Genomic DNA, 228,982 nt, shown 5'->3' with positions numbered 1-228,982 from the left:
CTTCGCCAGCAGCCTGACCTCGACCACGGCGAGGATCGCGTAGAGCGTGGTGAAGACGACCAGGGACGTGATCACTTCGCCCTGCGTGACACCGGGGGAAACCGCGTCGCGGGTGCGCAGCACGCCGTAGACGACCCAGGGCTGGCGGCCCATCTCGGTGAAGATCCAGCCCCAGGAGTTGGCGATCAGCGGGAAACCGAGGGTGACGAAGGCCAGTCGCCAGTACCACTTGGCCAGACGGTCGCCCAGCAACCTGTTCTTGGTGATCGCGAGGTGCGGCGCTTCGTCCTCACCGGTCCGTAGCGCGGGCGCGAGCCAGAACTTCTTGCGGGTGAGCCACAACCCGGCCAGACCGATGACGAAGGACGTCATCCCGAAGCCGATCATCCAGCGGAAGCCCCAGTAGGTGACCGGGATGTTGGGCCGGTAGTCGCCGGGCCCGAACTTCTGCTGCTCGGACTTGTTGACGTCGTTGATGCCCGGCACCGGCGAGGAGAAGTCGTTGTGCGCAAGGAAGGAGAGCAGACCCGGTATCTCGATGGCGACCTTGTTGTGGCCCTTGGCGACGTCGCCGTACGAGAAGACCGAGAACGGCGCGGGTGCGGCCTTGTCCCACAGTGCCTCGGCCGAGGCCATCTTCATCGGCTGCTGCTTGAACATGACCTTGCCGAGCGAGTCGCCGCTGATTGCGGTGAGCATCCCCGCGATGACCAGGGTTATCAGCCCGAGCCGCAGCGACGTCCGCATGACCTTGATGTGCTTCTTGCGCATCAGGTGGTACGCGGAGACGCCGACCATGAAGGCGGCACCGGTCAGGAAGGCCGCGGTCAGGGTGTGGAAGACGACGACGAGGGTGGTGTCCTGCGTCAGCACCTTCCAGAAGTCGGTCAGCTCGGCCCGCCCGGTGGCGTGGTTGTACTTGTAACCGACCGGGTGCTGCATCCAGGAGTTGGCGGCGAGGATGAAGTACGCCGAGAGGATGGTGCCGATCGACACCATCCACATGCAGAAGCAGTGGATCTTCTTCGGCAGCTTGTCCCAGCCGAAGATCCACAGGCCGATGAAGGTGGACTCGAAGAAGAACGCGATCAGGGCTTCGAAGGCGAGCGGCGCACCGAAGACGTCCCCGACGAACCGCGAGTAGTCCGACCAGTTCATGCCGAACTGGAATTCCTGGACGATGCCGGTGACGACACCCATCGCGATATTGATCAGGAACAGTTTGCCCCAGAACTTGGTGGCCTTGAGGTACTTCTGCTTACCGGTTCGCACCCATGCGGTCTCGAGTCCGGCCACCAAAGCGGCGAGGGAGATCGTCAGCGGGACGAACAGGAAGTGGTAGACGGTCGTGATGCCGAATTGCCATCGCGCCATAGTCTCTGGCGCCAACGCCAGTTCCACGTCGCGGCCTCCTTACATCCTTGCGTCGCCGTTTCACGACGGCTATGTCCCTTTTGTGCGACATAAAGCAGCACATACCAGGACGCGAGCTTGTGAACGCGTTCACATTCACAAGCATTATCTCCCATGGCGTTCACACCTTGAGGAAGGGGGGTACGTGACTGCGGTCACGCTCGATTCCATGGCCCGTGAACGCTTATGCCGAGGTTATGTGCGCACTCTTCCGTGCGACTTCAACATATTGTTGAATGCGTCGCCATGAAGATCCGCATCTCCTGGTCCGCCGGGCACGTGACCGCCACCCTCGACGACACCCCGACCGCCACCGCGCTCCTCGCCGCCCTGCCGCTCCAGGCCACCGCGCACACCTGGGGCGAGGAGGTCTACTTCGACACCGGGCTCGCCCCCGCCCTGGAGAGCGACGCCCGCCAGGTCGTCGAACCCGGCACGGTCGCCTTCTGGACCGAGGGCAACGCCCTCGCGCTCCCCTACGGCCCGACCCCGATATCCCGCGGCTGGGGGTCCCCCCGAACGGAGTTCGGGGGAGAGTCCCGGCTCGCCTCCCCCTGCAACGTCCTGGGCCGCATCGACGGCGACCCCCGCGCACTGGCCACCGTCCGCGGCGGCGACGCCGTCCACGTCCAGAAGGTCTGAGGCCGCAGACGCCTGAGGCCGCGGGCCCGACGGGACCCACGACCTCAGAGAACGCCGCCGCTCGAAGGCACACCGCCTTCGAGCGGGCCGGAAACCGGCTACAGCGCCTTGCGGAACTCCTCCGCAGCCTGCAGGAACAGGTCCATCGCCGGCTTCTCCCCGATCGTCACGCGCACGCCCTCACCGGCGAACGGCCGCACGACCACCCCGGCCCGCTCGCACGCCTCGGCGAACTCGGTGGTCCGGTCCCCCAGCCGCAGCCAGACGAAGTTCGCCTCCGACACCGGGACCGTCCAGCCCTGCGTCACCAGCGCGTCGTAGACCCGGGCCCGCTCGGCGACCAGCGCGTCGACCCGCTCCAGCAGCGCCGCCTCACTGCGCAGCGACGCCACTGCGGCCTCCTGCGCGAGCTGGCTGACGCCGAACGGCACCGCCGTCTTGCGCAGCGCGGCGGCCACCTCCGGGTGCGCCACCGCGAAGCCCAGCCGCAGCCCCGCCAGGCCGTACGCCTTGGAGAAGGTGCGCAGCACGCACACGTTGGGGCGGTCGCGGTAGAGCTCGATCCCGTCCGGCACCGCCGCGTCGCGGACGAACTCGCGGTACGCCTCGTCCAGCACCACCAGCACATCGGCCGGCACCCGGTCCAGGAAGGACTCCAGCTCCGCACGGCGCACGGCGGTGCCGGTGGGGTTGTTGGGGTTGCAGACGAAGATCAGCCGGGTCCGTTCGGTGATCGCCGCCAGCATCGCCTCCAGGTCGTGCACCTCACCGGAGGTGAGCGGCACCCGCACCGACGTCGCACCGGAGACCTGAGTGATGATCGGGTACGCCTCGAACGACCGCCAGGCGTAGATCACTTCGTCGCCGGGCCCGGCCGTCGACTGGATCAGCTGCTGGGCCACGCCGACCGACCCGGTACCGGTGGCCAGGTGCTCCACCGGCACCGAGAACCGGTCGGCAAGCTCCGCCATCAGGCCCGTGCACGCCATGTCGGGGTAGCGGTTGAACGATCCGGCAGCCGCCACCGCGCTCTCCAGGACGCCCGGCAGCGGCGGGTAGGGGTTCTCGTTGGAGGACAGCTTGTAGGTGACCGGACCGCCGGTCGCCGCCGGCCGCCCCGGCTTGTAGGTGGGGATGCCGTCCAGCGCCGCACGCAGCCTCGGGGTCTTCTCGCTCACCGCAGGTCCTCCTCAACCATCCCTCTCGACTCCAATACTGCACACCTTATGAGGATTGCCCCTTCCGGCGTCAGGCCCTAAAGCGACAGTCCTTCCGCGGGCTCCACCGTGGCGAGCGCCGGGCGCGCACCCCGGGGGGAGCGCTATGTGACACCTCGCGCGCCGGTGGCTCACTCCGTGGCGCGCATCCCTCGTCAAGGTGACTTGAGACCTCTTCGAGACCTGGCCGAATCGCCAGGCGGAGCACCCATCCCTCCCCTAAAATGATCACTGAAACGAGCAACCTCCTTTTAATGCAAGGTAATTGACGGTGCATCACCATGCAGAAACGTGCCTTCTAGCCGCCGTCTTCGGTCACCCGCGAATGGCCGTACCGAGCCCTACTATCGGCTCGCCATGACAGCAGCAGGGAAGCACCAGGTGGGCCGGTCGACCGGTCGCCGACTGGGACGCGCGGGCATCCGGGACGTGGCCGCCGCAGCCGGTGTATCGATCACGACTGTCTCCGACGCGCTCAACGGCAAGGGCCGGCTTCCGGATGCCACCCGTAGCCATGTCCGCGAGGTGGCCGATCGGCTGGGCTACCGCCCGTCCGCCGCCGCCCGCACCCTCCGTACCGGCAAGTCGGGCCTCATCGGCCTGACCGTGACCACCTACGGGGATGAACCTTTCACCTTCACCGAGTTCGCTTACTTCGCCGAGATGGCCAGAGCCGCCACCTCCGCCGCGCTGGCCCGCGGCTACGCCCTGGTCATCCTGCCCGCGACCTCCCGGCACGACGTCTGGTCCAACGTCGCCTTAGACGGCACCGTCGTCATCGATCCGGCCGACGGCGACCCCGTCGTCACCGAGCTCGTCCGGCACGGCGTCCCCGTGGTCTCCGACGGCCGCCCCGGCGGCTCCCTCCCGGTCACCGGCTGGGTGGACAACGACCACGAAGCGGCCGTCCTCGGTCTGCTCGACCACCTCGCCGAGGCCGGCGCCCGCCGCATCGGACTGCTCACGGGCACCACCACCGACACCTATACCCGGCTGTCGACCACCGCCTACCTGAGCTGGTGCGAGCGGGTCGGCCAGGACCCGGTCTACGAGTCCTATCCCGCATACGACCCGCGGGCGGGCGCCGTGGCCGCGGACCGACTGCTGGCCCGCCCGGACCGGCCGGACGCGGTCTACGGACTCTTCGACCCCAACGGCACCGACCTGCTCGCCGCGGCCCGGCGCTACGGCCTGCGGGTACCGGACGACCTGCTGCTGGTCTGCTGCAGCGAGTCCACCGTCTACGCCACCACCGAGCCGCCGATCACCACGCTCTCGCTCAAGCCGCGGCGCATCGGCACCGCCGTGGTCCAGATCCTGATCGACGCCATCGAGGGGCTCGACGACCGATGCCCGGTCGAACAGGTGATACCGACCGACCTGATCGTGCGGACCTCCTCCCAGCGCCGCTCCCCGCGGACGACGATCAGCCCGCCGCGGGGCCCGGCCGGCGACTGAGGGTGCCCCAGGCACGGCGGGATGGGCGTACCGGCGAGCTCCGGGCGCCCGCTCCGCCGAGGAAAAAACAGGGTGATCCCGGGAGAAATCCATTGCGAACGCCGGGCTTCGCAGGATTGATCACCCCCGGGTGCGTCACAACCCGCGAGCGGCGTTCCTATGATGGGCGCACGACACTGCGGACCGCCGTCGACCAGGCAAAGGTCCGAGAGGTGCACGGCGGCGCAACGGTGGAGGGGTCGATGACTCAGGGGGCCAGTCAGGGACCCATGGTGTGGACCATGGGGACACAACCTCCGGCATCCGTTCCGCCGCCCCCGGCGCCCCCCGGAGTGCCGGCCGGGCCGCCGCTCCAGGCACCCGCCGCGCCGCCCGCCGCGCCCCCGGTGCAGCTGCCCGAGGAGTACACCCCGACCGCCCGCGACCTGCCGGTCATCGGCCGAACGGACACCCTCATCGACCACCCGTCCGTGCTGCCGGCACAGGAACCTGCCCCCGCAGCCGACGGCCTGGGCCCGCTGTACGTCGTCGGCGACGTACACGGCTACTACGACGAGCTGCGCGCCGCGCTGGAGGCCGAAGGGCTGATCGACGCCGACGGCACCTGGGCGGCCGGCAACGCCCGGCTCTGGTTCCTCGGCGACTTCACCGACCGCGGCCCGGACGGCATCGGCGTGATCGACCTGGTCATGCAGCTCTCCGCCGAGGCCGCGGCGGCCGGCGGCTACTGCAAGGCCCTGATGGGCAACCACGAGCTGCTGCTGCTGGGCGCCAAGCGGTTCGGCGACACCCCCGTCCAGTCCGGCGCCGGCACCGCCTCCTTCCAGGCGGCCTGGCTCCTCAACGGCGGCCAGAAGACCGACATGGACCGGCTGGAGGACCACCACCTCCAGTGGATGGCCCGCCTGGACGCCGTGATGGAGGAGGACGGGCATCTGCTCGTGCACTCCGACACCACCGCCTACCTCGAATACGGCGACTCGATCGAGGCGGTCAACGACACCGTCCACGACGTGCTGACGCGCAGCGAAGCCGATGAAGTCTGGGACCTCTTCAGGAAGTTCACCAAGCGGTTCGCCTTCCGTGACGAGTCCGGCGCGCAGGCCGTCCGCGAACTCCTCGACGCCTACGGCGGCAACCGCGTCGTGCACGGCCACAGCCCGATCCCGTACCTGCTGGGCGAGGTCGGCGCGGAGGACGGCGAGGGCGAGGGCCCCGCGGTGGCCGGTCCGCACGTCTACGCGGACGGTCTGGCCATCGCCATGGACGGCGGTGTCACGATGGCCGGAAAGCTGCTGGTATGCCAACTCCCGTTGGCCGGCTGACCCTTCCTCCAACGGTCCGGCACCACTCCGGCGGGTGACCGGGCAGGACGGAATCCGGTCGCGGCAGTACGCAAATTCCGCAAACTCTCTGTCACCCCGCGCCGGAGGCGCTCTACCATCGGTCTATCCGTAGCAGGCTCTCCTCCGTTTCCGCCCGGCGCCCGGCCCAGGCCGGCCCGTACGGCCCTACGGAGCTTCGGGGGATCCACATGAACAGCGCTCCGCACCTGCTGAACGAGGACCGCGCGGAATTCGCGCGGATCCTTGATGAGGCGCTGCGTACCGCCGAAACCCGCCCGGACGAGCGCACCGCCGTCACCGGAAACCACCTCAGCACCGAGCAGTTGCGCATGATGGCGCTCAGCGCAACCAGCGCGATCGCCGCCTGTGCAACGGCCGAATACCAACGCTACATACAGCTGCGCACCGCGCAGCGCGCCCCGGCATCCGCCGTGCCCGGCGCCGGTGGGGGCGATCCGTCAGCGGACCAGACCTCTGACGAGCGCACCGGACCGGCCACCGAGGACGACGAGGTGGCCGCCGAAACGCCCGGCTTCGGGCTTGCCGCGATGGCCACCGTCCTCGTGCCGGTGCTCGCCGGGATCGCGGCCGTGCTCTTCCTCGTCATCGGCTATGTGCTGCGCGCCGTCGACCCGGACCCGGCCGTCTCCCGGCCGCTGGTCAGCGTCGGCTGGGTCTTCGCGGGGCTGGCCGCCGCCGGCGCGCTGGTCGCCATGGGCTGCGTGGTCGTCACCGCGCTGCGCAACGGCACGGCCCGGGACGCCGCGGCCGAGGAGCGGGCCGCGGCGCTGGACAGCGCCCACGACGCCTGGCAGCAGGCCCTCCTGGACCGTGGGCTGCTGCCCTTCCTCCGCGAGGCCCTGGCCGACCCCGCGGCCGACCCGGCGGACGATCCGGTCCGGTACGTCCCCCGCCCCGTGCCGGCGCCCGAGCGCCGTACCCCCACGCTCGGCTACACCCGCCCGCGGTTCACCAGTCCCGACGCCGGCACGTCCTGGTCCCGGCCCCACTACTCCAGCCCGGACTTCACCAGCCCGGACTACGGCGGCCCGGAGAACCGGCCGGAGTAGGCACCGGCACGGCACAGCACCGCGACGATGCGATGCGTCGCGGCGCCCGGCGACGGCAATGGACGGACGGACGACCCGAAGGCGCACGCGACGCGCGTCTCCGGGCCGGTCCCGGTCCGTACTGCTGAGCGCCCCACCCGGTCGGATCGGTCCGCTCAGCCCATCCACTTCGTTCGCTTCGTTCGCTTCGCTCGGTCCGCGTGGTCCGGTCGGCCTGGTCGGTCCGCTCAGTCCGCGATCGGCAGGTAGACGCGGTTGCCCGACGCCGCGAACTCCCGTGACTTCTCGGCCATTCCGGCCTCGGCGTCCTTCGTCAGGGCACTGCCGTGCTCGCGACGGATGTCTTGTGAGATCTTCATCGAGCAGAACTTCGGCCCGCACATCGAGCAGAAGTGGGCCGTCTTGGCCGGTTCCGCGGGCAGCGTCGCGTCGTGGAAGGCGCGGGCGGTGTCCGGGTCGAGGGCCAGGTTGAACTGGTCCTCCCAGCGGAACTCGAAGCGGGCGTCGGAGAGCGCGTCGTCCCATTCCTGGGCGCCCGGGTGGCCCTTGGCGAGGTCCGCCGCGTGGGCCGCGATCTTGTACGTGATGACGCCGGTCTTGACGTCGTCGCGGTCCGGGAGGCCCAGGTGCTCCTTGGGCGTGACGTAGCAGAGCATCGCGGTGCCCCACCAGGCGATCATCGCGGCGCCGATGCCCGAGGTGATGTGGTCGTAGGCGGGCGCGATGTCGGTGGTGAGCGGGCCCAGCGTGTAGAACGGGGCCTCCTCGCAGATCTCCTGCTGGAGGTCGATGTTCTCCTTGATCTTGTGCATCGGGACGTGGCCCGGGCCCTCGATCATGGCCTGTACGCCGTGCCGCTTGGCGATGGTGTTCAGCTCGCCGAGGGTCCGCAGCTCGGCGAACTGCGCCTCGTCGTTGGCGTCCGCGATGGAGCCGGGACGCAGGCCGTCGCCGAGGGAGAAGGTGACGTCGTAGGCGGCGAGGATGTCGCAGAGCTCCTCGAAGTTCGTGTAGAGGAACGACTCCTGATGGTGCGCCAGACACCAGGCCGCCATGATCGAGCCGCCGCGGGAGACGATGCCGGTCTTCCGGTTGGCGGTGAGCGGGACGTAGCGGAGCAGCACGCCGGCGTGCACCGTCATGTAGTCGACGCCCTGTTCGGCCTGCTCGATGACGGTGTCCTTGTAGATCTCCCAGGTCAGCTCCTCGGCCTTGCCGTCGACCTTCTCCAGCGCCTGGTAGAGGGGGACGGTGCCGATGGGCACGGGGGAGTTGCGGAGCACCCACTCGCGCGTGGTGTGGATGTTGCGGCCGGTGGAGAGGTCCATGACCGTGTCGGCGCCCCAGCGGGTTGCCCAGGTCATCTTCTCCACCTCCTCCTCGATCGAGGAAGTGACCGCGGAGTTGCCGATGTTGGCGTTCACCTTCACCAGGAAGTTCTTGCCGATGATCATCGGCTCGATCTCCGGGTGGTTGACGTTGGCCGGCAGCACCGCCCGGCCCGCGGCGATCTCGTCCCGCACGAACTCGGGGGAGACGTTCTCGCGGAGGGCGACGTACTCCATCTCCGCGGTGACCTCGCCACGCTGGGCGTACGCGAGCTGGGTGACCGGGGCGCCGTCCCGGCCGCGGCGCGGCTGACGCGGCCGGCCGGGGAAGACCGCATCGAGGTTCCGCAGGCCACCGCGCGGCGAGGTGTGCTTGATCCCGTCGTCCTCGGGACGGATCGGGCGGCCCGCGTACTCCTCGGTGTCGCCCCGCCCGATGATCCAGTTCTCCCGCAGCGGCGCCAGACCGCGGCGGACGTCGGTGTCGATATTCGGGTCGGTGTACGGCCCTGACGTGTCGTAGAGCGTCACGTCCTTGCCGTTGGTGAGGTGCACCCGCCGGACCGGGACCTGGAGGTCCGGACGCGATCCGGAGACATAGCCCTTGTGCCAGCCGATCTGCGGCCTTTCGCCGTCGTTCGAGGCGTTTTCAGGCGTGCGTGCATCCTGCAGAGTCATGTAGACCCAACTCCCTACGCCGGCATTACCCGGTAACAGGTTCGGCGGTCGACGCAGCGGCTTCCGTCATCCGGTGTTTCACGTGAAACACCGCTGGGACGGAGGTCAGCGCCCTCTCAGCCCGGTGCTCCGAGCTCCCGCGATTGCAAAGGTGCCACCACGGTAGCGGCCGATACGTCGGTGTGAACAGGGGGCCCACGGGTTCTTGCAATGATCGGGCGGTGAGCCCTCCCGAAGCCCAGCACCTCGCCGCCGGCCATGCGCACACGCACAGCCACGGGCCGGCCGCCCCCGTCTCCCGGCATCTGCGCAAGGTCATCGCCGCCGTCCTGATCCCGTTCGCGGCCGCGGTCGCGGTCGGCCTGATCGTCCTCTGGCCCGGTGGCGCACCGCCCCACAAGCCCTCGGGGGTGGGCTTCGACCAGCCCACCGAGAAGGCCCGGGTCACCAAGGTCGAAGAGGTGGACTGCGCGGCGGTGCACGCCGCGCAGCAGCCGCAGCCCACCGCGCCCGGCGGTGGGCCGCCGGCCGGGGGCGCACCCCCCGACAAGCCCTGCGAGCAGGCGACGGTCAAAGTCACCACGGGGGAGAACGCCGGCCGGACCTTCCAGACGGTGGTGACGCCGGACGCCCCGCGGCACTACACGACCGGACAGGACGTGGTCGTCTCCTACTCCCCCAAGGCGCCGAGGGAACTGCAGTATGCGGTGACCGACGTCGACCGCACCGTTCCGATGTGGGTGCTGGCCGCGATCTTTGCCGTTGCGGTGGTGATCGTCGGGCGGCTGCGCGGGGTGCTGGCGCTGGTGGCGCTGACCACCAGCTTCGGCCTGCTGACGCTGTTCATCCTCCCGGCGATCCTCCAGGGCTCCGATCCGCTGGTGGTGGCGATGGTCGGCGGCAGCGCGATCATGCTGATCGCGCTCTACATGTGCCACGGACTGACGGCCCGGACGTCCGTGGCGGTGCTCGGCACCCTCGCGTCCCTGCTGCTCATCGGGCTGCTGGGCTCGATCTTCACCCGCTGGGCGCTGCTGACCGGCAACACGGACGACACCACCGGCCTGGTGCACGGGCTGTACCCGAACATCGAGATCCGCGGCCTGCTGCTGGCGGGGATCATCATCGGTTCGCTGGGGGTGCTCGACGATGTGACGGTGACCCAGACCGCCGCGGTCTGGGAGCTGAAGGAGGCCGATCCGGCGGCGGGTTGGCGCAAGCTGTACGGCGCGGCGATGCGGATCGGGCGGGACCACATCGCATCCGTGGTGAACACCCTCGTCATGGCCTACGCGGGCGCCGCGCTGCCCTTGCTCCTGCTGTTCTCGATCGCACAGAGCAGCGTCGGTACGGTCGCCGGCAGCGAGGTGGTCGCGGAGGAGATCGTCCGCACCCTCGTGGGCAGCATCGGGCTGGTCGCCTCGGTGCCGGTGACCACGCTGCTGGCAGCCCTGGTGGTCTCGGCGGACCGTCCGGTGGCGGGCGGGACGGGGCGGGTACCGGCCGTCGGGGGCCGCGGTGGGCGGCGCGCGGCGCACGGGCGGCGCCGTAAGCGCTGAGCGCACGGCGCGGAAGCGGAACGGGCCGAGGCGGGGCAACGGCCGGGCGGGCGAGGGGCGTTGGGGCAACAGGGCAGGGACGACCGAGCGTCGGTCGGGCGGCGGTGACGAGGGGAGTGAACGGGCCGGTGGCCGGCGGGATCAGCCGGCCGGCGCCTCCGTCAGGATGCGGTCCAGCGCGGCCTCCAGCGTGTCGCAGACCTCCTCCTTGCCGAGCGGAACGATCCGGTCCGTGCGGTCCAGGAAGGCGATCAGCGGCGGTGCGCTGGCCCGGAACAGAGCCCGCTCGGCGCCGACCTGAAGGCTGATGTAGACATCGCTGAGGTGCTCGGGGGAGGACGGCTCGACCCGGACGTCCCCCTCGCCGGCCGGCCGGCTCAGCCCGTCCAACAGCAGCTCACGGCCGAACACCCAGGTCACGGGCACATCTCCGGGGAGATCGAAGGTGAGCCGGACGGCGTAGGGATCGGCGCTGTCGAATTCCAGCTCCACCGGGATCCGGAAGGCGAGCTCCTCCGAGACGAGGAAGCTCATGATCACTTCTGCCTGAACCGTGTCGTTCATCAACCACTGCCCCGCGCTTGATCGGAGATGGCCGGGAATCATCCCTGGAAGCCCTATTGACGCCATCGTCGGTCACATGCAGGCAGATCACAAGGAGTGAGTTTTCAGATACTGATAGAGAAGGCGAGTGTCGTTAGTACCGTCTCCGCCATTTTCCGTAGTCGTTCCGTAACTGTATGCAATCGGTGCACTTCCGTCGCAGGAAGAGAAACCGCCAGTGTCGCGGCGGCGGAGCCGACCCGGACGGGAATCGCGGAGCACACCGTGCCCAAGGCATATTCCTGGCGATCATACGCAACCTGGCCGCGACGCACCGTAGCCAGCCGATTCAGCAGATCACCCTCGGAACGCACCGAAAAGGGCGTCATCGACTGCACCGGATAGCGGGCCAGATGCTCTTTCCGGGTGGCCTCGTCGAGCTGCGCCAGAAGGCACTGCCCGATCGCATGGGTGTGAGCGGTGGAGCGGAAGTCGGCCCATTCCTCGACGGGCGGCCGCGCCGGATCGTCGGTTATCGCCACCACTTCCACCTCGCCCTCGCGGTAGACGGCGAAGTAGACGGCGGCGCCGAGTTCGCGGCCCGCCACGGCCAGCGCATCGGCCAGCCGCCGGCGCTGCCGCCGTCGGGCCCCCGCCCGACCGATGGACTCGGCGCCCTCGCCGATCACGAAGACGCCGTTCTCCCGGCGCAGATAGCCCTCGTGGGTCAGCGTCCGCAGCAGGTGATAGGTCGTGGGAAGCGGGAGTTGGGCCTCTCGGGCCAGTTGTTTGGCGGGCGCCCCGTCGGCGTGCGCGGCCACCGCTTCCAGGAGTCGCAGCGCCCGCTGCACCGACCCGATCAGGGTGGGGTGCGAGCCGGATTCGTCGTTGCCGATCGCCAACGCAACCCCCAGGTCCGAGTGCCATGGTCCCGCGGCCCCGGCCACGGGATCCGCCCCCGCGGCCGTGCGTCTCCCCTGACGTCCGACACGATGCCCGGCCCGATCGCCCGGTATTTTCCGGAACGTGGGCGTCCGGAAGACGCCTGCGTCCGCACTGTAACCCGGGCGGTCCGGCCCAGGAGCCGAAAGTCCGGGAGTTAACCCGGGCTGGGCACCTCCCCGACCCCGATGACGCTACGGAGCAAGGTACACACTCTTGGTGAGCAGGCGGAACGCTGTGGACGCCGCCCGTACGAGAACGACCGGCGGGCCGGATTCCGATGCCCGTTCGCCCTGGCCGCGGGAGTGTCGGGCACCGGCCGCGAACGCCGGACGCCCTGCTCCCGGGTGGGGGCAGGGCGTCTTCGGACGGTGCGGGTCGGAGTACCGGTCGGTCGGGGGCTCGGCCTACCAGTCGCTCTTCGACGAGGACGAGGACGAGGACCCGGTGAACCTGCGCACGAGGTAGATGACGCCGGCGATCAGGGCCGCCGCGATCAGCACCTTGAAGAGCAGGCCGATCAGGAAGCCGAGCGCAGCGGTGATCAGTCCGCCGAAGACGACGATCAGGATGACGGGCACCACGACCCAGGTGACCCACCACGGAAGCCCTGCGAGTATCCCCTTACCAGCCACTGCTCTGCCCTTCTTTCTGTCTGTTGCGCTGTTGTCGGCCTGTGCCGCTCCGGTGGCACCGTCCGCGTGCTGCGCGTCCGTCGCGCCGCGTCTCCGGTCCCCTGTACATCAACGATGCTAGGACGCCGGAGACCGCCGCGGGGGCCCGACAGCCCCGGCTCTCCCCTGAGCTGACCCCTACGGGTTCCGGGGTCCGACCCTCAGCTTTCGGGCGGAGAAAACACCACAACGACCCGTAGGTCCTCGCTGATGTGGTGGAACTTGTGGGGCACCCCGGCGGGCACGTAGACCACGCTGCCGCGGGCCACCGACTCGGTCTCCGCCCCCACCGTGATCGCCCCGCGGCCGCTCACCACCAGGTACACCTCGTCCTGGGTGTGCGGCTGCTGCGGGTCGACGGCACCGGCGTCCAGCGCGTACAGCCCCACCGACATGGTGCGTTCCCGGAGGAACTGCAGATACGCGCCGTCGTTCGCGACCCGTTCCGCTTCGAGTTCATCCAGTCGGAAAGCCTTCATCCCGTTCGCACCTCTCACCTGTCGGCAGTCGTCTGCGACGATCTCACCATGAAGCATTTTCTGGTCAAGACGCTCGCCAACGCCGCGGCCCTGGCCGTGGCCATCTGGCTCCTCAAAGGCATCACGCTCACCGGTGAGAACACGGGCCGCAAGGTGCTCACGCTGATCCTGGTGGCGCTGATCTTCGGGTTGGTCAACTTCCTGGTCAAGCCCGTGGTCAAGGTGCTCTCCTTCCCCCTGTTCATCCTCACGCTCGGCTTGATCACGCTGGTCGTGAACGCGCTGATGCTGCTGCTGACCTCCTGGGCCGCCGGCAAGGCCGATCTCGCCTTCCATGTGGACGGCTTCTGGACGGCGCTGCTCGGCGGCGTGATCGTCTCCATCGTCTCCTGGGCGATGCACGTGATCCTTCCCGACAAGGACTGACGCTTGACCTCCCGCTACCGCGTCTGCTTCGTCTGCACCGGCAACATATGCCGCTCGCCGATGGCCGAGTCCGTCTTCCGTGCCCGGATCACCGAGGACGGACTCGACGCGCTCGTCGAGGTCGACAGCGCCGGCACCGGCGGCTGGCACGAAGGCGACGGAGCCGACCCCCGCACCATCGCCGTCCTGCGCGCGGGCGACTATCCGACCACGCACACCGCCCGGCAGTTCCGCGCCTCCTGGTTCGCCCGCCGCGACCTGGTCATCGCGCTCGACTCGGGCCATCTGCGCGAGCTGCGCCGGCTGGCCCCGACCACCGAGGACGCCGCCAAGGTCCGGCTGCTGCGCGCGTACAGCTGCCGGAGCGACCCGGCCGCGGACCCCGCGGACCTCGACGTACCGGACCCCTATTACGGCGGCTTCGCCGGCTTCGAGGAGTGCCTGGAGATGGTCGAGGCGGCCTGCGACGGCCTCCTGGAGGCGGTTCGCGCGGAGGTCACCTCCGGCGCGCCGGGCCCCGCCGAGCCCCGGCCGGGCCTGCACCACCCCCACCACAAGGAGAGCGCATGACCGGCGACGGCACCCGTGCGGTGCGGGCCGGGCTCCCGGAGCCCGTCGCCCATGAACCGGCCCTTCCCGGCCCGGTGTTCGCCGCCCACTTCCACCTCCCGGGCGAGGCCACCGGCCCGTATACGTACGGCCGCGACACCAACCCCACCTGGACCCGGCTGGAAGCCGCCATCGGCGAGCTGGAGTCGCCGGACGAGCCCGCCCACACCGTCGCCTTCGCCTCCGGCATGGCGGCGATCACCGCCGTGCTCTTCTCCCAACTGCGCACCGGCGACGCGGTGGTGCTCCCCGGCGACGGCTACCAGCTCCTGCCCGCCGTCGGCGCCCGCCTGGAGAGCTACGGCATCGAGGTCCGCACCCCCCGCCCGTCTTCCGGCCACCGGCCCTCAACGGGTGCTTCGCACACCCCGCTCGATGCCGCCCTCGACAGCCAGCTCGGCATCCTCGACGGGGCCCGGCTGCTGTGGATCGAGACGCCCTCCAACCCCGGCCTGGACGTCTACGACATCCGGCGGCTGGCGGACGCGGCGCACGCCCGCGGTGCGCTGGTCGCCGTGGACAACACCCTCGCCACCCCGCTCGGCCAGCGCCCGTTGGACCTGGGCGCGGACTTCTCGGTCGCCAGCGGCACCAAGGCACTGACCGGCCACGGCGATGTCCTGCTGGGCTACGCCACCACCCGGGACGCGACGCTGGCCGACGACGTCCGGCTGTGGCGCAAGACGGTCGGCGCGATCCCCGGCCCCATGGAGAGCTGGCTCGCGCACCGCTCGCTGGCCACCCTGGCGCTGCGCGTCCGCCAGCAGGCGGAAGGGGCGATGGCACTGGCCACCGCGCTGGCCGGCCGCCCCGAGGTCACCGGACTGCGCCATCCCGGCCTGCCGTCGGACCCGTCGCACGCGCTCGCCGTCCGCCAGATGCGGCCCGGCCGCTTCGGCTGCGTGGTCTCCTTCGTCCTCCCGGACAAGGCGTACGCGGAACGGTTCCTGGCCGCGCTGACGCTGGTGGACGACGCGACCAGCTTCGGCGGCGTACGGTCCACCGCCGAGCGGCGCGGCCGCTGGGGCGGCGACGACGTGCCCGAGGGCTTCGTCCGCTTCTCGGTCGGCGTCGAGGAACCGGAGGATCTGGTCGCCGATGCCCTGCGGGCGCTGGACGCGGCGAAGGCGTAGCGCCGCGGTGCCGTCTCGCGGGACGGCCGACAGGCCCGTCGCGCACCCGCGGTCGCTCGCCGCGGGCGCCTCGGCACAGGAACGGCCGGCAGGGTATCCCCCCTCGTCACCCTGCCGGCCGGCGGTTCCCGTGAATCCGGTCCGGACGTTTCACAGACCGATGTTTCACGTGAAACGAACCGCTTCAACAAGGCTAGTTGACTGAGCGTCAGTGTCCAATCACGCTAGCGACACAGCCCTATCGACAAATTTATAGTTGGCCCGCGACCAGGCTTCCGAGGGGCGCAGGAGGTACGCGATGGATCTGGCGTTACTGCATACCTTCGTCACGGTCCACCGCGCCGGCTCGTTCACCCGGGCCGCCGCGCTGCTCGGGCTCTCCCAGCCCGCGGTGACCAGCCAAATCCGCTCGCTGGAGCGCCAATTGGGCCGCCCGCTCTTCGTCCGCTGCGCCCGCGGCGTCACCGCGACCACCTTCGGCGACGAACTCGCCCACAAGATCGCGCCCCATCTCGACGCCCTCACCGAGATCACCGAGGCCGGACTGGACCAGGACTCCGCCACCCGCACGCTGCACCTCGGCGGCCCACCGGAGTTCACCGCCGAGCGCGCGTTACCCGCCCTGAGCCCGCTCATCGCCCAGGGCCTGTCCATACGCACCGCCTTCGGCGCCGCCGACGAGCTCCTGAACGGCCTGGCCGCCGGGCACCACGACCTGACCGTCACCACCACCCGGCCGCGCGGCGGACTGCTCACCGCCACCCCGCTGTGCGACGAGGAACACGTGCTGGTCGCCGCGCCCCGCTGGGCGGCCCGGCTGGGCGGCCCCGGCGTCCTCCAGGCCCGCGGCGTCCGCGTACTGGACCCGGTCCCGTTCGTCGAGGTCCACGAGAGCCTGCCGTTGATCGCCCGCTACTGGGCAGCCGTCTTCGACGCCAGGCCCACCGCCGCCGCCACGGTCGTCGCCGGCGATCTGCGGGCGGTGCTGTCCTGCGTCGCGGCGGGCGCGGGGCTGGCCGTCCTGCCGCGCTACCTGTGCGCCGAAGCACTGAGCCGCGGCACGGTGGTCGCCCTCCTCGACCCCCCGGTGCCCCCGCTGCGCACCTACTTCCTGGCCGTACGGACCGGGACGCTGGGGCTGCCGCACATCGCGCGGGCGCACGAGTGGCTGCTGCGCACCGCGGCGGGCTGGTGACGTGGGCAGGGGGACGAAGGGGTTTCACCAGCCCGTGACTGCGGCATCTGTCCCCTATGACCGTACGGCCAGTCGTCAAACGCACCGCCCGCGCGATTCTGCTCGACGGAGCGGATCTCGTACTGATCAAGCGCACCAAACCGGGGCGGTCCCCGTACTGGATCACACCGGGCGGCGGCGTCGAGCCGGAGGACGCCACGGTCATCGAGGCGCTCCACCGCGAACTGGACGAGGAGCTGGGCGCCAAGGTCACCGACGTGGTGCCGGTCTTCGTCGACACCGTCGAGCACCTCACCGACGGCGGCGTGGACGGCGTCAAGGTGCAGCACTTCTTCGTCTGCCGGCTGGACTCGATGGATCCGTCCCGCCGGCACGGCCCCGAGGTCGAGGAACCGTGCGGCGAGTACGAGATCGTGCGGGTGCCCTTCACCCGGGTCGGCATCGCCTCGGTCGACGTCGTCCCGCTGTCCCTGCGGCACTACCTGGACGGCAACATCGAGGGCGTGCGCGCGATGCACGCCCCCGATCTGGGGTAGGACCGGTCCGGCCCTGCTCCAGGGGCGGACCCGGGGGCGGAGACGTCCCAGGGCCCCTGCGGCCCCGGGACGCCGCCCCGGTCAGCCGTCGCGCCGGTCGAACCAGCCGCGGAACTCCGGCGCGTCCTCGGCGGCAGGGCGCGGCTGGGCGCGGGCCAGCACCCTCTCGACCCGGTCGAGGAACTCCCCGTTCAGTTCCGCGGCCACGTCGTCCCGCGACGGAAGCGGCCCGCGCACGGGCGCCGGGCCGGCTCCGTACCCGGGCTCCGGGACGTCCTCGTGCAGCCCGCCGCGCAGATGCTCGTTGGCGTGCTGCGGCCGCTGGAAGAGCGGGCGCCGGTCCGCCTCGGCGGCGGCCCCGAAGAAGTCGCCGCCCTTGCGCTTGAAGTCGTCGGTGCCCCAGGCGCGGGCCCCGCGCTCCTTCGCCGGGACCTTCTGCAGGTGCGGGATGTGCTTGGCGCAGTGGATGTACGCCTCCTCGACCTCGGCCAGCACCCACAGCTGCGCCCGGCGGCCGGGGATCGGGTCCACCGGGAGGTCCGGGTAGTGGACCCGCATCTCCTCGTCCAGCACCACGCGTGCCCGGCCGTTGATGTGCAGACCGATCCGGGCACGGGTGAAGTCGATCATGAGGATGCCCAGTCGCGGGTTCTCGGAGAGATTGCCGATGGACGCCATGACGCCGTTGCCGCGGTACTCCGGGTACGCCAGCAGCCGGTCGTCCAGCACCTGCACGAATCCGGGCGGCCCGGCCCGGAAGGTGGAGTCGCATTCGCCGTGCCGGTCCGCCGTGGCCAGGAAGAACATCTCCTGGCGGGTGACGAACTCCCGCATCCGCGCGTTGAGATGGTCCAGGACCTGGTCCGCGTAGAAGCGGTCGGCGCGCTCGGACGTCCCGAGTCTCTGCTGCACCAGGTGCTCACCGTCGCTCCCGGGGCGCTCCGCCGGCAGGCGCAGCTCCCGTCCCTCCGTCGGCCGACCGTATTCACCCTCTGCTGCCAAGACTTCAGTCTCCCGTCGATACCAGCTCTTCGATGGAGTCGTGCCGTATCCGCTCGGCCGGAACACCCACCCCCACCAATGCCTCCACACCGCTGCGGATCAGTCCCGGCGGTCCGGAAAGATATGCGTCGTACTCGCGGTACGGGCCGTACTGCCTTACCGCGTCGGGGAGTTGGCCGGTGATGGTGCCGGGCCCACCCCGGCGGGTGCCCGGCCCGATGGCGACGACCGGGCGGACGGAGAGCCAGGGGTGGGTCTGCTCCAGGCGCAGCATGGTGTCGATGTCGTACAGGTCGTGTTCGCTGCGGGCGCCGTAGAAGACCTCCACCGGGCGCCGGGCGCCGTGGCCCGCGACGTCCTCGATCAGCGCCTTGATGGGCGCGATGCCGGTGCCGCCGCCGACGCACAGCAGGCCGTTGCCGGAGGAGTGGTCGACGGTCATCGAGCCGCCCGGCGCGCCGAGCCGCAGCACGTCACCGGGTCGGGCGCGGTGCACCAGCGCGTTGGAGACCCAGCCGGCCGGCACCGCCTTCACGTGGAACGAGAGCAGGCCGTCCGAACGCGGCGCCGAGGCGAAGGAGTAGTGCCGCCAGACCCGCGGCCACCACGGGGTCTCCAGGCTGGTGTACTGCCCGGCGCGGAACGGGTACGGCTGGTCCGGCCGGACCGTCACCACCGCGGTGTCGGGGGTGCGCAGCTCGTGTGCGACGACCTCGGCCTGCCACCAGGCGGGGGCGACCGCCTCGTTCTCGGCCGCCGCGTCGATCATGATCTGCGAGATCGCGGTGTACGCGCGCACCCACGCGTCCTCGGCTTCCTGGTTCCAACTGGACGTGGCATACCGGGAGAGCGCGCTCAGCAGGCACTCGCCGACCGCCGGGTAGTGGTCGGGCAGGGTGCCGTACTTGCGGTGCCCGCGGCCGAGCTGGGAGAGGTACTGGGTGAGCACCTCGGCGTTGTCCACGTGCTGGGCGGCGGTGAGCAGCGCCTTGAAGAGCCGGTCGCGCTGGGCGTCCATCGAGGCGGGGAACAGCGCACGCAGATCGGGGTGCTGGACGAACAGCAGCGCGTAGAAGTACGAGGTGACCTTGTCGGCCACGGGCTCGATCTCGGCCATGGTGCGACGGATGAGGACGGCGTCGGGGGAGGCCGCCGCGTCGGAGGTGCCGGTGGCTTCTAGTGTGGCGAGGCTGGGCTCCGGGGCGGTCGGCGCCGAGGACACCGGTGGTGCGGGGGAGGCGGAGGGAGCGGAGGTGCGGGCAGCGGCCGGGGGTGCCGCGGGGGCAGGGGGTGCCGAAGGGGCTGGCGGTGCCGCAGCAGCCGGGGGTGCCGCAGCAGCCGGCGGGGCCGTAGGAGCTGGCGGTGCCGCAGGAGCCGGGGGTGCCGTAGGAGCCGGCGGGGCGGGCGGGTCGGATATGCCGAACGTCTCGAACGGGTTCCGTGTGGCGGGCTCGTGGACCGGCTCCGGCTCGGCCTCGGGGCGCGGGGCGGCGGGCGCGGGCCGCGCGGCGTAGGCATGGGCGTCGGGCTGACGGGCCGTCTCCCACTGCGGCTGCGGGCTCTGCCGCGGCACCCGCTGCGGCTCCGGTTCGCGCTCCCGCTCGGCGGCGGTGCCCACCGGGCGTATCGGGTTCACGGGACGGCTGGGTATCCGTTCCGTTTCGACGTGTTCGCCCGGGTCGTTACGGCCATCCTGCGGCGATTGCTGCCCGTCCTGACTGTTTTGCCGGGGCTGTCGATCTCCGGAAGATTTTTTCGACGGCGGAGTGAACCAACCCCAATCGCCGCTGCTGCCGCCAGAAGAGCCGCTATCGGCCGACGTGGTGGTTGGAGCGTCCATGGTCTGCCTCGCCTCGAACGTCTTTCGGTTGTCTATGCCGTTCCGCTGACCGGAACCGCCCGGAATTCCCCCGCCCTGCCCGGAATTCTTAATCGACTCAAGCGATTCCGGCAACATCCCCTAAAGCGGACACATCTCACTTCCCTACGGCAAGCAGCACAGATGCCGTACCGTCAGCATGCCACTCCACCCCACCGCACCGGACAAATAGCCGGAAGTCCGGGTGACACGGGCCGCTTCCCCGCTAGGCTGACGAGCTTTGCCCTGCCGTCCACGCGCCCACGGAGACCCTCACCCCCGCCAAGCCGGACTCGACCATACCGGCAGTAGTTGAAACCACAAGCCCCGATCTGGGAACACTCAGCGCGCCCTCGCCAATATCAGTGATCCTCCCCACAGACGGCAATTTCCGTGTGCACACCGGACGAATCCACCGCGGAAAGCCCCCGGCCCGACGAATTACTCGCCGGTACGCACCAGTTCGTATGCCTCGCGCAGATCACGCCCGGTGTACGCATACGTGGCCAGGTCGCTGACATGGTGATCCGCATTCACCGCCACCGACTTCGGTACCACCGCGAAGAGTTCGACGTCCGACATCGAGTCGCCGTACGCCACGCAGTCCTCCCGGGTCAGCCCGTAGCGCGCGCAGAGGTCGTCCGTGATACGTACCTTCGCTGACGACGAGAGGATGCCGGCCGGTTCCAGCGGCTCCCGGATCGGCACCGCGGGCCACCGGGAGCCGTGCGCGGTGTCGACACCCCACGCCAGCAGGCGTTCGACGAAGAAGCCCGGCGAGAGAGAAATCACTGCGCACCGCTCGCCGCGGGCCCGGATGTCGGCCCAGACGTCCCGGATGCCGGCCAGCCACGGCGCGCCCTCGAAGGCCGCCGCCACCTGAGCTTCGGTCAGGTCCGCGGCCCACAGCGCACACGCCCGCTGCGCAAAGCCCGCCGGCGTCAGCTCACCGGCCGCGAACGCCCGCTCCAACGCGGCGATCTCCCCGTCCAGCCCCAGCTGCCGGGAGATCTCGACGGCGGCCGCGGACCCGTGGAGCAGGGTGCCGTCCATGTCGAACAGATGCAGCTTGCTCATGGGCGGAGCCTAGAACCTGCCCGAGGGGCCGGCGCGGGCGGGCCGGGCGGTACTCGCCGCCGCGTACGCGCGGATACTCCCGTCGTCAGATGTACCGTCGGGCGCCCCCCGCCACCGTGGAGCCATGCAGCTGCGCCGCCCCGCCCGCCGGGCCCTCCTCGTCGTCCATGTCGCCGTGTCCGTGAGCTGGCTGGGACTCACCGCCGGGCTCCTCGCCCTCGGCGCCACCGGTTTCACGGCCGGCGCCACGGAGGCCGCCGCGGCCGCCTACCGGGCGATGCAGGTCCTCACGGACGACCTGGTGCTCCCGGTCGCCGCGGCCTCACTGGCCAGCGGGGTGGTGCTGTCCCTCGGCACGCACTGGGGGCTGGCCCGGCACCGCTGGGTCCTCACCAAGTTCTGGCTGACCCTCCTGGCCGTCGGGCTGACGGTGCTCGCGCTGCGCCCCGGCATCGCCCGCCTCGCCGCGGCGGCCGCCGCCGGCCACCCGGCACTCGATCCCGGCCTCCTCGTCGCGCCGGCGGTCGCCTCCGCCCTGTACCTCTTCCTCACCGCGATCTCCGTGCTCAAGCCGTGGGGACGCACCACACGCGGCGGCCGACCGCGCGGGGCGCGGTCGGCCGGGGTCCGGGAGCGGGTGGGCATCCCGTCCTGACGGACCTGGTGGCAGGCCGTGTCCTGACGGCGGCCCGTGGCCCTGCGGCCCTTCGGGGCGGGCCGCCGGCCGTCAGGACGACCGGCCGGCCTTGGAGACGAGCGACCGGCCTTGGGGACGGGCAACCGGAACGCTCAGCTCCGCACCGCCGGGACCGCCTCGTCGGCGGCCACCGCCGGACCGCCCGCGGCCACCACCCGGCCGAGGCCCTGCTGCCGGCGCTCCAGGAAGGACGCCAGCACGGCCACGCCGAGCGCCGCCGCGGTCATCAGCGCACCCACCCAGTTGGGCGCGGTGAGGCCCAGCCCACCCGCGATCACCAGACCGCCGAGCCAGGCGGCCAGCGCGTTGCCGAAGTTGAAGGCCGCGATGTTGCCGGCCGAGGCCAGGGTGGGGGCGGCCGCCGCCTGGTCCAGCACCCGCTTCTGCAGCGGCGGAACGGTCGCGAAGCCGAAGAAGCCGATGAGCGCGACGGTGACGATCGCGGCGATCTTGTGGTGCGCGGTGAAGGTGAACGCGACCAGCACCAGCGCCAGCCCGGCCAGGGACACGTACAGCATCGGCATCATGGCGCGGTCGGTGAACCGGCCGGAGATCAGGTTCCCGCCGACCATGCCGAGGCCGAAGACCGCGGTCAACCAGACGACGGAGGACGGGGCGAAGCCGGCGACCTCGGTCATCATCGAGGCGAGGTAGGTGACGGCCGCGAAGACCCCGCCGAAGCCGAGGACGGTCATCAGCATCGCCAGCCCGACCTGCGGGTTGCGGAAGACCGCCAGCTCACGGCCGATCCGGGCGGCCGCCTTGGCCCGCTGCGCCGGGACCAGCCTGACGATGCCGAGCAGCCCCAGGACGCCGAGCGCGGCGATCGCGTAGAAAGTGGTGCGCCAGCCGAGCTGCTGGCTGAGCAGGGTGCCGGCCGGTACGCCCACGACGTTGGCCACGGTCAGTCCGCTGAACATCAGCGAGAGCGCGGCGGCCCGCTTCTCCGGGGCGACGAGGTCGGCGGCCACCAGCGAGCCGATGCCGAAGAACGCGCCGTGGGTGAACGACGAGACCACCCGTCCGGCGAGCATCAGCCCGAAGGTGGGCGCGACGGCGGTGAGCAGGTTGCCCACCACGAACAGGCCCATCAGCAGCATCAGCATCTGCTTCCGGGTGAAGCGGGTGCCGAGCACGGTCATCAGCGGCGCGCCGATCACCACCCCGAGGGCGTAGAGGGTGGTCGCGTAACCGGCGAGCGGAATGGAGACGCCGAAGTCGGCCGCCATGTCGGGCAGCAGGCCCATGACCGCGAACTCGGTCGTTCCGATCCCGAAGGCCCCGATGGCGAGTGCCAGGAGAGCGAGAGGCATGGCGTTCCTTCCATTGATTCATTGCATCCATCCCCAACCAGCGTCCACAATAATTGCAGACGCGCTTTATTTGCAAGCGCTGGATATTTCAGATGTGCCCTATCCTGGGCGTACGACGGATGAGGAGGTCTGCGATGACGCAGCGGACGCGGGACACGGCCACGGCGCAGGAAGCGGTCACCGGGGGCCTCGCCCAGGGATGGTGCGCGCTCTCCTCCCTGCACGGCCGCATCGAGTCGCACATCGAGCGCGCCCTCCAGGCCCGGCACGACCTCAGCGTCCGGGAGTTCTCGGTCCTCAACGTGCTCAGCCAGCAGCACGACGGGCCCGGCGGGCACCTCCGGATGCACCAGGTCGCCGACTCGGTCGTGCTCAGCCAGAGCGCCACCACCCGCCTGGTCACCCGGCTCGAGGAGCGCGGGCTGCTCTCGCGCTACCTGTGCCGCGACGACCGGCGCGGCATCTACACCAACGTCACGCCCGACGGGCTGCGCCTCCTCGAAGAGGCCCGGCCCGCCCATGACACCGCGCTGCGCGAGGCCCTCCAGGACGCCGCCAAGCGACCCGAGCTGGCGCCGCTGGTAACGGCCGTCGAGACGCTGGGCACCTCCGCCTAACGGGTCGGACCGGCGCATTCCACTCAGGGAGACCGGACGGACCGACCGGTCTCCCTGGGCCTCCCCGGGCCCGCGGCATAAAGTCGCGCCCATGAGCGACCTTGAGATACGCCGCGCCACCGAGGCCGACCTGCCCGCGATCGTCGCGATGCTCGCCGACGACCCCCTGGGCGCCACCCGCGAATCCCCCGACGACCTGACGCCCTACCGCGCCGCGTTCGCCATCCTGGACGCCGACCCGCACCAGCACCTGATCGTCGCCGACCGGGGCGGCAACGTCGTCGGCACGCTCCAGCTCACGGTGATCCCCGGCCTCTCCCGGCGCGGCGCCACCCGCACGATCGTCGAAGCCGTACGGATCCACGCCGACGAGCGCGGCGCCGGCCTGGGCACCGAGCTCATCGAATGGGCGATCGCGGAATCCCGGAAGCTCGGCTGCCAGCTCGTCCAGCTCACCTCCGACGCCACCCGCGTCGACGCGCACCGCTTCTACGAGCGCCTCGGCTTCGAGGCCTCCCACCTGGGCTTCAAGCGCCAGCTCTGACGGGGCGGGAGGCAGTCAGCGGCGGTCCGGGGGAGCGGTACGGCGCGCCCGGTGGGCCTTCTGCCGGCAGGCCCCGCCGCAGTACCGCGCGGGCCGCCCGGTGCGCGCCGCCGCGAGCGCCGCACCGCACACCGCACACCTGGTTTCGTCACGGATCGGCCCTGCGACCGGCAGTTCCGTTACGGTCCGGTCGGCACGGAGCCCATCGAGCATCAGCGCCGTCATCCGGCCCACCGGCGCCGCGCCGGGCTCCGCGCCCGCCCCCGCGTCCGCCCCCACCGGGCCCGGGACGACCGACCGCCGGCGCTCCATCGCCAGACATCCGATCAGCAGCGTGCGGACGTCCGCCAGATCGACGTCCACCCTTACCGCGCCTGCCTGTTGGGCCCTGGCCAGCAGGACGCCGAGCGCCGGCAGGAACTCCAGCTCCGGCCCCGCCGACCCCTCTGCCGACGGCACCGGACCGGGCTCACCGGCCGCCTCCAGCGCCTCGCACACCGCCCGATCGGGGACGGACAGCCGCACCACCGACGCCAGGAAGCGGAAGAACACCCCGCCCGGGTCGTCCGCCTCGGCCAAGTCCCCCGCGGTATCGGCGAACAGCCGCAACCGGTCCCTGACCGCCGCCCTGAACAGGACTTCCTTGGACGGGAAATGGCGGTACACAGTCCCCGCGCCGACCCCGGCACGCCGCGCGATCTCATCGAGCGGGACCTCCAACCCCCGTTCCGCAAAGGCGAATCGGGCCGCCTGGAGCACCAGCGCACGATTCCGCCGGGCATCCGCGCGAGTGGCCGCCGGCACGCCGTCCGCCCTCCGCACCCCTCCTGAGACCACCGAGCTCCTCCACGTTCCACACCCGGAGAACAACCGGGCCGACCGTTCCGATTCTACGAGGGCTTTGAAACATGCGTACGGGTCGCCACACGGGGCCGAGGGGAGGGGCCCGGAGCCGAGGGGGCGGGGTGGGAGCCGAGGGGACGGGGTGGGACAGGGAACGAGCCCGGGGATGGAGAGGGGGAGGCGAAGAAGCTGGGCGGAGAAGGTGGCACCGGGGGCGGGACGAGCCCCCCGGGACAACGGCACTTGGCACTTGGCACTTGGCGCGCCTGGCAGTCGGCACCGGGCAGCGGGCAGCGGGCACCGGGCACCGGGCACCGGGCAGCAAAAAAGGGTGTGGTCTGTTTCACGTGAAACAGACCACACCCCTGGCGCCTCTGTCGAGAGCACGTCCAACTGCTGAGGGCGCCTCCGACGGGTCAGCGCACCCGCACGGCTCAGACCGCGGCGACGACCTCGTCCCATGCCGCACCGGCCGCCGCGGCGGCGGCGTCCTCGTCGACCGGCACGCCCAGCGCCCGCAGGCCGGTGGCCAGCGCCGCCAGTGAGGCCAGCACCACCGCGCGGTCCGCGGCCCGCCCGTAGTGGTTCACCCTGATCATCTCCGCCGACAGGGCACCGGCGGCGGCCTGCACCGGAACCGCACCGTCGGCGGAGAGCGCGGCGGACACCACCTCACGGGCATCCACCCCCGCCGGCGCGCGGAGCGTGGTGGCGGCAGGCGCCGCGTGCTCGTCCCTGATCACATACGGCACCGGGCCGCCGAGCACCGCGACACCCGCCCGAACCGCCGCGGCGGCCGCCCGGTGGCGGGCGATGACCGCCTCCAGCCCCTCCACCTCGATCCGGTCCACGGCCTGCTCCAGCGCCAGCATCTCCAGCTGTGCCGGGGCGTGCGGAAGGGCGGTGCGCCCGGCGTCGATCCAGCGCTCCTTCCAGTCCAGCAGCGAGAGGTACGAACGACGCGGCGCCTGCTCATTGGCGGCGATGCGCTCCCAGGCGCGGGCGCTGACGGACACCGCGGAGACCCCGGCCGGGCCGGCCAGCGCCTTCTGGCCGCCGATGACGCACAGGTCCACTCCCCACTCGTCGGTGAGCAGCGGCTCGGCGCCCACCGAGGCGACCGCGTCGAGCATCAGCAGCGCCCCGTGCTCACGCACTACTGCGCCGATCTCGGCGACGGGGTTGGTGTTGCCGGTCGCCGCCTCGGCATGCACCAGGCTCACGAAGTCGATCTCGGGGTGCTCCCGCAGCGCGTCCGCCACCTGCTCGGGCGTGACCGCGCCGGTGAACGGCGCGCTGATGGTGACCACCTCGGCGCCGCAGGAACGCAGCCAGCCACCGAACGTCTCGCCGTAGGGGCCGGTGATGATGTTGAGGGCGGTACTGCCGGGCCGGACCGCCGAGCGGATGCACGCCTCCAGGGGCAGCAGCGCCTCGCCCTGCGTCGCGACGACATCGCAGCGGGTGCGCATCAGCGCCGCGACCTTGTCCTCGATCCGCGCGAAACGGGCGGCGTCGAGCGGAGGCAGGTCGAGCAGAACCGGGGTGTCGGCGTTCGCAGTCACGGCAGTCACAGTGGCCTTCCAGCGGTAGCGAGCCGCGCACAGCGGCGGCTCCTGACATCTCGCTCGACTGTACGTCCGCCCGCAACACCCCCGCCGGACGGGCCCGAGCACTCGCCCTGGCCTCGGCCCGCCCGCCGCGGGGGACCGGCCCACCCGGGCCCCCGCTTCCGTACGTCACACCCCGGTCAGACTCCCCGCCAGCCCTCGGGGTCCACTCCGCCGGGCACCGGCCCGGCGGGCTCGTAGGGCCCTCGGGTGAAGACGAAAGTCCCCAGGTCGAGGTGGGTGACCGTACCGTCCGGTGCCCGCCCCACCCGCAGCGTCTCGCCCGCGTAGTAGCCGTCCAGCCCGGTCCAGGTGCCATCGGCCTCGGTCTGGAAGCGCGAGGTGCGGCCGTTGCCGGACAGCGAGACCAGTTCCAGCCCCCGCGCGCACGTCAGCCGCAAGGCGAACGGGCTCGCGCCCCAGTACCAGGGCCCGGTCAGGGCCAGCAGATCCTCGTCCACCGCTCCCGGAAGCGGCCGCCACGGCTCCGGGATCCGCGGCTCGTGGTAGGCCAGGATCTCCAGGAAGTCGGCCGCCACCGCGCCGATCGGGACTCCGGAGGTGCAGTTCGCCAGCGCGAGCGCGGCCGTGTCCTCCGCCGGATCGACCCACAGCACGGCCAGGAACCCGGGCATCGACCCGGTGTGGCCGATCAGTCCGCGGCCGCCCCGCCAGACGAGCTGTGTCCCCAGGCCGTAGCCCGCGTCCCAGCCGTCGCCCTCCGGCGGCACCGCGGGGGTCTGCATCTCGGTCAGGCTCGCCCCGCTCAGCACCCGCTCGTCACCCCGCAGCAGGAACACCGCCCAGCGGCACAGGTCCTCCGTCGTGGACCACAGCTGCCCCGCCGGGCCCATCAGCCCGGTGTCGTGCGCGGGTTCCGGCAGCATCACATCGGCCCAGGGATGGACCGCCCAGCCGCCCGCATGCGGCATCTCCGGCTGCACCGTCGTCCGGGCCATGCCCAGCGGCTCCAGCACCTCGCGCCGCAGTACCTCGCCCCACGGCACCCCGTCCCGCAGCCGCTCGACCAGCGCCCCGAGCACCGCAAAGCCGGGGTTGGAGTAGTGGTGCCGCCGCCCCGCCGGGTGCAGCCGCGGCTGCTCGCCGAAGAGATCGGCCGGCTCGGGCCGCAGCTCGCCGGCGGTCCGCTCCCACCACGGCCCACGGGACTCGGCCGGCAACCCCGCACTGTGCGAAAGGAGTTGGGCGATGGTCACCTCGGGCACCGGGACGTCTTTCAGGTGGGCCCCGATGGGATCGTCCAGCTTCAGCAGCCCCTCGTCCCGGAGCCGAAGCACCAGCACGGCCACGAAGTTCTTGGTCAGCGAGCCGATCCGGTACTGCACATCACCGTGCGGCACCTCCCCGTCCACCGAACTCCGGGCCCCCGTCCAGACCACCTCGCCGCCGCGGACGACCGCGCCCATCATCGACGGTGCCCGCCCCTCGGCCTGCGCGATCGCCAGCCGCCGCAGCAACGCCCGACGCGTCTGCGGCATCAACTCCCCACGTTCCTCGCCGGAATCGACGGCGGCGCCACCGCGCGGGACCACCTCTCGCGCCCCGCCCTCGCTCGACTCGGGCTCTTGCGACTGCGCGGACTCCACGACCGTCATGACGCTCCTCAACGCGACTTCCCACCCGGCGGAACCAGCTCAGCCGGCCCATGGCAGCGGCGAGCGACCACCCACCGCGCCGCCATCCTGCCCCGGCCGCCGCCACCGGCGCCTCCGTGTTTCACGTGAAACGGCCACCGAGGCGCTTCGCCTGGCCCGCCAAGACTCGCCATCGCCGCCGGGCGCGGTTTCACGTGAAACAACGGGACCCGCCTCTGCGCGTCGTTTCACGTGAAACAACACCCTGTGCCAGCCCGTCGTTTCACGTGAAACATCGGCACACCCAAGCCCCGTCACGGCATGGCCATTACCCCCAGCGCCCGCTCCACCGCGGCCTGCTCGTCCTCAGGAAGCCAGCGCGCCGCATGCACCATGTGCAGCGCACTCCGCAGGCGCACCCGGTCCTCGTCCGTCCCGAGGTACCCCAGATACGCCGGAAGCGTCAGCGCCAGCGCCTTGAGGTCGCCCCGTTCGCACCACCCCGCGAACAGCTCCCGCACCGGCCCCTCGACGCTCTCACCGACACGCCCTCGCACCGCGGCTCCCTCATCCCCTTCGGCGGCCGCCGCGGCCGCGGTGTCCCGCAGCCCCTCCGCGATCGCGAACCGGTTCCAGTCGCCGTACTGCCCCTCGGGCGCCTCGGCCACCCGCTCCGCCGCCAGCACGAAGTACCGGTGGGCGGAAGCGGCTCGGCCGAGTTCCCGGTACGCGTTCCCCAGGTTCACGTACAGCGACGGATAGAAGCCCTGCACCCGTTCGTCCCCGACCAGGTCGGCCCGGTCCAGGCACTCCTGATTCCAGCGCAGCGTCTCCGCGGGCGAGCTCTGGTGCCGCGCGAGATAGTGCGCGGCGACGCACGCCTCGTAGTCGTCGCGGGCCCCGTCCCACGCCTGCTGGAAGAGTTCCCGCGCCTTCTCGGCACGTCCCTCCGCCTCGGCCTGCATACCGGCCACGCACAGCCGCACCACCGGCAGTTCCGGATCCATCCGCCCGCTTCCTCCCTCAGCCATCGATCGCGCCCGCCCTCCGGGCCTCCGTACCGCTTCCGCGCTGTGCCGCTCCGGCCACCGCTCTCGGCCGCCTCCGTCAGTGCCCCCGCACCGGCATCACCACCGTCGTGAAACTCCCCTGGTCCGCCGAGCGGACGACGACCGGCTGGTCCGCCCCCGCGATCTCCAGCAGCACATCGGGCCCCACCCCGGCCTCCAGCACCGGCACCAGGACCGCCGGGTCAAAGGCGATCCGCAGCCCGGGACCGGTACACACCGCCCCCAGCCGCACGGGTCCGGCCTCCCCGCCCGACACCTCCAGCACCCCTTCCGCGGTGCCGTCCGCCGCCGTCCCGACCGCCAGCGAAGCCACCACGCCGCCCCGGTCCGCCACCGCGTCCCGCAGCCCGACCCGATCCACGATCACCCGGTGCCGCACGACCGCCAGCCCCGCCAGCATCAGCCGGTAGTCCGGAAACTCCCCCGGCTCGCCCACTCCGGCAGTCCCGTCGCCCTGCGCGCCCGCGTCCCAGCACTCCTCCCCGCTCCGCAGCCGCACCCGCGCGACACCCGAGGCGTCCGCCCCGGCCGGGAACTCCACCGCGACCGCCGGCCGTCGCACCGCCCACTCCGCCATCCGGCGTGCGGTGTCCGCCGCGAGCAGCACCCGCCGCGGACCGCCCGCGCAGACCTCCGGCCGCAGCACCCGCACCGCAAGCCGGTAGCGGTCAGTGGCCGCCAACCGCACTTCCCCGTCGACGAGTTCGAGCAGTACGCACCCCAGCACCGGGTGCTCCCGGGCCGTCGCACCGACCGCCGCCGCGGGCGCCACCTGCCGTACCGCACTGGCGAGTTCCGGTCCGTCCACCCGCGCCCACGCGGTGCCGCCGCGGTACGCCGGTTCCCCGGATGCCTCCCGCAGAAAGCCCTCCACCGCGGCCCGTGCCTCGTCCGCCGCCCGCCGGGTCCGCTCCAAGTGGGCCCGCAGCACATTGCGGGCCACGTCCTCGGGGCCGTCGAGCACGGTCCCGACGTCCACCAACGGCAGCCCCGCGGCCCGCAGGTGGCGCAGCCGTACCGCCCGCGCCACCTGCCCGGTCCCATAGCGCCGGTACCCCGTGGCGGCGTCCACCCGGTCCGGCCGCAGCACCCCGCAGTCGTCGTAGAAGCGCAGCGCGCTCGGTGTCAGCCCCGCCCGCCGGGCGAACGCGCCGATGCTCAGGAGTTCCCCGTCGTCGTCCATGGCCGCGATTCTCGGACTTCGACCAGCTTGAAGGTCAAACCGTCCGCCGGGGCGGTCGGCCGCACCCGGCCCGCCCACCGGACCACCGGACCACCGGACCACCGCTTCAGAGCGTCTTGACCGTGCCGCCGTCGATCACGTAGTCCGCACCCGTGATGTTCCCGGCCACGTCGGAGAGGAGGAAGGCGATCAGGGACGCCACCTCCCGCGGTTCGGTGATCCGCCCGCTGGTGATGCCGAACGCCTGCGGGATCTGCTGGAGGAACGCCGCGTGCTCCGCCCCGGCGCTCGCCGCCACCTTGCCGCCGAAGCCCTCCGGGTCCTCCCAGAGGGCGGTCCGGACGATGCCGGGCGAGACGGTGTTGACGCGTACCCCCCGCGGCCCGAACTCCTCGGCCAGCGACTTCCCGAGGGCGGCCAGGGCCGCCTTGGCCGCGCTGTAGGCGACCGGGCCGGCGGCGGGCAGCCGGGAGTTGATGGACGACACGTTGACGATTGCGCCGCGGCGCTCGATCAGGCTGGGCAGCGCGGCCCGGCTGGCGCGGACCGCGCTCAGCAGGTTGAGGTCGAAGACGGCGCCCCACTGGGCATCGTCGGTGTCCAGGAACCCGGCGAGCTCCACGGCGTCCCCGCCGCCGACGTTGTTCACCAGCAGGTCGATACCGCCCAGCTCCGCGAAGGCGCTGTCCATCAGGGCGGCCACGCCGTCGGCGGTGCCCAGGTCGGCGGAGACCGCGAAGGCACCGGTCTCCTTGAGTTCCGGGGTGATGGTGCGGGCCGCCCCGACGACCCGTACGCCCTCGTCGATCAACGTGCGGACGGTGGCCAGACCGATCCCGCGGCTGGCGCCGGTGACCACGGCGGTCTTGTCGGTGAGGTTGAGCTGCATGGCACTCCGATCCCGAATCAAGTTCTTGAACTTTAGGTACAAAATTTGGGCAGCAGTGATCCACCGTCCAACCTGGGAGATCCCAGCAGGTCAGAGGCTGTCGATCGTCGCGTCGATCACCATGGAGAGCCGCTCCGGCCCCTCGGCAACCCGGGCCAACAGCCGGAGCCCGACGACCGTGGACAGCAACATGCTCCCCATCGCCCGCGCATCGCGGCCGGGCGCGATCTCCCCGGCCCGCTGCCCCTCCTCGATCAGTGCGCGGAACGCCTGCTCGGTCCGGTCGAACATCCGCCGCACCAGCTCGGTCGCGGTCTCATCCGCCCCCGCGAGCTCCGCCGCGGCATTGACGGCCAGGCAGCCACGGCGGTCCGGATCGGCGAGGTCCATCTCCACCAGGAGGCGCAACACATCGCGCAACCGGTCCTTCACCGGCCCGGTGCCCTCCACCATCTCGACCAGGGCCTGCGCCTGACTGTCCCGGTAGCGGACCAGTGCCCGCTCGAACAGCCCGTGCTTGCTGCCGAAGGTGTTGTAGAGACTGCCCTTGCCGATACCGAGCGCATCCACGAGGTCCTGCGGCGTCGTGGCGGCGTACCCCTTGCGCCAGAACACCTGCATGGCCTGCTCGACGGCGGCGTCCGGATCGAACTGCTTCGGCCTTCCCATGCGCAGCACTGTAACAGTTTTCTTGACCTACAGGTCCAGAAAGCCCCGACTCCACTGCCCGGCGGCAATGCTGCGACCTGCGGTTCCTCAGGTCGCCTCAGGTCGCGTCGCCGAGATGCTGCCTCAGGGACGTGTCATTTCCTCAGACTGCCCAGCAGCCCGCACCCCTGCCCGAGGGCGTCACGCACCTGCATCGGCAGCGGCGTCGACGGCCCGGACAGTGCGGGGAAGGGTCGGGGGCATGTCGCGATGATGCCAAGAAGCTTCCGTGGGGCCGAGAGGTCGGCCGGCGGCGATCTGCGAATCTCGACTCGGAGCCGGATCCGCCTTGGATCCGACACCGACCGGGAGATTCCGACCCGGAATTCGAGACCCGGCCGGCCACCGGCTCAGGTCTGCGCCATGTCCACGAAGCGTGAGTAGTGGCCCTGGAAGGCCACAGTGATCGTCGCGGTGGGGCCGTTACGGTGCTTCGCCACGATCAGGTCGGCCTCACCGGCCCGTGGCGATTCCTTCTCGTAGGCGTCCTCGCGGTGCAGCAGGATGACCATGTCGGCGTCCTGCTCGATGGAACCGGATTCACGCAGGTCCGAGACCATCGGCTTCTTGTCCGTACGCTGCTCGGGCCCACGGTTCAGCTGCGAGAGCGCGATGACCGGCAGCTCCAGCTCCTTGGCCAGCAGCTTGAGGTTTCGGGACATGTCCGAGACCTCCTGCTGACGGCTCTCGGCCCGCTTGGAACCGCCGGACTGCATCAGCTGGAGATAGTCGATGACCACCAGCTTCAGCTCGTTGCGCTGCTTCAGCCGCCGGCACTTGGCGCGGATCTCCATCATCGAGAGGTTCGGCGAATCGTCGATGTAGAGGGGCGCGGCCGAGACGTCCGGCATCCGGCGCGCCAGCCGCGTCCAGTCGTCGTCCGTCATGCTGCCCGAACGCATGTGGTGCAGCGCCACCCGGGCCTCGGCGGACAGCAGACGCATCGCGATCTCGTTGCGCCCCATTTCCAGCGAGAAGATCACGCTCGGCAGGTTGTTCTTGATCGAGCAGGCCCGCGCGAAGTCCAGCGCGAGCGTCGACTTACCCATGGCCGGACGGGCCGCGATGACGATCATCTGGCCCGGGTGCAGGCCGTTGGTCAGTGCGTCGAGGTCGGTGAAGCCCGTCGGCACACCGGTCATCTGGCCCTGCCGCGAGCCGATCGCCTCGATCTCGTCGAGCGCGCCCTCCATGATGTCGCCGAGCGGCAGATAGTCCTCGCTGGTCCGCTGCTCGGTGACGGCGTAGATCTCCGCCTGGGCCTTGTTGACGATCTCGTCGACGTCGCCGTCCGCCGCGTATCCCATCTGCGTGATCCGCGTGCCGGCCTCGACGAGGCGGCGCAGCACGGCCCGCTCATGGACGATCTCGGCGTAGTACTCGGCGTTGGCGGCGGTCGGTACCGACTGGACCAGGGTGTGCAGATACGAGGCGCCGCCGACCCGGCCGATCTCACCGCGCTTGGTGAGCTCCGCCGCGATGGTGATCGGGTCGGCCGGCTCGCCCTTGGCGTACAGGTCGAGGATCGCCTGGAAGATCAGCTCGTGGGCGGGACGGTAGAAGTCGTCGCCCTTGAGGACCTCGACGACGTCCGCGATGGCGTCCTTGGACAGCAGCATGCCGCCGAGCACGGACTGCTCGGCATCGAGGTCCTGCGGCGGGACCCGCTCGAAGCCGCCGGCCCAGGAGCCGCCGCCCTCGTCGTCGCGCTCCGTACGGTCGCCCCGGCCCCGGCCCTTGCCGTCGCTCCGGCGGGAGCGGGCGGCCGGCAGCAGGTCGCTGGGACCGGAGTCCGCCCAGGGGTCGTCCATGGGCTCGGGAATGCTCACCCCGGCACCTCCTCCCGTCCGCGAGGCGGACCTTGCTGTGCGGTTCTTTCTTACGGCACAGCGCTGACAATCGAGACGCCCGACTCCGGTTACGGCGCGTCGAGTTCGGACAGGTCTCATGGCCGGAACAGGCGGCGGGTGCCGGACCACGGTAGGCCCGCGAGCACCGTCCGCCAATCTGGTTATCCACAGGCCGTGTGGATGACCGCCCCATAGCTGTGGAGAACTCCCCGGATCCTGTGCACGGGCCGGGGGAAACTTCTGTGGACAAGCACACAATCACGCCATCCCCACCCCTCTGACCTGCGCTTTTCTCATCCATAGGCTGTGGGGGAGAAAAACTTCGGCAACCTGTTCATGATCGCCGCAAACCGCACACAGAAGCCACCTCCGCACAGCGGAAAGTAAGGAGTGCAGGGCAGTTGCATCTCTTACCTGTGGACGATTAGATTGCCCCTCATGACACAGGCCCCCGCGACACCACGGCGCGCCCTCCGCCACCATGACCGCGAGATCATCGCGCTGGCGCTGCCCGCCTTCGGCGCCCTGGTCGCGGAACCGCTGTTCGTCATGGTCGACAGCGCCGTCATCGGCCACCTCGGCACCCGCCAACTCGCCGGCCTCGGTGTCGCCGCCGCCCTCCTCACAACCGCCGTCTCCGTCTTCGTCTTCCTCGCCTACGCCACCACCGCCGCGGTCGCCCGCCGGGTCGGAGCCGGCGACCTCTCCTCCGCGATACGCCAGGGCATGGACGGCATCTGGCTCGCCCTGCTCCTCGGCGCGGCCGTCATCGTCGCCGTCCTGCCCACCGCACCCTGGCTCGTCGAGGCCTTCGGCGCCTCCCCGGCCGCCGCCCCGTACGCCACGACCTACCTCCGCATCAGCGCGCTCGGCATCCCCGCGATGCTGGTCGTCCTGGCCGCCACCGGAGTCCTCCGCGGCCTCCAGGACACCAGGACTCCGCTGTACGTCGCCATCGGCGGCTTCACCGCCAACGCCGCCCTCAACGTCGGACTGGTCTACCTCGCCGGGCTCGGCATCGCCGGTTCCGCCTGGGGCACCGTCATCGCCCAGTGCGGTATGGCCGCGGTCTACCTCACCACGGTGGTCCGCGGCGCCCGCCGCCATGGTGCCTCATTGCGCCCGGACGCCGCCGGGATCCGCGCCTGCGCCCAGGCCGGCGTCCCACTGCTGATCCGCACGCTCTCGCTGCGTGCGGTGCTGATGATCGCCACCGCGGTCGCCGCCCGGCTCGGCGACGCCGAGATCGCCGCCCACCAGATCGTCCTGTCCCTCTGGCAGCTCCTGGCCTTCGCGCTGGACGCGATCGCCATCGCCGGCCAGGCCATCATCGGACGGTACCTCGGCGCCGGAGACCGAGCCGGCGCCAGTGCCGCCTGCCGCCGGATGGTCCAGTGGGGCATCGCCTCCGGCATCGTCCTCGGCGTGCTGGTGGTGCTCGCCCGGCCGCTGTTCATCCCCCTCTTCACCACCGACCCCGCCGTCCGGACGCCCCTGCTCACCACTCTCCTGGTCGTCGCGGTCACCCAGCCGGTCGCCGGCATCGTCTTCATTCTCGACGGGGTCCTCATGGGGGCGGGCGACGGGCCCTATCTCGCCGGAGCGATGGTCGTGACGCTGGCGGTGTTCGCCCCGGCGGCCCTGGCCGTCCCCGCCCTGGGCGGCGGCCTGGTCGCCCTGTGGTGGGCGATGGCCCTGATGATGACCGTCCGGATGCTGACGCTGTGGCTGCGTGCCCGCTCCGGCCGGTGGATTGTGACCGGGGCCTCCCGGTGAAGAACCTCCCCGAATCCCGGACCCGTGCAGATAATGACCTTGTGCGCTCGCTTGCCAGGAAATCCGTCCTGCCCCTGACGCTAGTCATCGTGGGGGCAGCCGCAGTGGTGGGCTACGCGGCGGAGGAGACCCACCCGACCAGAGCCACCGGCGGCCACACCGGTTACGGCAAGTCCGGCGCGCCCGGCCAGGCGCCCCAGGACCAGGACCCCTCGGCCACCGCCCCGCCCAAGGACGGCAACGCCTACACCCCGCGCAGGACCGAGGAGAACGGCCGGATCGGCGCGGTCTTCGAGAAGGACGATCACGGCTCCCACTTCTGCACCGCCAGCGTGGTGCAGAGCCCGGGCCGGAACATGCTGATCACCGCGGCCCACTGCGCCTTCGACGTCGACACCGGGAAGCCGGTGGACGACCTGGTCTTCGCGCCCGACTACCGCAACGGCGACGAGCCCACCGGCCTGTGGAAGGTCAGCAAGGTCGTGGTCGACGACCGCTGGGCCAAGTCGCAGGACGAGGACCTCGACGTCGCCTTCCTCACCCTCGACACCAAGGACGGCAAGGAGATCCAGGACGTCCTCGGGGGCAACACCCTCGGCATCGACCGCGGCTTCGACAACGAAGTCAAGATCACCGGCTATCCGACCAGCCGGGACACCCCGATCTCCTGCCAGAACCGCACCACGAAGTTCAGCGACAACCAGATGCGCATCCAGTGCACCGACTTCGAGGGCGGCACCAGCGGCAGCCCGTGGCTGGCCGACTACGACCCCAAGAGCCACACGGGCACGGTCATCGGCGTCCTCGGCGGCCACGAGGGCGGCGGCGACCAGGACGACGTCTCCTACGCCGCGTACTTCGACGAGGACGTCGCCAATCTCTACGAGCATGCCCAGGACGAGGACTGACCCCCGCGCCGCACCTCCCGCTCAACGCAAAGGGCCGTACCCCGTGGCGGGGTACGGCCCTTCAGCGCTCTGCTGCGAACTGCGCTCAGGCGGCGATGACCTCGACGCCGAGCTTCGCGACGACCTCGGCGTGCAGACGCACCGAGACCTGGTGCGCGCCCAGGGTCTTGATCGGCGAACCGAGCTCCACGCGGCGCTTGTCGACGTCCGGACCACCGGCAGCCTTGATCGCCGAAGCGACGTCGGCCGGGGTGACGGAGCCGAACAGGCGGCCCGCGTCGCCGGCGCGAACGGCCAGCTTCACGTTGACGCCCTCAAGCTGAGCCTTGACCTCGTTGGCCTGCTCGATCGTGGCGATCTCGCGGATCTTGCGACCGCGACGGATCTGCGCGACGTCCTTCTCGCCACCCTTGGTCCAGCGGATCGCGAAACCACGCGGAACCAGGTAGTTACGGGCGTACCCGTCCTTGACGTCAACAACGTCACCGGCGGTGCCGAGGCCGGAGACCTCGTGGGTGAGGATGATCTTCATTTGTCGGTCACCCTTCCCTTATCGCGCGGTGGACGTGTAGGGCAGCAGCGCCATCTCACGGCTGTTCTTCACGGCCGTGGCGACGTCACGCTGGTGCTGAGTGCAGTTGCCGGTGACCCGGCGGGCACGGATCTTGCCGCGGTCGGAGATGAACTTCCGCAGCAGGTTCGTGTCCTTGTAGTCGACGTAGGAGATCTTCTCCTTGCAGAACACGCAAACCTTCTTCTTAGGCTTGCGAGCAGGCGGCTTCGCCATTGTCTCTCTCCAGTGAGTTCAAGAAGTGTGTGCTGACGCCCTCAGGCCCCAGGCCGTTCTCCGCCTCGTTTCACGTGAAACTGGCCGTTTCACGTGAAACACCGACGAATGAACGCGTCGCCCGGGCCTAGAAGGGCGGCTCGTCCGAGTAGCCGCCGCCGGAGCCGCCGCCCCAGCCACCGCCGCCACCGCCCTGCTGACCGCCGCCAGAAGGACCACCGGTCGCCCACGGGTCGTCGGCCGGAGCGCCGCCGCCCTGCTGACCGCCGCCGGGGCCACCGCCCCAGCCGCCGCCACCCTGGCCACCGCCCTGACCGCCGCCCTGGCCGCCGCCGAAGCCGCCGCCCTGGCCACCACGACCGCTGGTCTTGGTGACCTTCGCCGTGGCGTTGCGCAGGCTCGCGCCCACTTCCTCGACGTCGAGCTCGTAGACCGTGCGCTTCACGCCCTCGCGATCCTCGTACGACCGCTGCTTGAGACGGCCCTGGACGATCACGCGGGTACCCCGCGTAAGGGACTCGGCGACGTTCTCCGCCGCCTGACGCCACACCGAGCAGGTCAGGAACAGGCTCTCGCCGTCCTTCCACTCGTTGGTCTGGCGGTCGAAGGTGCGGGGAGTGGACGCGACGCGGAACTTCGCGACCGCCGCACCGGACGGGGTGAAGCGCAGCTCGGGGTCGTCGACAAGATTGCCGACGACCGTGATGACGGTCTCGCCTGCCATTAGGGGAACCTCTCGGCGGGTGTGCTGCTGGCTGCTGGTGTTGCTGCTACTCGAACCCGGTTACCGCTGAACGCGTACGCGCTCAGTGGGTCTCGGGACGGAGGACCTTGGTCCGAAGAACCGACTCGTTCAGGTTCATCTGACGGTCGAGCTCCTTGACGACCGCAGGCTCGGCCTGCAGGTCGATGACCGAGTAGATGCCCTCGGGCTTCTTGTTGATCTCGTACGAGAGACGACGACGGCCCCAGGTGTCGACCTTCTCGACCTTTCCGTTGCCCTCGCGGACGACGGAGAGGAAGTTCTCGATCAGGGGGGCGACAGCGCGCTCCTCCAGATCGGGGTCGAGGATGACCATCACCTCGTAGTGACGCATGGTGAACCCACCTCCTTTGGACTCAGCGGCCACGGTCGTTCCGTGGCAGGAGGGTCGTGATGCGTTCTGCGCCCGGCCCGCCGGAGGACCCGGGCAGACATGTGCGCAGACCGTACAGAGTACCTGCCTCCGCGCTTCCGGTTGAAATCCGCCCGGCGGACCCCTCAATCTGGAACACAACGGGTGTGAGCGGCGTTACAGTGCGCCGCCCTGTCAGTGGAGGTGCCGGATGGCACAGGCAGCACGGACCCAACGGAATCTGCTCGCCCTTCTCAACAGCGACGGCCAATCCCATCCCGTGGAGAACACTCTCGCGGTCGTGACCTTGGTACTCGGTGCGATTGCCGCCCTCAGTGCCTTCTCGCCCGGCCTGCACCTGGTCAGCTCCTGGGTGGGCCTGATCGGAATCGGAACGGGCCTGTGGGGCCAGTACATCTCCTCGACAACGGCTGAGCGCTTCCTGTTGATCATCGGGCTCGGTGCCTCCGCCGTCGGCTTCTACCTCGGCCTGGCGCACGGCGGTCTCTTCGGCGGCGTGATCGGCTAGCCCACCGCGCTGCGGCATACGGGGCCCGGTCCCGTACGGCCCAGACGGGGCGCTCCCCGGTCACAGTAGGCTTCGGCGCGAGAGCCGGAGCCCCGACCATGGGGACACACCAGCCGAGGAGCGCCCCGCATGAGCCTGACCCTGAGGACCATCAGCCGAGAGCAGCATCTGGCATACATCCAGAGCCTGCCCGCGGCGAGCCACATGCAGGTCCCGGCCTGGGCGGACGTGAAGGCCGAGTGGCGGTCCGAGAGCCTGGGCTGGTTCGACGCGTCCGGGACGCTGGTCGGCGCCGGGCTGGTCCTGTACCGCCAGCTGCCCAAGATCAAGCGGTATCTGGCCTACCTCCCCGAGGGCCCGGTCATCAACTGGTACGCGCCGAATCTTGAGGAGTGGCTGCGGCCGATGCTCAGCCACCTCAAGCAGCAGGGTGCGTTCTCCGTGAAGATGGGCCCGCCCGTCATCATCCGCCGCTGGGACTCCACCGCGATCAAGGCGGGCATCCAGAGCCCCGACGTCAAGCGGCTGCGGGACATCGAGGCCACCCACATCGAACCGCGCGCCTTCGAGGTCGCCGACCGGCTGCGCCGCATGGGCTGGCAGCAGGGCGAGGACGGCGGCGCCGGCTTCGGCGATGTGCAGCCCCGCTACGTCTTCCAGGTGCCGCTGGCCGACCGTGCGCTGGAGGACGTCCACAAGGGCTTCAACCAGCTGTGGCGCCGCAACATCAAGAAGGCCGAGAAGGCCGGCGTCGAGGTCGTCCAGGGCGGCTACGAGGACCTGGCCGAATGGCAGCGGCTCTACGAGATCACCGCGAAGCGCGACCAGTTCCGGCCGCGTCCGCTCGGCTACTTCCAGCGCATGTGGTCCGCCCTCAACTCCGAGGACCCCAACCGCATGCGGCTCTACTTCGCCCGCCACAACGGGGTGAACCTCTCCGCCGCGACCATGCTCGTCGTCGGCGGGCACGTCTGGTACTCGTACGGCGCCTCGGACAACATCGGCCGCGAGGTCCGGCCCTCCAACGCGATGCAGTGGCGGATGCTGCAGGACTCGTACGCGCTCGGTGCCTCCGTCTACGACCTCCGCGGCATCAGCGACTCGCTGGACGAGAACGACCACCTCTTCGGTCTGATCCAGTTCAAGGTCGGCACCGGCGGGCAGGCGGCGGAGTACCTCGGCGAGTGGGACTTCCCGCTCAACAAGCTCCTGCACAAGGCGCTCGACATCTACATGTCGCGCCGCTGACCGCTCCACCGCACCGTCCGTACTCCTGACACACCCCAGCCACGAGAAAGGTTCCGGGCCGGCCATGGCGCTCACCCTCTACGTCGACACCGCGCGCTGGCGGGCGCATCAACAGAGCGTTCTCCAGCAGTTCCCCGGGCTGGTCCCGGTCTGCAAAGGCAACGGCTACGGCTTCGGCCACGAGCGCCTTGCCGAGGAGGCCACCCGGCTCGGTTCCGACATCCTCGCGGTCGGCACGACCTACGAAGCGGCCCAGATCAAGGACTACTTCAGCGGCGATCTGCTGGTGCTGACCCCGTTCCGGCACGGCGAGGAGCCGGTGCCGCTGCCCGACCGGGCGATCCGCTCGGTCTCCTCGGTGGAGGGCGTGGGCGGGCTGGTCGGCGCCCGGGTCGTCATCGAGGTCATGAGCAGCATGAAGCGGCACGGCGTCAAGCCGGAGGACCTGCCGAAGCTGGCCGCGGCCATCGAGGACGTCCGGTTGGAGGGGTTCGCGATCCACCTGCCGCTGGACCGCGCCGACGGCTCCGACTCGATCGACGAGGTCATCCGGTGGATGGACCAGCTGCGCGCTGCCCGTCTCCCGCTGCACACCATGTTCGTCAGCCACCTCAAGCCCGCGGAATTCTCCCGCCTCCAGCAGCAGTTCCCGCAGACCCGCTTCCGCGCGAGGATCGGGACGCGGCTCTGGCTCGGCGACCACGACGCCACCGAGTACCGCGGCTCGGTGCTCGACGTCACCCGCGTCGCCAAGGGCGACCGGTTCGGCTACCGCCAGCAGAAGGCGGCCTCCGACGGCTACCTCGTCGTGGTGGCCGGCGGCACCTCGCACGGCGTCGGCCTGGAGTCCCCCAAGGCGCTGCACGGGGTGATGCCGCGCGCCAAGGGCGTGGCCCGCGCCGGTCTGGCGACCGTCAACCGCAATCTCGCGCCGTACGTCTGGTCCGGCAAGCAGCGCTGGTTCGCCGAGCCCCCGCACATGCAGGTGTCGATCCTGTTCGTCCCGGCGGACGCCCCCGAGCCCCAGGTGGGCGAGGAACTGGTGGCCCACCTGCGGCACACCACCACGCAGTACGACCGCATCGTGGACCGCTGAGCCGTCCGGCCCGGCGCTGACCAACGCCAGGGCCCGGTGCTGCGGAACTTCCCGCAGCACCGGGCCCTGGTGCGTTTCCGCCGCGTCGCTCAGTCCTGTACGACGCCCCAGCGCACCCGTGGCGCCCCCTCGAAGTGCACCGCGTGCCGCGGCTCGTGGTGCGTCCGCCCGAGCACGAACACATCGGGGCTCCGGTCCAGGACACCCCCCGAGGGATCGTCGTCGCCGTCCCTGCGGACCACGTCGCGCTCCGGCATCAGGATGTCCCGGACGACCACGGCGCACAGGTAGAGCGTGCCGAGGAGGTGCAGCGCGATGGCCAGTTGGTAGCCCTCGGGCGGCAGCCCCTGATGCTTGTCGCCGTTGCCGGTGTAGGCCAGGTACAGCCAGATCCCCAGGAAATACATCACCTCGCACGCCTGCCAGATCAGGAAGTCGCGCCAGCGCGGCCGGGCCAGCGCCGCCAGCGGGATCAGCCACAGGACGTACTGCGGCGAATAGACCTTGTTGGTGAGGATGAACAGCGCCACGACGAGGAAGGCGAGCTGTGCGAAGCGCGGCCGGCGCGGTGCGTAGAGGGTCAGCAGCGCGAGGGCGCCGCAGCCGAGGATCATCAGGAGCGACGCGTAGAGGTTGGCGTCCTCCAGGGGATTGCCGGTCCGCTGCGAGATCAGCAGCCAGACCGAACCGAAGTCGATGGGCCGCTCCTGGCTGAAGGTGTAGAACTTCGCCCAGCCCTCCCGGATGTGGAACCCGGACGCATCGTGGGCGATCATCACCGGCAGATTCACCACCAGCCAGGACACCACCGCACCGAGGACGGCCCGCCCGTACGCGCGCCAGGTCCCCGCCCGCCAGCACAGCACCAGCAGCGGCCCCAGCAGCAGCACCGGGTAGAGCTTCGCCGCGGTCGCCAGCCCGATCAGGACACCGGCCGCCAGCGGACGACTGCGTGACCACAGCAGCATCCCCGCGGCGGTCAGCGCGACCGCCAGCAGGTCCCAGTTGATGGTGGCGGTCAGCGCGAAGGCCGGCGCCAGGGCCACCAGCAGTCCGTCCCAGGGACGCCGCCGGTGGGTACGGGCCACGCACACCGCGATGACCGCCGCGCAGACCATCAGCATGCCGGCGTTGGCCAGCCAGTACATCTGCTCCCGGTCCTGGATCGGCCCGCCGTGCGGCGTCAGCCAGGAGGCGACCTCCATGAAGAGCCCGGTCAGCACCGGGTACTCCAGGTACTGCATATCGCCGGGAAGCTTGTCGAAGTACGGGATCAATCCGTCGGCGAATCCCCGGCCGGAGTAGAGGTGGGGGATGTCCGAGTAGCAGGCGTGCACGTACTGACTGGTGGCGCCGAAGAACCAACCGCCGTTGTAGCAGGGCAGCTTCTGCACCATGCCGAGCGCGAACATGCCGATGGCTACGAGCGCGATGACCCGCACCGGCGTCAGCCAGTGCGTCCCGAGCAGCGCGCGCCGGCCGATCGGGCCACCGATCAGCTCGCTGCCGGCCGCGGCCACCTCATCCCGTCGCGTCGGCCGTACGGGCTCGTCCTGTCGCAGGCTCGTCATGGCCCCATCCTGCCGTACGCACCGGGGACGAACGCGACGAAGCCCCCACCCGGTCGCTCCGGGTCGGGGGCTTCGTGGAGCCATGTTTCACGTGAAACAGGCCGACGTTTCACGTGAAACGTTCAGCGGTTCTCAGCCGCCGGTGGGGCCGCCGAAGATGCCTCCTCCGCCGTTGTTTCCGCCACTGGTCGGATCGGGCGTCGTCGGAGCCGTCCCGCCGGTGTTACCCCCCGGCCCGCCGGGGCCGCCGTTGCCCCCACCGTTGTTCCCGCCGTGGTTCTTGCAGCGCGGGTCCCAGGGGGAGCAGGTCTGCGTCGGGGTAGAGGTCGGGGTCTGCGTCGGGGTGGCCGAGTTGCTGGGCGTAGTAGACGGGCTCGGCGGCGCGGAGCTCTGCGTGGGAGTGGGCGTGGGGGACGGCATACCGGGCTCGTTGATGACCTGCCCGATCGGCTGGGCCGCCGGGAAGGGCTCCGAGGGGAGACCCTCCATCGCCTGCTGCATGTACTGCGTCCACACCTCGGTCGGCAGCGCACCACCGTGGATCGAGTCGAACCCGCCGACACCGTTCATGGACAGCTGGCGGGGGTTCTGCGCGTCCTCACGGAACATGGTGATGGCCGTCGACAGCTGCTTGGTGTAGCCGACGAACCAGGCCGACTTGTTCTCGTCCGTGGTACCCGTCTTGCCCGCGGCCGGCAGCCCCAGCTTCTTGGCCGCCTTGCCCGTGCCGTTCTGGACCACGTTCTCCAGCACGTCGGTGACGTTGTTGGCGATGTTCGGATCGATCACCGTCTGCGGCTTCGGCTTCTCGAAGCCCGGCAGCTCCTTGCCCTCGGAGACCACCTTGGTCACCGAGTACGGCTCCACCTGCGTACCGGAGGCGGCGAAGGTGCCGTAGGCATCGGCCATGCGGATCGCACTCGGCGTGGACGTGCCCAGCGCGAAGGACGGGTTGAGGTTCCTGTCGAAGCTGGCCGGCGAGATCCCGGCGGCCTGCGCCATCTCCTTCACCTTGTCCATCCCGACGTCCATGCCGAGCTGGACGAACGGGGTGTTGACCGACTGCTCCATCGCCTTCCGCAAGGAGATGTAGCCCCAGGGGTAGTCGCTCTCGTTCACCTGGTAGAAGGGCGTGTTGTCCTTCTTCAGGACGTATGTACCGTCCGAGTTCTTCACCTTGAGATGGTCGTCGCCGTTGTACTTGCTGTCCGGCGACAGCGGCTGGCCGCTGCCGGCCTTCCCGTACTTCATCGCCGCGGCGAGGACGAACGGCTTCCAGGTCGAGCCGACCGGCACACCGTAGGTGTCGGCGTTGTTGCTGAAGTGTCCCTTGTCGTAGCCCTCGCCGCCGTACAGGGCCACGATCTTGCCGTCGCCCGGCACGACCGAAGCGCCGCCGAACTGGACGTACTTGTCCTTTTCCGGCCGCCTCTTCGGGTCGATGTACCGGTCGTTGACCGACTTCACCGCGGCGGCGAGGGCCTTGGTCTTCTTCTCGTCGAAGGTCGTCTGGACCGTGTAGCCGCCCTTGTCGAAGCGGGCCTCACTGACGTCCGTGTGCTTGAGGACGTACTTCTTGGCGACGTCGATCAGGTAGCCGACCTGCCCGCCCTTGCTCGCCACCGGACGGGGCTTCTGCGGTGTGGGGAAGCCCTTCGCCTTGTACTTGGCCTCGTCCGCCGCCGTCATGTGGTGGTTCTCGACCATGCGGTCGAGGATCCACGCCCAGCGCTCCTTGGCGCGTGCGGTGTTCAGGGCCGGGGTGGCGTTCGCACCGATGCCGCCCGCCGGGTCGTACAGGTTGGCGCCCTTGAGCGTGGCGGCCAGGAAGGCGCTCTCACTCGGGTCCAGCTTGGAGGCGTCCTTGCCGTAATACGCCTGGGCCGCGGCCTGGATCCCGTAGGCACCACGACCGAAGTAGCTGGTGTTCAGGTAGCCCTGGAGGATCTGCTCCTTCGACTGCTTCCAGCCGACCTTGATCGAGATGAACAGTTCCTTGAACTTCCGGTCCACGGTCTGTTCCTGGCTCAGCATGGCGTTCTTGACGTACTGCTGAGTGATGGTCGAGCCACCCTGGGTGTCGCCGCCCCGGGCCATGTTGAGCAGGGCGCGGAGGATGCCCATGGGGTCGACGCCGTGGTCGCTCCGGAAGGAGGCGTTCTCGGCGGAAATCACCGCTTCCTGCATGGAAAGCGGGATTTCGCTGATACCGACCACCTGGCGGTTGGTCTCGCCGTCACGGGCCATGACCTTGCCATTGGCCCAGAGGTAGACGTTGTTCTGCGACCTGGACGCCTTGTTCACGTCGGGCACCTGCACCAGCGCGAGACCGACGCCGGCCACACCGACGACCAGGGCGGCGACCGCGACGCACATGCTGGCGACCTGTTTCCAGGACGGCATCCACCGCCGCCAGCCGGTGTGGTTGGCGCGCGGGTAGTCGATGAAACGCTTCTTGGGCGGCTTGCCGCCGCCCCGACCGCGTCCCCGGCCGCCTTCTCCGCCACCGCCTCCGCCACGGCGGCCACCGCCGTGCCCGGCGCCGCCGCCGGACGCCATGGCCGCGGAATCGGATCCCCGCCGGCGACCGGATCGTTGGGCGGCCCGACGGGCCTCGGCACGCCCACCCGGCCGCGACTGCGGCGGCGGGGGCGTGGCACCGGCACCCTGCACAGGGGCCGCACGATGCCCGGAGGGCGGCGCGGCGCGTCTGGCAGCGGCACGCCCGCCACCTTGCGGCTGGGGTGGTTTGCGACGGTGCTCGCTCATGGAACGAATACTCCTCGGGCAGGCGCGCTTTCTCGTCGCCTGAAGGCGGCAGTTGTCTTCAGATCCCCCCGAAGCACGGCCCGTTCCTGACGCGCGGGCCGCACTACGCCGAGGTCAGGGACGCCACGTATAGGCCCACGGTTCCCGGCATTCTGCATGCCGCACAGACTACGCACGGCCAAAACCTGCCCAGTGTTGAAATTCACTCCAAAACAGTCAGGTTGCCTCGCACGAATAAGTGATGTGACGCCGTTCACCGTCGGACCACTTGTTCCGCCCAGGGCGTCGTTCTATCGTCTGGATGTATCGAGTCGATACATCAGCACGAGATAAAGACCGCACAGGGCCTAGGAGGCGGAGGATGAGCAGGCGTTCGGGCATCCTCGAATTCGCCGTCCTCGGCCTGCTCAGGGAATCCCCGATGCACGGTTACGAGTTGCGGAAGCGGCTCAACACCTCGCTCGGGGTCTTCCGGGCATTCAGCTACGGCACCCTCTACCCCTGCCTCAAGGCGCTGGTCGCGAGCGGCTGGCTGGTGGAGGAAACGGGCGGTGCCCCGGACGGGGTTCCCGCCACGGCACTGACCGGACGCCGTGCCAAGATCGTCTACCGACTGACCCCGGCGGGCAAAGAGCACTTCGAAGAACTGCTCGGCCACTCCGGACCGGACGCCTGGGAAGACGAGCACTTCGGTGTCCGCTTCGCGTTCTTCGGTCAGACGTCGCGGGATGTGCGGGTGCGCGTGCTGGAAGGCCGCCGCAGCCGGCTGGAGGAGCGTCTGGAGAAGATGCGCACCTCTCTGGCCAGAACCCGCGAGCGGCTGGACGACTACACCCTCGAACTGCAACGGCACGGCATGGAGTCCGTGGAACGCGAAGTCCGGTGGTTGAACGAGCTCATCGAGAGTGAGCGCGCCGGGCGCGATCAGCGCACACCGGACTCCGCAGCGCAGGACGAGGACAACCAGTCAGGAGATACGGACGGCCTGCCCCGGCACCGGGGTGGTTCCCGGCCGGATCCGTCCGAATGACACCACCACATGAGGCCCTGCCGTGCAGGCCCTCATCGAGAACACAGGGAGCAACCGGAATGGGTTCGGTTCGCGTAGCCATTGTCGGCGTGGGTAACTGCGCCGCCTCGCTGGTACAGGGCGTCGAGTACTACAAGGACGCCGACCCGGACAGCCGCGTGCCCGGCCTCATGCACGTGCAGTTCGGCGACTACCACGTCCGTGACGTCGAGTTCGTGGCCGCCTTCGACGTCGACGCCAAGAAGGTCGGTCTGGACCTCTCGGACGCCATCGGCGCCAGCGAGAACAACACCGTCAAGATCTGCGACGTGCCGAACGCCGGCGTCCAGGTCCAGCGCGGCCACACCCTCGACGGGCTCGGCAAGTACTACCGCGAGACGATCGAGGAGTCCCCGGAGGCCCCGGTCGACGTCGTCCAGGTCCTCAAGGACAAGCAGGTCGACGTGCTGGTCTGCTACCTCCCCGTCGGCTCCGAGGACGCGGCGAAGTACTACGCGCAGTGCGCCATCGACGCCAAGGTCGCCTTCGTCAACGCCCTCCCGGTCTTCATCGCCGGCACCAAGGAGTGGGCGGACAAGTTCGCCGAGGCCGGTGTGCCGATCGTCGGTGACGACATCAAGTCGCAGGTCGGCGCCACCATCACGCACCGTGTGATGGCCAAGCTCTTCGAGGACCGGGGCGTCATCCTGGACCGCACGATGCAGCTGAACGTCGGCGGCAACATGGACTTCAAGAACATGCTCGAGCGCGAGCGCCTGGAGTCCAAGAAGATCTCCAAGACGCAGGCCGTCACCTCCCAGATCCCCGACCGGGATCTCGGCGAGAAGAACGTCCACATCGGCCCGTCCGACTACGTGGCCTGGCTGGACGACCGCAAGTGGGCCTACGTCCGCCTCGAAGGCCGTGCCTTCGGCGATGTCCCGCTGAACCTCGAGTACAAGCTCGAGGTCTGGGACTCCCCGAACTCCGCGGGCGTCATCATCGACGCGCTGCGCGCCGCCAAGATCGCCAAGGACCGGGGCATCGGCGGTCCGATCCTCTCCGCTTCCTCGTACTTCATGAAGTCGCCGCCGGCGCAGTACTTCGACGACGAGGCGCGGGAGAGCGTCGAGAAGTTCATCCGTGGCGAGGTCGAGCGCTGAGCGCTCCCCCGCACCCCCCTTCGCCGGCCTCCGGGTATTCCTCCCGGAGGCCGGCGGGCTGTGTGAGGCTGTGCCTCATGCATGCTGTGCGCGATCTCCGCGTATTACTCCGGCTACGCGACTTCCGTTCGCTCCTGGCCGCACGGCTCCTTTCCCAGGCCGCCGACGGGGTGTTCCAGGCGGCGCTGGCCACCTTCGTCATCTTCTCGCCCGAGAAGCAGGCCTCACCCGAGGCGATCGCCTCCGCCATGGCGATCCTGCTGCTGCCGTACTCCCTCCTCGGGCCGTTCACCGGTGTCCTGCTGGACCGTTGGCGCCGGCGGCAGGTCCTGCTGTACGGCAATCTGCTGCGCACCCTGCTCGCCATGCTCACCGCGGCCCTGATCGCGGTGCAGGTCCCGGACTGGCTCTTCTACGTCTCCGCGCTGTCCGTGACGGCCGTGAACCGCTTCGTCCTGGCGGGGCTCTCGGCAGCCCTGCCCCGTGTGGTCGACGGCGGACAACAGCTCGTGATGGCCAACTCCCTTGCCCCCACGGCCGGGACGCTCGCCATGACGGTCGGCGGCGGGCTCGCCTTCGCCATCCGGCTGGCCGGCGCGGACGTGGACGCGTTCGTGGTGCTGCTGGCCGCAGTGCTGTACCTCTGCTCCGCCCTCACCGCCCTGCGGATGACGCCACAACTGCTCGGACCCGACCCCTCGGTCCTCCAACCGCACCTGAAAGACGCCTTGTTGAGCACCGTACGGGGGCTTGTGGAGGGTCTGCGCCATCTCGCCGCACGCCCCACCCCGGCTGGTGCGCTCACCGCGATGACGCTGGTCCGCTTCTGCTACGGCGCGCTGACGGTGATGGTGCTGATGCTGTGCCGGTACGCCTGGTCCAGTAGTACGTCCGAGGGTCTGGCACTGCTCGGGGTGACCGTCGCCGTGTCCGGTGCCGGATTCTTCGCGGCCGCGGTGGTCACGCCATGGGCCGTCGGGCGGCTCTCGCCCTTCCGGTGGATGGCCTGCTGTGCCGCGGCGGGCGCGGTCCTGGCGCCCGCACTCGGGCTGTTCTTCCGCCCGGTACCGATGCTGGCGGCCGCGTTCGTCCTCGGCCTGGGCACCCAGGGAACCAAGATCACCACGGACACGGTGGTCCAGTCCTCGGTCGACGATGCCTTCCGCGGCCGCATCTTCGCCATCTACGACGTGCTGTTCAACGTCGCCTTCGTCGGCGCCGCCGCGGTCGCCGCCGTGATGCTGCCCCCCGACGGACGGTCCGCGGTACTGATCGTCGTGGTGGCCGCGCTCTACGCCGTGGTCGCCGCGGCCCTGGTCCGCTTCGGACGCCGCTGAGCGTCACGTCCCCGTAGCCGGCGCTCGCCTGTGCGGCGCCGCCTCCGGAGCGGATACCTTACGGGCGTTCATTCGCGCGTCCGGACACGTCACTTCCGGACACACCAAATATCGGGGGACTCCCATGACCACGCCGCCGCAGGGGCACAGCCCATACGGCCAGAACCCATACGGCCAGCAGCCGTACGGGCAGCAGCCATACGGCCAGGCTCCGTACCCGCAGGCACCCCAGCCGCCTCAGGCCCCGTACGGAGCGCCCCCGGTCGGCCAGCCGCAGGGCGGGCCGCCGCCCCAGGGCGGGTACGCCTACCCCCAGCAGCCGCAGCCCCCGTACGGGCAGCAACCGCAGCCGGGATTCCCGCAGGCACCGCAGCAGCCCTACATGCAGGGCGGGGCACCCACGCCTCCGCAGCCCACGCGGTCGTCCCGGTCGCCCAAGACGGTCCTGAAGGGGATCGTGGCGGTCGTCGCCCTGATCGTCATCGGCGTGGCCTGGGTGAGTTCCTGGAACGACGCCGACACCGCCGAGGTCGGCAACTGCATGAAGAACGAAGGCAACGAGATCAAGCCTGATCTCAAGGTGGTGGACTGCGGTACGGCGGAGGCCAAGTTCAAGGTCACCGCCGTCCATGCCAACACCACGGACATGGAGCTCTGCCCCAAGAACACCACGGCCTACGCGGAGAGCCAGCGCCACCGCCGCTCCACCACCCGGTTCGTGCTCTGCCTGGAGCCCCTGAAGTAGGACCGGCCCCGCGCAGGAACGCCGTGGGGCGGTGTTTCACGTGAAACGGCCGGTCGTATGCCGCCATGTTTCACGTGAAACACCGCCCCGTCGCACTCCGCCCGGTTTCACGTGAAACATCGTCGGTTTCACGGTCACGCAGGCCTCGGTGCCCTCAGCTCTGAGCGGCCCACCACTCCTTGAGCGCGGCCACCGCGGCCTCATGCTCCATCGGGCCGTGCTCCAGCCGCAGCTCCAGCATGTGCTTGTACGCCGTGCCGACCTGCGGACCGGGACCGATGCCCAGGATCCCCATGATCGCGTTGCCGTCCAGGTCCGGGCGGATCGCGTCCAGCTCCTCCTGCTCCTGAAGCAGCCCGATGCGGTCCTCCAGCCCGTCGTACGCCCGCGACAGGGCGGTCGCCTTGCGCTTGTTGCGGGTGGTGCAGTCCGAGCGGGTCAGCTTGTGCAGGCGCCCCAGCTGCGGACCGGCGTCCCGGACGTAGCGGCGGACCGCGGAGTCCGTCCACTCTCCGGTGCCGTATCCGTGGAAGCGCAGATGCAGCTCCACCAGCCGCGCAACGTCCTTGATCATGTCGTTGGAGTACTTCAAGGCGGTCATACGCTTCTTGGTCATCTTCGCGCCGACCACTTCGTGGTGGTGGAAGGAGACCCGGCCGTCCTGCTCGAAGCGCCGCGTCTTGGGCTTGCCGATGTCGTGCAGCAGCGCCGCCAGTCGCAGCACCAGGTCGGGCCCGTCGTCCTCAAGGTCGATGGCCTGTTCCAGCACGGTCAGCGTGTGCTCGTAGACGTCCTTGTGGCGGTGGTGCTCATCGCTCTCCAGCCGCAGCGCGGGCAGCTCCGGGAGCACCCGGTCGGCGAGCCCGGAATCGACCAGCAGCCGCAGCCCCTTGCGCGGGTTCGGGGCCAGGATGAGCTTGTTCAGCTCGTCACGGACCCGCTCCGCGGAGACGATCTCGATGCGCTCCGCCATCTCCGTCATCGCCGCGACGACCTCGGGCGCCACCTCGAAGTCCAGCTGGGCGGCGAAGCGGGCCGCCCGCATCATCCGCAGCGGATCGTCCGAGAACGACTCCTCCGGCGTCCCCGGCGTCCGCAGCACGCGGGCCGCCAGGTGCTCCAGACCGTTGTGCGGGTCGACGAACTCCTTCTCCGGGAGCAGAACCGCCATCGCGTTCACGGTGAAGTCCCGGCGGATCAGATCGTCCTCGATCGAGTCGCCGTACGACACCTCGGGCTTGCGCGAGGTGCGGTCGTACGCCTCGGAGCGGTAGGTGGTGACCTCGATGTCGAACGAGTTCTTCTTGCAGCCGACGGTGCCGAAGGCGATGCCGACCTCCCAGACCGCGTCCGCCCACGGCCGGACGATCTTCAGCACGTCCTCCGGGCGGGCGTCGGTGGTGAAGTCCAGATCGTTCCCGAGCCGGCCGAGCAGCGCGTCCCGGACCGACCCACCGACCAGGGCAAGCGTGAAACCGGCCTCCTGGAAGCGACGGGCCAGGTCGTCCGCGACGGGGGACACCCGCAGCAGTTCGCTCACGGCGCGGCGCTGCACGTGGTTCAGCGCGTCCGTCGACTGCGGCGTCCGCTCGGGCTGCGGGGTGGGGAAGTCATTGTTGGCGTTCGGCACAACAGAAAAGGGTACGTGGCCGCGCAGCACCCGGCGTCACGTTGATAAAGGGGACAAGCGCACACGGACCTCCGACCGTAGTGATCATGTGGAGCAGTCCGCGGCACTACGGCACGCCGGGCCTCGTTACCATTCGTGGACGCACATTCCGACGACCACTGATGACGACGAGGGACGGGCGAGCGCGTGGCCGATGCGGCAGGGTTCCAGGCGACTGAACGGCCGCGTGGCCGGTGGCTGCGAAGGACCGTGACGCTGCTCACCGGAGTACCCCTGCTCGTGGCAGCGTTGCAGGTCCCGCACGCAGCCACCGCCCAGGCGGACTCGGCGGGCACCCACCCGGTCAGCGTCACGATCAACGCGATGTCCCCGGCCGCACCCGGCAAGGACGACACCGTCACCGTCTCGGGCACGCTGACCAACGACAGCAAGAGCCCGATCACCGACGCCCACGTCGGACTGCACCGCGGCACCGCGCTGAACGACCGCAGCTCCATCGAGGCTGTGACCAAGCGCACCGGCTATCTGTCGAGCGCCGACGGCCCGGAGATCGGCAACCACACCGAGAAGGTCGACAAGCTGGACCCGGGCACCAGTCGGACCTTCACCGTCAGCGTCCCGGTCAAGGACCTCGGCCTCAGCACGGACGGCGTCTACCCGCTCGAGGTCACCCTGTCCGGCCACACCCCGAGCTCCTCGTACGACCAGGTCCTCGGCATCGACCGGACCTTCCTGCCCTGGCAGGACGCCGCCCCGGCGAAGAAGACCCAGCTCACCTACCTGTGGCCGCTGATCTCCACCACCCATCTGACGGCCGAGACCGGTGCCGACGCCCAGCAGACGCCGGTGTTCCGCAACGACGACCTCGCGGCGGAGATCGCCAACGGCGGCCGGCTCCAGAAGATGGTCGAGCTCGGCAAGAACCTCCCGGTGACCTTCGTCATCGATCCGGACCTGCTCGCGTCCGTCGAAGCGATGACCAAGACGTACCGCGTGCACGGCCCGGACGGCCCGTTGGGCAAGAACCAGGCCGTCGCCATGCAGTGGCTCAACGATCTCGGGAACGCCGTGAAGGGGCACGAGGTCGTCGCCCTGCCGTTCGGCGACCCGGACCTGGCCTCGCTGGCGCACCACGGCAAGAGCGTGCCGAGTTCCCTCAGCCACCTCGGCCCGGCCACCGAACTCGCCTCGAAGACGGTGGACACCATCCTCGGGGTGAAGCCGCGCACCGACTTCACCTGGCCGGTGAACGGCGCCATCGACTCCTCGATCGTCGACGTCGCCACCTCGGCCGGCGCCCACAACGTCATCACCCGCAGCGACAGCCTGCGGGACAACGGCCTCTCGTACACCCCGACCGCTGCCCGGCCCATCGGCGGCGGCAACACCGCCATCGTCACCGACACCCAGCTCTCCCGGGCCTTCGAAGGCGATATGTCGAAGTCCGGGAACGCCAGCCTCGCCATCCAGGAATTCCTCGCCGAGGCCCAGATGATCGGCCTGGAGAACCCGGAGCAGCAGCGCAGCGTCGTCGTCGCGCCGCAGCGCATGCCCACGGCGCCCCAGGCCCAGGCCATGGCCGGCGCGCTGCGGAACCTGGAGCAGGCCAACTGGACCCAGCAGACGAAGCTCGGTGACGCGGCCAAGGCCAAGCCCGATCCGAACGCCAACCGCCAGATCCCCAGCCGCTCCGCGTACCCGTCGTTCCTGCGCCGCCAGGAGCTCCCCGCCGAAGCCTTCCGGCAGATCGAGGAGACGCAGAGCTCGCTGGACGACTTCCAGGTGGTCCTGGCCCAGCCGGAACGCGTGGTCACCCCGTTCGGCAACGCGATAATGCGCGAGATGTCCACGTCGTGGCGGGGCGACGACAAGGGTGCCGCCGCGTTCCGTGCCTCGGTCCGGTCCTACCTCGACGGTCTGACCAAGAAGGTCCGCCTGATCCCCAAGTCGGAGGCGACGCTCTCCGGGCGCAGCGCCACGATCCCGGTGACGGTCCAGAACAACCTCCTGCAGGGCATCCAGGGCCTGACCCTGCGACTGGCCTCGTCGCAGCCCAACCGCCTGGACGTGGGGAAGTCCCAGCAGATCAAGGTGGACGGCGGGCACAGCCAGTCGTTCAAGTTCGAGACCACCGCGAACGCCAACGGCCTCGCCTGGGTGACCGCACAGCTCTACACCGCGGACGGCAAGCCCTACGGTGAGCCCATGACGTTCCGGGTGAACGTCACCGAGATCACCCTCACTGTGATGCTCGTCATCGCGGGCGGCGTGCTGCTGCTGGTGCTCGCCGGTCTCCGGATCTATCTCCAGCGCAAGCGGAGGGCGGCCGAGGACACCGAGGACGAGGAAAACGGCGAGGACAACGGCGGTTCCCCCGCCGAGGGCAAGGACGGCGACGACGGCGGCACGGGCAGTGATGGCCCCGAGCAGCCGAGTGAGCCCACGCCGGACACCGGTTCGGAAGAGTCCGGGCCGTCCGGCTCAGGTGAGAAAGTGGACCGTTGATAGGCGACGGGGCCGGATGGCCGGCGACAGATGAGGTGGGGCAGCGATGAATGCGCCGTACGACGGTGACCGCGGCCGGGGCGCCCATGGCGATCCCTCGGGGGCGGTCCCTCCGACGCCGCCGTTGCCCGCGGACCAGGACCAGCACGTCCAGGACGCCTACCGCAACGACCTGTACCCGTCACCGGCCCCGACCGGCCAGGCTCCGACCACCGAGCCTGTCTACGGCCACGCCGCGCCCCCGCCACCCCCGGGACAGCCCGCGCACCCCCTCTACCAGCAGCCGCCCGGGCCGCAGTACCCGCAGCAGACCCCCGCACCGCAGCAGTGGTCCGCGCCCGCACCGGCCGGTCCGGCCGGCCCCCAGGGCCCGACCCACGATCTTTCGTACGGCGAGCCCGACGCGACGGTGCAGTTCGCCGGCGGCGACGCGCTGATGGCCCAGGGCGCCGACGAGCGCCCCGAGCGGGATGCGTTCGCCCACCTCTTCCAGGACCAGCAGCAGCCTTACCAGCCGTCGCACCCCGCGCCGGGCCCCATGGCCCCGCAGGCCCCGATGGCGGCCCCCGGCCCGGAGCCGGTGGCACAGCAGCTCACCCAGGAGCCCGAGCCGGAGCCGGAGCCCGCCCCGGTGGCGGCGGCCGGCAAGCAGTCCGGAGGCCGCGCCTCAGGGCTGCTGAAGTCCAGCGCGGTGATGGCCGCCGGCACGATGGTGTCCCGGCTCACCGGCTTCATCCGCTCGGCGCTGATCGTCGCGGCGCTCGGCGGCGCGGTGCTCGGCGACTCCTGGCAGGTCGCCTACCAGCTGCCGACGATGATCTTCATCCTGACCATCGGCGGCGGCCTGAACTCCGTCTTCGTCCCGCAGCTCGTCCGCGCGATGAAGGAGGACGACGACGGCGGCGAGGCCTACGCCAACCGGCTGCTGACCCTGGTCGTCGTCGTCCTGGGCATCCTGACGGTACTGGCGGTGTTCGCCGCGCCCCTGCTGGTGAAACTGGTCTCGTTCGACATCTCCCGCGACCCAGCTGCCAACGAGGTCGCGGTCGCCTTCACCCGCTACTGCGTGCCCACGATCTTCTTCATGGGCCTGCACGTCGTCATGGGCCAGATCCTCAACGCCCGCGGCCGCTTCGGCGCGATGATGTGGACCCCGGTCCTCAACAACATCGTCATGATCGCCACCTTCGGCCTGTTCATCTGGGTCTACGGCACGGCGAAGACCTCCCACATCGGGGTCACCACGATCCCCGACCAGGGCATCCGGCTGCTGGGCATCGGCACCCTCCTGGGCCTGGTGGTCCAGGCGCTGGCGATGATCCCGTACCTGCGCGACGCCGACTTCAAGCTGCGGTTCCGGTTCGACTGGCGCGGCCACGGCCTGGGCAAGGCCGCCAAGCTCGCCAAGTGGACGGTGCTGTTCGTCCTCGCCAACCAGGCGGGTGTCCTGGTCGTCACCCAGCTCTCCACCTGGGCCGGGAACACCGCGGACCGACAGGGCCACCCCGGCACCGGCTTCATCTCCTACGCCAGCGCCCAGCTGATCTGGAACATGCCGCAGGCGATCATCACCGTCTCCGTCATGGCCGCACTGCTGCCCCGGCTCGCGCGCTCCGCCCACGACGGCGACACCGGAGCGGTCCGGGACGACATCTCCCAGGGCCTGCGCACCTCGGCCGTGGCCATCGTCCCGATCTCGTTCGGGTTCCTCTCCCTGGGCATTCCGCTGTGCACGCTCGTCTACGGCTCGTCCGGCGCCGGTATCCCGATGGGCTACATGCTGATGGCCTTCGGCGTGGGCCTGATCCCGTTCTCGGTGCAGTACGTCGTCCTGCGCGCCTTCTACGCGTACGAGGACACCCGGACCCCCTTCTACAACACGGTGATCGTCGCCGGCGTCAACGCCGCGGCCTCCGCCCTCTGCTTCCTGGTCCTGCCCGCCCGCTGGGCCGTGGTGGGCATGGCGGCGTCCTACGGCCTCGCCTACGTCATCGGCGTCGGCGTCGCCTGGCGCCGCCTCAGCAAGCGGATGGACGGCGACCTGGACACCTCGCACGTGGTGCGGACCTACGCCCGGCTCGCCGGCGCCAGCGTCCCCGCCACGATCATTTCCGGCGCCCTGGTGTACGTCCTGATGCAGGCGCTCGGCACCGGGCTCGTCGGATCGCTCGCCGCACTCGTCGGCGGCGCCGCCGCACTTCTGGCCGTCTTCTACCTCGCCGCCCGAAAAATGCGGATCGAGGAGCTGAACGCCCTGGTAGGCATGGTCAGATCCAAGCTGGGACGCTGACCGGGCACAACCATCGGCTGCCACCGTGTGTCGTGCATAGTGGCGGACTGTGGGCACAATTGTCTTGGCTCATTGAGCCTGCAACGGATGGGGAGGCAGGAACGACGGTGGCGGAACGGAGCACGGCTGCCGTCGACGTGGCCGACACGAGCGGCGAGGAGCCGCTGACCGCCAAGGCGGGTCGGGCCACGGACGACGGTGCGGAGGCCGAAAAGGTAGCGGGCAAGGAAAAGGACACCACGCGCACCGAAGACAAGGGTGCCGAGGCGACCGATTCCAAGCCCCCGGAACTCCACAGCGGCCACAAGCTCGCCAGACGTTATCGACTTGAGGAGTGCGTCACCCGTCTGGACGGATTCAGCAGCTGGCGTGCCGTCGACGAAAAGCTCCGCAGGGCCGTCGGCGTGCACATCCTCCCCGCGGACCACCCCAGAGCCCGTCCGGTGCTCTCGGCCGCCCGGGCCTCCGCCCTCCTCGGCGACCCCCGATTCGTCCAGGTCCTCGATGCCGTCGAGGACAACGACCTGGTCTACGTCGTCCACGAGTGGCTGCCGGACGCCACCGAGCTGGCCACAGTCCTGGCCAACGGTCCGCTCGAACCCCACGACGCCTACCAGCTCGTCAGCCAGGTCTCCCAGGCCATGGCCGCCGCGCACCGCGAGGGCTTGTCCCACCTACGGCTCACCCCCGGCTCGGTGCTGCGCACGGAATCCGGGCAGTACCGCATCCGCGGCCTCGCCGTCATGGCGGCGCTGCGCGGCATCACCTGCGAGCACCCGCAGCGCACGGACACCGAGGCGATCGGCGCACTGCTGTACGCCGGCCTCACCCAGCGCTGGCCGTACGAGAACGACGCCTACGGCCTCGCCGGCCTGCCCAAGGGCGTCGGCCTGATCGCACCGGACCAGGTGCGCGCGGGCGTGCACCGCGGGCTGTCCGAGCTCGCCATGCGGGCGCTGGTCAACGACGGGGCCACCGCGTCCCGCCAGGAGCCGCCGTGCACCACGCCGGAGGAACTGGCCAAGGCGGTCGCCGCGATGCCGCGCATCCGTCCTCCGGAGACCGCGTTCTCGACCCCGCCGCCGTACCAGCGCACGGGCTTCCAGCAGGGCTCCTACGGCCAGCCGCGGGGCCACAACGGCCAGTCGGTGCGGGCGACACAGCCCGTCGTCACGCCGCCGCCCCCGCTGCAGAGCCGCACCGGCAAGGCGCTGAAGTGGTCGGTTTCCGCACTGCTGATCGCGGCGCTGGGCCTGGGCAGCTGGCAGCTGGCGGACACCCTGCTCAAGCGGGAGGGCGACCCGGAAACCCAGGGGAACTCGCAGACCGCCGGCGGGGGCGCCAAGAAGCCCGACGGCAAGACGATCAAGATCGTGGACGGCGCGGAGTACTACCCGGACGGCCAACCGCAGCACCCCGACGAGGCACGGAACACCTACGACGGGGACCCTGCGACGTACTGGCGCAGCAAGAGCTACCGCGAGGGCCCCGATCTCAACCCGGCCTTCAAGAAGGGCGTCGGGCTGGTCTACGACCTCGGCTCGAAGCAGCAGATAAGCACCGCTTCCATCGGGCTGCACTACACCGGTGACCACACGACGGTGACGCTCTACGCCGCCGATTCCCTCTCGCCATCCGCGCCGCTGAGCTCCATGCAGGAGCTCGGTACGGCCAAGACCTCGGGAAGCACCGCCAAGGTCACGCTCAAGACACCGGCGAAGGCGCGCTATGTCGTCGTGTGGATCACCGCGATGCCGCAGTCGCCGCAGGACGCCTACAGCGGCCCCGGCTTCAAGCAGGGCGTAACCGAGGTTTCCTTCACCAGCTGAGGCTGAGCACGCGCGCCATCCGACAAGGGCGTGGGTACGGAGGTCGACCGGCCGAGAGGCCGGCGCCCCGTATCCACGCCCTTCGGTCCAAGAAGATCGTTTCCAGTCGGCGAGGTGCCCTTCCCAGCATTTACATTCGTCACCCGGCGGGCTTCAATGGGGACCGAGATCAGGCAGCTACGGCCGGGGGGCCCGTGTCCACCGACAGCGACAAGGCTTCGACACCAACCGACGCTGATCTCCTTGCGCTGCATGTGAAAGGCGACCCCGATGCGTTCGGGGAGATCGTCCGGCGCCACCGTGACCGGCTCTGGGCCGTGGCCTTACGCACCCTCGGCGATCGCGAAGAAGCCGCTGATGCCGTGCAGGACGCGCTGGTATCCGCCTATCGCGCCGCACACTCCTTCCGTGGACAGTCCGCCGTGACGACCTGGCTGCACCGGATCACGGTCAACGCCTGTCTGGACCGGGCCCGCAAGGCGGCCTCTCGACGCACCTCCCCGGTCGCCGAGACCGAGCGGCTGGAACAGCTCCTCGAACCCGAAGAATCCGCGGCGCTGCCGGCTGAACGCCAGGACCTGCACCGTGAACTCCTCATCGCGCTGCGCACCCTCCCCGAGGAGCAGCGTGCCGCTCTCGTGCTCGTCGACATGCAGGGATATTCCGTCGCGGAGGCCGCTGAGATTCTCGATGTACCGACCGGAACGGTGAAAAGCCGCTGCTCAAGAGGGCGAGCTCGGCTACTGCCCTTGGTCACCCATCTGCGCGGCGACGGCGGGGGTAGCAATCCCGCGAGCGGGGGAAGGAACCGGGCGCAGGGGACATCCGTCCCACCGACGGCAGGACCGAAGGGCACAGGTGCCGTGAAGGGCGGAGGTGGGCGAGCGTGACGTCGACGACCGGCGCGGGCGAGCACCCGGAGGTCTCCGAGATCTCCGATCTCACGGACGGGCTGCTCTCCCCCTCACGCACCGCGGATCTGCGGAATCATCTCGCCGGCTGCGCGCTGTGCGAAGACGTCTTTGCGTCTCTGGAGGAGATCCGAGGACTTCTCGGTACGCTCCCCGGCCCGACGCGGATGCCGGCCGACGTCGCCGAGCGCATCGACGCGGCCCTTGCCGCCGAGGCGCTGCTGGACTCCACCACCGCCGAGGGCAAGCCTCTCGTTTCACGTGAAACATCGCCTTCTCTCGGCTCGGTTTCACGTGAAACATCGACCGGCCCCGCGTCTGTTTCACGTGAAACAACGGCAGCCCCGGCTGTGGTTTCACGTGAAACATCGGTCACGCCTACCGCCGTTTCACGTGAAACCAACGTGCAGGCGCCTCTCCATGCAGCTACGGCAGCACCGCCGCTCGGGCGGGGCCGCGGCGCCTCGGGGCCGGGCCGACAGACGCCGGGGCGCCGTTCGTCTCGCTCCCGACGGTGGCCGCGGGTCCTGTTCGGCACGGCAGCCGCAGCGGCGGTACTCGGAGTGGGCGGGCTGCTCATCCAGAGCACCGGCACCAGCGGCGTCCAGGCCACCAAACAGGACAGCTCCTCCTCGGCGGGTGGGGGATCCTCAGCGAGCCTGACCACCGCTGCGCTCGGGGCGGACGTCCACAAGCTGCTCGCCACGAAGAAGGCGCAGCAGACGCCGGAGATGGGCACCCGCAGCTCCCCCGAGACTCCGCTGCGGGGCGAGGCGGACACCGTCCCCTCGTGTGTGCGCCAGGGCATCGGTCGCACCGAGAAGCCACTGGCCGCCACCCGCAGCGTCTACGAGGGCAAGGACGCATTCCTCGTCGTGCTGCCGCACCCGTCCGACCCGAAGAGCGTCTCCGCGTACGTCGTCACTGCCTCCTGCATCTCGACCAGCCCGCCAGCTCCTGGGAAGGTTCTGCTGACCCACTCGTATCGTCGAGACTGAGCGGCGGGATGTGCGCTGTGGCACTCCGGGAATGCTCGCCCCTTAGGATCCGTTGGGTGGGGTGAGAGTTCCGAGACCCCAGCAAGCCGTCGGCAGAGACAAGGAAGACACCCGTGAGCGACGTCCGCAACGTGATCATCATCGGCTCCGGGCCCGCGGGCTATACCGCAGCGCTCTATACCGCCCGCGCGTCCCTGAAGCCGCTCGTCTTCGAAGGCGCCGTCACCGCCGGCGGTGCGCTGATGAACACCACCGATGTGGAGAACTTCCCCGGTTTTCGCGACGGCATCATGGGTCCGGATCTGATGGACAACATGCGCGCCCAGGCGGAACGCTTCGGCGCCGAGCTGGTGCCGGACGACATCGTCTCGGTCGACCTCAGCGAGGAGATCAAGACCGTCACCGACACCGTGGGCACGGTGCACCGCGCCAAGGCGGTCATCGTCGCCACCGGCTCCCAGCACCGCAAGCTCGGTCTGCCGCGTGAGGACGAGCTGTCCGGCCGTGGCGTCTCCTGGTGCGCGACCTGCGACGGGTTCTTCTTCAAGGACCAGGACATCGCCGTTATCGGCGGCGGCGACACGGCGCTGGAAGAGGCCACCTTCCTCTCGCGCTTCGCCAAGTCCGTCACGGTCGTCCACCGCCGCGACACCCTGCGGGCGAGCAAGGCGATGCAGGAGCGCGCCTTCGCCGACCCGAAGATCAAGTTCGTGTGGGACAGCGAGGTCGCCGAGATTCACGGCGGAAACAAGCTCTCCGGTCTGACGCTGCGCAACGTCAAGACCGGCGAGAACTCGGAGCTTCCGGTCACCGGCCTCTTCATCGCGATCGGTCACGACCCGCGCACCGAGCTGTTCAAGGGCCAGCTGAACCTCGACGACGAGGGCTACCTCAAGGTCGATGCGCCCAGTACCCGGACGAACCTCGCGGGCGTCTTCGCGGCCGGCGATGTCGTCGACCACACCTACCGCCAGGCGATCACCGCTGCCGGCACGGGCTGCTCCTCCGCCCTCGACGCCGAGCGGTTCCTCGCGTCGCTCTCGGACGGCGAGGCCACGGCCGAGCCGGAGAAGACCGCGTCCGCCTGACCCGCGCACCCCAACTTTCCCACCACCCACCCAGTAAGGAGATTGCCATGGCCGGTGCCACGGTGACCGTCACGGACGACAACTTCGAAGAGGTCGTCCTCAAGAGCGACAAGCCCGTCCTCGTGGACTTCTGGGCCACCTGGTGCGGCCCGTGCCGTCAGATTGCCCCGTCCCTGGAGGCCATTGCTGCCGAGCACGACGAGATCGTCATCGCGAAGCTGAACACCGACGAGAACCCGGCGACCACCGCCAAGTACGGCGTCATGTCGATCCCGACCATGAACGTCTACAAGGACGGCGAGGTCGTCAAGACCATCGTCGGCGCCAAGCCGAAGGCCGCCATCGAGCGCGACCTCGCGGACTACCTCGCCTGAGGCACGCCGTCACGTTTCACGTGAAACAGGCCCGCTCCCTTCGTGGGGGCGGGCCTGTTTCACGTGAAACACATGGCGATGTTTCACGTGAAACATCGCGGCGGCCGTCTACAACGGTCGGAGCGCCGGCTCCTTCTGCACAGCTCCGAGCAGACGGTCCAGCGCAAGCTCCACGTCTTCCTTCCACGAGATGGTGGTCCGCAGTTCGAGCCGCAGCCGCGGAAAACGGGGATGCGGGCGGACCGTTTTGAAACCCACCGCCAGGAGATGGTCGGCAGGCAGCACACACGCCGGCTCAGTCCAGCGAGCATCGCCGAACGCCTCGATGGCTTTGAAGCCGCGCTGGATGAGATCTTTGGCCACCGTCTGAACCATCACCCGGCCCAACCCCTGTCCCTGGTATCCAGGAGCCAGCCACGCCGTCAGCAGCTGCACCGCATCCGGCGACACCGGGCTGGTGGGGAAGGCCGTGGAACGCGGGACGTAGGCCGGTGGGGCGTACATGACGAACCCCGCCGGCACATCGTCGACATAGACAACGCGCCCGCAGGATCCCCACTCCAGCAGCACCGCTGAGATCCAGGCTTCCTTCTCCAGCTCGGGACGCCCGGCCCTTACCGCGGCCTCGCCACTGACGGGGTCGAGCTCCCAGAAGACACAGGAGCGACAGCGCTTGGGGAGATCCGGAAGGTTGTCCAGCGTGAGCGGTACGAGCCGACGGCCCATGGAACCAGGTCCTCGCTTCCCTCGCCTGCCGCACCACGCAGCGCTGTCAGCGCCACCTGCTCCCTGAGCAGACCACCAACGAACCCTCCGAGGGCTGCGAGGCCGAACCCCGCCGCCAGCAGTCCGGTGCGGCTCACTGATCGCATGGCCCTCTCCTCGATATGAGGTGTCTCCATGTGGATGCGTGCCATACCCGATCGCATCGTATCCACCCTTTATGGGCGCGGGTACTGCCAGAAAGCAAAGGGCGAGCCGTGTTCCGGTATCGGTTCCGGAACACGGCTCGCCCACGAGCCTCACACGTCAGCTCACTGCTCTTCGCCACTCTCGTCGGCCGACCCGCTTCCCAGGACGGAACCCTCGCCCGGAGCAAGGGTGCCGAGGATGCGCTCCAGGTCGTCCATGGAGGCGAACTCGACGACGATCTTCCCCTTCTTCTGACCAAGATCGACCTTCACCCGGGTTTCAAAGCGGTCGGACAGCCGGGAGGCAAGACCGGTGAGCGCGGGGGACACCCGCGCCCCCGCCCGGGGCTTCTTCCCCTTGCCGGCACTCTTGGGGCCCGTCCCCATGAGCGTCACGATCTCCTCGACGGAACGGACTGACAGCCCCTCCGCCACGATCCGGCGCGCCAGGTTGTCCTGCTCCTCCGAATCCTCCACCGAGAGCAGAGCCCGAGCGTGTCCCGCCGAGAGCACACCTGCCGCAAGCCGCTTCTGCACCGACGGCGACAGCTTCAACAGCCGCAGCGTGTTGGTGACCTGCGGACGTGAACGCCCGATCCGGTCGGCCAGCTCGTCATGGGTGCACTTGAAGTCCTGCAGCAACTGGTCGTAGGCAGCGGCCTCTTCCAGCGGATTCAGCTGTGCCCGGTGCAGGTTCTCCAGCAGCGCGTCGAGCAGCAGCCGCTCGTCTTCCGTGGCCCGCACGATCGCGGGGATCTTCTCCAGACCGGCTTCCCGGCAGGCCCGCCAGCGCCGCTCGCCCATGATGAGCTCATAGCGCCCCGGCGCCGTCTGGCGGACCACCACCGGCTGAAGCAGGCCCACCTCCTTGATGGAGGTGACCAGTTCGGCGAGAGCGTCCTCGTCGAAAACTTCGCGCGGCTGCCGCGGGTTCGGTCGGATCGCGTCCAGCGGCACCTCGGCGAAGTGCGCGCCGGCCACCTCGACCGGGAGATCGCTCGTATGCTCCGCATGCGCCGGAGCCTGTGTTTCACGTGAAACACCGGGCGTGGGCAGCGAGGCCACCTTGGCGGCCGCCACTCCGCGGTCCGGAGCCAGAACCGGTACGGACGACGGTGACGTGGTTCCCCTTCCCCCCGCTGGTCCGGACTGGTCCGTGCTCTGCGGTGCGGCGGGGATCAGTGCACCGAGCCCGCGGCCCAGCCCCCTACGTCGTTCGCTCACTGAGTCCCCTCCGAGATGCTGTGCTGTGCTTGGTAGTTCACACTCAGGCCCTGCTCCCCGGGCTGTGAAGCCCCTCGCAGCGCAATCTCTCTGGCCGCTTCGAGATACGAGAGCGCGCCGCTGGAGCCGGGGTCGTAGGTGAGCACCGTCTGCCCGTAGCTGGGTGCCTCCGAGATGCGTACCGAGCGGGGGATGCTCGTGCGGAGCACCTCGTTGCCGAAGTGGGTGCGCACCTCGTCGGCGACCTGCGAGGCAAGACGGGTACGTCCGTCGTACATGGTGAGCAGGATCGTTGAGACATGGAGCTTGGGGTTGAGATGCCCCCGCACCAGTTCAACGTTCCGCAGCAGCTGCCCCAGACCTTCCAGCGCGTAGTACTCACACTGGATCGGGATCAGCACCTCGGCACCGGCGACCAATGCATTGACGGTCAGCAGGCCGAGCGAGGGCGGGCAGTCGATGAGGATGTAGTCCAGCGGTTGTTCATATGCCTTGATGGCGCGGTCCAGCCGGCTCTCGCGGGCCACCAGCGAGACCAGCTCGATCTCGGCACCGGCCAGATCGATGGTGGCGGGCGCGCAGAAGAGCCCCTCCACCTCGACCACCGGCTGCACCACGTCGGAGAGTGGCTTGCTCTCGACCAGCACGTCGTAGATGGACGGCACTTCGGCGCGATGGTCGATCCCCAGGGCCGTCGACGCATTGCCCTGCGGGTCGAGGTCGATCACCAGCACCCGGGCTCCGTGCAGCGCCAGCGACGCCGCAAGGTTCACGGTGGTGGTGGTCTTGCCGACCCCGCCCTTCTGATTGGCGACCACCATGACGCGGGTCGCTTCGGGGCGGGGCAGCCCCTCGCCTGCGCGGCCCATGGCCCCTACCGCCAGCTGCGCCGCGCGACCTACCGGTGTGTTGTCCATCAGGGGCGGCGTTTCACGTGAAACGTCGTCCCCGAACGACTCGTTGCGGGGACCGGGGACCGGATCGGTCATCGGTCCCGCGATGTTGGCGTCGGACCGCAAGGATTCACTCTCCTCGACATCAGGCTCACAATGGTGAGAGCCTGCCATGCTTTCGGTATCGCGAACCAGTGAGGTCCGTTCTCCTGTGGATGAACCCGCTTCTGTGGATACTTTCGTGACCCGTGTGGGTTTCCGGTCGTGCGGCTCGGCGGCCGCACGACCGCGGCCGATGATCCCTTGCAGCAGAGAACGACGTTTCACGTGAAACACGATGCCAGCGCCGCGTCTGATTAAGCCGCGACACTCCGTCTTGTGGCTTTATGTGGCACTTGCGGAATTCGCCCTATCCGCTATTCCGCGGACGGCTGCGCCCACCGCGGAGAAGCCGGCCAAGATTCCTCCCGCAGCACGCCCTCAGCGCCGGCGCCCCCGCGACACCCGGCTCGTACGAGCCGCCTTCGCCCGCTTCGCGGCGAAGCGCACCCCGCCGGGGCTCTCGCCCACCTCGACACGCACTACGGTCGACAGCGGATCCACCACGCCCTCACCGACATGCACGATCGACGTATCCACCACACCGAGCTTGCTCAGCGCGGCACGAGCCGCCTTGAGCTCCTCCTCGGCGGTGTCGCCCTTGAGCGCCAGCATCTCGCCGTAGGGACGCAGCAGCGGCACTCCCCACCCGGCCAGCCGGTCGAGCGGCGCGACGGCCCGTGCGGTCACCACGTGCACCTGCGGAAGCTTGCCCATGACCTCTTCCGCACGACCCCGCACGACCGTGACGTGGTCCAGCCCGAGCAGCTCGACGACCTCCTGAAGGAAGTTCGTCCGCCGCAGCAGCGGCTCCAGGAGCGTGATCTTGAGGTCCGGACGCACCAGTGCCAGCGGAATGCCGGGCAGCCCGGCCCCCGAGCCCACGTCACACACCGAGACGCCCTCGGGAACCACCTCGGAGAGCACGGCGCAGTTCAGCAGATGCCGCTCCCACAGCCGCGGCACCTCGCGCGGACCGATCAGTCCGCGCTTCACACCCGCATCGGCGAGCAGTTCGCCGTACCGCACGGCCTCCGGAAAGCGCTCGCCGAATACCTCCTGCGCCGTTTTCGGCGCGGGAGGGAGCTCCGCTGATGCCTCGGTCACGGGAACCGCCCTTCCTCTGGACTGCTTTTCCTGCCGGGAACCCGGCGCTACGACCGGGGATAACACAGAAGGCTGACAAGTTTTGGCCCCGCCTGCGAGCAGACGGGGCCAAAGAAAGACTGAGCGCGAGGCGTCAGGCCGGGAGCACAACCACGCGCCGCTGCGGCTCCTCGCCCTCGGACTCGCTCCGCAGACCGGCCGCGGCCACCGCGTCGTGCACGACCTTGCGCTCGAACGGCGTCATCGGGTCCAGCTTCACCGGCTGACCGGTGCTCTTGGCCTCCTCCGCCGCACTCGCGCCGACCTTGGCGAGCTCCTCGCGCTTCTGCGCCCGGAAGCCGGCGATGTCCAGCATCAGGCGGCTGCGGTCACCGGTCTCGCGGTGCACCGCGAGGCGCGTCAGCTCCTGCAGCGCCTCCAGCACCTCACCGTCCCGGCCCACCAGCTTCTGCAGGTCACGGCTGGTCGATTCGCCGACGATCGACACCGAGGCGCGATCCGCCTCGACATCCATGTCGATGTCACCGTCGAGGTCGGCGATGTCCAGCAGACCTTCGAGGTAGTCGGCCGCGATCTCGCCTTCCTGCTCCAGGCGGGTCAGGGTGTCGGCGCCCTTGGTGCCAGGGGTCGTGTCCGTCACGTAAGGACTCCTTCTTACTTCTTGGACGGGTGCTTGGGGCGCTGCTGGCCCTTGCGCTGCCCGGACTTGGTGTTACGGGATCCGGAGGCACCGCCCTTGCCGGGCGTACCGCCCTTCTCCTTGTCGTCCTGCGAAGCCTCGGTGTCGGACACCGACGAACTCGCCCGCGTGCGGTTCTGCGTGGAACCGCTGGGGGCGGCGGCAGTCGTGCCGGTCTGACGCTTGGCCTTCGTCTGCCGCTTGGGCTGCTGGCGGTTCTGGCGCGCCTCCTCGGCGGCCTGCTTCGCTGCGACCTCGGCGGGGCTCTCGACCAGCTTGCCCTGGGCGCGGAGCCGCTCCTGGCGCTCGGTGTACGCCTTGCTGCCCGGGGTGGGGTTGCGGCGGATGACGAACATCTGCTGGCCCATGGTCCAGACGTTGGTGGTCAGCCAGTAGACGAGAACACCGACGGGGAAGTTGATGCCGAAGACGGCGAACATGACCGGGAAGACGTACATCAGCATCTTCTGCTGCTGCATGAACGGCGTCTTCACCGTCAGGTCGACGTTCTTCGTCATCAGCTGGCGCTGGGTGTAGAACTGCGACGCCGACATCAGGACGATCATGATGATCGTGACCACGCGGACGTGGGTCATCGAAGCGCCGAGGCTCTGGATCTTCTCCGCGCTGTCCATGAACTTCGCCGCGAGCGGCGCACCGAAGATGTGCGCCTTCTGCGCGCTCGCCAGCAGCGTGGGGTCGATGAAGCCGACGGTCTTGTTCTGCGCGATGTGGCTGAGGACCTGGTACAGGGAGATGAAGAACGGAGACTGCGCCAGGATCGGAAGACAGCTCGAGAGCGGGTTGGTGCCCGACTCCTTGTAGAGCTTCATCATCTCTTCGGACTGGCGCTGCTTGTCGCTCTTGTAACGCTCCTGGATCGCCTTCATCTTCGGCTGGAGCGCCTGCATGTTCCGCGTCGACTTGATCTGCTTCACGAAGAGCGGGATCAGGCAGACACGGATCAGCACCACCAGCGAGACGATGGACAGACCCCACGCAGCTCCACTGTCCGCGTTGAAGATCAAACTGTAGAACGAGTGGAACTGGACGATGATCCAGGAAACTGCGTAATAAAGAGGACTGAGGATCGTGTCCACGAATCAGGCTCCTTGGGCGTTGGACTGAGTCTCGGGCTGGGCGACAGGCTCAGGGACGGTGGGCCCGCCCAGACGGCTCCTCAGCCGCTGATGCCAAACCGGACGCTTCCGGGGAGGGACGTGGTCGACGCCACCGAGCGACCACGGGTTGCACCGCAGAATGCGCCAGGCGGTCAGCGCAGTCCCCTTCACCGCGCCATGCCGGTCGATGGCCGTATAGCCATAGTGCGAACACGACGGGTAGTACTTGCAGACCGGGCCCAGCAGAGGGCTGATGGTCCACTGGTAGATCTTGATCAAAAGCAGCAGCGGGTACTTCACTGTGCGCTCCCTCCCGGGTCCCGTCCGGGTTTCCCGGGGCCGGCGGCGCAGCCACCGTCAGTCACCGCCCCGGTGGGATTGCGGCCTTTCGGCGCCCCTCCCAGCAGCCGCTCCAAGGCGGCGTCCAGGTCGCGGGCCAGCTGGTCGTACTCCGCCGCACCCGCACCGGGCAGGGCCCGTACGACAACCAGGCTACCGGCGGGCAGCCGGTCCAGCCGGTCGCGCACGAGATGGCGGAGCCTCCGCTTGACCTTGTTGCGGACGACCGCAACACCAACGGCCTTGCTCACGACGAAACCCGCACGCGTCGGGGGAACACGTTCCCCCGACGCGTGCGGGTCCGTTACACCGCTACGACAATGCACGACAAGGAGCGGGCGCCCGGCCCTGCGTCCCCGGCGTACCGCGGTCGCAAAGTCCTCGCGCCGCCTCAGCCGATTTTCGGTAGGCAGCACGTCATGGACCTAGGTCAGGCTGCTCAGGCGGAAAGGCGGGCGCGACCCTTGCTGCGGCGCGTCGCGAGGATCGCGCGGCCGGCACGGGTCCGCATGCGCAGACGGAAGCCGTGGGTCTTCGCGCGACGGCGGTTGTTCGGCTGGAAGGTGCGCTTGCTCACTCGGGGGCTCCAAGAAACTTGTTGTCTCTAGAGAGACAGATTTGTGGGCGTCAACTGGCTGTCACCGTGCGCCCACGAGTAGCTCGCCACGCCCGAGTGCACCGCTACACGACCACGAGAACGCGATCTTTGCCCATCGGAGGCAGGCGGCAGCAGCCATCGACAACTCGACCTGGTCACGGTACGCGGGGCCGCGCCATCCGGTCAAACCAGCTCCCGAAAGGTGCGGAGAGCCTCCGTCAGGACACACTATGCACAGCCTGTGGACAACAACTTGAATCCCCAGGCCCGCCCTGACTACCGTGGCTGAACTCCAATTCCTTCCCGCCCGTCCTGAGAATCACACATTCGTGGGACTGTGAGAGAGCGTGCCCTGTGGCTGATGTACCTGCCGATCTTGCCGCAGTGTGGCCACGTGTACTCGATCACCTCCTGCGGGCCGAGGCCGACGGCCTGAAGCCCAAGGACCAGGACTGGCTCAAGCGGACCCAGCCCCTGGCGCTGGTCGCGGACACCGCACTGCTCGCCGTACCCAACGAGTTCGCCAAGGGCGTGCTCGAAGGCCGGCTGGCGCCGCTGATCGGGGAGGCCCTCAGCCACGAGTGTGGCCGGCCGATCCGGATCGCGATCACCGTCGACGACTCCTCCGAGGAGCCCCCGGCCCAGCCGCCCGCGCCGCCGCAGCACCACGCCCAGCACCCGCCGGCCCAGCACCAGCCCGGGCAGCACGACGCGTACGACGGCTACGACGGGCGGCACGACTCCCGCCAGGGCTACGGGCACCAGGGCGACGACCTGCCCAGCGTCCGCCCCGCGTACCCCGACTACTCACAGCCCCGGCACGAGCCCGGGGCGTGGCCGCAGCACTCCCGCACCGACGCGGTCGGCCCGCGCGAGGAGTACGGCTGGCAGCAGCAGCACCTCAGCGGCTACCCCGACCGCGAGTCGTCCACGGAGCAGTGGCGCGAGCCGTACGGCGCCTCACCGCCTTCCCATCTCCAGCAGCACCAGAACGACTACCGCGCGCAGGGGCCCGACCGCGGCGGGCCACGGCCCTCGGACGGTCCGCGCTCCCCGTACGACCAGTCGCGCCGCGAGCTCCCCGAGCTTCCGCCCCTCGGTCCCGGTGGCCGGCCGGGCGGTCCCGGATCCCCGCTGCCGGCGCCCAGTGGCGCCCCCGGTCCGCTCGCCGCGCAGCCCGCACCGGCGACCGGCCCCGGCGAACCGACCGCGCGGCTGAACCCGAAGTACCTCTTCGACACCTTCGTCATCGGCGCCTCCAACCGCTTCGCGCACGCCGCGGCGGTCGCGGTCGCCGAGGCACCGGCCAAGGCGTACAACCCGCTCTTCATCTACGGGGAGTCGGGTCTGGGCAAGACCCACCTGCTGCACGCCATCGGGCACTACGCCCGCAGCCTCTATCCCGGCACCCGGGTGCGGTACGTGAGCTCCGAGGAGTTCACCAACGAGTTCATCAACTCCATCCGCGACGGCAAGGCGGACGCGTTCCGCAAGCGCTACCGGGACATGGACATCCTGCTCGTCGACGACATCCAGTTCCTGGCGAGCAAGGAGTCGACGCAGGAGGAGTTCTTCCACACCTTCAACACGCTGCACAACGCGAACAAGCAGATCGTGCTCTCCAGTGACCGGCCGCCGAAGCAGCTGGTCACCCTGGAGGACCGGCTGCGCAACCGCTTCGAGTGGGGGTTGATCACGGACGTCCAGCCGCCGGAGCTGGAGACCCGGATCGCGATCCTCCGCAAGAAGGCGGTGCAGGAGCAGCTGAACGCGCCGCCGGAGGTGCTGGAGTTCATCGCGTCCCGGATCTCGCGCAACATCCGCGAGTTGGAGGGCGCGCTGATCCGGGTCACCGCGTTCGCGTCGCTCAACCGGCAGCCGGTGGACCTGGGGCTCACCGAGATCGTGCTGAAGGACCTGATCCCCGGCGGCGAGGACTCCGCGCCGGAGATCACCGCGCCCGCGATCATGGCTTCGACCGCCGACTACTTCGGGCTGACGGTGGACGACCTGTGCGGCTCCTCGCGCAGCCGGGTGCTGGTGACGGCCCGCCAGATCGCGATGTACCTGTGCCGGGAGCTCACCGATCTCTCGCTGCCGAAGATCGGCGCGCAGTTCGGCGGCCGCGACCACACCACCGTCATGCACGCCGACCGCAAGATCCGCGCGCTGATGGCCGAGCGGCGCTCCATCTACAACCAGGTCACCGAGCTGACCAACCGCATCAAGAACGGCTGACGGGCGGCCTGCCGCCGGCCGCCACCGCCACCAGGGCGCCCCGGGATCCGCTCCCGGGGCGCCCTTCGGCGTAGGGGGCCGGCGAGGCGTCCGTGGAGGGCCTACGGCGCGTCCGCGGACCGCGCGGAGCCGTCGCGGAGCGGATTGCGGGGCGGTTCACAGGCCGGTGGTCGGGTCGTCCGCACTGTCCGCCGCCCTCCCAAACCTGTGGAGCGCGCCGGCTCTGTTCGATTCCTGGCGAGGTCACGGCCTCTCTCCACAGATTGGGCAAGAATCTTCCGTCCACAACCTGGGGAGAGGAAAGTTATCCCTGTGGGATCCACAGGCCGGTCTGCTGACGGACCATCGGACGAGGTCAACCGCGTGTGGAATTGTGGCCAACCACAATCCACAGGCTGTGGACAAAGGATTCATCCACAGGGCTGTCGAGAACTTGTCCACCGGCTGCCCACAGGTGAAGCGCCGTTGTCCCCAGTGATCCCCGGCTTCTCCACACCGCTGTCCACTGTTCGGCAACGCAACACCCGCCCTCACCGCGCCGAGTGAAAGCGGTCACACCAAGGTGGTGGGTTGGGCTGTGGGGAACGTGGGTAATCCTGGGGATGGCACTGGGGAGAAGTAGCCCAGCCCTGTGCATGGGGTGTGCAGAACTTCGCGCGGTCCACAGCCAGGCCCGCTTATCCACCGCTTCCACCCACAGGGGCAGTGGACAAAAAATCGACGCTGACCTGCGCAAAGGCAGTTGTCCACGGTTTCCACAGGGCCTACTACTACGACCACGGATATCTACCGGGGAATGCGCTTCGAATCGGGGCCTGTGCACAACTCGCCTCCGGAGCCCGCCGCCCCGGTCGAGTCGACTTGACCCCGAGCCGCACCGACTGTCGGCGGCGTGCGTCAGACTGGTCTCCGGCAACTCAGCCGACGACGAAGAGCCAGCAGGGCGAGAGCCAGCAACAGCAGGAGGCGGTTTCCGGTGAAGATCCGGGTGGAGCGCGATGTACTCGCGGAGGCAGTGGCCTGGGCGGCCAAGAGCCTCCCGGCCCGTCCGCCGGTGCCCGTCCTCGCGGGCCTGCTGCTGAAGGCGGACAACGGCACCCTGAGCCTCTCGGGCTTCGACTACGAGGTCTCGGCGCGGGTCTCGGTGGAAGCCGATGTGGAGGAAGAGGGCACCGTCCTCGTCTCCGGCCGGCTGCTCGCCGACATCTGCCGTGCGCTCCCCAACCGCCCGGTGGAGATTTCCACCGACGGTGTACGGGTGACCGTGGTCTGCGGCTCCTCCCGCTTCACCCTCCACACCCTGCCTGTGGAGGAGTACCCGTCCCTGCCGGCGATGCCCACCGCCACCGGCACCGTCTCCGCCGAGGTCTTCGCGGCCGCCGCCGCCCAGGTGGCCATCGCCGCCGGCCGCGACGACACGCTCCCGGTGCTCACCGGTGTGCGGATCGAGATCGAGGGCGACACCGTCACCCTGGCCTCCACCGACCGCTACCGCTTCGCGGTCCGCGAGTTCCTGTGGAAGCCGGAGAGCCCCGACACCTCCGCGGTCGCGCTGGTCCCGGCCAAGACGCTGCTGGACACCGCCAAGTCCCTGAGCAGCGGCGACACCGTCACTCTGGCGCTGTCCGGCTCCGGGCAGGGCGAGGGCCTGATCGGTTTCGAGGGCGCCGGCCGGCGGACCACGACCCGCCTGCTCGAGGGCGACCTGCCGAAGTACCGGACGCTCTTCCCGACCGAGTTCAACTCCGTCGCGGTGATCGAGACCGCCCCCTTCGTCGAGGCCGTCAAGCGTGTGGCGCTGGTCGCCGAGCGGAACACCCCGGTGCGGCTGAGCTTCGAGCAGGGCGTGCTGATCCTGGAGGCCGGCTCCAGCGACGATGCACAGGCTGTGGAAAGGGTCGACGCCGACCTGGACGGCGACGACATCTCGATCGCCTTCAACCCGGGCTTCCTGCTGGAGGGCCTGTCGGCCATCGACTCCCCGGTGGCGCAGCTGTCGTTCACCACGTCGACCAAGCCTGCGCTGCTCAGCGGCCGCGCGGCCAAGGACGCCGAGGCCGACGCCGCCTACAAGTACCTGATCATGCCGGTCCGCCTCTCGGGCTGACGCGACCGGACGGCTTTCGTACCGATCGGGCCCCGGCCGTGTGCCGGGGCCCTTGCGGTGACTGACTGACAGGCCCTGATGAGCGGCTGAGCCCACAGCTGTGCACGGGACCTCGGGCGTAGGCTCGGACTCGGGTACGAACAGCAACGACTATGTGCAAAGAGGGTCTGTGATGGAGCTCGGTCTCGTCGGTCTCGGCAAGATGGGCGGCAACATGCGCGAGCGCATTCGCCGCGCCGGCCACACCGTCATCGGATACGACCGCAACCCCGACCTGGCCGATGTGGACAGCCTCAAGGCGCTTGTGGACAGCCTCAAGGGTCCGCGGGTGGTCTGGGTCATGGTGCCCGCCGGCGCCGCCACCCAGTCGACGATCGACGAGCTGGCCGAGCTGCTCTCGCCCGGCGACCTCGTCGTCGACGGCGGCAACTCCCGCTGGACCGAGGACGAGAAGCACGCCGAGGAGCTGGCTGCCAAGGGCATCGGCTTCGTGGACTGCGGCGTCTCCGGCGGCGTCTGGGGCCTGGAGAACGGCTACGCGCTGATGTACGGCGGTGCCGCGGAGGACGTCGCCAAGGTGCAGCCGGTCTTCGATGCTCTCAAGCCGGAGGGCGAGTTCGGCTCCGTGCACGCCGGCAAGGTGGGCGCGGGCCACTTCGCGAAGATGGTCCACAACGGCATCGAGTACGCGATGATGCAGGCCTACGCCGAGGGCTGGGAGCTGCTGGAGAAGGTCGACTCGGTCACCGACGTGCGAGAGGTCTTCCGGTCCTGGCAGGAGGGCACGGTCATCCGTTCCTGGCTGCTGGACCTGGCGGTCAACGCCCTCGACGACGACGAGCACCTGGACAAGCTGCGGGGCTACGCCGAGGACTCCGGCGAGGGCCGCTGGACGGTCGAGGCCGCGATCGACAACGCCGTGCCGCTGCCGGCGATCACGGCGTCGCTCTTCGCGCGCTTCTCGTCCCGCCAGGACGACTCCCCGCAGATGAAGATGATCGCCGCGCTGCGCAACCAGTTCGGTGGCCACGCGGTCGAGAACAAGAAGTAAGCACAACCAGCTCAGCAGCCGGGGAGGTCGGCGCCCAGCCATGCACGTATCGCATCTGTCACTCGCCGACTTCCGCTCGTACGCCCGGGTCGAGGTCCCGCTCGACCCGGGCGTCACGGCGTTCGTGGGCCCCAACGGGCAGGGCAAGACGAATCTGGTCGAGGCGGTCGGCTACCTCGCCACGCTCGGCAGCCACCGGGTCTCCTCGGACGCGCCGCTGGTGCGGATGGGCGCGGACCGGGCGATCATCCGGGCCGCCGTCGTCCAGGGCGAACGGCAGCAGCTGGTGGAGCTGGAGCTCAATCCGGGCAAGGCCAACCGCGCCCGGATCAACAGATCGTCGCAGGTCAGACCGCGCGACGTACTGGGGATCGTCCGGACGGTGCTGTTCGCGCCCGAGGACCTGGCGCTGGTCAAGGGCGACCCTGGTGAGCGCCGGCGGTTCCTCGACGAACTGATCACTGCCCGCTCGCCGCGGATGGCGGGCGTGCGCGCGGACTACGACCGCGTCCTCAAGCAGCGCAACACCCTGCTGAAGACGGCGGCGCTGGCCCGCCGCCACGGCGGACGGCAGATGGACCTGTCGACGCTGGACGTCTGGGACCAGCATCTGGCCCGCGCCGGGGCCGAACTCCTGGCCCAGCGGCTCGACTTGATCTCCACGCTGCGGCCGCTGGCGGACAAGGCGTACGAGCAGCTGGCGCCGGGCGGTGGGCCGCTGGGTCTGGAGTACCGCGGTTCCGCGGGCGAGGCCATGGCGGCCGCCTCGAACCGCGAGGAGCTGTACGGCGTGCTGGTGGCGGCGCTGGGCGAGGCTCGCAAGAACGAGATCGAGCGCGGGGTGACCCTGGTCGGGCCGCACCGCGACGATCTGCTGCTGAAACTGGGGCAGTTGCCGGCGAAGGGCTATGCCAGCCACGGCGAGTCCTGGTCGTACGCGCTGGCGCTGCGGCTGGCGTCGTACGAGCTGCTGCGGGCCGAGGGCAACGAGCCGGTGCTCGTTCTCGACGATGTCTTCGCGGAGCTGGACGCGCGGCGCCGGGAGCGGCTGGCGGAGCTGGTGGCACCGGGTGAGCAGGTGCTGGTGACCGCGGCGGTGGACGACGATGTGCCGGGAGTGCTGGTCGGGGCGCGGTATGCGGTCTCCGGGGGCGTCGTGGAGAAGGTGGAACGGTGACCGAGCCCCAGCCGAAGCGTCCCAAGACGCCGGAGCTGTCCGGCGTGGACCTGGCCCGCCAGGCGCTGGTCGCCGCCAAGGAGCAGGCGCGCGCCCGGGGTGCGGCCGCGCAGCAGAAGAAGCAGGCCCGTCGCGGTGGGCTGCGCTCGGGCGCGCGGGCGGACGGCCGGGACCCGCTGCCGCTGGGGGCCGCGATCAACCGCCTCATCACGGAGCGCGGCTGGGAGGCCCCGGCGGCCGTCGGCGGGGTGATGGGCCGCTGGCCGCAGATGGTGGGGCCCGAGGTGGCGCAGCACTGCGAGCCGCAGCGGTACGACGAGGACGCCCGCGTCCTGACGGTGCAGTGCGACTCGACGGCCTGGGCGACGCAGCTGCGGCTGCTGGCGCCTCAGCTGGTGGCCCGCCTCAATGACGATCTGGGCCACGGCACGGTCAAGATGATCAAGGTGCTGGGGCCCGGCGGTCCCGCGCGCCGGTACGGGCAGCTGCGGGCACCGGGGAGCAAGGGCCCCGGCGACACCTACGGCTGACCGCGACCGCGCGACGGAGCATTCCGGAGAGGGGCGGTGTTTCACGTGAAACACCGCCCCTCTCGCGCTTTCTCGGCTGGTCGCAGGCTGTTTCACGTGAAACAGCGCACTCCCGTACGAACCTTGTAAACACGTGTGACGCATGAGACTCCGCTCACGGTAGCCGGCGGTTGACATGCCAAAGCGCTGAGTGCCCGCGTGGGCGTCCTGGGCCCCCTTCTCGTATATGGGGAGTCGGCGGACGTCAGTTCAGGGCGGCACATGGCGACTCAGGCGCCTGCAAACCCCCATGAGTGTCAGCGCTACCGGTAGACTGGTAGCAATCCCGCCCACTCGCGGAACAAGTCGAACGACGAGCCGCTCCCACCTGTCCTTCGCGGGGAGATCGCAACAGGTGCGGAAGGGCTCGTGCTGTGCCAGAAAGGGCGCTTCGTGGCCGACTCCGGCGACCTCAACGAGAACAACATGGCTTCTACCGAAGAGGGGGGTTCGGCCGGCGCCGTGGGCGACTCCTCGGCGGAGAAGTCGTACGACGCCAGCGCGATCACCGTCCTTGAGGGCCTGGACGCGGTTCGCAAGCGCCCCGGCATGTACATCGGCTCGACGGGCGAGCGCGGTCTGCACCACCTCGTGCAGGAGGTCGTCGACAACTCCGTCGACGAGGCGCTGGCCGGTCACGCCGACACCATCGAGGTGACGATCCTCGCCGACGGCGGTGTCCGGGTCGTCGACAACGGCCGCGGTATCCCCGTCGGCATCGTGCCGTCCGAGAACAAGCCGGCCGTCGAGGTCGTCCTGACCGTCCTGCACGCCGGCGGCAAGTTCGGCGGCGGCGGCTACGCGGTCTCCGGTGGTCTGCACGGCGTGGGCGTGTCCGTGGTGAACGCCCTGTCGACCCGGGTCGCGGTCGAGATCTGCACGGACGGCTACCGCTGGACCCAGGAGTACAAGCAGGGCGTGCCCACCGCCCCGCTGGCCAAGCACGAGGCCACCGACAAGCACGGCACCTCGGTCACGTTCTGGGCCGACGGCGAGATCTTCGAGACCACCACCTACAGCTTCGAGACGCTGTCCCGGCGCTTCCAGGAGATGGCGTTCCTCAACAAGGGGCTGACCATCTCGCTCAAGGACGAGCGCCCGGACCACGTGGACGAGGACGGCAAGCCGCTCTCGGTGCGGTACCACTACGAGGGCGGCATCGTCGACTTCGTGAAGTACCTCAACTCCCGCAAGGGCGAGCTGGTGCACCCGACGGTGGTCTCGGTGGAGGCCGAGGACAAGGAGCGGAACCTCTCCGTCGACCTCGCGATGCAGTGGAACACCCAGTACAGCGAGGGTGTCTACAGCTTCGCGAACATCATCCACACGCACGAGGGCGGTACCCACGAAGAGGGCTTCCGCGCCGCGCTGACCGGACTGATCAACCGCTACGCACGCGACAAGAAGCTGCTGCGCGAGAAGGACGACAACCTCACGGGCGAGGACATCCGCGAGGGTCTGACGGCGATCATCTCGGTCAAGCTCGCCGAGCCGCAGTTCGAGGGCCAGACCAAGACCAAGCTGGGCAACACCGAGGTGAAGACCTTCGTCCAGAAGGTCGTCCACGAGCACCTCAACGACTGGCTGGACCGCAACCCCAACGAGGCCGCGGACATCATCCGCAAGGGCATCCAGGCCGCCACCGCCCGGGTCGCGGCCCGCAAGGCGCGCGACCTGACCCGCCGCAAGGGGCTGCTGGAGACGGCGTCGCTGCCCGGCAAGCTGAGCGACTGCCAGTCCAACGACCCGACCAAGTGCGAGATCTTCATCGTCGAGGGTGACTCCGCCGGCGGCTCGGCCAAGTCCGGCCGCAACCCGGAGTACCAGGCGATCCTCCCGATCCGCGGCAAGATCCTGAACGTCGAGAAGGCCCGGGTCGACAAGATCCTGCAGAACAACGAGGTCCAGGCGCTGATCTCGGCCTTCGGCACCGGGGTCCACGAGGACTTCGACATCGAGAAGCTCCGGTACCACAAGATCATCTTGATGGCGGACGCCGACGTCGACGGTCAGCACATCAACACCCTGCTGCTGACCTTCCTGTTCCGCTTCATGCGGCCGCTGGTCGAGGCCGGGCACGTCTACCTCTCCCGCCCGCCGCTGTACAAGATCAAGTGGGGTCGGGACGACTTCGAGTACGCCTACTCCGACCCGGAGCGGGACGCGCTGATCGAGCGCGGCAAGCAGAACGGCAAGCGGACCCGCGAGGACTCCATCCAGCGGTTCAAGGGTCTCGGCGAGATGAACGCCGAGGAACTGCGCGTGACGACCATGGACGCCGACCACCGGGTGCTCGGCCAGGTCTCGCTGGACGACGCGGCCCGCGCGGACGACCTGTTCTCCGTCCTCATGGGCGAGGACGTCGAGGCGCGCCGTTCGTTCATCCAGCGCAACGCCAAGGACGTCCGCTTCCTCGACATCTGAGCCCTGTCGGCCCGCACACCAGCCGCAGCTCGAAAGGACTTTGAACCACCATGGCCGACGAGAACCCCCCTGTGACCCCGGACGGCGTGACCGCCGAGGGCGCGCCCGCCACCATCGACGGTGTCGGGATGCGCGTAGAGCCCGTCGGGCTCGAAACGGAGATGCAGCGCTCCTACCTCGACTACGCGATGTCCGTCATCGTCTCGCGTGCGCTGCCCGACGTCCGCGACGGCCTCAAGCCGGTGCACCGCCGCGTGCTCTACGCGATGTACGACGGCGGCTACCGCCCCGAGAAGGGCTTCTACAAGTGCGCCCGCGTCGTCGGCGACGTCATGGGTACGTACCACCCGCACGGTGACACCTCCATCTACGACGCGCTGGTCCGCCTCGCGCAGCCGTGGTCGATGCGGATGCCGCTGGTCGACTCCAACGGCAACTTCGGCTCCCCGGGCAACGACCCGGCCGCCGCCATGCGGTACACCGAGTGCAAGATGGCGCCGCTGTCGATGGAGATGCTCCGGGACATCGACGAGGAGACCGTCGACTTCCAGGACAACTACGACGGCCGCAACCAGGAGCCGACGGTCCTGCCGTCCCGCTTCCCGAACCTGCTGATCAACGGCTCGGCCGGCATCGCGGTCGGCATGGCCACCAACATCCTGCCGCACAACCTCCGCGAGGTCGCCGAGGGCGCGCAGTGGGCGCTGGCCCACCCGGAGGCGTCCAGCGAGGAGCTGCTGGACGCGCTGATCGAGCGGATCAAGGGCCCCGACTTCCCCACCGGCGCGCTGGTGGTGGGCCGCAAGGGCATCGAGGAGGCGTACCGCACCGGCCGCGGCTCCATCACGATGCGCGCGGTCGTCGAGGTCGAGGAGATCCAGAACCGCCAGTGCCTGGTGGTGACCGAACTCCCGTACCAGGTCAACCCGGACAACCTCGCGCAGAAGATCGCCGACCTGGTCAAGGACGGCAGGATCGGCGGCATCGCGGACGTCCGCGACGAGACCTCCTCGCGCACCGGCCAGCGGCTGGTCATCGTCCTCAAGCGGGACGCGGTCGCCAAGGTCGTCCTCAACAACCTCTACAAGCACACCGATCTGCAGACCAACTTCGGCGCGAACATGCTCGCGCTGGTCGACGGCGTGCCGCGCACCCTGTCCCTGGACGCCTTCATCCGGAACTGGGTCACGCACCAGGTCGAGGTCATCGTCCGCCGGACGAAGTTCCGGCTGCGCAAGGCCGAGGAGCGGGCCCACATCCTGCGCGGTCTGCTCAAGGCACTGGACGCCATCGACGAGGTCATCGCGCTGATCCGGCGCAGCGAGACGGTCGACGTGGCCCGCGAGGGCCTGATGGGCCTGCTGCAGATCGACGAGATCCAGGCCAACGCGATCCTGGAGATGCAGCTCCGCCGGCTGGCCGCCCTGGAGCGCCAGAAGATCACCGCCGAGCACGACGAGCTCCAGCGCAAGATCAGCGAGTACAACGCGATCCTGGCCTCCCCCGAGCGGCAGCGCCAGATCATCAGCGAGGAACTGGCCGCGATCGTCGAGAAGTTCGGCGACGACCGGCGCAGCAAGCTGGTGCCCTTCGAGGGCGACATGTCCATCGAGGACCTGATCGCCGAAGAGGACATCGTCGTCACCATCACCCGTGGCGGCTACGTGAAGCGGACGAAGACCGACGACTACCGCTCGCAGAAGCGCGGCGGCAAGGGCGTACGGGGCGCCAAGCTCAAGGAAGACGACATCGTCGACCACTTCTTCGTCTCCACCACCCACCACTGGCTGCTGTTCTTCACCAACAAGGGCCGGGTCTACCGCGCCAAGGCCTACGAACTCCCGGACGCCGGACGGGACGCGCGGGGCCAGCACGTGGCCAACCTCCTGGCCTTCCAGCCGGACGAGCAGATCGCGCAGATCCTGGCGATCCGCGACTACGAGGCGGCGCCCTACCTCGTCCTCGCCACCAAGGGCGGTCTGGTGAAGAAGACCCCGCTCAAGGACTACGACTCGCCCCGCTCCGGCGGTGTGATCGCGATCAACCTGCGCGAGCGCGAGGACGGCACGGACGACGAGCTGATCGGCGCCGAGCTGGTCTCGGAGACCGACGACCTGCTGCTGATCAGCAGGAAGGCCCAGTCGATCCGGTTCACCGCGACCGACGAGGCGCTGCGCCCGATGGGCCGTGCCACCTCCGGTGTGAAGGGCATGAGCTTCCGCGAGGGCGACGAGCTGCTGTCGCTGAACGTGGTCCGGGAGGGCACCTTCGTCTTCACCGCGACCGACGGCGGCTACGCCAAGCGCACCGCGGTGGACGAGTACCGTGTCCAGGGCCGCGGCGGCCTGGGCATCAAGGCCGCCAAGATCGTCGAGGACCGGGGTTCGCTGGTCGGGGCGCTGGTCGTCGAGGAGACCGACGAGATCCTCGCGATCACGCTCGGCGGTGGCGTGATCCGAACGCGGGTCAACGAGGTCCGCGAGACCGGCCGTGACACCATGGGCGTCCAACTGATCAACCTGGGCAAGCGGGATGCCGTCGTCGGTATCGCGCGCAACGCCGAGGCCGGCCGTGAGGCCGAGGAGGTCGACGGGCCCGACGGGCCCGAGGAGACCGGCGTGGCCGAGGAGTCCGGGTCCACCGCAGTCGAGGGCGAGCAGCCCGCGGCGGAGTAGCACGAGGAGTAGGTCGTGAGTGGAGCCACGGGCGCTGCAACGGGTGGAGCGGGAGTCGCATCGGACTCCGCGGCGGAACCCGCAACCGAGAAGGGGCGCAGCGCCCGTGGCTCCGTCGCGTCCGACGGCACCCGGGACGAGGGCGCCCATGAGGGGGGAACCGTGACCAACAGCCGACAGCCGCAACCTCAGCCCCAGCCGCAACCCCAGCAGCAGAGCCGGGGCGGCGGCCAGGGGCAGCCGCAGGGCGGCGCTCAGCAGCCGTACCAGCCGCCCCAGGCGTACCGCACGGACAGCGGGGAGACCGGAGCCGGGCAGGCCGTGCGCAAGCCGCGTACGGGCGCCAGCACGGCCCCGCGGACGCGTAAGGCCCGGCTCCGGGTGGCGCGTACCGACCCCTGGTCGGTGATGAAGGTGAGCTTCCTGCTGTCCATCGCGCTGGGCATCTGCACGGTGGTGGCGGTGGCGGTCCTGTGGATGGTGATGGACGCGATGGGCGTCTTCTCCACCGTCGGCAAGACGATCAGCGAGGCGACCGGCTCCGCCGAGGGCGGTGGCTTCGATCTGCAGACGTTCCTCTCGCTGCCGCGGGTGCTGCTGTTCACCTCGGTCATCGCGGTGATCGACGTGGTGCTGGCGACCGCGCTGGCCACCCTCGGTTCCTTCATCTACAACCTGTCCGCGGGCTTCGTGGGCGGTGTGGAGCTGACGCTCGCGGAGGACGAGTGAGCGCTCCCGAGGGGCGCGGCGCCGGGCGTTCCCAAGGCTTCGGGAACCGATTTTGGGAACGCCTCTGAAGTGCGCTAATCTTCTGGTGCAGCGAACGAGCGGCTATAGCTCAGACGGTTAGAGCGCTTCCCTGATAAGGAAGAGGCCCCAGGTTCAAGTCCTGGTAGCCGCACCGCACACACGGCCCGGCCGGAGATTTCTCCGGCCGGGCCGCTGCTTTTTGCCGGCGGCGGTGGTCCGTCGGGGGGTGGGAACGGACGTCGGGTGCGATTCGTTGTGAAGGGGCGGGAGTTGGGCCCGTTCGGCGCCTCTGGACGGGGCGTTGCCGAGTGCGGGCTAGATAACCGATCGGTATCGGCCGGTGTGTATCATCGGCCGACATAGGGTCCCCTACGTCAACGAAAGACGAGGTCGCGCGGTGAAGAAGCTTCTCCTGGTCGCACTGGCCGCCATCGGCGGGCTCCTCGTGTACCGCCAGATCCAGGCGGATCGCGCCGAGCAGGATCTGTGGACGGAGGCGACCGACTCCGTGCCCGCAGGTTCGGGTGTGTGAGACCACACGCACAGCACAGTTCGTATGGACCCCGGTTGCCCAAGGGCGACCGGGGTTTCGTACGTGTCGGGGGCGGGCGGGGGCCCCTGAGTTTGCTATCGCACATTGATGGGTTGCAGCGGCAAAGTTGCTGGCCGTGAAGTCGATGTCCGGGCTGTGACCGGCGGACGCGAGGGGGACGAGGGCATGGCACGACCACCACGCAGGGGGGCGGTGGCGCTGGACGTGGGGGTGCCTCCCGCTCGAACGAAGTCGAGGGCTTGGGGGAGGGCGTTGCTGGCCCTGGCCATGGGCGTGCTGCCGGCCGTGGCGGCGCTGCCCGCCGCGGCGGCCCCGCGGGCGGCACCCTCCGCCGAGGGCAGCGGACTGGTGATGGTCCTCGACTCCTCCGGCTCGATGGCCGGCAGCGACGGGGCCGGAAGTACCCGCATCGCCGCCGCCCGCAAAGCCGTCGGCACCGTCGTCGACGCCCTGCCCGAGGGCTACCCCACCGGACTGCGGGTCTACGGCGCGGACAAGCCCAAGGGCTGCGACGACACCCGGCTCGCCCGGCCCGTCGCCCCGCTGGACCGGGCCGGTCTCAAGCAGGCCGTCGCGGGCCTGACCCCCAAGGGCGACACCCCCATCGGGCTCTCCCTGGCCAAGGCCGCCCAGGACCTCCCCAAACCGGCCGCCGGTGCGATCGGCAAGCGGACCATTGTGCTGGTCTCCGACGGCGAGAACACCTGCCGGACCCCGCAGCCCTGCCAGGTCGCCTCGCAACTCGCCTCGTCCGGCGTCGATCTGCACATCGACGTCGTCGGCTTCCAGGTGGCCGGCACGGCCCGCAGCCAACTGGAGTGCATCGCCAAGTCCGGCAACGGCCAGTACTACGACGCTCCTGACGCCCGGTCGCTCGCCCGTCAGCTGCAGCGCGCGGGTCAACTCTCCGCGGCCGGCTACCGGTTCCGCGGCACCCAGGTCAACGGGACGGACGACCGGAAGGGGGCGCCGGTCGTCGGTCCCGGGCAGTACCTGGACAGCATCGGCCCCAACGAGAAGCGGTACTACGCCGTCGATCTGGACGCCGCCTCGGTGGCCGACTTCTCCGCCACCGTGGTGCCGCCGTCCGGCGCGGCGATCGACTCCCTCGACACCCTGCGCACCCAGATCGCGTACGGCGCGGACGGCAGTTGCCAGTCCTCCACCGCGATGTTCGGCCAGCGGGAGGGCGCCACGCCGTTGACCTCGGGGGTCAGCCGCATCCCGTCGCAGAGCGGCACCGGGACCTGCGACAAGGCGGGTCGGTACTGGCTGGTCGTCGAGCGCCACGCGGACACCGGATCGGACGCCGCACGCTGGCCGATGGAGCTGATGTTTCACGTGGAACATCCGCTGGCGAAGGGCGCCACCCCCGCGCAGTCGGCCCCGGAGTACGGCGCGGGCGGCAAGGGCGCCACGCTGCCCACCACCCCGCCCAAGGGCGTCACCGGCGGCACTGGCTTCAACGACGCCCGGTCGCTGGGCCCGGGGGTCTGGCGGGACCGGATCCTGCCCGCGCAGACGCTCTGGTACAAGGTGCCGGTCAGCTGGGGCCAACAGCTGCGCTACGACGTGGAGTTCGCCAACGAGCCGCGGGCCGGCCAGAGCTCCCGCACCTCGTTCGGCGGCACCCAGGTCTATACGCCGTTCCGGGCTCCGGTCGGCAGCGGGACCGGGGTCTTCACCCCGCAGGTGCCGTACAACGGGCGGCCGGCCTCGCTGAGCATGGGGACGGTGCCGGTTTCCTGGACCAACCGCTACGAGACGCACCCCAACGTCATCCCCGTCCATGCCAAGGGCGACTTCTACATCGCGGTCACGCTCGGGGCCAGGACGGCCCAGATCGCGGAGAACCCGCAGATCGGTGTGGTGCTGCGGGTCGCCGTCCTGGGCCAGGCCAAGGCCGGACCGGAGGCCGGTGCGGTGGCCGTCAAGGGCGAGGCGCCCGACGGCGGTTCGGGTCCGGCGGCCACCGGCACCGCGGGCGGCTGGCCCGCGATCCGGGTCGCCGGGGTCTCGGTCGGCGGGGTCGGCGTCCTGCTGCTGGCCGGGCTCGGGCTGTCGTACGTCCTGGCCCGCCGGAAGCCGGGGCCGGGCGGTGCGGGCAGCCGGTGAGGCACGCGAGGACGCACCGCACGGCCGGGCGCCGGGGCCCGGCGGCGCTGGCCGCGCTGGCGGCGCTGGTCCTGCCTGCTCTGGCACCGGGAGCGGCGGCCGCGGCCGACGGCGTACCGGCCTACCGGACGGCCCCCGGCGGTACCCCCGTCAAGGGCGCCGCGAGCACCGCGGACGCCCCGCGGCTCGACCGCGGGCAGCACACGGACACCATCCGGCGCGGCGAGACCAAGCACTACGCCGTCGTCCTCGACGGCACCAGCAACGCCTACTTCTCGGCGGTCGCCGCGCCCCGCCCGGGCACCAAGGTCGAGGACTACACCGACCGACTGACCGTCAGGATCGAGGACAGCGGCGGCACCACCTGCGGCCCGGACGGAACCGCGCGGTTCCACAGCGGCGGCACCGCCTACCCGGTCGCCGACTACGCCGCCCGCCTGATCGGCCCGGACGTCCCGAGCTGCCGGCACGCCGGCCCCTACTACCTGGTGGTCGGCCGCGAGGGCCCGCAGACCTCCGGCCCCGAGCCGTGGCCCGTCGAGATCGGCTACCTCACCGAACCCGCGCTCAAGGGCAGGCCCCCGTCCCCACCGGCCGCCGGCAGCGGGAGCTCCGCCACGCCCGCGCCGCCCACGGACGCCGCCACCCGCCAGGTCTCGGGCGGCACCGGCTTCAACGACGCGGCCACGGTCGGCAAGGGCGTCTGGAAGGACCACCTCACCCCCGGCGAGACCCGCTTCTACCGCGTCCCGGTGGACTGGGGCCAGCGGCTCGACCTCAGCGCGGAACTCCCCGACTCCACCGCCCCCGCAACCGAGTTCGTCCCCAGCGCCCTCGGCCTCGCCGTCTACAACCCGGCGCGCGGCGCGGTCGGCGAGGCCGGCTTCGTCCCGTACCAGGGGAAGCCGGCCGCCGCCGGGGCGTTCACCGCGCCGGTGGCCTACGGCAACCGCTCGGCCCCGGACCGCGCGGTCGCGGGGATGCGCTTCGCGGGCTGGTACTACGTGGCGGTCACCCTCAGCTCGCGCACCGCGGTGGCCTTCCCGCAGGGCGCCGCCCTCACCCTCCGGGCGGACGTCCGCGGCACCCCGCAGGCCGGGCCCGGCTATGTGTCGCCGGCCGGCGACCTCGGCCGCACGCCCGGCGACGACGCCATGGGGCGGCCCGCGCAGGAGGCGGGCGGCCCCCTGAAGCTGGTGGCGTACGCCGGGATCGGCGCCGGAGTGGTGCTGCTGGCCGGGCTGGGCCTCTGGACGGTGCTGGCGCGGCGGGCCGCCGCGGCCCGACCGGGCCCGGCCGTACGACCGGCCCCGGCGCTGCCCACGGACCAGCAGACGACCCAGGCGTCGCCCCGCCGGTCCGCACCGCCGCGGGACGGCTAGGGACGGCTGGTCAGCCGGCGAACAGCGCCCACACCCCGACCGCGATGCACAGCAGCGCCACGATCAGGACCGGGACCGCGACCTTCGGGGGCGGTCCCGGTTTCCGTACCGGGCCGGAAGGGGGAGGCGCCGCCGGCACCCCGACGCCCCCGGTCGGGGGCTGCGCCGGCAGCGGCGGCTGCCCGGCGGTGTACGGGCGGGTCGCGGACGCCTCCGGGCGCGCCGCGGCCGTCGGCTCGTACCGCGGCATCGGCGCCGGCACCGGGACCGACACCGGGACCGGCGGCGGGGTCCGGGGCGGGGTGGTCGGCGGAGCCGGGACGGTGCCGCGCGGCGGGGTGCCCAGGGGCGGCGCGGTGGTCGGCGGGGCCGGGGGCGGTGGAGTGCTCGGCTGCGGCGGGACGGGTGGCTCCGGCGGCGCGAGGTGGAAGCTCCCGGTGTCCGAGAAGGAGGCCGGGCCGGTGGCCGGACGCCCGCCGCTGTCGGTGGGCTCCGTGGTCCCCGCGGCGGCCACGGTGGTGCTCCCGGTGGCGTCGCCGCCCGGTGCGCCGCGCAGCGGCCCGTCCGGGGCGAATCCGGCCGGCAGCGGCCCGATGTGGTCGAAGACCTCGATGACCTCGTCCTCGATGGTCGCCTCCGGCAGCAGCTCGGCCGCTGCCAGCAGCGCCTTCCGCGCCCCCGTCGCGGTCTTGAACCGGGCCTCCGGATCGGGGTGCAGCAGCGACGCCAGCACCTGCCACAGCGGCTCCGGAACGTCGTCGGGCGCGTTCGGCACGCCGTGCTCCGCGAACCGCCGGACCAGCGCCTCGGTGTCCGGTTTGGCGCCGGTGATCAGGCTGAGCGCGACCAGCCCGGCCGCGAACAGGTCCGCGGGGAAGTCCGGCTCGGCGCCCAGCATCTGCTCCGGAGCGAAGTAACCGGGCGTCCCCACCACGTAGTTGGTCTCGGTCAGCCGCGGCTCGCCCTTGCGCATGGCGATGCCGAAGTCGGACAGCCGCAGGTGCGGGCGGCCGGTGCCGGTGGCCTCCAGCAGGATGTTCGCCGGTTTGATGTCCCGGTGCACCACGCCCTCGGCGTGCACGGCGGTCAGCCCGGCCAGCAGCTGGTCCATCAGCGTGCACACCATCCGCGGCGGCAACGGGCCGTAGTCCCCGGTCAGATGGGCCAACGAGCCGCCGTGCACCAGGTCCATGGTGAACAGCACCTTGTCGTCGTCCGCGGCCCAGCTCGCCGGGGCCAGCACGTGCGGATGGTCGATCCGCAGCGCCTGCTCCCGGACGAAGCGCAGCAGGGTGTGCGCGTCGCTCTGCTGCAGCACCTTGGCCGCTACGTAGCGGCGGCGCCGGTGGTCCCAGGCGCGCCAGACGGCGCCCACCCCGCCCCGACCGATCGGGTCCACGAGCTCGTACCGACCGGCGAAGATCTCACCCATTGCGCCCCGTCCGCTTCTGGATCACGACTCCCTGCGGCCAACTCCTTTGCGGCCGCCCGCGATTGGTCAGCTCTGGTGCGACTCGTAGTGGGAGACGGCGTCGGCGGTGCGGCCGGCACCGTAGACCCGGAGGAACTCTGCCAGTTCGGGGTGGGTGGCGGCGAGGCTGTTCGCCGCGTCGATGATCTCGCCGGCGTCGGAGACCGACCGCAGCAGCGACTGGATCTCCCGCACCACCCGGCGCACCGTGGTGGCGCCGGTCGACGACGTGGTCTGGGTGGTGTTGTTCAGCACCGACCCGCCCGCCGTCTTCTTGATCTCTTCCATCCGGTCGGTGGCCTCGGCGGCGCTGACGCTGCCGTCCGCGACCTGACCGGCCAGCTCCTGCAGCGCCTGCACCCGCTGGACCACCGCCGGGTTGCCTATCTTCGCGCGCTGGCCGCTCATCAGCTGGGACAACATCGGGGCGGACAGGCCGAGTACCGCGGCCAGCCGGGCCTGGTTCAGCCCGAGATCGTCGATGAGACGGCGGAAGAGCGCGCCCAGAGGTTCTCCGTACCAACTGCGCTGGAGCTCCCGGGCCCGCGCGGTGGCTTCCTGTTGTGCTGCATCCATGCCATCTCCCCTGTATCCCCGATCGCGCTTCGCTGCCGCGAATCTCGCGAAGCATCCTACGGAGAGCGACGGTGCGCGGCGATACCCGGTCGGGAAAGGAGCCCGACACCGGGTACCCTGTTCGGCGAAGGGGCCTTAGCTCAGTTGGTAGAGCGCTGTCTTTGCATGGCAGATGTCAGGGGTTCGACTCCCCTAGGCTCCACCCCAAAACCCCTCCGACCTGCGAAAACGCGGTCGGGGGGGTCTTTTTGTGCGCCGCTGCGGCCCGCCGGTGCCAGGCGGCGCGGGCCGGGGCCGCGCGGCGGCTGCCGTCACCGGCGGGCCGGGGCGCCCGCGCGGGAGATCAGCACGACCGCGGCGAGGCCGGCGACGACGAGTACCCCGCCCGCGTCCGGCAGCCCGCCCATGGTGCCCAGGACCGCGACGCCCAGCGCCGAGCCCGCCTGCCGGATCCCGTTGAGGGCGCCCTGTGCGGTGCCGGCCAGCTCGGTCGGTGCGGCGACGGCCATCTCGGCGGCGGCGCCGGGGATGGAGAGGGTGCCCGCGGCGGCCAGCGCCAGTTCGGCCACCAGGAGCAGGGGGAGCGGTGGCCGGCCGCCGGCGAGCAGCAGCAGCGCCCCGGCCAGCGCGGTGGCGGTCATCCCGGTCAGCAGCACCGGCCGGGCGCCGTGCCGGGCCACCAGCCGCCCGGTGAAGAACGGCATCACGCACACCGGGAAGGTGAGGGGCAGGGAGGCCAGTCCGGCGGCGAGCGGCGAGAGCGCGTAGGTGCGCTGCAGCCACAGGGCGAGCAGGTACATCCCGCCGAAGTAGGCGAAGCAGGACACCGCGGCGGCCAGCATGGCGGCCCGTACCCGGGGCAGTGCCAGCAACGTCGGGGGAGGACTGGCGTTGGGGCCCGGCGTTCCGCGACGGCCAGTGCGGCGAAGGCGAGGACCGCCGCCGCGATCGGCACCCAGGCGGCCGGCGCGGACCAGCCCTCGATGCCGGCCTCGACCAGGCCGAAGGTGAGCGCGCCGAGCGCCCCGGTGGACAGCAGCAGCCCGGCTCGGTCCAGGGGGCGCCCGGTCGCGCCGGCGGCCCGCGCGAGGGGTGCCGGGAGCCGGCGGGCGAGCAGCAGCGCGGCCAGCGCGATCGGCGGGTTCACCAGGAACACCAGCCGCCAGCCGCCGAGTTCGACGAGACCGCCGCCCAGCACCGGACCGGCCGCCGCGCCCAGTCCGCTCAGCGCCGCCCAGGCGCCGATCGCGCGGGTGCGCCGCGCGGGATCCGGGTAGAGCGCGATGAGCAGCGCCAGCGAGGCCGGCACCAGCCCGGCGCCGGCCGCCCCCAGCAGGGCCCGCCCGGCGATCAGCGAACCGGCGCCGGGCGCCGCGGCGCAGAGCACGGACAGGACCGCGAAGCCGACCAGCGCCCCGGCGTACATCCGGCGCGCGCCCCAGCGGTCGGCGAACACGCCCGCGGCGAGCAGCAGTCCGGCGAAGACGACGGTGTAGGCGTCGACCGTCCAGGGCAGCGCGGCGGCGGCCGGGTGAAGCGAATCCCGCAGGTCGGGGAGGGCGACGTTGAGGATGGTGGTGTCGAGGAGGACGAGCAGGTTGCCGGTGGCGATGCCGGCGAACGCGAGCCGGGACCGGGCGGGTGCCGGTGCGGTGGCGCCGGCGGCCGGCGCGCGGGTGTCGGTGGTCATGGCAGCACGGTGGCCCGGAGGCGGGCCGGTCGGCGACGCCGCACTTCCGATATCCCCATCGGCAAGTTCGATGGCCGGTGGCATCCTTGCGAAGTGGATTCACGCTACCTCCGTGCCTTCGTCGCCGTCGCCGACCACGGCGGAATCTCCGCCGCCGCCCAGGAGTTGGGCTACGCCCAGTCCAGTGTGAGCGCCCAACTCAAACGCCTGGAGGCGGAGTTGGACGCCACGGTCCTGGTGCGCGCCGGCAGTGGCGCCACGCTCACCGACGCCGGCCGCCGGCTGCTGCCGCACGCCCGCGAGGCGCTGGAACTGGAGGAGCGGATGCGCCGGGCCGCCCGCGGCGAACGCCCCCGGCTGCGGATCGGCGCCCAGGAGTCGCTGGCGCACGCCTGGATGCCGGAGGTGCTGGCGGCCCTGGAGTACGGCGCGGCCGGGCCCGGTACGAGCGCCGAGGTCGAGCTGACGGTCGGCAACCGCGCCCGGGTGCACCGGGCCTTCGCCGCGGGCGAACTGGACGTGGTGTTCCAGTACGACAACGGGCGGCGGGCGGCCGGCCCGCACGCCGTCGTCGGCCACGACCGCACGGTGCTGGTGGCCGGCCCCGCCCATCCGCTGGCCCGGCAGGAGCGGGTGCTGCCGGAGCAGCTGCTGGACTGCGCGTTCCTGGTCGCCGAGCCCGGCTGCACCTCCGAGATGCTGGTCGACGGCCTGGGGCGGGACCTGCTCGCCGGGGCGCAGCTGGCGACGGTCACCGGCTCGCTGTCCGCGCTGCTCCGGCTGACCGGCCACGGCCAGGGCATCTCGCTGCTGCCGGCGCTGGCGGTGGCCCGGGAGCTGGAGCAGGGCGAGCTGGTCGCGCTCCGGCTCGTCGAACCGCTCCGCCCGGTCAGCATCGTCGCCCAGTGGCACCCCCGCCTCGGCGTCGCCGAACGGCCCCTGCGCGCCCTCCTGGACCTGGCCCGCCGCGCCGATCCGCTGGCCGCCGAGGGGAGCCGGTCCGCGGCGTCCTGACCGGCCCGCCGCCGTTTCAGGCCGACGCGCCACCGGGCCGCGCCCTGGTGCGGGGCGCGGCCCGGTGGCGGTGCGGCCGGGGGCAGGCCCTGTCCGGTGGAGCAGGGCCGGACGGGTCCTAGGCGGTCGAGCCGTCGCCCCGCCGATCGTCGGAGTCGGCATCGTCCTGCTTGGTCTGGACGTCGGGGTCGAGCGGGGCGCCCTGGCTGCCGTCGACGGCGCTCAGATGGCCGCGGTCGCCGACCTCGGTGGGGGCCGGCGGTTCGACCAGCCAGTCCGGGTTGGCCTGCTTGTCCCACCACTTCCAGGCGGCGACCGCGCCGGCCACCACGAGGCCCAGCAGCGCCAGCCGCTTGGCCGCCTTGCCGCAGGCCGCCCGGCGGCGCTGCTTCTTCTGCAGCTTCTCGATCTCCGCGGCCGTCACCTGCCCGCGCAGCGCGGCCAGCGCGGCGGCGCCCCGGGCCAGTGCCTCCTCGCGCACCGGCTCGGCCGCCGCACGGGCGTTGACCACGGCGTTCTCCAGCCGCGGGGTGGTGTATTCGGCGGCCTGGCGGGCGGCCTGGCGGGTGCGGAGGGCGGCCCGGGTCGCCGCCGCGTCCACCTTGGGCGGCAGGGCGCCGCGGGCGTGCTCGATCCGCGGGTACAGATGGGTGTCGTACTGGGCGCGGGCCTGCAGGGCCGCCTCGGCGACCTTGGGAGCCAGCCGGGTGCGCGCCTCGTGCGAGTAGTGGACAGCGGCCTCCTTGGCCGTACCGGCATAGGGAGCCACCACCTCCGCTGCGTACCGCACGCCGTCCTTGGCCGTATGGGTCGCGGCGCGCACGCTGTCCTTGCGGGTCACGGGGATCCTCCTCCTCGGTGGGGTCCGGGTCTGGGGGCTGCTCCCCCGCCTCTGCTGTGTCGCCTGTCCACCCGATTGACGAGCATGCCCGCTTCCTGCCGGCACGGCACCTGAGAGCGGGCATCCGGGTCATTCGGGGTCTTCCGGGAGCTTGTGATGACAGTGCCACGCGATGCCGCACCATGCGCGAGAAATCAGTACGAACCCTGCCATGAGGTGGCGGCCCGGCGTCCGGCGGGCGGTTCATGACAGGATCGGGGACCGTCAGTGAAGACTTATGGAAGGTAGATCGTGGCTGAGCAGCTCTACGCCACCCTGAAGACGAACCAGGGCGACATCGAACTCCGGCTTCTGCCGAACCACGCCCCCAAGACGGTCAAGAACTTCGTCGAGCTCGCCAACGGCGAGCGGGAGTGGATCGACCCGAACACCGGTCAGAAGACCACCGCCCGTCTCTACGACGGCACCGTGTTCCACCGCGTGATCAGCGGCTTCATGCTGCAGGGCGGGGACCCGCTGGGCAACGGCACCGGCGGCCCCGGCTACAAGTTCGCCGACGAGTTCCACCCCGACCTGGCGTTCAACAAGCCGTACCTGCTGGCCATGGCCAACGCCGGCCCGGGCACCAACGGCTCGCAGTTCTTCATCACCGTCTCCCCGACGGCCTGGCTGACCGGCAAGCACACCATCTTCGGTGAGGTCACCAACGAGGCCAGCAAGAAGGTCGTGGACGCCATCGCCGAGACCCAGACCAACCCCCGCACCGACCGTCCGGTGCAGGACGTCGTCATCGAGTCGGTGGTCATCGAGACCCGCTGACCCGGGTCCGGTTGCCCCGGTCCGATCCGGGGAACCATCGCGCCCCGTCCGGTCGTAGATGATGGAGACGGGGCGCGCAGCTCGTTGTGGGGCGGTTGCGGGGCGGGTGCCCGCGCCCCGGTGAGAACGAGGAATTAGGGGACCGATGGACCAGCCAGGTAGCCCGCAGGAGCCGCAGCAGGCGCACGGCCACGACGGCCTGCCCGGTTGCCACCGCCACCCGGACCGGCCGACCGGCGTCCGCTGCACCCGCTGCGACCGGCCGATCTGCCCGGAGTGCATGATCAGCGCCTCGGTCGGCTTCCAGTGCCCGGACTGCGTGCGCAACGGCGGCGGCAGCGGCCCGGCGCCGCGGGCCAGTGCGCCGCGCACGATAGCGGGCGGCACGCTCACCGCCGACCCGCGGCTGATCACCAAGATCCTGCTGGGCCTCAACGTCGCGGTCTTCGTCGCGGTGCTCGCGACCCAGCAGTCCGGCTTCGACCTGGTCAACCGGCTCGACATGATCGGCCTGGCCGTCGACCCGAGCCGCTACCAGCTGGTCGGCGTCGCCCACGGCGAGTGGTACCGCCTGCTGACCGCGGTCTTCCTGCACCAGCAGATCGCGCACATCGGCTTCAACATGCTCTCGCTGTGGTGGCTGGGCCCGCCGCTGGAGGCGGCGCTCGGCCGGCTCCGCTTCACCGTGCTCTACCTGCTCGCCGGTCTGGGCGGCAGTGCGCTGACCTACTTCCTGGCCGCGCAGAACCAGCCCTCGCTGGGGGCGTCCGGCGCGATCTTCGGGCTGCTGGGCGCCACGGCCGTGCTGATGCGCCGGCTGCGGTACGACATGAAGCCCGTGCTGATCCTGCTCGCCCTGAACCTGGCCTTCACGTTCCTGTGGCCGAACATCGCCTGGCAGGCGCATGTCGGCGGGCTGGTCGTGGGCGCCGCGGTGGCGTTCGGGATGGTGCACGCGCCGCGGGACCGCCGGACGCTGGTGCACGTCGGGACGTGCGTGCTGGCCCTGCTCGCGATCGTCGCGGTGGTGTGGGTACGGACCCTTCAACTGGTGGGCTGAGGCCCCGCGGGGGCACGTTGTCCACAGTCAGTGAAGGATCTTGTGCATGCTGTGCAGAAGTTGACCCCCGCACCCCGCCGAACGGCGTTTCCGCAGGAAGGGACGGGGGCGGAGGACAATATCGGGAGGTGCCGCCGGTCACACCGGCGTCAACCTCCCGAGGGTTATCCACAGATCTTCTGAAGTTTTCCCCGACTGTGGATAACTGTGTGGATGGCCTTGGGTAGGGCTTGCGCTATCCCCAGGGCAGGGCCCGCGCTACTTCCACTGCGTGGAGACGCCGAACCCCACCGCGATGAAGCCGAAGCCGCAGACGATGTTCCAGTTGCCCATCGCCTTGATCGGCAGATCGCCTTCGGAGACGTAGAACAACACGATCCACGCAAGCCCGATGACGAACATCGCCAGCATCAGCGGCGCGACCCAGCCCCGACCTGAATTCATCTTCAGGCTGGTGGTCTTCGCCGGCGGCGGCGTGAAGTCGTCCTTCTTGCGGATCCGTGACTTCGGCACGAGGAACTCTCCTGTCGATGTGCTGCTCCCCCACTCTCGACGGTGAGTGGGCGGTCCCCCTCCGCGCGGAGCGGTACGGGAGCCAGGGTACGGACACGAGGGGAACGGATTTCCTTCCCAGGCGTCCGTTAGCGTAGTGCTTCCGCGGCGTCGTAAGGAGTAAGGGTACGTTGAGCACTTCCGCCGGCTCCCCCGGGCGCCCTCTCCGAGCCCGACTGCGGCCCGTTCGGCTCCTCACCCTCCTCGTGTTCGCCCTCGCAGGCCTGATGTTCTGGCTGAGCTTCGACACCGCCCGCGGCACCAACCTCCGCTCCGACGACTCGATGCTGCGGCTGTCCGACCTCATCCAGGAACGCAGCCACAAGAACGGCTCCCAGGACGAGCGCAACGCCGGCCTCCGCGCCGAGGTCGACGGCCTCGCCCGCCGCGACACCGCCTCCTCCGCCACGGCGGAGGCCACCCTCCAGGGCCTGGAAAAGAACGCCGGCACCAAGCCGGTGTCCGGCCAGGGCCTGACGGTCACGCTCACCGACGCCCCGCCGAACGCCACCGCGAAGATCCCGGGCATCCCCGAGCCCCAGCCCAACGACCTGGTCATCCACCAGCAGGACCTCCAGGCCGTGGTGAACGCCCTCTGGCACGGCGGCGCCAAGGGCATCAAGGTCATGGACCAGCGGCTGATCTCCACCAGCGCGGTCCGCTGCGTCGGCAACACCCTGATCCTCCAGGGCCGGGTCTACTCCCCGCCCTACAAGATCACCGCGGTCGGCGACCACGACGCCCTCAACCGCGCGCTGACCGCGTCCCCCGCCATCCAGAACTACCTCCAGTACGTCAACGCCTACGGCCTCGGCTGGAAAGTCGACCAGCACGAGGCGGTGACTCTTCCCGGCTACTCCGGCACAGTGGATCTCCACTACGCACAGCCTGTGAAGCCGTAGCCCGCACCCCGCGGGCCGGCAGGGAGGGGCGGTCGGATGACGGTGCGGTGGATCGTACGGACAGCCAGCGAAATCTGCCTCACCGTCGGCGCGCTGATCGTGCTCTTCGTCGTCTACCTCCTCTACTGGACCGGCGTCCGGGCGGACAGCGCGATGGACGGCGAGATCGGCAGGCTCCAGGACCAGTGGTCCACCGGCCCGGTCGCCGCCGGCACCCCCGCCCCCGCACCCGCCGCCCCGACCCGCCGCTACGCCCCGGGCCGGTCCTTCGCCGTGATGTACATCCCCCGCCTCGGGCCGGACTGGGCCAAGCCCGTCCTGGAGGGCACCGGGACCGACGTCCTCCAGCGCGGCCTGGGCCACTACGACCGCACCGCCCGCCTCGGCGCGACCGGCAACTTCGCCGTGGCCGGCCACCGCCGCACCTACGGCGACCCGTTCAAGGACTTCCCCCTGCTGCGCCCCGGGGACGCCGTGGTCCTCACCGACGGCACCACGTGGTTCACCTACCGCATCGACAACCGCCCCTACACGACCCTGCCCACCGATATCGGCGTGATCGACCCGGTACCGCGGGAGTCCGGCTTCACCGGCCCCGGCCGCTACCTCACCCTGACCACCTGTGAACCGGAGTGGGGCCACAGCCACCGACTGATCGCCTGGGCGCACCTCGATTCCACCCAACCCGTCACTCAGGGAAGGCCGTCGGCTTTGCCCGGCTGACCCACCCGCGGACAGCCTCTCCCCTTACTCTGGTGTCGCAATCGACATCGTCAACGGCATCGGCAAGGGGACAGCGACAGCATGTACGGCTGGATCTGGCGGCATCTGCCGGGCACCACGTGGGTGAAGGCGCTGCTTTCCGTGGTGCTCGTCCTGGCGGTGGTCTTCGTGCTCTTCCAGTGGGTCTTTCCGTGGGCGGAGCCACTGCTCCCCTTCAATGACGTCACTGTCGACCAAGGGATGGCAGCCACCCGATGACCGCACGGATTCTCGTTGTCGACAACTACGACAGCTTCGTCTTCAACCTCGTCCAGTACCTCTACCAGCTCGGTGCTGAATGCGAGGTGCTGCGCAACGACGAGGTCGCTCCCCGCCACGCGCAGGACGGCTTCGACGGTGTGCTGCTCTCCCCGGGACCCGGTACGCCCGAGCAGGCCGGGATCTGCGTCGACATGGTCCGGCACTGCGCGGACACCGGCGTCCCGGTGTTCGGCGTGTGCCTGGGCCTCCAGTCGATGGCGGTCGCCTACGGCGGGGTGGTCGACCGGGCCCCCGAACTGCTGCACGGCAAGACCTCGCCCGTCCTCCACGAGGGCGCCGGCGTCTTCGCCGGGCTGCCCTCGCCGTTCACCGCCACCCGCTACCACTCCCTGGCCGTCGAGCCGGACACCGTCCCCGACGAACTGACCGTCACCGCCTGGACGGAGGCCGCCGACGTCCCCGGCGGCCGGATCATCATGGGCCTGCGGCACCGTGAACTCCCGGTGGAAGGCGTGCAGTTCCACCCCGAGTCGGTACTGACGGAATGGGGACACCGGATGCTGGCCAACTGGCTGGTGGAATGCGGCGACAAGGAAGCGGTGGAGCGTTCGGCGGGGCTTGCCCCGGTGGTCGGCAAGGCCGGCGCGTGACCGCGCTGCGCCCCGAGCGCGAAGGGCGGCCCTACGAGCCGCATGAGGACCCGCCGTACACACCGCACGAGCCGTACGCGCCCACCGCCCCGTACAGGCGGTCCGACGCCTTCGAGACGGCGGTGGGGCAGCTCGACGACCCGCTGAACGACCCCCTGCCCGGCCGGTCGCCGGCGCCGCACCCGGACCCGTACGCGCAGGACGCACCGCCCGCCCGGACCGGCGGGGGAGCCGGGGCGGAAGGCTCCCCCTGGTTCCGGCCCCGCCCTGACCCGCCGGCGTCGCCCCGGCCCGAGGCACCGGCCCCGCAACGGCCCGAGGCACCGGCCCCGCAACGGCCCGAGGCACCGGCCCCGCAACGGTCCGCCCGGCACCGCAAGCCCGGCCCCGGAGACACCCCGCCCGCGACCCGGTCCGCGCCCGCATACGGCCCCGAAGCCGAGACCTACGGCCAGGTGAACGGCGGCTTCGGCCGCGGCAGCTACGCAGCACCCACCGGGCCGATATCCGGCCCGCACAGTCCGCACGGGGTCGCGGAGGCCCTCACCGCGCCCCTTCCCACCATTCCCCCGCTGCTTCCGTCGCGGTCCGGACGGCCCGGACGGCCCGCGCCGGTCGACGCCCCGCCGCGGTCGGACGACGAGACCATGGCGCTGCGCCAGGCCGAGCAGCCCGGAAGCGACGCTGTTTCACGTGAAACCAGCGCGACCGTTTCACGTGAAACCGACGCCGCTGTTTCACGTGAAACCACGACTGCCCTGGAGACGGGTGGCCGCGCGGCCCGCCGCAAGGCTGCCCAGGCGTCCGCCAAGCGCGGTGGCCGGCACGGCCGGCGCGGTTCGCACACCACCGCTGCCTCCGCCGCCACCGCGACGGCAGCCGAGGCGCCCAAGCCCCCCATGACCCGGGTCGAGGCCCGCCGGGCCCAGCGCGCCGCCAAGGACAGCCCCGGCCTGATCGCCAGCCGCGCGCTGGGCGAGGTGTTCATCACCCTCGGCGTACTGATGCTGCTGTTCGTCACCTACCAGCTGTGGTGGACGAACGTGATGGCCGACGAGGAGGCCGGCGGCGCCGCCAACAACCTCCAGCACCAGTGGGAGAAGGGCGGCGGCGAGAAGAAGAACCTCGCGGCCGGCGAGCGCTTCGGCATCATGTACATCCCCAAGCTCGACGTGAAGGCCCCGATCGCCGAGGGCATCGACAAGCACTCCGTCCTCGACCACGGCATGATCGGCCACTACGACGCCGCCGGCGGCATCAAGACCGCAATGCCCTGGGACAAGACCGGCAACTTCGCCGTCGCCGCCCACCGCAACACCCACGGTGAGCCGTTCCGCTACATCAACCGCCTCATCAAGGGCGACAAGATCGTCGTCGAGACGCAGAGCACCTACTACACCTACGAGATGGAGAGCGTCCTCCCGCAGACCTCTCCGAGCAACACCAGCGTGATCACCCCGGTGCCGCCCGGATCGGGATTCACCGGCCCCGGGCGCTACATCACCCTGACCACCTGCACCCCGGAATTCACCAGTACCTTTCGTTTGATCGTCTGGGGCAAGATGGTCGACGAGCGGCCGCGGAGCAAGGGCAAACCGGAAGCGCTCGCCGGCTGAGCGGACAACTGAAGGGGAGCTACGCGGTGACTGCCAGCGGAATCGACGAGGACCACGACCGGTCCGCGACGTCACCGGAGCCACGCCGGAGGTGGCAGACCTTCGCCTCCGTCGTCAGCGTCGTCGGTGAACTGCTCATCACGGCCGGCCTGGTCCTGGGCCTGTTCGTCGTCTACTCGCTGTGGTGGACCAACGTCCTCGCCGACCGCGAATCGCACAAGCAGGGCGATCAGGTCCGCGAGCACTGGGCCGCGGCCCCCAGCCCCAAGGGCCCGGGGGAACTGGACACCAAGGACGGCATCGGCTTCCTCCACGTCCCGGCGATGGACAACGGCGACGTGCTGATCAAGAAGGGCACCGACAGCGACATCCTCAACGAGGGTGTGGCCGGCTACTACACCAAGCCCGTCAAGTCCGCCCTGCCGCAGGACAAGAAGGGCAACTTCACCCTCGCCGCACACCGCGACGGCCACGGCGCGAAGTTCCACAACATCGACAAGCTCAAGGTCGGCGACCCGATCGTCTTCGAGACCAAGGACACCTGGTACGTCTACAAGGTCTACGCGACGCTGCCGCAGACCTCGAAGTACAACGTGAACGTCATCGACAAGGTCCCGGCCGAATCCGGCAAGCACAAGGCCGGCCGGTACATCACCCTCACCACCTGCACCCCCGTCTACACCTCGGAGTACCGCTACATCGTCTGGGGCGAACTGGTCCGCACCGAGAAGGTCGACGCGGACCGCACGCCCCCCGAGGAACTCCGCTAGCCCCCCGGTGGCCCGTACGACGGAGCCCCGGCAGCCCTCCAAGGGCTGCCGGGGCTCCGTCGTACGGGCCGTACCGGGGCTAGTGCTTCTTGCCCCAGCCGAAGGGCCCGCCGAAGATACCGCCGTCGTTGTTGTTGCCGCCGCCGTTGCCATCCGCGGTGGTCAGGTTCACGGTGGTCGACGCGGGGTCACCCTGGGTCCCCGGCTGCGGGTCCTGGTTGATGACCATGGCGTTGTCGTCCTGCGGACTGCCGCCCGCGAACTGGATGTTGGTGTAGCCCGCCTGCTGCAGGATCTGCTTGGCGTCCTTCAGCTTCTTGCCCCGCACCTCCGGCACCTGCGTCTGCGCCGCCTTGCCGACCGTCAGCGTGACCGTCGAGTTCTGGGCCGCCTGCTGGTTCCCGTCCGGGCTCTGGGCGACGACCTTGCCGTTCTGCGCCGGGTCGGTCACGTTCTGGTCGGGCCCCCGCTGGACCTGGAAGCCCAGGTCGGTCAGCTGCTTGCTCGCCGCGTTGTAGTCCTGGCCCTTGACGTCCGGAACGGTCGCCTTCGGCGTCGCCTTGGCCACCGTCAGCGTGATCTGGGCGTCCTTGGTCGTCTGGGACTGTGCACCGGGGGTCTGCTTGGTGACGACGCCCGGCGTGCGGTCGGACACCTCTTCCGCCTTGGTGACGTTGGTGAAGCCCTTGCCGTTGAGCAGCTTCTCCGCCTGCTCGAACGGCATGCCCTGCACGTCGGGAACGGTCACCTTCACCGCACCCGCGCACATCGTCACCGTGACCGTGGTGCCCTTGTCGACCTTCGTGTCGGCCGCCGGCTCCTGCTCGGTGATCTGGCCCTTCTTGGCGTTGTCGCACTCCTTGCTGCCACCCTTGGTGACCTTGAAGGAGCTGTTCTCGCCGAAGGACTTCGCCTCCGCCAGCGTCTTGCCGACGAGGTTGGGCAGCGAGACGCTGTTGTTCTTGTTGCCGCTGAACATCGCCTTGCCGATGAAGATCGCACCGACCAGGACCAGGATCGCCGCCAGCACCAGCAGGATCGTGGAGAGGTTGCTCTTCTTCGAGCCGCCGCCCCGCCGCCGGTCCCCGCGGTCGTCGTAGCCGTAGCCCCCGTCGTCCGGGTTCATCGGCGGCAGCATCGACGTCTTCGGGCCGCCCGGGTCCTGTGCCCGCAGCAGCGTTGTCGGCTGGTCCTGCTCGCCGTAGCCGACCGCACCCAGCGCGGTGGTCGCCGCGACCGGCTGGCCGTCCAGCGCCGCCTCGATGTCGGCCCGCATCTCGTCCGCCGACTGATAGCGGTAGTCCGGGTCCTTGACCAGCGCCTTCAGGACGATCGCGTCCATCTCCGGGGAGATCTCCGGATCGAAGGTGCTCGGCGACTGCGGCTCCTCCCGCACGTGCTGGTAGGCCACCGCGACCGGGGAGTCCCCGACGAACGGCGGCCGCACGGTCAGCAGCTCGTAGAGCAGGCAGCCCGTCGAATACAGGTCGGAGCGGGCATCGACCTGCTCACCCTTGGCCTGCTCCGGCGACAGGTACTGCGCGGTACCGATCACCGCCGCGGTCTGCGTCATGGTCATACCGGCATCGCCCATGGCGCGGGCGATACCGAAGTCCATCACCTTGACCTGGCCGGTGCGGGTCAGCATCACGTTGGCCGGCTTGATGTCGCGGTGCACGATCCCGGCGCGGTGCGAGTACTCCAGCGCCTGCAGCACACCGGTCGTCATCTCCAGCGACCGCTCGGGCAGCAGCTTCCGCCCGGAGTGCAGCAGCTCACGCAGCGTCGACCCGTCCACGTACTCCATGACGATGTACGGGATCGACACCCCGTCGACGTAGTCCTCGCCGGTGTCGTAGACCGCGACGATCGACGGATGGTTCAGCGAGGCGGCCGACTGGGCCTCACGGCGGAACCGGGCCTGGAAGGACGGATCGCGGGCGAGGTCCACCCGCAGCGTCTTCACTGCCACGGTGCGGCCGAGGCGGGTGTCATGCGCGAGGTAGACCTCCGCCATGCCACCACGACCGAGCACCGAGCCCAGCTCGTACCGGCCGCCGAGGCGACGCGGCTCTTCCATAAGCTTCTCCAGCCCTCTCCGTCAGTCCCGACCGCACCCGTGTGTGGTCCGGCGGTGTGCTGCCCGGGCATACCGTACCCGGCACGCCGTACCGGACCGGACCGGAGCCGCAACCTGATACGTGACCGGTATCGCCATGACCGGCGTCACCGCTCGCCTTCGATGACCGCCTCCATCACGCCCTTCGCGATCGGAGCGGCGAGCTTGCCGCCGGCGATGTCGTCGCGGAGGGTGTCCGACCCCTCGATCACGACGGCCACCGCGACCGGGGTGCCCTTGGCGGTCTTCGCGTACGAGATGAACCAGGCGTACGGGTTGTCCTTGTTGTTCTCGCCGTGCTGCGCGGTACCCGTCTTGCCACCGACCGTGATCCCGGGGATCTTCGCGGAGGTGCCCGTGCCGCTCTCGACCACGGTCTCCATGATGCTCTGGAGCTTCTGCGCGTTCTCCGGCTTCAGCGGCCGGCTCAACTCCTGCGGCGTGTGCTGCTGCACCACGTTGAGGTTCGGCGCCACCAGCTGCTCGACCATGTACGGCCTCATCAGCTTGCCGCCGTTGGCGACCGCCGACGCGACCATCGCCATCTGGAGCGGCGTGGCCCGGTTCGACGCCTGCCCGATGCCCGCCATCGCGTTCTGCGGGCGGTTGTCCTTCGGGTAGACGCTCTCCGCGGCCCGCACCGGAGTGTCGAGCTTGGCGTTGTTGAAGCCGAACTTCTCCGCCTCGGCCTTCATCTTCGCGTTGCCGAGGTCCGCACTGACCTTGCCGAAGACGGTGTTGCAGGAGAGCCGCAGGGCCTCCCGCAGCGACACGTTCTCGCAGGCGATGCTGCCCTCGTTGTTCAGCGGCTGGTGCACGGTGTCCGGCAGGATGAACGGCACCGGCGAGTCGGTCTTGGCGTCGACGTCGGTGTACAGGCCGTTCTCCAGCGCCGCGGCGGCGGTCACGACCTTGAACGTGGAGCCGGGCGGGTACGTCTGCCGCAGCGCCCGGTTCAGCATCGGCTCGTCGGGGTCGTTCTTCTTCAGCAGCGCGTTGTAGGCGTCGGCGTCCTTGTTGCTCATCCCCGCGAACGTCGACGGGTCGTACGACGGGGTGCTGGCCAGCGCCAGGATCGCCCCGGTCTCCGGGTTGAGCGCCACCACGGCGCCCTTCTTGTCCCCGAGCCCGTCGAAGGCCGCCTTCTGCGCCTTGGCGTCGAGGGTGGTCACCACGTTCCCGCCCTTCTGCTTGCCGCCGGTGAACATGTCGACCGTGCGGCTGAAGAAGAGTCGGTCATCGGTGCCGGTGAGGATCGCGTCGTTCAGCTTCTCCAGCTGGTTGGAGTCGAACGCCTGCGATGCGTAGCCGGTCACCGGCGCCCACATCTTGCCGTTCTTGTAGGTGCGCTTGTACTTGAAGTCACCGATGTCCGTGGTCGTCGACCCGGTGACGGCCTTGCCGTCCACGATGATGTTGCCGCGCGGCGTGCTGTAGCGCTCGATCGCCACCCGGCGGTTGTTCGGATCGTTCTTGAGCTGGTCGCTCTGGACGAACTGCACCCAGTTCACGCGGATGAGCAGGGCGAGGACGAGCAGGCCGCAGAAGACCGCGACCCGTCGCAGGGGCTTGTTCACGGGCGGACCACCTGGGTCATCTCGGCGTCGGTGGACGGGGCGGGGGCGGGGGCGGGACGGCGCGCGGTGTCACTGATCCGGAGCAGGATCCCCACCAGCGCCCAGTTGGCGATCACGGACGAACCGCCCTGGGCCAGGAACGGCATCGTCATGCCGGTCAGCGGGATCAGGCCCGTCACACCGCCCGCGACGACGAAGACCTGCAGCGCGAACGCGCCCGACAGGCCGACGGCCAGCAGCTTGCCGAACGGGTCACGGGCCGCCAGCGCGGTACGGATACCCCGCTCGATCAGCAGACCGTACAGCAGCAGGATGCCCATCAGGCCGGCCAGGCCGACCTCCTCGCCGACGGTGGCGAGGATGTAGTCGCTCTTCGGCGCGATGCCCCGGATCAGCCGGGAGTAGCCCTGGCCGAGGCCGGAGCCGAGGATGCCGCCGGACCCGAAGGAGTACATCGCCTGTGCGGTCTCGGTGACACCGCCGTCGAGCAGCTCCAGCGGGTTGAGCCAGTTGTGGACCCGGACCTGGACGTGCGACTCGAACGTCGCGACCGCGACCGCGCCGCCGCCGCTGAGCAGCAGGCCGAACACGATCCAGCTGGTCCGCTCGGTGGCGACGTACAGCATCACCACGAACAGGCCGAAGAACAGCAGCGACGTGCCCAGGTCGGTCTCGAAGACCAGGATCATCAGGCTCAGCGCCCAGACCACCAGGATCGGCCCGAGGTCACGGCCGCGCGGCAGGTACAGCCCCATGAAACGGCGGCTGGCCAGCGCCAGCGCGTCCCGCTTCACCATCAGGTAGCCGGCGAAGAACACCGCGATGATGATCTTCGCGAACTCGCCCGGCTGGAGCGAACCCAGCCCCGGGATCGTGATCCAGATCTTTGCGCCGTTCACACCGGGGAAGAACATCGGCGCGATCAGCAGCACCAGCGCGATCACCATCGAGATGTAGGTGTAGCGCTGGAGGACCCGGTGGTCCTTCAGGAAGATCAGGATGCCGATGAACAGCGCGACGCCCAGCGTCGACCACATCAGCTGGTTCGGCGCCATCGCCGGACCCAGCGACGGCTCCTGGTCCAGCCGCCAGATGAACACCAGCCCCATGCCGTTCAGCAGCGTCGCGATGGGCAGCATCAGCGGGTCCGCGTACGGCGCCCACTTGCGGACGACGAGATGCGTCACGCCCGCCAGCAGCCCCAGTCCCAGGGCATAGCCCAGCGCCCCGGCGGGCACCGAACCGTCCTTCGCCAGACCGACGTTGACGTAGGCGAAGACCGGGATCAGCACCGCGAAGACCAGCAGGGCCAGCTCGGTGTTGCGGCGACTCGGGGCACCGAACGTGCCCACGGTCGTCGTGGTCGTTGTACTGCTCATGAAATCTCCGGCCCCCTACGCCCTCACTGCTGGGTACTGCAATTCTTCTCCAGCTTCTGCTGCTCCTCGGAGGGAGTCTGGGTGGGGGTGGGGGTGGGGGTGGTGTCGGCCGTCGCGGACAGAGCACCGGCCACGGCGTTGCCGGCGGCCGTGCCGGGCTTGGTGCCGGGCTTGCTGCCGGGCTTGCCGGTCTGGCCGCCCTTGCCCTTGCCGGCCGCGGCCGCCCGCTCGTCGGCCTCCCGCTGCTCCTTGGCCTGGCAGGCGTTGGCCTGCTTGCCGAGCTCGGTGACCTTCTCGCCGGCCTGGTTGCGGTTGTCGACTGCGATGGTCTCCTTGACCTGGTTGCGCTGGTACACCGGCAGGTACTTGAGTTCGATCTCGGGGTGGTCCTCGTCGACCGCGTTCAGCTTGATCCACGCCAGGTCCTGGCTGATGCCCCGGTACAGCGCGACGTGGTCGTCCTTGGCGCCGACGAAGTACTGCGTCTGCGTCCACTGGTAGCCGGCGTACAGACCTCCGCCGAGCACACCCAGCGCGAGCACCGTGAACAGCGACGCCTTGAGCCACTTGCCGCGTCGCCGCGGCTTGAGGAAGTCCTCGTCCGTGAACGCGCCGAACGAGCCCTGCGGCATCCCGCCGACCTCCGGGCCCCCGCTCCCGGGCGGCCCGAAGGCACCGCCCGGAGCCGGCGCGGCGTCCCGGCGGCCCAACTCGGCGGCGCGCGCCGCCGGCGTCTGGAGCGTGCTGGGGTCGTTCAGCTGGTTCTGGTTCTCGGCGACCGCGCCGACCACCACCGGGGTGTCGTTGAGCTGCCCGGCGGCCGCCTCGTTGCCGTCCACGTCCAGGACGTCGGCGACGATGCAGGTGATGTTGTCCGGCCCGCCGCCGCGCAGTGCGAGCTGGATCAGCTCCTGCACCGTCTCGTGCGGCCCCTGGTAGCCGGCCAGGGTCTCTTCCAGCGTCTGGTGGCTGACCACCCCGGACAGCCCGTCCGAGCAGATCAGGTACCGGTCCCCGGCCCGCACCTCGCGGATCGACAGGTCCGGCTCGACGTGGTCGCCACTGCCCAGCGCCCGCATCAGCAGCGACCGCTGCGGGTGGGTGGTGGCCTCCTCCTCGGTGATCCGGCCCTCGTCGACCAGCCGCTGCACCCACGTGTGGTCCTGCGTGATCTGGGTCAGCAGCCCGTCCCGCAGCAGGTAGGCCCGGGAGTCCCCGACGTGCACCAGGCCGAGCCGCTGGCCCGTCCACAGCAGCGCGGTCAGGGTCGTCCCCATGCCCTCCAGCTGCGGGTCCTCCTCGACCATCACCCGCAGCTGGTCGTTGGCGCGCTGTACGGCGGTGCCCAGCGAGGTGAGGATGTCGGAGCCGGGAACGTCGTCGTCGAGCTGGACGAGCGTGGAGATCACCTCGGACGAGGCGACCTCGCCGGCGGCCTGGCCGCCCATGCCGTCCGCGATGGCGAGCAGGCGGGGCCCGGCGTAGCCGGAGTCCTCGTTGCCCTCGCGGATCATGCCCTTGTGCGATCCGGCGGCGAAGCGCAGCGACAGACTCATGCGCACCTCACCCGTCGGCTCGGGGTACAGCCGGTCTCGTCGAGCCACACTGCCCACCCTCCGGTCGGGAGCACGCCCGGGTCCGCCGAGTGGACCGTTACGGCTCGCTCGCTCCGCTCGCTCATTGTCGTACTACTTCCGCAGCTCGATGACGGTCTTGCCGATGCGGATCGGGGCTCCCAGAGGAATCGGAGTCGCGGTCGTCAGTCGGGTCCGGTCAAGGTACGTGCCGTTGGTGGATCCGAGGTCCTCGACGATCCACTGGCCGTCACGGTCCGGGTAGATCCTGGCATGCCTGCTGGACGCGTAGTCGTCGTCCAGCACGATGGTGGAGTCGTGCGCCCGGCCCAGAGAGATCGTCTGGCCCTGGAGGGCGACGGTCGTACCGGCCAGCGTGCCCTCGGAGACCACCAGCTTGGTGGGGGCTCCGCGCCGCTGCCGGTTTCCGCCGCGGCCGCCGCTGTCCTGGCGGCGCTGCTGCTGTTGCTGGGGAGCGGCCTGGCGCTGGGTGCGCGGTTCGGGTCCGCCGCGTCGGGCGGCACCGCGCTGTGTGACGCGCGTGCCGAACAGATCGCTGCGGATGACCTGAACGGCCACGATGACGAACAGCCACAGTACGGCGAGGAAACCCAACCGCATGACCGTGAGGGTCAGCTCTGACATTGGCCCCGCTTCACCCTTCGGCTTGCCGGTAAACGATGGTGGTACTGCCCACGACGATCCGCGAGCCGTCGCGGAGATTAGCGCGGGTGGTGTGTTGTCCGTCCACCACGATCCCGTTGGTGGAACCCAGGTCCTGGATCATGGGGGGCGGTCCGACCCGGATCTCGCAGTGTCGCCGGGAGACTCCCGGGTCGTCGATCCGCACGTCGGCGTCGGTGCTGCGCCCCAGCACCAGGGTGCCTCGCGAGATCTGGTGGCGGGTGCCGTTGATCTCGACCCAGCGCCTGGTCTGCGCGTACGGCTGCGGTCCGGCACCGGGCGCTGCCGCTCGGGGCGCGGGTGGCGCACCGGGCGGTGGCGACGACGGCATGGGCGGGGCCACATGGCCGCCGGGGGGGTTCGGCGCACCGGTGGCGCGGGCCGCCGCTGCCTGGCCGGGCCGGTCCTGGGACGTGCTGGAGGCGAGGGTGCGGCTGCGGACGCGGTACAGGCCGGTGTCGAGATCCTCGGCCTTCTCCAGATGGACCTTGATCGGGCCCATGAAGGTATACCGCTGCTGCTTGGCGTAGTCGCGGACCATGCCCGACAGCTCGTCGCCGAGCTGGCCGCTGTACGGGCTCAGCCGGTCGTAGTCCGGAGCGCTCAGCTCGACGATGAAGTCATTGGGGACGACCGTGCGGTCGCGGTTCCAGATGCTGGCGTTGTTGTCGCACTCGCGCTGCAATGCGCCGGCGATCTCAACGGGCTGCACTTCGGACTTGAACACCTTGGCGAAGGTGCCGTTGACGAGACCTTCGAGTCGCTGCTCGAAGCGCTTCAGTACTCCCACGGGGCACCTCCTTCCTCAGGGTCGTCCTGATACTGCTTACAGATCGTATCCACGCGCCGGGAAATCGGCTGGTTCCCCTTTCCTGCCTGGAGGACGAGTGTCGCCCACCACAGGGTTGCCCGGTGCCCGTCGTCGTTCTGCCGCTCTCCTCACGCCGCTTGTCGTGCACTGCGATCGTAGATGTGCCCCGTTGCCAGTGTCCCGCAACCGTCGACCCGACCGAGGGGGCGGGGGCCGACTCCGGCCAGCACCCCGGGAACCCCTCCCGAAAACGCGCGGCGGCGCCCCGGAGTGCCCCGGGCCCCCGCAGGCCCAGGACCGGGGGAAAGGCGTGTGAAGCCACCCCCAACACCGTGCTAATGTTCTCGATGTCGGAAGGCGCTCCCGCAAGACCCGGACCGAACGGCCCGGATCGCGTGAGAGAATAAACCGGCAGCACCCATGCGCGGGTGGCGGAATAGGCAGACGCGCTGGATTCAGGTTCCAGTGCCCGAAAGGGCGTGGGGGTTCAACTCCCCCCTCGCGCACAGATGAGACCCCCGGTCTCCGGAGAAATCCGGAGACCGGGGGTCTCGCGTTTTCCCCGGAGGACCGCGGGCCCGCCGCCGCGCGGCACGGCCGCGGAGTGAGCCCGGCCACGTGAGCCGCGCGACGTGAGTCCTACGTCACATCCCTTGCCGAGTCGGGTCGTTCACGGTGCTCGGGGGCGGGCGGAGTGACCGCCGTCACGTCCCGCACGGCGGCGCTGAAGGCACGCACCCGGGCGGTTTCCCGCGCCGCGTGGTGCACCACGCCCAGCACCGAGTCCGGAAGTCCGCCGACCGGAACGAAAACGACGTCACGGCGCCCGTGGTAGTCGGCCGTCGGCCGGCACAGCAGCATCCCGCCCCGGCCCGCCGCCGTCAGCGTCAGACCCTCCTGGAGCGTGCCGACCCTGGGGCCGGCGGGTATGGGGCGGCCCCCGGGGGTGATGGCGGGCGCCTGCGCGGTGCGCCAGTACACCGGCGCCGGCCCGCTCGGGGAGATCAGGGGCAGCCCGGCCAGTTCCTCGGCGCCCAAGGACGCCCGGGACGCCAGGGGATGCCGCACGGACAGCGCCACCGTCTGCGGCTGGGCGGCGAACGCCGGGCCCAGTACGAGATCCGGCTCGGCGACTGGGAGCAGCGTCACCGCCACGTCCACCGCACCGCTCCGCAGCGCACCGAACGGGTCGCAGAGCGGGATCTCCATGATCTCCGTGGCGCACCGCGGATGCCGGGCGTGGAAGGCGTCGATGGCCCGCATGATCCGGTCGTCCACGGTGCCCTGGAAACCGACGGTGAGCCGGCCCTCGATGCCGCGGGCCGCCGTCCGGGCGCTCTCCACCGTGGCGCGCAGCGCGTCGTAGGCCGGGCGCAGGGACGCGCGGAACTCCTCTCCCAGCGGGGTGAGGTGGACCCGGCGGCTGGTGCGGTCCACCAGGCGCGCCCCGATCCGGGATTCCAGGGAGCGCAGCAGCTGGCTGACCCGGCTCTGCGAGACGTAGAGGCGTTCGCCGGTGCGGCCGAAGTGCAGCTCCTCGGACAGCACGAGGAAGCACTCCAGCTCGCGGAGTTCGAGGCCGGCGGGGGCGGCGGGGGCGGTCGGGCCGCTCATGAGTCCTTTCCCGGGTGCGGGCGATCGATGAGTCCTGCTCATAGAAGGGTGAGGAGTCCGCCCTTGTTCCCCCGTGGCGGCGGGCGTTGGCTGGGGACCATGGCGAAAAGCGAGCGCGCGGGGGACACCGCGACTGCCACGGGCAAGGCGAGAGACGGGCAACTGGACGCGGTGGAAGGGGAGGTGCGGCGCCCGCGGGGTGGTGGGTGGCCGGCGGTCGGGGCGTTGGCGGCGGCGACGTTCACGGTGGTGACGTCGGAGATGCTGCCGGTGGGACTGCTGACGCCGATCGGCCGGGACCTGGGGGTGTCGGACGGGACGGCCGGGCTGACGGTGACCGTCACCGGCGTGGTCGCCGCGGTGGCCGCACCGGTGCTGACGCTGCTGATCGGACGCCGGGACCGGCGTGCCGTACTGGCCGTCCTGATGGGCACGCTGACCGCGGCGAACCTCCTGGCCGCGTACGCCCCGAACGTCGCGGTGCTGCTGGTGGCCCGGGTGCTGGTGGGGTTCGGGATGGGCGGGGTGTGGGCGATCGCCTCGGGGCTCGCGGTGCGGCTGGTGCCGGAGCGGCGGGTGGCCGCGGCCACGTCCTTGGTGTTCAGCGGGGTCGCGGCGGCGTCCGTCCTGGGTGTGCCGGCCGGCGCGGTGGTGGGTGAACTGGGCGGCTGGCGCGCGGCGTTCGTGGCGATGGCCGGATTCTGCGCGGCCGTGGCCGTCGCGCTGGCCGTCCTGCTGCCGCCGCTGCCGACGGCCGGTGCGGTACGGCTGGGCGGGGTGCTGGGGCTGCTGCGCCGGCCTCCGGTGCGTACCGGGCTGGTCCTGGTCGCGCTCCTGGTGGCGGGGCACTTCGCGGCGTACACGTATGTGCGGCCGGTGCTGGAGGAGGTGGCCGGGGCGCGGCCCGGGCAGATCAGCACCGTGCTGCTGGTCTTCGGGGTCGCGGGCCTGGTGGGGAACTTCGTGTCCGGTGCGGGCGCGGCGCGCTCGCCACGGGCCGTGCTGCTGGCGATCTGCGCGGTGCTGGCCGCCGCGGTCCTGCTGGTGCCCCCGATGGGGCAGGCCGCCGGCGTCGTGGGTGCCGCGGCCCTGGTGGCCGTCTGGGGTCTGGCCTACGGGGGCGTGTCGGTCGGTACCCAGACCTGGTTGATGGCGGCCGCGCCGGATGCGCGGGAGGCGGTCTCGGCTCTGTTCGTGGCGGTGTTCAACGCGGCCATCGCCGTGGGTGCGCTGGCCGGCGGGCGGGCCGCGGACGGCTGGGGGAGCGACGGTGTGATCCGGCTGGGCGGTGTGCTCGTGGTGGGCGCGCTGCTGGCCGTGGCGCTGGGCCGGGGCCCGGCCCGGGGAGCCGCGGCCGGGGGGTGAGGTGAACGGGGCGGGGGTCCGGGGGCGTGGCAGACGGGCCGGAGGGCCGCGTGGCAACCGCCCCCGGTCCGTTTTTCCTCGGTCCGGGGGCGGTGTGCCGTGGTTGCCGGGCGGGGGCTGCGGTGCCGGACCGGTCCGGTCCGGAGGCGGCTCCCGTCGGGCGGAGTGGTGTCCGCTCAGGCAGCCAGGCGCGCGACCAGTTCCTTGGCCTTGGCCTCCGCCTGCTCGTGGGCGTTGTCGCGGGAGGTCTCGAACAGCGGGACCAGCTCGGCCATCGCCGGGTTGCTGGGGGCCATGGTCAGCTCCGGCACGATGAACTCCACTTCGAGGCCGAAGGCGCCGTTCAGCACGGCCTCCAGGTAGTTCTGGACGTACTCGAAGGGCTCGCGCGGGGTGCCCGGCGCGTAGGAGCCGCCGCGGCTGGCGACCACGATGACCGGCTTGCCCTTGACCGACGCGTTCTCGCCGGCGGTGCGGCCCATGATGATCGCCTGGTCGAGCCACGCCTTGAGGGTGGAGGGGATCGTGAAGTTGTACATGGGTGCGCCTATGACGATGGCGTCGGCCTGCTCCAGCTCCTCGGCCAGCTGGGTGCGCAGCGCGAAGGCGGCCTGCTGCTCCGGGGTGTGGGTGGCCGGGTCGGAGAAGCCGGCGGAGGCGGCGACGCCGTCGAGGTGCGGCAGCGGGTCGGCGGCCAGGTCGCGGTGGATGACGGTGCCGTCGGGGTGCTGCTCCTCCCAGGTCTTGCGGAACGCCGCGGTGACCGAACGGGAGGCGGAGCCGCCCTCGGGGAAGACGGAGGAGTCGATGAGCAGGAGCGTGGCCATGGGGATCGGTCCTTCGCTGGGTGGCCGGGAGGGACCGGCCACTAGTTGAATTCCGTACGTCACTATTCATAGCACAGGAGCTTACTTTTCTGCAGTAGCCAACGGGAGGGCGGTACCCTGGGTGCATGGCGGACCACAGTGAGGCGACGTGCAAACGGGTCGACGACGGCATGACGCGCGTCTTCGAGCTGTTCGGGAAGCGCTGGACGGGTCTGATCGTGGCCACTCTCATGCCCGGCCCCGTGCACTTCGCGGACCTGCGGCGGGCCATCCCCGGCATCAGTGAGCGGATGCTCTCCGACCGTCTGATGGAACTGGCGGCGACCGGCCTGGTCGTCCGTGAGGTCGACGCCGGGCCGCCGCTGCGCGTCTCCTACCGGCTCACCGAAGCCGGCCGGGCGATGGAGCCCGCGCTCGTCGAGCTGGGCCGCTGGGCCGCGACCTACCTCGCCGACGGGGGGCAGTGCCCGGAGCGCTTCCGGAAGTAGGGGCGGGGGTGCTGCGGCGAGGGCGCGGGCGCGGCGTCACGGGGCGTACCGGCCGCACGGGCGCCCCGGCGCGTCAGCCGAGGCGCTCCTGGGCGGCGTTGTAGCGCACCAGGTACGAGGCGAAGCGGTCGAGGTCCTCCTCGTTCCAGTCGGCGAGCCGCTCGTGGAACGCCTGGCGGCGGCTGGCCGTCACGTTGGCGAGGACCTGGGCGCCCTCCTCGGTGGGGTGCAGGACCTGGACGCGCTGGTCGTCCGGATCGATGCGCCGCTCGACGAAACCGAGTTTCTCCAGCGCCGCGATCTGCCGGCTGACCGTGGACTTGTCCAGGTAGTAGTGCGCCGCGAGGTCGGTGGCGCGGCATCCCTGCTGGTCGTCGAGGTGTGCGAGCAGGGTGTAGGAGACCAGGGAGAGCTCGGGGTGCATCCGGGCGGCGGTCGCGCGGGCGCGCCGGGCGAACGCGGTCATCTCCTGCTGGATGGTCTCGACGGAGTCGTCGCGGTGGGTCACGGAGTTGCCTTTCGGTGAACTAGTTGTATAGTACAACGTGGTGTGAGAGTTGTAATAGCCAACTACTGGCGGGTGCCTGCCCGCCCCAGCCACTGGAGCCACCCCCCTGGCCACAGCTGAACGACGACGACCGGACCGCCACCCCACCGGCCCCCGGACGACTACTGAGAAGGCTTGCCCATGACCGCGGACCGACGACGTCCCGACCACCACAGCGACCACCGAGACGACCGGCACACCGCCCGGGCCGCCGACCTGCGCCACGTGGTGACACACCTGATCACCCCGCTCCTGATGTGCATCGGGATGGGACTCGCCTACCTCGGCGCATTCGCCAACCCCTCACCGCACCACCTGCCCGTCGCCATCGTCGGAGCCGGCACCCACGCACAGGTCCTCGCCCAGACCATCAACGACAAGGCGCACGGCGACCTCGAAGCCCGCACCGTCCCCGACCGCGCCACCGCCGAAGACCAACTGAAGAACCAAGAGATCTTCGGCGCATACCTGCCCGGCGGGAACAACCCGACAGGCACCGGCAACAACGCCGCCACGGCACCCTCCGGCGGCACCGGCACCCGGCACACCCCCGAACTCCTGGTGGCCACCGCCGGATCCGACACCAGCGCCACCGTCGTCCAGAAGATCTTCACCCCGCTCGCCGCCCGACAAGGCGCCCCACTGAAGGTCACCGACATCGCCCCGACCGCCGAGGACGACCCCACCGGACAGGGCATCTTCTTCCTCCTGGTCGCCATCAGCATCGGCTCCTACGCCTCGGTCGCCGTGATCGGCGGCGCCGGCGCCGTCCTCCCGATGCGGCTCCGCGCCACCCTGGCGATCGGCACGTCCTTCGTGGTCGGCATCATCGGGACACTGTTCGCCGGACCGGTCTTCCACCTCGTCGACCACGGTCTGCCGGCCCTGTGGAGCATGGCCTGGCTGTACTCCGCCGGCATCCTGCTCATCGGCACCGGCCTGCACACCTTCCTCAAGCGCTGGACCACGCTCGGCGTCATGACGCTGTTCGTGATGCTCAACTTCACCTCCTCCGGCGGCATCTTCCGCCCCGAGATGCAGAACGGCTTCTTCGCCGCCCTGCACTCCTTCTGGAACGGCGCCGGCTTCGTGGAAGGCACCCGCAGCCACGTCTACTTCGACGACCACGGCCTCGCCGGACACGTCTGGACCCTCGTGGGATGGCTGCTCGTCGGCCTGCTGACGACCGGCGTAGCCGCCCTCGCCGAGAAGCGGCGGCGCACCGCCGAAGCCGAAGCGGTCGCCAACGCCGGCGCCGTGGCCGCTGCGGCGGTCGCGGCCACAGTGCCCGAACGAGCCCCGGGAAGCGCCGCCGGACGGGGCACGGCACAGGCCGCAAGGCAAGCGGGAGGGGAAGGGGAAGGGGAAGTGGAGCGGGAGATGGAGGAGGAGATGGAGGAGGCCGTGGGGGTGTAGACGGCGGTTTTGACGGGCCGCGGCCGGGTGCATTGGTCGGCCACGGCCCCGATTTCCGACGTGGCTTTCGCTGTGTGCAGGGCAGAGCGTGCAGCGAGGCAGGGGGTGGTCGGGGAACGACGTCAGCTTGTTGTGGGGGTGGGGGTGGGGGCGGGGGTTCGGGTGGGGCCTTTTGTCTCTCGCTCCCGGAGTGCTGTGGCGGGTGTCGCTCGGCGTCGGGACCTGGCGTCCCGGACCCGCTTCCGAAAGTTATCCACAGCCCCGGCGGATACCGGACAGATATCGGTAACGTCATTGATCGGCGAGCCGGAAACGACCGGCGAGCCGGACGGAGGCGGGGGATGCCGGGGTGCCAGCGCACACCCGGGATGCCACGCGAAACCAGGGTCGTGAAGGGGGAGGTGGCCCGCCGTGTCGCGTGTGCCATACGTACCGGGGTTCGCACGGGCGGACGAGGAAGGACCCTCGGCCAAGGCCGTGGGCCGGACACTGCGGGAGCAACTGCCCCGCGGTGAGCAGGCAGCTCTGCGGATCACCGTCGGGCGGCCCGACGCGGTCGCGTCGGTCGAGGAATCCAACGCCGGGCGACTGCCCGAACTGACACCCATACGGGTCGGACGGATGGCCGCCAGCCCCTTCGCGTTCCTCCGCGGCTCGGCCGGACTCATGGCCCACGACCTGGCGGCCAGCCCCGTCACCGGAATCGGCGCCCAGATCTGCGGCGACGCACACGCCGCGAACTTCGGCCTCTACGCCGACGCCCGCGGCGGCCTGGTCATCGACCTCAACGACTTCGACGAGACCGTCCACGGCCCCTGGGAATGGGACGTCAAACGGCTCGCGACCTCCATAGTCCTGGCCGGCCGGGAAGCGGGCGGCAGCGAAGACGCCTGCCGGGCCGCGGCCCAGGACGCCGCCGGTGCCTACCGACGCACCATGCGGCTGCTCGCCAAGCTCCCGGTGACCGAAGCGTGGAACGCCATCGCCGACGAAGAACTCGTCTCGCACACCGACGCCCGCGACCTGCTGGGCACCCTGGAACGGGTCGAAGCCAAAGCACGCAAGAACACCAGCGCGCGCTTCGCGGCGAAATCCACCGAGCGCGGACCGGACGGCGGCCTCCGCTTCGTGGCCGCACCGCCGGTGCTGCGCAAGGTGCCGGACACGGAGGCAGCGGCAGTCGCCTCATCGCTCGCCGCCTACCTCGAAACCCTCCCCGACGACCGGCTGCCGCTGCTGGCCAGGTACGCCGTGCACGACGTCGCCTTCCGCATAGTCGGGACCGGCAGCGTCGGACTGCGGTCATACGTGGTGCTGCTCCTGGACCACCGCGGCGAGCCCCTCGTCCTCCAGGTCAAAGAGGCCCGCCGCTCGGTACTGGCGCCCTACGTGACCAAGGCCGGCTTTCCGGCACCCCCGGCGGAACACGAGGGACGACGCGTGGTGCTCGGCCAACGCCGCATGCAGGTCGTCAGCGACCTGCTGCTGGGCTGGACGACGGTGCGGACGGACACGACGGACGGCATACCCGACACAACCAGGGAAACCAGGGACGAACGGCAGGCCGGCGCGGAGGCACCGGACGCTCCGGGCACTGGACTGCCCTTCCAGGTACGGCAGTTCCGCAACCGCAAGGGCAGCGTCGACCCGGCCCAGCTGTCCGGCGGGCAGCTCGACGACTACGCCCGGATGACCGGCGCGCTCCTGGCCCGCGCCCACGCCCACAGCGCCGACCCACGCATCGTGGCCGGCTACTGCGGCAAGAGCGAGGCACTCGACGAGGCCATAGCGGACTTCGCCGTGGCCTACGCGGAGCGCACAGAAGCAGATCACGCGGACCTGGTCGCGGCGATCCGCAGCGGACGCATTGCGGCGGAGAGCGGGGTGTGAGGGGGGCTTTGGGGGTGGTGGGGAGGGGCGGGGGGAGGGGGAGGGCCCCCGGAGGAGCGTGCGGATTGCGGCCCTTCCCCCCCACCGCCACAGCAGGCCGCCCACCCCACCGCCCAGGCCCCTCGGGGGTGGCGTTGTCCCGCCCTGCCGCACTCGGGTCCCCCGCGCATGTGACCCACATGCCACCCGCATGCTCCAGGTGCGGCCCGGTGCCCGGTTCCCGTAGGGCCGTACGCTGACCGGGTGACGAACTCGCACGCGGAGAACGCGCAGGACGGCCAGGACCGACCGGACGTACCGGGGGCGGCGGATGCCCGCGGGGCGGTGCCGGGGGCGGAGCGGGGCGGGGGTGCCGCTGCTTCCGGTGGGAGCCCGGAGGGCGTGGGCGGTGATGCGGATGCGCGGGACGAGGCGACGCGGCGGTTGGCGAAGGCCGTGTCGGCGGCCGAGCAGGCGCTGATCGAGTTCGAGATCGCGGTGGAGACCTTCCGGGTGGAGGTGGAGAACTTCTCCCGGTTGCACCACCAGCGGCTTGGCCCCATGTATGCGCGGTTGGACGAGCTGGATGCGCAGATCGCGGAGGCCGTGGCGGCGCGTACCGGCGACCCCGAGGACATCCGCAAGGCCCGTGAGGCGCGTGCGTCGGTGTTGCCGATGCCGGAGGTGGAGGAGCTGTTCCACGGCTGGCTCGGGTCGGAGGGGCTGTTCCCTGAGGCGCAGGCGATGCTCACGGATCAGCCGGTTCAGCCGCCGCCGAAGGTTCGGCCCAGCGAGGAGGCCCGGAGGATCTACCGGGATCTGGTGCGTCGGGCGCATCCGGACCTGGCGCGGGATGATGCGGAGCGGGCCCGGCGGGATGGGTTCATCGCGCGGGTCAACGCTGCGTACGGGCGGGGCGACGTGGCGTTGCTCTTGGAGCTGGTGCGGGAGTGGGAGGCCGGTCCGGCGCCTGTCGAGCGGCGGCCGAGTGAGAGCGAGGAGCTCTACGCCCGGCTGGAGTGGCTGGCCGAGCGCAAGGAGCTGCTGGCTTCCGTCGCTGCGGATCTGGAGACCAGCGCGATCGGCGCGATGATCAAGATGGCGCCGGACGATCCGGATGGTCTGCTGGACGAGATCGCCGAGAAGCTGCTGGCAGATGTCCGGGAGCGCGAGGCGTACCTCGCTCAGCTGGTCGGGTAGCGTCGGGAGTATGCATTTTGGTTCTGTGCCCACGGTCGGTGTCGATGCCCTCACGCCCGAGGACTTTCTCCTGGATGTCCGTGAGGACGACGAGTGGGAGGCTGGGCACGCCGACGGCGCGCTTCACATCCCGATGAGTGAATTCGTCGCCCGTTATGGGGAGTTGACGGAGGCTGCGCCCGACGGCGGCAAGATCTATGTGCTGTGCCGGGTCGGTGGGCGATCGGCTCAGGTGGCGCAGTATCTGATCCAGCAGGGCATCGACGCGGTGAATGTCGCGGGCGGTATGCAGGCGTGGGAGGCGGCCGGGCGTCCGGTGTCGGACGGTAAGGGCGGCGTGGGGACGGTCGTCTAGGTCGGCGGGGTCGGGGCTCTCCCGTAGGTCGGCCCTTCGGGGCGTTGCCGTTCCGCTGGTGTGTCAGCTGAGCGGGTGTGCGGCGAGGAGTTCGCCGAGGGCTTCTTCGTGGGCGGCTGCGGGGCCCAGGGAGAGTTCGAGTTGTTTGGCCCAGGCGTGGTAGCGGTGCAGCGGGTAGTCGGTGTCGGCGCCGAAGCCGCCGTGGAGGTGCTGGGCGGTCTGGACGATGCGGCGGACGCCTTCGGAGGCCCAGATCTTGGCGACCGCGATGTCCCCGGCGGGCGGTAGGGGGCCTGCTGCTCCGGTGGTGAGGCGCCAGGCTGCTTGCCAGAGGGTGGCCTCCATGGCGCGCAGGTCGATGAAGCGGTCGGCGGCCTGGACGGCGACGGCCTGGAAGGTGGCCAGGGGGAAGCCGAACTGTTCGCGTTTCCCGGTGTAGTCGCTGGTCATGGCCAAGACACGTTCTCCGAGGCCCAGTGCGAGTGCGCAGGTGCCGGTGGTGAGCAGGTCGCGCAGGGTGTCCCAGGCGGCCGGGTCGGTGAGTGTGTCCCGGGCGTCGACGCGTACGGAGTCGAGATGGGCCTCGGCGTAGTGCTCGCCGTTGGTGGAGGTCTGGTCGTTCAGGGTGAGGCCGGGGTGGTTTTGGGGGACGAGCGCGAGGACGGTGCGGCCGTCGGGGGTGTGGGCGGGGAGCAGGATCCGGTCGGCGGCGCGGGCCCAGGGGATGGCGGTGTGGGTGCCGTCGAGGGTCCAGGTGGTGCCGTCCTGGCGGGCGGTGGCGGCGAGTTCGGCCGGGTCGTGGCCGGTGCGGCCGCTGGCGGCGGCGGTGATGACGAGGTTGCCGGTGGCGATCTGCGGCAGTACGTCGGCTCGTAGGGCGTCGGGGGCGTACTTCTGGAGGGTGTGCGCGGTGGCGTAGGACTCCAGGAGGGGGACGCGGGCGAGGACCTTGGCGGATTCGCGGAGGACGAGGCAGAGGGCGATCGGGTCGAGGCCCGCGCCGCCGTGCTCGGGTGCGAGGGGGAGGCCGAGGAGGTCGGCGTCGGCGAGTGTGCGCCACAGGGGGCGGTCGAAGTCGTCGGCGACGGGGCCGTGGGTGAGTGCCGGGCTGGGGACGCCGTCCGGGGTGACTGCCGAGAAGACGGCTTGTGCCGCTTCGATGGCGGCCTGTTGTTCTTCGGTGAAGGTGAAGTCCACTGGTCCGGCCTCCCGCGTCGTGCCGTCGGAATCCGACGTGTGAGATCTGACGAGGCGTCAAGGTAGAACATGTTGCAGGAATTGGGAATGGTGCGGACGTGGACGGCACCGGGTGGCTGTCAGCGGTCGAAGTCCAGCTCGACCTTTTCCGTGGCCGGATGGGACTGGCAGGCCAGCACATATCCGGCGTCGACCTCGTCGGCCTCCAGGGCGAAGTTGCGGTCCATCCGGATGTCGCCGGAGACGAGGAACGCGCGGCAGGTGCCGCAGACGCCGCCCTTGCAGGCGTAGGGCGCGTCCGGGCGGTTGCGGAGTACGGCGTCCAGGAGGGATTCGCCGTCGTGGACCGGCCAGGTGCCGGAGCGGCTGTCGAGGGTGGCGGTCACCGTGCTGTGTGCGGGCGCGGTGGTGGCGGGGACGGGGGCCGCGGCGCCGTTGTCTACGTGGAAGATCTCTTCGTGGATGCGGGTGCGCGGCACGCCCAGGTCGCGCAGTGCCCGTTCGGCGCCTTGGACGAGGCCGAGGGGGCCGCACAGGAACCAGCCGTCGACGGCGTCGGTGCGGAGCAGCGCGGGCAGCAGGGTGTGCAGGCGTTCCTGGTCGAGGCGGCCGGAGGGGAGGCCGGTCTGCCGTTCCTCGCGGGAGAGCACGTGCACCAGTTGGAACCGTTGTGGGTAGCGGTCCTTGAGGTCGGCCACTTCCTCCAGGAACATCGTCGAGGCCGTGGTGCGGTCGCTGCGGATCAGGCAGAAGCGGGCGTCCGGTTCGCGGGCGAGCAGGGTGGTGACGATGGAGAGCACCGGGGTGATGCCGCTGCCGCCGACGATGCCCACGAACTGGCCGGGGCGGGGGGCGAGGGTGAAGCGACCGGCCGGGGCCATGACGTCGACGGTGTCGCCGACGGCGAGTTCTTTGAGGGCGTAGGTGGAGAAGGCGCCGTTGTCGACCAGGCGGATGCCCACCCGTAGGACGGGGTTGTCGGTGGCGGGGGTGCACAGGGAGTAGGTGCGGCGGATCTCCTGGCCGTCGATCGTTCTGCGCAGTGCGATGTGCTGCCCGGGGGTGTGCCGGAAGGTCGTGCGGAGTTCGGGCGGGACCGTGAAGGTGACGGCCACTGCGTCGTCCGTGAGCCGCTCGATCTCCCGCACCTGGAGCGGGTGGAACATCACAACTCCTTGAAGTGGTCGAAGGGTTCGCGGCAGGACTCGCAGCGGCGCAGCGCCTTGCAGGCCGTGGAGGAGAACCGGCTGAGCAGGGTGGTGTCGGTGGATCCGCAGTGCGGGCAGCGGATGGTGAGGTCGACGGTGACCGGTCCGCTGGTCGGCCCGGTGGGGCGGGGTGGGGCGATGCCGAACTCGGCGAGTTTCCGGCGGCCTTCGTCGGTGATCGCGTCGGTCGTCCACGGTGGGCTGAGGACGGTGCGGACCTCGACCTGGGGTATGCCGTGGTCGTGGAGGACGCGTTCTATGTCGGCGGACATCGCTTCGACGGCGGGGCAGCCGGTGTAGGTGGGGGTGAGGGCCACCTCGACGCGGTCGGGGGCGGTGAGCCGTACCTCGCGCAGGACGCCGAGTTCGGCGAGGGTGAGGACGGGCAGCTCGGGGTCGGGAACGGCGCCGGCGAGGGCGCGGAGTTCCGCTTCCAGTGGGGTGGGGGTCACCATGTCGCCCCCGGGTGGCTGCGGTGGAGGTGCTGCATTTCTGCGAGTAGCCGGCCGAAGGGTTCGGTGTGCAGTCCCTGGCGTCCGCCGCCGGCGGTCCAGGCGCCGTGTCGGGGGCCTGCGGGGACGGTGAGGGTGGCGCGCTCCAGGGTGGTGGTGACGCGGGTGGTCCATTCCGCGCCGAGGGCCTGCCAGGGGACGTCTTCCAGTCCGTCGACGGGGTCGAAGAGTTCGCCGGTGAACCGCCAGAGGGTGTCCAGGGCGCGCTGCATCCGGGTGTGGCTCTCGTCGGTGCCGTCGCCGAGGCGCAGGGTCCATTGCTCGGCGTGGTCGCGGTGGTAGGCGGTCTCCTTGACGGCCTTTCCGGTGAGCGGCGCCAGTGCGGTGTCGGTGGTGGCGAGGTGGTCGTAGAGCAGCTCTTGGTAGGTGGAGAAGTAGAGCTGGCGGGCGATGGTGTGGGCGAAGTCGCCGTTGGGCTGCTCGACGAGCTGGAGGTTGCGGAACTGTCGTTCCTCGCGGAGGTAGGCGAGTTCGTCCTCGTCGCCGACGAGGGAGAGCAGGATCCGTGCCTGGCCGAGGAGGTCCAGGGCGATGTTGGCGAGTGCGACTTCCTCTTCCAGGACGGGGGCGTTGCCGGCCCATTCGCCGAGGCGGTGGGAGAGGATCAGCGCGTCGTCCCCGAGGGGGAGGGCGGGGGTGGCGGTGTGCGGCGTCACAGGTGGTGCACCCCCTCCGGGATCTCGTAGAAGGTCGGGTGGCGGTAGGGCTTGTCGCCGGCCGGTTCGAAGAAGGTGTCCTTCTCGTCCGGGGAGGAGGCGGTGATCTGGGCGGAGGGGACCACCCAGAGGGAGACGCCTTCGGAGCGCCGGGTGTAGAGGTCGCGGGCGTTGCGCAGGGCCATCTGGGCGTCGGGGGCGTGCAGGCTGCCGGCGTGGGTGTGGGACAGGCCGCGGCGGCTGCGGACGAAGACCTCCCACAGGGGCCAGTCGGCGGGGCCGGTGGTGGCCGCGCTGCCGGGCTGGGGCGTGCCGGCGGGTGGGGCCGGGACGTGGGTGGGGTGGGGTGTGGTCATCGGGCCGCCTCCTCCTGGTCGGTGCCGGTGTGCGGCGTCGTGCGGGCCGGGTGTTTGGCGGCGTGTGCGGCGGCTGCTTCGCGCACCCAGGTGCCTTCTTCGTGGGCGCGGCGGCGGCGGCCGATGCGTTCGTCGTTGCAGGGGCCGTTGCCCTTGAGGACAGCGCGGAATTCGGTCCAGTCGATGGGGCCGAAGTCCCAGTGGCCCCGTTCCTCGTTCCACCGGAGGTCGGGGTCGGGGAGGGTCAGGCCGAGGGCTTCGGCCTGGGGGACGCAGATGTCCACGAAGCGCTGGCGCAGTTCGTCGTTGGAGTGGCGCTTGATCTTCCAGGCCATGGACTGCGCGGAGTGGGCGGATTCGTCGTCGGGCGGGCCGAACATCATCAGTGAGGGCCACCACCAGCGGTCGACGGCGTCCTGGGCCATGGCGTGCTGGGCCTCGGTGCCGCGGCTGAGGGTGAGCAGGAGCTCGTATCCCTGGCGCTGGTGGAAGGACTCCTCCTTGCAGACGCGGACCATGGCGCGGGCGTAGGGGCCGTAGGAGCAGCGGCACAGGGGGACCTGGTTGGTGATCGCGGCGCCGTCCACGAGCCAGCCGATGGCGCCGACGTCGGCCCAGGTCAGGGTGGGGTAGTTGAAGATCGAGGAGTACTTCTGGCGGCCGGTGTGGAGCTTGTCGAGGAGCTCGTCGCGGCCGGTGCCGAGGGTTTCGGCGGCGCTGTAGAGGTACAGGCCGTGTCCGGCTTCGTCCTGCACTTTGGCCATGAGGATCGCTTTGCGGCGCAGGGAGGGCGCTCTGGTGATCCAGTTGGCTTCCGGCTGCATGCCGATGATCTCGGAGTGGGCGTGCTGGGCGATCTGGCGCACCAGTGAGGCGCGGTAGTCGTCCGGCATCCAGTCGCGTGGTTCGATCCGCTCGTCCGCGGCGATGGTGGCGTCGAACAGGGCTTCGTGGCCCGTGTCCTCCGGCGCGATCGTCGTCATGTGATGCCCCCTCCTCCCGACCGACCGATCGTTCGGTTCAATGGTGAGTGGAGGGCCCGCGGGTGTCAAGCCTGTGGATAACGAGGGGAAGGTGTGCCCGGGGCGGCCGCCTAGGTACCGTTCCGGGGCGGAGACAGCCGTACGAGGACTGGGAACGGGGCGGGAATGCAGTCAAACGGGGACGAATCGCGGTCATTGGCCGCGCTGTCGCTGCCCTCGCGCATCGTCATAGGAACGGCGGCCAGCGTCATCGCGGTCGCCACCCTGATCCATCTCGCGATGATGTTCCTGCACGTCGCGCCGTCGAACACGCTCAGCAAGCAGCAGTCCGGGCTGATCACCGACTACGTCTATCCGGAGTACGAGCAGAACTGGAAGCTGTTCGCCCCCAACCCGCTCCAGCAGAACACCGACGCCGAGGTCCGCGCGCAGCTGCGCTCCCCGGACGGCACGACGCGGAACACCGGCTGGACGGATCTGACCGCCCGCGACGGGCAGGCCATCCTCCACAACCCGCTGCCCAGCCACACCCAGCAGAACCAGCTGCGCCGCGGCTGGGAGCTCCTCTCCAGCACCCTCGACGCGCAGAACCGCCCGACCGGCGACCGCGCCGAGATGTTCGCGCGCTACCTCCGCCGGATCGCGATGCTCCGGATGTCCGGTGAGTGGACCAAGGACGGCGACCGGGTCGAGCAGATCCAGTTCCGCTCGCGGACCACCGCGGTGCTCCCGCCGCCGTGGAGCGCCGAGAAGATCAGCGACAAGCCCTTCTACCGCGTCCTGCCCTGGTGGCGGATCACCGCGAACGACCTGCCCGAGGGGGCGACGAACAAGTGACGTCACCGACGCCGCCGCGCACCGCCCCGCAGGCCGCCGACGCCCCCGCGGAAGCTCCCGCCGCCTATCAGGAGACCCGCGTCGAACGCGCCGTCGGCCGCGGTTTCGCCCGGGTCACCGCCCGCGCGCTGGCCCCGTACCAGACCGCCGTCATCCGGATCGGCTTCGCCGGCACCTGGCTGCTGTTCCTCCTGCGGGAATGGCCGTACCGGCAGCAGCTCTACGGGCCCGCCGGCCCCTTCGACTTCGGCATGGCGCACCAACTGCTCAACGGCAACCACGGCTTCTCCGTCCTGGTGTGGTCCGACGGCCGCGGCTGGTTCGAGTGTGTCTACCTCCTGGCCATCGCGGCCAGCGCGCTGCTGATGCTCGGCTGGCGCACCCGCACCATGTCGGTGCTGTTCATGGTCGGGGTGCTCTCGCTGCAGAACCGCAGCGTCTTCATCGGGGACGGCGGCGACAACGTCATCCACCTGATGGCGATGTACCTCGTGCTGACCCGGTGCGGGCAGGTGTGGTCGCTGGACGCCCGCCGCGCCAGGCGGGCGGCGGCCACCAGCGAGCCGGAAGGCGCCGCGGCCCCGCCCCGTGACGTGACCGGCATCGTCCTGTGGGCGGTGCTCGGCCTCGCCCTCGCGGTGGCCCAGCTGCAGGGCGCCGCCGGGCTCACCTGGTTCGGGCACGGGCCGTTCCCGCACTTCGGCTGGAGCCTGGCCCTGTGGGGACTGTGGGCGGCGCACGGCCTGTGGTGGGCGGTGCAGCGGTACGCCCCCGGGGAGCCCCGGACCGTCCTCGACACCCTCGCCAAACTGGCGCACAACGCCGTCCTGCTGGTGATCATGGTCGAGGTCTGCCTCGTCTACGCCACCGCCGGCTGGTACAAGATCCAGGGCTCCCGCTGGCAGGACGGCACCGCCGTCTTCTACCCGATGCACCTGGACTACTTCTCCCCCTGGCCGGGACTGTCCCAGCTGCTCGGCAGCAACGGCCTGATGGTCATGCTGATCACCTACGGGACCGTGATCGTGCAGGTCGCCTTCCCGTTCACGCTCTTCAACCGGCGCCTGAAGAACGTGCTGCTGGTCGCCATGATCTGCGAGCACCTCTCGATCGCGGTCCTGCTGGGCCTGCCGTTCTTCTCCCTGGCGATGATCACCGCCGACGCCGTCTTCCTGCCGACCAACTTCCTGACCTGGCTCGGTGGCCGGCTCTCCCACCTGCGCCGACGGCTGTTCTCGCGCACCGGCGGCCCCGGCTCGGGGGCGGCACCCGGCGACGGTCCGCCCGAGATCGCCGCCCGCTCCGGCGGCGAGGGCCAGACGCTCGTGGGGTGAGCGGCGGAGCCGGCGCCTCGGCCGCGGTCCTCCCGTAGGGCGATGTGCATAGCGGCGGCGCTGTGGTGGCCGACGGGGCGATGCCGAACCCGCCGTGGACGAGCGCGTCGCGCGACGTACCGGTGGCCGCCGGCCCGCTCACCGCGGTGGTTCCGGCGAAGATCCTGGTCGCGGTGGTGAGCCGTAGTCTGAAGCGGTGAGCGAGGACGAGATCACCAGAGCTGTACGACAGTGGCAGGACGCTGCGCCCGAGATGGTGCTGCTGGACGGGTTCCACGCCTTGAAGCACGCTCTCCGCTTCGAGGCGGACGTTCGTGTGGCGATCTCCAGTGACAAGGGCTCCGTCCTGGCGCTGGCCGGTGAGTTGGCCGACGATCTCACCGACCGGATCGGCGCTCTCGTGAGCGAGGTGCCGGCCGAAACCCTCCAGGATCTTGTGCCCAGGATGCACCCCACACGAGTGGCCGGCCTGGCCATTCGCCCGGACCCCCGACGCAATCTGGAGAACCTGTCGCGAACCCCGCGGCCGGCTCCGGTCGTGGTCCTGGAGAACCCCCGCAACCTGGGGAATGTCGGCGCCGTCGTCCGGCTTGCTGCCGGATTCGGAGCCACGGGCGTGGTCACCACCGGTGATATGGACCCGTGGCACCCCAACGTGGTGCGCGCGGCAGCGGGCCTGCACTACGCGACCGCGGTCGAGAGTCTCCAGCTCGACGACCTGCCGCCGGGGCCGGTGTACGCGCTGGACCCGGAGGGGGACGACATCAGATCCATGGTGCTCCCCGACGACGCGCTGCTGGCGTTCGGTACCGAGCGGCACGGGATCTCGCCGGAACTCCGGAAGCGGGCCACCAAGCTCGTATCCCTGCCGATGAGGCCCCAGGTGTCCAGCTACAACCTGGCGACGAGTGTCGCCATGGCCCTGTTCCACTGGGGAGGCACCCACCCGGCGCCGTGAGCGGCCGATGACGGCAGACTGCCGCTCCACCCCCGTGAGGTGGCCGACCCTCCGACCTCGGCTTCGATCTCGGCTCGGTCGTCCGGACCGCCGACGCCTTCTCACCGGGCGGATCCGCATCGGCCGACGGGGCGCGGGTCCCGGGCGACTTCCCCGGGCCCCGCACCGCGGTCCTCACGCCTCCCGCCGGACCTCCACCGTCCGGAACCGGTTCGCCACGAAGGCGCCGTCACACAGCGCCGCGTTGGCCGCCGGATTGCCCCCCGAGCCGTGGAAGTCGGAGAACGCCGCGGTCTGGTTCACATACACCCCGCCGGTCAGATTCAGCGACAGCTGGGCGCACTCCTCCAGGCACACCTCCTCCACCAGGCGCTCCACCTCGGTCGAGGTGGTGTACGCGCCGACCGTCATGGCGCCCTTCTCGCGGACCGTGCGGCGCAGCAGTGCCACCGCGTCGGCGGCGGAATCGACCGCCACCGCGAAGGACACCGGACCGAAGCACTCCGAGAGGTACGCCGCCTCGGAGTCCGGCTTCGCGCCGTCCAGCTTGACGATCAGCGGCGTACGGACCGTGGCCCCCGGGAACTCCGGATTCGCCACCTCGCGCGAGGCCAGTGCCACCCCGCCGAGCCCGGCCGCTTCCTCGATCCGCTCCTTGACCTGCGGATTGACGATCGCGCCGAGCAGTGCGTTGGCCCGCGCGTCATCGCCCAGCAGGCCGCCGACCGCGCCCGCCAGATCGCTGACGACCTCGTCGTACGACTTCGGGCCCGCGTCCGTGTCGATGCCGTCTCGCGGGATCAGCAGGTTCTGCGGCGTGGTGCACATCTGTCCGCTGTAGAGCGACAGCGAGAAGGCGAGGTTGCTGAGCATGCCCTTGTAGTTGTCCGTGGACTCGATGACCACGGAGTTGACGCCGGCCTTCTCGGTGTAGACCTGCGCCTGGCGGGCGTGCGACTCCAGCCAGTCGCCGAACGCGGTCGAGCCGGTGTAGTCGATGATCCGGACCTCGGGCCGGACCGCCAGCGTCTTGGCCAGCCCCTCGCCGGGCCTGTCCACCGCCAGGCACACCAGATCGGCGGGGAAGCCGGCCTCGGCGAGCACCTCCCGGGCCACCTGGACGGTCAGCGCCAGCGGCAGCACGGCGCGCGGATGCGGCTTGACCAGCACCGGGTTGCCCGTCGCCAGCGAAGCGAACAGACCGGGGTAGCCGTTCCACGTGGGGAAGGTGTTGCAACCGATCACCAGGGCCACGCCGCGTGGCACGGCCCGGAAGGTCTTGGTCAGCTCCAGCGGGTCCCGCTTGCCCTGCGGCTTGCTCCACCCGGCCTTCTGCGGGGTGCGGGTCTGCTCCTCGTAGGCGTACGCGACCGCCTCCAGGCCGCGGTCCTGGGCGTGCGGCCCGCCCGCCTGGAACGCCATCATGAACGCCTGGCCGCTGGTGTGCATCACGGCCTGGGCGAACTCATGGGTGCGCGCGCTGATCCGCGCCAGGATCTCCAGGCACACCGCGGCGCGGGCCTCCGGGCCGGCGTCCCGCCACGCGGGGATCGCGGCCTGCATGGCCGGCAGCAGCACCGAGGCGTCCGGGTGCGGATAGGTGACACCCAACTCCGGCCCGTAGGGCGAGACTTCCTCGCCCGTCCAGTCGTCCGTGCCGGGCTGGTCGAGCGCGAAACGGGTGCCGCGCAGCGCCTCGAAGGCAGCCAGGCCGTCCTGTGCGGCGTTCTCGCCGTAGGCCTTGGGGTGCTCGGGGTGCGGGGACCAGTACGCGCGGGTGCGGATAGTTTCCAGCGCCTTGTCGAGGGTCGGGCGGTGCTTCTCGATCAACTGCGCTGCGGTCATTTCGGCGGCCATCGATGACCAACTCCTCGTCGACTGCGCGGAAAGTGGATGGGGACTGGGAGTGACACAGCAACAGAGTTAGAGTAACCGAACGATCGGTCGGGGCAAGAGGGCCCGGCCAACCTGTGGAAAACTCGGTCGGGAAGGATCAGCTGCCATGACGGCACTCGGCACCGACACCACCGTGGCAGTGGTGGGCACCGGCACCATGGGGCAGGGGATTGCGCAGGTGGCGCTGGTCGCCGGTCACCCCGTGCGGCTCTACGACAGCGCCCCGGGACGTGCCGCGCAGGCATCCGAAGCCATCGTGCGGCGGCTGGACCGGATGGTGGAGAAAGGCCGGATTCCGGCGGCCGAACGGGACGCCGCCCGCGCACGCCTCTCCCCCGCCGAAGCGCTCGCCGAACTCGCCGACGCCGCACTCGTCGTGGAGGCGATCCTGGAGCAACTCCCCGTCAAACAGGAGCTGTTCCGGTCCCTGGAGGACATCGTTCCGGTGGACTGCCTGCTCGCCACCAACACCTCCTCCCTCTCCGTGACCGCCGTCGCGGGCGGGCTCCGGCACCCCGGCCGCTGCGTGGGCATGCACTTCTTCAATCCCGCGCCGCTGCTCCCCCTGGTCGAGATCGTCAGCGGCTTCGCCACCGACGAGACCGCCGCGGCCGCCGCCTACGACACCGCCGCGGCCTGGGGGAAGACCCCCGTGCGCAGTGCCGACGCCCCCGGCTTCATCGTTAACCGCATCGCCCGCCCCTTCTACGCCGAGGCCCTGCGCGTCCATGAGGAGCGGGCCGCCGACCCCGCCACCATCGACGCCGTCCTCCGTGAGGGCAGCGGCTTCCGGATGGGACCGTTCGAACTCACCGACCTCATCGGGCAGGACGTGAACGAGGCGGTCACCCACTCGGTGTGGACCGCGTTCTTCCAGGACCCGAAGTTCACGCCTTCCCTGGCGCAGCGCCGACTGGTGGAGTCCGGTCTGCACGGCCGCAAAACGGGGCGTGGCTGGTTCGACTACGCCGAAGGGGCCCGCCGGCCCGAGCCGCACACCGCCGGTCCCTGCCCGGCGCCCTCCTCGGTCGCCGTGCACGCGGAGCTCCCAGGTCCCGCCGCGGTGTTGTGCGAGCTGATCGAGGAAGCCGGCATCAAGGTCACCCGCGACCGCACGCCGGGGGAGTCCGAGGGCTTCGTCCGCCTGCCCGGAGGGGCCCGGCTGGCCCTGACCGACGGCCGCCCGGCCACGGGCCGGGGCCCCGGCACCACCATCCGCTTCGACCTCTCGCTCGACTACCGGGCCGCGACCCGGGTCGCCCTCGCGCCCTCGGCCACCGCCACCGAGGCGGATCTCGCCGAGGCTGTCGGCCTCTTCCAGGCGCTGGGCAAACAGGTCAGCGTCATCGCCGACCTTCCCGGCATGATCGTCGCCCGGACGGTCGCGATGATCGTCGACTTCGCCGTGGACGCCGCGGCCCGGGACGTCGCCACCCCCGACGACATCGACACGGCGATGCGGCTCGGGGTGAACTACCCCGGCGGCCCCATGGAGTGGGTCGACCGACTCGGTGCCCGCTGGGTCCGGGGCCTGCTGGACTCCCTGCACCACCAGAATGCCGGGGGACGCTACGTACCGTCCTGGGCGCTGCGGCGCCGTGCGGACCTCGAGGAATTGGTGCTCTAATCATGACCATGGCCAAGCGCGACGCCTACACGCCCGATTCGCTGCTCGCGGTCTCCGTCGAGGTGTTCATCGAGCGCGGCTACGACGGCACCTCCATGGAGCACCTCTCCAAAGCGGCCGGCATCTCCAAGTCGTCGATCTACCACCATGTGCGCAGCAAGGAAGAGCTGCTCCGCCGCGCGATAAGCCGCGCCCTGGACGGGCTCTTCGGCGTTCTGGCGGAAACCGGCGCCCAGGAGGGGCGAGCGATCGAGCGGCTCGAATACGTCACCCGGCGTGAGGCCGAGGTGCTGATGGACGAACTTCCCTACGTGACACTGCTGTTGAGGGTCCGCGGGAACACCGACACCGAGCGGTGGGCCATGGAGCGCCGCCGCGAGTTCGACCACCGCGTCGCCGATCTCCTGAAGGAGGCCGCCGCCGACGGCGACCTACGGGACGACGTGGACGTTCGGCTGGCCACCCGCCTGCTGTTTGGCATGATCAACTCGATCGTGGAGTGGTACCGGCCGGGGCGCGGCGGCGCGGCGAGCCGCGAAGAGGTCGCCGAGGCCGTGGTGCGGACGGCGTTCTCGGGACTGCGCAAGGTCTGAGCGGGGCGGTCGGGGCACGGTTCGGGGCGCGGCTGCGGCTCCCCCGACCCCCGAACCCACCCCCGCCTCCTCCCCCCGAAGGGGGAGGAGGGGAGGGGCCGGGGGGGGGAGCCCCGGCCCGGCGAAAGCCAGCCCCTCACCCCCTCACCCCCTCACCCCCTCACCCCCTCACCCCCTCACCCCCGCTCCACCCCTCCTCCAGCCCCAGATCCGTCTCTTCGAACACCAGCAGCGTGCGGGTGCTCAGCACCTCCGGTATCGACTGGATGCGGGTCAGGACAAGTTCGCGCAGCTCGCGGTTGTCCTTGGTGTGCACCAGCAGCAGCACGTCGAAATCACCGCTGACCAGCGCGATGTGGGCGGCTCCGGGCAGCGCGGTGAGCTGCTTGCGCACGGTCCGCCAGGAGTTCTGCACGATCTTCAGTGTGATGTAGGCGGAAGCGCCTTGACCTGCTCTTTCCTGGTCCACGAGAGCGCTGAAGCCGCGGATGACGCCGTCGTCGAGCAGCCGGTTGATCCGCGCGTAGGCATTGGCGCGGGACACGTGCACCTGCTCGGCGACGGAGCGTATCGAGGCCCGGCCGTCGGTCCGCAGCAGGCGCAGGATGGCGCGGTCGATGGTGTCGAGGGGGCGTGCGGCCGGAGGCGGCGGGGCGGGGGCCGTCGAAGCCTGCCCGCCCGGATTGGCCATCTGTTCCTCCGGCATGTGGTCCCGCCTCCCCTTTGTGGACTCCCTGCCTTCATCACAAGCTGTGGAGAACCGTTTGTCCACAGGCTGAACCCGCCTGTAGCCAAAATGCATCAACGACCGAACAATCGGTAGGGAGGGGTCCAGCGGCCCCGACCGTTCGCGTTCCGCCCGACCTCCCCCAGCGACCGCTGGGAGGTATCCACGGCCCGCCCACCCCCCCCCATGAGGCGCATCGCGCCACCCCTTCGATGACGAGGAGGTGCCCGTCATGACGGTCCTTGAGCAGCCCGGCAGCAGCAGGCACACCAGTGGCCTTGCCAGCCCGCCGCCCGCGTGGCGGCCGCGCGTCGATCCCGCGCCCCTCCTGCCCGACGCCGAGCCGTACCGCCTGCTGGGCACGGCCGCCGCCCGTCGGCTCGACCCCGGACTGCTGAAGCGGCTCTACACCGAGCTGGTGCGCGGCCGCCGGTACAACACCCAGGCCACCGCCCTCACCCGGCAGGGCCGGCTGGCGGTCTACCCCTCGTCCACGGGCCAGGAAGCCTGCCAGGTCGCGGCAGCCCTCGCCCTCCAGGAGCAGGACTGGCTCTTCCCCAGCTACCGCGACACCCTCGCCGCCGTCGCCCGCGGCCTCGATCCCGTACAGGCCCTGACCCTCCTGCGGGGCGACTGGCACACCGGTTACGACCCGTACGAGCACCGCATCGCCCCCCTGTGCACCCCGCTCGCCACCCAGCTCCCGCACGCCGTGGGCCTGGCGCACGCCGCCCGCCTCAAGGGCGACGAGGTGGTCGCGCTGGCGATGGTCGGCGACGGCGGCACGAGCGAGGGCGACTTCCACGAGGCGCTCAATTTCGCCGCCGTCTGGCAGGCACCCGTCGTCTTCCTCGTGCAGAACAACGGCTTCGCGATCTCCGTGCCGCTCGCCAAGCAGACCGCCGCGCCGACCCTCGCCCACAAGGCGGTCGGCTACGGCATGCCCGGCCGCCTGGTGGACGGCAACGACGCCCCCGCGATGCACGAGGTGCTCACCGAAGCGGTGCGCCGGGCCCGTGAAGGCGGCGGCCCCACCCTCGTCGAGGCCATCACCTACCGCGTCGACGCGCACACCAACGCCGACGACGCCACCCGCTACCGCAGCGAGGCCGAGGTCGAGACCTGGCGGGCCCACGACCCGATAGCCCTGCTGGAGCGCGAGCTGACCGACCGCGACCTGCTCGGCGACGAGTTCGCCGCCGCCACCCGGGACGGCGCCGAACGACTCGCCGCCGACCTCCGGGAGCGAATGCACACCGACCCGCAGCTGGACCCGATGGACCTCTTCGACCACGTCTTCACCCGGCAGACCGGCCAACTGCGCTCCCAGGCCGCCCAGTTGCGCGCCGAGCTGGACGCCGAGGCCGAAGGCCACCCCGAGACCGCCACGGGCACCGCCGCGCCCGCCCAGGAGGCCAGGCCATGACGACCACCGCCGCGCCGACCGCGCGCAAACCGGCCACCATGGCGCAGGCGCTCAGCCGCGCGCTGCGCGACGCCATGGCCGACGACCCCACCGTCCACGTGATGGGCGAGGACGTCGGCGCGCTGGGCGGCGTCTTCCGGGTCACCGACGGCCTGGTCAAGGAGTTCGGCGAGGACCGCTGCAGCGACACCCCGCTCGCCGAGGCCGGCATCCTGGGCACCGCCGTCGGCATGGCCATGTACGGGCTGCGGCCGGTCGTGGAGATGCAGTTCGACGCGTTCGCCTACCCGGCGTTCGAGCAGCTGGTCAGCCACGTCGCCCGGATGCGCAACCGCACCCGCGGCGCCGTCGCCATGCCGCTGACCATCCGCATCCCCTACGGCGGTGGAATCGGCGGCGTCGAGCACCACAGCGACTCCTCCGAGGCGTACTACCTCGCCACCCCCGGTCTCCAGGTCGTCACCCCCGCGACCGTCGAGGACGCCTACGGACTGCTGCGCGCCGCCATCGCCTCTGACGACCCGGTCGTCTTCCTCGAACCCAAGCGGCTCTACTGGAGCAAGGCCGACTGGTCGGCGGAGGCGCCCACCCCGGTCGCCCCCATAGGCCGGGCCGAGGTCCGCCGCCGCGGCAGCAGCGCCACGCTCCTCACCTACGGCCCGTCCCTGCCCGTCTGCCTGGAGGCCGCCGAGGCCGCCCGCGCCGAGGGCTGGGACCTGGAAGTCGTCGATCTGCGCAGCCTGGTGCCCTTCGACGACGACACGGTCTGCGCGTCGGTACGGCGCACCGGCCGAGCCGTGGTCGTCCACGAGTCGGGTGGGTTCGGCGGGCCCGGCGGCGAGATCGCCGCGCGGATCACCGAGCGCTGCTTCCACCACCTGGAGGCGCCGGTGCTGCGCGTCGCCGGTTTCGACATCCCCTACCCGCCGCCCATGCTGGAGCGCCATCACCTCCCCGGCGTGGACCGGATCCTGGACACCGTCGCCCGCCTCCAGTGGGAGTCGCGCTGGACCGAAGGACGTGGTGAGTGATGGCCGTGGTGCGCGAGTTCACCCTGCCCGACCTGGGGGAGGGCCTCACCGAGGCGGTGATCGTGCAGTGGCTGGTCGAGGTCGGCGAGGTGGTGGCCGTCGACCAGCCGGTGGTGGAGGTCGAGACCGCCAAGGCGATGGTCGAGGTGCCCTGTCCGTACGGCGGGGTGGTCACCGCCCGTTTCGGCGCGGAGGGCGCCGAAGTCCCGGTCGGGGCAGCCCTGGTGACGGTCGCGGTCGGCGCGGTGCCGGACGACCTCGCCGGCGGTGGGTCGGGCCCCGGCGCACCTGACCCGATCCCCGTGCCGGCGTCCCCGGCACCCGAGGCCGAGGGGGCGGAGGCGGCCGACTCCGGTTCGGGAAACGTCCTGGTCGGCTACGGGACGAGTGGCGCCGCGGCCCGCCGGCGCCGGATCCTGCCGGGCGCACCGGAGCACTCCGCGCGCCGGCCCACCGAGCCCGGCCCCGCCGTCGCCGCGGCCGCCCCCGCGGAGGCCGACGGCACCCGTACGGTGGCCGTCATCTCGCCGCTGGTGCGCCGCATCGCCCGGGAGCACGGCCTGGACCTGCGGGACGTACGGGGCACCGGGCGCGACGGCCTGATCCTCCGCACGGACGTCGAGTCCGCGATCCGGGCCCTGAGCGAGGGCCGGCCCGCCGCGGTCGGCGCACCGGTCCGCCCCGGCGCCGCTGCGGCCGGGCCCGTCCCGGGGGAGGAGCGGATCCCGCTCAAGGGCCTGCGTGGGGCCGCGGCCGCGAAGTTCAGCCGCAGCCGCCGCGAGATCCCGGACGCGACGTGCTGGGTGGACGCCGACGCCACCGAACTCCTCGCCGCCCGCCGGGCGATGAACGCCCCCGGCGTCCCCAAGGTGTCGCTGCTGGCCCTCCTGGCCCGCATCTGCACGGCGGCGCTCGCCCGCTACCCCGAGCTCAACGCCACCGTGGACACCGCGGCCCAGGAGATCGTCCGGCTGCCCGGCGTCCATCTGGGCTTCGCGGCGCAGACCGACCGCGGCCTGGTGGTGCCGGTCGTACGGGACGCCCAGGACCGCACGGCCGAGCAGCTGTCCGCCGAGATCGCCCGGCTCACCGACGCCGCGCGGGCCGGGAAGCTGTCCCCCGCCGAGCTGTCCCACGGCACGTTCACGCTCAACAACTACGGCGTCTTCGGTGTCGACGGCTCCACCCCGATCCTCAACCACCCCGAGGCGGCGATGCTCGGTGTCGGCCGGATAGCCGCCAAACCCTGGGTGCACGAGGGCGAGTTGGCGGTGCGGCAGGTGGTCCAGCTCTCCTTCACCTTCGACCACCGGGTGTGCGACGGCGGCACCGCGGGCGGTTTCCTGCGGTATGTGGCCGACTGCGTGGAGCAGCCCGCGCTGCTGCTGCGCGCACTGTGACGGTCGGGCGGCGGCCGGCGGTGTGAGCGCGCCGCCCCCGGCGATACTCAAGGGGTGAGCGACCACACCGACTACGACGCGATCGTGCTGGCCGGAGGGTCGGCCCGACGGCTCGGTGGGGCGGACAAACCCGCCCTGCCGGTCGGCGGCCGCGCCCTCCTGGACCGGGTCCTGGCCGCCTGCCCCGACGCCGCGGTCACCGTCGTCGTCGGCCCCGCGCGCCCGACCGCCCGCCCCGTGCTCCAGGCGCTCGAAGACCCGCCCGGCGGCGGCCCGCTCGCCGCGCTCGACGCCGGACTGCGCCGCACCACCGCCGCCACGGTGCTGGTCCTCTCCGCCGACCTGCCGTTCATGACGGCCGCGACCGTACGCGCCCTCCTCACGGCGGCGACCGCCGGTGGCGCTTCCCCCCGGGACGGGGCGCTGCTGCGCGATGCGGAAGGGCGGGACCAGCCGTTGGTGGCGGCCTACCGCTCGGCTCCGCTCCGCCGCGAACTGCACCGACTGCGGACCGAACACGGCACCCTGACCGGTCTGCCGCTGCGCCCCCTGCTGTCCGCGCTGGCGCTCGCCCGCGTCCCGGACACCGCGTCCACGGCGTCCTTCGACTGCGACACCTGGGAGGACCTCGGCACGGCACGTGCCCGGATCAGGGAGCATGGACACGTGTTGGACGAATGGATCACCGCAGTCAAGGCCGAACTGGGCATCGACCTCGATGTCGACACGGCGGCACTCCTCGACCTCGCGCGGGACGCGGCACACGGTGTGGCCCGCCCGGCCGCGCCGCTGACCACGTTCCTGGTCGGCTACGCGGCGGGCCGGCAGGGCCGGGACGTTACGGAGCTGACGCGGCGGGCCGCCGCACTGGCCGACCGCTGGGCAGCGGAATCCGCGGCCGAGGAGACCACGGTGGCGCGGGCGACCGACGCCGGCGCCCCGGCCGACGAAGCGAAGCCCGCGGAATGACCGACGGGGAGCGCGGCGACCCGTTCGCCGACGAGTTCGCCGACGCCCTCGCACTGGCCAACGACAGCGCGTCGGCCCGGCGGTGGTCCGGGACGGCCGGCCGACCAGGCGCGCCCATGGGCGCCGCGACCGGTACGTACGCCGCCGGCTGCGCGGGGCCGCCCCCGACCGGCGGTGCCCCCGGGCCCGGCCACGCCGACCCGGACCGCCCCGCCGCCCCCGGCACCGCGTCCGCCCGCCCCGGCAAGCGGTCCTCCGGCCACCCCGCCACGCCCTGGCGCACGGCCCGCGGCATCGCCGAGCACGCGGTGCACGAGCCCCCCGGTCCCGGGACGGCCGGACTCGACGACGCGCTCGGCCGCACGCTCGCCGCTCCCCTGACGGCCCTCACCGACCTGCCGTCGTTCGACACGTCGGCGATGGACGGCTGGGCGGTGGCGGGGCCCGGCCCCTGGCGTGTCGACCGTGCCGCGGACGATGCCGGGACCGGCCCGGACACCGGCATCCTCGCCGGCCACGCCACCACCGCGGCGCTCCCCGACGGCCATGCGCTGCCCATCGCCACCGGCGGCCGCATCCCGGCCGGTGCCACCGCGGTGCTGCGCAGCGAGCACGGCGAGGTCCTCGAACTCCCCGACGGCCGGGCCCGGCTGTACGCGCCGCGACCGGTGCCGCCGGGCCAGGACATCCGCCCGCGCGGCCAGGAGTGCCGGTGCGGTGACCAACTCCTGCCCGCCGGCGCGGTGGTGACCCCCGCGGTCCTCGGCCTGGCCGCGGCGGCCGGCTACGACGAGCTGTCCGTCCACCCCCGGCCCCGTGTCGACGTGCTCGTCCTCGGCGACGAGCTGCTGCGCGGCGGACTGCCCGAGGGCGGTCGGATCCGTGACGCGCTCGGCCCGATGCTGGCGCCGTGGCTGCGCGCCCTGGGTGCCGAGGCGGCGCCCCCGCGGCACCTCGGCGACGACGCCGACGCGCTGCACGACGCCCTCGCCGGGTCCACCGCCGACCTGGTCATCACCACCGGCGGCACCGCGTCGGGCCCCGTCGACCACGTGCACCCCACCCTCCGACGGCTCGGCGCGGAGCTCCTGGTGGACGGCGTCGCGGTGCGCCCCGGCCACCCCATGCTGCTGGCCCGCCTCGCACCGCGCCGGCACCTCGTCGGCCTACCGGGCAATCCGCTGGCCGCGGTGTCCGGCCTGCTCACCCTCGCCGAACCGCTGCTGCGCACCCTCGCCGCCCGCCGCCCCGCCGCGCCGTACCGGGTGCCGCTGGCCGCCGCCGTCCACGGCCATCCGGCCGACACCCGGCTCGTCCCGGTGGCCTACCGCGACGACGACCGGCACGGGCTGGTGGCCACGCCGCTGCACTTCCACGGGCCCGCCATGCTGCGCGGGATCGCCGCCGCCGACGCGATGGCCGTCGTCCCGCCGGGCGGCGCCCAGCGCGGCACCGAGGTCGAGCTCCTCGAACTGCCCTGGCCGGCCGGCTGGTCGGTGGGTTGGCCGGCCCCCGACACCTCCTACGACCCGACAGCCCCCGCCGGAGGCGCCGAGTGAAGCTCCCGTCCCATGACGCCGCGGCACGCGAGGTACCCGAGGACCGTTCCCACCGGGTGATACTGCCCCGGCGCACCCCGAAGGCACCGATACGGCAGGTCGCCCGACGGCTGCTGATGGCCCTGCTGGTGCTCGTCGCGACGGCCTTCATCGTCTGGATCGACCGCGACGGGTACCACGACAACGCCGGGGGCCCGCTCGACCTGCTCGACTGCTTCTACTACGCCACCGTCACGCTCTCGACCACGGGATACGGCGACATCGTCCCCTACAGCGGGAGCGCGCGGCTGTTGAACATCCTGCTGGTCACACCGCTGCGCGTGCTGTTCCTGATCATCCTGGTCGGCACCACGCTGGAGGTGCTGACCGAGCGCACCCGCGAGCAGTGGCAACTGAAACGCTGGAGAAACGCCTTGCGCGATCACACCGTCATCGTCGGCTTCGGAACGAAGGGCCGGTCCGCCGTGCAGACCCTGCGCGCCACGGGCCTGTCCCGGGACCGGATCGTCATCGTCGACCCCAGTACCAAGGTCATCGAATCGGCGGTGGCCGAAGGGCTCGCGGGCGTGGTCGGCGATGCGACGCGCAGCGATGTCCTGCTGCGGGCCGAGATCCAGCGAGCGCGCCAGATCGTCATCGCCACCCAGCGCGATGACACCGCCGTCCTGGTCTCGTTGACCGCCCGTCAGCTCAACAAGCGCGCCAACATCGTCGCCGCGGTGCGCGAGGAGGAGAACGCGCCGCTGCTGCGGCAGTCCGGTGCCGACGCGGTGATCACCTCGGCCAGTGCGGCCGGCCGGCTGCTGGGCCTCTCGGTGCACAGCCCCAGCGCGGGTGCCGTCATGGAGGACCTGATCCAGCAGGGCAGCGGCCTGGACCTGGTGGAGCGGCCGGTGGTCAAGGCCGAGGTCGGCAAGTCCGTGCGGGAGACCGACGACCTGGTGGTCTCGGTGCTGCGCGGGCACCGGCTCCTGGGGTACGACGCCCCGGAGGCGAGCCCGCTGCAGACCGCGGACCGTCTGATCACCATCGTTCGTGCCGCCCCTGCGGAGGAGCCCACCGCCCCCGGGAAGCCGTCCGCCAAGCCGACGTTGCCGGGCACCGCAGTCTCCCCCATGCGTCCGGCGGACGACTGACGGACCGTGGGACGAGATGCCGGGGACCGGAGTCGGGGCCGTGACCTGTAGCGAGGCCGGGCCCCGCCCTTTCGCCCCATGGCCGGTCGGCGAGTAGCCTCGCGCCCATGCGAGCGATCACCATCCCCGAGCCCGGTGGCCCCGAAGCCCTCGTCTGGGCCGAAGTGCCCGATCCGCAGCCCGCCGAGGGCGAGGTCCTGATCGAGGTCGCGGCCAGCGCCGTGAACCGCGCCGACCTGCTCCAGCGCCAGGGCTTCTACGACCCGCCGCCCGGCGCCTCCCCGTACCCCGGTCTGGAGTGCTCGGGACGGATCGCGGCGATCGGCCCCGGCGTGCACGGCTGGGCGGTCGGCGACGAGGTGTGCGCGCTGCTGTCGGGCGGCGGGTACGCCGAGAAGGTCGCCGTCCCGGCCGGTCAGGTGCTGCCGCTGCCGCCCGGCGTCGACCTCGTCACGGCCGCCGCGCTCCCCGAAGTCGCCTGCACCGTCTGGTCGAACGTCTTCATGATCGCGCACCTGCGGCCCGGCGAGACCCTGCTGGTCCACGGCGGCGCCAGCGGCATCGGCACCATGGCGATCCAGCTCGCCAAGGCGGTCGGGGCGCGGGTGGCGGTCACCGCGGGCGGTCCCGAAAAGCTGGCCCGCTGCGCCGAGTTGGGCGCCGACATCCTCATCGACTACCGCGAGCAGGACTTCGTCCAGGAGATCCGCAAGGCCACCGACGGCAAGGGCGCGGACGTCATCCTCGACATCATCGGCGCCAAGTACCTCCAGCGGAACGTCAAGGCGCTGGCGATCGCCGGCCGGCTGGCGATCATCGGGCTGCAGGGCGGGGTGAAGGCCGAGCTCAACCTCGCCGCGCTGATCTCCAAGCGCGCCGCGATCACCGGGACGGGTCTGCGGGCCCGTCCGGTCAGTGAGAAGTCGGCTATCGTCGCGGCCGTCCGGGAACACGTCTGGCCGCTGATCGGCAACGGCCAGGTCCGCCCGATCATCGACCGGGCCCTGCCGATGGCGGAGGCCGCCGAGGCGCACCGCATCCTGGACTCCGGCAGCCATGTCGGCAAGGTCGTCCTGACGGTCTGAGTCCGGCGGCCCGACGTCGGCCGCCCGTGGCCGCCGGGGCGCCGAGCGCCCCTCGCCCCTCCCCGTGCCGGCAGGTCACCCGGCCGATCTGCCCGAGATGCCGCGGTCTACCCGCTGTGTGACGCTGAGCACGTCACTCGACGGCTCGGCACGGGAGGGGCACCGTGGTCGCTGCAGCATTCCGTACGCGCATTGCCTCAAGCCTTTTGGTGGTCGCCGCCGCCCTGCCCGTCTCCATGACAGCCGGCCCCGCGCTGGCCGCGGACCAGCAGGCCACCCCGGCCGCGCGTCCCGATGAGCCGCTGGACGACTTCGCGGCGGATCCCCTGCTGACCGAAGAACGTCTGGGGGAGCTGTACCCCGGCCGTCCCGGTACGCCGGACCTGCCGGACTTTCCCGGCGCCGACGACTTCCGGGACTTCCCGGAAGCCTTCCTGGGCCTCTCCGGCACCCTGCCGGGCTTCCCGCACCACCTCGGCGGGCCGTTCCTCCACGGGGCGCGGCCACACCACCGGCATCACCCGTTCGGCCTCGGCTTCCCCTGGAGCCCGGACCCCGCGCCGGACCTCGGTGACGGTGCCCTGGACGACTCCGCGGACGCGGACGTGGACATCCCCGAGCCGCCCGAGCCGCCCGAGCCGCCGAAGGCCCCTGCCCCCGATCCCGTGCAGCGGCCGCCCAGCCGGCCCGCGCCGACGCCGCACCACCACCGGGCTCCCCCGGCTCCCCCGGCTCCCCCGGCTTCGTCGGCCCCCGGCCCCGCCGCGACCGATGAGCCACAGCCGGCCCCTTCGCGCCCACGTGACCTGGCCGGCGCGCCCGCCCCGGCTCCCGCCCCGCCGGCGCCCTCGCCCGCCCCGAAGCAGGACCCGGACAACACCGTGGCCGGTCCGGAACCGGCCGCAAGCCCCTACGCCCTCGATGCCCCGGGAACCCGGGTCGAACGGGTCCTGCCGCTGGGCGCCGGGATGGCGCTCACGGGCCTGGGGCTCGCCTTCCTCGGACTCCGGCTGCGGCGCCGCTGAGGCCCTGTTTCACGTGAAACAACGGAGCGTGTTTCACGTGAAACGGTCCGCACTCCGCGGTTTCACGCTCCGTGGTTTCACGTGAAACACCACCGGGCCGCAATGCTTCCCGTGAAACGCCAAGGCCGTGAAACGCAATGAGGGCACCGTTTCACGTGAAACAGCCGGGATTCCGTGGTCTCACGTGAAACGTACGGCGAAGGGACGGGCGAAAGCCGGTGCCCAGCCGACGGCCATCTGCCCTGGCAGGAAGGGTGGATCACCTTCTGCCAGGGGCACCACCGTTCTACACCTGTCGTACGAGAGAATGGCGGCATGGATATGCCGATGAACGAACGGTCGCAGGAGAACCAGCACGTCCTGGTCGTCGGCCCGGACGGCATGGCGCTCGGCAGCGCCGGCTCCGGTGGCGGGGGCGAGGGCGAGGAGCCCCGTGAGATTCCGGTGACGGACATGGTCGAGCAGCCTGCGAAGGTCATGCGCATCGGCAGCATGATCAAGCAGCTGCTGGAAGAGGTGAAGGCCGCTCCTCTCGACGAAGCGAGCCGGGTGCGCCTCAAGGAGATCCACGCCAGCTCGGTCAAGGAGCTGGAGGACGGGCTGGCGCCCGAGCTGGTCGAGGAGCTGGAGCGGCTGTCGCTGCCCTTCACCGAGGATTCGGTGCCGACCGAGGCGGAGCTGCGGATCGCCCAGGCCCAGCTGGTCGGCTGGCTGGAGGGCCTCTTCCACGGTATTCAGACCGCGCTCTTCGCCCAGCAGATGGCCGCCCGCGCCCAGCTGGAGCAGATGCGCCGTGCACTGCCGCCCGGTATCGCGGCGGAAGGCCACCAGGAGCAGCCCGGTCACGACGGCGCCCGCTCGGGCCCGTACCTCTGATCTCCGCACTCGGGGTCCACAACGGTCGGAGGGGCCGGCACGCGGTTCGCGTGCCGGCCCCTCCGTTGTCAGGGTGCCGCTGCCGTCAGCTGCTGCGGCCCGTCGAGACGGTCAGCTCGATGGTGTCGCCGCTGCGGGGGTCCCAGTAGCTGATGCCCGCCGGGCTCTGGTCCGTGACGGTGTTCTTGCCCCAGAGCCCGTCGTTCTCTTCCTTGACCACCTTGTACTTCCAGCCGGCGGCGTTGATGCACGCCTCGACCGACTCCAGGTTCTTGTACTTGAACGAGGGGAAGAGGATCTTGCCCTTCTGGGCGTAGCTCGGCGTCGGGTTCGTGCACTCGGTGCTCTGGACCGTCGCGGTCTTGTCCTCGGGACGGACGCTGCCGGTGGGCGACGGGGTGTAGGAGTACGAGTACGCGGACGTCGGGCCGTCACTGCCGCCGCTGCTGCCACTGGAACCGGCGCTCAGGCCGATGCCGACCGCTATCGCGGTGACCACGACCACGCCCACCACCGCCGAAACGATGATCACCCCGCTGTTGTTCTTCCGGGGGCGCGCAGGCGGCATCGAGCCCGTCACCGGCGCGGGCGGGCCGGGGAACGGCGGCGGCGCGGCCTGGAAGCCGCCGGCGGCGAACGGCGCGGGCGTCGGGGCCGGTCCGGGTACGGGCGTCGGGTAGGCGTTGTTCACCGGCGGCGGCGTCGAGGGGCCGTAGGCGGCCTGCGTCGGCTGGTACGGCTGCTGGACGCTCGGCGGCACCGGCGTGTGCGGGTTGCCGGAGGCGGTGGGGAACACCGCGGAGGACACCGAGGAGCCGCTGGTGCGGGCCCGCGGTCCTTCGCTGATGATCAGCGGCGTCGCCCCGGACTGCCCGGAGCCGGCGATCCGCAGGCACTCGTCCCGCATCGCCTCGGCGGTGGGGAACCGTTCGTTGGGGTTCTTCTTCAGTGCCCGGGCCACCAGCGCGTCCACCGCCGGCGGCAGCGAGCGGTTGATGCTCGACGGGACCGGCGGCTCTTCCTGGACGTGCGCGTAGGCGATGGCCAGCGGCGAGTCCGCGTCGAACGGCAGCTGACCGGTCAGCAGCTCGAAGAGCATGATGCCGACCGAGTACAGGTCGGAGCGGGCGTCCACGCCGCGGCCCAGTGCCTGCTCGGGCGAGAGGTACTGCGGGGTGCCGACGACCATGCCGGTCTGCGTCATCGAGGTCACGCCGGACTGCATGGCGCGGGCGATACCAAAGTCCATGACCTTGACGACGTTGCGCTTGGTCATCATGACGTTGCCCGGCTTGATGTCCCGGTGGACCAGGCCCATCTCGTGGCTCGCCTCCAGCGCGGCGAGCACGTCGGCGGTGATTTTCAGCGCCTTTTCCGTCGGCATCGCGCCGTGCTGGGTGATGTCGCCGTCCAGCACGGAACGGAGCGGCTGCCCGGAGACGTACTCCATGATGATGTACGGCACCATGCCGCCGTCGAGCTCGTCCTCGCCGGAGTCGAAGACCGAGACGATGTTGGTGTGCGTGAGCTTCGCCACTGACTGCGCCTCGCGCCGGAAGCGCTCGCGGAACGCCTGCTCGCGGCCGAGCTCGGTGTGCAGCGTCTTGATCGCGACCTCGCGGTCCAGCACGCTGTCGTAGGCGAGGTGGACGGAGGCCATGCCGCCGGCGCCGAGAAGATCACGAAGCTGGTAACGTCCACCGCCGACCGAACGGCCCCCGAATTGGCCTTGAGCGCCGTCCTGGCTCATCGTCCCGCTTCCCCCTAGGCGCACTGCCCGTATGTCTAGCGATCAAAATCTAGATTTCCGCAGCCAAGTCTGCCCCAGGCCACGGACACGTCAAGCTGTGTGCCCGTTCCGTGACCAGATGTGCAAGATCCGGTCACGGTCATGAGGGGTTCCAGGTTTCCGGTCACCCCTGGTGAACTTGCCACACTTGGGATGTGGAGGGTTTGATGGCCGGTCCACGACGGACCGGTGGGTGCCGCGGAACCTGTAGCGTGCTCTAGCGAAGACCGAGACCTTACCGCTGTAACGCGGATCGATTCGACGGCGAGGACCGATGGCACCGACGCAGCGCCCCCAAGGGCCGTCCGATCCTGACGCCACCGGCTCCAACGTCTCGGACACACCGGAGCTGTGGGGCAACGGCGGGCTGGTGGGCGACGGCCGCTACCGGCTGACGCACCGGCTGGGCCGCGGCGGCATGGCCGAGGTGTTCGCGGCCGAGGACGTACGCCTGGGCCGTACCGTCGCCGTGAAGCTGCTGCGCGCCGACCTCGCCGAGGACCCGGTGTCCAAGGCCCGGTTCACGCGTGAGGCACAGTCCGTGGCCGGACTGAACCACCACGCCGTCGTCGCCGTGTACGACTCCGGCGAGGACTTCGTCGGTGGTAGCACCGTGCCGTACATCGTGATGGAGCTGGTCGAGGGCCACACCATCCGCGACCTGCTGCTCAACGCCGAGGCGCCGCCGCCGGACCAGGCGCTGATCATCGTCTCCGGCGTGCTGGAGGCGCTGGCCTACAGCCACCAGCACGGCATCGTGCACCGCGACATCAAGCCCGCGAACGTGATCATCACCAACAGCGGCGCCGTGAAGGTGATGGACTTCGGCATCGCCCGGGCGCTGCACGGGGCGCAGTCGACCATGACCCAGACCGGCATGGTCATGGGCACCCCGCAGTACCTCTCCCCGGAGCAGGCGCTCGGCAAGACCGTCGACACCCGCTCCGACCTCTACGCCACCGGCTGCCTGCTGTACGAACTCCTCGCGCAGCGGCCGCCGTTCACCGGTGAGACCCCGCTCTCGGTCGTCTACCAGCACGTCCAGGACATGCCGGTGGCGCCCTCCCAGGTCGCCGACGCGGTGCCGCCGGAGCTGGACGGCCTGGTCATGCGGTCGCTGGCCAAGGACCCCGACGACCGTTTCCAGAGCGCCGAGGAGATGCGCGGCCTGGTCCAGTACTCGCTGCAGATGCTGCACGAGCAGGGCGGCCACACCGGCACCTGGAACACCGGACCGGTCGCGCTGCCCGACGGCGGTCACACCATGGCCCTCCGCGGCGGGGCCGCCGAGACCACCGCGCTGTCCCACGCCGATGCCGGCAAGACCACGGCGCAGCCGATCCTGTCGCCCGGGATGCGGGACGACGACGGCGGTTTCGAGGGCGGGTACCGCCAGGCCAAGGGCGGCCGCGGCAAGATCTGGCTGATCGCCGCGCTCGCGCTGATCGCCATCGCGGTGGGCGTGGCCTTCGCGGTGCAGAACACCAACGGGGCCGGGAACAAGCCCAAGACGCCGGTCACCCAGTCCCCGCAGCCGTCGCAGTCCGACGAGACCACCGAGCCGCCGACGGACGAGCAGACCACTCCGGAGACCTACCCGGGCGGCACCAGCGGCGGCGGGAACACCTACACCCACCGGCCGAGCCACCAGCCCACCACCCCGCCGCCGTCCGCGCCGCCCAGCTCGGAGCCGCCGAGCTCGGAGCCGCCGACCAGCACCACCGGCGGGACGACGGACGGCGGCACCACCGACGGCGGCACCACCACCGGCGGGACGACGGACGGTGGCACCACCAACGGCGGCACCAACAACGGTGGCACCACGGACGGTGGCACCACCAACGGCGGCACCAACAACGGTGGTACGAACACCGGCGGTACCCCCGGCACCACTACCGGTCAGCCCCTGGGCGGAGCGACCGGCGGCTGACGGACGGGCTGACGGGCCGGCGCCATGCAGGCGTCAGCCCGTGAACGCCCTCCGCACGGCCGGGAATTCGCGGGTCCACCACACCGCCAGCGCGGCCGCCGCCGGGAACTGCGGATCGGTGCGCCGGTCCCCGAGCCGGTAGCGCCAGGTGAGCATCCAAAAGTCGTTCAACCGCTCCCACCAGACCCGGTGCACGGCCGCGGCCAGCTCGTCGGCACCGGCCCCGCACACGCTGCGGTAGGCGCCGGCGTACGCGGCGACCTTTGCCAGGTCCAGCGTGCCGCAGGGGCGGACGAAGAAGATCGCGGCGGCGCGTACCGCCTCCTCGGCGCGGGGTTGGACGCCCAGCCGGTCCCAGTCGACGATCGCGGCCGGTTCGGTGCCGCGGTAGAGCACGTTCAGCGGGTGGAAGTCGCCGTGCACCCAGCCCGCCGCGGGCTCCGCACCGGGAGCCGGGCGGCGGTGTGTCTGCCGCTCCAGCAGGGCCCGGCGCTCCAGGAGGCGGTGCTCGGCGAGCTCGTCGAAGCTGGTGCGGGGCCGGGCGCCGCGGGCCAGTGCCAGCAGCTCGTCGATCGTCTCGAAGGTCCGCTCGGGGTCGGCGGCGGCGTCCGTGCCGGGCGGCCGCGGCGGCGCCGGCTGGTCGGCCATGACCTGCTCCAGCGTGGTGTGGACCAGCCCCAGCAGGGCGCCGAGCCGGCGCGACTGACCGACGGTCAGCACCGTGCCGCCCAGGTGCCGGCCCTCCTTCCAGGGGTGCAGGGCGTAGTAGCGGCCGTCCAGGACGGTGAAGGTCCGCCCGTCCGTGCCCGTCACGGGCGGGACGACGGGCAGCCCGAGTCCGGCCAGCCGGCGGGTGGCCCGGTGCTGGCGGGTGAGGGCGGCCCGGTCGCCGTCGAGGTGGTGTTTGAGGAAGTAGCGGCCGCGGGTGGTGGCGAGGAAGTAGCCGTGGTTGAGCAGGCCCTCGGCGACGGGCTCGCAGGACAGCGGCGCCCCGGCACCGTCGTAGTGGCGCAGCAGGGATCCGAGGGTGTCACGGGCGGGCGCCGCCGCCGACCGGACTACAGATGAGCGCAGCACGCGCCAGATGTTAGATCAACATCGCCCAGTGGAGTGGGTGTCCCGGAAAGCCTTACAGAGGGTGTGCGTATCCGTAGACCGGGACGTCGGTGAGGTGATGCAGCGTCACGAATTCCGGTTCGATGCGCAGGAAGACCGCGTCGTACGGGATCCCGTCGGCCAACCGCGGGGTGCGGCCGAACAGTTCCCGCTCGGCCGGGGTGGGCTCGACGACCCGGGCGGTGCCGGTGAACTGCACGGACCAGGTGTCGCGCGCACCGCTGTTGACGTTGTCGGCCTCGTACGCGACGACGCTGCCGTCCAGCGCCCGGTGGTACTCGTAGCCGCGGTGCAGCCGCAGGAGCAGGCGGCTGTCGACGACGATGTGCCGGGTGACGGTGGTGAAGGGGAGCGCCCGCCGGCTGGCCGACACCCGGCCGTAGGGGGTGCCGCTCAGCAGCTCGATGGCGCGGAAGACGTCGGTGGGCATGGTTTCACCCTGCCGGTGCGGCGCGGTGGCGGGTAGGGGCGGCAGCCCCCGGTCGGTGGGACGTTGGTCCCTTTCTCCGGCCGCGGAATCACCGCTTCCGTGGTCATGGCCGGAGTTCTTCGCCTGGTCAGCGCCGTTCGGCCTGCATGCGTGCGACATAGGCGGCGGCCTGGGAGCGGCGTTCCATGCCGAGCTTGGAAAGCAGGCTGGAAACGTAATTCTTGATCGTTTTCTCGGCGAGGTGGAGTCGTTCGCCGATTACGCGATTGGTCAGTCCCTCGCCGATCAGATCGAGGATCTTGCGCTCCTGCTCGGTGAGGCTCGCCAGCCGGTCGTCACCCTTCGCGGCGCTGCCGTCGCGGAGCCGTTCCAGGACGCGGGCGGTGGCCACCGGGTCGAGCAGCGACTTTCCGGCTGCCACGTCGCGGACCGCGGAGAGGAGTTCACTGCCGCGGATGGCCTTGAGGACATAACCGGACGCACCGGCCATAATCGCATCGAAGAGGGCCTCGTCATCGGCGAACGAGGTGAGCATCAGGCAGTTGATGTCCTCGTTCTGGGAGCGAATCTCGCGGCAGACCTCGACGCCGCTGCCGTCCGGGAGCCGGACGTCGAGCACGGCCACGTCCGGACGTGTCGCAGGGATCCTGACCAGGGCATCAGCCGCGGTGCCGGCCTCGCCGACCACCTCGATGTCTTCCTCGACCGACAGCATTTCGTGGACGCCCCGCCGGACCACTTCGTGGTCATCGAGCAGGAAAACCGTGATTTTTCCGTCTACACGCACATCCCTAGTCTCACACATCAACCCTTCCCGTGCTCCAGGTCACCGATATAACGTGCCGTTGTCCCGGTGGCCTGCAACGCTGTGACCAGGAGTTGTTACCAGCCTTCACGATTTACTTGGAAATCCAAGCAAAATCGCAGGTCAGCGCCATTTCCACTTCGGCTTTGACAATGGGTAACGTGCAATGAGCAGGCCACTCCGGGGCGCTTTGTTCCACCCGGATCCGGCCGCGTTCGCACACACCCCGTGCGCCGTATCGGATACCGGGTGAGCCGCAAACGGCCACCGGCGGACCCCGGGGGCCGGACAGACGGAGGAGCAGCACGTGACCGTGGAAGGCACTGCCGAGCGGAAAACCGCCCGCGGCGGCAGCAAGCGCACCACCGCCAAAAAGGCGACGCCGGTGAAAAAGGCGGCGCAGTCCAGGGCCGGGAACAGCGCCGGGCCGGACCAGGCGGAGCAGGACCAGCTCGTACAACTGCTGACCCCGGAAGGGAAGCGGGTCGAGCACCCGGATTACTCGATCGACCTCTCTGCCGAGGAACTGCGCGGTCTCTACCGCGACATGGTGCTCACCCGGCGGTTCGACGCCGAGGCGACCACCCTCCAGCGGCAGGGAGAGCTGGGCCTGTGGGCCTCGCTGCTGGGCCAGGAAGCCGCCCAGATCGGCTCGGGCCGCGCGCTGCGTGACGACGACTACGTCTTCCCCACCTACCGGGAGCACGGGGTGGCCTGGTGCCGCGGCGTCGACCCGACGAACCTGCTGGGGATGTTCCGTGGCGTCAACCACGGCGGTTGGGACCCCAACAGCAACAACTTCCACCTTTACACCATCGTCATCGGTTCGCAGACGCTGCACGCGACCGGCTATGCGATGGGCGTGCAGAAGGACGGCGCGGATTCCGCGGTCATCGCGTATTTCGGTGACGGCGCCTCCAGCCAGGGCGATGTCGCCGAGTCCTTCACCTTCTCCGCGGTCTACAACGCACCGGTCGTCTTCTTCTGCCAGAACAACCAGTGGGCGATTTCCGAGCGCACCGAGAAGCAGACCCGCGTCCCCCTCTACCAGCGCGCCCAGGGCTTCGGCTTCCCCGGCGTCCGGGTCGACGGCAACGACGTGCTGGCCTGCCTGGCGGTGACCAAGGCGGCGCTGGACCGGGCCCGCACCGGCCAAGGCCCCATGCTCATCGAGGCGTTCACCTACCGGATGGGTGCCCACACCACCTCCGACGACCCGACGCGGTACCGCGCCGACGAGGAGACGCTGGCCTGGGAGGCCAAGGACCCGATCCTGCGGCTGCGGAAGTACCTGGAGGCCGAGGGTCTCGTCGACGACGCCTACCTCGCGGCGATCGACGAGGAGAGCGAGACCCTGGGCAAGCGGGTCCGCGACGTCGTACGGGCCATGCCCGACCCGGACCACCTGGCGATCTTCGAGAACGTCTATGCCGACGGGCACGCGCTCGTCGATGAGGAGCGCGCGCAGTTCGCCGCCTACCAGGCGTCGTTCGCCGACGCCGATGCCGCCGCGGAGGGGAACTGACCATGGCCGTCTTCGAGAAGATCACCATCGCCAAGGCGATCAACGCGTCGCTGCGCGCCTCCATGGAGGCCGACCCTAAGGTCCTCATCATGGGCGAGGACGTCGGCAAGCTCGGCGGCGTCTTCCGCGTCACCGACGGACTCCAGAAGGACTTCGGAGAGGAGCGGGTGATCGACACCCCGCTCGCCGAGTCCGGCATCGTCGGCACCGCGATCGGCCTGGCCCTGCGCGGCTACCGCCCGGTCGTGGAGATCCAGTTCGACGGCTTCGTCTTCCCGGCCTACGACCAGATCGTCACCCAGCTCGCGAAGATGCACGCGCGGGCGCTGGGCAAGGTCAAGGTGCCGGTCGTCATCCGCATCCCGTACGCGGGCGGCATCGGCGCCGTCGAGCACCACTCCGAGTCCCCCGAGGCGCTCTTCGCGCACGTCGCGGGCCTCAAGATCGTCTCTCCCTCGAACTCCTCCGATGCCTACTGGATGCTCCAGCAGGCCATCGCCGGGGACGACCCGGTCATCTACTTCGAGCCCAAGCGCCGCTACCACGACAAGTCGCGCCTGGACACCGAGTCGATCCCGGACCCGCTGCACAAGGCCCGGGTCACCCGCGCCGGCTCCGACCTCACGCTGGTCGCCTACGGCCCGATGGTGAAGGTCTGCGAGGACGTCGCCAAGGTCGCGGCCGAGGAGGGCAAGTCGGTCGAGGTCGTCGACCTGCGCTCGCTCTCCCCGATCGACTTCGACACCGTGCAGTCCTCGGTGGAGAAGACCGGTCGGCTGGTCGTCGTCCACGAGGCACCGGTCTTCTTCGGCTCGGGCGCGGAGATCGCCGCCCGCATCACCGAGCGGTGCTTCTACCACCTGGAGGCACCGGTGCTGCGGGTCGGCGGATTCCACGCCCCCTACCCGCCGTCCAGGCTGGAGGACGAGTACCTTCCGGGACTGGACCGGGTGCTCGACGCCGTTGACCGTGCGTTGGCGTACTGAGGTTGAGGAGAGTCGTGACCATGACTGCAGGGACCGCCGGCGCCGCGAACGTGCAGCGCATCCGCGAGTTCAAGATGCCCGATGTGGGCGAGGGCCTGACCGAGGCCGAGATCCTCAAGTGGTACGTCAAGCCCGGTGACACCGTCACCGACGGCCAGGTCGTGTGCGAGGTCGAGACCGCCAAGGCCGCCGTGGAACTGCCCATCCCCTACGACGGGGTGGTGCACACGCTGAACTTCGACGAGGGCATCACCGTCGATGTCGGCACCGTGATCATCTCGGTCGACACCGACCCGGGTGCCGGGCCCGTCCAGGACGGCCCCGGCCAGGCCGCGGCACCCGTCGAGGCGGCCGAGGAGGATGCCGAGCCGCAGGGCCGGCAGGCGGTGCTGGTCGGCTACGGCGCCGCGCCGTCCTCGACCAAGCGCCGGGCACGCAAGTCGCAGCCAGGAGTGCCGGCCCAGTCGGAGCCGGTGTCCGCCGGCCTCCAGGCGGAGCTGAACGGGCGGGCCGCGCCGGCTCCGGCCGCCACCCCGGTGGCCGTGCCCGTGACGCCGTCGGTGCCCGCCGCCTCCGCTCCGGCCGCCGGGCGTCCGCTGGCCAAGCCCCCGGTCCGCAAGCTCGCCAAGGACCTGGGCATCGACCTCGCGACGGTCGTGCCGACTGGGCCGGGCGGCGTCATCACCCGTGACGACGTCTACGCGGCCGCCGCACCGGCCGAGGTGGCACCGGCCGTCGCGCCTGCCGCACCCGAGCCGGGCGTCCCGACCGTGGCGGCCCCCGTCGCCGCCTTCGACGCGGTCCGCGAGCGGCGGGTGCCGGTCAAGGGCGTGCGCAAGGCCACCGCCCAGGCGATGGTCGCCAGCGCCTTCACCGCGCCGCACGTCACGGAGTTCATCACCGTCGACGTGACCCGCACGATGAAGCTCGTCCAGGAGCTGAAGCAGGACCCTGACCTGGCCGGGCTGCGGGTCAATCCGCTGCTGCTGGTCGCCAAGGCGTTCCTGGTCGCCATCAAGCGGCACCCGGAGGTCAACGCGGCCTGGGACGAGGCGAACCAGGAGATCGTCTACAAGGACTACATCAACCTCGGGATCGCCGCGGCCACTCCGCGCGGTCTGATCGTCCCGAACATCAAGGACGCGGGTGCCAAGACGCTCCCCCAGCTCGCCACGGAGCTGGGCGAGCTGGTGGCCACCGCCCGCGAGGGCAAGACCTCTCCGGCGGCGATGTCCGGCGGCACGGTCACCATCACCAATGTCGGCGTCTTCGGGGTCGACACCGGTACGCCGATCCTCAACCCGGGGGAGTCGGCGATCCTCGCGGTCGGCGCGATCAAGCTCCAGCCGTGGGTCCACAAGGGCAAGGTCAAGCCGCGCCAGATCACCACGCTCGCGCTCTCCTTCGACCACCGGCTGATCGATGGCGAGCTGGGTTCCAAGCTGCTCGCGGACATCGCGGCGGTCCTGGAGCGGCCCAAGCGGCTGATCACCTGGGGCTGAGCCGGCGGGACTGACCGTGCGGGCGGAGCCCGGCACGGCAGCAGGGGCGGTGTTTCACGTGAAACAGTCGGTGTGTTTCACGTGAAACACCGCCCCTGGTCGTTGCTCAGCCGCGGATGAGATCTACCACGCGGCTGAAGTGCGCCACCGGGCCCGTCGGGGCGGACGGATCGACCTGGGCGGCGCCACGGGTCAGCGCGGCGCCCGCCCACACGGCGGCGACGATCAGGGCCAGCACGACGGCGTTGCGGGTGCGGCGGCCGGTGTGCGTCCTGGACTCCATGGTCAACTCCCCTTGTACGGTGGGCCGTATCGGTTCCGTGCTTCCATTCACCCATGGAATTCCGGCCCGATCCGTACGCGTCAGGTACGGACTCGCGTACACCTTCAGTCGGACCACGGGTCCTTCTGGGGTCCCCCTTCCGAGAGGGGGCGGGCGTCGTCCGGGAATGCGTTTGCCGCCGTCGGCCCGGCTGTTTACGGTCGGCGAAATGAGCAGTCACACGATCATCCGGCGCTATCGGGACGCAGATCAGGACGCGGTGTGCGACCTGTGGGCCATGGCGTCGCAGCAGGCACATCCGTTCATCGAGGGAGAAGGCGAAGGGGAACGGGCCCGGGTCCTGCGCGAGGTGTATCTCGTCCAGGCGGAGAACTGGGTCGCCGAACGCGAGGGTGCCGTCATCGGGCTGCTCGGTCTGCTGGGCGGTGACGACGACGGTGTCGAGATCGGCGGGCTGTTCGTGGCGCCGGAGGCGCAGGGCGGCGGCACCGGCGAAAAGCTGGTGGAGCACGCGGCCGCGAGGTACGGCGCGCTGACCCTTGAGGTCTTCGAGGAGAACGACCGGGCCCGGCGGTTCTACGCGCACCTGGGCTTCACGGAGCGCGGGCGGCGGATCGACGAGCAGACCGGCCACCCGCTGATCGCGGTGGAACGCGAGGCGCCGCTGCGGTCGGTGTCCTGGCTGCATGTGCGCGACGGGCGGCTGCTGAGCGTCCGGACGCGGGGGAACGACACCTTCTACCTTCCCGGCGGCAAGTACGAGCCGGGGGAGACCGCGCGTGAGGCGCTCTCCCGGGAGCTCTCCGAGGAACTCGGCCTGCGCATTTCTGCCGACGAGCTGTCGGAGGAGTGCGTCGTCCACGACGTTGCGCACGGCAAGAACGGTCGGCGGCTGCACATGACCTGTTTCACCGGCGGCCCGCAGGACATCGAGCCGGCTCCCGGCCGGGAGATCGCCGAATACGCGTGGTTCGACCGCCAGGAGTCCCGTGCGCGCTGTGCGCCCGCCCATCGCCAGGTGGTGGACCACCTGGTCGCGCAAGGGCTGATGTCGGCCTGAGCGGCGGTCGGCCGGCGCCCCGTCGGGGGCCCGGCCACCCCCTCATAACGCCTCTACCAGGACAAACGCCCCGCTGATCGTCCGTATCGCGGAATGGCGCACCGGTCGCATACCTGTTGTATCTATCCTGTGTGCATGCCATCAGCGCCCATGCCCACCGCCCCCACAAGGGAGACCGGTCCCGTTCCCGCCAAACATCCGCCCGCCGCCGAGCGGGTCTACACCCACATCAAAGACGCCGTCCTGGAGCGCCGCTACGAGGGCGGGATGCTGCTCACCGAAGGGGAGCTCGCCGACGCGGTGGGGGTCTCGCGCACCCCGGTGCGCGAGGCGCTGCTGCGGCTGGAGGTCGAAGGGCTGATCAGGCTCTACCCGAAGAAGGGCGCGCTGGTCCTGCCGGTCTCCGCACAGGAGATCGCCGACGTCGTCGAGACCCGGCTGCTGGTGGAGAAGCACGCGGCGGGCAAGGCCGTGCCCGCCGGTGAGGCGCTGATCAACGAGCTGAGCGAGCTGGTCGAGACCATGCGGGAGCAGGCCGCGGCGGGCGATCTGGCCGCCGTGTCGGTCACCGACCGCGCCTTCCACGCCGCCATCGTGCGCAGTGCCGGCAACCAGATCCTGGACCGGCTCTACGAGCAACTGCGGGACCGGCAGCTGCGGATGGGCGTCGCGGTGATGCACGCCCACCCCGACCGGATCGCCAAGAACATCGCCGAGCACACCGAGATCCTCGAGGCGCTGCGGGCCGGTGACGCCGAAGCCGCCACCGACGCCGTGCACCGGCACGTCAGCTGGGTCCGCAACCTCGCGCAGGGGGAAGAGCGATGAGCGGCCGTGCCGACGGTGCCGCCGGAAGCGGCAGCCCCGCCGGCGGCATAGGCGGGGGCGGCGCCCGGCTGCTGCCCTCGGACCCGCCCGGCGGCCGGAAGGCCGTAGCCGTATGGGGCATCGGTGTCGCGGTCTACTTCGTCGCGATCACCTACCGCACCAGCCTCGGTGTGGCCGGCCTGGACGCCGCACACCGCTTCCACATCAACGCCTCCGCGCTGTCCACCTTCTCGATCCTGCAACTGCTGGTCTACGCGGGCATGCAGATACCCGTCGGCCTGCTGGTCGACCGGCTCGGTGCGAAGAAGGTCCTGGCCCTCGGCGTGGTGCTCTACACCGCGGGCCAGTTCGGCTTCGCGTTCTCGGACTCGTACGGCATGGCGCTCGCCTCGCGGGCGCTGCTGGGCTGCGGTGACGCGATGACGTTCATCAGCGTGCTGCGGCTGGGCTCCCGGTGGTTCCCGGCCCGTCGCGGCCCGATGATCGCGCAGATCGCCGCCCTGGTCGGCATGGCGGGCAATCTGATCTCCACCCTCGTCCTGGCCCGGCTGCTGCACACCTTCGGCTGGACGACGACTTTCGCCGGCAGTGCCGTGGGCGGTATCGCCGTACTGATCCTGCTGCTGCTCTTCCTCAAGGACCACCCCGAGGGCTTCGCCCCGCCGCCCGCGCCCCGCGAGCACGGCGGTGCCGCGTTCGTCCGCGGGCAGATCGCGGCCGCCTGGCGCGAGCCCGGCACCCGGCTGGGCATGTGGGTGCACTTCACCACGCAGTTCCCGGCGATGGTGTTCCTGCTGCTGTGGGGGCTGCCCTTCCTCGTGGAGGCGCAGGGCCTCTCCCGCGGCACGGCCGGTGAACTGCTGACCCTCGTCGTGCTCTCCAACATGGCCGTGGGCCTGGTCTTCGGGCAGATCATCGCCCGCCACCACGCGGCCCGGACGCCACTGGCGCTGGGCACCGTCGCGGCCACCGCCCTGCTGTGGGCGCTCACCCTGTGCTGGCCCGCCGCACACGCGCCCATGGGGCTGCTGATCGCGCTCTGCGTGGTGCTGGGCGCCTGCGGACCCGCTTCGATGATCGGCTTCGACTTCGCCCGGCCGGCCAACCCGCCGGAGCGCCAGGGCACCGCGTCCGGCATCGTCAACATGGGCGGCTTCACCGCCTCGATGACCACTCTGCTCGCGGTCGGCGTGCTGCTCGACGCCACCGGTGACAACTACCGGATCGCCTTCGCCTCGGTCTTCGTGCTGGAGGCGCTCGGGGTCTCGCAGATCCTCCGGCTGCGTCGGCGGGCGGCACGACGCGAGCGGGAACGACTGGTCGTCAGCAGGGTCGAGGCTGTTCACGTCCCGGCCTGAGGGCCACCGCCGGTGTTCTCGCCGGACGCACCCTCGGGGGCGGCGCCGTCCGCCGCTCCGCACCGGCATCCCCGTCCACCGCCTCCTGGTGACGGGGATGCCGACGACGCCAGGTGTTCCTTCAGCCGACCGCCATCAGCACCGTCGCCCCGGCACGCCCCCGGTGAACACCCCTCGGGGGGCGTCTTCCCTGCACCCGGCGCGCCCAGGGTCACCATCTGCCAGATGTCCATCTCCCGGAATCCGGCGAGCAGTTGGTGGAGGGGACGGGAGAGGTGGTGGTTTCACGTGAAACCACCAGGGTGTTTCACGTGAAACGTCGAGAGGTGTTTCACGTGGAACCGCGGGTCTGGCCCTGGTAGACGCCGTGGGCCTGGATGTTCCGGGCGCCGTTCCGGACCCCGCCGGGCCCGCTGCCGTCTGTGTGGGCCCAGCGGGCCCTCAGCTCCTCGTGAGATGCCCCGTCAGGGCCGCCGGTTCCCCTCGGAATGCCGTTGCGGAGGGCGTTACGGCGTTACGGCGAAGTTGTCGAGGATGGCCTGGGCCAGCTCCTGGTCACCGTCGATCTTGATCTGCTCGGCGAGCGCCGCCGGTCGGACCCGGCCGCAGGCCAGCTGGTGGAAGGCGTCCCACTCCATTGCCAGCGTCACCGTCGGACCGAGCGAGACGCTGCCGTCGATGGTGGCCTTGCCCTCGTCGTCGACCCGGACGGTCCGCATGAACTCCACCGGGCCGCTGATGTCGAAGACCACCGCCGAACGAGCCGGTGCCTTGGCCCGGTTGGTGACGATGCCGGGCAGTACCCGCACCAGCAGATCCCGGGCCACCAGCGCACCGGGCGAGTCGAGGTTGCCGGGCTTGCCGAGCGTCCGGCGCAGGTCCTGCTCATGCGCCCAGACGTCGAACGCCCGCTGCTCCAGGACGAACTCCAGGGTGCGTTCCTCGCCGAGCGGGCTGCGTACCACGGCGTCCGGCTGGCGGGTCTCGTTCCGCAGCTGCCGGGAGCGCCGGATGATGGTGTATTCGAGCTCGCTGAGCATCTCCGGCGCGGTGTGGTGCCGGCGGACGTCCACCTGGACCTCCATCCGGCGGGCCGACTCGCTGCGCACGTGGTAGAGGTCGCGGGGCAGCGTGTGGATCGGCCGGGGGTCGCCCAACATCTCGCACTCCAGGCCGATGACGTGGGAGACGATGTCACGCACGGACCAACCTGGGAGGTCCGTCGCCCTGTTCCACTCGCCCTCGACGAGCGGCGTCACCAGCTCGGTTATCGCTTCTATGGAGTGCGTCCAGGCATCGATGGAGGACTGAAGGCTGGGATGGACGGTCACGGGACCCCTCGAACGGTTCGTACGCGGGCTGCTGTCTGGCAGTTAAGTTACGCTGCGCACGGGCACCCCGGCAGTGCTTTCGGGTGACCATCGTAGGCGGATGTTTGACGGCGGGGCCGTTCGAAAGCGTTGCCGGTGGTACTGTGCGCGATTCGCCGCTCCCGATTGGTGCGGAGTCGGCGAAACCGGCCAATTCCCGCCCACTGCGAGGGGTTTGGCCGGTACGTCCGGCGTTCCTCAGTCGTCCTCCCGCTCCCGCTCCGCCATCCGGATCACGGACACCGCGACGGCGATCAGCAGCGCCGGGTCCGCGTCCTCCCGTACGACGTTGACCGCGTAGGTGTCGCGGACGGTCAGCCACCGCCGTGAGATCTCGGCGAGCAGCTCACCGTCGTACTCGACCGCGAACTCCCGGTCGAAGATCTTGCCGCTGACGTCCAGCTCGGTGCCGTCGACCAGCTCGACGCGGTAGTGGTGGCGCAGCAGCGACAGCCGCTTGCGCTTGATCGTGGCCAGCGGTTGGTCGTCCCGCTCGATGGTCATCGCATCGCGCAGGCTGAACATCTTCTTGCGGATGGTGATCAGCACCCGCCGCTCGGTGTCCTTGAGCTCGAAGGTCTCCCGCAGACGCAGCGCCTTCCCGTCCACCAGAAAGGCGTGCCGTCCGTGATCGTCGTCGACCCAGTAGTCCTCGCCGATGCCGAAGATCCGGTCGTGCACGAAGTACTTGCGGGAGCGAGGGGGGTGTCCCTCATGGGATTGCAGCATGGGTGACGTGTTCCCCATGCCCCCTGCGGAATGCGTGCGCACCGGAGTGACGTTGAATGTCCACATGGCTTCACGTGCGCGCGTCCGGGCCCCCGAGCTGGTCGGCAAGGGCGGCTGGCTCAACACCGGCGGAAACGACCTCACCCTCTCCGACCTGCGAGGGCGCATTGTCATCCTCGACTTCTGGACGTTCTGCTGTGTGAACTGCCTGCACGTCCTGGACGAGCTGCGGGAGCTGGAGGAGCGCCACCGCGACTCGGTCGTGATCATCGGCGTGCACTCGCCGAAGTTCGTGCACGAGGCCGAGCACCAGGCCGTCGTCGACGCCGTCGAGCGGTACGGCGTCGAGCACCCCGTCCTCGACGACCCCGAGCTGGCGACCTGGAAGCAGTACGCGGTGCGGGCCTGGCCGACGCTGGTGGTGATCGACCCCGAGGGCTACGTCGTGGCCCAGCACGCGGGTGAGGGCCATGCGCACGCCATCGGGAAGCTCGTCGAGGAACTGATCGCCGAACACACCGCGAAGGGCACGCTGCGGCGCGGCGACGGCCCCTATGTTCCGCCGGAGCCGGTCGCCACCGACCTCCGCTTCCCCGGCAAGGCGGTGCGGCTGCCCGGCGACACCTTCCTCGTCTCCGACACCACCCGGCACCAGCTGGTCGAGCTGGCTGCCGACGGCGAGCAGGTGCTGCGCCGGATCGGGACCGGCGAGCGCGGGCTGGGCCCGGACACCTTCAACGAGCCGCAGGGCCTGGCGCTGCTGCCCGACGGCACGGTCGCCGTCGCGGACACCGTCAACCACGCCATCCGGCTCTTCGACCCCGCGACCGGCGCCCTGGAGACCGTGGCCGGCACCGGCAAGCAGTGGTGGCAGGGCTCGCCGACCGCGGGTCCGGCGCGCGAGGTGGACCTCTCCTCGCCGTGGGATCTCGCCTGGTGGCAGGACCGGCTGTGGATCGCGATGGCCGGGGTCCACCAGATCTGGACCTATGACCCGGCCGACGGCACGGTGGCGGTGGCGGCCGGCACCACCAACGAGGGCCTGGTGGACGGGCCCGCGGCGGAGGCGTGGTTCGCCCAGCCCTCCGGGCTCGCGGCGGCCGGCGACCGGCTGTGGATCGCCGACTCCGAGACCAGTGCGGTGCGCTGGATCGAGCGGGAGGCCGATGGCGACGCGGACGCCCCGGGGGACGGCTACGTGGTCCGCACGGCCGTCGGCACCGGGCTCTTCGACTTCGGGCACCGCGACGGCGCCGCCGAGCAGGCCCTGCTCCAGCACCCGCTGGGCGTGACCGCGCTCCCCGACGGCTCGGTCGCCGTCGCGGACACCTACAACCACGCACTGCGCCGCTACGACCCGGCCAGCGGTGAGGTGACCACGCTCGCGACCGATCTGCGGGAACCCTCCGCGGCGGTCCTCGCCGACGACGACATCGTGGTGGTGGAGTCCGCGCGGCACCGGCTGACCCGGCTCCGGCTCCCCGAGGAGGCGGTGCGCGTCGAGTCGGTGGCCCACCGCACCCAGCGGGCCGCGACCGACATCGCCGGCGGCACACTCCGGCTGGACGTGGTCTTCCAGGCCCCGGCCGGGCAGAAACTCGACACCCGCTACGGCCCCTCGACGCGGCTGCTGGTCAGTGCCACGCCGCCGGAGCTGCTCGCCGACGGGGCGGGCGCGGGCACCGACCTGGCGCGGGACCTGCTCCTCGCGGACGGGGTGGCCGAGGGCGTGCTGCATGTCTCGGCGATGGCCGCGTCCTGCGACGACGACCCGGACATCGAGTACCCGGCCTGCCATGTGCACCAGCAGGACTGGGGCGTTCCGGTCCGGGTCACCGAGGGCGGTGCGGCCCGGCTGGGGCTGGTGCTGGCGGGGCTCGACGCGGAGTAGCCCCGGCCGGGGCCGCGTGCGGGCTGTGGGAGGCCGGCGGTCGGGTCAGTTGCCGACGCCGGCTTCCAGCTTGGCCGCGGAGAGGGTGCTGAACCAGTTGGTGACCTTGCTCTGGCCGACGGAGATCGTGGCGTACTTCGCCGCGAAGTCGTATGTCACGGGCTGCCCGGTGGTCCGGGAGCCTTCGGACCGGCCCATGAACTGGACGGCGACGTTCTTCTGCTTGGCGCCCAGGGCGGCGGGGGTGGTGGTCGGGACGACCGCGTAGGCGGTGCCGTGCGGGCGCAGCGTGACGAGGTTTCCCGAGCCTGGCTTCACCATCGGCAGCGGGGTCTTCGCCTGGTTGAAGGAGAGCAGCGGTGCGTCGTACAGCGTGCAGCTCAGCGTGCTGGAGGAGTTCTCGTACCGCACGGTCACATACCCCTTGGGCCCCGACGCCTGGCTGAACCGGAGCCGGGCCGTGGTGAGGCTGCAGTTCGACACGTGGCGGCGGTTGGCCGCCGCGCCGGCGCCGGCTCCCGCCACTGCGGCTCCACCGCCGATGATCTTGCGCTTCTTGCTCTTGGAAGACGAGGACGAGCTCTTCGACTTCGAGGAGTTGCTGTTGCAGCCGGTCAGGGCGAGAGATCCGGCCAGGCCGAGGGCCAGCGCGGCGTACGCGGCGGAGCGGCGACGGGTGCGGCGTGCGGTCATGGAAGGTTCCCCCAGTGAGCTACTGCGGACAGCGAGGCGGCTATGTCATGGCACGGCCACGATAGCGACTGCCGCTACCGGGGCCGGGGCGGGCACGTTCCGCACGGCCCCCGGCTCGCCTTTCCGCGGCCCGGACGGCTAAACCCGGACCTGATCAGTCCGGGCACCGGGGCAGCCCGTCGTCGAGCTGTTCGGGCCGGACGCGGATACCCGGCATCCAGGCCGTCCCGCCGTCGCGGTCGACCCGGAACCAGATGCTGCTGTGCCCGCCCGCCTCGTCGGTGACGCTGATCCCGTCGGCGATCTTGCAGACGGCGTTCAGCACATCGCCGTGCCAGACGCGGCCCACGACATGTCCTGCCGGTAGCCGTCCTTCCAGACCTTGTCCTGGCTGTACGGGACCGGCGCCCCGTTGTCGGCGGTCAGCCAGCTGGCGGCGCGCGCCAGCATCTCCTGGCGCGAGGCGCCCGGCTGCGGCGGCGGCCCGCCCTGGACCGGTATGCCCGGCAGCCGGTCCTGCGGGACGGCCACCGCGACCACGGTGAGGAATCCGCTGACCGGCCCGGTGATGTGGGACGTGTAGGTCGAACAGGCGCTGCCCTCGCACACCCGGTGGCCGCGGCGACCGCGGGAAGCGCCCGGCGCAGCAGCGTCCGGTGGAACGCGGATCCCGCGCCCGGCACGGGGGTTGTGCCGTCCGCCGGTTGCGTGGTGCCGTGTTCCGCCATGCCGTTCCCCTCCGCGTCATCGGTCCGTGGCGCCGTCCGCGGATCACCTCGCGACGACGGAGACCATGGTCGGACGGGACCCGGCCCGCGGGCGGCCGATCTCTGGCCCATGGGATGCGCTTCCCGGTTCGCAAGGCTGTGACCTGCGGGTACGTGTTGGGCGGTCGGTGTTTTCGGGACACCGACAGGTGCCTGCTGGGACATGACGGGACAGTCGCGGGCGGCCCGGCGGCCGCGGTGTCCGCTGCGCGAGGGGATGACGGCAGAAAGAAAAGGGCGCCCGCCGGGGGAATCGCGGGCGCCCTGCTCGGGGGACGGCGGATCGCCGTCCGGGTGGTGGCTCGGATTACCAGGAGGCCGCGACGTTCGGGTCGGTCTGCCAGTACGACACCCGCACGCCGTCGTCGATGTACGCCGAGCCGCCCGGCAGCGCGACGTTCGCCGCGCCGCCGACGCTGCCCTGGCCGTCGCGGCCGGCGAGGCGGACGGAGAGCGAGGTCGCCTTGTGGCCGTGCGCGGCACCGTCGGCGCCGGACAGCAGCACCCCGGCGTAGCCCGACTCCCCCGGCGCCAGGGTGACCACGGCCTGCGGCTTGCTGTCCGGCATCTCGGCCACCGCCGCCTGGGCGTCGTCGAACCCCAGGTAGGGGAAGGCGTAGAGGTCGCAGGTGGCACCGGAGGTGTTGGTGGCCTGCAGCAGCAGATGGTTGATCGGACGGGTCAGCGGCTTCGCCACGATGCGGATCTTCGCGGCGTCACAGGCGGTGTGCCGGGCACCGGATCCCCGGCCCCCGCCGGCCGTGGCCGGGCCCGAACCGCCCGTCGAAGCCTGCTTGCCGCCATGGGCGGGACTGCCCTCGACGGTGGTGCCGCTCTTTCCGCTCTTTCCGGCCTTGGCGCCCGTGCTGCTTTCCCCCGCCGTACCGCCGTCACCCTTGCCCGGGGCGGTGGTGTTGCCCTGCGTGCTGTTGGCCGCCGGGTCATTGGCGTCCTGGGGGGCCGGGTTGAACGGCTTGGCGTCGCTCGTCCTGAGCGGGTTGTCCTGGCCGCCGCAGGCGGTGAGGGTGAGCGCGGCGACCGCGGTCAGCCCGGCCGCGGCGATCCGCAGCGTACGGCGCCGGGCCGAGCGGGAGGTACGGGCGGCAGTGGCGTCGGTGCGTGGCATATCCGGTCTCCCCCGGTCGGCGGGGCGCGGCGGCGCGCTCCGCGGTGCGGCCCGGCCTGTTCGGCCCGGCCTGGTCTCTCCTGCGGTCTGTCCACAAGGTTGCCGACCGTCGCTGCCGTACGACTAACGCCTGCCTAACGCGGGTGCCCCCCCGGGGGCGGAGCTCAGCCGGCCCCGCCACCCGGGCGTCCGCCCGACCCGCCGGGCTCCGGTCCGCGGCCGCCCTCCCCACCCTCGTCCCGGGCGAACAGCTGCGTCAGGGCACTGATCGTGTAGACGTCGGTGGCCTCCTCGTCCACCAGGTGCATCTCCGCGAGCCGTTCGAGTCCGTCCTGGGTGCGTTCCTGGTCGTACCCGGCCAGCGCCGCCGCCGCCGAGGCGTTGAGGTGCCCGTCGGGACTGTTCGCCAGCGCCCGGAGCAGCCGGGCGTCGTCCGCGGACAGCCGGGCGACGGACACCCGGAGCGCCGCCGCTATCCCGGTGTCCTCCGCCGACAGCAGCGCCAGCCGCCGCCGCTCGTCGCGCAGCGCCGAGGCCAGCCGGGCCAGCCGCCAGCGCGGCCGGGCGGTCAGCTGCGCCGCCGCGGCCCGGAGCGCCAGCGGCAACCCGTCGCACAGGTCCACCAGTTCCCGGGCCGCGGCCGGGTCCTCCGCGACCCGCTCCGACCCGAGCATGGCGCCGAGCAGCGCCGAGCCCTCCTCGTGGCCCAGGGCCTGGAGGCCCACCGGCCGGGCGCAGTCCGTGGCGACCAGACCGTCGAGCCGGCTGCGGCTGGTGACGACCGTGACGCAGTGCGGACCACCGGGCAGCAGCGGTCGCACCTGCGCCGAACTGCGCGCATTGTCCAGGACGACCAGCAGCCGTCGTTCGGCGACCAGCGAGCGGAACAGCGCCGAGGCGGCCTGAGCCGAGCTGGGCACCTGCTCCGGCGGGGTGCCGAGCGCCTGGAGGAAGTCACGCAGGATCTCGGCCGGTGCCGCCTCGTCACCCCCGCCGAAGCCGCGCAGATCGGCGAAGAGCTGGCCGTCGGGGAAGGAACCGGCGTGCAGATGCGCCCACTGCACCGCGCACGCGGTCTTGCCGACCCCGGCCGGACCCGCGACCACCGCCAACGGGCTCTCCGCCGTCGTACGGTCCGTCAACACATCCGTCAGGGCGTGCAGTTCCGCCTCGCGGCCCAGGAATCGGGCGGGCGGCCTGGGGAGCAGCCGGGGCGCCGCGCCGGCGCCGCCTCGGCCGGCCCCGTCCTGGCCACCCTGCGCACCCGCCTTCGTGCCCGTCGCGCCGGCGCCGTCCGCGCCCCCGTCACCGGAGGGCTGCGTGCCGCCGCCATGTTTCACGTGAAACCCGCGCCCATCGGCCGGAGTCCCCGTGGCCCCGCGCGCCTGCCCTGCGGCCTTCCGGCCGCTGTCCGTGGCCTCCGCCCGCAGGATCTCCTCGTACGCCGACCGCAGCCGCTCGCCCGGATCGACCCCCAGTTCCTCACTGAGCAGCCGTCGGGTGCGGTGGTACCACTCCAGCGCATCGGACTGCCGCCCCGTCCGGAACAGCGCCCGCATCAGTGCGGCGATCAGCCCTTCCCGCAACGGGTGGTTGACGGCCGCGGAGTACAGGACGGCCGCGGCCTGCTCGTGCTCGCCGAGTGCGCCGTACGCCCGGGCCAGCACCTCGACGGCGGACAGCCTGCGCTCCTCCAGGGCGTGCGCGGCGGCCGCGAACGGCGGGCTGGTGACCGTGCCGGTCAGTGCGGGCCCGCGCCACAGCCCCAGCGCCTCGCGCAGCAACGGGACCGCGTCGGCCGGCGCCGCCTCCGGGCGGGCCAGCGTGACCAGTTCACCGAACCGGTGGGCGTCGATCAGCTCCTCCGGCAGCCGCAGCAGATAGGCCGAGCCATGGGTGGCCAGCTCGATGCCGTACGCCTCGGCGCCGCCCGCGGCCAGCGTGGCGCGCAGCCGCGAGACGTGCCCCTGGACGACCGTCCGGGCGTGCTCGGGTGGTTCGTCCTCCCACAGGGAGTCGATCAACTGCTCCAGTGGGACGGTGGTGTTGGGCTGCAGAAGCATCAGTGCCAGCACACTGCGCCGTTTGGCGGGCCCGAGCGGCAGCTCCTCGGAGCCGCTCGTCACGGAGATCGGGCCGAGCAGTGAGAATTCCAACTCAGCTCTCCAGGAATGCCGTCAGGGCGTTCGCCAGCAGGTACGGGTCCTGCGCACCGCACAGCTCGCGGGCCGAGTGCATGGACAGGATCGCGACACCGATATCGACGGTCTGGATGCCGTGCCGGGCCGCGGTGATCGGGCCGATCGTAGTGCCGCACGGCATCGCGTTGTGCGAAACGAAGGACTGCCAGGGCACCCCGGCCCGTTCGCAGGCCGCGGCGAACACCGCCCGCCCGCTGCCGTCGGTCGCGTACCGCTGGTTGACGTTCACCTTGAGGATCGGCCCGCCGTTGGGCATGGGGTGGTGCCCTGGCTCGTGCCGGTCGCTGTAGTTGGGGTGCACGGCGTGCCCGGTGTCCGACGACAGGCAGATGGTGCCGGCGAAGGCCCGCGCCCGGTCCTCGTACGTGCCGCCGCGGGCGAAGACCGAACGTTCCAGGACCGTGCCGAGCAGCGGGCCGTCGGCGCCGGTGTCCGACTGGCTGCCGTTCTCCTCGTGGTCGAAGGCGGCCAGTACCGGGATGGTGGTGAGCCGGCCACCGGCGGTGGCAGCCGCGGTGAGCGCGGCCGTACCGGCGTGGACGGACAGCAGGTTGTCCATCCGCGGTCCGGCGACCAGTTCGCGGTCGCGCCCGAGGTAGGCGGGCGCCTCCACGCTGTGCACCATCAGGTCCCAGCCCTTGATGTCCTCGGCCAGGACCCCGATCTCCTGGGCCACGAACGCGATCAGATCGCCCTCGGCGACCTCGCCCAGGCCCCAGATCGGTGTCATGTGGCGCTGCTTGTCGAGTTTGAGGCCCTCGACGTTCACCGACCGGTCCAGGTGCACGGCCAGCTGCGGCACCCGCAGCAGCGGCCGGTCCACGGTGACCAGCCGGGTGCTGCCGTCGCTCAGCGTCACCCGGCCGCTGAGCCCCAGGTCGCGGTCGAGCCAGGTGTTGAGCAGCGTGCCGCCGTAGATCTCGACGGCGATCTGCCGCCAGCCGCGGGCGCCGGTGTCCGGGAGCGGTTTGACGCGGAGGTTGGGGGAGTCGGTGTGCGCCCCGACGATGCGGTACGGGGTCGCCGGGTTCGCGTCCTCGGGTACGTACCAGGCGATGATCGCGCCGCCGCGCAGCACGTACTTGCCGCCGCTCCGGCCGTCCCACTCGTCGGTCTCCGCCACCTGTCGGAAGCCGGCCTTCTCCAGCCGCTCCGCCGCGTTCGCCACCGCGTGGTACGGCGAGGGGCTGGCGGCGAGGAAGGACATCAGGTCGTCGGTGTGGCCGCGGTCGAAGCGGGCGGAGTTGGTCATGGATTCAGCATAAGGAGCCAACTCCGCACTTCCGCGTGCCCTTGGGGTGCGACTCCATTGCCTTCCGGCCACGATTTCCCCATTCCAGAGCGGACGCACCGACGAAACGAGCGATTTCCGGTCCACCCTGGCCGCACGGGTACCGGTGGGATCGTCCGCACCAGCCGCCTCAACACGGCGATGCCCGCCTCCCGGGGGGAAGGGAGGCGGGCACCACCAGTGTGAACAGTGATTCTGAGAGGCTTCTGAGAACCCGGTGACGGTCCGGGAACAGGTCCCGGACGTCAGGACTTCAGCGCGGGCTCAGAACGCGGCCTCGTCGAGCTCCATCAGGGACTGGTCGATCGACTCGGCCAGGTTGCGCTGGAGCACGACGCCCGGCAGGACGTTGTGCGCGAAGAACTTCGCGGCGGCGATCTTGCCGGCGTAGAACGGCTTGTCCTTCGACGACGCGCCGGGCAGCTTCTCGGCCGCCACCGCGGCGCCCTTGAGGAGCAGGTAGCCGACGACGACGTCACCGGAGGCCAGCAGGAGGCGGGTGGTGTTCAGACCGACCTTGTAGATGGACTTGACGTCCTTCTCCGTGGCGGCGAGGTCGGTCAGCATGGCGCCGACGATCGCCTCCAGGGACTCGGCGGCCTTGGCCAGCTCGCCGCGGGCCTGCTCCAGCTCGGCGCCGCCCTCGGCGTCGGCCAGGAACTTCTTGATGGTCTCCGACAGCTGGGTCAGCGCCGCGCCCTGGTTGCGGACGATCTTCCGGAAGAAGAAGTCCTGGCCCTGGATGGCGGTGGTGCCCTCGTAGAGGGTGTCGATCTTGGAGTCCCGGATGTACTGCTCGATCGGGTACTCCTGGAGGTAGCCGGAGCCACCGAAGGTCTGCAGCGACTGGGCCAGCTGCTCGTAGGACCGCTCCGAGCCGTAGCCCTTGACGATCGGCAGCAGCAGGTCGTTCAGCGCGTGCACGGCGGAGGCGTCCTCGCCGGCGGCCTCCTTGACCAGGATCTCGTCCTGGACGGTGGCGGTGTACAGCACCAGGGCGCGCATGCCCTCGGCGTACGCCTTCTGCGTCATCAGGGAGCGGCGCACGTCGGGGTGGTGGGTGATGCTGACGCGCGGCGCGGCCTTGTCGGTGAACGCGGCCAGATCCGGGCCCTGCACGCGCTCCTTGGCGTACTCCAGGGCGTTGAGGTAGCCGGTGGAGAGGGTGGCTATCGCCTTGGTGCCGACCATCATCCGCGCGAACTCGATGATCCGGAACATCTGGCGGATGCCGTCGTGCTTCTCGCCGATCAGCCAGCCCTTGGCGGGGTGGCGGTCGCCGAAGGTCATCTCGCAGGTGTTGGACGCCTTGAGGCCCATCTTGTGCTCGACGTTGGTGGCGTAGACGCCGTTGCGCTCGCCCAGCTCACCGGTCTCGAAGTCGAACTCGTACTTCGGCACGAGGAAGAGGGACAGGCCCTTGGTGCCGGGGCCGTGGCCCTCGGGGCGGGCGAGGACGTAGTGGAGGATGTTCTCCGACATGTCGTGCTCACCGGAGGTGATGAAGCGCTTCACGCCCTCGATGTGCCAGGAGCCGTCCTCCTGCTTGACCGCCTTGGTGCGGCCGGCGCCGACGTCCGAGCCGGCGTCGGGCTCGGTCAGCACCATGGTGGAGCCCCAGCCCTTGTCCACCGCGACCTTGGCGATGTGCTTCTGCTGCTCGGTGCCCTCCTCGAAGAGCACACCGGCGAAGGCCGGACCGGAGGCGTACATCCACACGGCCGGGTTCGCGCCCAGGATGGTCTCGGCGAACGCCCAGAGGAGCGAGCGCGGCGAGGTGGTGCCGCCGATCTCCTCCGGGATGCCCAGGCGCCACCACTCGGCGTCCATGTAGGCCTGGTAGCTCTTCTTGAAGGTGTCCGGCACCGGCGCGGTGTTGGTGTCCGGGTCGAAGACCGGGGGGTTCCGGTCGGCGTCGGCGTACGAATCGGCCAGCTCGTTCTCCGACAGCCGGGCGATCTCGGACAGCACGCTCTTGGCGGTGTCGACGTCCATCTCCGCGAACGGTCCGGTGCCGTACACGCTCTCACGGCCGAACACCTCGAAGAGGTTGAACTCGATGTCGCGGAGATTCGACTTGTAGTGCCCCATGGGTACGGCTCCGTAAGGGTTCGGGAGGGCCTCTGTACGAGGAAGACCTCGACGCGAGGAAGGGACCTCGATACGCAATACCAGCAAGTAGCTACGATGATGCTACCCATCAGTAATAAGAAGCAACCCCTAACGGCCGATCTGTGACGAGCGTCCCCCGCGCGACCCCCGAATCAGTACGCTGTGGCGCATGTACGGCTACGACCAGAACGCGGGTGCCGGCCAGCAGTACGGAGCGCCGCCCCCGCCGCAGCAACCGGCCCCCGGGGGCTACGGCGAGCAGCCGCTGTATCCCGAGCCGTCCCCGCCCTCCCTCGCCGACGCGGTGCGCGCCTTCACCACCGGTTCGATGTCGGCCGAGGACTTCCAGGGCATCTTCTCGACCTCCAAGGTCTACTGCCCGCGCGGTGACAACCCCGGATTCCTGGCGCTGCACAACACCCAGCAGCCGGTCATCCCGATGTTCACCTCACTCAAGGAGCTCCGCCGGTACGCCGGCAAGGAGTCCAAGTACTTCGTGATCACCGGCGCCGAGGTGCTCGACCTGCTGCCGACCGGCTACGGGTTCGTCCTCGACATGGAGGGTGACCACCGGATGGTCTTCGACGCCAAGGCCGTGGAGCAGATGGTCGACTTCGCCATGCGCCGCATGTACGGCTGACGACTCTCCCCGGGGCGGCCCGTGCTCGCCCCGCTGTCTCCCCGCCTGACCTGCGGAAACGCCACCAGAACAGAAACGGGAATGCCGCACGCCTTGCGAGTTGTTCAGCTTTCAACTAACTTGATTGAAGCGCGAACGACCTAGGAGGCCCGTCATGCCTGCTGTGACCGTAGAGAATCCGCTGACCCTGCCGAAGGTGGCCGCACCCGCCGGGGCGCGCACCCGGCCCGTGCTGACCGTCGCCACCGCCCCGAGCGGTTTCGAGGGCGAGGGCTTCCCGGTGCGCCGCGCCTTCGCCGGGATCGCCTACAAGCACCTCGACCCGTTCATCATGATGGACCAGATGGGCGAGGTGGAGTATGCGCCCGGAGAGCCCAAGGGCACCCCCTGGCACCCGCACCGCGGCTTCGAGACCGTGACGTATCTGCTCGACGGCACGTTCGTGCACCGTGACTCCCACGGTGGCGGCGGGGTCATCAACGACGGCGACACCCAGTGGATGACGGCGGGCTCCGGTCTGCTGCACATCGAGGCGCCGCCGGAGTCGCTGGTCATGTCGGGCGGCCTCTTCCACGGCCTCCAGCTGTGGGTGAACCTCCCGAAGAGCGACAAGATGATGGCGCCGCGCTACCAGGACATCGGTGGCGGCCAGGTCAAGCTGCTGACCTCCGCCGACGGCGGTGCGCTGCTGCGGCTGATCGCCGGCGACATCGACGGCCACCGGGGACCGGGCGTCACCCACACCCCGATCACGATGATGCATGTGACGGTGAGCCCGGGCGCTCAGGTGACGCTGCCCTGGCGTACGGACTTCAACGGTCTCGCCTACGCCCTGGCCGGCAGCGGCACCGCCGGTGCGGAGGGCCGCCCGTTCCACATGGGCCAGTCGGTGGTCTTCGGTGAGGGGGACGCGCTCACGATCCGGGCCGACGAGAGCCAGGAGTCGCGCAGCCCCAACTTCGAGGTGGTGCTGCTGGGCGGGCTGCCGATCCGCGAGCCGATGATGCACTACGGACCGTTCGTCATGAACACCCACGCCGAACTGGCCCAGGCCTTCGAGGACTTCCAGGCCGGCCGGCTGGGGAAGATTCCCGCCGACGCGCTTTGAGCGGCCGCTGAAGGCGGGTTCGCGGGGGCGGTGTTTCACGTGAAACACCGCCCCCGCACCCATGTTTCACGTGAAACGCCATGGCGTCGGCCGAGCCCTGAGCCATGCGCTGCCCGTCCAATGGCCGCCGGCGGCCGCTCTGCCATGGTGGACTGTCCGGGTGCGAAACGACTCGGATCAAGACCGGGACGGCGCCGAGCCCGGCCGGCCGTCACACTCCCCGCCGCTGCTCCCGATCGAGGCCCGCCGGGCCGCGGCCTGGTGCGGCGCGGTGCTGCTGGTGGCGGCGGTGCTGGCCGTCGGCGTATGGCTCTGCGTCGAGTTGAGCGCCGCGGTCACGCCCGTGCTGCTGGCCCTGCTGGGCAGTGCGCTGCTCGGGCCGATGTACCGGCGGCTGGTGGCGATGCGGCTCAACCGCTCGCTGGCGGCCGGGCTGACCTCCGCCGTGTTGGTGGTCGTGGTCGGCGGAGCCGGATACGTCGTGGTCAGCGCGCTGGTCGACACCGGGGACCAGATCGTCGCCTCGCTCAAGGACGCGGCGACGGACCTCACCAAGCACTTCGGCGTGGCCGGGAACTCCCTCAGCGATCTCGCCACCAACGCCAAGACGCTGGTCACCAAGTTCGGCAGCACCGCGGCCTCCGGGCTGCTCGCCGGCGTGAGCATCGTGGGGCAGTTCATCGCCGCGGCGGTGCTGGCCCTGTTCCTGACCTTCTTCTTCCTGCGCGACTCCGACAAGGCGGTCCGCGCGCTGCACGACTGGTCGCCGGGCAACTCGGCGCCGCAGCTGGAACGGATGGCCCGCCGCGGCTTCCAGTCCATCGAGGGCTTCATGCGCGGCACCACGTTCATCGCGCTGATCGACGCCACCTGCATCACCATCGGCCTGCTGATCCTGGACGTCCCGGGTGCTTTCGGTCTGGGCGCACTGGTCTTCGTCGGCGCCTACATCCCCTACCTCGGCGCGTTCATCTCCGGCGCGGTGGCGATCCTGGTGGCGTTCGCGGACCGCGGCTTCGTGATCGCGCTCTGGGCCCTCGGGGTGGTGCTCGCCGTTCAGGTGCTGGAGGGCCATGTGCTCCAGCCGATGATCCAGAGCCGTACGGTCCAGATGCACCCGGCCGTCGTCATGCTGGCGATCACCGCGGGTGCGAGCGTCGCCGGGATCCTCGGCATGCTGCTGTCCGTCCCGCTGACCGCGGCCGTCTCGGGCGTTCTCCACGAACTGCGCAAGCACTACGCGGCGGGCTCGGGCACGGACTCCGCGGAGCCCGGTGACCCCGGACCGGGCGGCTCCTCCGGCGTCCCGGCGTCCTCGTAGAGCTCGAACCACGTCGACTTGCCGTCCCCGCGCGGGGCCACTCCCCACGCCCCGGCCAGCAGCTCCAACAGCACCAGACCACGCCCCGAGGAGGCCAGCTCACCGGGCCGGCGGCGGTGCGGCAGCTCGTCGCTGCCGTCGGCGACGTCGACCCGGAGGCGCCGGGTGCCGCGCTCCCCGGAGACCTCGGCCACCAGCAGCGCGTCCCCGTCGGTGTGCGTCAGCACGTTGGTGACGATCTCGGAGACCATCAGCACCGCGGAGTCGACCTGGTCCGGGTCGCTCCAGTCGTGGAGCACATCGCGCATCTGGCGGCGCGCCGCGGCGATCCGCTCCGGCTCCGCCTGCGCGACGGAGAACACCGTGCGCCGCCCGGGCCGTTGTTCGAGCCGGTCCCCGGCGTCCAGGCCGCGGCCGGCACTCTCGCGGGAGAGCAGCAGCAGGGCGATGTCGTCCTCCCGGCGGTCCACCAGCGGACCGGTGGTGTGGTGCGACGACGGGCCGTGCACGGCCTGGACCAGGCCGTCGGCCAGCCGCTCCAGACCCTCCGCGCCCCCTTCGTCCGTGCCGGCGCGGTGTGCTTCGAAGACGTCGCGCAGCCGCTCCCAGCCGGTCTCCAGGTCGTGTCCGCCGGTCTCGATCAGCCCGTCGGTGCAGACCAGCATGGTCTCGCCGGGCTCCAGGACGATCCGGGTGGTCGGGTAGTCGCTGTCCGGGTCGATGCCCAGCGGCAGCCCGCCCGACGTGGGCCGCAGCATCACCGTGCCGTCGGCCATCCGGATCGCCGGGTCGGGGTGGCCGGCCCTGGCCACGTCCAGCAACCCGGTCGCCGGGTCCACCTCGACGTACAGGCAGGTCGCGAAGCGCTGGTCCTCGCCGTGGCCGCGGAACTCGGTCTCGTTGATCCCGGCGAGGAAGCGGGAGGCCCGGGAGAGCACCGCGTCGGGGTGGTGCCCCTCGGAGGCATAGGCGCGCAGTGCGATCCGCAGCTGCCCCATCAGGCCGGCGGCCCGTACGTCGTGTCCCTGGACGTCCCCGATGACCAGCGCGATCCGCCCGGACGGCAGCGGGATCATGTCGTACCAGTCGCCGCCGACCTCCAGACCGCCGCCGGTCGGCACGTAGCGGGCCGCGACCGCCATTCCGGGGATGTCCGGCTGCACCGTGGGCATCATGCTCCGCTGCAACCCCACGGCCAGCTCGTGCTGCGACTCCTGCACTCCGGCCCTGGCCAGCGCCTGGGCCAGCATCCGGGCGACGGTGGTCAGCACCGAGCGCTCGTCCGGTGTGAAGGCGACCGCCTGGGCGAACCCGGCCTTCCAGACGCCGACCGTCCGGCCCGCGTTGACCAGGGGGAGGTACGCCCAGGAACTGTGGTCCAAGGGGGCCGTCAGGGACCAGGTGGTGGGGTAGCGGCGCTGGTAGTCCGCCGGGGTGGGGAGGTAGACGGCCCGGCCGGTCCGCACGACCTCGGCGGCCGGGTAGTCGGTGTCCAGCGCCATCTCGGAGAAGGGCGGTTCGTCGCCGGGGAGGTGACCGTGGTGGCCGAGCACCGAGAGCCGGTCGCCCTGGATGCCGAAGACGGCCTGGCCGTCCGGCATGAACCCGGGCATGGAGAGTCCGGCCGTCACCCGCAGCACCTCGGCCGTGGACCGCGCCTCGGCCAGGGCCCGGCCCGCGTCCAGCAGGAACGCCTCGCGCGAGCGCCGCCAGTCGCCGGTGACCGGGGTCCGCGCCGCCGAGGTGCCGGGCTGCGGCTCGGGCACCTCCTGGAGGGTGCCGACCAGTTCGAAGTCGCCGCCGCCGCCGTCGCCGTCTACGGTTCGGGGCAGGGAGCGGGAGCGGACGATGCGCAGTACTTGCCCGCGCTCGTCCACGATGCGCAGCCGCGTCTCGGCGACTGTCCCCTCGGAGACCGCGAGCTGGACGACACCGTTGATCTCGGCGAAGTCGACGGGATGAAAACGGGAGCGCACGGCGGCCTCGGTGAGTTCGGCCGGCTCGGCGGGAAGCCCCAGCAGCCGGGCCGCTTCGGCATCGAGGGTCACTCGGCCGGATGCGTTGTCCCAGCGCCACAGGCCGGTCGCGAGGGCGGCCAGGAGGTCCTTGGTGCGCATTGCATCACTTTAGGTGGATTTGACGTGGCCCGACCAGTGAGCCGGACGTGACCATCGTCGCAGCCCTGAGGCCGGGTTTCCCGCCGGGGGGACGCTGATGGGTATATGTCAACCAGCTCGTCGGGGCCGGGCGGTAACCTGGAGCGGTTATGCCACTCCTGGGGTGGTCTTTCGGGTGATCCACAAGGCGATCGATCGGGCGCGCGAGCCCTGGTATCTCCCCTTTCCTCACCTGTCAGCTCCCCACCTCGACTCGCGACGACTTGGATGAGCGATGCATCGGTACCGGTCCCATAACTGCGGCGAGCTCCGAGCCGCGGACGTCGACACCGACGTCCGTCTCAGCGGCTGGCTGCACAATCGACGCGACCTGGGCGGCATCCTCTTCATCGATCTGCGTGACCACCACGGTCTCGTGCAGCTCGTCGCCCGCCCCGGCACCCCGGCCAACGAGGTCCTCGGCTCGCTGACCAAGGAGACCGTCGTCCGCATCGACGGCAAGGTCAGTGCCCGTGGCGCCGACAACGTCAACCCCGACCTGCCGACCGGTGAGATCGAGATCGAGGTCACCGAGGTCGAGGTGCTCGGCGCCGCCGAGCAGATCCCGTTCACGATCAACGCCGAGGACGGGGTCAACGAGGAGAAGCGCCTCGAATACCGCTTCCTCGACCTGCGCCGCGAGCGCATGCACCGCAACATCATGCTGCGCACGGCCGTGATCTCCGCGATCCGGCACAAGATGGTGGCCCTCGGCTTCAACGAGATGGCGACCCCGATCCTGTCCGCGACCTCCCCCGAGGGCGCCCGCGACTTCCTGGTCCCGTCCCGTCTGCACGCCGGCCGGTTCTACGCGCTGCCGCAGGCCCCGCAGCAGTTCAAGCAGCTGCTGATGATCGCCGGCTTCGACCGCTACTTCCAGATCGCGCCCTGCTTCCGCGACGAGGACGCCCGTGCGGACCGCTCGCCGGGCGAGTTCTACCAGCTCGACGTCGAGATGAGCTTCGTCGAGCAGGAGGACGTCTTCCAGCCGATCGAGCAGCTGATGACCGAGCTCTTCACCGAGTTCGGCAACGGCCGCACGGTCACCTCGCCCTTCCCGCGCATCCCGTTCCGCGAGGCGATGCTCAAGTACGGCTCCGACAAGCCGGACCTGCGCGCCGAGCTGGAGCTGGTGGACGTCTCCGACGTCTTCGCGAACTCCGGATTCAAGGCGTTCGCCGGCAAGCACGTCCGCGCCCTGGCCGTGCCGGACACCGCCGACCAGCCGCGGAAGTTCTTCGACCAGCTGGGCGACTTCGCCGTCGCGCAGGGTGCCAAGGGCCTGGCGTGGGTCCGCGTCGGCGAGGACAACGCGCTCGCCGGCCCGATCGCCAAGTTCCTCACCGACGACGACGTCAAGGCGCTGGTCACGGTCCTCGACCTCAAGCCCGGTCACGCCGTGTTCTTCGGCGCCGGCGAGTTCGACGAGGTCTCCAAGATCATGGGCGCCGTCCGCGTCGAGGCCGCCAAGCGCGCCGGCCACTTCGTCGAGGGCGAGTTCCGCTTCTGCTGGATCGTCGACTTCCCGATGTTCGAGCGCGACGCGGACACCGGCAAGATCGAGTTCTCCCACAACCCGTTCTCCATGCCGCAGGGCGGCCTGGAGGCGCTGGAGACCAAGGACCCGCTGGACATCCTCGCCTGGCAGTACGACATCGTCTGCAACGGCACCGAGCTGTCCTCCGGCGCGATCCGCAACCACGAGCCGGACGTCATGTACAAGGCGTTCGCGATCGCCGGTTACGACAAGGAGACCGTGGAGGCCGAGTTCGGCGGCATGCTCCGCGCCTTCAAGTTCGGCGCCCCGCCGCACGGTGGCATCGCCCCGGGTGTCGACCGGATCGTGATGCTGCTGGCCGACGAGCCGAACATCCGCGAGACGATCGCCTTCCCGCTCAACGGCAACGCCCAGGACCTGCTGATGGGCGCCCCGTCCGAGGTCGACGAGGCCCGCCTCAAGGAGCTGCACCTGAGCATCCGGACCGGCCCGGCGAAGCCGACGCCGTACAAGCCGACCAAGTAAGAGCGGACGAGGGCCCGGGACTGCCGCAGCGGCGGTCCCGGGCCCTCGCGCATGTCGCGGCGGTACCGCGCCACTTCGGACCGCACAACGAGGACGCCCCCGGACCGGACCGGTCCAGGGGCGTCCTCGTGCCGTGTCGGCTCCGGGCGTCGGGCCTTTAGCCCTCGTCGCCGCCGAACCGCTCCCGGTACGCCGCCAGGTCATCCTCGGTGATCTTCGCGAAGAGCACCGGCGGCACCGTGAACGGCGTCCCGGCGGGCACGAACGCCAGCGCCTTCGCCTCCTCCTGCGACACCCAGGCGGCGGTGTCGTTCTCCAGGGCGAACGCGCCCCGCATGGCCTTCGCCGACGCCGGGATGAACGGCTCGGAGACCACCGCGTAGAGGTGGATGAGGTTCATCGCGGTGCGCAGCGTCAGCGCCGCCGCGTCCTTGTCCGTCTTGATCTCCAGCCACGGGGCCTTCTCCTCCAGGTAGGAGTTGCCCGCGCTCCACAGGGCGCGCAGCGAGGCCGTCGCCTTGCGGAACTGCAGTGCCTCCATGTGGCCCTCGTACTCCGCGAGCAGCCCGGCGATCTCCTCGCCCAGCTTCTGCTCGGCCGCGCCGGCCTCGGCACCGGCCGGCACGTCGTCGCCGAACCGCTTCCGCGAGAACGACAGGACGCGGTTGACGAAGTTGCCGAGGGTGTCGGCCAGGTCCTTGTTGACCGAGGAGGAGAACAGCTCCCAGGTGAAGGACGTGTCGTCCGACTCCGGGGCGTGCGCCATCAGGAAGTAGCGCCAGTAGTCGGCGGGCAGCAGCTCCAGCGCCGCATCGGTGAAGATGCCGCGCTTCTGCGACGTGGAGAACTTCCCGCCGTAGTAGTTGAGCCAGTTGAAGGCCTTGAGGAAGTCGACCCGCTTCCACGGCTCGCGGGTGCCCAGCTGCGTCGCCGGGAACATCACGCTGTGGAACGGCACGTTGTCCTTGGCCATGAACTCCGTGTAGCGGACGTCGTCGGCCTCGTACCACCACGACTTCCAGTCGCGCTCCTCCGGCGCCTGGTCCGCCCACTCCTTCGTCGAGCCGATGTACTCGATCGGGGCGTCGAACCAGACGTAGAAGACCTTGCCCTCGGCGGCCAGCTCCGGCCACACGTCGGCCGGCACCGGTACGCCCCAGTCCAGGTCGCGGGTGATCGCCCGGTCCTGGAGGCCCTCGGTCAGCCACTTGTGGGCGATGGACGACGCCAGGGTCGGCCAGTCCTTGCTGCCGTTGCCGGCCAGCCAGCCCTCGACCTCGTGCTGGAGCTTCGACTGGAGGAGGAAGAGGTGCTTGGTCTCGCGCACCTCCAGGTCACCGCTGCCGCTGATCGCCGAGCGGGCGTCGATCAGGTCCGTCGGGTCCAGGACCCGGGTGCAGTTCTCACACTGGTCGCCGCGCGCCTTGTCGTAGCCGCAGTGCGGGCAGGTGCCGACGATGTAGCGGTCCGGCAGGAAGCGGCCGTCGGCGTTCGAGTAGACCTGGCGGATGGCCCGCTCTTCGATGAAGCCGTTCTCGTGCAGTTTGCGCGCGAAGTGCTGGGTCAGCTCGACGTTCTCCTGCGAGGAGCTCCGGCCGAAATGGTCGAACTCCAACCCGAAGCCGTCGTAGATCGCCTTCTGCTTGTGGTGCTGCTCGGTGCAGAACTCGGCGACGGACTGCCCCGCGTCCTTCGCCGCCAGCTCGGCGGGCGTGCCGTGCTCGTCGGTCGCGCAGATGTAGAGGACGTCGTGACCGCGCTGCCGCAGGTACCGGGAGTACACATCGGCCGGGAGCATGGACCCCACCATGTTGCCCAGGTGCTTGATCCCGTTGATGTACGGAAGGGCGCTGGTGATGAGGTGTCGAGCCATTGCCGGCTGCTCCCAAGTCGCTACGGTGAGTGATGATTTGCTTTACGCAACGTCAATATCGTACTGGACGGGGTGGAGGTCCCCGCCCGGGTATTTTCGGGCTGGGAGGGGGTCACCGGGCGGCGGCTCGCCCGCTCGTTTCACGTGAAACGAGCCCTGTCCCCTCCCCGTCCATCATCGCCCACCCACCCTGCGCCCTTCCGCCCTGTTTCACGTGAAACCGTCCCGATGTGGGTGCGGTCGACCCGTGAAGGGCGAGGTGGGGCGGCACGCAACAGGCCGCGGTCGGACCCGATCGGGTCCGACCGCGGCCTGCGGGTCGAGGTGTGGCGGGTCAGCTGTCCTTGACGACCTTGGCGGCGCGGGCCTCGGCGAGCCACTCGGGGAACTCGACCATCAGCTGCTGGTAGAGCGCGTCGTGGGAGAGGCTGCGGGGGTCGCGGCCGGCGTGGAAGAAGCCGGCGTTGTCGACGGCGCGCTTCTCCGGGACGGTCAGGTCGTCGAGCTTCCGGAGGAAGTCGAAGCCCTTGGCGTCCGGGTCACCGAAACCGATGAACTGCCAGAAGATGGGGAGTCCGGCCGCCTCGCACAGGGCCCGCTCGGCGGCGGGCTTGGAGGTCGGCGCGCCGTCGGTCTGGAAGATGACGAAGGCGGGGTGGGTGGAGCCCGACTTCTTGTAGTGCTCGACGACGGCCTCGATGGCCCAGTGGTAGTTGGTCCGCCCCATGTGGCCGAGGCCGGAGTGCAGTTCCGCGATGCGGCCCTCGTACGTGGCGAGGTCCAGGTCGGCGGTGCCGTCCACGTCGGTGGAGAAGAAGACGACCGGGACGGTGGCCTTCTCGTCCAGGTGCGCGGAGAGGCCGAGGGCCTGCTCGGCGAGGTGCTGGACGGTGCCGTCCTTGTAGTAGTTGCGCATCGAGCCGGAGCGGTCGAGGACCAGGTAGACGGTGGCGCGCTGGGTGGTGAGGTGGTGCTTCTCCAGCGTGGCTCGTGCGGCGTCGTAGAGCGGGAGGAGGGCGGGGGCGACCGCCGCGACGGGGTTGCCCGCGTCGGGTGCGGGGGCCGGCTCGGCGGCGGTGGTCGTGGCCGCTTCCGGGGTGTCCTCCGGGTCCGGGGTTTCCTCCGCGTCCGCCTCCGCCTTCGGGGCCTCGTCGAGGGTTTCCTTCGGTGCCTCCGCCGGGGCTTCCGCGACCTCGGGCGCCGCTTCTTCCTCGGTCAGCTCCGGAGCCGCTGCCGCCGCTTCTTCCTTCGCCCCTTCCTTGTCCCTGTCCTTGTCCCTGTCCTTGTCCTTGTCCTTGTCCTGCTTCGTCTCCTCGTCGGTCGGCTGGTCCGCCGCTGCGACTGCCTCCGCCGCCGCCTCCGGCTTCTCGGCCGCCTCGGCCGCCTCGGCCTTCTCGCTCTTCTCCGCCTGCTCCGGCTGCGTGTCGGGCTGCGGCTCGGCGGCGTCCGCTGCCGTGGCCGGTGCGGCGGCGTCCGTCGGCTTGTCGAACGCCTGGCTGACCAGGTCGGCGGCGCTGTCGGCGGCGGCCGGGGTGGCGGCCGCGGGGGTGTCGGCCGTGTCCTCGGCCGCCGGCTCGCGCTCGTCCTTGGCCGCGGGCTCCTCAAGGCCCTGGTCCGTGACCGTCGCCGTGCCCGCGTTCGCGTCCGTGTCGGCGTCCTTGGGCTGGGCCGGCACCGTCGCCTCGGGGGCGGCCGCCGGCTCGTCCTTGGCGTCGGTCGTCGCCGCTGCCTCGGCCGCCGGCTCGTCCCGTACGGGAGCCTCTTCCCGTGCCGGCTCCGCCTTCGCGGGGGCCTCCGGCACGCGCTCGACCGGGCCGCTCTGGGCGGGCACTGTGGCCGTGACCGGAGTCGGCGCGGGCGTCGGCTCGGAGGGCTCGCCGGGCGCCGTACGGGCGGCCGGGACCTCGGCTTCGGGAGTTGCGGTGGTCGGGGTGGCCGGAGCGGGGGTGGATTCCTCGCGGGCTTCCGGGATCGTTGCCGACTCCGGCTTGTCGGTGTCGTTCCGGGCCGCGCCGGATTCGTCGCGGGTCGCCTTGGAACGACCGAAAGCGTTGCGCAGCAGACTCCGAATGCCCATCGGCTGACCTCTCTTGCGTGTGGTGGGTGCGGCGAATGTCCGTGAAGCGCGGACATGTCCCTGACCAGGACGGATACGTAAGAGTAGCGGCCTGCACCGGCTTGATCGTGGGAACCCGCGCCTCGCATGGCGGGCCATACGGGGGTGTTGAGCGCGGAGGTGGTTTCGGCCGGCGCGCCGCCGGTCCGGAAAGCGCATGTCGGGCGGGGGGAATACCGTGGGCGGCCTTTGCGGAATAGCCCGATTGATCGTTGAGAAAGGGACGACTTGACCGTTTGTATGGCAGGGCTTGATGTCATACGTGGTGCGGAAGTGGCGTATGAGGTTCGCAATGTGACGGATAGCGAAATTGTCGGCGATGTCGACGGGGAGTCGGTGGGGAGGTGCCGTCCCGGCCGTCGGTGAGATCAACTTGCCGGATCGGCCGGTAAGTTCGGGCGGTGGTGCGGGGTGCGGTCCGATCCGGGGTGCTCTCCGCGCTGATGAGGGCGTTTTGTCGCCAGGTGTTCATCGGTGCTTCGTTTCACGTGAAACATGTCCGTGGTTCCGTCGGTTGCCACGGATCTCCCGGCCCCGCTCGCGCACATCACATGGCGGAAACGAACAGGCAAGAGCTCGGTAAGAAGTAAGTCGCGCAGGTATCCGATTTGCGGATGCGCCCGTCTTCTCCGGTGACCATTGTCCTCAGCCGCCCGTTGTGCCTCGGGGGGCGGCCGGTGAGAAGGCAAGAACCCTTTCGAGGGTGACGGGAGATGTGGGCGCATGGGGCTGACCAGTCAGTCGCTCGAAATCACGGTGATCGTTCTGGCGGTGGCCTGTGTTGCCGCGACGGTCTGGCTTTGGCCCAGGCTGTCGCGGAACGGGTGGCGCCACGTGCTGGGGAGGCTGGGGGCGATCCTGGTCACCCAGGTGTCGATCGTGTCCGCGCTCGCGCTCGCCGTGAACGCGAACTTCGAGTTCTACGGCAACTGGGACGAGCTGCTGGGCAACAACGAGCAGGCCCCGGCCTCGGTGAGCCAGGGGGACGGGCAGTACGCCACGGTCGGCAACATCAAGGGCGGACTGATCCAGCCCGCCGGGCCCCAGGGGCTCGACCGGGTGACCGGACTGCCGAAGGGGCCCGCCGACAAGGTGGGCAAGGTCGAGTCCGTACGGATCATCGGCCGCCGCACCCGGGCCATCAACCCGGGCTTCGTCTACCTGCCACCGCAGTACTTCCAGCAGCAGTTCCACCGGCAGCGGTTCCCCGTCATGGTCGTCATCAGCGGCTACCCGGGCGGGATCATGAACCTCGCGCAGCACCTGCAGATCCCGCAGACCGCGGGCCAGTTGATCGCGCAGGGCAAGATGCAGCCGACCGTGATCGTGATGGTGCGGCCGACGATCGCACCCCCGCGCGACACCGAGTGCGTGGACGTGCCGGGTGGTCCGAAGGCCGAGACGTTCTTCACCAAGGACCTGCCGGACGCCATGAAGTCGGCCTACCGGGTGGGCCATGACCCCAGCGCCTGGGGCGCGTTCGGGTACTCGTCCGGTGGTACCTGCTCGCTCCAGCTGGCGATGCGCAACCCGCAGGCGTACACCTCGGCGGTCTCGCTCTCCGGCGACTACGCGATCAAGGACGACCTCACCACCGGCAGCCTCTTCGGGCCCGGTCCGACGGGTGCCCAGCGCCAGCGCGAGCACGATCTGCTGTGGCGGCTGCAGAACCTGCCTGCGCCGCAGGTTTCCGCGCTGGTGGCCAGCAGCCGCCAGGGCGAGTCCGACTACGGCGACACCATGAAGTTCGTCCACGCGGCGAAGCCGCCGATGAGGGTCGACTCGATCATCCTGCCCCGCGGCAGCCACCAGTTCGGGACCTGGCGGCGGGAGGTCGTGCCGGCCCTGGAGTGGCAGAGCCAGCAGCTGACCTTCCCGCAGGACACCGAGCCGAACGCGCCGCAGAAGCCGGCGCCGGGACAGGGGAAGGGCGCGGCCACGGGCCAGGCGCCCGCCGACGAGCGGTCCCACAAGCGGGTGGAGGCGGAGCGCCCTCAGGGGTGAGGTGACCACCGCCAGGGCGATGGCCTGCGGAAGGGGGCGCCGGAACGGTCCGGCGCCCCCTTCGTCGTACGGCCGCTCCCCGCGTGAGGACGCCGTTCATGTCCCCGGCCGCATCTCCCGGGCCGTCCCGGTCCCGCCCCGACGGGCCCGGCTCACGGCCGGTAGACCATCCCCGGTTCCGGCTTCGCCGGGGAGAGCAGCTGGGACACCGTGACGACCGTGTAGCCGCGCTTCTTGAGCTCCTTGAGGATGCCGGGGACGGCTGGCACGGTGCCCTTGTAGATGTCGTGCAGCAGGATGATGCCGTCGCGCTTGGTCTGGTCGAGCACCCGCTTGGTGATCAGGTCGGAGTCGGTGGTCTGGTAGTCCTTGGCGGTCACGCTCCACAGGACCTGCGCCAGGCCGAGCTCCTTGCTGACCTTGGAGACCTTTTCGTCGGTCCGGCCCTGCGGCGGGCGCATCAGTGTGGGCGTCTTGCCGGTGATCTTGCGGACCTGGTCCTGGACCTGGGACAGCTCGCGCTTGGCCTCCTCCGGCTTGATCTCCGTGAGGATCTGGTGGGACCAGGTGTGGTTGGCCAGCTCATGGCCCTCGGCGTCGATCCGCTTCACCTCGGCGGGGCGCTCGGCGACGTGGTTCTTGCCGAGCATGAAGAACGTGGCGTGGGCCTTGTTCTCCTTGAGGATGTCCAGCAGCCGGTTGGTGTTCTCGCTCGGACCCGCGTCGAAGGTCAGCGCCACGCACTTGGCCTTGCGGCAGTCGACGGCATCGCCGCTGCCGGCGTCCCCGGCCTTGGCGTCCTTGGCCTTGACGTCGGCCGCCGGGGCGTCGGCCCGCGCGTCGGCCGGTGAGGTGACGTCGTACGAGGCGCAGCCGCTGAGGGCCACGGCCAGGGAAGCGGCCGTCAGCAGCCCGGCTATGGACGAGCGGCGGGCCGCGGATATCTGCTTCGGCATGCGATGTCTTTCCTGGAATCGTTCGCTGGGCGTGCTGGCTGCTGGAGTGCTCGGCCGTCCTCCTCGGAACCCTTCGCTCGCGGGTGGTGCCCGGGAGCGTCCGTGTCCTGGTTTCCGGGCATGGCGAAGCAGACGCGGACAGAGCCGTGGCTTAGCGCGCCGATCGCCTTCCGAACGGACCCCAGGGACTATACAGACGACGTACACACCAGGTGTATAGGCGGCGGGGAGCTGTGATGTGACGCTGGCGACAGCCCGATCGGGCGCACTCCGCGCGACACCCCGCCGCACCCGCGGTGGACTTCTGCTGTGACCGCCCCGCCGGACGACTGCCTGGCCCGCAACGACTGGATCTGCGGCGACTACCTGAGCACCCGCCGCCAGATCCTGCTCGACGCGGTCGGCCAGCATGTGCAGTTGACCGTGGTCTCGGTGGGACTCGGGCTGGTGATCGCCCTCCCGCTGGCGCTGCTGGCCCGCCGTCGGCGCTGGACGGTCGGGCCGGTGCTCGGCCTCACCACCGTGATCTACACGATCCCTTCGCTGGCGATGTTCTCGCTGCTGCTGCCGGTCTACGGACTCTCCGCCACCCTCGTCGTGGTCGGCCTCGCCCTCTACTCCCTCACCCTGCTGGTCCGGAACATCCTGGCGGGGCTGGACGGCGTCCCGGCCGCGGCCAAGGAGGCCGCCCGGGGCATGGGGTACGGGCCGATGCGGCAGTTGCTGACGGTGGAACTGCCGCTGGCGGTGCCCGCCGCGATGGCCGGGCTGCGCATCGCCACGGTCTCCGCGGTCGCCCTGACCACCGTCGGTGCGATCGTCGGGTACGGCGGGCTCGGCAACCTCATCTACGCGGGCATGAACTCCTACTTCAAGGCGCAGGTGCTGACCGCGTCCGTGCTCTGCGTGCTCATCGCGGTCGCCTTCGACCTGCTGCTGCTCGGCCTGGAGCGACTCCTCACGCCCTGGCGGCGGGCCGGTCGCAGCCCGCGGGCGGCCCGCGGGAGGCGGCCACTCGCCGCCTCCGGACGGCGGACATGAGCACCCTCGCCGCGGTCTGGGCCTGGCTGACCACCGCCGCCAACTGGTCCGGCGAGAACGGCGTCTGGCACCGGCTGGCCCAGCATGCCGCCCTCACCTTCGCCTGCCTCGTCCTCAGTGCCCTCATCGCCCTGCCGATCGCGCTGACGCTGGGTCATCTGGGCCGCGGTGGCGCCCTCGCGGTCAACCTGGCCAACGTCGGCCGGGCGGTGCCGACCTTCGCGGTCCTCGTCCTGCTCCTGCTGACCCCGATCGGGCGGCACGGGGAGTGGCCGACGGTCATCGCGCTGGTGCTGTTCGCCGTGCCGCCGCTGCTGACCAATGCCTACGTCGGGATGCGCGAGGTGGACCAGGACGTGGTCCGGGCCGCTCGCGGCATGGGGATGACCGGGATGCAGCTGGTGTGTCGGGTGGAGGCGCCGCTCGCCCTGCCGCTGGTGCTGACCGGGGTGCGGATCGCCGCCGTACAGCTCGTCGCCACCGCCACGCTGGCCGCCCTGGTGGGCGGCGGCGGCCTCGGCCGCATCATCACCGCGGGCTTCAATCTGGCCAGCACCCCGCAGGTGGTGGCCGGTGCGGTGGTGGTCGCGGTGTTCGCGCTGCTGATGGAGGCCCTGTTCGAGCTGGTGCAGCGGTTCGCCCCGGCACGGGCGCGCGGGCGGAGCCGGTGAGGACGCCCCGGGCGGCCCCGGTTCCGCGCCGCCCGGTCCGCGCTGCGCTCGGCGCGTTGACCGCCCTGGTCGCGTCGGTCGGCCTGGTCTCCTGCACCGGCGGGCCGTCGCTGGAGCACCGCGGCGCGGTCACCGCCTCGCCCGGCGACAGCCGCGATCTCGCCATCGGCTCGGCCGGCTTCACCGAGAGCGAGCTGCTGGCCCAGATGTACGCGGCGCTGCTCGGCCGGGCCGGCTACCGCACCCACGTCCTCACCGTCGGCAACCGGGAGCTGTACGAACCCGCGCTGGAGGCCGGACAGATCGACGTCGTGCCCGAATACGCCGCCACCTTCGCGGACTGGCTCAACGCCAAGGAGCACGGCCCCCAGGCCGCCCCGGTCGCCTCCCCCGACCTGGACGCCACCATGGCCGCCCTGCGCCGGCTCGCCACCCCGCGGGGTCTGACCGTGCTCCCGGCGGGCCGGGCCGTCGACCAGAACGCCTTCGCGGTGCGCGCCTCCTACGCCGCCGAGCACCACCTCCGCACCCTCAGTGACCTGGGCCGCGCCAAGCTGCCGGTGCGGCTGGCGGCGGGTGACGAGTGCGTCCAGCGGCCGTTCTGCGCACCGGGACTGCGGAAGACGTACGGCATCGACATCACCGCCGTGGACCCCAAGGGCGTCGGCACCACGCCCGCGAAACAGGCCGTGCAGAACGGCCAGGACCAGATGGTGCTCACCACCAGCACGGACGCCACCCTCGATCAGTTCGGACTCGTCGTCCTCGCCGACGACCGGAAACTCCAGAACGCCGACTACGTCGTCCCCGTCGTCAACCGCGCCCGGGCCGGCGGCGCCCGGCCGGCCGCCGCACTGAACGGGCTCAACCGCGTGCTGACCACCGAAGACCTGGCCCACCTCAACGAACAGGTCGACAGCTGGCGCCGGCTCCCCGCCGATGTGGCCCACAACTACCTGGTTTCCAAGGGCCTGTTGGGAAAGGACTGACGGAGCCGGAACGTCGTTTCACGTGAAACACCGCTCCCGGTCGTGGTTTCACGTGAAACACCCCGCCCGCGCCGGCCGCCATCCCTCACTCCGTCGGAACCGAGTCGACCTCCGGCCGCCCCCGCGACAGCTCGCGTTCCTCCGGGGCGATGGTGCGGCGCAGCGCCTCGTGCAGGGTGGTCGGGGTCAGGACGCCCAGGAACCGCCCGCCGTCCAGCACCGCGATCCAGCCGGCGTCGTGCTTGAGCATCTCGCTGAACGCCGCCTTGAGGGTTCCGGACGCCGGGATCCACGCCTCCATCCGACGGGCGTGATCCGCCACCGTCCCACCCGCGCCCGACAGGTGCTCCGTGCCCACCCAGCCGTGCAGCGTCCCGTCGGCGTCCAGCACCACCGCCCAGCGTGCGCCTTCGGCCCGCAGCCGGGCCACCGCGTCCGCGGCGGGCTCGGCGAGCCGGGCGAACGGCGGGCGTTCCAGGTCGTCGCGGTCGATGGAGGTGACCGACAGCTGCTTCAACGCCCGGTCGGCGCCCACGAATTCGGCGACGTAGGGGGTGGCGGGAGCGCCGAGCACCCGCGCCGGGGTGTCGAACTGCTCGATCCGCCCGGCGCCGTAGACCGCGATCCGGTCGCCGAGCCGGATGGCCTCCTCGATGTCGTGGGTGACCAGCAGCACCGTCTTGTGCAGGGCGGACTGGAGCCGTAGGAACTCCTTCTGGAGGCGGTCCCGGACGACCGGGTCGACGGCACCGAACGGCTCGTCCATCAACAGCACCGGCGGATCGGCCGCCAGGGCGCGGGCCACCCCGACCCGCTGGCGCTGGCCACCGGACAACTGGTCGGGGTAGCGCGCGCCGTAGACGGTCGGGTCCAGCCCGACCAGGTCCAGGAGTTCGGCGGCCCGCTCCCGCGCCCTGGCCTTCTTCCAGCCGGTCAGGAACGGCACGGTCGCGGTGTTGTCGAGGACGGTGCGGTGCGGGAAGAGGCCGGTTTGCTGGATGACATAGCCCATGCCGCGGCGGAGCCGGACCGGGTCGACTCCGGACACGTCCGCGTCGTCGACGAAGATTCGCCCACCGGTGGGGTCGATCAGCCGGTTCACCATCATCATGGTCGTCGTCTTGCCGCACCCGGACGGTCCGACCAGGGTGACCAGCTCACCCTCGCCGACCTCGAAGGAGAGGTCGTCGACGGCGGTGGTCCCGTCGGGGTAGCGCTTGGTGACCGACTCGAACCGGATCATTGCGCCATTGAATCCCGCGGCCTCGCACCGGTCCCGTCATGCGGGCAATCGAGTGGGGAAAACGAACGGCGACGGGGGCCGTACGAGTTGCTTCCGGGGCACCGCCTCCCGTCCTGCCGCGCCCGGCCCGACCGGCGTGCTTACGATCCACTCCGGCCGCTCCTCGGAAGGGTGGAAGGGAACGCCACATGAGAGCCGTAGCAGTCAACGCCTTCGGTGCGGACCCGCAGCTCATGGAGCTGCCACAACCTGAGCCGGGGCCCGGTGAAGTCCTGGTGCGGCTGGCCGCCGCCGGACTCAACCCCGTCGACTGGAAGCTCGCCGACGGCATGTTCGGGGAGGCCGTCCACGCCAAGTTCCCGCTGGTCATGGGGACGGACGGGGCGGGGGAGGTGGTCGCGGTCGGCACCGGCGTGCGGCGGTTCACCGTGGGGGACCCGGTGTTCGGCCAGTTCCAGCAGCCGGAGCGGGGCGGCGGTTCGTACGCCGAGTTCGCCGTGGCCAAGGAGGGCGCCATCGCACTGGCCGCCCGCAGCGTCACCTATGCGACCTCCGCCGCCGTGCCGACGGCCGGGATGACCGCGTACAACCTGGTCGAGGAGACCCGGGTCGGCGACGGCCGGCGGGTGCTGATCGTCGGCGCGACCGGCGGGGTCGGCACCTTCGTGACCCAGATCGCGGCCGGCCGCGGTGCGGAGGTGATCGCCACCGCCCGTCCGGCCAAGGCGGAGTTGATGCGCACGCTGGGGGCCGCGGAGACCGTCGACCACACCGCGGGGCCGATCGCCGACCAGGTCCTGGCGGTGCATCCGGACGGGGTGGACGTGCTGATCGACATGACCAGCGACGCGGCGGGGTTCGTCGAGCTTTCCCGGGCGGTGCGGGACGGCGGTGTGGCGGTCTCGCTGATCGGTGCCGCCGACGCCGATGTGCTCACCGAGCACAACCTGCGCGGCTTCAACTTCGTCAACCGGCCCTCGCCCCAGCTCCTGGAGATCCTCGCCGGGCACCTCGACGCGGGCCGCCTGACCGTCCTCGTGGGCCTCGAAGTCCCCCTGGCGGAGGCTCCCGAGGCCCTGGCGGCCAGCCGCACCGGGCGGGCGCAGGGGAAGACCGTCCTGGCGATCTGAGGACGGTCTCCCGCCGCCGCGGAGAAGGCCGCTGCCCGCGCCCCCGTTGCCGTGTCCGGCCCGCCGGCGGCGCCGACGCGGATCAGGGCCTTCCGGAACCCCTCAGTACCGCGGTGACCGACCGGCGTCGCCGCCGCGGTCCGGGTGCTCGTCCGGGTCGTACTGCCGGGTGGCCTGGCGCTGTTGCGGCGACATCGTCCGCCACTGCTCCCGGAGCGGGGCCAGCCCCTCGGTCAGCGCGCGGTGTCCCGCGGCGTCGTCCAGGACGTCCTTGAGCTGGAGCCGTCCGCTGAGCATCTTCTTCGCCAACTGCCGGAGCGGCTCCGGGGCGTTGGGGTTGTCGCGCACCGCACGCAGGGTCTCGGTGCGGTGTTCGTTCTGCTCCTCGGTGAGGTCCTGCTCCTCGATGGGATAGTCGCGCTCACCGAGCGCGTCGACGTTGGTGTTGCTGGGACGCATCGTGGGGCTCCTGTCAGCCGAAGGTGGAACGGGCCCGGTCCTGCTCGGCCTGGCCGGAGGCGGTGGTGGGGGCCGGGGGCGGAGTGGGACGGGACGGGGTCGGGTGCTCGTCGTTCGACCCGCCCGACGACGGGCGGTGGCTGCCGGAACCAGAACCGGAACCGGAGCCCGATCCGCCGGAGCCCTCTTCCCCGGCCGGCTCCTTCTCCTTCGTGCCGGTTTCGTAGACGGTCTTGACGCCGCCGATCTGCTCCAGCCCGCCGTCGACGATCTTGTGCGCGCCGCCGGAGAAGTCGCCTTGCGCGATCTTCCCGACGCCCTCGGCCTGGTGGTACATGCCCACCGCGACCTTGCCGGCACCGTCGGCCTGGAAGCCGTACTCGCCGTTCTCGTCCTTCGTGATGGTGCCCGCGACCGGCTTCAGCGCCGGGTTGACCGCCGCGACTCCCAGGTCGGTCCAGTTGACCCCGTCCTGCTTGCCTTGGTAGATCGCTTTGCCCTGGTTGAAGGCTTCCTTACCGAGCGACTTTGCCGATTCCTTGCCGATCTTAATAAGGATTTCCTTGACGGACAGGACTTCCCTCTTTGCGAGGGACTCGGTGACCCGGGCGGTGATTTTCTCCGCGGCCTCCGTCAGGGCCCGCTTGACGAGCGCACGGATCATCACGACGCGGCCGGCGAGTGCCGCCTCGGATGCGCCCAGAGTGACCGGAGCGGATGCCTGTGCGATGGCGAATTCGATGGCCAGGTCGATGAGCTGGGCAATGACGTAGATCTTCAGCGCGATCACGATGACCGCGCATACATCGAGCAGGGCCGCCAGGATCTCGGCCGCGCCCGCCAGCGCTTCGAGATAGCCGAACTCGATGAGTCCGTCCTTGGTGAACCGGTCCCAGGCTTTGCCGAAGCCGTCGATCGCGTCGCCGGAATTGGAGCCGCGCACCGTGCCGGCCGCGGAGTTGCCCTCGTTCATGGCCTGCTGCGCGGCCTGCGCGAAGGTGCGCCAGGCCTCCGCAGCCTCCATCATCTTGTCTTCGTCGAGATTGGGCCACTCGAAACCCAGCAGGTCGAGGACCCAGTCGACCTCGCTCGGCAGCATGATGGACACGATGTACTCCCCCTGGAGACGCAGGTGTTGGTGGGTGGCTGGAGACAGCCGGAACGGTGCGGAAGGCGCTAGACCTGGGCCGGGCCCTCGGGCTTGATCTGGGAAAGGACCTGTACCTGTTCCAGCTCGGCGGACTCGTAATCCTTGGCGATCGTGTTGAGCTTGGTGCCGAGTTCGCCGAGCGCGTCCTCAAGGTGCGGCAGCGCCATCATGATGACCTTGCTCACCGGCTTGTAGGCCTTCAGGAGTTGATCGACGATTTTCGCGGAATCGTCGCCCCACCCCTCTTCGCACTCCGTGACCTTGCTCTTGAACTTTTCCGCGGAGCCACCGAAATTGTGCGCGATGTCCGAGAAGTTCTTGCCCTGCGTCCTGAGTACATTCGGGTCGATCTGATACCCGGAACCCGCCATGGAGTGCCCCCTGTTGTTTGCTTCACGTCACGTAGGTTCCGGATAAGACTACCGGTGCCCGGAGTTGGTGCCCGCACTCAGTAATGGGAAAGCGCGGCGTGTCCGGAAAAGCCGCCCGGGCGGGATTCTTAATGCGGCATTTAAGGCGCCTTGGTGGATTTTTCGCAGGCACACCATTTTTGGTATGTCGTGCGGTTATGGGGCCTGTGGTGTCCGGTACCGGGCGGCCACCACGGCCGCCCGGGGCGCGGCGAGCCGCTAATGGCGCGGACGCTCGTCGGCCAACCGGCGCCGCCCGTCGTCGTGGGCGTTCGGCAGGCCACGGGGCGTCACCCGCTCCCGCCCCGAACCGGGCTGACGGTCCGACGGTGTCCCGCGGAGGCGGGCCGCCAGCGGTCCCGCGGCGGCGAGGGCGACGGTGGCCGCCGCCGCGCCGATCGCCGTCCACACACCGGAACGCAGGGAGGCGGTCAGGGCGTCGGTGTACGCGTCGGCGGCGGGGCGGGGGACCGTGGCCGGCAGGGCGTCCAGGAGGCGGGTGCGGACCAGCGCCAGAGCCGCGGCCAGGAGCGCGCAGGCCACCGCGCAGCCGGCCGCCGTGCAGATCAACGCCCGGCGTCGGCGCCGGGTCAGCAGCAGGCCGGCCAGGAGGCAGAGCGCGGCGGCCGGCGGCAGCAGCAGCGCGCCGGTGCGCGCGACCTGGCAGCCGGCCCGCAGCCGGGGCACGTCGGGGGAGTTCAGCAGCACGATGGAGGCGCCGGTGGGCGGCACCCGGCGGACGATGTCGATGCCGAGCCCGTTGCCGGACAGCTGGTGCCGGACGCGCTCGATGACCGGCGAGAGGTCGAGGGTGACGGGGGCTTCGCCGGAGGCGGCCAGCGTGCCGTCCAGGGCGCGGTGGGCGGTGCGGTGCACCCCGGTCCAGACCTCGGGGAAGGTGCGGCCGGTGACGACCTGGCGGACCTGTTTGTCGACGAACTCGCGGATACCGCGGGTGAACTTCCGCCGCAGTGCGGGCCGTTCGGCGCGTGGCACCACCTTGAGCAGGCCGTCCAGCCGGACGTGGGGCATCACGCCGTTGGTGACGTCGTCGACGATGGCGTTCTGGATGGCGCGGTTCCCGGCGAGCGGGGCGACCGCGGCCACGTAGCGGTCGGTGTCGGTGAGTTCGGCGCGGGCCCAGAGGGCGGCCAGGCTCAGCGGCAGCAGCAGCGTTCCGATCAGCAGCAGCGCGCCGCCGGCCAACGAGCGGGCCCGGCGCGGCCGTCCCGGTGGGCAGCGCGCCGCGGTCGCCCGGCCGTCGGCGCGTGCGGGTGCACTCGCTGACATGCGTACCGGTCCTTCCTGAAACGGCGATGGCTGCCACGCTCCAGGCAAGTCCGTACGGCGGTCGGCCGCGAGCGGGGCCGGTGCCAATGGGTGATCGCACGGATGAGCGACCGGACCATCCCGGGCACGAGCGGCGCGCAGGCCGGCGCCGCCACCGCCCGCCCCACCGGCGGGTCAGTGCCGGTGCGGCCCCGGACGGTGGACGGGGCCGTGGGAGTCGTCGCAGTGGCTGCCGGAGGGCTGCTCGGGGGCGGGGCCGGGCCCCAGGGTCAGCAGCTCGTCCTCGTCCTGCTCGCCGAGGTGGTCGACCTGGAGGGTGGCGTGGGTGATGCCGTACTCGGTGTGCAGCAGCTCCTGGAGGCCGCGGCGGACCTTGTGGCAGTCGCCCGCCGGGGCGACCAGGATGTGCGCGGAGAGCGCGGGCTGCCCGGAGGTGATCTGCCAGATGTGCAGGTCGTGCACCTCGACGACCTGGTCGGTGGCGACCAGGTGATCGCCCAGCGCGTCCGGGTCGATCCCGGCCGGAGCGGCCTCCATGAAGATCCGGCCGGACTCCCGCACCAGCCCCGTCCCGGCCTTCAGCATCAGCGCGACGACGACGAGCGAGGCGATCGCGTCGGCCTGCTGGAAACCCGTGGTCAGCACGATGACACCGGAGATGGCGGTGGCGATGAAGCCGAACAGGTCGGTGAGGATGTGCTGGTAGGCGCCCTCGACGTTCAGGCTGGAGCGGTTGGCCTTCGACAGGAACCAGGTGCAGATCAGGTTCACCACCACACCGGACAGCGCGGTGATGACCACCAGCCCGCCGGTGACCTGGGGCGGTGAGATCAGCCGCTGGACCGCCTCGTACGCCAGCCAGAGGGAGAGCACGAGCAAGGTGATGCCGTTGGCCTGCGCGGAGAGGATCTCGGCGCGCTTGAGGCCGTAGGTGTAGCCGCCCCGCGCGGGCTTCGCCGCCAGCCGCATCGCGACCAGCGCCAACACGATCGAGACCGCGTCGGTGAGCATGTGGGCGGCGTCCGAGATCAGTGCCAGCGACTGCGCCAGGAAACCGATCACGACCTCGACCGCCATGTACGCGGTGAGCAGAATGAGCGCGGCCCGCAGCCAGCGCCGGTCGGCGTCCGGGGACACGGCATGGCTGTGGCCGTGCGCATGGCTGTGCCCACTGTGGGCGTGCTCGGTCATGGGCGCGCTCCTTCCTGGCTCCACCTTGCTTCTCGCTGCGAAGCAAACCGCACTTCGGCAAAAGATCCAAAGGCTGCACCGGTGACCGTTGTCATTACCGTCGAACGGGCTATCGTGCCTGGTCAGGGCGGTGCGATGGAGAAGGGTGAGCGGGCGGACACGGTCCGGTCGGAGGGGCGGTCGTCCGTCGTTCCACGTGAAACGACGGGTTTCACGTGAAACGGCGCGCCGGGTACCCGCCGGCCTCAGACGGCCACGGGGCGGCCCGCGGCAACGGGATGCAGCGCCGCGTACTCCAGCGGTGCCGACGGGTCGATGGACACGTCGAGCGGGGCGGGTGCGGCACCGGCCCGGACGAGCAGATCACCGACGGCCGCGATCATCGCGCCGTTGTCCGTGCACAGCCGCAGCGGCGGGACCCGAAGGGTGATGCCGGCCGCGGCGCAGCGCTCCTCGGCCAGCGTGCGCACCCGGGAGTTGGCCGCCACACCGCCGACCACCACCAGCGTTCCGACGCCGTGCTCGGTGCAGGCGGCGACCGCCTTGCGGGTCAGCACGTCGGCGACCGCCTCCTGGAGCGCGGCCGCGCCATCGGCGACCGGTAGCGGTCGGCCCGCGGCGCGGTGGCTCTCCGCCCAGCGCGCCGCCGCCGTCTTCAACCCCGAGAAGGAGAACGCGAACCGCTTCTCGGGCGGGCCCGCGGTGAGCGGGCGGGGGAAGTGGACAGCGCGCGGATCCCCCTCGCGCGCTGTCCGGTCCATGGCCGGACCGCCGGGGTAGGGCAGTCCGAAGACCCGCGCGACCTTGTCGAAGCACTCTCCGGCGGCGTCGTCCACGGTGTCGCCGAGGTGCACGATCCGGTCGCGGGCCAGATCGCGTACGAGCAGCAGCGAGGTGTGCCCGCCGGAGACGATCAGCACCACGCAGGGGTCGGGCAGCGGGCCGTGCGCGAGGGTGTCGGCGGCGACGTGGCCGGCCAGGTGGTGGACGCCGTAGAGCGGCACGCCCAGCGCGTACGCCAGCCCCTTGGCCCCGGCCAGCCCCACCTGGAGCGCCCCGGCGAGCCCCGGTCCGGTGGTCACCGCCACCGCCCCGATGTCGGACGCCCGCAGCCCCGCATCGGCCAGTGCGCCGCGGACCACGGGCGTCAGCGCGTGCAGATGCGCCCGGGCGGCGATCTCCGGCACCACGCCGCCGAACCGCGCGTGCTCGTCCAGGCTCGACGCGACGGTGTGCCCGAGCAGCCGCCCGTCCCGCACCAGGCCGGCGCCCGTCTCGTCGCAGGACGACTCGATGCCCAGCACCACCGGCGAGCCCATGGACCGCACTCCTTCCCCATCGCGTTGCGTGCCCCGGACAGTAATAGCAAGTAATTGCAAGCAATGTGCAAGAAGGGTGGGGGTGGGCGCAGGGGGCGTGTCCGGGCCGGTGGGGCCCTCCCCGGAAGCCGGGGCCGCCCGGCCGGTCAGTAGAGTTCGGCACCCGTCCCCCGTCGTCCCCTCGACCTCCGTCCCGTTCCTTCGCGCCCCGAGGTACCCCGCACGTGACTCCCCCGCTTCCCCTCTCCGTCGTAGGTATCGGGGCCGACGGCTGGGACGGCCTGTCGCCGGCCGCGCGCCGGGAACTGGCCGCGGCCGAGGTGCTGATCGGCGGGGCACGGCAGTTGGCGCTGCTGCCCGCGGAGTGCGCGGGCGAGCGGGTGCCGTGGCCCTCGCCGCTGCGGCCCGCGGTGCCCGGGCTGCTCGCCGCGCATGCCGGGCGGCGGGTCTGCGTGCTGGCCAGTGGGGACCCGATGTTCTACGGGATCGGGCGGACCCTGACCGAGGCGATGGCGCAGGACGCCGCGGTGCGGCGACCGTTGCGCGTGGTGCCGCACCCGTCGTCCGTGGCGTACGCCTGTGCCCGGCTGGGCTGGGCGGTGGAGGACGTCGAGGTCGTCACGCTCGTCGGGCGGCCGGCGGAGAACCTGGTGCGGGCGCTGTACGACGGGCGGCGGGTGCTGGTGCTGTCGGCCGGGGCCGGGACGCCCGGCGAGGTCGCGGGGCTGTTGCGGGACCGGGGCTTCGGCCCGACCCGGATGCGCGTACTGGAACAACTCGGCGGCGCCCGCGAACGGATGGCCGAGGGCAGCGCGGAGCGGTGGGACGCGCCCGCCGGCGATCCGCTCAACGTGATCGCACTGGACTGCGTGCGGGAGCCGGACGCACCGCGGCTGCCGGTCGTGCCCGGTCTCCCCGACGACGCCTACGAGCACGACGGCCAGCTGACCAAGCGTCATGTCCGGGCGGCCTCCCTGGCCGCGCTGGCCCCCGCACCCGGCGAGCTGCTCTGGGACATCGGCGGCGGTTCCGGCTCCATCGCCGTCGAATGGCTGCGCGCACACCGCAGCTGCCGGGCCGTCAGCGTCGAACGGGACGAGGCGCGCGCGGCACGGATCGGCCGCAACGCACGGGCACTCGGCGTCCCGGCGCTGGGCGTGGTGCACGGTGCCGCGCCCGCCGCACTGGCCGGACTGCCGACGCCGGACGCGGTGTTCATCGGCGGCGGCCTGACCGCGCCCGGGCTGTTGGACGCCTGCTGGGACGCGCTGCCCCCGGGCGGCCGGATCGTCGCGAACACCGTGACGCTGGAGTCCGAGGCGCTGCTCACCGCGTGGTACCGGCGGCACGGCGGCGAACTGGTGCGGCTCGCGATCGCCCATGCGGTGCCGGTCGGCGGCTTCACCGGCTGGCGGCAGGCGATGCCGGTCACCCAGTGGTCGGCGGTGAAGCCCGCGCCGTCCGGTGTGCCGGAGCCCGGCCCGCAGGAGACCGCCGCGCCGTCCCGCCCCCAGGACCCCTCGTAACCTCCCCAGGAGACCGACAGCCATGACCGTCTACTTCATCGGTGCGGGCCCCGGCGCCGCCGACCTGATCACCCTGCGTGGCGCCCGCACCCTCGCCGCCTGCGGCGTCTGCCTCTACGCGGGGAGCCTGGTGCCGCGCGAACTGCTCGCCGAGTGCCCGCCGGGGGCCCGGCTGGTCGACACCGCGCAGCTGGACCTGGACGCGATCACGGCGGAGCTGGTCCGGGCCCACGAGGAGGGCCAGGACGTCGCCCGGCTGCACTCCGGCGACCCGTCCGTCTTCAGCGCGGTGGCCGAGCAGATGCGCCGCCTGGACGCGGCGGGGGTGCCGTACGAGGTCGTGCCCGGCGTGCCCGCGTTCGCCGCGGCGGCCGCCGCCCTGAAGCGCGAACTGACGGTCCCCACCGTCGGCCAGACCGTCATCCTCACCCGGGTCTCCCAGCGCGCCACCCCGATGCCCGACGGCGAGGACCTGGCCACCCTGGGGCGCAGCGGTGCACTGCTGGTGCTGCACCTCGCCGCGATGTACGTGGACCGGATCGTCGACGAACTGCTGCCGCACTACGGCGCCGACTGCCCGGCCGCCGTCGTGGCGATGGCCTCACGCCCCGACGAACTCGTGCTGCGCGGCACGCTCGGCGACATCGCCGGCCAGGTGAAGGCGGCGGGTGTGGTCCGGACCGCCGTGATCATGGTCGGCCGCACTCTGGGCGCCGAGCAGTTCCGCGACAGCCACCTCTACTCGTCGGACCGCGAGCGGCCGCACGCGCCCTGCGACGGGGGAGCCTGAGGACCCGTCAAGGGCACCGCGCACCGGGCCTGTTCGACTGAATTGTATGACCGCATCGGGGTGAAAGTCCGTTTTCCCGTTCCCGGAGGCCGGTAAGGAAGCTGCGACACCCAGGGGGGTCGACGCAAAGGAGCACGCCACGATGCGCACCAGGATGGCCGCCACCGCGGTCTTCGCCGCGACCGTGCTGACCCTCACCGGCAGCACCGCCGCCAACGCCAGCGGCAAGGACACCCCGCGCCGCGCGAAGGACAGCCCCGTCAAGATGGCCGCCTGTGCCCTGGGCAGCGCGCTGGGCGCGTTGACCGGCGGGGACGACAGCTGCATGCGGGACCGGATGGACCACGCACGCGAGACGGCGGCCCGCAAGGCACGTCGCGAGCACCGCCGGACCGGGCAGGTGCGCGCCAACGACCTGGCCCGTTTCGACTCGTTGGGTCGCGAGGACGGGCTGAGCCGCGGAGAGACGCTGCCGCGGATGTGACGAGGGGTTGCACGGCGGGGCGTCGGATCCCGGTCGTCGGGCCGGGGCGTTTCACGTGAAACATCCGACGCCAGTCGTGCTGGGGTCGTGGGCCCCGAAGTGCCCCTAGCCTCCCGGGCCGCGCGGTTCCGCCCGGCCCACCACCAGTCCCGCCCGGTCGATACAGATGACATCGACGGCGACCGGCGCACCCCGCAGCACGCCCAGTGACGCGTCCCGTGCCGTGGCCGCCACCAGGTCGCCGAGGGGAACGCCGGCCGCCGCGCACAACTGGAGCGCGGCGAGGCCGGTGTTGGCCCCGGCCACCGCCTCCGCCAGCGCCTCGTCGGCGCCGCCCTGCCGGGCCAGTTCGGCGAGGAAGCCCTTGTCGACCTGAGAGCGCGCCGAGTGCAGGTCCAGATGACCGGCCGCCAGTTTCGACAGCTTGGCGAAGCCGCCGCAGATCGTCAGCCGGTCGACGGGATGGCGGCGGATGTACTTGAGCACCGCCCCCGCGAAGTCCCCCATGTCCAGCAGCGCGTCCTCCGGCAGATGGTGCAGGGCGACGGCGACCTTCTCCGACGTCGAGCCGGTGCACCCGGCGACGTGCCGCCGGCCGGCCGCCCGCGCCACGTCCACCCCGCGCCGGATCGAGTCGATCCACGCCGAGCAGGAGTACGGCACGACGATGCCGGTCGTCCCCAGGATCGACAGGCCGCCCAGGATGCCGAGGCGCGGATTCCAGGTGCTGCGGGCGATCTCCTCGCCGTGGTCGACGGAGACCTCGACCTCTACGTCCGCGGTCGCACCGCTGCCTGCGTGCGCCTCCGCGACGCGCGCCAGATGCTCCCGGATCATCTGCCGCGGTACGGGGTTGATGGCGGGTTCGCCGACGTCCAGCGGCAGTCCGGGGCGGGTGACCGTCCCCACGCCCGGGCCCGCCGCGAACACCACTCCGCTGCCGGCCGGCAGCGCCCGCACCGTGGCTCGCACCAGCGCCCCGTGCGTCACATCGGGATCGTCCCCGGCGTCCTTGACCACCCCGGCCATCGCGGTGGCCGGACCCGCCCCGGCGGCGGTCAGCTCCTCCACCGCGAGCGCGAAGGACGGCGTCTGCCCCTTCGGCAGCGTGATCGTCACGGGGTCCGGGAACTCCCCCCTCAACAGCGCCGTGTATGCGGCAGTGCTGGCGGCAGTGGCGCACGCCCCGGTCGTCCACCCGTGCCGCAGCCCGGTGTGCGCGAGCTGCGCGCTCCGCCCTCCCGTAGCCTTCGGTTGCGTTTCACCCACGGAGGAACCTGCCGCTCATGTCGACTTCACCCGTCCACGACCCCGTCCGCCAGGTGCTGATCCTCGGCGGCACCACGGAGGCCCGCCGACTGGCCGCGGCCCTGGTGGCGGAGCCGGGGGTGCGGGTGACGACCTCCCTGGCCGGCCGGGTGGCGGCGCCGCGGCTGCCCGCGGGTGAGGTGCGCATCGGCGGGTTCGGCGGCCCCGAGGGCCTCGCCCGCTGGCTGCGCGAGCACGCGGTGGACGCGCTCATCGACGCCACCCATCCTTTCGCCGGCACGATCAGTTTCAACGCGGCCCAGGCCGCCGCCACCGCCCATGTTCCCCTGCTGGCCCTCCGCCGCCCCGGCTGGGGCGCGCAGCCCGGCGATGTCTGGCACCCGGTTCCCTCCCTCACCGAGGCGGCCGCGATCCTCCCCGGCCTCGGCGGCCGGGTCTTCCTCACCACCGGCCGGATGGGTCTCGCCCACTTCGCCCACCTCACGGACCTGTGGTTCCTGGTCCGTTCGGTGGACGCCCCCGAGCCACCGCACCCGCCCCGGATGACGACCGTCCTGGACCGCGGCCCGTTCACCCTCGACGGGGAACGGGAACTGCTGCGCCGCCACCGCATCGACGTACTGGTGACGAAGGACAGCGGCGCCGCGGCGACCGCACCCAAGCTGGCGGCCGCACGGGAGGCCGGGGTGCCGGTGGTGGTCGTCCAGCGGCCGCCCGTCCCGGACGGCGTGCCGGTGGCCGCCGAGCCGGGCGCGGCGGTGGACTGGGTGCGGGCGCTCGTCGGCTGACGCCGCGCGGGCGGTCAGCGCTCCGGGTACCTGCGCGGCGTCCAGACCACCTCGGTGCCGTCGTCCCGCCGCACCTGCTGAGTCTGGGACGAGCCCACGAGCAGGATCGTCCGCATGTCGACCTGGGTGGGATCGAGGTCGGTGAGCGGGACGGTGCGGAGCAACTCCTCGGGGCCGCCGACGTCGCGGGCGAGGATCACCGGGGTGTCCGGTGCGCGGTGCTCCAGGAGGACGTCCCGGGCCTTGGCCACCTGCCAGGTGCGGCTGCGGGAACCGGGGTTGTAGAGCGCCAGTGCCAGGTCGGCGGAGGACGCCGCGCGCAGCCGTTCGGCGATCACCTCCCAGGGCTTGAGCCGGTCGGAGAGCGAGATCACCGCATAGTCGTGGCCCAGGGGGGCGCCGGCGCGGGCGGCGGCGGCGTTGGCGGCCGTGACGCCCGGCAGGACGCGCACGGGTACGGAGCGGTAGGGCTCCTCCGACGCCACTTCGAGGACGGCGGTGGCCATGGCGAAGATGCCGGGGTCGCCGCCGGAGACCACGGCCACGCGGCGGCCGCGGCGGGCCAGGTCCAGGGCGAATTCGGCGCGTTCGGACTCGACCTTGTTGTCCGAGGGGTGCCGGCGCTGGCCCGGGCGCACCGGGACGCGGTCCAGGTACGTGGTGTAGCCGACGAGGTCGTCGGCGGCGGCCAGCGCACCGCGGGACTCCGGGGTGAGCCAGCGCGGACCGGCCGGGCCGGTGCCGACCACGACCACCTCACCGCGGTCCGCGGCGGCCGGCTCCGGCTCCGCGGCGGCGGTGGCGATGCGGCTGGGGACGACCGCGACGGAGAAGTACGGCACGGCGTCGGCGTCGACGTCGGACAGCGCGCCGGTGCGCTCCCCGGCCATGGTGGCGCGCTCGACGTAACGGGCCTCCGGCAGCCGGCCGGAGCGCTCCAGGGCACGGCGGACGCCGGGGAAGGTACGGCCCAGCTTCATCACGACGGCGGAGTCGGTGGCGCTCAGACGGGCCGTCAGCTCCTCCTCCGGCAGGGTGCCGGGGAGGACGGTCAGCACCTCGTCGGCCTCGGTGAGCGGGGTGCCCAGGCGGGCCGCGGCGGCGCTGATGGAGGTGACGCCGGGAATGACCTCGGTGGGATAGCGGTGGGCCAGCCGCTTGTGCATGTGCTGGTACGAGCCGTAGAAGAACGGATCGCCCTCCGAGATCACCGCGACGGTGCGGCCGGCGTCGAGATGGGCCGCGAGCCGCGCCGCCGCCGCCTCGTAGAACTCGTCCAGGGCGCCGCGGTAGCCGCCGGGGTGGTCGGTCGTCTCGGTGGTGACCGGATAGACCAGGGCTTCCTCGATGTGGTCCGGGCGGATGTGCTGCGCGGCGATGGACCGCGCGATGGAGCGTCCGTGCCGGGCGCTGTGGAACGCCACCACATCGGCCTGGGCGATGACCTCCACCGCCCGTACGGTCATCAGGGACGGGTCGCCGGGGCCGAGGCCGACGCCGTAGAGGCGGCCGGTGGACCGCTCCGAGGACTGCGCGGTCGGCTGGTCCACCGTGCCGCTGCTCGCCTGCTGCTCGCTCACGCCTACTCTTCCTCGCTCGCCAGGGCGTTGATCGCGGCCGCGGCCATGGCACTGCCGCCGCGCCGCCCGCGCACCACGATGTGATCCAGCTGGGACGGATGGTCGATCAGCGCGTCCTTGGACTCGGCCGCGCCTATGAAGCCGACCGGGATGCCGAGGACGGCCGCGGGGCGCGGTGCCCCTTCCTCGATCATTTCGAGGAACCGGAAGAGCGCGGTGGGGGCGTTGCCGAAGGCGACCACGGCGCCCTCCATCCGGTCCCGCCACAGTTCGAGGGCGGCGGCGCTGCGCGTGGTGCCCATCCGGGCGGCCAGCTCCGGTACCGACGGATCGCCGAGGGTGCACAGCACCTCGTTGTCCGCGGGCAGCCGCTTGCGGGTCACCCCGCTGGCCACCATGGTGGCGTCGCACAGGATCGGCGCACCGGCCCGCAGCGCGGCGCGCGCACTGGCCACGACCCCCGGGGTGAAGGCCAGATCGCGGACGAGATCGACCATGCCGCAGGCGTGGATCATCCGGACCGCGACCCGGCTGACGTCGGCGGGCAGTCCGGAGAGATCCGTCTCGGCGCGGATGGTGGCGAAGGACTGGCGGTAGATGGCCGCCCCGTCCTTTTCATAGTCGAACGCGGTCACTGGGGCCTCGGGGTGGTGGATTGAGGGGTGGAAGAGGGACGGGCAGCAACAGGGGCACCGGGGACGGCCGGTGTTTCACGTGAAACCGCGCCCGGCCGGGGTGTTTCACGTGAAACCGGCGGCGGGGCCGGGTCCTTGGGACGCACCGCGGTGGTGCGATAGCCGTCGGGTGTCGCCAGCACATCGATCCAGGCGCCGTGCGGGTGGCCGCAACGCCGTTCGCAGCCCGACCAGTGGACGGGCAGCCCGACCGGTACAGCGGAACCGTCCGCGGGGACGGCCCCGCCCCCGGAGAGCGCGGCCGCCGCATCGCTCCGCACATCGGTAAGGGACTTGGCGCAGCCGGGCAGGCCGGTGCAGGCGGTGACCCGGCGCCAGGGGGAGGCCGGGTCGGTGATCAGTCCGGCGGCGGCGAGGTCGCGCAGCCGCCGGGCCGCCGGTGCGGCGGGCAGGCCGGGGACGACGATGCCGCGCCAGGGCGTGAGGCGCAGTTCGCCGGCCCCGTCGTCGGCGGCGATCCCGGTCAGCAGTCGCCACTGGGCCACGGTCAGCCGGCCGAGCGGCGCCAGGACCGCCAGCGCGCGGCGGCCGTCGGGCCCCTCGACCGGACCGGGGGCGGTGGCGTCGGCATACGGCACGGCCGGCTGCGGGCCGACGGCGTCCGGGTACTCCGCGGCGATGCCCGCGGCCCGCAGCGCACGCCGCACGTCCTGGGCGGTCAGCGGCCGTGCGGCGGGGAGTTCGCGGACCCGCCAGGCGCCGCTGCCGCACTCCGCGGCGGCGGCCAGGAAGACCTCGGCGGCGGTCAGCGCTGCCCGCGGGACGTCGTCCGCCGCGATCCGCAGCGCCGCGCGGTCGTCGCCGACCCGGAGCAGCGCCCCGTACCCGGACGCGGCCCCCGGTGCGTACCCGGTGTCCGGCGGGGCCTGCCGGCCGGATTCTGCGAGCAAGGTCACATCGCCGCCCAGGCCCGCCACATCGCCCCGGCCGTCGTCCAGGACGAACAGGAAACGGCCCGAGAGCGCCGTCGCCGCTGCGCTCGCGCACAGCAGCGCGTCCAGGCTCCGGGCCCACAACCGCACGTCGGAGGGGGTGTGCCGGTCCAGTCCGGCCAGCGGCGAGGCCAGTACGTTGCGGATCCGCTCGTGGCGTACGGACGGCAGCAGCCCGGCGTCGGCGAGGAGGTCGGCGAGGTCCTGGCCGCAGGCGTCGGGCAGACCGCGGAGTTCGACGTTGCCGCGGGAGGTGAGCGAGAGGTGGCCGTCGCCGAGGCGCTCCGCGGCGTCCGCCAGCGCGTGCGCCTGGCGCACCGTCAAGTCGCCTGCGGGAAGCCGCACTCGGGCCAGATTCCCGTCGGCGGCGGAGTGCAGCCGCAACGCTCCCGGGCAGGCGTCACCGCGGTCCCGCACGGGCGGTTCGGCCCGGTCGGGGCGTGGTGAGGGGGAGGGCGGCATGGCGGCGAGCATACCTACGTCGGTGCCGCCCGGAACCGGCGCGAGGGGTGTGAACAGCGGCTCCCGAAGGCGCGCTCCCGCGGCCCGGCCGCAGCCCTTACTATGCAGGTCGGTGGGTCGGCTGACCCGCCGGACGCCAGCGACGGCGCCAAGGGAGGAAGCCCGGTGAGAATCCGGCGCGGTCCCGCCACTGTGAACCCGGCCACCGCCGGGTGAGCCAGGAACTCCCGCCGTCCATACGACCACCCGGGGCGTGGACACCCCGAGGAAGGGCTGCGCCGTGATCCTTCTGCTGTCGACCTCCGACACGGACCTGCTCAGCGCCCGCGCGGCCACGGGCCCCGTGCCGTACCGGCTCGCCAACCCCACCCGCCTCGACGTCGCCGAACTCCCCGGGCTCCTGGAGGGCACCGACCTCGTCGTCGTCCGCCTGCTCGGCGGCCTCCGCGCCTGGCAGGACGGCCTGGACGTGCTGCTCGCCGCCGACCAGCACCGCCCGGTCGTCGTGCTCACCGGCGAACAGGCCCCCGACGCCCAGCTCATGGAGGCGTCCACGGTCCCCGTCGGCATCGCGGCCGAGGCGCACGCCTACCTCGCGCACGGCGGTCCGGCCAACCTCTCCCAGCTGGCCTGCTTCCTCAGCGACACCGTCCTGCTCACCGGCCACGGCTTCGAGCCGCCCGCCGCCGCCCCGTCCTGGGGCCCGCTGGAGCGCACGCCGCGGGAGGTGACCGGCCCGACGGTGGCCGTGCTCTACTACCGCGCCCACCACATGAGCGGCAACACCGGCTTCGTCCACGACCTGTGCGACCAGGTCGAGCGGGCCGGCGGTCGTCCGCTGCCGCTGTACGTCGCCTCGCTGCGGGCTCCCGAGCCGGAGCTGATCGAGGAGCTGCGCACCGCCGACGCCATCGTCACCACCGTGCTGGCCGCGGGCGGCACCAAGCCCGCCGAGGCGTCCGCGGGCGGCGACGACGAGTCCTGGGACGCCGGTGCGCTGGCCGCCCTGGACGTGCCGATACTCCAGGCGCTCTGCCTGACCGGGTCGCGGGCCGCCTGGGAGGAGAACGACGAGGGGCTCTCCCCGCTCGACGCCGCCTCGCAGATCGCCGTGCCCGAGTTCGACGGGCGGCTGATCACCGTGCCGTTCTCGTTCAAGGAGATCGACGAGGACGGCCTGCCGGTGTACGTCGCCGACGCCGAACGCGCCGCCCGGGTCGCCGGGATCGCCGTCCGGCACGCCCGGCTGCGGCACATTCCGGCCGCCGAGAAGCGGCTCGCGCTGGTGCTGTCCGCCTACCCCACCAAGCACTCCCGGATCGGCAACGCGGTCGGCCTGGACACCCCGGCGAGCGCCGTCGCACTGCTGCGCCGCCTCCAGTCCGAGGGCTACGACTTCGGCACGGAGCCGGTGCCGGGCCTCGCGTCCGGTGACGGCGACGAGCTGATCTACGCCCTCATCGAGGCCGGCGGCCACGACCAGGAGTGGCTGACCGAGGAGCAGTTGGCCCGCAACCCGGTCCGTATCCCGGCCGCCGACTACCGCCGCTGGTACGCCACGCTGCCGCAGGAACTGCGGGAGTCCGTCGAGGAGCACTGGGGCCCGCCGCCGGGCGAGATGTTCCTCGACCGCAGCCGGAACCCCGAGGGCGACATCGTGCTGGCCGCCCTGCGCCGCGGCAACCTGCTGATCCTCATCCAGCCGCCGCGCGGCTTCGGCGAGAACCCGATCGCGATCTACCACGACCCCGATCTGCCGCCGTCCCACCACTACTTGGCGGCCTACCGCTGGATCGCCGCCTCCACCACCGACGGCGGCTTCGGCGCCGACGCCATGGTCCACCTGGGCAAGCACGGCAATCTGGAGTGGCTGCCCGGCAAGAACGCCGGCCTCTCCGCCGCCTGCGGTCCGGACGCGGCGCTCGGCGACCTCCCGCTCGTCTACCCATTCCTGGTCAACGACCCGGGCGAGGGCACCCAGGCCAAGCGCCGGGTGCACGCGACCCTCGTCGACCACCTCGTGCCGCCGATGGCCCGCGCCGACTCCTACGGCGACATCGCCCGCCTGGAGCAGCTGCTCGACGAGTACGCCGCGATCTCCTCGATGGACCCGGCCAAGCTGCCCGCGATCCGCGCGCAGATCTGGACCCTGATCCAGGCCGCCAAGCTCGACCACGACCTGGGCCTGGAAGAACGCCCGGACGACGACGGGTTCGACGACTTCCTGCTGCACGTCGACGGCTGGCTCTGCGAGGTCAAGGACGCGCAGATCCGCGACGGTCTGCACGTCCTGGGCGCCGCGCCGGTCGGCGAGGCCCGGGTCAACCTCGTGCTGGCCATCCTGCGGGCCCGGCAGATCTGGGGCGGCACCGCATCGCTGCCCGGACTGCGCGAGGCGCTCGGCCTGGACGAGTCGGCCGCGACCCGCACCGCCGCCGACGAGGTCGAGGCGGTCGCCCGCGGCCTGGTCCAGGCCATGGAGGACGCGGACTGGCAGCCGGCCGCGGTGGGCCGGGTCGCCGAGGGGCACCCGACCGCGGTCGCCGACATCCTCGACTTCGCCGCCCGGCAGGTCGTCCCGCGGCTGGCCGGCACCACGGCCGAGATCGACCACGCGGTGCACGCCCTGAACGGCGGGTTCGTCCCGGCCGGACCGTCCGGGTCACCGCTGCGCGGCCTGGTCAACGTCCTGCCGACCGGCCGCAACTTCTACTCCGTCGACCCCAAGGCCGTGCCGTCGCGGCTGGCCTGGGAGACCGGCCAGGCGCTCGCCGAATCGCTGCTGACCCGCTACCGCGACGACAACGGCGACTGGCCGGAGTCGGTGGGCCTGTCCCTGTGGGGCACCAGCGCGATGCGCACCTCCGGCGACGATGTGGCGGAGGCGCTGGCCCTGCTGGGCGTCCGCCCCGTGTGGGACGACGCCTCGCGCCGGGTGACCGGCCTGGAGGCCGTGGCGCTCGATGAGCTGGGCCGCCCCCGGATCGATGTCACCCTGCGCATCAGCGGTTTCTTCCGCGACGCGTTCCCGCACGTCATCGGCCTGCTCGACGACGCGGTGCGGCTCGCCGCCGGTCTCGACGAGCCCGCCGACCGCAACTTCGTCCGGGCCCACGCCCAGGCGGACCTCGCCGCGCACGGCGACGAACGCCGCGCCACCACCCGGATCTTCGGCTCCCGTCCCGGTACGTACGGCGCGGGCCTGCTCCAGCTCATCGACTCCCGCGACTGGCGCACCGACGCCGACCTCGCCGAGGTCTACACCGTCTGGGGCGGCTACGCCTACGGGCGGGGACTGGAGGGCCGCCCGGCCCGGGAGGAGATGGAGACCGCCTACAAGCGCATCGCGGTGGCCGCCAAGAACACCGACACCCGCGAACACGACATCGCCGACTCCGACGACTACTTCCAGTACCACGGGGGCATGGTCGCCACCGTCAAGGCGCTCAAGGGCAAGGCCCCCGAGGCGTACATCGGCGACTCGACCCGGCCCGAGACGGTCCGCACCAGGACGCTGGTGGAGGAGACCTCCAGGGTCTTCCGGGCCCGGGTCGTCAACCCCCGCTGGATCGAGGCGATGCGCCGCCACGGCTACAAGGGCGCCTTCGAACTCGCCGCCACCGTGGACTACTTGTTCGGCTACGACGCCACGACCGGGGTCGTCGCCGACTGGATGTACGACAAGCTCGCCCAGACCTACGTCCTGGACCCGGAGAACCGCGCGTTCCTCCAGGAAGCCAACCCCTGGGCGCTGCACGGCATCGCCGAGCGCCTCCTGGAGGCGGAGTCCCGCGGCATGTGGGAGAAGCCGGACGCGGAAACGCTGGCGGCGCTGCGCGATGCCTTCCTGGAGACCGAGGGCGAGCTGGAGGGCGAGGGCTGACGGTTCGGTCCGGAGGGGCGTGACGAGGGGCGGTGTTTCACGTGAAACACCGCCTCGGCCTCTCTCCGCGGACCGGACCCCGCTCCCTCAACCCTCCGGCCAGGCAAGCCGTTTGGTGTAGTGCAGCCACGCGGCCAGGGCCACCAGGACCGCGGTCGCCCCGGCCAGCGCCATCACCACCGAGGGGGACGTCCGGTCCACCAGCATCCCGCCGGTCAGCGCGCCGAGCGACAGCGTCGCCTGGAACGACGCGGTGAACAGCACCGAGGCCGCCTCGGGCGCACCGGGTGCCGCCTTGGCGAACCAGGTCTGCGAGGCGACCGGCACCGCGCCGTACGCGACACCCCAGACCACCAGCAGCGCCAGCGCGCCGAACGGCTCGCGGCCGACGACCGGCAGCAGCAGCGTGGCCAGGGCCAGCAGCCCGGCCGCGACCCCGAGGACGGTGCGCGGGCGCCGCGCCACCACGGCACCGCCGGCGAAGTTCCCCACGACCCCGGCGACGCCGTAGACCAGCAGGAACAGCGTGATCGTCCCGGCGGTCGCGAGGTGCGTGGTCCGTTCCAGGAACGGCGTCACATAGGTGTACGCGCCGAAGTGGGCCAGCACGATCAGGAACGTCGTCAGCAGCGCGAACCGGGTGTGCACCCCGCGCAGCATGCCGCGCAGCAGCGTCGGGCTGGTGGCGCGGACCGCCGGCAACGGCGGGATCACCAGCGAGGTCAGCACCAGCACCGCCACCGCCAGCGCCCCGACCGCGGCACAGGCGGTCCGCCAGCCGGCCAGATCGCCGAGGAAGGTTCCGGCGGGCACCCCGAACACCGAGCCCAGCGGTACCGCGGAGAAGATCACCGCGGTGGCCCGGCCGACCGACTCCGCCGGTACCAGCCGCTCGGCGAGCCCGACCCCGATCGACCAGAACCCGCCGATGACGATGCCGACCAGGACCCGGGAGAGCAGTACCAGCCAGTAGGCCGGAGCGGCCGCGGCGAGGAGGTTCGCCAGCGCCAGCAGGGCGACCAGGGCGCAGAGCATCAGCCGCCGGTCGAGCCGGGCGGTGGCCAGGGTCACCGTCGGCGCGGCGCACGCGGCGAGGAAGCCGGGTAGCGTCATCATCAGCCCCGCGGTGCCGTCGGAGACGCCGAAGTCGGCCCCGATCCGGGTCAGCAGACCGATCGGCAGGATCTCGGTGGTGACGATGGTGAAGATGCCCAGGGTCACCGCGAGCACGCCGAGCCGGCCCTTGAGCGGCGAACGGCCCGTCGGGGCCGGGGGCGTCCCGGGCACGGCGTCCCGCGGGGCCGTCGTGCGGTGCGGGTTCCGGGGGGTGGTTCTGGTGCTGCCGGTGGTCGTCATGATGTCCGTCCTGAGGGGCGACCCGTTGCGAGGCCCTCAGTCCAGCAGCCGCCGGCCAGGTGGTCCGGCGGCTTTCCGACGTGGTGGTTCCCTCCCGGCGGGGGGGCCGCCGGGAGGGGCTCAGCCGCCGGCCGTTCCGGCCTGGATCTCCCCGTTGCTGGTGGTCAGATCGAGCCGGTAGCGCCCCGCGGGGTCGTTGTGGACGCCGATCCGCTTCGCGCCGTTGGAGGTCTCCGCGGACACCTGGTACCGGTCGTCCGGCACGGTGACCGAGACCGCGCCGTTGGACGTCTTCGCCCGTACGTCCTGCGGCTTCGTCGCGGTGAGCGAGATCCCGCCGTTGGAGGTCTCGGCCCTGATGCCGGTGCCCGCCAGGCCCTTCCCGGTGATCGCGCCGTCGGTGCTCCGGACGTCCACCGCGCCGGACACCCCGTCCAGGTCGATCCCGCCGTTGCTGGTGGTCACCTTCACCGCGGCCACCTTGGAGAGGTGGAGCGCGCCGTTGGAGGTCTCGCCGGTCACCGGGACCGTGCCGGGCAGGTCGACCGTGTACGTCACCGAGCACTGGTCGCCGCAGCCGCCGAGCACCAGGGTGCCGCCCTCGACCCGGTGCGTCGGCCCCTGCGGCCGGTCGCCCCGGTAGGTGACCTTGCGGTGCACGCCGACCGTGCTGCCGCCCTTGCCGCCGTGCACCGTCACGTCGCCGTCGGAGGTGTCCACCCGCACCGCCGTGATCTTCTGCGCCACCGTGGCGTCGTCGGAGAAGGTCTCGCCGACCACCAGGTTGCACGCGCCGAGGGCCAGTGCCCCGGCCCCGGCCAACGCCACGGCCCCGGTGAAGCGGACGCGCCTGTGCATGAAATCCCCCCGGAATCCGGTCTGTTCACGGCTCCGGGCAGCGGCCCGTCGCCCCGTGGTCCGGGCCCGTGCCGGGCCCACTGCCGACGACTTTAGGGAGGCCGCGACCCGCCTGGCCATGGGGCTGTCCCCCGGGTCCCGGCGGGGGGCAGCCTCCGGGTGCGGCTCCCGGGCGCCGGTGCCAGGCTGAGGGGTGGGGACTGTTCCCATGCGGTATGAGGAGGCTTCCGGTGACCGGCACGGGTAAGCGTACGCAGTCGAAGACGTGGCACGCCGAGATCAGCATCGTCGAGTCCGGCAGCGAGGTCCGGGCGGAGGCCCGGCTGCGCGGCAAGGAGGGCGGGCAGCTCATCGGCGAAGGAACCGCCAGGTGCAATCCGACGGACGAGAACGTCCCTGCCATCGGGGACGAGTTGGCGACGGCGCGGGCGCTGTCGGACCTCAGCCATCAGCTGCTGAGCCGCGCCGCGCACGACATCGAGGTGCACACCGCCCGCCCCGTCGAGCGGCTGCACGCCTGACGGGCCGCGCGGGGCCGCGCCCGGGCGGAACGGTCGCCGTCCGCCCGGGCGTTGCGCGTCTCAGCTCTCCTTCGTCGAGAAGTCCGGCCCGACCGTGATCGTCACCGCGCCCGGCGTCGCCTGCGCCGATTCGGTGGCCTTGGTGCCGGGCAGCCGTGCGGCGAGCACCTCGGCCTGCGTCTTGAGGTCGGACGGGTAGCTGATGGTGGTCTTCTCGGTGCTCGGGCCGTTGTCGGTGAAGATGACGGTGAAGCCGAGTTGGCGCAGCTGCTGGGCGGCGACCGCGGCGAGGCCCTTGGTCCCGGTGCCGTTGAGCACCCGCACCCGGACCGAGTGCGCGGTCACCGGGTTCTTCTCGGCGTCCGCGAACTTCTTCTTCCCGGCGGCGCCGACCTCCCGGTCGTGGGCGAGGTCGCCGAACAGCTCGCTGGCCTGCGGGTACTGCCAGAGCACGTTCGCCTTGTCGCTGGGGATGTCCGCCTCACGCGGATAGGTGGGGACGGTGAGGAAGGTGAGGCGGTCGGAGGGGACGTCCTTGACCGTGGAGGCGAGGTCGTACAGCGGCTTGAGCCCGGCCAGGTCCTGGTCGGTGGTGAGGGACTTGGTGGCGGAGTCCAGGAAGCCGTAGAGGTCGGTCGGGCTGGTGAGCTTGGACTGCGCCTTGGCCGCGAGCGCCTTCATGAACTCCTGCTGGCGGCCGATCCGGCCGAGGTCGGAGCCGTCGCCGACGCTGTAGCGGGTGCGGACGTAGCCGAGTGCCTTCTCGTCGGTGACGTTCTGGCAGCCGGCCTCCATGTCGAGGTGGGCCTTCTTGTCGTGGATGGCGTGCTTGGGGCAGACCTCGATGCCGCCCAGCGCGTTGACCATGCCCTTGAAGCCCTGGAAGTCGACCGAGACGAAGTGGTCGATGCGCAGGCCGGTGTTCTTCTCGACGGTCTTGATGCTGCAGGCCGCCGCCTTCTTGACGTCGCCGCTGAGTCCGCCGAGGGTGTACGCCTCGTTGATCTTGAAGTGGTGCGGGGAGGACTGCGAACCGTCGCCCTTGTCGCACGAAGGGATCCGCACCCAGGAGTCGCGCGGGAAGGACACCGCGGTGGCCCACTTATGGTCGGCGGAGATGTGCAGCACCATCAGGGTGTCCGACTGCATGGTGGTCAGACCGCTGCCGTACTTCCCGCCGGTGCCCGTCCGGCTGTCGGAGCCGACGACCAGGATGTTCTTGGAGCCGGGGCTGAGGTTGACCGGCCGGTCGCCGCCCAGTTCGCTGTTCACGTCCGCGCCGTGGATGTTGCCGTCGAGGTGCTGGTACACCCACGCGCCGACCCCGGCCGTGCCGAGCAGCAGCACCCCGAGCACCCCGCCGGTCCAGGCCACGACCCGGCCGCGCCGGGTCATCTTGGTCTTGCCGGACTTGCGGGAGCCGCCGCCGGCCCGCCGCCCGGAGCCCGTCCGCCGCCGTTCGGCGCGGCCGCCGCCCTCCGCGGCACGGTCGCCGTCGTCCGCCGCCCCCCGGTCGTTCCCGTTGCCCCGCCGGGCCGCCTGCCTGTGCGTCGTCCTGTCATGCACGCCGATGGCCCTTCTGGTCCTTCTGGAGCTCGTCTTGCCTGGTGGGGAGGTACGCGGAAGCGTGGGAGGGCACGGCGGCCGCGGCGGGCGGCGGTGCCGGCCGGGGGTCGCGGTGCGGGGGGCCGTAACGGTGGGTCAGATGCCCTCGGTGGGCAGCAGCCTTACGGATTCCGGGTCGTAGCGGAGCCATTGCGGGCGGCTGCCGCCGGGCACGGTGCGCAGCAGGCACCACGTCTCGCCCGCCCCGTCCGTCCACCAGGCACTGATCCGGCCCAACTCCCAGGCACCGTCCGGATATTGGACCTCGACCGGTTGATAGACCCATCGCACCTCCGCCTCTGGAGGCGGGCTGTCCCAGGTCAGGGGTCCGCACCTCGTCGCCATCTCCCCCTCCGGCAGCGCCCGTTGCGCACGTCAGGCGCAACCCTACCGGCAACTTTTACAGCGCTGTAGAAGTTGGTTGGTGTGCTCCGGATCACAAAAAACCATCCGTTGCGTGGCGTGCTGGAGAGTCCGGGTTCAGTGTGCACTCACCACGGCGTCGCTGCCTTCAGAACGAGGAACAGAGCTACCGACGCGTTCAGCGCGGAGAGTGCGGAGGCCGCCGTGCCCGCCGCGGCGACCAGCGCGGCCAGTCCCGCCGGGGTCAGCGCCGGGGGCCAGGTGCGCGTCGACGGCACCGGTCCGAGCAGCGCCGCCACCCGCCGCGGCACCGGCCCCGGTTCGGGCGACGCGAACTGCACCGCGACCGGGTACGGCGCGGGCCGCGAGATCAGCGCGGCCTTCCCCACCGCCCGCGCGGTCAGCCGCCGGTCGCCGACCGCCCGGGCCGCCTCCTCGTCCGCCCAGCGCTCGGCGCTGAAGGCGACCGCGGAACGCAGCGGCAGCAGCAGCGGGTTGACGCACCCGGCCAGCCGGACGGCGAGCAGGTAGCGGTGGTGGCGGCAGCGCAGATGCGCGTGTTCGTGGGCGAAGAGGGCGCGCCGCTCGTCCTCGTCGAGGCTCCGCAACATGCCCCGGGACACCGCGATCCGGCCGGCCCGGGCCGGCCGCCCCGGGCGCGCGGGGGTACCGGGCACGGCGTAGGCGTACGGATCGTCGTCCGGCAGCACCGCGGGATCGGTGCCGGCCGGCAGGACGTCCAGCGCGCGATGGGCCCGCTCCCGGATCCGGTGGTCCCGGCGCAGCGCGGCGCCGCACACCGTCAGGGCGGCGGTCAACGCGAAGATCGCCGCGATGCCGGCCATCTCGGCGAGGGGCACCGCGGCCCGCACCTCCGGGTCCGACCAGCCGTCCGGCAGGGGATTGCCGGGCAGTTGGGCGGTGCCGACGACCACCAGCAGCCCCAGGCAGAGCGTGCTGCACACGCCGAGGACCACGGCCAACAGGGTCAGCAGCCGGGTGGTGACCCGGGGGTGGAGGTGCTGCTCCGCGAGCCGGGCGATCGGCAGGGCGGTCAGCGGCAGGACGAGCGGCAGGAAGACGAAGACGCCCACCGGTCACCCTCCGCGCGCTTCGTCCGAGCCGCCCTCGCGGCGCTTCCCCGGGGCCGGATCCGGTGCTCCGCCGTCGTCCTCGGCGCGGGCCAGGAGACTGCGCAGGACCTCCTCGTCGTGTGCCGAGAGGGCCGAGACGAAGCTGGTCAGCACGGCGTCCCGGTCCGGTTCGCCGTCCAGGACGCGGCGCATCCGCAGCGCGGCGAGCCCGGCCTCGTCGGCCGCCGGGGTCCATACGTAGGCCCGGCCGGACCGTTCGCGGGTGACCGCCCCCTTGGCGTGCAGCCGGGACAGGATCGTCATCACGGTCGTGTAGGCGAGGTCGTCGCCGAGCCGCTCCTGCACCCAGGCGGCGGTGGCCGGTCCGGGGGCGTGGTGCAGCGCGGCCAGCACCTGCGCCTCCAACTGGCCCTGTCCGCGCCGGGTTCGCTCCCGCCCGTCGCCGCCGAGGGCCTTGCCGAAAGGTGTTCCGCCCATGCCGTCGCCTCCCGTCGCACCGGGCGTCCCGCGGGCTGGGACGTCGGGGCATTTTACGGCGATCGCCGCCGGGCCCACGTGGTCGTCCACAGGGTTGCGCCCGCCGGCGCCGCCCCCCGTCGCTTACTTCTACAGTCCTGTAGTTTTTCCGGCAGGTCCTAGTTCACCGCCGGGGACCGGACACGGCAACCGGTACCGGCCCCCACCTGGAGGGAAGCCATGGGAGTCTCGCTCGCCAAGGGCGGCAACGTCTCGCTGTCGAAGGAAGCACCCGGCCTGACCGCCGTCTCGGTCGGCCTCGGCTGGGACGTGCGGACGACCACCGGCGTCGACTACGACCTCGACGCCAGCGCGCTGCTCTGCACCGACGGCGGAAAGGTCGCCTCCGACCGGCACTTCGTCTTCTACAACAACCTCACCAGCCCGGACGGCTCGGTGCAGCACACCGGCGACAACCTGACCGGCGCGGGCGAGGGCGACGACGAGACCCTCAACGTCGCGCTGGACGGCGTGCCGGCCGAGATCACGAAGATCGTCTTCCCGGTCTCCATCCACGACGCCGAGGGCCGCGGCCAGAACTTCGGCCAGGTGCGCAACGCCTACATCCGCGTCGTCAACCAGCAGGGCGGCGCCGAACTGGCCCGCTACGACCTGACCGAGGACGCCTCGACCGAGACCGCGATGGTCTTCGGCGAGCTCTACCGGCACAACACGGAGTGGAAGTTCCGCGCCGTGGGCCAGGGCTACGCCTCCGGGCTGGCGGGCATCGCGGCGGACTACGGCGTCAACGTCTGACGCGGCCGGCCGGCCCGGCCGTCCCGCACGGCCCGGGCGATCCGGGCGACCTGTGAGGACGGCGGGGAAGCGGGGGCGCACCGGCCCCCGCTCCGGCCGTCCTCAGAGGTCGAATTCGGCCGGGGAGATCCCCAGCGCGAAGCACACCTCGCGCACCACCGCGCGCTCGGTCGGGTCGAAGTCGCCGTCCGCGCCGCCGATGACGATGCCGATCTGGAGCACCGCCCGCGCCTCCACCGGCTTCTTCTTCACCTTCCCGATCTCCTGCATCAGCGCGACCTTGCCGAAGTCGAAGTCGGCGGCGAGCTTGTCCAGGCAGCCCTCGAAGCGGAGCCGGAGGTCCTCCGCCGGGAAGTTCTGCAGCACCTCGTTGGTGGCGATCAGCTGCGCCACCCGCTGCCGCTCCGACGGGTCGACGACCCCGTCCGCGGCGGCCACCAGCGCGCATATCGCCATGCTCGCGTCGCGGAAGGCGCCGCTCTTGAGGTCGTTCTTCCTGGCGACGAGCTGGGTCTGCATCGTCTGCGCGGACTCTCTGATCCGGTCCCACAGCGCCATGTGAATCTCCTCGGCTGGTCGTGCGGCGAGCATGCCGAGGGCGGGCCCTGGGCATGCTTCACGCATGTGTTTGGTCATGCGTAAGTAAAATCTACAGCCCTGTAGAAGGTGCGCGGATGCCACCCCCGGTCGTCATGGCCAACTTTGGCGCGATATGCCGCCAGTGCGCGGAGTACGGTGGAGAAACGACCGGAAAGCGAAGAGTTCTCGATGATGTCCGGGATGTCGATATAGAGGGCATCCCGGAGTATGCGGGTGAGCGCCATGCAGACCTTCTTGTCCGTACTTGTGCTGCTGGCCCTGATCGCGATGGGCGTGCTCTTCCTCATCAGGGTCAACGCCCAGACGGTCGGACGCCCCACCCCGCACCGGTACGCGCACCTGAAGGAGTCGTTCCAGCACCGGCTGCACAAGCGCGCGCACGGCGCCGACCCGGGGACGCCCACGACGACGGACCCGCCGCCTTCCCGGGAGCCGGGCGACGACCGGTGACGTCGGCCGCCGGTTCCGCCCGCCCGTCGCCCGGCCACCACCCCTCGACGACGGGCTCCGCCCGGCCTCTCTCGCCCCCGTCGCCCGGCCACCACCCCCAGACGGCGGGCTCCGCCCGGCCTCTCTCGCCCCCGTCGCCCGGCCGCCACCCCCAGACGACGGGCTCCGCCCGGCCCCTTCCGCCCCCGGCGCCCGCGGCCGCCGCGGTCGCCGTCCGTCGCGTCAGGAGCGTCGTATGACCACCGCCCCCGAGGGCCGCTCCCCGCACCCCCGCCCCCCGCGGCACCACGCGCCGCCGCCCGTCGCCCGGCTGGCCATCGCCCCGCACGCCGAGGTGACCCGGCGGATCGACGGCGTGTGGTGGCCGCACTCCACCGACCTGCTGGCCGAACTTCCCGAACTCCTGGCCGCGTTGCCCTTCGACTGGCCGCGGATCACGCACGCCACCGTGAACGGCTCCGGCTGGCCCGCGCTGCCCGGCCGCATCCTCGTCGCCGGCCACGTCGTCCGGCTGCGCCGCACCACCAACCGCCCCGGCCCGGACACCGTCTGCCTGGTCTCCGCCGGCCACGCCCGCTGGGACCTGCTGATCCTCCCGCCCGCGACCCCCGAGCCCGCCGCGGTCCGGATGCTCGCGGAGACCGCGCGGACCGGCGTACCGACACCGGCCTGACGCCGGGTCAGTCGCGCCGCGGCCGGCTCGTGCGGGACCGCGGCCGTCGATCACCGGCATACCCCGGGAATCCGGTGCGCGCATCCGGCGGCCCCGCCCCACCGCACCCGCACCGGCCCGAGCCGGGCCCTCCGCCGCGCCCCGAGCGCCCTGCGGCCTGCGGTTTTCCGGGGGCGGCTACTGCGGACGAGTGGTGTTCATCGGAAGAACGCCGATCCGGGGGCGTCGGTCCGTGAATCCTCCCATTGCGTACTCATCATAAGAAAACGCAACAGAAGGAACTCCGCGGATCCCTCCCAGGGATCCCGACCGAAAGCGAGGGACCATGGCTGCGACCAAGGTCATGAAGTTCTGGGCGGCCTGCCTGGCGGTGCTGGGCAAGCTGCTCGCGTCGCTGGGCGTCTCCGCCGCCGCGTCCGCGGCCCGCCGGGAGGCCGTGCTCCACGAGCGGACCCTGGGCGGCGCGGCCCCGGGCACGGCTCTTCCGGAGCGGGGCGACGACATCGAACCCGAGCATGATCCGCACGCGTTGACACCTGCCACGATCACCGCCAAGCCCTTCGTGCCTGCCGCGCGCACCGCGCCCCGGTACGGCCAGAACGGCTCGGTCCGCCGCAAGGTCCCGCTGCCGACGCTGCCGCCGACCATCAAGCAGCGCATCCACGCCGAGGCGCACGGGGCCTCCCCCACCTCCCGCGTCCGTCGCACCGCCGGCGCCCATCCGCTGTCCTCCGGCCCGTTCGGCGCCCCCGCGCACTCCGGCGCAGCTCCCGTCTCCCCGGCGATTCCGGCGGCCCGCCGCCGCGAGCACAGCACCGTCCGTGCCGTCTGAGCCGACACCGCGTCCGCGCGCCGGCAACACGACGTACCGCGATCCGGTACGACACCCGGCGGCCGTTCCCACGACAGCACCGACGACACCACTGACCGGCACCATCGGTCGGCAGCACCACCCGAAGCCGCATACGAAGCCGCATACGAAGCCGCATGCGAAGCCGCATCCGAAGCGACATCCGGAGCAGCGCCAGGACCCATCACGCTTCCCCTCACAGGGCTCACCACCGGACTCACGGCAGGTGCAGAAGCAGCATTCACGGCATCACCCACAGCACCACTAGCAGCACCACCCGCAGCACATCGCACAGCGGTGACCACAGCGGTAGCCGATGCAGTACCCACAGCAGTACCCAAAGACTTTGATGTGACGTTGCGTTCGACGTCGACGGGCAGCAGGGCGTACACGAGAGGCCGGCGATGGCACCGGCAGACAGGTGCCGGCATGCGTGGTTTCACGTGAAACGGCGTACGGCGGAAGGCCGTTCATCTTGCGGGACCGAGGATCGGTCGCCGCGCCGGGTGAGCGGAGCCTCGCCGTCAGGGCCCGCGATGGCGAAGTGCAGTGCACAGCACCGGCGTTGACCGGGGACGGCCGGCACCTCGGCCGACCGGCCGCAGGTTTCGGCGCGGCGCTCCAGCTCTCGGGGAGAGCGTTGAGCCCAGCCGATCCACCGCCTGACGACGGCCCGCGACGTGCCTCACGCCGTCCGCGGCGTCGCAGCCGAGAGCGGCCCCCGGATGCCAGGCGTCCGTGTCGACCGGTGCGAGCGAGCCGTCCTCCGCGTCCTTGCCGACCCCGTCAGGCCGTAGCCGTCCAGCGACGACGGGCGGCCCTTTGGCATGTGGGCGCCCCGGCGCGACGGCCGGCTCGGTGCCGCCCGGCCCCTACGGCAGGATCACCGCATGCGGGTCCGGCCCCTCGGTGTCCCGTGCGCCGGCGCTCAGTTCGCGCCAGGTCTCCAAGGCCAGCCGGAAGGCACCGGCCTGCTCGTATGCCGCGGCCGCCGCCTTGAAGAACGCCTCGGTGTCCTCGGTACACCGACCGGCGCGGTGCGCGCGGGCCACCTGGAGCAGACAGCGGGCCCGGTCCAGTGGGGTCAGCCCGGCGACGTCGGGGTCGATCGCGGCGGCATGGCCGACCGCCGCCGCGGGATCGCCGTGGCGCAGCGCGCCGACCGTCTCCAGGACGGCCAGCCAGGTCCGCGCCGAGGGGGTGTCCACCAGTGCGGCGGCCTGCCGGAAGCGTTCCAGGAGGGCGTCGGCCTCGGTCGACGGTCCGGCGGTGAGCGCCAGGAGGGCCCGGGCGCGGGCCAGCCGCAGCCGCTGCCGTACGCCGTCCGCCGACGCGATCAGCGCCTCGGCCTCGGCCAGGAGTGCCAGCGCGCCACCGGCGTCGCCCGCCAGGTACTGCGCGCCGGCCGCCGCCCACAGGGCACTTGCCCGCAGTTCGCCCGCGGGCAGTGGTGCGACCTCGGCGCGCAGGTGCGCCCCGAGTGCGTCGGCGCGGCTCCACTCGCCGCTGTCCACGGACGCGGACAGCAGCGCCATGTGGGCCTGTGTCCGCTCCGGGCGGCCGGGCGCCAGCTCGCCGGTGGCGCGGACGGCGGACTCGGCGCACCGGACGGCGTCGGGCAGCCGGCCGGCGGCCCGCAGCAGCTGGGCCAGTTCGACGGCGACCCGGGCGTGCAGCACGGGCGCGGCGCGGGTCATCGGATCGTCGAGGAGTTCGCGCAGCGCCGCCTCGTGGCGGGTGGGGGCGTCGAGCCGGCCGAGGACCGTGGCCAGCTCCCAGCGCGCCTCCCAGCGGACCGCGTCCTGGTCGGTCCCGTCGGCCTGCGCGAGCGCGGCCTCCAGCCGGCGGCGCGCCGCGGCCCAGTCACCGGCCAGCTGGCTGGCCCTGGCTGCCACCAACTGTTCGACCAGGCCCAGCTGTTGGGCGCGGCGCTCGGCCGGAGGGTCGGTGGTACTGAGTGCCTCGACGGTGGTGCCCAGCCGCTCCGCGAGGGATCGGGCGATCTTGGCGCCGGGGATCCGCCGGCCGTTCTCGACCAGCGAGACGTAGCTGGGGGAGAGGTCCGTCCCCGCGAGGTTCCCCTGGGACAGACCCTGAGCGCGCCGGATCTCCCGCACTCGTTTCCCGAAGGCGGGCTGCTCAATCGTCAAGAAAATCGCTCGCAGTTGAGTCGGGGGAGACGGACGGTGACGGTGAGTCTACTCATCGGCCCGTGCCGCGGGGCGGTCCGTGGACACCGGAACACCGGCCGCCCAAAGACTCAAGGGTGGGGAAATCCCCCTGGGAGGAGGGGTGTTGGTCCCAATGCGCCGAACGTGCCGGGGGCGGCAGAGTCCCGGCATGAACGTTTTTCGGCTCCGTAGGAGATCGGCCAAGCCCGGTGCGCTCGCCCTCGTGTGCGCCGTGACCGTACTGGCGGCGACCGGGTGCGACGGCGACCGGCAGCGCACCGCCCCGCCCACCGCCCTGACCGGGGCCCGGCAGTCCGCGCCACGCGGTGCGGTGGTCTCCGCGACACCGGTGGCGGACCTCGGCGCGAAGGAGGTCGTGGCGCGCCTGGCGAAGGCCGGTATCGACACGGCACAGGTCCGCTACGGCGTGCGGGCCCACCGGATCGTGTACCGCACCGTCGACACCGAGGGCAGGCCCACCACGGCCAGCGAGCTGGTCGCGATGCCGAAGAACGACGACCGCGACCTCAGGGTGGTCTCCTGGTTGCACGGCACGGAGGTGTACCGGGGGGAGGTGGCCTCGGTGAACGACGCATCCCGCGACCGGACCACGGCGTTGCTGTTCGCCTCGACCGGCCGCGCGGTCTCCGCACCGGACTACCTCGGTATGGGAAAGGGCCCCGGGATCCATCCGTACGGGCACGCGGAGGCGACCGTCACCGCCTCGGTGGACGCGCTGCGGGCGGCCCGGGCCTTCGCCCGCCGGGACGGTCGCAGCCTCGACCGGCGCGTGCTGGTCAGCGGGTTCTCCCAGGGCGGGCCTGCCGCGATGCTGGTCGGGCGGGCGCTGCAGAAGGGCGTCGACCCGTATTTCCGGCCGGGCGCCCTGGCCCCGATCTCCGGCCCGTTCGATCTGAGTGCCTTCGAGGCCGCCGCGGCGAACGACAAGGTCGTCCGGTCCTCGCTCTACCTCGCCTATTTCGTCACCGCGTGGAACCGGATGTACGGCCTGTACGACTCGACGTCCCAGGCGTTCCGCGCCCCTTATGACACGTCGGTGGAGAAGCTGTTCGACGGCAACCACCAGGCCCCGCAGATCGCGGCCGCGCTGCCCGCGACCTCGAAGGAACTGTTCACCGCGGAATTCCTCCAGGAGGTGCGCCACCCCACGGGGAAACTACGGCGGAAACTGCGGGTGATGGACAACACCTGCGACTGGCGGCCCGAAGTCCCGGTGCACCTGTTCCACGCCGAGGGCGACAAGGACGTCGCCTTCGCGAACTCCCTGTACTGCCAACGCCAGTTGAAGGACCGCGGGGCCGAGCAGCAGCTCACCGACGTCGGGCAGTTCGACCACTCCACGACGGTCCTCAAGGCCCTGCCGCAGGTGGTGCGCGCCTTCGACGCCGCCCGCTGAACCGGCGCGAGCGGGCGGCGCCGGTTGGTGCCGGGACGTCCTGATCGCCGACGGCGCCCTCGGCCGCCCGGCGCTATTTCTTGGCCTTCTTCCCCATGCCCAGGAGGGCGAACAGCGCCTCCGCGGCGCCGATGATCGCCAGCACCATCCCGGCCTTGTGAAGGGAGACCACCGGTGTCTGGACTTCCTTGGTGGTGAGCCACAGGATGACGCCGACGATCGCCAGTAAGACGCCGATCGCAATGCCCTTCATGAATTCCCTCGTTCCCGGTCGCTGGTGCGGAGTCGATTGACCGCACCAGCGTCCCGCCCCGTTCGGGCGCAGAGATCGTCCGCAGGTAGGCACTTCCGCCGGTGGCGGCTGGCACTTTCTCTGTACGCCGCGTCCTACCTGCGGCCCGGCGAAGGCGGCAACGCCCCACCGTGCAGGCGTTGATCGTCAAAGCGGCCCGGCGTGCCCCTCCGTCAGGCGACCGCCCGGGTGAAAATCCCTCCGCTTGGCTCACCCGGAACTGCCGCCCGCCCTGTCGACCGGTTACCTGGTGCCTGCCCCTCAGTCGCGACGAGCACGACGCCGCGACACCGCTGGAGCACGCAGGAGGAAGTGCCGCCATGTCGTCGCCGCTCGCCGGACGCACCGCCGGACCGATCCCGCCCACCGTGCGCGCCCTGGTCCCCCTTCTTCTGCTGCTGGGGGCCGCGGTCAGCACCGCGGCCCCCGCGGCGGCCGCCCCGCCACCGACGTCGGGCACCGACTGGGACCAGATCGCCGCCTGCGAGAGCAGCGGCGACTGGCACACCAACACCGGCAACGGCTACCACGGCGGCCTCCAGATCGCCCCGTCCACCTGGCGCGCCTACGGCGGCAGCCGCTACGCGGCGCGCGCCGACCTCGCCAGCCGCGCCGAGCAGATCGCGATCGGCGAGCGCATCGCCCAGGACCGCGGCCTCGCCCCCTGGCCCAACTGCGGCGACCAGGGCGCCCCGTCCTCCGACCGGGCCCTGCCCCGCCGTAGTCCCGCGCCCCACCGCGCCACCCCGCGGCGCACCGCGGCCCCGCACGGCACCTACACCGTGCGCCACGGCGACTGCCTCTCGGCCATCGCCCGCCGTGCGGACACCACCGGCGGCACCCGCACCCTCTACACGCTCAACAAAGAACGTCTCCCCCATGGGCCGGACGAGATCGTGCCGGGGCAGCGGCTGCGGTTGCGGTGAGGGGGAGCGCGGGGGACGCGCCCGCGGCGGCCTGGACCGGCCGGTGCGGCGCGAGGTACGGCATGCAGACGTCGTCCGCGACGACGAGGCCGAAGCCGACGACGGCGAGGGCGGTCACCACTGTGCCGAAACGAGACATGTACACGGTCTCCTTGGTGCGGTCGCCTGAGCGGGCGGGCAGGCGAGATCGCCGGCTGGCCGCCGTCAGGAAAGGGGGAAGCAGGAGGCCCTTGTCGGGATTCCTGTGGCCGAGAACATAGGGCGGATGACCATGGTGGTGCAAATTGCTGGAGTCGGCCCGGATTCGCCTTTGGGGTTAACGCAATTTCTGGCCGTGACAATTTCCTCTGGCATATGTCAGAGAGCTTGATGACGCGATGTCGCGGTGTTCAAAAGGCGCGGGTTGCTCGCTTCTGTCGCTTTTGCTGGGCTAACTCTCGGAGGGAATTTCCCGCCGGTGCCGCAGCCGGGTCAGGGCCTGCCGGGTGCGGGATTCCTCCGCGCGTGCGCCGATGCGCCGGTAAATGGCGAGGCTGGCCTCCAGGTGGACGACGGCCTGCCGGAGGCAGCCGATCCGCTGCTCGGCGCGGCTGAGGTCGTACAGGACGGCCGCCTCCTCGCCGGTGGCGCCGATGCGCCGGGCGGTGGCGAGGGCGGCCACGTGGCGGGGGATCGCCTCCTCGCTCCGGCCCGCCGCCTGCAGCGCTTTGCCGATGCCGTTCAGCGCGATGGCCTCGCCGCGCTGGTCGCCGACGCTGCGGAGGGTGGGCAGCGCGGTCTCGTACAGGTCGAGCGCCTCGGGGGCCTTGCCGGTGGTGGTGAGGACGCTCGCCAGGTTGATCTGGAGCGTGGCGAAGTCTCCTCGGCTCCCCAGGTCCCGGTGGGTTTCCAGGGCCTCTCGGTAGGCGTTCTCCGCCGCTTTGTGGTTGCCGTTTCGCATCTGTAATTCGGCGATATTGTTCAGTGTGCGATAGCGGCCCCTCTGGTCGCCGACGGACGAGAAACCCGCGAGCGCCTGGAGGAAGCACTGAAGAGATTTCTCCGTCTCTCCCAAGTAGAGGCAGGAGATGCCCAGGAGGTTGTAACTCCTCGCGATCTGCAATTGGTCCGAAGTTTGCAGTCGCAGATTGAGAGAAAGCTCCTGGAGGTCGCGTGCCGCGGCGTATTGCCCGGTGTGCCACAGGGGGATGGTCAGCTGGTGGAGGCATTCGCCTTCCAGCCCCGGATCCCGGAGCGTGCGCGCCAGGTCGAGGGCCTCCCGTGCCGTCCGGTGGGCCTCCTCGTACTGCCCGCTGTGCGCGCACACCGTACTGAGGTCGAGGAGGGAGCACGCCCGGGCCGCACGGTGGCCGGCCGCCTGCCAGTGCGCGACGGCGCGCCGCAGCAGCGGTTCGGCCGTCGCGAGGTACCCCTCCACGTCCATGAACCCGGCGAGGACGTGGGCGAGCGACGCCAGCCGGTCGGCCGGGCCGTGGGCGCGTACGTGCTCCAGGGCGGCCAGCAGGTTGGCGCCCTCGGTGATGAACCACTGCTGGGCGCCGTGCGCGGTGGCCGGGTGCGGTCCGGTCGCGGCGGGCGGCGCCGGGCCGTCCGGGGCCACCGCGACCCGGGCCCGGAACGGGAAGACCAGCCGGTCCGCCCGGTCCGCGACACAGAGGTAGTGGTCCGTCAGGCGCCGCACGGCCAGCCGGGAGTCGTCCGGGGTGTCGACGTCGAGTGCGGCGGGGGGCTCGTCGGCGACCAGGGAGCGGGCGTACTCGCGCACCAGGTCGTGCATCCGGAAGCGGTGCGGGGACGGTTCGGAGACCAGGTGGTACGCGTGGAGCTCCTCCACTGCGCGTTCCGTGACGTCGAACGGGAGTCCGGTCAGGGCGGTCGCGGCGGGGAGGCCGAACTCGCTGCCGGTGTGCAGCCCGATCCGCCGGAAGACCAGCCGTTCCAGCGGGGGCAGCGTGCGGTACGACAGCTCCAGGACCGTGGACATCCGCTGCTCGTGGTCGCGGATCGCCAAGAGGCGGTCGGGCCCGCTGTTCATCAGGCGCAGCAGGTCGGCGGTGGTCCAGGACGGCCGGGACAGCAGCCGGCTGGCCATGAGTTCGATGGCCAGGGGCACGTAGCCGCACAGCCGGACGATGTGCGCGACGTCCGCCCGGTCGGGGGCGGCGTGTGCTCCCAGCCGGTCTTCGAACAGGGCGATCGCGTCGTCGCGCGGCAGGACGTCGAGCGAGAGCGGCCGGACGCCGGGCAGGCCGGTGAGGCGCCGCCGGCTGGTGACGATCACCACCGTGGGGGAGGCTCCGGGGAGCAGGGGGCGGACCTGCGCGGGACCGGCGGCGTCGTCGAGGATCACCACCATGCGCCGGTCGCGCACCGCGCCCCGCCAGAGTGCGGCCAGTTCGGCCTCGTCCTGGGGTAGCGGGCCGGACGCCGGGTCCAGCAGGCGCAGCAGGGTGGTGAGCGCCTGCGCCACGCTCAGCGGTGGCTGGTCGGGTGTGTGGCCGCGCAGGTGCAGATAGAGCCGGCCGTCGGGAAAGCGGTGGCGCATCTGATGGGCGACGTGCACGGCCAGGGAGGTCTTGCCGATCCCGCCCATCCCGCCGATCGCTTCGAGGGTGACGACCGGCGCGGAGGCGCTGCCGGCCTCGGCGAGCGCCGCGCCGAGCCGCCGGACTTCGGCGCGGCGGCCGACCCACGGGACGTCGCGCAGCAGGTTGTCCGGGACGTCGACGGGGCGGGGGGCGGCGACCGGCGTCGTGGTGGCCGGGAGGAGCGTGGCCACCGGCGCCGAGGCGAGGATGCCCTGCTGGATCCGGTCCAGCCGGGGGCTGGCGTCGGTGCCGAGGTCGTGCACGATGCGCCGCTGGGTCCGGTGCAGCAGCCGGGTCGCGTCGGCGGTGCGTCCGCTGCCGTGCAGGGCGAGGGCGATCCGTTCGATGAGCCCCTCGTCGGCCGGGTGGTCCTCGGCGAAGGGCAGCAGGACGGGGACGGCTTCCCCGAACCGGCCGGCTTCGAGCAGGATCTCCGCCCGCAGCATCGCCGCGGCGAGGCTCTTCTCGCAGACCGCGGACCGTAGTTGGCCGGCCCAGTAGGCGGAGATGCCGGCCAGGGGCTCGCCGCACCACAGCGCGTCCGCGAGGCCGAGCAGGTGGAGTGCTTCCGCGGCGCTGTTGTTGTCCTTCAAGGAGCGCGCCTGGTCGACCAGGCTGACGTAGCGGCGCAGGTCGACGCGGTCCGGATCGACGTCCATGACATAGGAGTTGGCCCGGGTGAGGACCGCGGGCGCGGCCTGCCCGTCGGTCTCCAGTGCCTTGCGGATGCGGGCGACGTGCACGTAGAGGGCGTCCCGGGGCTTCGCCGGGGGATGGTCGTCCCAGATGCGGTGGACGAGCGTGTCCATGCTGACGGTGCGGCTCGCGTCCCAGGCCAGTGCGGCGAGCGCCAGACGGGTTTTGGTGGGGCCGGTATCGCGACGCCGGCCGGCCGCCCGCACCTCGACCGAACCGGAAAGCCGAATTTCGATCTCCACCAGCGCCCCCTCTCGCCGGTACCTGCCCCGCTTTATCGAGGATGGCATGCATGGCGTGACCGGTGCCATATGCGATTGGTTGAAGTCCAAATCTGACTTCACGATGAACGGCTTTGTTCAGGGGCTGCGAAAGCTGGGGAGATATGCCAACTGCCGTCTGGCGCGGCAGTATGGGGCTTGCATATGCCCGTGACAACTTAGTGAATCGCGAGGGGGAGGTTACGGACGTGCCAACTCCGGAATCGGACGCCCTGGAAGAGCTGCTATCGGCCATGGTCGGCTGCGGCGCACCGGCGGAATCCGACGCCTGGCGGGAATTCGCCCGCATCGCCCGCGCGGCCGCCGAGACCGACCCCGACGTGGCCCGCGCCTGGGCGGCGGCCGACCGCACCCCCGCGGCACTGCGCCGACTCGCCTTCTTCCTCACCGAGTTCGCGCGAAGCGAGCCGGCCGCCGGCCGGATGCTGGACGCGTGGACACGGCGCCACGCGCCCCCTCCCGGCGGACCGGCGCGCCCCGCTCCGCGCCATACCAACACCATCGACGGCACCGCGTACATCCAGGGGCAGAGCGTGCAGGCCCGCGACATCCAGGGCGGCATCCACATCCATCAGCAGGCCGCACCCGCCGTTCCGCGCCCCCGGCAACTCCCGCCCGTCCGCGACCGGTTGGTGGGCCGGGACGGCGACCTGCGGGTGCTGGACCGGCTCCGCTCCGGCCGGTGCGCCGGGGCCCGCTCCTTATTGGTCGTGAGCGGTTTCGCGGGAGTGGGGAAGACCACCCTGGTCGCCCGGTGGCTGCACGGACACGCGGACGACTTTCCCGACGGCCAGCTGTACGCCGATCTCGGCGGCCACGGCACCGGCGAGGCCGAGAGCGCCGGCGGGCCGCCCGCACCGCACGGCGGCCCGGTGCCGGCGGCGGCCGTGCTGGAGGCGTTCCTCCAGGCGCTCGGGGTGTCCTCGGTGCCGGCGGAAACCTCCCAGCGGGTCGCCCTCTGGCGCTCGGTGACCGCCGGGCGCCGGCTCGCGGTCATGCTCGACAACGCCTTCACGGCCGCGCAGGTCCGGCCCCTGCTCGTCGGGACACCGGGCAGCCTCACCGTGGTGACCAGCCGGAACCACCTCACGGGCCTGGTCGTCGACGGCGCCGCGGTCCACCGGCTGACCGCACTCAGCACGGAATCGGCGGTGGAACTCCTCGCGGCGGGCGGGGGCGGCGCCCGCGTCGAGCAGGCCCCGGACGCCGCCCGCGAGGTGGTCGCGCTCTGTGCCTGCCTTCCGCTCGCGGTCTGCCTGGCCGCCGCCCAACTGGCCATCCGCCCGCACCGGTCGGTCTCCGCCCTGGCCGACAGCCTCGCCGCGGACCAGGGGCCGCTCGACGCCCTGCAACTGGACGGCGACTCGGTGGTGCGCACCGCCCTGGACACCGCGTACCGCGCGCTCCCCGGTGACGCGGCCGCGCTGTACCGGACCCTGGGGCTGCTGCCCGCCGACCGCTACGACCTCCACCTGCTCGGCGCCGTCCGGGCCGATCGCGAGGGGCGGACCGACGCCGCGCTGAGCGCGCTGGTGGAGGCCCACCTCATCGAGGAGACCGGGCCCGGCACGTACCGCTGCCACGACCTCGTACGCGCGCACGCCCGGCGCCGCGGCGAGGACGAGGAGCCCGCCGCACGGCGCGCGGCGCTCCTCGACCGCTTCGTCGACTGGTGCCTGGCCACCGCCCGGACCGCCGAACGGCTGCTGACGCCCGGCCACCGCCCGGTGGCCGGCGACCTCGCCCTCCCGGACACCGTCCCCGCGCCGCTCGACGGCCCCGCCGGAGCCCTGGACTGGCTGGACACCCACCGGTCGGCGCTGATGGGCGCGGTGCGCCACTGCGCCCGGACGGGCCGGCACGCCCGGTGCTGGATGCTGGTGGACGCCCTCTGGCCCCTCTTCCTGCGGCTGCGCCCGACCGAGTCGTGGATCGAGGCGCACCGCCTCGGACTGGCCGCGGCCCGCAGCGACGGCCATCGGGAGGCCGAGGACCGCATGCTGACCTCCGGGGCCATCGGCCTGCGGGACGCCGGGCACCACGAGGAGGCGACCCGGTGGTACGCCCTGGCCCTGGACAACGCCACCGCCCACGGCGACCTCCGCCAGCAGGCCCAGGCACTCAACGGACTCGGCCACCTCGCCCTGCGCACCGGCCGCCTCCCCCAGGCCCGGGACCACTTCGAACAGGCCCTGCGACTACGGGAGTCCGTCGGCTACCGCAGGGGCGCGGCGCTCTCCCGGATCCGCCTCGCCGAGACCGCCCTGGCGGCCGACGACCCGGGAACGGCCGTCGGCCACCTGCGGCGGGCGCACACCGAACTGACGGCGGAAGAGGAGCACTACGAGGCCGCCCGCGCCCTCGCGCTCCTGGGCCGCGCCCTGGTCCGCGCCGGGGACCACGACGCGGGCACCGCCCGGCTGCGGGCGGCCCTGGCCGCCTTCCGGGAAGCCGGCGCCCGCTCGCAGCACTGGCAGGGCCGCTCACTGGAGTGGCTCGGCCAGGCCGCCCAGGAGCGCGGCGACCGGGCCGAGGCCGCCCGCTGCTACACCGCCGCCCGGGACCTCTACGCGCCGGTGAGCGCGTCGGACACCGAGCGGTTGGCGGACCGGCTGCGGCACCTGTGAACGGCACCGCAGCCCGCCCCGCCGGGCGCCGCGCCGCACCCCGGCTACCGGAGCGCCGCCCGCGCCGGCGTACCGGGCAGGACGGCGCGCACCGCCCCCGGGGGGCCGCCCGCGACCAGCCAGGCGTGCAGGACCGAGCCGACCAGGCAGGGCGGTACCGGTGGCCGGGACGGCGGGCCGCCCGGACCCCCGAACCACGCCACGGGTGCGCCGCGCACCGCGACGGCGCAGCCCGCCGCGGTGTGCGGGACCACCGCGACCAGGCTGCCCGGATGCCGCGCCAGCAGTGCGGCCGCGCGCCTCCGGGCCGCCCCGGGAGGCAGCGCGGTCCGCGCCACGAGCACGTCGGCGAACTCCGCCCAGCGGCCGTCCGGCCCGCCGTCGGGGTCGGCCCACAGATGGACGTCCGGTACGCCGCCGGCGGCCGGGCGGACGGGGCCGCGCCCCGGTACCGCCCGGCACACCAGCAGCCGGGCGCACGCCCGGCCCGCGCCGTCCGCGGAGCGCCAGCCGACCAGCACCGGGACCCCGGCCGCCGCACCGGCTCCGGCCCCGAAGCGGACCGTCGACCAGGCGGCGGGCGGCAGCGGACCGGCCGCCCCGGTCATCGGGCGGCTCCCAGGCCGGGGTCCGTCCACTCCTCCAGCGGCGGCGGGAGCGGGACCGGTGGCACCACCGGGGCGCAGGCCGGTTCGCCCAGCTCCAGCAGCCGGTAGAGGAGCGTCCGCATCCGCCGGTGGAACTGACCGGGCGCCGACGACAGCCGGCCCGCGGCCTGCGCGTACTGGTCCGGGCGGCGCTGCTCCGCCGCGTACCGCAGCTGCTCGGCCAGGGGGTGGGACGGGGAGAGGACCGGTGCCGTGGCGGCCAGCGCCGCCAACGGCGAGTGCGCCGAGATCTCGCGGCGCGGACCGGCGGTGAGCAGCACCGTGGCGTCGGTCAGCGCGGCGTACGCGGTCAGCGACCCGTGATCGCCGATCACCCAGTCCGCCGCGATCAGCGGGGCCTGCCAGTCCGCCTCGGGCGGTACCACCGCGATGCCGCGCCGTCGGCACGCGCCGAGCCAGCTGCGGACCTGCCAACCCCCGTGCCCCGCATAGACGTTGGGGTGCACCAGCAGCGCCGCCCGGTAGTCGGGTTCGGGAAGCTGGTGCAGCAGCTGCGGCAGCAGCGCGTCGAGCCGGCCGAAGGTGGACGTCGGGCCCCAGGTCGAGGTGACCACCACGAACCCCTGGGCCGGTGCGATGCCCAGTGCCGTGCGGTACCGCTCGCGCCGGGGCATTCCGGCGGCGATCCGGTCGTGGCACGGGTCCCCCGCGACGTGCGCCACCGGGAGCGCCTCGGGACAGGAGCGCGCCAGCTCGGCGAGGTCCCGGTCGTGGGAGTAGACCACGGCGGCCGGCACCAGCCGGCCCTCCCGCATCAGGTGCTGCCGGCTCATCATCCCCGGCGGCCGTGGTTCTCCGGGCGCCAGTGCCGAGGCGTCCCGCAGCAGTTTGATGTGGCCGGCGCCGTGCGACAGCCGCACGATCGGCGCCCGCACCTCGTGCACGCCCCGGGACCCGGCGGCCAGCGCCAGGTCGAACTCGGTGCGGATCGCCTGTTCCCAGGGCACCGTCGCGATGCCCAGCCCCCGGAGGTACGCGGACACCCCGTCGCCGAAGGCGTGCGGCGCGGCGGTGAAGACGACCTGCACCCGCAGGTCGGCCTCCAGCAGGCCGAACACCTCCGCCAGGCGTTGGGCGTACGCCAGGGTGTGCACCACCACCAGTACCCGTTTGCAGTCCTGCACGGTCGACCACTGACCTCGTTGGATCAGTGCCGAGACCGTCGATGTCGCAGACAACTCTTCCCCCATGAATGTCGGTTGAGGACAGTCCGAGGGGGAGGTGCCCGGCACCCCCTTCGCTTTCCTTGCAGCGCCCTTACAGGGCCTTGCAGCGACCTTGCGGCCCGGCCCCGGGCCCGTTCGCCACGCCCCGGACGGCCGCCGTGCGTCTCCCGTCATGCGGGCCGGGAGGGCCGTCATGGTGAATCCGGTGGTCGTTCAGGGTGAACGCGGGAGACCGGCCGATACGCCGGCTTGGCCGAGGTGCGGACTGCCGGTAGCAAGACAGCGGGGGGCCGCCAACCGTGAGGGCAGGATCGCACTGTGAAGAGAGCACGTCGCATGAAATGGGTGATGACAGGTCTTTTCGGCCTGCTCCTGGTGGGCAGCGGGGCGTCGCCGGCCATGGCGTGGGGGTACGGGGACGGGCCGTTCGAGGCGAGCGGGGACACCGTCAACAAGTTCATCGCCACCTTCCGGTGCGAGGGCCGGACCCGCTTCTGCATCAACGGCGCGGTCAACAGCGGTAACACCAGGAACGCGCAGAACGTCCGGATCACCGGGAACCCCAGCAGCAGCGGAAGCCCGACGAGCAGCAGCGGATCCAACAATTCGGGATCCACCGCCAACGGCAGCACGGCGGGCAGCTCCAACCAGATGCAGCAACACGGAGCGGGCGGCAGTCTGCATCTCTAGGCGGGATCCGCAGATGGGATTTCCAGGCGGATTTCCAGACGGGCACCAAAATTCCGAAGGCCCCGGGGAGACCGGGGCCTTCGGAATTTTCGGATACGTTCCGGACCAGGACCGGAGGCGGCTCAGCGGAGGATCTTGAGGATCCGGGACACGTCGTTCCGGCTGCCGCTCTCCGAACCCGTGGCGGTGTTGAGGCTGTTCGTGGAGCCGCCGGCGGTCTCGATGTTTCCGCTGTTCACCGGGTTGCCGCGGTTGAGGTAATTGTTGCTGTTCTTGCTGTTGCCGCTGCGGACCGGGCCGTTGACGCACGGGTGCGGTGACCGGTTGGCCGGGGACTGGTAATTGAAATCGGCGAGGCGGTTGTCGCACGTCACGCCGGAAATCATGCTGGTGATGGTGCCGACGTCGGCACCCGCCACCGTGGAGAGCAGTGAACCGTCCGGAGTGGTCTGCGCCTGCGCGGTTCCGGTGCCGAACAACACCAGACCGCATGCCCCGGCGACGGTTCCCGCCTGCACTAGTCTTTTCACGACGCTCCTTGTCCGATCGGCCGGCTGACCCAGACGTATCGTGCTGCGGTTGTCCACCGGTGGCCTTGAGAACCCGCAGGGAGCCAAACCCTCGCGGGCCATATTCAGCCGGGTGGCCCAATGGTCCGATCGGGCCCCCGCGGACGCGGCGCGGAGCGCGGAGGCGGGGGAAAACCCCACCACGAGTGGGCGGTCCGCCGGATGGGACCGCCCGGCCGCCTCAACGAGCCTGAGAACATGACGAGTTACAGGGGACTCAAGGCCCGGCGGGTGCTGCTGCTGGGACTGTCGGGAGTGATGGCCGCGGCGACGGTGAGCGTCGCGGCGCCGGGCGCACGGGCGGTGGACGAGGGCCGCGACGGTGCCGCGGCGCCCCGGCTCGCCTGGCGGGCCTGCGAGCGCACCGGCGGGCCGGCCGGGCAGGAGTGCGCCGAACTGCCGGTGCCGCTGGACTACCGCGACCCGGCGGGACCGCAGATCACGCTGGCGGTGACCCGGGTGCGCAGCGACCGGCCGGCGGCGCGGCGCGGCACGCTGCTGGTGCTCCCGGGCGGACCGGGCGGCTCCGGGGTCGCCCGGCTGACGCAGAAGGGCGTGGCGCTCCAGCGGCAGCTGGCCGGTGCGTACGACCTGGTCGGCTTCGATCCGCGCGGGGTGGGCGGCAGTACGAAGGCCGGCTGCGGACTGGACGCCGCGGACCGGGAGCTGGTCACGCTGCGGTCCTGGCCGGCGGCGGACGGCGGGATCGCGGAGAACGTCACCCGGTCCCGGCGGGTCGCAGAGGCGTGCGCGCGCAACGGGGGCGCGCTGGTGCGCAGCATGAGCACGGCCAACGAGGTGCGGGACATCGAGCGGCTGCGCCGCGCGCTGGGCGCGGAGAAGCTGTCCGCCTGGAGCGTGTCGTACGGGACGTACGTGGCGGCGGTGTACGCGCAGACCCATCCGGAGCGGACCGACCGGTGGGTACTGGACAGCAGCGGCGATCCGGATCCGAAGCGGGTGGAGCGGGGCTGGCTGGCCAACATGGCGCAGGCGGCGGACGACCGGTTCCCCGACTTCGCCGCCTGGGCGGCGGACCCGGCGCGGGCCGCGGACGGGCTGCGGCTGGCCCGACGGGCCGCCGACGTACGGCCGTTGTTCCTCGCGCTCGCGGCGGAGCTGGACCGGCGGCCGAAGCCGTCGAACGTGCCGGGGGCGCCGTTGACCGGCGACCGGCTGCGGCAGGTGATGCAGAGCGCGCTCTACGGCGACCAGACGGCCTTGGCCGGCCTGGCCGCGCTGATCAAAGCGGCCCAGGACCCCGCCGCCACCCCGCAGTTGCCGACCGACGTGGCCGGGCCGATGCCCGACACCGATGCCGCCGTGACGGTCGGGACCATCTGCAACGACGTGGCGTGGCCGCGGGATCCGGACGGCTACCGGCGGGCGGTGGCGCGCGACCGGGTGCGGCACCCGCTCACCGCCGGGATGCCGGTGAACATCACGCCCTGCGCGTTCTGGCAGGACCGGCCGGCCGACGAACCGGTCCGGATCACCGACCGGGGACCCGCCAACGTACTGATGGTGCAGAACCTCCGGGACCCCGCGACGCCGTACTTCGGGGCGGAGAAGATGCGGGCGGCGCTCGGTGAGCGGGCCCGGATGGTGACCGTCGACCGCGGCGGACACGGTGTGTACCTGGCGCACGGGAACGCGTGCGGGGACCGGACGGTCACCGCGTTCCTGCGGGACGGCGAGCGGCCGCGGCAGGACGTGTACTGCGCGGGGTGAGCCGGGGCCGGGCCGCCTCCGGGCGGCCCGGCCGCGTGCGGGGCGGGCCCCGCGGTGTGCCGTCAGGCGACCGGCGGGGCGCCCTCGCGGGCCCGGGCCACGGCCCGCCGGACGGCGGCGTCGATCGCCGGCAGCGCGTTCGCGAGGTCGGTGTAGGGGACGTGCTCCACGGCGGCCACCGTGTGCAGGCCCCGGACCAGGAAGGTGTAGTACTGCTCGCGCTCCAGGAGCAGCACGATCGGTTTGCCGAAGGCGCTGGCCCAGCCGATCTC

Annotated in this window: 202 protein-coding genes, 3 tRNA genes, 1 pseudogene and 2 riboswitches (2 of these 208 only partly in view); of the genes and pseudogenes, 104 read left to right on the top strand and 102 right to left on the bottom strand. The window is 71.3% G+C overall.

Annotated elements, in window-relative coordinates:
- A protein-coding gene (locus CG747_RS07530) for a cytochrome ubiquinol oxidase subunit I (protein ID WP_100600834.1) crosses the window boundary here: on the bottom strand, positions 1 to 1,401 show its 5' portion. Its footprint begins 108 nt before the window's first position; 1,401 of the gene's 1,509 nt are visible here — the first part of the coding sequence; it begins with the start codon at positions 1,399 to 1,401; its stop codon lies beyond the left edge, outside the window.
- 258 nt (positions 1,402 to 1,659) lie between these two features.
- Between CG747_RS07530 and CG747_RS07525 the strand changes: the two genes are divergently transcribed.
- Positions 1,660 to 2,055, top strand: coding sequence for a cyclophilin-like fold protein (locus tag CG747_RS07525; protein WP_100600833.1), 396 nt, complete (start codon positions 1,660 to 1,662; stop codon positions 2,053 to 2,055).
- 98 nt (positions 2,056 to 2,153) lie between these two features.
- On the opposite strand, the gene hisC is transcribed toward CG747_RS07525, so the two are convergent.
- The gene (hisC, locus tag CG747_RS07520; protein ID WP_100600832.1) at positions 2,154 to 3,233 is read right to left on the bottom strand and encodes a histidinol-phosphate transaminase; all 1,080 of its coding nucleotides are present in this window, start codon (positions 3,231 to 3,233) and stop codon (positions 2,154 to 2,156) included.
- Positions 3,234 to 3,629: 396 nt separating this feature from the next.
- Between hisC and CG747_RS07515 the strand changes: the two genes are divergently transcribed.
- The 3 genes from CG747_RS07515 to CG747_RS07505 all read left to right on the top strand — a co-directional run bounded on the left by CG747_RS07515 (position 3,630) and on the right by CG747_RS07505 (position 7,146).
- On the top strand, positions 3,630 to 4,730 hold the full coding sequence (locus CG747_RS07515; protein ID WP_100600831.1) for a LacI family DNA-binding transcriptional regulator: 1,101 nt from the start codon (positions 3,630 to 3,632) through the stop codon (positions 4,728 to 4,730).
- A 281-nt stretch (positions 4,731 to 5,011) separates the two neighbouring features.
- Positions 5,012 to 6,055, top strand: coding sequence for a metallophosphoesterase (locus CG747_RS07510; protein WP_308303764.1), 1,044 nt, complete (start codon positions 5,012 to 5,014; stop codon positions 6,053 to 6,055).
- A gap of 209 nt (positions 6,056 to 6,264) precedes the next feature.
- Complete coding sequence (locus tag CG747_RS07505; RefSeq protein WP_100600829.1) at positions 6,265 to 7,146, top strand: hypothetical protein; 882 nt, start codon at positions 6,265 to 6,267, stop codon at positions 7,144 to 7,146.
- Positions 7,147 to 7,373: 227 nt separating this feature from the next.
- Here CG747_RS07505 and thiC read toward each other — a convergent pair whose 3' ends face one another.
- A complete protein-coding gene (gene thiC / locus CG747_RS07500) occupies positions 7,374 to 9,152 on the bottom strand; it encodes a phosphomethylpyrimidine synthase ThiC (RefSeq protein WP_100600925.1) in 1,779 nt (592 codons plus the stop codon).
- A riboswitch (TPP riboswitch) is annotated at positions 9,147 to 9,303 on the bottom strand. Its footprint overlaps the gene before it by 6 nt.
- Before the next feature lie 70 nt (positions 9,304 to 9,373).
- On the opposite strand from thiC, the gene CG747_RS07495 reads away from it, so the two are divergent.
- Positions 9,374 to 10,711, top strand: coding sequence for a YibE/F family protein (locus CG747_RS07495; RefSeq protein ID WP_100600828.1), 1,338 nt, complete (start codon positions 9,374 to 9,376; stop codon positions 10,709 to 10,711).
- 141 nt (positions 10,712 to 10,852) lie between these two features.
- Here CG747_RS07495 and CG747_RS07490 read toward each other — a convergent pair whose 3' ends face one another.
- From CG747_RS07490 to CG747_RS07480, 4 genes are all read right to left on the bottom strand, one after another.
- Entirely contained in the window at positions 10,853 to 11,275 is a 423-nt protein-coding gene (locus tag CG747_RS07490; protein WP_180985429.1) for an SsgA family sporulation/cell division regulator, read from the bottom strand.
- 104 nt (positions 11,276 to 11,379) lie between these two features.
- The gene (locus CG747_RS07485; protein ID WP_100600924.1) at positions 11,380 to 12,156 is read right to left on the bottom strand and encodes an IclR family transcriptional regulator; all 777 of its coding nucleotides are present in this window, start codon (positions 12,154 to 12,156) and stop codon (positions 11,380 to 11,382) included.
- Between the two features lie 447 nt (positions 12,157 to 12,603).
- A complete protein-coding gene (locus CG747_RS47085) occupies positions 12,604 to 12,831 on the bottom strand; it encodes a DUF5326 family protein (RefSeq protein ID WP_146022046.1) in 228 nt (75 codons plus the stop codon).
- A 200-nt stretch (positions 12,832 to 13,031) separates the two neighbouring features.
- Positions 13,032 to 13,349 carry a cupin domain-containing protein gene (locus tag CG747_RS07480; protein WP_100600826.1) on the bottom strand — a complete coding sequence of 106 codons (318 nt, stop codon included), beginning with the start codon at positions 13,347 to 13,349 and terminating at the stop codon, positions 13,032 to 13,034.
- A gap of 48 nt (positions 13,350 to 13,397) precedes the next feature.
- Between CG747_RS07480 and CG747_RS07475 the strand changes: the two genes are divergently transcribed.
- From CG747_RS07475 to CG747_RS07455, 5 genes are all read left to right on the top strand, one after another.
- Positions 13,398 to 13,775, top strand: a complete 378-nt coding sequence (locus CG747_RS07475; RefSeq protein ID WP_100600825.1) for a phage holin family protein — start codon at positions 13,398 to 13,400, stop codon at positions 13,773 to 13,775.
- A 60-nt stretch (positions 13,776 to 13,835) separates the two neighbouring features.
- Entirely contained in the window at positions 13,836 to 14,345 is a 510-nt protein-coding gene (locus CG747_RS07470; protein WP_257980284.1) for a low molecular weight protein-tyrosine-phosphatase, read from the top strand.
- A complete protein-coding gene (locus CG747_RS07465; RefSeq protein WP_100600823.1) occupies positions 14,342 to 15,517 on the top strand; it encodes a cystathionine gamma-lyase in 1,176 nt (391 codons plus the stop codon). Before CG747_RS07470 ends, CG747_RS07465 begins: the two co-directional genes overlap by 4 nt.
- A 298-nt stretch (positions 15,518 to 15,815) precedes the next feature.
- Positions 15,816 to 16,712, top strand: a complete 897-nt coding sequence (locus CG747_RS07460; RefSeq protein WP_100600822.1) for a LysR family transcriptional regulator — start codon at positions 15,816 to 15,818, stop codon at positions 16,710 to 16,712.
- 56 nt (positions 16,713 to 16,768) lie between these two features.
- Complete coding sequence (locus tag CG747_RS07455; protein ID WP_100600821.1) at positions 16,769 to 17,248, top strand: NUDIX domain-containing protein; 480 nt, start codon at positions 16,769 to 16,771, stop codon at positions 17,246 to 17,248.
- Positions 17,249 to 17,329: 81 nt separating this feature from the next.
- Here CG747_RS07455 and CG747_RS07450 read toward each other — a convergent pair whose 3' ends face one another.
- The 3 genes from CG747_RS07450 to CG747_RS07440 all read right to left on the bottom strand — a co-directional run bounded on the left by CG747_RS07450 (position 17,330) and on the right by CG747_RS07440 (position 21,185).
- The gene (locus CG747_RS07450; protein ID WP_180985437.1) at positions 17,330 to 18,160 is read right to left on the bottom strand and encodes a pyridoxamine 5'-phosphate oxidase family protein; all 831 of its coding nucleotides are present in this window, start codon (positions 18,158 to 18,160) and stop codon (positions 17,330 to 17,332) included.
- Positions 18,161 to 18,254: 94 nt separating this feature from the next.
- Positions 18,255 to 20,090, bottom strand: a complete 1,836-nt coding sequence (locus CG747_RS07445) for a globin domain-containing protein (protein ID WP_100600820.1) — start codon at positions 20,088 to 20,090, stop codon at positions 18,255 to 18,257.
- 459 nt (positions 20,091 to 20,549) lie between these two features.
- Positions 20,550 to 21,185, bottom strand: coding sequence for an HAD family phosphatase (locus CG747_RS07440; protein ID WP_100600819.1), 636 nt, complete (start codon positions 21,183 to 21,185; stop codon positions 20,550 to 20,552).
- Positions 21,186 to 21,309: 124 nt separating this feature from the next.
- Between CG747_RS07440 and CG747_RS07435 the strand changes: the two genes are divergently transcribed.
- A complete protein-coding gene (locus tag CG747_RS07435) occupies positions 21,310 to 21,840 on the top strand; it encodes a DUF2269 domain-containing protein (RefSeq protein WP_100600818.1) in 531 nt (176 codons plus the stop codon).
- A gap of 134 nt (positions 21,841 to 21,974) precedes the next feature.
- Here CG747_RS07435 and CG747_RS07430 read toward each other — a convergent pair whose 3' ends face one another.
- On the bottom strand, positions 21,975 to 23,195 hold the full coding sequence (locus tag CG747_RS07430; RefSeq protein ID WP_100600817.1) for an MFS transporter: 1,221 nt from the start codon (positions 23,193 to 23,195) through the stop codon (positions 21,975 to 21,977).
- Between the two features lie 134 nt (positions 23,196 to 23,329).
- On the opposite strand from CG747_RS07430, the gene CG747_RS07425 reads away from it, so the two are divergent.
- Both CG747_RS07425 and CG747_RS07420 read left to right on the top strand, forming a co-directional pair.
- Positions 23,330 to 23,812 (top strand): MarR family winged helix-turn-helix transcriptional regulator, encoded by a 483-nt coding sequence (locus CG747_RS07425; RefSeq protein WP_100600816.1) that lies wholly within the window; start codon positions 23,330 to 23,332, stop codon positions 23,810 to 23,812.
- A gap of 91 nt (positions 23,813 to 23,903) precedes the next feature.
- A complete protein-coding gene (locus CG747_RS07420) occupies positions 23,904 to 24,356 on the top strand; it encodes a GNAT family N-acetyltransferase (protein WP_100600815.1) in 453 nt (150 codons plus the stop codon).
- Positions 24,357 to 24,371: 15 nt separating this feature from the next.
- Here CG747_RS07420 and CG747_RS49170 read toward each other — a convergent pair whose 3' ends face one another.
- From CG747_RS49170 to dnaB, 8 genes are all read right to left on the bottom strand, one after another.
- Entirely contained in the window at positions 24,372 to 25,160 is a 789-nt protein-coding gene (locus tag CG747_RS49170; protein WP_257980268.1) for a TetR/AcrR family transcriptional regulator, read from the bottom strand.
- A gap of 473 nt (positions 25,161 to 25,633) precedes the next feature.
- Positions 25,634 to 26,773, bottom strand: coding sequence for an alanine--glyoxylate aminotransferase family protein (locus tag CG747_RS07410; RefSeq protein WP_100600813.1), 1,140 nt, complete (start codon positions 26,771 to 26,773; stop codon positions 25,634 to 25,636).
- A gap of 176 nt (positions 26,774 to 26,949) precedes the next feature.
- Positions 26,950 to 28,308: a serine hydrolase gene (locus CG747_RS07405; RefSeq protein WP_257980283.1), complete on the bottom strand. Its 1,359-nt coding sequence runs from the start codon at positions 28,306 to 28,308 to the stop codon at positions 26,950 to 26,952.
- Positions 28,309 to 28,718: 410 nt separating this feature from the next.
- Positions 28,719 to 29,411 carry a hypothetical protein gene (locus tag CG747_RS07400; RefSeq protein WP_100600811.1) on the bottom strand — a complete coding sequence of 231 codons (693 nt, stop codon included), beginning with the start codon at positions 29,409 to 29,411 and terminating at the stop codon, positions 28,719 to 28,721.
- Positions 29,412 to 29,511: 100 nt separating this feature from the next.
- Positions 29,512 to 30,657 carry a MerR family transcriptional regulator gene (locus CG747_RS07395; RefSeq protein ID WP_100600810.1) on the bottom strand — a complete coding sequence of 382 codons (1,146 nt, stop codon included), beginning with the start codon at positions 30,655 to 30,657 and terminating at the stop codon, positions 29,512 to 29,514.
- 106 nt (positions 30,658 to 30,763) lie between these two features.
- The gene (locus CG747_RS07390) at positions 30,764 to 31,546 is read right to left on the bottom strand and encodes an oxidoreductase (protein WP_100600809.1); all 783 of its coding nucleotides are present in this window, start codon (positions 31,544 to 31,546) and stop codon (positions 30,764 to 30,766) included.
- A 90-nt stretch (positions 31,547 to 31,636) separates the two neighbouring features.
- Complete coding sequence (locus CG747_RS07385; RefSeq protein ID WP_100600808.1) at positions 31,637 to 32,215, bottom strand: TetR/AcrR family transcriptional regulator; 579 nt, start codon at positions 32,213 to 32,215, stop codon at positions 31,637 to 31,639.
- 389 nt (positions 32,216 to 32,604) lie between these two features.
- Positions 32,605 to 34,083, bottom strand: a complete 1,479-nt coding sequence (gene dnaB, locus CG747_RS07380) for a replicative DNA helicase (RefSeq protein WP_100600807.1) — start codon at positions 34,081 to 34,083, stop codon at positions 32,605 to 32,607.
- A gap of 459 nt (positions 34,084 to 34,542) precedes the next feature.
- Here dnaB and CG747_RS07375 point away from each other — a divergent pair, with 459 nt between their 5' ends.
- Both CG747_RS07375 and CG747_RS07370 read left to right on the top strand, forming a co-directional pair.
- Positions 34,543 to 35,880, top strand: coding sequence for an MATE family efflux transporter (locus CG747_RS07375; protein WP_100600806.1), 1,338 nt, complete (start codon positions 34,543 to 34,545; stop codon positions 35,878 to 35,880).
- A gap of 89 nt (positions 35,881 to 35,969) precedes the next feature.
- Positions 35,970 to 36,788, top strand: coding sequence for a serine protease (locus CG747_RS07370; protein WP_257980267.1), 819 nt, complete (start codon positions 35,970 to 35,972; stop codon positions 36,786 to 36,788).
- Positions 36,789 to 36,873: 85 nt separating this feature from the next.
- Here the strand turns inward: CG747_RS07370 and rplI are convergent, their stop codons facing one another.
- The 4 genes from rplI to rpsF form a co-directional block, all read right to left on the bottom strand.
- Complete coding sequence (gene rplI, locus CG747_RS07365) at positions 36,874 to 37,320, bottom strand: 50S ribosomal protein L9 (RefSeq protein ID WP_100600804.1); 447 nt, start codon at positions 37,318 to 37,320, stop codon at positions 36,874 to 36,876.
- An 18-nt stretch (positions 37,321 to 37,338) separates the two neighbouring features.
- A complete protein-coding gene (rpsR, locus tag CG747_RS07360) occupies positions 37,339 to 37,575 on the bottom strand; it encodes a 30S ribosomal protein S18 (protein WP_003978893.1) in 237 nt (78 codons plus the stop codon).
- A 127-nt stretch (positions 37,576 to 37,702) separates the two neighbouring features.
- On the bottom strand, positions 37,703 to 38,299 hold the full coding sequence (locus CG747_RS07355; protein WP_100600803.1) for a single-stranded DNA-binding protein: 597 nt from the start codon (positions 38,297 to 38,299) through the stop codon (positions 37,703 to 37,705).
- Between the two features lie 82 nt (positions 38,300 to 38,381).
- Positions 38,382 to 38,672: a 30S ribosomal protein S6 gene (rpsF, locus tag CG747_RS07350; protein ID WP_018542659.1), complete on the bottom strand. Its 291-nt coding sequence runs from the start codon at positions 38,670 to 38,672 to the stop codon at positions 38,382 to 38,384.
- A gap of 229 nt (positions 38,673 to 38,901) precedes the next feature.
- Here rpsF and CG747_RS07345 point away from each other — a divergent pair, with 229 nt between their 5' ends.
- The 3 genes from CG747_RS07345 to CG747_RS07335 all read left to right on the top strand — a co-directional run bounded on the left by CG747_RS07345 (position 38,902) and on the right by CG747_RS07335 (position 41,563).
- Positions 38,902 to 39,219: a hypothetical protein gene (locus CG747_RS07345; RefSeq protein WP_100600802.1), complete on the top strand. Its 318-nt coding sequence runs from the start codon at positions 38,902 to 38,904 to the stop codon at positions 39,217 to 39,219.
- A 129-nt stretch (positions 39,220 to 39,348) separates the two neighbouring features.
- The gene (locus CG747_RS07340; RefSeq protein WP_100600801.1) at positions 39,349 to 40,467 is read left to right on the top strand and encodes a peptidoglycan bridge formation glycyltransferase FemA/FemB family protein; all 1,119 of its coding nucleotides are present in this window, start codon (positions 39,349 to 39,351) and stop codon (positions 40,465 to 40,467) included.
- A 64-nt stretch (positions 40,468 to 40,531) separates the two neighbouring features.
- Positions 40,532 to 41,563, top strand: coding sequence for an alanine racemase (locus CG747_RS07335; RefSeq protein WP_100600800.1), 1,032 nt, complete (start codon positions 40,532 to 40,534; stop codon positions 41,561 to 41,563).
- Between the two features lie 89 nt (positions 41,564 to 41,652).
- On the opposite strand, the gene CG747_RS07330 is transcribed toward CG747_RS07335, so the two are convergent.
- Positions 41,653 to 43,134 (bottom strand): glycosyltransferase family 87 protein, encoded by a 1,482-nt coding sequence (locus tag CG747_RS07330; protein WP_100600799.1) that lies wholly within the window; start codon positions 43,132 to 43,134, stop codon positions 41,653 to 41,655.
- A gap of 132 nt (positions 43,135 to 43,266) precedes the next feature.
- Entirely contained in the window at positions 43,267 to 45,903 is a 2,637-nt protein-coding gene (locus CG747_RS07325; protein ID WP_374701746.1) for a transglycosylase domain-containing protein, read from the bottom strand.
- A 361-nt stretch (positions 45,904 to 46,264) separates the two neighbouring features.
- On the opposite strand from CG747_RS07325, the gene CG747_RS07315 reads away from it, so the two are divergent.
- The 4 genes from CG747_RS07315 to CG747_RS07300 all read left to right on the top strand — a co-directional run bounded on the left by CG747_RS07315 (position 46,265) and on the right by CG747_RS07300 (position 50,157).
- On the top strand, positions 46,265 to 46,933 hold the full coding sequence (locus CG747_RS07315; protein WP_100600797.1) for a PadR family transcriptional regulator: 669 nt from the start codon (positions 46,265 to 46,267) through the stop codon (positions 46,931 to 46,933).
- A gap of 59 nt (positions 46,934 to 46,992) precedes the next feature.
- A complete protein-coding gene (locus CG747_RS07310; RefSeq protein ID WP_100600796.1) occupies positions 46,993 to 48,075 on the top strand; it encodes an inositol-3-phosphate synthase in 1,083 nt (360 codons plus the stop codon).
- Between the two features lie 77 nt (positions 48,076 to 48,152).
- Positions 48,153 to 49,412: an MFS transporter gene (locus tag CG747_RS07305; RefSeq protein WP_100600795.1), complete on the top strand. Its 1,260-nt coding sequence runs from the start codon at positions 48,153 to 48,155 to the stop codon at positions 49,410 to 49,412.
- Positions 49,413 to 49,536: 124 nt separating this feature from the next.
- Positions 49,537 to 50,157, top strand: coding sequence for a hypothetical protein (locus CG747_RS07300; protein ID WP_100600794.1), 621 nt, complete (start codon positions 49,537 to 49,539; stop codon positions 50,155 to 50,157).
- A 154-nt stretch (positions 50,158 to 50,311) separates the two neighbouring features.
- On the opposite strand, the gene CG747_RS07295 is transcribed toward CG747_RS07300, so the two are convergent.
- Entirely contained in the window at positions 50,312 to 51,787 is a 1,476-nt protein-coding gene (locus tag CG747_RS07295; RefSeq protein ID WP_100600793.1) for a CCA tRNA nucleotidyltransferase, read from the bottom strand.
- Positions 51,788 to 52,036: 249 nt separating this feature from the next.
- Between CG747_RS07295 and CG747_RS07290 the strand changes: the two genes are divergently transcribed.
- The 7 genes from CG747_RS07290 (at position 52,037) to trxA (ending at position 61,782) form a co-directional block, all read left to right on the top strand.
- Complete coding sequence (locus tag CG747_RS07290) at positions 52,037 to 54,292, top strand: DUF6049 family protein (protein ID WP_100600792.1); 2,256 nt, start codon at positions 52,037 to 52,039, stop codon at positions 54,290 to 54,292.
- A gap of 46 nt (positions 54,293 to 54,338) precedes the next feature.
- On the top strand, positions 54,339 to 56,582 hold the full coding sequence (murJ, locus tag CG747_RS07285) for a murein biosynthesis integral membrane protein MurJ (RefSeq protein ID WP_100600791.1): 2,244 nt from the start codon (positions 54,339 to 54,341) through the stop codon (positions 56,580 to 56,582).
- A 107-nt stretch (positions 56,583 to 56,689) separates the two neighbouring features.
- On the top strand, positions 56,690 to 58,411 hold the full coding sequence (locus tag CG747_RS07280) for a protein kinase family protein (RefSeq protein ID WP_100600790.1): 1,722 nt from the start codon (positions 56,690 to 56,692) through the stop codon (positions 58,409 to 58,411).
- Between the two features lie 194 nt (positions 58,412 to 58,605).
- On the top strand, positions 58,606 to 59,301 hold the full coding sequence (gene sigM, locus CG747_RS07275; RefSeq protein ID WP_100600789.1) for an RNA polymerase sigma factor SigM: 696 nt from the start codon (positions 58,606 to 58,608) through the stop codon (positions 59,299 to 59,301).
- A complete protein-coding gene (locus CG747_RS07270; RefSeq protein WP_100600788.1) occupies positions 59,298 to 60,320 on the top strand; it encodes an anti-sigma factor in 1,023 nt (340 codons plus the stop codon). Before sigM ends, CG747_RS07270 begins: the two co-directional genes overlap by 4 nt.
- 113 nt (positions 60,321 to 60,433) lie before the next feature.
- Entirely contained in the window at positions 60,434 to 61,408 is a 975-nt protein-coding gene (trxB, locus tag CG747_RS07265; RefSeq protein ID WP_100600787.1) for a thioredoxin-disulfide reductase, read from the top strand.
- A gap of 47 nt (positions 61,409 to 61,455) precedes the next feature.
- Complete coding sequence (gene trxA / locus CG747_RS07260; RefSeq protein WP_100600786.1) at positions 61,456 to 61,782, top strand: thioredoxin; 327 nt, start codon at positions 61,456 to 61,458, stop codon at positions 61,780 to 61,782.
- Positions 61,783 to 61,890: 108 nt separating this feature from the next.
- Here trxA and CG747_RS07255 read toward each other — a convergent pair whose 3' ends face one another.
- From CG747_RS07255 to rpmH, 9 genes and pseudogenes are all read right to left on the bottom strand, one after another.
- Entirely contained in the window at positions 61,891 to 62,508 is a 618-nt protein-coding gene (locus CG747_RS07255) for a GNAT family N-acetyltransferase (protein WP_100600785.1), read from the bottom strand.
- 308 nt (positions 62,509 to 62,816) lie between these two features.
- Positions 62,817 to 63,917: a ParB/RepB/Spo0J family partition protein gene (locus CG747_RS07250; RefSeq protein WP_100600784.1), complete on the bottom strand. Its 1,101-nt coding sequence runs from the start codon at positions 63,915 to 63,917 to the stop codon at positions 62,817 to 62,819.
- On the bottom strand, positions 63,914 to 64,984 hold the full coding sequence (locus CG747_RS07245) for a ParA family protein (RefSeq protein WP_100600783.1): 1,071 nt from the start codon (positions 64,982 to 64,984) through the stop codon (positions 63,914 to 63,916). The genes CG747_RS07250 and CG747_RS07245 overlap by 4 nt, the downstream gene beginning before the upstream one ends.
- A gap of 306 nt (positions 64,985 to 65,290) precedes the next feature.
- Positions 65,291 to 66,016: a 16S rRNA (guanine(527)-N(7))-methyltransferase RsmG gene (gene rsmG, locus CG747_RS07240; RefSeq protein ID WP_100600782.1), complete on the bottom strand. Its 726-nt coding sequence runs from the start codon at positions 66,014 to 66,016 to the stop codon at positions 65,291 to 65,293.
- Between the two features lie 133 nt (positions 66,017 to 66,149).
- Complete coding sequence (locus CG747_RS07235; RefSeq protein WP_100600781.1) at positions 66,150 to 66,656, bottom strand: R3H domain-containing nucleic acid-binding protein; 507 nt, start codon at positions 66,654 to 66,656, stop codon at positions 66,150 to 66,152.
- A 14-nt stretch (positions 66,657 to 66,670) separates the two neighbouring features.
- Entirely contained in the window at positions 66,671 to 67,795 is a 1,125-nt protein-coding gene (yidC, locus tag CG747_RS07230) for a membrane protein insertase YidC (RefSeq protein WP_100600780.1), read from the bottom strand.
- Positions 67,796 to 67,798: 3 nt separating this feature from the next.
- Entirely contained in the window at positions 67,799 to 68,116 is a 318-nt protein-coding gene (gene yidD, locus CG747_RS07225; RefSeq protein WP_219621424.1) for a membrane protein insertion efficiency factor YidD, read from the bottom strand.
- 86 nt (positions 68,117 to 68,202) lie between these two features.
- A pseudogene (gene rnpA / locus CG747_RS07220) lies at positions 68,203 to 68,571 on the bottom strand (ribonuclease P protein component); the annotation flags it as partial.
- Positions 68,572 to 68,594: 23 nt separating this feature from the next.
- On the bottom strand, positions 68,595 to 68,732 hold the full coding sequence (gene rpmH / locus CG747_RS07215; protein WP_003975051.1) for a 50S ribosomal protein L34: 138 nt from the start codon (positions 68,730 to 68,732) through the stop codon (positions 68,595 to 68,597).
- Positions 68,733 to 69,107: 375 nt separating this feature from the next.
- Here rpmH and dnaA point away from each other — a divergent pair, with 375 nt between their 5' ends.
- The 12 genes from dnaA to CG747_RS07150 all read left to right on the top strand — a co-directional run bounded on the left by dnaA (position 69,108) and on the right by CG747_RS07150 (position 85,794).
- A complete protein-coding gene (dnaA, locus tag CG747_RS07210) occupies positions 69,108 to 70,991 on the top strand; it encodes a chromosomal replication initiator protein DnaA (protein ID WP_100600777.1) in 1,884 nt (627 codons plus the stop codon).
- 976 nt (positions 70,992 to 71,967) lie between these two features.
- The gene (gene dnaN / locus CG747_RS07200; RefSeq protein ID WP_100600776.1) at positions 71,968 to 73,098 is read left to right on the top strand and encodes a DNA polymerase III subunit beta; all 1,131 of its coding nucleotides are present in this window, start codon (positions 71,968 to 71,970) and stop codon (positions 73,096 to 73,098) included.
- A 172-nt stretch (positions 73,099 to 73,270) separates the two neighbouring features.
- The gene (gene gnd / locus CG747_RS07195) at positions 73,271 to 74,149 is read left to right on the top strand and encodes a phosphogluconate dehydrogenase (NAD(+)-dependent, decarboxylating) (RefSeq protein WP_100600775.1); all 879 of its coding nucleotides are present in this window, start codon (positions 73,271 to 73,273) and stop codon (positions 74,147 to 74,149) included.
- 40 nt (positions 74,150 to 74,189) lie between these two features.
- A complete protein-coding gene (gene recF / locus CG747_RS07190) occupies positions 74,190 to 75,326 on the top strand; it encodes a DNA replication/repair protein RecF (RefSeq protein ID WP_100600774.1) in 1,137 nt (378 codons plus the stop codon).
- A complete protein-coding gene (locus CG747_RS07185) occupies positions 75,323 to 75,856 on the top strand; it encodes a DUF721 domain-containing protein (protein ID WP_100600773.1) in 534 nt (177 codons plus the stop codon). The genes recF and CG747_RS07185 overlap by 4 nt, the downstream gene beginning before the upstream one ends.
- 408 nt (positions 75,857 to 76,264) lie before the next feature.
- Positions 76,265 to 78,319 (top strand): DNA topoisomerase (ATP-hydrolyzing) subunit B, encoded by a 2,055-nt coding sequence (gyrB, locus tag CG747_RS07180; RefSeq protein WP_100600772.1) that lies wholly within the window; start codon positions 76,265 to 76,267, stop codon positions 78,317 to 78,319.
- Between the two features lie 50 nt (positions 78,320 to 78,369).
- A complete protein-coding gene (gene gyrA, locus CG747_RS07175) occupies positions 78,370 to 80,994 on the top strand; it encodes a DNA gyrase subunit A (protein ID WP_100600771.1) in 2,625 nt (874 codons plus the stop codon).
- Between the two features lie 15 nt (positions 80,995 to 81,009).
- Positions 81,010 to 81,723: a DUF3566 domain-containing protein gene (locus CG747_RS07170; RefSeq protein WP_100600770.1), complete on the top strand. Its 714-nt coding sequence runs from the start codon at positions 81,010 to 81,012 to the stop codon at positions 81,721 to 81,723.
- Between the two features lie 98 nt (positions 81,724 to 81,821).
- Positions 81,822 to 81,895: transfer RNA gene (locus CG747_RS07165), tRNA-Ile, on the top strand.
- A gap of 246 nt (positions 81,896 to 82,141) precedes the next feature.
- Positions 82,142 to 82,276 (top strand): DLW-39 family protein, encoded by a 135-nt coding sequence (locus CG747_RS48770; protein ID WP_003958712.1) that lies wholly within the window; start codon positions 82,142 to 82,144, stop codon positions 82,274 to 82,276.
- Between the two features lie 288 nt (positions 82,277 to 82,564).
- The gene (locus CG747_RS07155; protein ID WP_257980282.1) at positions 82,565 to 84,412 is read left to right on the top strand and encodes a VWA domain-containing protein; all 1,848 of its coding nucleotides are present in this window, start codon (positions 82,565 to 82,567) and stop codon (positions 84,410 to 84,412) included.
- Positions 84,409 to 85,794, top strand: coding sequence for a hypothetical protein (locus CG747_RS07150; protein ID WP_100600769.1), 1,386 nt, complete (start codon positions 84,409 to 84,411; stop codon positions 85,792 to 85,794). Before CG747_RS07155 ends, CG747_RS07150 begins: the two co-directional genes overlap by 4 nt.
- Before the next feature lie 10 nt (positions 85,795 to 85,804).
- On the opposite strand, the gene CG747_RS07145 is transcribed toward CG747_RS07150, so the two are convergent.
- Positions 85,805 to 87,226, bottom strand: coding sequence for a serine/threonine-protein kinase (locus tag CG747_RS07145; protein WP_100600768.1), 1,422 nt, complete (start codon positions 87,224 to 87,226; stop codon positions 85,805 to 85,807).
- Positions 87,227 to 87,292: 66 nt separating this feature from the next.
- On the bottom strand, positions 87,293 to 87,841 hold the full coding sequence (locus CG747_RS07140) for a DNA-binding protein (protein ID WP_100600767.1): 549 nt from the start codon (positions 87,839 to 87,841) through the stop codon (positions 87,293 to 87,295).
- Between the two features lie 129 nt (positions 87,842 to 87,970).
- Between CG747_RS07140 and CG747_RS07135 the strand changes: the two genes are divergently transcribed.
- Positions 87,971 to 88,043: transfer RNA gene (locus CG747_RS07135), tRNA-Ala, on the top strand.
- Positions 88,044 to 88,152: 109 nt separating this feature from the next.
- Here the strand turns inward: CG747_RS07135 and CG747_RS49165 are convergent.
- Positions 88,153 to 88,641 carry an MFS transporter gene (locus CG747_RS49165; RefSeq protein WP_257980265.1) on the bottom strand — a complete coding sequence of 163 codons (489 nt, stop codon included), beginning with the start codon at positions 88,639 to 88,641 and terminating at the stop codon, positions 88,153 to 88,155.
- The gene (locus tag CG747_RS07130) at positions 88,545 to 89,531 is read right to left on the bottom strand and encodes an MFS transporter (RefSeq protein ID WP_257980264.1); all 987 of its coding nucleotides are present in this window, start codon (positions 89,529 to 89,531) and stop codon (positions 88,545 to 88,547) included. Before CG747_RS07130 ends, CG747_RS49165 begins: the two co-directional genes overlap by 97 nt.
- Before the next feature lie 93 nt (positions 89,532 to 89,624).
- Between CG747_RS07130 and CG747_RS07125 the strand changes: the two genes are divergently transcribed.
- On the top strand, positions 89,625 to 90,545 hold the full coding sequence (locus CG747_RS07125) for a LysR family transcriptional regulator (protein WP_100600766.1): 921 nt from the start codon (positions 89,625 to 89,627) through the stop codon (positions 90,543 to 90,545).
- Between the two features lie 118 nt (positions 90,546 to 90,663).
- Here CG747_RS07125 and CG747_RS07120 read toward each other — a convergent pair whose 3' ends face one another.
- Positions 90,664 to 91,386 carry a DUF5324 family protein gene (locus CG747_RS07120; protein ID WP_100600765.1) on the bottom strand — a complete coding sequence of 241 codons (723 nt, stop codon included), beginning with the start codon at positions 91,384 to 91,386 and terminating at the stop codon, positions 90,664 to 90,666.
- 291 nt (positions 91,387 to 91,677) lie between these two features.
- Between CG747_RS07120 and CG747_RS07115 the strand changes: the two genes are divergently transcribed.
- Together CG747_RS07115 and CG747_RS07110 are read left to right on the top strand one after the other, a co-directional pair.
- Positions 91,678 to 92,205 carry a peptidylprolyl isomerase gene (locus CG747_RS07115; RefSeq protein WP_100600764.1) on the top strand — a complete coding sequence of 176 codons (528 nt, stop codon included), beginning with the start codon at positions 91,678 to 91,680 and terminating at the stop codon, positions 92,203 to 92,205.
- Between the two features lie 145 nt (positions 92,206 to 92,350).
- On the top strand, positions 92,351 to 93,265 hold the full coding sequence (locus CG747_RS07110; protein ID WP_100600763.1) for a rhomboid family intramembrane serine protease: 915 nt from the start codon (positions 92,351 to 92,353) through the stop codon (positions 93,263 to 93,265).
- 258 nt (positions 93,266 to 93,523) lie between these two features.
- Here CG747_RS07110 and crgA read toward each other — a convergent pair whose 3' ends face one another.
- Positions 93,524 to 93,778: a cell division protein CrgA gene (crgA, locus tag CG747_RS07105; RefSeq protein ID WP_039634763.1), complete on the bottom strand. Its 255-nt coding sequence runs from the start codon at positions 93,776 to 93,778 to the stop codon at positions 93,524 to 93,526.
- A gap of 170 nt (positions 93,779 to 93,948) precedes the next feature.
- Here crgA and CG747_RS07100 point away from each other — a divergent pair, with 170 nt between their 5' ends.
- The 6 genes from CG747_RS07100 (at position 93,949) to CG747_RS07080 (ending at position 98,739) form a co-directional block, all read left to right on the top strand.
- Entirely contained in the window at positions 93,949 to 94,719 is a 771-nt protein-coding gene (locus tag CG747_RS07100) for a DUF881 domain-containing protein (RefSeq protein ID WP_100600762.1), read from the top strand.
- Positions 94,720 to 94,755: 36 nt separating this feature from the next.
- Positions 94,756 to 95,442, top strand: coding sequence for a class E sortase (locus CG747_RS07095; protein WP_100600761.1), 687 nt, complete (start codon positions 94,756 to 94,758; stop codon positions 95,440 to 95,442).
- Positions 95,443 to 95,523: 81 nt separating this feature from the next.
- Entirely contained in the window at positions 95,524 to 95,700 is a 177-nt protein-coding gene (locus CG747_RS47820; protein WP_180985427.1) for a hypothetical protein, read from the top strand.
- Positions 95,697 to 96,353, top strand: coding sequence for an aminodeoxychorismate/anthranilate synthase component II (locus tag CG747_RS07090; RefSeq protein WP_100600760.1), 657 nt, complete (start codon positions 95,697 to 95,699; stop codon positions 96,351 to 96,353). The genes CG747_RS47820 and CG747_RS07090 overlap by 4 nt, the downstream gene beginning before the upstream one ends.
- The gene (locus tag CG747_RS07085; protein ID WP_180985426.1) at positions 96,350 to 97,969 is read left to right on the top strand and encodes a class E sortase; all 1,620 of its coding nucleotides are present in this window, start codon (positions 96,350 to 96,352) and stop codon (positions 97,967 to 97,969) included. The genes CG747_RS07090 and CG747_RS07085 overlap by 4 nt, the downstream gene beginning before the upstream one ends.
- Positions 97,970 to 97,995: 26 nt before the next feature.
- On the top strand, positions 97,996 to 98,739 hold the full coding sequence (locus CG747_RS07080; RefSeq protein WP_100600758.1) for a class E sortase: 744 nt from the start codon (positions 97,996 to 97,998) through the stop codon (positions 98,737 to 98,739).
- A gap of 79 nt (positions 98,740 to 98,818) precedes the next feature.
- On the opposite strand, the gene pknB is transcribed toward CG747_RS07080, so the two are convergent.
- The 6 genes from pknB to CG747_RS07050 form a co-directional block, all read right to left on the bottom strand.
- On the bottom strand, positions 98,819 to 100,819 hold the full coding sequence (gene pknB / locus CG747_RS07075; protein ID WP_100600757.1) for a Stk1 family PASTA domain-containing Ser/Thr kinase: 2,001 nt from the start codon (positions 100,817 to 100,819) through the stop codon (positions 98,819 to 98,821).
- Positions 100,820 to 100,965: 146 nt separating this feature from the next.
- The gene (locus CG747_RS07070; RefSeq protein ID WP_100600756.1) at positions 100,966 to 102,435 is read right to left on the bottom strand and encodes a penicillin-binding protein 2; all 1,470 of its coding nucleotides are present in this window, start codon (positions 102,433 to 102,435) and stop codon (positions 100,966 to 100,968) included.
- Positions 102,432 to 103,814 (bottom strand): FtsW/RodA/SpoVE family cell cycle protein, encoded by a 1,383-nt coding sequence (locus CG747_RS07065; RefSeq protein WP_100600755.1) that lies wholly within the window; start codon positions 103,812 to 103,814, stop codon positions 102,432 to 102,434. Before CG747_RS07065 ends, CG747_RS07070 begins: the two co-directional genes overlap by 4 nt.
- A gap of 23 nt (positions 103,815 to 103,837) precedes the next feature.
- Positions 103,838 to 105,370, bottom strand: a complete 1,533-nt coding sequence (locus CG747_RS07060) for a PP2C family serine/threonine-protein phosphatase (RefSeq protein ID WP_100600754.1) — start codon at positions 105,368 to 105,370, stop codon at positions 103,838 to 103,840.
- Positions 105,371 to 105,502: 132 nt separating this feature from the next.
- A complete protein-coding gene (locus CG747_RS07055; protein ID WP_100600753.1) occupies positions 105,503 to 106,033 on the bottom strand; it encodes an FHA domain-containing protein in 531 nt (176 codons plus the stop codon).
- Between the two features lie 10 nt (positions 106,034 to 106,043).
- The gene (locus CG747_RS07050; RefSeq protein WP_100600752.1) at positions 106,044 to 106,862 is read right to left on the bottom strand and encodes a DUF3662 and FHA domain-containing protein; all 819 of its coding nucleotides are present in this window, start codon (positions 106,860 to 106,862) and stop codon (positions 106,044 to 106,046) included.
- 443 nt (positions 106,863 to 107,305) lie between these two features.
- Here CG747_RS07050 and CG747_RS07045 point away from each other — a divergent pair.
- Positions 107,306 to 107,389 (top strand) — tRNA-Leu (locus CG747_RS07045).
- Positions 107,390 to 107,522: 133 nt separating this feature from the next.
- Here CG747_RS07045 and CG747_RS07040 read toward each other — a convergent pair.
- Entirely contained in the window at positions 107,523 to 108,497 is a 975-nt protein-coding gene (locus tag CG747_RS07040) for a LysR family transcriptional regulator (protein WP_100600751.1), read from the bottom strand.
- Positions 108,498 to 108,596: 99 nt separating this feature from the next.
- Between CG747_RS07040 and CG747_RS07035 the strand changes: the two genes are divergently transcribed.
- A complete protein-coding gene (locus CG747_RS07035; protein WP_308303761.1) occupies positions 108,597 to 109,862 on the top strand; it encodes an MFS transporter in 1,266 nt (421 codons plus the stop codon).
- A 176-nt stretch (positions 109,863 to 110,038) separates the two neighbouring features.
- Here CG747_RS07035 and CG747_RS07030 read toward each other — a convergent pair whose 3' ends face one another.
- Complete coding sequence (locus CG747_RS07030) at positions 110,039 to 110,689, bottom strand: FMN-dependent NADH-azoreductase (RefSeq protein WP_100600750.1); 651 nt, start codon at positions 110,687 to 110,689, stop codon at positions 110,039 to 110,041.
- 125 nt (positions 110,690 to 110,814) lie between these two features.
- Between CG747_RS07030 and CG747_RS07025 the strand changes: the two genes are divergently transcribed.
- Positions 110,815 to 111,177 carry a helix-turn-helix domain-containing protein gene (locus tag CG747_RS07025; protein WP_100600749.1) on the top strand — a complete coding sequence of 121 codons (363 nt, stop codon included), beginning with the start codon at positions 110,815 to 110,817 and terminating at the stop codon, positions 111,175 to 111,177.
- A 73-nt stretch (positions 111,178 to 111,250) separates the two neighbouring features.
- Here CG747_RS07025 and CG747_RS07020 read toward each other — a convergent pair whose 3' ends face one another.
- The gene (locus tag CG747_RS07020; protein ID WP_100600748.1) at positions 111,251 to 111,685 is read right to left on the bottom strand and encodes a MarR family winged helix-turn-helix transcriptional regulator; all 435 of its coding nucleotides are present in this window, start codon (positions 111,683 to 111,685) and stop codon (positions 111,251 to 111,253) included.
- A gap of 180 nt (positions 111,686 to 111,865) precedes the next feature.
- Between CG747_RS07020 and CG747_RS07015 the strand changes: the two genes are divergently transcribed.
- The 4 genes from CG747_RS07015 (at position 111,866) to CG747_RS07000 (ending at position 116,564) form a co-directional block, all read left to right on the top strand.
- Complete coding sequence (locus CG747_RS07015) at positions 111,866 to 113,140, top strand: ABC transporter permease (protein ID WP_257980263.1); 1,275 nt, start codon at positions 111,866 to 111,868, stop codon at positions 113,138 to 113,140.
- Between the two features lie 411 nt (positions 113,141 to 113,551).
- Positions 113,552 to 115,030 carry a DUF2252 domain-containing protein gene (locus CG747_RS07010; protein WP_100600747.1) on the top strand — a complete coding sequence of 493 codons (1,479 nt, stop codon included), beginning with the start codon at positions 113,552 to 113,554 and terminating at the stop codon, positions 115,028 to 115,030.
- A 243-nt stretch (positions 115,031 to 115,273) separates the two neighbouring features.
- Positions 115,274 to 116,209, top strand: coding sequence for a hypothetical protein (locus tag CG747_RS07005; RefSeq protein ID WP_100600746.1), 936 nt, complete (start codon positions 115,274 to 115,276; stop codon positions 116,207 to 116,209).
- Between the two features lie 10 nt (positions 116,210 to 116,219).
- Positions 116,220 to 116,564 (top strand): rhodanese-like domain-containing protein, encoded by a 345-nt coding sequence (locus tag CG747_RS07000; RefSeq protein WP_180985425.1) that lies wholly within the window; start codon positions 116,220 to 116,222, stop codon positions 116,562 to 116,564.
- Between the two features lie 63 nt (positions 116,565 to 116,627).
- Here the strand turns inward: CG747_RS07000 and CG747_RS06995 are convergent, their stop codons facing one another.
- From CG747_RS06995 to paaA, 6 genes are all read right to left on the bottom strand, one after another.
- Positions 116,628 to 117,761 (bottom strand): acyl-CoA dehydrogenase family protein, encoded by a 1,134-nt coding sequence (locus CG747_RS06995; RefSeq protein WP_100600744.1) that lies wholly within the window; start codon positions 117,759 to 117,761, stop codon positions 116,628 to 116,630.
- Positions 117,762 to 117,880: 119 nt separating this feature from the next.
- The gene (paaE, locus tag CG747_RS06990) at positions 117,881 to 118,927 is read right to left on the bottom strand and encodes a 1,2-phenylacetyl-CoA epoxidase subunit PaaE (protein WP_100600743.1); all 1,047 of its coding nucleotides are present in this window, start codon (positions 118,925 to 118,927) and stop codon (positions 117,881 to 117,883) included.
- Positions 118,927 to 119,424, bottom strand: a complete 498-nt coding sequence (paaD, locus tag CG747_RS06985) for a 1,2-phenylacetyl-CoA epoxidase subunit PaaD (protein WP_100600742.1) — start codon at positions 119,422 to 119,424, stop codon at positions 118,927 to 118,929. The genes paaE and paaD overlap by 1 nt, the downstream gene beginning before the upstream one ends.
- Complete coding sequence (gene paaC, locus CG747_RS06980; protein WP_100600741.1) at positions 119,418 to 120,137, bottom strand: 1,2-phenylacetyl-CoA epoxidase subunit PaaC; 720 nt, start codon at positions 120,135 to 120,137, stop codon at positions 119,418 to 119,420. The genes paaD and paaC overlap by 7 nt, the downstream gene beginning before the upstream one ends.
- Positions 120,134 to 120,493, bottom strand: a complete 360-nt coding sequence (gene paaB / locus CG747_RS06975) for a 1,2-phenylacetyl-CoA epoxidase subunit PaaB (protein WP_257980262.1) — start codon at positions 120,491 to 120,493, stop codon at positions 120,134 to 120,136. The genes paaC and paaB overlap by 4 nt, the downstream gene beginning before the upstream one ends.
- A complete protein-coding gene (gene paaA / locus CG747_RS06970; RefSeq protein ID WP_100600740.1) occupies positions 120,490 to 121,476 on the bottom strand; it encodes a 1,2-phenylacetyl-CoA epoxidase subunit PaaA in 987 nt (328 codons plus the stop codon). The genes paaB and paaA overlap by 4 nt, the downstream gene beginning before the upstream one ends.
- A gap of 165 nt (positions 121,477 to 121,641) precedes the next feature.
- Between paaA and CG747_RS06965 the strand changes: the two genes are divergently transcribed.
- The 3 genes from CG747_RS06965 to CG747_RS06955 all read left to right on the top strand — a co-directional run bounded on the left by CG747_RS06965 (position 121,642) and on the right by CG747_RS06955 (position 124,605).
- Positions 121,642 to 122,313 (top strand): DUF5819 family protein, encoded by a 672-nt coding sequence (locus CG747_RS06965; RefSeq protein WP_100600739.1) that lies wholly within the window; start codon positions 121,642 to 121,644, stop codon positions 122,311 to 122,313.
- A complete protein-coding gene (locus tag CG747_RS06960) occupies positions 122,310 to 123,647 on the top strand; it encodes an HTTM domain-containing protein (protein ID WP_100600738.1) in 1,338 nt (445 codons plus the stop codon). Before CG747_RS06965 ends, CG747_RS06960 begins: the two co-directional genes overlap by 4 nt.
- Before the next feature lie 253 nt (positions 123,648 to 123,900).
- Complete coding sequence (locus tag CG747_RS06955) at positions 123,901 to 124,605, top strand: RNA methyltransferase (protein ID WP_100600737.1); 705 nt, start codon at positions 123,901 to 123,903, stop codon at positions 124,603 to 124,605.
- Between the two features lie 174 nt (positions 124,606 to 124,779).
- Here CG747_RS06955 and paaN read toward each other — a convergent pair whose 3' ends face one another.
- On the bottom strand, positions 124,780 to 126,462 hold the full coding sequence (paaN, locus tag CG747_RS06950; protein WP_100600736.1) for a phenylacetic acid degradation protein PaaN: 1,683 nt from the start codon (positions 126,460 to 126,462) through the stop codon (positions 124,780 to 124,782).
- 145 nt (positions 126,463 to 126,607) lie between these two features.
- Here paaN and CG747_RS06945 point away from each other — a divergent pair, with 145 nt between their 5' ends.
- Complete coding sequence (locus CG747_RS06945; RefSeq protein ID WP_100600735.1) at positions 126,608 to 128,128, top strand: 3-hydroxyacyl-CoA dehydrogenase; 1,521 nt, start codon at positions 126,608 to 126,610, stop codon at positions 128,126 to 128,128.
- 2 nt (positions 128,129 to 128,130) lie between these two features.
- Positions 128,131 to 128,721 carry a TetR/AcrR family transcriptional regulator gene (locus CG747_RS06940; RefSeq protein WP_100600734.1) on the top strand — a complete coding sequence of 197 codons (591 nt, stop codon included), beginning with the start codon at positions 128,131 to 128,133 and terminating at the stop codon, positions 128,719 to 128,721.
- Between the two features lie 160 nt (positions 128,722 to 128,881).
- Here CG747_RS06940 and CG747_RS06935 read toward each other — a convergent pair whose 3' ends face one another.
- Complete coding sequence (locus tag CG747_RS06935) at positions 128,882 to 129,427, bottom strand: Lrp/AsnC family transcriptional regulator (protein WP_100600733.1); 546 nt, start codon at positions 129,425 to 129,427, stop codon at positions 128,882 to 128,884.
- A gap of 253 nt (positions 129,428 to 129,680) precedes the next feature.
- On the opposite strand from CG747_RS06935, the gene pdhA (CG747_RS06930) reads away from it, so the two are divergent.
- The 9 genes from pdhA (CG747_RS06930) to CG747_RS06890 all read left to right on the top strand — a co-directional run bounded on the left by pdhA (CG747_RS06930) (position 129,681) and on the right by CG747_RS06890 (position 139,955).
- Positions 129,681 to 130,874, top strand: a complete 1,194-nt coding sequence (gene pdhA, locus CG747_RS06930) for a pyruvate dehydrogenase (acetyl-transferring) E1 component subunit alpha (RefSeq protein WP_100600732.1) — start codon at positions 129,681 to 129,683, stop codon at positions 130,872 to 130,874.
- A complete protein-coding gene (locus CG747_RS06925) occupies positions 130,871 to 131,905 on the top strand; it encodes an alpha-ketoacid dehydrogenase subunit beta (RefSeq protein ID WP_100600731.1) in 1,035 nt (344 codons plus the stop codon). The genes pdhA (CG747_RS06930) and CG747_RS06925 overlap by 4 nt, the downstream gene beginning before the upstream one ends.
- The gene (locus CG747_RS06920; RefSeq protein ID WP_100600730.1) at positions 131,905 to 133,305 is read left to right on the top strand and encodes a dihydrolipoamide acetyltransferase family protein; all 1,401 of its coding nucleotides are present in this window, start codon (positions 131,905 to 131,907) and stop codon (positions 133,303 to 133,305) included. The genes CG747_RS06925 and CG747_RS06920 overlap by 1 nt, the downstream gene beginning before the upstream one ends.
- A 54-nt stretch (positions 133,306 to 133,359) precedes the next feature.
- Entirely contained in the window at positions 133,360 to 134,274 is a 915-nt protein-coding gene (locus CG747_RS06915) for an NTP transferase domain-containing protein (protein ID WP_100600729.1), read from the top strand.
- Positions 134,271 to 135,833, top strand: a complete 1,563-nt coding sequence (locus tag CG747_RS06910) for a molybdopterin molybdotransferase MoeA (protein ID WP_100600728.1) — start codon at positions 134,271 to 134,273, stop codon at positions 135,831 to 135,833. The genes CG747_RS06915 and CG747_RS06910 overlap by 4 nt, the downstream gene beginning before the upstream one ends.
- Complete coding sequence (locus CG747_RS06905; protein WP_100600727.1) at positions 135,830 to 136,969, top strand: TrkA family potassium uptake protein; 1,140 nt, start codon at positions 135,830 to 135,832, stop codon at positions 136,967 to 136,969. The genes CG747_RS06910 and CG747_RS06905 overlap by 4 nt, the downstream gene beginning before the upstream one ends.
- A gap of 107 nt (positions 136,970 to 137,076) precedes the next feature.
- Positions 137,077 to 138,054: an NAD(P)H-quinone oxidoreductase gene (locus CG747_RS06900; RefSeq protein WP_100600726.1), complete on the top strand. Its 978-nt coding sequence runs from the start codon at positions 137,077 to 137,079 to the stop codon at positions 138,052 to 138,054.
- A 164-nt stretch (positions 138,055 to 138,218) separates the two neighbouring features.
- Complete coding sequence (locus CG747_RS50670; RefSeq protein WP_146022045.1) at positions 138,219 to 139,079, top strand: hypothetical protein; 861 nt, start codon at positions 138,219 to 138,221, stop codon at positions 139,077 to 139,079.
- A gap of 315 nt (positions 139,080 to 139,394) precedes the next feature.
- A complete protein-coding gene (locus CG747_RS06890) occupies positions 139,395 to 139,955 on the top strand; it encodes a bacterial proteasome activator family protein (RefSeq protein ID WP_180985423.1) in 561 nt (186 codons plus the stop codon).
- 85 nt (positions 139,956 to 140,040) lie between these two features.
- Here CG747_RS06890 and CG747_RS06885 read toward each other — a convergent pair whose 3' ends face one another.
- The gene (locus CG747_RS06885; RefSeq protein WP_100600723.1) at positions 140,041 to 141,705 is read right to left on the bottom strand and encodes a protein kinase; all 1,665 of its coding nucleotides are present in this window, start codon (positions 141,703 to 141,705) and stop codon (positions 140,041 to 140,043) included.
- Between the two features lie 313 nt (positions 141,706 to 142,018).
- Between CG747_RS06885 and CG747_RS06880 the strand changes: the two genes are divergently transcribed.
- Positions 142,019 to 143,674, top strand: a complete 1,656-nt coding sequence (locus CG747_RS06880) for a protein kinase (RefSeq protein WP_100600722.1) — start codon at positions 142,019 to 142,021, stop codon at positions 143,672 to 143,674.
- A gap of 33 nt (positions 143,675 to 143,707) precedes the next feature.
- Here the strand turns inward: CG747_RS06880 and CG747_RS06875 are convergent, their stop codons facing one another.
- The 3 genes from CG747_RS06875 to CG747_RS06865 all read right to left on the bottom strand — a co-directional run bounded on the left by CG747_RS06875 (position 143,708) and on the right by CG747_RS06865 (position 146,007).
- Positions 143,708 to 144,751: a phosphotransferase gene (locus tag CG747_RS06875; RefSeq protein ID WP_100600721.1), complete on the bottom strand. Its 1,044-nt coding sequence runs from the start codon at positions 144,749 to 144,751 to the stop codon at positions 143,708 to 143,710.
- A 52-nt stretch (positions 144,752 to 144,803) separates the two neighbouring features.
- Positions 144,804 to 145,220: a pyridoxamine 5'-phosphate oxidase family protein gene (locus tag CG747_RS06870; RefSeq protein WP_100600720.1), complete on the bottom strand. Its 417-nt coding sequence runs from the start codon at positions 145,218 to 145,220 to the stop codon at positions 144,804 to 144,806.
- Between the two features lie 127 nt (positions 145,221 to 145,347).
- Entirely contained in the window at positions 145,348 to 146,007 is a 660-nt protein-coding gene (locus tag CG747_RS06865; RefSeq protein ID WP_100600719.1) for a response regulator transcription factor, read from the bottom strand.
- Between the two features lie 325 nt (positions 146,008 to 146,332).
- Between CG747_RS06865 and pdhA (CG747_RS06860) the strand changes: the two genes are divergently transcribed.
- The 3 genes from pdhA (CG747_RS06860) to CG747_RS06850 are packed head-to-tail and all read left to right on the top strand — an operon-like array spanning position 146,333 to position 150,038.
- Positions 146,333 to 147,550: a pyruvate dehydrogenase (acetyl-transferring) E1 component subunit alpha gene (gene pdhA / locus CG747_RS06860; RefSeq protein ID WP_100600718.1), complete on the top strand. Its 1,218-nt coding sequence runs from the start codon at positions 146,333 to 146,335 to the stop codon at positions 147,548 to 147,550.
- 2 nt (positions 147,551 to 147,552) lie between these two features.
- A complete protein-coding gene (locus tag CG747_RS06855; RefSeq protein WP_100600717.1) occupies positions 147,553 to 148,536 on the top strand; it encodes an alpha-ketoacid dehydrogenase subunit beta in 984 nt (327 codons plus the stop codon).
- A 20-nt stretch (positions 148,537 to 148,556) separates the two neighbouring features.
- Positions 148,557 to 150,038 (top strand): dihydrolipoamide acetyltransferase family protein, encoded by a 1,482-nt coding sequence (locus tag CG747_RS06850; protein ID WP_100600716.1) that lies wholly within the window; start codon positions 148,557 to 148,559, stop codon positions 150,036 to 150,038.
- Positions 150,039 to 150,144: 106 nt separating this feature from the next.
- On the opposite strand, the gene CG747_RS47810 is transcribed toward CG747_RS06850, so the two are convergent.
- The gene (locus tag CG747_RS47810) at positions 150,145 to 150,321 is read right to left on the bottom strand and encodes a hypothetical protein (protein WP_180985421.1); all 177 of its coding nucleotides are present in this window, start codon (positions 150,319 to 150,321) and stop codon (positions 150,145 to 150,147) included.
- Positions 150,322 to 150,529: 208 nt separating this feature from the next.
- Between CG747_RS47810 and CG747_RS06845 the strand changes: the two genes are divergently transcribed.
- The 3 genes from CG747_RS06845 to CG747_RS06835 all read left to right on the top strand — a co-directional run bounded on the left by CG747_RS06845 (position 150,530) and on the right by CG747_RS06835 (position 153,567).
- Complete coding sequence (locus CG747_RS06845; RefSeq protein WP_100600715.1) at positions 150,530 to 151,381, top strand: GNAT family N-acetyltransferase; 852 nt, start codon at positions 150,530 to 150,532, stop codon at positions 151,379 to 151,381.
- A gap of 135 nt (positions 151,382 to 151,516) precedes the next feature.
- Entirely contained in the window at positions 151,517 to 152,209 is a 693-nt protein-coding gene (locus CG747_RS06840) for a GntR family transcriptional regulator (RefSeq protein WP_180985420.1), read from the top strand.
- The gene (locus CG747_RS06835; protein ID WP_257980261.1) at positions 152,206 to 153,567 is read left to right on the top strand and encodes a nitrate/nitrite transporter; all 1,362 of its coding nucleotides are present in this window, start codon (positions 152,206 to 152,208) and stop codon (positions 153,565 to 153,567) included. Before CG747_RS06840 ends, CG747_RS06835 begins: the two co-directional genes overlap by 4 nt.
- A 506-nt stretch (positions 153,568 to 154,073) precedes the next feature.
- Here CG747_RS06835 and CG747_RS06830 read toward each other — a convergent pair.
- Positions 154,074 to 154,898: a maleylpyruvate isomerase family mycothiol-dependent enzyme gene (locus tag CG747_RS06830; RefSeq protein WP_100600713.1), complete on the bottom strand. Its 825-nt coding sequence runs from the start codon at positions 154,896 to 154,898 to the stop codon at positions 154,074 to 154,076.
- A 237-nt stretch (positions 154,899 to 155,135) separates the two neighbouring features.
- Positions 155,136 to 155,666 (bottom strand): LURP-one-related/scramblase family protein, encoded by a 531-nt coding sequence (locus tag CG747_RS06825; RefSeq protein WP_100600712.1) that lies wholly within the window; start codon positions 155,664 to 155,666, stop codon positions 155,136 to 155,138.
- Positions 155,667 to 155,730: 64 nt separating this feature from the next.
- Here CG747_RS06825 and CG747_RS06820 point away from each other — a divergent pair, with 64 nt between their 5' ends.
- Positions 155,731 to 157,557, top strand: a complete 1,827-nt coding sequence (locus tag CG747_RS06820) for an NHL domain-containing thioredoxin family protein (RefSeq protein WP_100600711.1) — start codon at positions 155,731 to 155,733, stop codon at positions 157,555 to 157,557.
- A gap of 45 nt (positions 157,558 to 157,602) precedes the next feature.
- Here the strand turns inward: CG747_RS06820 and CG747_RS06815 are convergent, their stop codons facing one another.
- The 7 genes from CG747_RS06815 to CG747_RS06785 form a co-directional block, all read right to left on the bottom strand.
- A complete protein-coding gene (locus CG747_RS06815) occupies positions 157,603 to 158,250 on the bottom strand; it encodes a DUF4232 domain-containing protein (RefSeq protein WP_100600710.1) in 648 nt (215 codons plus the stop codon).
- A gap of 154 nt (positions 158,251 to 158,404) precedes the next feature.
- Positions 158,405 to 158,599: a hypothetical protein gene (locus CG747_RS06810; RefSeq protein WP_180985419.1), complete on the bottom strand. Its 195-nt coding sequence runs from the start codon at positions 158,597 to 158,599 to the stop codon at positions 158,405 to 158,407.
- Entirely contained in the window at positions 158,569 to 158,859 is a 291-nt protein-coding gene (locus CG747_RS06805; protein WP_257980260.1) for a hypothetical protein, read from the bottom strand. The genes CG747_RS06810 and CG747_RS06805 overlap by 31 nt, the downstream gene beginning before the upstream one ends.
- A 465-nt stretch (positions 158,860 to 159,324) precedes the next feature.
- A complete protein-coding gene (locus CG747_RS06800) occupies positions 159,325 to 160,143 on the bottom strand; it encodes a DUF4232 domain-containing protein (RefSeq protein WP_100600709.1) in 819 nt (272 codons plus the stop codon).
- Positions 160,144 to 160,307: 164 nt separating this feature from the next.
- Positions 160,308 to 162,299 (bottom strand): BTAD domain-containing putative transcriptional regulator, encoded by a 1,992-nt coding sequence (locus CG747_RS06795; RefSeq protein WP_100600708.1) that lies wholly within the window; start codon positions 162,297 to 162,299, stop codon positions 160,308 to 160,310.
- A 1-nt stretch (position 162,300) separates the two neighbouring features.
- Complete coding sequence (locus CG747_RS06790; RefSeq protein ID WP_100600707.1) at positions 162,301 to 163,596, bottom strand: M18 family aminopeptidase; 1,296 nt, start codon at positions 163,594 to 163,596, stop codon at positions 162,301 to 162,303.
- 303 nt (positions 163,597 to 163,899) lie between these two features.
- Positions 163,900 to 165,726, bottom strand: a complete 1,827-nt coding sequence (locus tag CG747_RS06785) for an acyl-CoA dehydrogenase (protein ID WP_100600706.1) — start codon at positions 165,724 to 165,726, stop codon at positions 163,900 to 163,902.
- Between the two features lie 190 nt (positions 165,727 to 165,916).
- Here CG747_RS06785 and CG747_RS06780 point away from each other — a divergent pair, with 190 nt between their 5' ends.
- The 3 genes from CG747_RS06780 to CG747_RS06770 all read left to right on the top strand — a co-directional run bounded on the left by CG747_RS06780 (position 165,917) and on the right by CG747_RS06770 (position 168,816).
- Positions 165,917 to 166,387, top strand: coding sequence for an SseB family protein (locus CG747_RS06780; RefSeq protein ID WP_016571781.1), 471 nt, complete (start codon positions 165,917 to 165,919; stop codon positions 166,385 to 166,387).
- A gap of 154 nt (positions 166,388 to 166,541) precedes the next feature.
- Positions 166,542 to 167,495 carry a pirin family protein gene (locus CG747_RS06775; RefSeq protein ID WP_100600705.1) on the top strand — a complete coding sequence of 318 codons (954 nt, stop codon included), beginning with the start codon at positions 166,542 to 166,544 and terminating at the stop codon, positions 167,493 to 167,495.
- A gap of 160 nt (positions 167,496 to 167,655) precedes the next feature.
- Positions 167,656 to 168,816 (top strand): AI-2E family transporter, encoded by a 1,161-nt coding sequence (locus CG747_RS06770; RefSeq protein WP_100600704.1) that lies wholly within the window; start codon positions 167,656 to 167,658, stop codon positions 168,814 to 168,816.
- On the opposite strand, the gene CG747_RS06765 is transcribed toward CG747_RS06770, so the two are convergent.
- Positions 168,732 to 170,933: a SpoIIE family protein phosphatase gene (locus tag CG747_RS06765; protein ID WP_100600703.1), complete on the bottom strand. Its 2,202-nt coding sequence runs from the start codon at positions 170,931 to 170,933 to the stop codon at positions 168,732 to 168,734. The two genes, CG747_RS06770 and CG747_RS06765, sit on opposite strands and share 85 nt — an antisense overlap.
- Positions 170,934 to 171,207: 274 nt before the next feature.
- Between CG747_RS06765 and aspS the strand changes: the two genes are divergently transcribed.
- Entirely contained in the window at positions 171,208 to 172,995 is a 1,788-nt protein-coding gene (gene aspS, locus CG747_RS06760; RefSeq protein WP_100600702.1) for an aspartate--tRNA ligase, read from the top strand.
- A 157-nt stretch (positions 172,996 to 173,152) separates the two neighbouring features.
- Here aspS and metG read toward each other — a convergent pair whose 3' ends face one another.
- Both metG and CG747_RS06750 read right to left on the bottom strand, forming a co-directional pair.
- Positions 173,153 to 174,868 (bottom strand): methionine--tRNA ligase, encoded by a 1,716-nt coding sequence (gene metG, locus CG747_RS06755; RefSeq protein WP_100600701.1) that lies wholly within the window; start codon positions 174,866 to 174,868, stop codon positions 173,153 to 173,155.
- A gap of 334 nt (positions 174,869 to 175,202) precedes the next feature.
- The gene (locus CG747_RS06750; protein ID WP_100600700.1) at positions 175,203 to 176,945 is read right to left on the bottom strand and encodes a VWA domain-containing protein; all 1,743 of its coding nucleotides are present in this window, start codon (positions 176,943 to 176,945) and stop codon (positions 175,203 to 175,205) included.
- A gap of 762 nt (positions 176,946 to 177,707) precedes the next feature.
- Here CG747_RS06750 and CG747_RS06745 point away from each other — a divergent pair.
- Positions 177,708 to 178,988 carry an esterase family protein gene (locus CG747_RS06745; protein WP_100600699.1) on the top strand — a complete coding sequence of 427 codons (1,281 nt, stop codon included), beginning with the start codon at positions 177,708 to 177,710 and terminating at the stop codon, positions 178,986 to 178,988.
- Between the two features lie 152 nt (positions 178,989 to 179,140).
- Here the strand turns inward: CG747_RS06745 and CG747_RS06740 are convergent, their stop codons facing one another.
- Entirely contained in the window at positions 179,141 to 179,944 is an 804-nt protein-coding gene (locus CG747_RS06740; RefSeq protein WP_100600698.1) for a polysaccharide deacetylase family protein, read from the bottom strand.
- Between the two features lie 309 nt (positions 179,945 to 180,253).
- On the opposite strand from CG747_RS06740, the gene CG747_RS06735 reads away from it, so the two are divergent.
- From CG747_RS06735 to CG747_RS06725, 3 genes are read left to right on the top strand one after another with little or no spacing between them, the layout of a single operon-like run.
- Positions 180,254 to 180,985: an ABC transporter permease gene (locus CG747_RS06735; RefSeq protein ID WP_100600697.1), complete on the top strand. Its 732-nt coding sequence runs from the start codon at positions 180,254 to 180,256 to the stop codon at positions 180,983 to 180,985.
- On the top strand, positions 180,982 to 181,656 hold the full coding sequence (locus CG747_RS06730) for an ABC transporter permease (RefSeq protein WP_100600696.1): 675 nt from the start codon (positions 180,982 to 180,984) through the stop codon (positions 181,654 to 181,656). The genes CG747_RS06735 and CG747_RS06730 overlap by 4 nt, the downstream gene beginning before the upstream one ends.
- Positions 181,653 to 182,645: an ABC transporter substrate-binding protein gene (locus CG747_RS06725; protein WP_100600695.1), complete on the top strand. Its 993-nt coding sequence runs from the start codon at positions 181,653 to 181,655 to the stop codon at positions 182,643 to 182,645. The genes CG747_RS06730 and CG747_RS06725 overlap by 4 nt, the downstream gene beginning before the upstream one ends.
- An 85-nt stretch (positions 182,646 to 182,730) precedes the next feature.
- On the opposite strand, the gene CG747_RS06720 is transcribed toward CG747_RS06725, so the two are convergent.
- On the bottom strand, positions 182,731 to 183,888 hold the full coding sequence (locus tag CG747_RS06720) for a betaine/proline/choline family ABC transporter ATP-binding protein (RefSeq protein ID WP_100600694.1): 1,158 nt from the start codon (positions 183,886 to 183,888) through the stop codon (positions 182,731 to 182,733).
- Positions 183,889 to 184,076: 188 nt separating this feature from the next.
- Here CG747_RS06720 and CG747_RS06715 point away from each other — a divergent pair, with 188 nt between their 5' ends.
- Positions 184,077 to 185,018, top strand: coding sequence for an NADP-dependent oxidoreductase (locus CG747_RS06715; RefSeq protein ID WP_180985418.1), 942 nt, complete (start codon positions 184,077 to 184,079; stop codon positions 185,016 to 185,018).
- A 102-nt stretch (positions 185,019 to 185,120) separates the two neighbouring features.
- On the opposite strand, the gene CG747_RS06710 is transcribed toward CG747_RS06715, so the two are convergent.
- From CG747_RS06710 to tsaD, 6 genes are all read right to left on the bottom strand, one after another.
- Positions 185,121 to 185,477 carry a hypothetical protein gene (locus CG747_RS06710; RefSeq protein WP_100600693.1) on the bottom strand — a complete coding sequence of 119 codons (357 nt, stop codon included), beginning with the start codon at positions 185,475 to 185,477 and terminating at the stop codon, positions 185,121 to 185,123.
- Between the two features lie 13 nt (positions 185,478 to 185,490).
- Complete coding sequence (locus CG747_RS06705; protein WP_100600692.1) at positions 185,491 to 186,585, bottom strand: hypothetical protein; 1,095 nt, start codon at positions 186,583 to 186,585, stop codon at positions 185,491 to 185,493.
- Between the two features lie 68 nt (positions 186,586 to 186,653).
- Entirely contained in the window at positions 186,654 to 186,998 is a 345-nt protein-coding gene (locus tag CG747_RS06700) for a hypothetical protein (protein WP_100600691.1), read from the bottom strand.
- Positions 186,999 to 187,256: 258 nt separating this feature from the next.
- Positions 187,257 to 188,327 carry a hypothetical protein gene (locus CG747_RS06695; RefSeq protein ID WP_257980258.1) on the bottom strand — a complete coding sequence of 357 codons (1,071 nt, stop codon included), beginning with the start codon at positions 188,325 to 188,327 and terminating at the stop codon, positions 187,257 to 187,259.
- Positions 188,328 to 188,501: 174 nt separating this feature from the next.
- Positions 188,502 to 189,518 carry a cation diffusion facilitator family transporter gene (locus CG747_RS06690; RefSeq protein ID WP_100600690.1) on the bottom strand — a complete coding sequence of 339 codons (1,017 nt, stop codon included), beginning with the start codon at positions 189,516 to 189,518 and terminating at the stop codon, positions 188,502 to 188,504.
- Between the two features lie 245 nt (positions 189,519 to 189,763).
- Positions 189,764 to 190,837 carry a tRNA (adenosine(37)-N6)-threonylcarbamoyltransferase complex transferase subunit TsaD gene (gene tsaD, locus CG747_RS06685; protein ID WP_100600689.1) on the bottom strand — a complete coding sequence of 358 codons (1,074 nt, stop codon included), beginning with the start codon at positions 190,835 to 190,837 and terminating at the stop codon, positions 189,764 to 189,766.
- A gap of 224 nt (positions 190,838 to 191,061) precedes the next feature.
- Here tsaD and cbiE point away from each other — a divergent pair, with 224 nt between their 5' ends.
- The 3 genes from cbiE (at position 191,062) to CG747_RS06670 (ending at position 193,637) form a co-directional block, all read left to right on the top strand.
- A complete protein-coding gene (gene cbiE, locus CG747_RS06680; protein WP_100600688.1) occupies positions 191,062 to 192,363 on the top strand; it encodes a precorrin-6y C5,15-methyltransferase (decarboxylating) subunit CbiE in 1,302 nt (433 codons plus the stop codon).
- A gap of 22 nt (positions 192,364 to 192,385) precedes the next feature.
- The gene (gene cobM / locus CG747_RS06675) at positions 192,386 to 193,153 is read left to right on the top strand and encodes a precorrin-4 C(11)-methyltransferase (protein ID WP_100600687.1); all 768 of its coding nucleotides are present in this window, start codon (positions 192,386 to 192,388) and stop codon (positions 193,151 to 193,153) included.
- A gap of 142 nt (positions 193,154 to 193,295) precedes the next feature.
- Positions 193,296 to 193,637 carry a hypothetical protein gene (locus CG747_RS06670; protein WP_257980257.1) on the top strand — a complete coding sequence of 114 codons (342 nt, stop codon included), beginning with the start codon at positions 193,296 to 193,298 and terminating at the stop codon, positions 193,635 to 193,637.
- 105 nt (positions 193,638 to 193,742) lie between these two features.
- Here the strand turns inward: CG747_RS06670 and CG747_RS06665 are convergent, their stop codons facing one another.
- Positions 193,743 to 194,906 (bottom strand): cobalt-precorrin-5B (C(1))-methyltransferase, encoded by a 1,164-nt coding sequence (locus tag CG747_RS06665; RefSeq protein ID WP_100600686.1) that lies wholly within the window; start codon positions 194,904 to 194,906, stop codon positions 193,743 to 193,745.
- Between the two features lie 17 nt (positions 194,907 to 194,923).
- Between CG747_RS06665 and CG747_RS06660 the strand changes: the two genes are divergently transcribed.
- Positions 194,924 to 195,694, top strand: a complete 771-nt coding sequence (locus tag CG747_RS06660) for a cobalt-precorrin-6A reductase (RefSeq protein WP_100600685.1) — start codon at positions 194,924 to 194,926, stop codon at positions 195,692 to 195,694.
- A gap of 14 nt (positions 195,695 to 195,708) precedes the next feature.
- On the opposite strand, the gene CG747_RS06655 is transcribed toward CG747_RS06660, so the two are convergent.
- Genes CG747_RS06655 through cobG form a run of 3 tightly spaced genes read right to left on the bottom strand, consistent with a single transcriptional unit; the run spans position 195,709 to position 199,375 of the window.
- Entirely contained in the window at positions 195,709 to 197,244 is a 1,536-nt protein-coding gene (locus tag CG747_RS06655; protein ID WP_100600915.1) for a precorrin-2 C(20)-methyltransferase, read from the bottom strand.
- Positions 197,245 to 197,276: 32 nt separating this feature from the next.
- Positions 197,277 to 197,909 carry a precorrin-8X methylmutase gene (locus CG747_RS06650; RefSeq protein WP_100600684.1) on the bottom strand — a complete coding sequence of 211 codons (633 nt, stop codon included), beginning with the start codon at positions 197,907 to 197,909 and terminating at the stop codon, positions 197,277 to 197,279.
- Positions 197,906 to 199,375, bottom strand: a complete 1,470-nt coding sequence (cobG, locus tag CG747_RS06645) for a precorrin-3B synthase (RefSeq protein WP_100600683.1) — start codon at positions 199,373 to 199,375, stop codon at positions 197,906 to 197,908. The genes CG747_RS06650 and cobG overlap by 4 nt, the downstream gene beginning before the upstream one ends.
- Before the next feature lie 83 nt (positions 199,376 to 199,458).
- A riboswitch (cobalamin riboswitch) is annotated at positions 199,459 to 199,611 on the top strand.
- Between the two features lie 32 nt (positions 199,612 to 199,643).
- On the opposite strand from cobG, the gene cobN reads away from it, so the two are divergent.
- Entirely contained in the window at positions 199,644 to 203,246 is a 3,603-nt protein-coding gene (cobN, locus tag CG747_RS06640) for a cobaltochelatase subunit CobN (protein WP_100600682.1), read from the top strand.
- 87 nt (positions 203,247 to 203,333) lie between these two features.
- Here the strand turns inward: cobN and CG747_RS06635 are convergent, their stop codons facing one another.
- Positions 203,334 to 204,602: an MFS transporter gene (locus CG747_RS06635; RefSeq protein WP_100600681.1), complete on the bottom strand. Its 1,269-nt coding sequence runs from the start codon at positions 204,600 to 204,602 to the stop codon at positions 203,334 to 203,336.
- A gap of 120 nt (positions 204,603 to 204,722) precedes the next feature.
- Positions 204,723 to 205,460, bottom strand: coding sequence for a DUF4097 family beta strand repeat-containing protein (locus CG747_RS06630; protein WP_100600680.1), 738 nt, complete (start codon positions 205,458 to 205,460; stop codon positions 204,723 to 204,725).
- Between the two features lie 230 nt (positions 205,461 to 205,690).
- Here CG747_RS06630 and CG747_RS06625 point away from each other — a divergent pair, with 230 nt between their 5' ends.
- Positions 205,691 to 205,981: a DUF1876 domain-containing protein gene (locus CG747_RS06625; RefSeq protein ID WP_257980256.1), complete on the top strand. Its 291-nt coding sequence runs from the start codon at positions 205,691 to 205,693 to the stop codon at positions 205,979 to 205,981.
- A gap of 60 nt (positions 205,982 to 206,041) precedes the next feature.
- Here the strand turns inward: CG747_RS06625 and CG747_RS06620 are convergent, their stop codons facing one another.
- The 4 genes from CG747_RS06620 to CG747_RS06605 all read right to left on the bottom strand — a co-directional run bounded on the left by CG747_RS06620 (position 206,042) and on the right by CG747_RS06605 (position 209,520).
- Entirely contained in the window at positions 206,042 to 207,376 is a 1,335-nt protein-coding gene (locus CG747_RS06620; RefSeq protein WP_100600914.1) for an LCP family protein, read from the bottom strand.
- A 306-nt stretch (positions 207,377 to 207,682) separates the two neighbouring features.
- Positions 207,683 to 207,877: a hypothetical protein gene (locus CG747_RS06615; protein ID WP_100600678.1), complete on the bottom strand. Its 195-nt coding sequence runs from the start codon at positions 207,875 to 207,877 to the stop codon at positions 207,683 to 207,685.
- A gap of 200 nt (positions 207,878 to 208,077) precedes the next feature.
- A complete protein-coding gene (locus tag CG747_RS06610) occupies positions 208,078 to 209,043 on the bottom strand; it encodes a M56 family metallopeptidase (protein ID WP_100600677.1) in 966 nt (321 codons plus the stop codon).
- Between the two features lie 3 nt (positions 209,044 to 209,046).
- Positions 209,047 to 209,520, bottom strand: a complete 474-nt coding sequence (locus CG747_RS06605) for a BlaI/MecI/CopY family transcriptional regulator (RefSeq protein ID WP_100600676.1) — start codon at positions 209,518 to 209,520, stop codon at positions 209,047 to 209,049.
- Between the two features lie 219 nt (positions 209,521 to 209,739).
- On the opposite strand from CG747_RS06605, the gene CG747_RS06600 reads away from it, so the two are divergent.
- Complete coding sequence (locus CG747_RS06600; RefSeq protein WP_100600675.1) at positions 209,740 to 210,315, top strand: TerD family protein; 576 nt, start codon at positions 209,740 to 209,742, stop codon at positions 210,313 to 210,315.
- 102 nt (positions 210,316 to 210,417) lie between these two features.
- Here CG747_RS06600 and CG747_RS06595 read toward each other — a convergent pair whose 3' ends face one another.
- Positions 210,418 to 210,873, bottom strand: coding sequence for a tellurite resistance TerB family protein (locus tag CG747_RS06595; protein ID WP_100600674.1), 456 nt, complete (start codon positions 210,871 to 210,873; stop codon positions 210,418 to 210,420).
- Positions 210,874 to 210,947: 74 nt separating this feature from the next.
- The gene (locus tag CG747_RS47080) at positions 210,948 to 211,139 is read right to left on the bottom strand and encodes a hypothetical protein (RefSeq protein WP_146022044.1); all 192 of its coding nucleotides are present in this window, start codon (positions 211,137 to 211,139) and stop codon (positions 210,948 to 210,950) included.
- Between CG747_RS47080 and CG747_RS06590 the strand changes: the two genes are divergently transcribed.
- The 3 genes from CG747_RS06590 (at position 211,138) to CG747_RS06580 (ending at position 212,870) form a co-directional block, all read left to right on the top strand.
- Entirely contained in the window at positions 211,138 to 211,365 is a 228-nt protein-coding gene (locus CG747_RS06590; RefSeq protein WP_257980255.1) for a hypothetical protein, read from the top strand. The genes CG747_RS47080 and CG747_RS06590 overlap by 2 nt on opposite strands.
- 235 nt (positions 211,366 to 211,600) lie before the next feature.
- Positions 211,601 to 212,038 (top strand): DUF5994 family protein, encoded by a 438-nt coding sequence (locus CG747_RS06585; RefSeq protein ID WP_100600672.1) that lies wholly within the window; start codon positions 211,601 to 211,603, stop codon positions 212,036 to 212,038.
- A gap of 325 nt (positions 212,039 to 212,363) precedes the next feature.
- Entirely contained in the window at positions 212,364 to 212,870 is a 507-nt protein-coding gene (locus CG747_RS06580; protein ID WP_100600671.1) for a DUF6344 domain-containing protein, read from the top strand.
- Between the two features lie 890 nt (positions 212,871 to 213,760).
- Here the strand turns inward: CG747_RS06580 and CG747_RS06575 are convergent.
- The gene (locus tag CG747_RS06575; RefSeq protein ID WP_100600670.1) at positions 213,761 to 215,038 is read right to left on the bottom strand and encodes a helix-turn-helix domain-containing protein; all 1,278 of its coding nucleotides are present in this window, start codon (positions 215,036 to 215,038) and stop codon (positions 213,761 to 213,763) included.
- A 190-nt stretch (positions 215,039 to 215,228) separates the two neighbouring features.
- On the opposite strand from CG747_RS06575, the gene CG747_RS06570 reads away from it, so the two are divergent.
- A complete protein-coding gene (locus CG747_RS06570) occupies positions 215,229 to 216,476 on the top strand; it encodes a hypothetical protein (protein WP_257980254.1) in 1,248 nt (415 codons plus the stop codon).
- A 73-nt stretch (positions 216,477 to 216,549) separates the two neighbouring features.
- Here the strand turns inward: CG747_RS06570 and CG747_RS06565 are convergent, their stop codons facing one another.
- Positions 216,550 to 216,729, bottom strand: a complete 180-nt coding sequence (locus CG747_RS06565; protein ID WP_100600669.1) for a DUF5708 family protein — start codon at positions 216,727 to 216,729, stop codon at positions 216,550 to 216,552.
- A 359-nt stretch (positions 216,730 to 217,088) separates the two neighbouring features.
- Between CG747_RS06565 and CG747_RS06560 the strand changes: the two genes are divergently transcribed.
- Positions 217,089 to 217,694: a transglycosylase family protein gene (locus CG747_RS06560; protein ID WP_100600668.1), complete on the top strand. Its 606-nt coding sequence runs from the start codon at positions 217,089 to 217,091 to the stop codon at positions 217,692 to 217,694.
- Positions 217,695 to 218,124: 430 nt separating this feature from the next.
- On the opposite strand, the gene CG747_RS50665 is transcribed toward CG747_RS06560, so the two are convergent.
- A complete protein-coding gene (locus CG747_RS50665) occupies positions 218,125 to 221,220 on the bottom strand; it encodes a tetratricopeptide repeat protein (RefSeq protein ID WP_100600667.1) in 3,096 nt (1,031 codons plus the stop codon).
- Positions 221,221 to 221,447: 227 nt separating this feature from the next.
- Here CG747_RS50665 and CG747_RS06550 point away from each other — a divergent pair, with 227 nt between their 5' ends.
- Entirely contained in the window at positions 221,448 to 223,886 is a 2,439-nt protein-coding gene (locus CG747_RS06550) for a tetratricopeptide repeat protein (RefSeq protein ID WP_257980253.1), read from the top strand.
- Between the two features lie 44 nt (positions 223,887 to 223,930).
- On the opposite strand, the gene CG747_RS06545 is transcribed toward CG747_RS06550, so the two are convergent.
- Positions 223,931 to 224,494, bottom strand: a complete 564-nt coding sequence (locus tag CG747_RS06545) for a hypothetical protein (RefSeq protein ID WP_100600665.1) — start codon at positions 224,492 to 224,494, stop codon at positions 223,931 to 223,933.
- Positions 224,491 to 225,732 carry a hypothetical protein gene (locus CG747_RS06540; RefSeq protein WP_374701745.1) on the bottom strand — a complete coding sequence of 414 codons (1,242 nt, stop codon included), beginning with the start codon at positions 225,730 to 225,732 and terminating at the stop codon, positions 224,491 to 224,493. The genes CG747_RS06545 and CG747_RS06540 overlap by 4 nt, the downstream gene beginning before the upstream one ends.
- Before the next feature lie 336 nt (positions 225,733 to 226,068).
- Between CG747_RS06540 and CG747_RS06535 the strand changes: the two genes are divergently transcribed.
- Positions 226,069 to 226,410, top strand: a complete 342-nt coding sequence (locus tag CG747_RS06535; RefSeq protein ID WP_100600663.1) for a hypothetical protein — start codon at positions 226,069 to 226,071, stop codon at positions 226,408 to 226,410.
- 122 nt (positions 226,411 to 226,532) lie between these two features.
- On the opposite strand, the gene CG747_RS06530 is transcribed toward CG747_RS06535, so the two are convergent.
- The gene (locus CG747_RS06530) at positions 226,533 to 226,928 is read right to left on the bottom strand and encodes a hypothetical protein (protein WP_100600662.1); all 396 of its coding nucleotides are present in this window, start codon (positions 226,926 to 226,928) and stop codon (positions 226,533 to 226,535) included.
- A gap of 249 nt (positions 226,929 to 227,177) precedes the next feature.
- Here CG747_RS06530 and CG747_RS06525 point away from each other — a divergent pair, with 249 nt between their 5' ends.
- Positions 227,178 to 228,710 (top strand): alpha/beta hydrolase, encoded by a 1,533-nt coding sequence (locus tag CG747_RS06525; protein ID WP_100600661.1) that lies wholly within the window; start codon positions 227,178 to 227,180, stop codon positions 228,708 to 228,710.
- Positions 228,711 to 228,772: 62 nt separating this feature from the next.
- Here CG747_RS06525 and CG747_RS06520 read toward each other — a convergent pair whose 3' ends face one another.
- Positions 228,773 to 228,982: the 3' portion of a nucleoside 2-deoxyribosyltransferase gene (locus CG747_RS06520; RefSeq protein ID WP_100600660.1), read on the bottom strand. Its footprint extends 336 nt past the window's final position; only the last 210 of its 546 coding nucleotides appear in the window; the start codon falls outside the window, past its right edge — the gene reads right to left on this strand; the stop codon is at positions 228,773 to 228,775.

This window comes from Streptomyces sp. CB02959 (assembly GCF_002803155.1).
Classification (GTDB): domain Bacteria; phylum Actinomycetota; class Actinomycetes; order Streptomycetales; family Streptomycetaceae; genus Streptomyces.
This window is presented reverse-complemented; position numbering and strand designations above follow the sequence as displayed.

Bases quoted from the DNA above. Each gene is read 5' to 3' on its own strand.
- rpsF (WP_018542659.1), bottom strand. From the start codon at position 38,672: ATGCGTCACTACGAGGTGATGGTCATCCTCGACCCCGATCTGGAGGAG.
- gyrA (WP_100600771.1), top strand. From the start codon at position 78,370: ATGGCCGACGAGAACCCCCCTGTGACCCCGGACGGCGTGACCGCCGAG.
- CG747_RS07155 (WP_257980282.1), top strand. From the start codon at position 82,565: ATGGGCGTGCTGCCGGCCGTGGCGGCGCTGCCCGCCGCGGCGGCCCCG.
- CG747_RS07460 (WP_100600822.1), top strand. From the start codon at position 15,816: ATGGATCTGGCGTTACTGCATACCTTCGTCACGGTCCACCGCGCCGGC.
- CG747_RS07015 (WP_257980263.1), top strand. From the start codon at position 111,866: ATGACCGCGGACCGACGACGTCCCGACCACCACAGCGACCACCGAGAC.
- aspS (WP_100600702.1), top strand. From the start codon at position 171,208: ATGCATCGGTACCGGTCCCATAACTGCGGCGAGCTCCGAGCCGCGGAC.
- paaB (WP_257980262.1), bottom strand. From the start codon at position 120,493: ATGACCACACCCCACCCCACCCACGTCCCGGCCCCACCCGCCGGCACG.
- CG747_RS47820 (WP_180985427.1), top strand. From the start codon at position 95,524: ATGTACGGCTGGATCTGGCGGCATCTGCCGGGCACCACGTGGGTGAAG.
- CG747_RS06740 (WP_100600698.1), bottom strand. From the start codon at position 179,944: ATGCCGAAGCAGATATCCGCGGCCCGCCGCTCGTCCATAGCCGGGCTG.
- CG747_RS06620 (WP_100600914.1), bottom strand. From the start codon at position 207,376: ATGACCCGGCGCGGCCGGGTCGTGGCCTGGACCGGCGGGGTGCTCGGG.
- CG747_RS06720 (WP_100600694.1), bottom strand. From the start codon at position 183,888: ATGATCCGGTTCGAGTCGGTCACCAAGCGCTACCCCGACGGGACCACC.
- CG747_RS07525 (WP_100600833.1), top strand. From the start codon at position 1,660: ATGAAGATCCGCATCTCCTGGTCCGCCGGGCACGTGACCGCCACCCTC.
- CG747_RS07400 (WP_100600811.1), bottom strand. From the start codon at position 29,411: ATGGATCCGGAACTGCCGGTGGTGCGGCTGTGCGTGGCCGGTATGCAG.
- metG (WP_100600701.1), bottom strand. From the start codon at position 174,868: ATGGCTCGACACCTCATCACCAGCGCCCTTCCGTACATCAACGGGATC.
- CG747_RS06710 (WP_100600693.1), bottom strand. From the start codon at position 185,477: ATGCGTCCCAGCAACACCAACGTCGACGCGCTCGGTGAGCGCGACTAT.
- CG747_RS07090 (WP_100600760.1), top strand. From the start codon at position 95,697: ATGACCGCACGGATTCTCGTTGTCGACAACTACGACAGCTTCGTCTTC.
- CG747_RS07330 (WP_100600799.1), bottom strand. From the start codon at position 43,134: ATGACGAGCCTGCGACAGGACGAGCCCGTACGGCCGACGCGACGGGAT.
- CG747_RS07405 (WP_257980283.1), bottom strand. From the start codon at position 28,308: ATGCCGCAGACGCGTCGGGCGTTGCTGCGGCGGCTGGCGATCGCGCAG.
- CG747_RS07130 (WP_257980264.1), bottom strand. From the start codon at position 89,531: ATGACCACCGACACCCGCGCGCCGGCCGCCGGCGCCACCGCACCGGCA.
- pknB (WP_100600757.1), bottom strand. From the start codon at position 100,819: ATGGAAGAGCCGCGTCGCCTCGGCGGCCGGTACGAGCTGGGCTCGGTG.
- CG747_RS07040 (WP_100600751.1), bottom strand. From the start codon at position 108,497: ATGAGCGGCCCGACCGCCCCCGCCGCCCCCGCCGGCCTCGAACTCCGC.
- CG747_RS07475 (WP_100600825.1), top strand. From the start codon at position 13,398: ATGAAGCATTTTCTGGTCAAGACGCTCGCCAACGCCGCGGCCCTGGCC.
- CG747_RS07110 (WP_100600763.1), top strand. From the start codon at position 92,351: ATGGACCAGCCAGGTAGCCCGCAGGAGCCGCAGCAGGCGCACGGCCAC.
- CG747_RS06670 (WP_257980257.1), top strand. From the start codon at position 193,296: ATGCGCACCAGGATGGCCGCCACCGCGGTCTTCGCCGCGACCGTGCTG.
- paaN (WP_100600736.1), bottom strand. From the start codon at position 126,462: ATGGCCGCCGAAATGACCGCAGCGCAGTTGATCGAGAAGCACCGCCCG.
- CG747_RS06945 (WP_100600735.1), top strand. From the start codon at position 126,608: ATGACGGCACTCGGCACCGACACCACCGTGGCAGTGGTGGGCACCGGC.
- CG747_RS06750 (WP_100600700.1), bottom strand. From the start codon at position 176,945: ATGGGCATTCGGAGTCTGCTGCGCAACGCTTTCGGTCGTTCCAAGGCG.
- paaE (WP_100600743.1), bottom strand. From the start codon at position 118,927: ATGTTCCACCCGCTCCAGGTGCGGGAGATCGAGCGGCTCACGGACGAC.
- CG747_RS07515 (WP_100600831.1), top strand. From the start codon at position 3,630: ATGACAGCAGCAGGGAAGCACCAGGTGGGCCGGTCGACCGGTCGCCGA.
- CG747_RS06935 (WP_100600733.1), bottom strand. From the start codon at position 129,427: ATGCCGGAGGAACAGATGGCCAATCCGGGCGGGCAGGCTTCGACGGCC.
- murJ (WP_100600791.1), top strand. From the start codon at position 54,339: ATGAATGCGCCGTACGACGGTGACCGCGGCCGGGGCGCCCATGGCGAT.
- CG747_RS06535 (WP_100600663.1), top strand. From the start codon at position 226,069: ATGACAGGTCTTTTCGGCCTGCTCCTGGTGGGCAGCGGGGCGTCGCCG.
- CG747_RS07355 (WP_100600803.1), bottom strand. From the start codon at position 38,299: ATGGCAGGCGAGACCGTCATCACGGTCGTCGGCAATCTTGTCGACGAC.
- CG747_RS07455 (WP_100600821.1), top strand. From the start codon at position 16,769: ATGACCGTACGGCCAGTCGTCAAACGCACCGCCCGCGCGATTCTGCTC.
- CG747_RS06715 (WP_180985418.1), top strand. From the start codon at position 184,077: ATGAGAGCCGTAGCAGTCAACGCCTTCGGTGCGGACCCGCAGCTCATG.
- CG747_RS07430 (WP_100600817.1), bottom strand. From the start codon at position 23,195: ATGCCTCTCGCTCTCCTGGCACTCGCCATCGGGGCCTTCGGGATCGGA.
- CG747_RS07345 (WP_100600802.1), top strand. From the start codon at position 38,902: ATGGCACAGGCAGCACGGACCCAACGGAATCTGCTCGCCCTTCTCAAC.
- CG747_RS06890 (WP_180985423.1), top strand. From the start codon at position 139,395: ATGGATATGCCGATGAACGAACGGTCGCAGGAGAACCAGCACGTCCTG.
- CG747_RS06565 (WP_100600669.1), bottom strand. From the start codon at position 216,729: ATGAAGGGCATTGCGATCGGCGTCTTACTGGCGATCGTCGGCGTCATC.
- recF (WP_100600774.1), top strand. From the start codon at position 74,190: ATGCACGTATCGCATCTGTCACTCGCCGACTTCCGCTCGTACGCCCGG.
- CG747_RS06775 (WP_100600705.1), top strand. From the start codon at position 166,542: ATGCCTGCTGTGACCGTAGAGAATCCGCTGACCCTGCCGAAGGTGGCC.
- thiC (WP_100600925.1), bottom strand. From the start codon at position 9,152: ATGACTCTGCAGGATGCACGCACGCCTGAAAACGCCTCGAACGACGGC.
- CG747_RS06900 (WP_100600726.1), top strand. From the start codon at position 137,077: ATGCGAGCGATCACCATCCCCGAGCCCGGTGGCCCCGAAGCCCTCGTC.
- CG747_RS07315 (WP_100600797.1), top strand. From the start codon at position 46,265: ATGAGCAGGCGTTCGGGCATCCTCGAATTCGCCGTCCTCGGCCTGCTC.
- CG747_RS06885 (WP_100600723.1), bottom strand. From the start codon at position 141,705: ATGAGCCAGGACGGCGCTCAAGGCCAATTCGGGGGCCGTTCGGTCGGC.
- CG747_RS06605 (WP_100600676.1), bottom strand. From the start codon at position 209,520: ATGGGCGGAACACCTTTCGGCAAGGCCCTCGGCGGCGACGGGCGGGAG.
- CG747_RS06635 (WP_100600681.1), bottom strand. From the start codon at position 204,602: ATGACGACCACCGGCAGCACCAGAACCACCCCCCGGAACCCGCACCGC.
- CG747_RS07465 (WP_100600823.1), top strand. From the start codon at position 14,342: ATGACCGGCGACGGCACCCGTGCGGTGCGGGCCGGGCTCCCGGAGCCC.
- CG747_RS06785 (WP_100600706.1), bottom strand. From the start codon at position 165,726: ATGGGGCACTACAAGTCGAATCTCCGCGACATCGAGTTCAACCTCTTC.
- CG747_RS06965 (WP_100600739.1), top strand. From the start codon at position 121,642: ATGCAGTCAAACGGGGACGAATCGCGGTCATTGGCCGCGCTGTCGCTG.
- tsaD (WP_100600689.1), bottom strand. From the start codon at position 190,837: ATGGGCTCGCCGGTGGTGCTGGGCATCGAGTCGTCCTGCGACGAGACG.
- CG747_RS07035 (WP_308303761.1), top strand. From the start codon at position 108,597: ATGGCGAAAAGCGAGCGCGCGGGGGACACCGCGACTGCCACGGGCAAG.
- CG747_RS06745 (WP_100600699.1), top strand. From the start codon at position 177,708: ATGGGGCTGACCAGTCAGTCGCTCGAAATCACGGTGATCGTTCTGGCG.
- CG747_RS06925 (WP_100600731.1), top strand. From the start codon at position 130,871: ATGACGACCACCGCCGCGCCGACCGCGCGCAAACCGGCCACCATGGCG.
- CG747_RS07340 (WP_100600801.1), top strand. From the start codon at position 39,349: ATGAGCCTGACCCTGAGGACCATCAGCCGAGAGCAGCATCTGGCATAC.
- CG747_RS47810 (WP_180985421.1), bottom strand. From the start codon at position 150,321: ATGGAGTCCAGGACGCACACCGGCCGCCGCACCCGCAACGCCGTCGTG.
- CG747_RS07425 (WP_100600816.1), top strand. From the start codon at position 23,330: ATGACGCAGCGGACGCGGGACACGGCCACGGCGCAGGAAGCGGTCACC.
- CG747_RS06595 (WP_100600674.1), bottom strand. From the start codon at position 210,873: ATGGCGCTGTGGGACCGGATCAGAGAGTCCGCGCAGACGATGCAGACC.
- CG747_RS06730 (WP_100600696.1), top strand. From the start codon at position 180,982: ATGAGCACCCTCGCCGCGGTCTGGGCCTGGCTGACCACCGCCGCCAAC.
- CG747_RS06800 (WP_100600709.1), bottom strand. From the start codon at position 160,143: ATGCCACGCACCGACGCCACTGCCGCCCGTACCTCCCGCTCGGCCCGG.
- CG747_RS06840 (WP_180985420.1), top strand. From the start codon at position 151,517: ATGCCATCAGCGCCCATGCCCACCGCCCCCACAAGGGAGACCGGTCCC.
- CG747_RS06855 (WP_100600717.1), top strand. From the start codon at position 147,553: ATGGCCGTCTTCGAGAAGATCACCATCGCCAAGGCGATCAACGCGTCG.
- CG747_RS06820 (WP_100600711.1), top strand. From the start codon at position 155,731: ATGGCTTCACGTGCGCGCGTCCGGGCCCCCGAGCTGGTCGGCAAGGGC.
- CG747_RS06585 (WP_100600672.1), top strand. From the start codon at position 211,601: ATGACCACCGCCCCCGAGGGCCGCTCCCCGCACCCCCGCCCCCCGCGG.
- CG747_RS07505 (WP_100600829.1), top strand. From the start codon at position 6,265: ATGAACAGCGCTCCGCACCTGCTGAACGAGGACCGCGCGGAATTCGCG.
- CG747_RS07325 (WP_374701746.1), bottom strand. From the start codon at position 45,903: ATGAGCGAGCACCGTCGCAAACCACCCCAGCCGCAAGGTGGCGGGCGT.
- CG747_RS06660 (WP_100600685.1), top strand. From the start codon at position 194,924: ATGTCGACTTCACCCGTCCACGACCCCGTCCGCCAGGTGCTGATCCTC.
- CG747_RS06690 (WP_100600690.1), bottom strand. From the start codon at position 189,518: ATGACCGAGCACGCCCACAGTGGGCACAGCCATGCGCACGGCCACAGC.
- paaD (WP_100600742.1), bottom strand. From the start codon at position 119,424: ATGGTGACCCCCACCCCACTGGAAGCGGAACTCCGCGCCCTCGCCGGC.
- CG747_RS07055 (WP_100600753.1), bottom strand. From the start codon at position 106,033: ATGTCAGAGCTGACCCTCACGGTCATGCGGTTGGGTTTCCTCGCCGTA.
- CG747_RS07065 (WP_100600755.1), bottom strand. From the start codon at position 103,814: ATGAGCAGTACAACGACCACGACGACCGTGGGCACGTTCGGTGCCCCG.
- CG747_RS06955 (WP_100600737.1), top strand. From the start codon at position 123,901: ATGGTGCTGCTGGACGGGTTCCACGCCTTGAAGCACGCTCTCCGCTTC.
- CG747_RS06825 (WP_100600712.1), bottom strand. From the start codon at position 155,666: ATGCTGCAATCCCATGAGGGACACCCCCCTCGCTCCCGCAAGTACTTC.
- CG747_RS49165 (WP_257980265.1), bottom strand. From the start codon at position 88,641: ATGTACCTGCTCGCCCTGTGGCTGCAGCGCACCTACGCGCTCTCGCCG.
- CG747_RS07255 (WP_100600785.1), bottom strand. From the start codon at position 62,508: ATGGGCCGTCGGCTCGTACCGCTCACGCTGGACAACCTTCCGGATCTC.
- CG747_RS06560 (WP_100600668.1), top strand. From the start codon at position 217,089: ATGTCGTCGCCGCTCGCCGGACGCACCGCCGGACCGATCCCGCCCACC.
- paaA (WP_100600740.1), bottom strand. From the start codon at position 121,476: ATGACGACGATCGCGCCGGAGGACACGGGCCACGAAGCCCTGTTCGAC.
- CG747_RS07000 (WP_180985425.1), top strand. From the start codon at position 116,220: ATGCATTTTGGTTCTGTGCCCACGGTCGGTGTCGATGCCCTCACGCCC.
- CG747_RS06910 (WP_100600728.1), top strand. From the start codon at position 134,271: ATGACCGACGGGGAGCGCGGCGACCCGTTCGCCGACGAGTTCGCCGAC.
- CG747_RS06600 (WP_100600675.1), top strand. From the start codon at position 209,740: ATGGGAGTCTCGCTCGCCAAGGGCGGCAACGTCTCGCTGTCGAAGGAA.
- CG747_RS07095 (WP_100600761.1), top strand. From the start codon at position 94,756: ATGACGGTGCGGTGGATCGTACGGACAGCCAGCGAAATCTGCCTCACC.
- CG747_RS06570 (WP_257980254.1), top strand. From the start codon at position 215,229: ATGAACGTTTTTCGGCTCCGTAGGAGATCGGCCAAGCCCGGTGCGCTC.
- pdhA (WP_100600732.1), top strand. From the start codon at position 129,681: ATGACGGTCCTTGAGCAGCCCGGCAGCAGCAGGCACACCAGTGGCCTT.
- CG747_RS07145 (WP_100600768.1), bottom strand. From the start codon at position 87,226: ATGGGTGAGATCTTCGCCGGTCGGTACGAGCTCGTGGACCCGATCGGT.
- CG747_RS07390 (WP_100600809.1), bottom strand. From the start codon at position 31,546: ATGCAGCTCAACCTCACCGACAAGACCGCCGTGGTCACCGGCGCCAGC.
- CG747_RS07375 (WP_100600806.1), top strand. From the start codon at position 34,543: ATGACACAGGCCCCCGCGACACCACGGCGCGCCCTCCGCCACCATGAC.
- CG747_RS06870 (WP_100600720.1), bottom strand. From the start codon at position 145,220: ATGCCCACCGACGTCTTCCGCGCCATCGAGCTGCTGAGCGGCACCCCC.
- CG747_RS06590 (WP_257980255.1), top strand. From the start codon at position 211,138: ATGCAGACCTTCTTGTCCGTACTTGTGCTGCTGGCCCTGATCGCGATG.
- cobG (WP_100600683.1), bottom strand. From the start codon at position 199,375: ATGCTCGCCGCCATGCCGCCCTCCCCCTCACCACGCCCCGACCGGGCC.
- CG747_RS07140 (WP_100600767.1), bottom strand. From the start codon at position 87,841: ATGGATGCAGCACAACAGGAAGCCACCGCGCGGGCCCGGGAGCTCCAG.
- CG747_RS06940 (WP_100600734.1), top strand. From the start codon at position 128,131: ATGACCATGGCCAAGCGCGACGCCTACACGCCCGATTCGCTGCTCGCG.
- CG747_RS07480 (WP_100600826.1), bottom strand. From the start codon at position 13,349: ATGAAGGCTTTCCGACTGGATGAACTCGAAGCGGAACGGGTCGCGAAC.
- trxA (WP_100600786.1), top strand. From the start codon at position 61,456: ATGGCCGGTGCCACGGTGACCGTCACGGACGACAACTTCGAAGAGGTC.
- CG747_RS07490 (WP_180985429.1), bottom strand. From the start codon at position 11,275: ATGAACGACACGGTTCAGGCAGAAGTGATCATGAGCTTCCTCGTCTCG.
- CG747_RS07030 (WP_100600750.1), bottom strand. From the start codon at position 110,689: ATGGCCACGCTCCTGCTCATCGACTCCTCCGTCTTCCCCGAGGGCGGC.
- CG747_RS06630 (WP_100600680.1), bottom strand. From the start codon at position 205,460: ATGCACAGGCGCGTCCGCTTCACCGGGGCCGTGGCGTTGGCCGGGGCC.
- CG747_RS06780 (WP_016571781.1), top strand. From the start codon at position 165,917: ATGTACGGCTACGACCAGAACGCGGGTGCCGGCCAGCAGTACGGAGCG.
- CG747_RS07470 (WP_257980284.1), top strand. From the start codon at position 13,836: ATGGCCGAGTCCGTCTTCCGTGCCCGGATCACCGAGGACGGACTCGAC.
- CG747_RS07245 (WP_100600783.1), bottom strand. From the start codon at position 64,984: ATGGCAGGCTCTCACCATTGTGAGCCTGATGTCGAGGAGAGTGAATCC.
- CG747_RS07395 (WP_100600810.1), bottom strand. From the start codon at position 30,657: ATGGACGACGACGGGGAACTCCTGAGCATCGGCGCGTTCGCCCGGCGG.
- CG747_RS06765 (WP_100600703.1), bottom strand. From the start codon at position 170,933: ATGCGCACCAAGGACCTCCTGGCCGCCCTCGCGACCGGCCTGTGGCGC.
- CG747_RS06920 (WP_100600730.1), top strand. From the start codon at position 131,905: ATGGCCGTGGTGCGCGAGTTCACCCTGCCCGACCTGGGGGAGGGCCTC.
- CG747_RS07445 (WP_100600820.1), bottom strand. From the start codon at position 20,090: ATGGACGCTCCAACCACCACGTCGGCCGATAGCGGCTCTTCTGGCGGC.
- CG747_RS07060 (WP_100600754.1), bottom strand. From the start codon at position 105,370: ATGAGTCTGTCGCTGCGCTTCGCCGCCGGATCGCACAAGGGCATGATC.
- CG747_RS07440 (WP_100600819.1), bottom strand. From the start codon at position 21,185: ATGAGCAAGCTGCATCTGTTCGACATGGACGGCACCCTGCTCCACGGG.
- rplI (WP_100600804.1), bottom strand. From the start codon at position 37,320: ATGAAGATCATCCTCACCCACGAGGTCTCCGGCCTCGGCACCGCCGGT.
- CG747_RS06850 (WP_100600716.1), top strand. From the start codon at position 148,557: ATGACTGCAGGGACCGCCGGCGCCGCGAACGTGCAGCGCATCCGCGAG.
- CG747_RS06545 (WP_100600665.1), bottom strand. From the start codon at position 224,494: ATGACCGGGGCGGCCGGTCCGCTGCCGCCCGCCGCCTGGTCGACGGTC.
- CG747_RS07305 (WP_100600795.1), top strand. From the start codon at position 48,153: ATGCATGCTGTGCGCGATCTCCGCGTATTACTCCGGCTACGCGACTTC.
- CG747_RS06835 (WP_257980261.1), top strand. From the start codon at position 152,206: ATGAGCGGCCGTGCCGACGGTGCCGCCGGAAGCGGCAGCCCCGCCGGC.
- CG747_RS06525 (WP_100600661.1), top strand. From the start codon at position 227,178: ATGACGAGTTACAGGGGACTCAAGGCCCGGCGGGTGCTGCTGCTGGGA.
- CG747_RS06695 (WP_257980258.1), bottom strand. From the start codon at position 188,327: ATGTCAGCGAGTGCACCCGCACGCGCCGACGGCCGGGCGACCGCGGCG.
- CG747_RS06790 (WP_100600707.1), bottom strand. From the start codon at position 163,596: ATGACCAACTCCGCCCGCTTCGACCGCGGCCACACCGACGACCTGATG.
- CG747_RS47080 (WP_146022044.1), bottom strand. From the start codon at position 211,139: ATGGCGCTCACCCGCATACTCCGGGATGCCCTCTATATCGACATCCCG.
- CG747_RS06880 (WP_100600722.1), top strand. From the start codon at position 142,019: ATGGCACCGACGCAGCGCCCCCAAGGGCCGTCCGATCCTGACGCCACC.
- CG747_RS06700 (WP_100600691.1), bottom strand. From the start codon at position 186,998: ATGGCGGGTTCCGGGTATCAGATCGACCCGAATGTACTCAGGACGCAG.
- rpsR (WP_003978893.1), bottom strand. From the start codon at position 37,575: ATGGCGAAGCCGCCTGCTCGCAAGCCTAAGAAGAAGGTTTGCGTGTTC.
- cobM (WP_100600687.1), top strand. From the start codon at position 192,386: ATGACCGTCTACTTCATCGGTGCGGGCCCCGGCGCCGCCGACCTGATC.
- CG747_RS07385 (WP_100600808.1), bottom strand. From the start codon at position 32,215: ATGGGAAGGCCGAAGCAGTTCGATCCGGACGCCGCCGTCGAGCAGGCC.
- gnd (WP_100600775.1), top strand. From the start codon at position 73,271: ATGGAGCTCGGTCTCGTCGGTCTCGGCAAGATGGGCGGCAACATGCGC.
- CG747_RS06845 (WP_100600715.1), top strand. From the start codon at position 150,530: ATGAGCAGTCACACGATCATCCGGCGCTATCGGGACGCAGATCAGGAC.
- CG747_RS07300 (WP_100600794.1), top strand. From the start codon at position 49,537: ATGACCACGCCGCCGCAGGGGCACAGCCCATACGGCCAGAACCCATAC.
- CG747_RS07510 (WP_308303764.1), top strand. From the start codon at position 5,012: ATGGGGACACAACCTCCGGCATCCGTTCCGCCGCCCCCGGCGCCCCCC.
- CG747_RS07310 (WP_100600796.1), top strand. From the start codon at position 46,993: ATGGGTTCGGTTCGCGTAGCCATTGTCGGCGTGGGTAACTGCGCCGCC.
- CG747_RS06580 (WP_100600671.1), top strand. From the start codon at position 212,364: ATGGCTGCGACCAAGGTCATGAAGTTCTGGGCGGCCTGCCTGGCGGTG.
- CG747_RS07420 (WP_100600815.1), top strand. From the start codon at position 23,904: ATGAGCGACCTTGAGATACGCCGCGCCACCGAGGCCGACCTGCCCGCG.
- CG747_RS07435 (WP_100600818.1), top strand. From the start codon at position 21,310: ATGCAGCTGCGCCGCCCCGCCCGCCGGGCCCTCCTCGTCGTCCATGTC.
- CG747_RS07335 (WP_100600800.1), top strand. From the start codon at position 40,532: ATGGCGCTCACCCTCTACGTCGACACCGCGCGCTGGCGGGCGCATCAA.
- CG747_RS06815 (WP_100600710.1), bottom strand. From the start codon at position 158,250: ATGACCGCACGCCGCACCCGTCGCCGCTCCGCCGCGTACGCCGCGCTG.
- CG747_RS07025 (WP_100600749.1), top strand. From the start codon at position 110,815: ATGGCGGACCACAGTGAGGCGACGTGCAAACGGGTCGACGACGGCATG.